This is a genomic window from Acinetobacter sp. ACNIH1 (assembly GCF_002934695.1).
GTDB lineage: Bacteria > Pseudomonadota > Gammaproteobacteria > Pseudomonadales > Moraxellaceae > Acinetobacter > Acinetobacter variabilis.
The window spans coordinates 1,498,754-1,729,439 of sequence record NZ_CP026420.1 but is presented as its reverse complement, the minus strand read 5'-3'; the positions used below and the strand labels follow the sequence as shown (position 1 = coordinate 1,729,439).

205 protein-coding genes, 9 tRNA genes, 1 other RNA gene, 6 pseudogenes and 1 other annotated feature (1 of these 222 only partly in view) are annotated in these 230,686 nt (G+C 42.3%); of the genes and pseudogenes, 130 read left to right on the top strand and 91 right to left on the bottom strand.

Annotated elements, in window-relative coordinates:
• Window positions 1–381: 381 nt before the first annotated feature.
• The 6 genes from C3F22_RS08525 (at window position 382) to C3F22_RS08500 (ending at window position 9,651) form a co-directional block, all read left to right on the top strand.
• Complete coding sequence (locus C3F22_RS08525; RefSeq protein ID WP_104427000.1) at window positions 382–1,332, top strand: AAA family ATPase; 951 nt, start codon at window positions 382–384, stop codon at window positions 1,330–1,332.
• A 12-nt stretch (window positions 1,333–1,344) separates the two neighbouring features.
• The gene (locus C3F22_RS08520) at window positions 1,345–2,250 is read left to right on the top strand and encodes a DUF58 domain-containing protein (protein ID WP_104426299.1); all 906 of its coding nucleotides are present in this window, start codon (window positions 1,345–1,347) and stop codon (window positions 2,248–2,250) included.
• 11 nt (window positions 2,251–2,261) lie between these two features.
• Window positions 2,262–4,259 carry a transglutaminaseTgpA domain-containing protein gene (locus C3F22_RS08515; RefSeq protein ID WP_104426298.1) on the top strand — a complete coding sequence of 666 codons (1,998 nt, stop codon included), beginning with the start codon at window positions 2,262–2,264 and terminating at the stop codon, window positions 4,257–4,259.
• A gap of 47 nt (window positions 4,260–4,306) precedes the next feature.
• A tRNA-Val gene (locus C3F22_RS08510) sits at window positions 4,307–4,383 on the top strand.
• Window positions 4,384–6,123: 1,740 nt separating this feature from the next.
• The gene (locus tag C3F22_RS08505; RefSeq protein ID WP_104426297.1) at window positions 6,124–8,361 is read left to right on the top strand and encodes an NADP-dependent isocitrate dehydrogenase; all 2,238 of its coding nucleotides are present in this window, start codon (window positions 6,124–6,126) and stop codon (window positions 8,359–8,361) included.
• A 246-nt stretch (window positions 8,362–8,607) separates the two neighbouring features.
• Window positions 8,608–9,651 (top strand): metallophosphoesterase, encoded by a 1,044-nt coding sequence (locus C3F22_RS08500; RefSeq protein WP_104426296.1) that lies wholly within the window; start codon window positions 8,608–8,610, stop codon window positions 9,649–9,651.
• A 43-nt stretch (window positions 9,652–9,694) separates the two neighbouring features.
• Here C3F22_RS08500 and C3F22_RS08495 read toward each other — a convergent pair whose 3' ends face one another.
• On the bottom strand, window positions 9,695–10,117 hold the full coding sequence (locus C3F22_RS08495) for an OsmC family protein (protein WP_104426295.1): 423 nt from the start codon (window positions 10,115–10,117) through the stop codon (window positions 9,695–9,697).
• Between the two features lie 147 nt (window positions 10,118–10,264).
• On the opposite strand from C3F22_RS08495, the gene crp reads away from it, so the two are divergent.
• The 4 genes from crp (at window position 10,265) to clpB (ending at window position 15,560) form a co-directional block, all read left to right on the top strand.
• Complete coding sequence (gene crp, locus C3F22_RS08490) at window positions 10,265–10,972, top strand: cAMP-activated global transcriptional regulator CRP (protein WP_104426294.1); 708 nt, start codon at window positions 10,265–10,267, stop codon at window positions 10,970–10,972.
• 193 nt (window positions 10,973–11,165) lie between these two features.
• A complete protein-coding gene (locus C3F22_RS08485; RefSeq protein WP_104426293.1) occupies window positions 11,166–12,215 on the top strand; it encodes an NADP(H)-dependent aldo-keto reductase in 1,050 nt (349 codons plus the stop codon).
• Window positions 12,216–12,360: 145 nt separating this feature from the next.
• Entirely contained in the window at window positions 12,361–12,726 is a 366-nt protein-coding gene (locus C3F22_RS08480; protein WP_005235031.1) for an MbcA/ParS/Xre antitoxin family protein, read from the top strand.
• A gap of 254 nt (window positions 12,727–12,980) precedes the next feature.
• The gene (clpB, locus tag C3F22_RS08475; RefSeq protein WP_104426292.1) at window positions 12,981–15,560 is read left to right on the top strand and encodes an ATP-dependent chaperone ClpB; all 2,580 of its coding nucleotides are present in this window, start codon (window positions 12,981–12,983) and stop codon (window positions 15,558–15,560) included.
• Window positions 15,561–15,626: 66 nt separating this feature from the next.
• Here the strand turns inward: clpB and rlmKL are convergent, their stop codons facing one another.
• A complete protein-coding gene (gene rlmKL, locus C3F22_RS08470; protein WP_005235042.1) occupies window positions 15,627–17,831 on the bottom strand; it encodes a bifunctional 23S rRNA (guanine(2069)-N(7))-methyltransferase RlmK/23S rRNA (guanine(2445)-N(2))-methyltransferase RlmL in 2,205 nt (734 codons plus the stop codon).
• Between the two features lie 655 nt (window positions 17,832–18,486).
• On the opposite strand from rlmKL, the gene C3F22_RS08465 reads away from it, so the two are divergent.
• From C3F22_RS08465 to C3F22_RS08445, 5 genes are all read left to right on the top strand, one after another.
• Window positions 18,487–18,819, top strand: a complete 333-nt coding sequence (locus C3F22_RS08465) for a hypothetical protein (protein ID WP_034170006.1) — start codon at window positions 18,487–18,489, stop codon at window positions 18,817–18,819.
• A 107-nt stretch (window positions 18,820–18,926) separates the two neighbouring features.
• A protein-coding gene (locus tag C3F22_RS08460) for an IS5 family transposase (RefSeq protein WP_104426291.1) occupies window positions 18,927–19,740 on the top strand; the annotation gives its coding sequence in 2 pieces (ribosomal slippage) (window positions 18,927–19,313 and window positions 19,315–19,740; 813 coding nt in all).
• A 176-nt stretch (window positions 19,741–19,916) separates the two neighbouring features.
• Window positions 19,917–20,933, top strand: coding sequence for an aspartate carbamoyltransferase catalytic subunit (locus C3F22_RS08455; RefSeq protein WP_104426290.1), 1,017 nt, complete (start codon window positions 19,917–19,919; stop codon window positions 20,931–20,933).
• Window positions 20,934–20,943: 10 nt separating this feature from the next.
• Window positions 20,944–22,182 carry a dihydroorotase gene (locus C3F22_RS08450; RefSeq protein WP_104426289.1) on the top strand — a complete coding sequence of 413 codons (1,239 nt, stop codon included), beginning with the start codon at window positions 20,944–20,946 and terminating at the stop codon, window positions 22,180–22,182.
• 194 nt (window positions 22,183–22,376) lie between these two features.
• The gene (locus C3F22_RS08445; protein WP_104426288.1) at window positions 22,377–23,870 is read left to right on the top strand and encodes an OmpA family protein; all 1,494 of its coding nucleotides are present in this window, start codon (window positions 22,377–22,379) and stop codon (window positions 23,868–23,870) included.
• A 58-nt stretch (window positions 23,871–23,928) separates the two neighbouring features.
• Here the strand turns inward: C3F22_RS08445 and C3F22_RS08440 are convergent, their stop codons facing one another.
• The 8 genes from C3F22_RS08440 to C3F22_RS08405 all read right to left on the bottom strand — a co-directional run bounded on the left by C3F22_RS08440 (window position 23,929) and on the right by C3F22_RS08405 (window position 33,413).
• A complete protein-coding gene (locus tag C3F22_RS08440) occupies window positions 23,929–25,341 on the bottom strand; it encodes a short-chain fatty acid transporter (RefSeq protein ID WP_104426287.1) in 1,413 nt (470 codons plus the stop codon).
• A 96-nt stretch (window positions 25,342–25,437) separates the two neighbouring features.
• Window positions 25,438–26,076: a CoA transferase subunit B gene (locus tag C3F22_RS08435; RefSeq protein WP_104426286.1), complete on the bottom strand. Its 639-nt coding sequence runs from the start codon at window positions 26,074–26,076 to the stop codon at window positions 25,438–25,440.
• Between the two features lie 2 nt (window positions 26,077–26,078).
• Entirely contained in the window at window positions 26,079–26,783 is a 705-nt protein-coding gene (locus C3F22_RS08430) for a CoA transferase subunit A (RefSeq protein ID WP_104426285.1), read from the bottom strand.
• Between the two features lie 100 nt (window positions 26,784–26,883).
• Window positions 26,884–27,786, bottom strand: coding sequence for a hydroxymethylglutaryl-CoA lyase (locus tag C3F22_RS08425; RefSeq protein WP_104426284.1), 903 nt, complete (start codon window positions 27,784–27,786; stop codon window positions 26,884–26,886).
• On the bottom strand, window positions 27,783–29,777 hold the full coding sequence (locus C3F22_RS08420) for an acetyl/propionyl/methylcrotonyl-CoA carboxylase subunit alpha (RefSeq protein WP_104426283.1): 1,995 nt from the start codon (window positions 29,775–29,777) through the stop codon (window positions 27,783–27,785). The genes C3F22_RS08425 and C3F22_RS08420 overlap by 4 nt, the downstream gene beginning before the upstream one ends.
• A gap of 19 nt (window positions 29,778–29,796) precedes the next feature.
• Window positions 29,797–30,591 carry an enoyl-CoA hydratase/isomerase family protein gene (locus C3F22_RS08415; protein ID WP_104426282.1) on the bottom strand — a complete coding sequence of 265 codons (795 nt, stop codon included), beginning with the start codon at window positions 30,589–30,591 and terminating at the stop codon, window positions 29,797–29,799.
• Between the two features lie 12 nt (window positions 30,592–30,603).
• Window positions 30,604–32,205 (bottom strand): carboxyl transferase domain-containing protein, encoded by a 1,602-nt coding sequence (locus tag C3F22_RS08410; protein ID WP_004782485.1) that lies wholly within the window; start codon window positions 32,203–32,205, stop codon window positions 30,604–30,606.
• Window positions 32,206–32,240: 35 nt separating this feature from the next.
• Entirely contained in the window at window positions 32,241–33,413 is a 1,173-nt protein-coding gene (locus C3F22_RS08405; RefSeq protein WP_004782484.1) for an isovaleryl-CoA dehydrogenase, read from the bottom strand.
• Window positions 33,414–33,558: 145 nt separating this feature from the next.
• Between C3F22_RS08405 and C3F22_RS08400 the strand changes: the two genes are divergently transcribed.
• The 5 genes from C3F22_RS08400 (at window position 33,559) to C3F22_RS08380 (ending at window position 38,614) form a co-directional block, all read left to right on the top strand.
• Window positions 33,559–34,194, top strand: coding sequence for a TetR/AcrR family transcriptional regulator (locus C3F22_RS08400; RefSeq protein WP_104426281.1), 636 nt, complete (start codon window positions 33,559–33,561; stop codon window positions 34,192–34,194).
• A gap of 97 nt (window positions 34,195–34,291) precedes the next feature.
• The gene (locus tag C3F22_RS08395) at window positions 34,292–35,980 is read left to right on the top strand and encodes an AMP-binding protein (RefSeq protein WP_104426280.1); all 1,689 of its coding nucleotides are present in this window, start codon (window positions 34,292–34,294) and stop codon (window positions 35,978–35,980) included.
• A 242-nt stretch (window positions 35,981–36,222) separates the two neighbouring features.
• Window positions 36,223–36,894, top strand: coding sequence for a class I SAM-dependent methyltransferase (locus tag C3F22_RS08390; protein WP_104426279.1), 672 nt, complete (start codon window positions 36,223–36,225; stop codon window positions 36,892–36,894).
• Window positions 36,895–36,956: 62 nt separating this feature from the next.
• Window positions 36,957–37,754: a thioesterase family protein gene (locus C3F22_RS08385; protein WP_104426278.1), complete on the top strand. Its 798-nt coding sequence runs from the start codon at window positions 36,957–36,959 to the stop codon at window positions 37,752–37,754.
• Between the two features lie 83 nt (window positions 37,755–37,837).
• Window positions 37,838–38,614: a Rossmann-like and DUF2520 domain-containing protein gene (locus C3F22_RS08380; protein ID WP_104426277.1), complete on the top strand. Its 777-nt coding sequence runs from the start codon at window positions 37,838–37,840 to the stop codon at window positions 38,612–38,614.
• A gap of 42 nt (window positions 38,615–38,656) precedes the next feature.
• On the opposite strand, the gene trmB is transcribed toward C3F22_RS08380, so the two are convergent.
• Both trmB and C3F22_RS08370 read right to left on the bottom strand, forming a co-directional pair.
• A complete protein-coding gene (gene trmB, locus C3F22_RS08375) occupies window positions 38,657–39,373 on the bottom strand; it encodes a tRNA (guanosine(46)-N7)-methyltransferase TrmB (RefSeq protein ID WP_104426276.1) in 717 nt (238 codons plus the stop codon).
• A 150-nt stretch (window positions 39,374–39,523) separates the two neighbouring features.
• Window positions 39,524–40,969 (bottom strand): SulP family inorganic anion transporter, encoded by a 1,446-nt coding sequence (locus C3F22_RS08370; protein ID WP_104426275.1) that lies wholly within the window; start codon window positions 40,967–40,969, stop codon window positions 39,524–39,526.
• Window positions 40,970–41,185: 216 nt separating this feature from the next.
• Between C3F22_RS08370 and C3F22_RS08365 the strand changes: the two genes are divergently transcribed.
• From C3F22_RS08365 to C3F22_RS08355, 3 genes are all read left to right on the top strand, one after another.
• Window positions 41,186–41,797, top strand: a complete 612-nt coding sequence (locus C3F22_RS08365) for a glutathione binding-like protein (protein WP_104426274.1) — start codon at window positions 41,186–41,188, stop codon at window positions 41,795–41,797.
• Between the two features lie 157 nt (window positions 41,798–41,954).
• The gene (locus C3F22_RS08360; RefSeq protein ID WP_104426273.1) at window positions 41,955–42,536 is read left to right on the top strand and encodes an NAD(P)H-dependent oxidoreductase; all 582 of its coding nucleotides are present in this window, start codon (window positions 41,955–41,957) and stop codon (window positions 42,534–42,536) included.
• A gap of 15 nt (window positions 42,537–42,551) precedes the next feature.
• The gene (locus C3F22_RS08355; RefSeq protein WP_005235067.1) at window positions 42,552–42,863 is read left to right on the top strand and encodes a putative quinol monooxygenase; all 312 of its coding nucleotides are present in this window, start codon (window positions 42,552–42,554) and stop codon (window positions 42,861–42,863) included.
• Between the two features lie 40 nt (window positions 42,864–42,903).
• Here C3F22_RS08355 and C3F22_RS08350 read toward each other — a convergent pair whose 3' ends face one another.
• The 6 genes from C3F22_RS08350 to C3F22_RS08325 form a co-directional block, all read right to left on the bottom strand.
• Window positions 42,904–43,629 (bottom strand): hypothetical protein, encoded by a 726-nt coding sequence (locus C3F22_RS08350; RefSeq protein ID WP_005235069.1) that lies wholly within the window; start codon window positions 43,627–43,629, stop codon window positions 42,904–42,906.
• Window positions 43,630–43,938: 309 nt separating this feature from the next.
• Window positions 43,939–44,721 carry a thiazole synthase gene (locus tag C3F22_RS08345; protein ID WP_104426272.1) on the bottom strand — a complete coding sequence of 261 codons (783 nt, stop codon included), beginning with the start codon at window positions 44,719–44,721 and terminating at the stop codon, window positions 43,939–43,941.
• Window positions 44,722–44,738: 17 nt separating this feature from the next.
• Window positions 44,739–44,936: a sulfur carrier protein ThiS gene (gene thiS, locus C3F22_RS08340; RefSeq protein ID WP_005235073.1), complete on the bottom strand. Its 198-nt coding sequence runs from the start codon at window positions 44,934–44,936 to the stop codon at window positions 44,739–44,741.
• A 39-nt stretch (window positions 44,937–44,975) separates the two neighbouring features.
• Window positions 44,976–45,341, bottom strand: a complete 366-nt coding sequence (locus tag C3F22_RS08335) for a DUF423 domain-containing protein (protein ID WP_005235075.1) — start codon at window positions 45,339–45,341, stop codon at window positions 44,976–44,978.
• 134 nt (window positions 45,342–45,475) lie between these two features.
• Window positions 45,476–46,345: an RNA polymerase sigma factor RpoH gene (gene rpoH / locus C3F22_RS08330; protein WP_104426271.1), complete on the bottom strand. Its 870-nt coding sequence runs from the start codon at window positions 46,343–46,345 to the stop codon at window positions 45,476–45,478.
• Between the two features lie 141 nt (window positions 46,346–46,486).
• Window positions 46,487–46,720 (bottom strand): sulfurtransferase TusA family protein, encoded by a 234-nt coding sequence (locus C3F22_RS08325; RefSeq protein WP_175968201.1) that lies wholly within the window; start codon window positions 46,718–46,720, stop codon window positions 46,487–46,489.
• A 383-nt stretch (window positions 46,721–47,103) separates the two neighbouring features.
• Here C3F22_RS08325 and C3F22_RS08320 point away from each other — a divergent pair, with 383 nt between their 5' ends.
• Together C3F22_RS08320 and rhlB are read left to right on the top strand one after the other, a co-directional pair.
• Complete coding sequence (locus C3F22_RS08320) at window positions 47,104–47,319, top strand: cold-shock protein (protein WP_004782461.1); 216 nt, start codon at window positions 47,104–47,106, stop codon at window positions 47,317–47,319.
• Window positions 47,320–47,415: 96 nt separating this feature from the next.
• Window positions 47,416–48,567, top strand: coding sequence for an ATP-dependent RNA helicase RhlB (gene rhlB, locus C3F22_RS08315; protein WP_104426270.1), 1,152 nt, complete (start codon window positions 47,416–47,418; stop codon window positions 48,565–48,567).
• Window positions 48,568–48,629: 62 nt separating this feature from the next.
• Here the strand turns inward: rhlB and C3F22_RS08310 are convergent, their stop codons facing one another.
• Window positions 48,630–49,007 carry a hypothetical protein gene (locus C3F22_RS08310; protein WP_034170065.1) on the bottom strand — a complete coding sequence of 126 codons (378 nt, stop codon included), beginning with the start codon at window positions 49,005–49,007 and terminating at the stop codon, window positions 48,630–48,632.
• Window positions 49,008–49,272: 265 nt separating this feature from the next.
• Between C3F22_RS08310 and C3F22_RS08305 the strand changes: the two genes are divergently transcribed.
• The 13 genes from C3F22_RS08305 (at window position 49,273) to C3F22_RS08245 (ending at window position 62,207) form a co-directional block, all read left to right on the top strand.
• Window positions 49,273–49,851, top strand: a complete 579-nt coding sequence (locus C3F22_RS08305; RefSeq protein WP_104426269.1) for a nitroreductase family protein — start codon at window positions 49,273–49,275, stop codon at window positions 49,849–49,851.
• A gap of 33 nt (window positions 49,852–49,884) precedes the next feature.
• Window positions 49,885–50,958, top strand: a complete 1,074-nt coding sequence (locus C3F22_RS08300; protein WP_104426268.1) for an NAD(P)H-dependent glycerol-3-phosphate dehydrogenase — start codon at window positions 49,885–49,887, stop codon at window positions 50,956–50,958.
• Window positions 50,959–51,031: 73 nt separating this feature from the next.
• Window positions 51,032–51,487 carry a SixA phosphatase family protein gene (locus C3F22_RS08295; protein ID WP_005235080.1) on the top strand — a complete coding sequence of 152 codons (456 nt, stop codon included), beginning with the start codon at window positions 51,032–51,034 and terminating at the stop codon, window positions 51,485–51,487.
• A gap of 30 nt (window positions 51,488–51,517) precedes the next feature.
• Window positions 51,518–52,660 (top strand): type II secretion system protein GspL, encoded by a 1,143-nt coding sequence (gene gspL / locus C3F22_RS08290; RefSeq protein ID WP_104426267.1) that lies wholly within the window; start codon window positions 51,518–51,520, stop codon window positions 52,658–52,660.
• Window positions 52,660–53,139 carry a type II secretion system protein GspM gene (gene gspM / locus C3F22_RS08285; RefSeq protein WP_005235083.1) on the top strand — a complete coding sequence of 160 codons (480 nt, stop codon included), beginning with the start codon at window positions 52,660–52,662 and terminating at the stop codon, window positions 53,137–53,139. Before gspL ends, gspM begins: the two co-directional genes overlap by 1 nt.
• Before the next feature lie 90 nt (window positions 53,140–53,229).
• Window positions 53,230–54,231 (top strand): quinone-dependent dihydroorotate dehydrogenase, encoded by a 1,002-nt coding sequence (locus C3F22_RS08280; protein ID WP_005235085.1) that lies wholly within the window; start codon window positions 53,230–53,232, stop codon window positions 54,229–54,231.
• Window positions 54,232–54,236: 5 nt separating this feature from the next.
• A complete protein-coding gene (locus C3F22_RS08275; protein WP_005235088.1) occupies window positions 54,237–54,818 on the top strand; it encodes a CvpA family protein in 582 nt (193 codons plus the stop codon).
• Window positions 54,819–54,842: 24 nt separating this feature from the next.
• Window positions 54,843–56,378, top strand: a complete 1,536-nt coding sequence (purF, locus tag C3F22_RS08270) for an amidophosphoribosyltransferase (RefSeq protein WP_104426266.1) — start codon at window positions 54,843–54,845, stop codon at window positions 56,376–56,378.
• A gap of 90 nt (window positions 56,379–56,468) precedes the next feature.
• Window positions 56,469–58,358, top strand: a complete 1,890-nt coding sequence (locus tag C3F22_RS08265) for a M48 family metalloprotease (protein ID WP_171284724.1) — start codon at window positions 56,469–56,471, stop codon at window positions 58,356–58,358.
• A gap of 209 nt (window positions 58,359–58,567) precedes the next feature.
• Complete coding sequence (locus C3F22_RS08260) at window positions 58,568–59,215, top strand: hypothetical protein (protein ID WP_104426264.1); 648 nt, start codon at window positions 58,568–58,570, stop codon at window positions 59,213–59,215.
• Between the two features lie 22 nt (window positions 59,216–59,237).
• Window positions 59,238–60,218, top strand: a complete 981-nt coding sequence (locus tag C3F22_RS08255) for a 2-hydroxyacid dehydrogenase (RefSeq protein WP_104426263.1) — start codon at window positions 59,238–59,240, stop codon at window positions 60,216–60,218.
• Window positions 60,219–60,303: 85 nt separating this feature from the next.
• On the top strand, window positions 60,304–61,746 hold the full coding sequence (locus tag C3F22_RS08250) for a M48 family metalloprotease (protein ID WP_171284723.1): 1,443 nt from the start codon (window positions 60,304–60,306) through the stop codon (window positions 61,744–61,746).
• 101 nt (window positions 61,747–61,847) lie between these two features.
• Window positions 61,848–62,207 carry a hypothetical protein gene (locus tag C3F22_RS08245; RefSeq protein WP_104426261.1) on the top strand — a complete coding sequence of 120 codons (360 nt, stop codon included), beginning with the start codon at window positions 61,848–61,850 and terminating at the stop codon, window positions 62,205–62,207.
• A gap of 80 nt (window positions 62,208–62,287) precedes the next feature.
• Here C3F22_RS08245 and C3F22_RS08240 read toward each other — a convergent pair whose 3' ends face one another.
• Window positions 62,288–62,734 carry a GatB/YqeY domain-containing protein gene (locus tag C3F22_RS08240; RefSeq protein WP_005235099.1) on the bottom strand — a complete coding sequence of 149 codons (447 nt, stop codon included), beginning with the start codon at window positions 62,732–62,734 and terminating at the stop codon, window positions 62,288–62,290.
• Between the two features lie 33 nt (window positions 62,735–62,767).
• Window positions 62,768–62,983 carry a 30S ribosomal protein S21 gene (rpsU, locus tag C3F22_RS08235; protein ID WP_001136722.1) on the bottom strand — a complete coding sequence of 72 codons (216 nt, stop codon included), beginning with the start codon at window positions 62,981–62,983 and terminating at the stop codon, window positions 62,768–62,770.
• 146 nt (window positions 62,984–63,129) lie between these two features.
• Between rpsU and tsaD the strand changes: the two genes are divergently transcribed.
• Window positions 63,130–64,146 (top strand): tRNA (adenosine(37)-N6)-threonylcarbamoyltransferase complex transferase subunit TsaD, encoded by a 1,017-nt coding sequence (gene tsaD / locus C3F22_RS08230; RefSeq protein WP_104426260.1) that lies wholly within the window; start codon window positions 63,130–63,132, stop codon window positions 64,144–64,146.
• A 208-nt stretch (window positions 64,147–64,354) separates the two neighbouring features.
• A pseudogene (locus tag C3F22_RS08225) lies at window positions 64,355–65,292 on the top strand (diguanylate cyclase).
• 125 nt (window positions 65,293–65,417) lie between these two features.
• On the opposite strand, the gene C3F22_RS08220 reads toward C3F22_RS08225, so the two are convergent.
• Complete coding sequence (locus tag C3F22_RS08220) at window positions 65,418–66,164, bottom strand: IS5 family transposase (protein WP_005249763.1); 747 nt, start codon at window positions 66,162–66,164, stop codon at window positions 65,418–65,420.
• 517 nt (window positions 66,165–66,681) lie between these two features.
• Between C3F22_RS08220 and C3F22_RS08215 the strand changes: the two genes are divergently transcribed.
• Window positions 66,682–67,725, top strand: a complete 1,044-nt coding sequence (locus C3F22_RS08215; protein ID WP_104426259.1) for a hypothetical protein — start codon at window positions 66,682–66,684, stop codon at window positions 67,723–67,725.
• A gap of 56 nt (window positions 67,726–67,781) precedes the next feature.
• Here the strand turns inward: C3F22_RS08215 and C3F22_RS08210 are convergent, their stop codons facing one another.
• Window positions 67,782–68,654 carry an ATP-binding protein gene (locus C3F22_RS08210; RefSeq protein WP_004782422.1) on the bottom strand — a complete coding sequence of 291 codons (873 nt, stop codon included), beginning with the start codon at window positions 68,652–68,654 and terminating at the stop codon, window positions 67,782–67,784.
• 194 nt (window positions 68,655–68,848) lie between these two features.
• Between C3F22_RS08210 and C3F22_RS08205 the strand changes: the two genes are divergently transcribed.
• The 9 genes from C3F22_RS08205 (at window position 68,849) to C3F22_RS08165 (ending at window position 72,727) form a co-directional block, all read left to right on the top strand.
• Window positions 68,849–70,357 (top strand): DUF3336 domain-containing protein, encoded by a 1,509-nt coding sequence (locus C3F22_RS08205; protein WP_104426258.1) that lies wholly within the window; start codon window positions 68,849–68,851, stop codon window positions 70,355–70,357.
• Window positions 70,329–71,168, top strand: a complete 840-nt coding sequence (locus tag C3F22_RS08200) for a protein kinase domain-containing protein (RefSeq protein ID WP_416332512.1) — start codon at window positions 70,329–70,331, stop codon at window positions 71,166–71,168. The genes C3F22_RS08205 and C3F22_RS08200 overlap by 29 nt, the downstream gene beginning before the upstream one ends.
• 107 nt (window positions 71,169–71,275) lie before the next feature.
• A tRNA-Leu gene (locus C3F22_RS08195) sits at window positions 71,276–71,360 on the top strand.
• Window positions 71,361–71,393: 33 nt separating this feature from the next.
• Window positions 71,394–71,467, top strand: a tRNA-Trp gene (locus C3F22_RS08190).
• A 38-nt stretch (window positions 71,468–71,505) separates the two neighbouring features.
• Window positions 71,506–71,590 (top strand) — tRNA-Leu (locus tag C3F22_RS08185).
• A gap of 384 nt (window positions 71,591–71,974) precedes the next feature.
• A tRNA-Leu gene (locus tag C3F22_RS08180) sits at window positions 71,975–72,060 on the top strand.
• A 352-nt stretch (window positions 72,061–72,412) separates the two neighbouring features.
• Window positions 72,413–72,497 (top strand) — tRNA-Leu (locus tag C3F22_RS08175).
• A 33-nt stretch (window positions 72,498–72,530) separates the two neighbouring features.
• Window positions 72,531–72,604, top strand: a tRNA-Trp gene (locus C3F22_RS08170).
• Between the two features lie 38 nt (window positions 72,605–72,642).
• Window positions 72,643–72,727: transfer RNA gene (locus tag C3F22_RS08165), tRNA-Leu, on the top strand.
• A gap of 144 nt (window positions 72,728–72,871) precedes the next feature.
• Here the strand turns inward: C3F22_RS08165 and C3F22_RS08160 are convergent.
• Window positions 72,872–73,075, bottom strand: a complete 204-nt coding sequence (locus C3F22_RS08160; RefSeq protein ID WP_004786362.1) for a hypothetical protein — start codon at window positions 73,073–73,075, stop codon at window positions 72,872–72,874.
• A gap of 418 nt (window positions 73,076–73,493) precedes the next feature.
• Here C3F22_RS08160 and C3F22_RS08155 point away from each other — a divergent pair, with 418 nt between their 5' ends.
• Window positions 73,494–73,766 (top strand): hypothetical protein, encoded by a 273-nt coding sequence (locus tag C3F22_RS08155; protein ID WP_104426999.1) that lies wholly within the window; start codon window positions 73,494–73,496, stop codon window positions 73,764–73,766.
• 11 nt (window positions 73,767–73,777) lie between these two features.
• Here C3F22_RS08155 and gloB read toward each other — a convergent pair whose 3' ends face one another.
• Both gloB and C3F22_RS08145 read right to left on the bottom strand, forming a co-directional pair.
• Window positions 73,778–74,512 (bottom strand): hydroxyacylglutathione hydrolase, encoded by a 735-nt coding sequence (gloB, locus tag C3F22_RS08150; protein WP_104426256.1) that lies wholly within the window; start codon window positions 74,510–74,512, stop codon window positions 73,778–73,780.
• 120 nt (window positions 74,513–74,632) lie between these two features.
• Window positions 74,633–75,217 (bottom strand): flavin reductase family protein, encoded by a 585-nt coding sequence (locus C3F22_RS08145; protein WP_104426255.1) that lies wholly within the window; start codon window positions 75,215–75,217, stop codon window positions 74,633–74,635.
• Window positions 75,218–75,333: 116 nt separating this feature from the next.
• Between C3F22_RS08145 and C3F22_RS08140 the strand changes: the two genes are divergently transcribed.
• From C3F22_RS08140 to C3F22_RS08120, 3 genes and pseudogenes are all read left to right on the top strand, one after another.
• Window positions 75,334–76,155, top strand: coding sequence for a PhzF family phenazine biosynthesis protein (locus C3F22_RS08140; RefSeq protein WP_104426254.1), 822 nt, complete (start codon window positions 75,334–75,336; stop codon window positions 76,153–76,155).
• A 618-nt stretch (window positions 76,156–76,773) separates the two neighbouring features.
• Window positions 76,774–76,965 (top strand): annotated as a pseudogene (locus C3F22_RS08130) (site-specific integrase); the annotation flags it as partial.
• Between the two features lie 385 nt (window positions 76,966–77,350).
• A complete protein-coding gene (locus C3F22_RS08120) occupies window positions 77,351–80,092 on the top strand; it encodes a M16 family metallopeptidase (RefSeq protein ID WP_104426251.1) in 2,742 nt (913 codons plus the stop codon).
• Window positions 80,093–80,362: 270 nt separating this feature from the next.
• Here the strand turns inward: C3F22_RS08120 and C3F22_RS08115 are convergent, their stop codons facing one another.
• The gene (locus C3F22_RS08115; RefSeq protein WP_104426250.1) at window positions 80,363–81,427 is read right to left on the bottom strand and encodes an amidohydrolase family protein; all 1,065 of its coding nucleotides are present in this window, start codon (window positions 81,425–81,427) and stop codon (window positions 80,363–80,365) included.
• Between the two features lie 108 nt (window positions 81,428–81,535).
• Window positions 81,536–81,931: a DUF3144 domain-containing protein gene (locus C3F22_RS08110; RefSeq protein ID WP_004786347.1), complete on the bottom strand. Its 396-nt coding sequence runs from the start codon at window positions 81,929–81,931 to the stop codon at window positions 81,536–81,538.
• A 110-nt stretch (window positions 81,932–82,041) separates the two neighbouring features.
• Between C3F22_RS08110 and C3F22_RS08105 the strand changes: the two genes are divergently transcribed.
• Entirely contained in the window at window positions 82,042–82,674 is a 633-nt protein-coding gene (locus tag C3F22_RS08105) for a hypothetical protein (RefSeq protein WP_104426249.1), read from the top strand.
• A 19-nt stretch (window positions 82,675–82,693) separates the two neighbouring features.
• On the opposite strand, the gene C3F22_RS08100 is transcribed toward C3F22_RS08105, so the two are convergent.
• Window positions 82,694–84,148: a CYTH and CHAD domain-containing protein gene (locus C3F22_RS08100; protein WP_104426248.1), complete on the bottom strand. Its 1,455-nt coding sequence runs from the start codon at window positions 84,146–84,148 to the stop codon at window positions 82,694–82,696.
• A 122-nt stretch (window positions 84,149–84,270) separates the two neighbouring features.
• The gene (locus tag C3F22_RS08095; protein ID WP_104426247.1) at window positions 84,271–85,728 is read right to left on the bottom strand and encodes an inorganic triphosphatase; all 1,458 of its coding nucleotides are present in this window, start codon (window positions 85,726–85,728) and stop codon (window positions 84,271–84,273) included.
• Window positions 85,729–86,061: 333 nt separating this feature from the next.
• Between C3F22_RS08095 and C3F22_RS08090 the strand changes: the two genes are divergently transcribed.
• The 4 genes and pseudogenes from C3F22_RS08090 to C3F22_RS08075 all read left to right on the top strand — a co-directional run bounded on the left by C3F22_RS08090 (window position 86,062) and on the right by C3F22_RS08075 (window position 89,783).
• A complete protein-coding gene (locus C3F22_RS08090; RefSeq protein ID WP_104426246.1) occupies window positions 86,062–86,445 on the top strand; it encodes a DUF962 domain-containing protein in 384 nt (127 codons plus the stop codon).
• 835 nt (window positions 86,446–87,280) lie between these two features.
• Window positions 87,281–87,901 carry a thiamine phosphate synthase gene (gene thiE, locus C3F22_RS08085; RefSeq protein WP_004786336.1) on the top strand — a complete coding sequence of 207 codons (621 nt, stop codon included), beginning with the start codon at window positions 87,281–87,283 and terminating at the stop codon, window positions 87,899–87,901.
• A gap of 39 nt (window positions 87,902–87,940) precedes the next feature.
• The gene (gene hemL / locus C3F22_RS08080) at window positions 87,941–89,242 is read left to right on the top strand and encodes a glutamate-1-semialdehyde 2,1-aminomutase (protein ID WP_104426245.1); all 1,302 of its coding nucleotides are present in this window, start codon (window positions 87,941–87,943) and stop codon (window positions 89,240–89,242) included.
• 125 nt (window positions 89,243–89,367) lie between these two features.
• Window positions 89,368–89,783 (top strand): annotated as a pseudogene (locus tag C3F22_RS08075) (GlcG/HbpS family heme-binding protein).
• A gap of 207 nt (window positions 89,784–89,990) precedes the next feature.
• Here C3F22_RS08075 and C3F22_RS08070 read toward each other — a convergent pair.
• Complete coding sequence (locus tag C3F22_RS08070) at window positions 89,991–90,428, bottom strand: hypothetical protein (protein WP_104426243.1); 438 nt, start codon at window positions 90,426–90,428, stop codon at window positions 89,991–89,993.
• Between the two features lie 230 nt (window positions 90,429–90,658).
• On the opposite strand from C3F22_RS08070, the gene C3F22_RS08065 reads away from it, so the two are divergent.
• From C3F22_RS08065 to C3F22_RS08045, 5 genes are all read left to right on the top strand, one after another.
• On the top strand, window positions 90,659–91,369 hold the full coding sequence (locus C3F22_RS08065) for a phosphopantetheine-binding protein (protein ID WP_104426242.1): 711 nt from the start codon (window positions 90,659–90,661) through the stop codon (window positions 91,367–91,369).
• A 178-nt stretch (window positions 91,370–91,547) separates the two neighbouring features.
• Complete coding sequence (locus C3F22_RS08060) at window positions 91,548–92,144, top strand: RluA family pseudouridine synthase (protein WP_171065463.1); 597 nt, start codon at window positions 91,548–91,550, stop codon at window positions 92,142–92,144.
• Window positions 92,145–92,287: 143 nt separating this feature from the next.
• Window positions 92,288–95,125, top strand: coding sequence for an RNA polymerase-associated protein RapA (rapA, locus tag C3F22_RS08055; RefSeq protein ID WP_104426998.1), 2,838 nt, complete (start codon window positions 92,288–92,290; stop codon window positions 95,123–95,125).
• Between the two features lie 146 nt (window positions 95,126–95,271).
• Complete coding sequence (locus C3F22_RS08050; protein WP_005235145.1) at window positions 95,272–95,538, top strand: PAAR domain-containing protein; 267 nt, start codon at window positions 95,272–95,274, stop codon at window positions 95,536–95,538.
• 128 nt (window positions 95,539–95,666) lie between these two features.
• On the top strand, window positions 95,667–96,467 hold the full coding sequence (locus C3F22_RS08045; RefSeq protein WP_104426241.1) for an alpha/beta fold hydrolase: 801 nt from the start codon (window positions 95,667–95,669) through the stop codon (window positions 96,465–96,467).
• A 46-nt stretch (window positions 96,468–96,513) separates the two neighbouring features.
• Here the strand turns inward: C3F22_RS08045 and fabR are convergent, their stop codons facing one another.
• Window positions 96,514–97,191, bottom strand: coding sequence for an HTH-type transcriptional repressor FabR (fabR, locus tag C3F22_RS08040; protein WP_004786319.1), 678 nt, complete (start codon window positions 97,189–97,191; stop codon window positions 96,514–96,516).
• Between the two features lie 153 nt (window positions 97,192–97,344).
• Between fabR and C3F22_RS08035 the strand changes: the two genes are divergently transcribed.
• Both C3F22_RS08035 and C3F22_RS08030 read left to right on the top strand, forming a co-directional pair.
• Window positions 97,345–98,409, top strand: a complete 1,065-nt coding sequence (locus C3F22_RS08035; protein ID WP_104426997.1) for a ferredoxin reductase — start codon at window positions 97,345–97,347, stop codon at window positions 98,407–98,409.
• A 14-nt stretch (window positions 98,410–98,423) separates the two neighbouring features.
• Entirely contained in the window at window positions 98,424–99,518 is a 1,095-nt protein-coding gene (locus C3F22_RS08030) for a fatty acid desaturase family protein (RefSeq protein ID WP_104426240.1), read from the top strand.
• A 53-nt stretch (window positions 99,519–99,571) separates the two neighbouring features.
• On the opposite strand, the gene C3F22_RS08025 is transcribed toward C3F22_RS08030, so the two are convergent.
• Both C3F22_RS08025 and C3F22_RS08020 read right to left on the bottom strand, forming a co-directional pair.
• Entirely contained in the window at window positions 99,572–100,237 is a 666-nt protein-coding gene (locus C3F22_RS08025; protein WP_005235152.1) for an HAD-IB family phosphatase, read from the bottom strand.
• Window positions 100,204–101,409 (bottom strand): DUF1615 domain-containing protein, encoded by a 1,206-nt coding sequence (locus C3F22_RS08020; protein ID WP_104426239.1) that lies wholly within the window; start codon window positions 101,407–101,409, stop codon window positions 100,204–100,206. The genes C3F22_RS08025 and C3F22_RS08020 overlap by 34 nt, the downstream gene beginning before the upstream one ends.
• Before the next feature lie 80 nt (window positions 101,410–101,489).
• Between C3F22_RS08020 and dusB the strand changes: the two genes are divergently transcribed.
• Together dusB and C3F22_RS08010 are read left to right on the top strand one after the other, a co-directional pair.
• The gene (gene dusB, locus C3F22_RS08015; protein WP_104426238.1) at window positions 101,490–102,515 is read left to right on the top strand and encodes a tRNA dihydrouridine synthase DusB; all 1,026 of its coding nucleotides are present in this window, start codon (window positions 101,490–101,492) and stop codon (window positions 102,513–102,515) included.
• A gap of 245 nt (window positions 102,516–102,760) precedes the next feature.
• Window positions 102,761–103,438 carry a hypothetical protein gene (locus C3F22_RS08010; protein ID WP_104426237.1) on the top strand — a complete coding sequence of 226 codons (678 nt, stop codon included), beginning with the start codon at window positions 102,761–102,763 and terminating at the stop codon, window positions 103,436–103,438.
• Window positions 103,439–103,499: 61 nt separating this feature from the next.
• Here C3F22_RS08010 and C3F22_RS08005 read toward each other — a convergent pair whose 3' ends face one another.
• Complete coding sequence (locus C3F22_RS08005) at window positions 103,500–104,543, bottom strand: NAD(P)H-dependent flavin oxidoreductase (protein WP_104426236.1); 1,044 nt, start codon at window positions 104,541–104,543, stop codon at window positions 103,500–103,502.
• Between the two features lie 208 nt (window positions 104,544–104,751).
• On the opposite strand from C3F22_RS08005, the gene C3F22_RS08000 reads away from it, so the two are divergent.
• The 3 genes from C3F22_RS08000 to C3F22_RS07990 all read left to right on the top strand — a co-directional run bounded on the left by C3F22_RS08000 (window position 104,752) and on the right by C3F22_RS07990 (window position 107,362).
• Window positions 104,752–106,011 carry a putative DNA modification/repair radical SAM protein gene (locus C3F22_RS08000; RefSeq protein ID WP_104426235.1) on the top strand — a complete coding sequence of 420 codons (1,260 nt, stop codon included), beginning with the start codon at window positions 104,752–104,754 and terminating at the stop codon, window positions 106,009–106,011.
• Window positions 106,011–106,790 carry a TIGR03915 family putative DNA repair protein gene (locus C3F22_RS07995; RefSeq protein WP_104426234.1) on the top strand — a complete coding sequence of 260 codons (780 nt, stop codon included), beginning with the start codon at window positions 106,011–106,013 and terminating at the stop codon, window positions 106,788–106,790. Before C3F22_RS08000 ends, C3F22_RS07995 begins: the two co-directional genes overlap by 1 nt.
• 62 nt (window positions 106,791–106,852) lie before the next feature.
• Window positions 106,853–107,362, top strand: coding sequence for a hypothetical protein (locus C3F22_RS07990; RefSeq protein ID WP_104426233.1), 510 nt, complete (start codon window positions 106,853–106,855; stop codon window positions 107,360–107,362).
• A gap of 45 nt (window positions 107,363–107,407) precedes the next feature.
• On the opposite strand, the gene C3F22_RS07985 is transcribed toward C3F22_RS07990, so the two are convergent.
• The 3 genes from C3F22_RS07985 to metK form a co-directional block, all read right to left on the bottom strand.
• Window positions 107,408–108,619 (bottom strand): YeeE/YedE family protein, encoded by a 1,212-nt coding sequence (locus tag C3F22_RS07985; protein ID WP_104426232.1) that lies wholly within the window; start codon window positions 108,617–108,619, stop codon window positions 107,408–107,410.
• 250 nt (window positions 108,620–108,869) lie between these two features.
• Window positions 108,870–109,214 carry a hypothetical protein gene (locus C3F22_RS07980; RefSeq protein ID WP_004786283.1) on the bottom strand — a complete coding sequence of 115 codons (345 nt, stop codon included), beginning with the start codon at window positions 109,212–109,214 and terminating at the stop codon, window positions 108,870–108,872.
• Window positions 109,215–109,551: 337 nt separating this feature from the next.
• Window positions 109,552–110,718, bottom strand: a complete 1,167-nt coding sequence (metK, locus tag C3F22_RS07975; RefSeq protein ID WP_004786281.1) for a methionine adenosyltransferase — start codon at window positions 110,716–110,718, stop codon at window positions 109,552–109,554.
• A gap of 471 nt (window positions 110,719–111,189) precedes the next feature.
• Here metK and C3F22_RS07970 point away from each other — a divergent pair, with 471 nt between their 5' ends.
• From C3F22_RS07970 to C3F22_RS07950, 5 genes are all read left to right on the top strand, one after another.
• A complete protein-coding gene (locus C3F22_RS07970; protein WP_005235174.1) occupies window positions 111,190–111,573 on the top strand; it encodes a pilin in 384 nt (127 codons plus the stop codon).
• A 439-nt stretch (window positions 111,574–112,012) separates the two neighbouring features.
• Complete coding sequence (tkt, locus tag C3F22_RS07965) at window positions 112,013–114,001, top strand: transketolase (protein WP_005235176.1); 1,989 nt, start codon at window positions 112,013–112,015, stop codon at window positions 113,999–114,001.
• A 135-nt stretch (window positions 114,002–114,136) separates the two neighbouring features.
• Window positions 114,137–114,352: a hypothetical protein gene (locus C3F22_RS07960; RefSeq protein ID WP_004786275.1), complete on the top strand. Its 216-nt coding sequence runs from the start codon at window positions 114,137–114,139 to the stop codon at window positions 114,350–114,352.
• A 175-nt stretch (window positions 114,353–114,527) separates the two neighbouring features.
• Window positions 114,528–114,920 (top strand): GNAT family N-acetyltransferase, encoded by a 393-nt coding sequence (locus C3F22_RS07955; RefSeq protein ID WP_104426231.1) that lies wholly within the window; start codon window positions 114,528–114,530, stop codon window positions 114,918–114,920.
• Window positions 114,921–115,112: 192 nt separating this feature from the next.
• Window positions 115,113–115,700: a YceI family protein gene (locus C3F22_RS07950; RefSeq protein ID WP_005235180.1), complete on the top strand. Its 588-nt coding sequence runs from the start codon at window positions 115,113–115,115 to the stop codon at window positions 115,698–115,700.
• Between the two features lie 47 nt (window positions 115,701–115,747).
• Here the strand turns inward: C3F22_RS07950 and C3F22_RS07945 are convergent, their stop codons facing one another.
• Window positions 115,748–116,464: a glutamine amidotransferase gene (locus tag C3F22_RS07945; RefSeq protein WP_104426230.1), complete on the bottom strand. Its 717-nt coding sequence runs from the start codon at window positions 116,462–116,464 to the stop codon at window positions 115,748–115,750.
• A 225-nt stretch (window positions 116,465–116,689) separates the two neighbouring features.
• Here C3F22_RS07945 and yfcF point away from each other — a divergent pair, with 225 nt between their 5' ends.
• Both yfcF and C3F22_RS07935 read left to right on the top strand, forming a co-directional pair.
• Window positions 116,690–117,337, top strand: a complete 648-nt coding sequence (gene yfcF, locus C3F22_RS07940) for a glutathione transferase (RefSeq protein ID WP_104426229.1) — start codon at window positions 116,690–116,692, stop codon at window positions 117,335–117,337.
• A 197-nt stretch (window positions 117,338–117,534) separates the two neighbouring features.
• Window positions 117,535–118,485, top strand: a complete 951-nt coding sequence (locus C3F22_RS07935; protein ID WP_104426228.1) for a cation diffusion facilitator family transporter — start codon at window positions 117,535–117,537, stop codon at window positions 118,483–118,485.
• A gap of 55 nt (window positions 118,486–118,540) precedes the next feature.
• Here the strand turns inward: C3F22_RS07935 and C3F22_RS07930 are convergent, their stop codons facing one another.
• The 3 genes from C3F22_RS07930 to C3F22_RS07920 form a co-directional block, all read right to left on the bottom strand.
• Window positions 118,541–119,518 carry a fatty acid desaturase family protein gene (locus C3F22_RS07930; protein WP_104426227.1) on the bottom strand — a complete coding sequence of 326 codons (978 nt, stop codon included), beginning with the start codon at window positions 119,516–119,518 and terminating at the stop codon, window positions 118,541–118,543.
• Window positions 119,519–119,612: 94 nt separating this feature from the next.
• Window positions 119,613–120,401 carry a PaaX family transcriptional regulator C-terminal domain-containing protein gene (locus tag C3F22_RS07925; protein ID WP_005235191.1) on the bottom strand — a complete coding sequence of 263 codons (789 nt, stop codon included), beginning with the start codon at window positions 120,399–120,401 and terminating at the stop codon, window positions 119,613–119,615.
• A gap of 470 nt (window positions 120,402–120,871) precedes the next feature.
• Window positions 120,872–122,106 (bottom strand): IS3 family transposase gene (locus C3F22_RS07920; RefSeq protein WP_392388428.1). Its coding sequence is split into 2 segments (ribosomal slippage): window positions 120,872–121,821 and window positions 121,821–122,106, totalling 1,236 coding nucleotides; the frame shifts between segments, so codons are not numbered across the junction.
• Window positions 121,714–121,831: a sequence feature (AL1L pseudoknot), on the bottom strand. Its footprint overlaps the gene before it by 118 nt.
• Before the next feature lie 174 nt (window positions 122,107–122,280).
• Here C3F22_RS07920 and cysS point away from each other — a divergent pair.
• From cysS to C3F22_RS07880, 8 genes and pseudogenes are all read left to right on the top strand, one after another.
• Window positions 122,281–123,702, top strand: coding sequence for a cysteine--tRNA ligase (cysS, locus tag C3F22_RS07915; protein WP_104426225.1), 1,422 nt, complete (start codon window positions 122,281–122,283; stop codon window positions 123,700–123,702).
• A 65-nt stretch (window positions 123,703–123,767) separates the two neighbouring features.
• Window positions 123,768–123,843, top strand: a tRNA-Gly gene (locus tag C3F22_RS07910).
• Between the two features lie 273 nt (window positions 123,844–124,116).
• Complete coding sequence (locus C3F22_RS07905; RefSeq protein ID WP_005235203.1) at window positions 124,117–125,094, top strand: KpsF/GutQ family sugar-phosphate isomerase; 978 nt, start codon at window positions 124,117–124,119, stop codon at window positions 125,092–125,094.
• Between the two features lie 3 nt (window positions 125,095–125,097).
• Window positions 125,098–125,637, top strand: a complete 540-nt coding sequence (locus tag C3F22_RS07900) for a KdsC family phosphatase (RefSeq protein ID WP_034170294.1) — start codon at window positions 125,098–125,100, stop codon at window positions 125,635–125,637.
• A gap of 33 nt (window positions 125,638–125,670) precedes the next feature.
• Window positions 125,671–126,219: an LPS export ABC transporter periplasmic protein LptC gene (gene lptC / locus C3F22_RS07895; RefSeq protein ID WP_104426224.1), complete on the top strand. Its 549-nt coding sequence runs from the start codon at window positions 125,671–125,673 to the stop codon at window positions 126,217–126,219.
• Window positions 126,203–126,769: a lipopolysaccharide transport periplasmic protein LptA gene (gene lptA, locus C3F22_RS07890; protein WP_004786229.1), complete on the top strand. Its 567-nt coding sequence runs from the start codon at window positions 126,203–126,205 to the stop codon at window positions 126,767–126,769. The genes lptC and lptA overlap by 17 nt, the downstream gene beginning before the upstream one ends.
• A complete protein-coding gene (gene lptB, locus C3F22_RS07885; RefSeq protein ID WP_004786227.1) occupies window positions 126,769–127,512 on the top strand; it encodes an LPS export ABC transporter ATP-binding protein in 744 nt (247 codons plus the stop codon). Before lptA ends, lptB begins: the two co-directional genes overlap by 1 nt.
• Before the next feature lie 207 nt (window positions 127,513–127,719).
• Window positions 127,720–129,081 (top strand): annotated as a pseudogene (locus C3F22_RS07880) (TolC family protein); the annotation flags it as partial.
• Window positions 129,082–129,111: 30 nt separating this feature from the next.
• Here C3F22_RS07880 and C3F22_RS07875 read toward each other — a convergent pair.
• The 3 genes from C3F22_RS07875 to C3F22_RS07865 form a co-directional block, all read right to left on the bottom strand.
• Window positions 129,112–130,695 carry an IS66-like element ISAba25 family transposase gene (locus C3F22_RS07875; RefSeq protein ID WP_005080957.1) on the bottom strand — a complete coding sequence of 528 codons (1,584 nt, stop codon included), beginning with the start codon at window positions 130,693–130,695 and terminating at the stop codon, window positions 129,112–129,114.
• Between the two features lie 74 nt (window positions 130,696–130,769).
• Window positions 130,770–131,105: an IS66 family insertion sequence element accessory protein TnpB gene (tnpB, locus tag C3F22_RS07870; protein ID WP_000618091.1), complete on the bottom strand. Its 336-nt coding sequence runs from the start codon at window positions 131,103–131,105 to the stop codon at window positions 130,770–130,772.
• Window positions 131,102–131,485 carry a transposase gene (locus tag C3F22_RS07865; RefSeq protein WP_005233700.1) on the bottom strand — a complete coding sequence of 128 codons (384 nt, stop codon included), beginning with the start codon at window positions 131,483–131,485 and terminating at the stop codon, window positions 131,102–131,104. Before C3F22_RS07865 ends, tnpB begins: the two co-directional genes overlap by 4 nt.
• Window positions 131,486–131,690: 205 nt before the next feature.
• Between C3F22_RS07865 and C3F22_RS07855 the strand changes: the two are divergent.
• From C3F22_RS07855 to C3F22_RS07835, 5 genes and pseudogenes are all read left to right on the top strand, one after another.
• Window positions 131,691–133,829, top strand: a pseudogene (locus tag C3F22_RS07855) (type I secretion system permease/ATPase).
• Window positions 133,826–135,013 (top strand): annotated as a pseudogene (locus tag C3F22_RS07850) (HlyD family efflux transporter periplasmic adaptor subunit). Before C3F22_RS07855 ends, C3F22_RS07850 begins: the two co-directional pseudogenes overlap by 4 nt.
• Window positions 135,014–135,127: 114 nt before the next feature.
• Complete coding sequence (locus tag C3F22_RS07845) at window positions 135,128–135,727, top strand: IMPACT family protein (RefSeq protein WP_104426996.1); 600 nt, start codon at window positions 135,128–135,130, stop codon at window positions 135,725–135,727.
• A complete protein-coding gene (locus C3F22_RS07840; RefSeq protein ID WP_104426223.1) occupies window positions 135,720–136,337 on the top strand; it encodes an acyltransferase in 618 nt (205 codons plus the stop codon). The genes C3F22_RS07845 and C3F22_RS07840 overlap by 8 nt, the downstream gene beginning before the upstream one ends.
• 187 nt (window positions 136,338–136,524) lie before the next feature.
• Window positions 136,525–137,367, top strand: a complete 843-nt coding sequence (locus tag C3F22_RS07835; RefSeq protein ID WP_034703837.1) for a universal stress protein — start codon at window positions 136,525–136,527, stop codon at window positions 137,365–137,367.
• Window positions 137,368–137,537: 170 nt separating this feature from the next.
• Here the strand turns inward: C3F22_RS07835 and C3F22_RS07830 are convergent, their stop codons facing one another.
• The 13 genes from C3F22_RS07830 to C3F22_RS07770 form a co-directional block, all read right to left on the bottom strand.
• Window positions 137,538–138,203 carry an O-methyltransferase gene (locus tag C3F22_RS07830; protein ID WP_104426222.1) on the bottom strand — a complete coding sequence of 222 codons (666 nt, stop codon included), beginning with the start codon at window positions 138,201–138,203 and terminating at the stop codon, window positions 137,538–137,540.
• Between the two features lie 132 nt (window positions 138,204–138,335).
• Window positions 138,336–139,049, bottom strand: a complete 714-nt coding sequence (locus tag C3F22_RS07825) for a D-Ala-D-Ala carboxypeptidase family metallohydrolase (protein WP_004786214.1) — start codon at window positions 139,047–139,049, stop codon at window positions 138,336–138,338.
• Between the two features lie 141 nt (window positions 139,050–139,190).
• Window positions 139,191–139,514: a ferredoxin FdxA gene (fdxA, locus tag C3F22_RS07820; protein ID WP_004786212.1), complete on the bottom strand. Its 324-nt coding sequence runs from the start codon at window positions 139,512–139,514 to the stop codon at window positions 139,191–139,193.
• A gap of 204 nt (window positions 139,515–139,718) precedes the next feature.
• The gene (mutS, locus tag C3F22_RS07815; protein ID WP_104426221.1) at window positions 139,719–142,343 is read right to left on the bottom strand and encodes a DNA mismatch repair protein MutS; all 2,625 of its coding nucleotides are present in this window, start codon (window positions 142,341–142,343) and stop codon (window positions 139,719–139,721) included.
• Between the two features lie 290 nt (window positions 142,344–142,633).
• Entirely contained in the window at window positions 142,634–144,640 is a 2,007-nt protein-coding gene (locus C3F22_RS07810; RefSeq protein ID WP_171284721.1) for an esterase/lipase family protein, read from the bottom strand.
• Window positions 144,641–144,764: 124 nt separating this feature from the next.
• A complete protein-coding gene (locus tag C3F22_RS07805) occupies window positions 144,765–145,715 on the bottom strand; it encodes an ABUW_2363 family tetratricopeptide repeat lipoprotein (protein ID WP_104426219.1) in 951 nt (316 codons plus the stop codon).
• A 123-nt stretch (window positions 145,716–145,838) separates the two neighbouring features.
• A complete protein-coding gene (cysE, locus tag C3F22_RS07800; protein ID WP_004786206.1) occupies window positions 145,839–146,648 on the bottom strand; it encodes a serine O-acetyltransferase in 810 nt (269 codons plus the stop codon).
• Window positions 146,648–147,496, bottom strand: coding sequence for an RNA methyltransferase (locus tag C3F22_RS07795; RefSeq protein ID WP_104426218.1), 849 nt, complete (start codon window positions 147,494–147,496; stop codon window positions 146,648–146,650). The genes cysE and C3F22_RS07795 overlap by 1 nt, the downstream gene beginning before the upstream one ends.
• 35 nt (window positions 147,497–147,531) lie before the next feature.
• Entirely contained in the window at window positions 147,532–151,104 is a 3,573-nt protein-coding gene (dnaE, locus tag C3F22_RS07790; RefSeq protein ID WP_104426217.1) for a DNA polymerase III subunit alpha, read from the bottom strand.
• A 596-nt stretch (window positions 151,105–151,700) separates the two neighbouring features.
• The gene (locus C3F22_RS07785) at window positions 151,701–152,396 is read right to left on the bottom strand and encodes a methionine ABC transporter permease (protein ID WP_004786199.1); all 696 of its coding nucleotides are present in this window, start codon (window positions 152,394–152,396) and stop codon (window positions 151,701–151,703) included.
• Complete coding sequence (locus C3F22_RS07780) at window positions 152,393–153,418, bottom strand: methionine ABC transporter ATP-binding protein (protein WP_104426216.1); 1,026 nt, start codon at window positions 153,416–153,418, stop codon at window positions 152,393–152,395. The genes C3F22_RS07785 and C3F22_RS07780 overlap by 4 nt, the downstream gene beginning before the upstream one ends.
• Window positions 153,419–153,490: 72 nt before the next feature.
• On the bottom strand, window positions 153,491–154,366 hold the full coding sequence (locus C3F22_RS07775; protein ID WP_004786195.1) for a MetQ/NlpA family ABC transporter substrate-binding protein: 876 nt from the start codon (window positions 154,364–154,366) through the stop codon (window positions 153,491–153,493).
• A gap of 538 nt (window positions 154,367–154,904) precedes the next feature.
• On the bottom strand, window positions 154,905–155,444 hold the full coding sequence (locus tag C3F22_RS07770; RefSeq protein ID WP_104426995.1) for a GNAT family N-acetyltransferase: 540 nt from the start codon (window positions 155,442–155,444) through the stop codon (window positions 154,905–154,907).
• Window positions 155,445–155,516: 72 nt separating this feature from the next.
• Between C3F22_RS07770 and C3F22_RS07765 the strand changes: the two genes are divergently transcribed.
• Window positions 155,517–155,792: a hypothetical protein gene (locus C3F22_RS07765; protein ID WP_104426215.1), complete on the top strand. Its 276-nt coding sequence runs from the start codon at window positions 155,517–155,519 to the stop codon at window positions 155,790–155,792.
• Window positions 155,793–156,061: 269 nt separating this feature from the next.
• Here C3F22_RS07765 and purD read toward each other — a convergent pair whose 3' ends face one another.
• The 8 genes from purD to C3F22_RS07720 all read right to left on the bottom strand — a co-directional run bounded on the left by purD (window position 156,062) and on the right by C3F22_RS07720 (window position 164,150).
• Window positions 156,062–157,345: a phosphoribosylamine--glycine ligase gene (purD, locus tag C3F22_RS07760; RefSeq protein WP_104426214.1), complete on the bottom strand. Its 1,284-nt coding sequence runs from the start codon at window positions 157,343–157,345 to the stop codon at window positions 156,062–156,064.
• Window positions 157,346–157,492: 147 nt separating this feature from the next.
• Entirely contained in the window at window positions 157,493–159,067 is a 1,575-nt protein-coding gene (gene purH / locus C3F22_RS07755; RefSeq protein ID WP_104426213.1) for a bifunctional phosphoribosylaminoimidazolecarboxamide formyltransferase/IMP cyclohydrolase, read from the bottom strand.
• 94 nt (window positions 159,068–159,161) lie between these two features.
• Complete coding sequence (gene fis / locus C3F22_RS07750) at window positions 159,162–159,431, bottom strand: DNA-binding transcriptional regulator Fis (RefSeq protein ID WP_001086304.1); 270 nt, start codon at window positions 159,429–159,431, stop codon at window positions 159,162–159,164.
• A 401-nt stretch (window positions 159,432–159,832) separates the two neighbouring features.
• Entirely contained in the window at window positions 159,833–160,693 is an 861-nt protein-coding gene (locus C3F22_RS07740) for a DUF3426 domain-containing protein (protein WP_104426212.1), read from the bottom strand.
• A gap of 17 nt (window positions 160,694–160,710) precedes the next feature.
• Window positions 160,711–161,616, bottom strand: coding sequence for a 50S ribosomal protein L11 methyltransferase (gene prmA, locus C3F22_RS07735; RefSeq protein WP_104426994.1), 906 nt, complete (start codon window positions 161,614–161,616; stop codon window positions 160,711–160,713).
• 123 nt (window positions 161,617–161,739) lie between these two features.
• Window positions 161,740–162,639, bottom strand: a complete 900-nt coding sequence (locus C3F22_RS07730; RefSeq protein ID WP_104426211.1) for a bile acid:sodium symporter family protein — start codon at window positions 162,637–162,639, stop codon at window positions 161,740–161,742.
• A gap of 87 nt (window positions 162,640–162,726) precedes the next feature.
• Window positions 162,727–163,614 carry a bile acid:sodium symporter family protein gene (locus C3F22_RS07725; RefSeq protein WP_104426210.1) on the bottom strand — a complete coding sequence of 296 codons (888 nt, stop codon included), beginning with the start codon at window positions 163,612–163,614 and terminating at the stop codon, window positions 162,727–162,729.
• Between the two features lie 146 nt (window positions 163,615–163,760).
• The gene (locus tag C3F22_RS07720) at window positions 163,761–164,150 is read right to left on the bottom strand and encodes a hypothetical protein (RefSeq protein ID WP_104426209.1); all 390 of its coding nucleotides are present in this window, start codon (window positions 164,148–164,150) and stop codon (window positions 163,761–163,763) included.
• A gap of 249 nt (window positions 164,151–164,399) precedes the next feature.
• Between C3F22_RS07720 and mnmG the strand changes: the two genes are divergently transcribed.
• Together mnmG and C3F22_RS07710 are read left to right on the top strand one after the other, a co-directional pair.
• Window positions 164,400–166,280, top strand: coding sequence for a tRNA uridine-5-carboxymethylaminomethyl(34) synthesis enzyme MnmG (mnmG, locus tag C3F22_RS07715; protein WP_104426993.1), 1,881 nt, complete (start codon window positions 164,400–164,402; stop codon window positions 166,278–166,280).
• 184 nt (window positions 166,281–166,464) lie between these two features.
• Window positions 166,465–166,791 (top strand): hypothetical protein, encoded by a 327-nt coding sequence (locus tag C3F22_RS07710; protein WP_104426208.1) that lies wholly within the window; start codon window positions 166,465–166,467, stop codon window positions 166,789–166,791.
• A 56-nt stretch (window positions 166,792–166,847) separates the two neighbouring features.
• On the opposite strand, the gene glnG is transcribed toward C3F22_RS07710, so the two are convergent.
• Both glnG and glnL read right to left on the bottom strand, forming a co-directional pair.
• Entirely contained in the window at window positions 166,848–168,329 is a 1,482-nt protein-coding gene (glnG, locus tag C3F22_RS07705) for a nitrogen regulation protein NR(I) (protein ID WP_104426207.1), read from the bottom strand.
• Window positions 168,316–169,425, bottom strand: a complete 1,110-nt coding sequence (glnL, locus tag C3F22_RS07700) for a nitrogen regulation protein NR(II) (protein WP_034170313.1) — start codon at window positions 169,423–169,425, stop codon at window positions 168,316–168,318. The genes glnG and glnL overlap by 14 nt, the downstream gene beginning before the upstream one ends.
• Before the next feature lie 350 nt (window positions 169,426–169,775).
• Here glnL and rimO point away from each other — a divergent pair, with 350 nt between their 5' ends.
• The 12 genes from rimO (at window position 169,776) to lpxA (ending at window position 182,139) form a co-directional block, all read left to right on the top strand.
• A complete protein-coding gene (gene rimO / locus C3F22_RS07695) occupies window positions 169,776–171,119 on the top strand; it encodes a 30S ribosomal protein S12 methylthiotransferase RimO (protein ID WP_104426206.1) in 1,344 nt (447 codons plus the stop codon).
• A 46-nt stretch (window positions 171,120–171,165) separates the two neighbouring features.
• Window positions 171,166–171,894 (top strand): UMP kinase, encoded by a 729-nt coding sequence (gene pyrH, locus C3F22_RS07690; RefSeq protein ID WP_004786170.1) that lies wholly within the window; start codon window positions 171,166–171,168, stop codon window positions 171,892–171,894.
• 79 nt (window positions 171,895–171,973) lie between these two features.
• A complete protein-coding gene (frr, locus tag C3F22_RS07685) occupies window positions 171,974–172,528 on the top strand; it encodes a ribosome recycling factor (protein WP_005235283.1) in 555 nt (184 codons plus the stop codon).
• Window positions 172,529–172,535: 7 nt separating this feature from the next.
• Window positions 172,536–173,288 (top strand): polyprenyl diphosphate synthase, encoded by a 753-nt coding sequence (gene uppS, locus C3F22_RS07680; protein WP_005235285.1) that lies wholly within the window; start codon window positions 172,536–172,538, stop codon window positions 173,286–173,288.
• 5 nt (window positions 173,289–173,293) lie between these two features.
• Window positions 173,294–174,118 (top strand): phosphatidate cytidylyltransferase, encoded by an 825-nt coding sequence (locus C3F22_RS07675; RefSeq protein ID WP_034702638.1) that lies wholly within the window; start codon window positions 173,294–173,296, stop codon window positions 174,116–174,118.
• Window positions 174,119–175,315, top strand: coding sequence for a 1-deoxy-D-xylulose-5-phosphate reductoisomerase (gene ispC, locus C3F22_RS07670; RefSeq protein ID WP_104426205.1), 1,197 nt, complete (start codon window positions 174,119–174,121; stop codon window positions 175,313–175,315). It abuts the gene before it with no gap.
• A gap of 3 nt (window positions 175,316–175,318) precedes the next feature.
• Window positions 175,319–176,674 (top strand): RIP metalloprotease RseP, encoded by a 1,356-nt coding sequence (gene rseP, locus C3F22_RS07665; RefSeq protein ID WP_104426204.1) that lies wholly within the window; start codon window positions 175,319–175,321, stop codon window positions 176,672–176,674.
• Between the two features lie 38 nt (window positions 176,675–176,712).
• The gene (bamA, locus tag C3F22_RS07660; protein ID WP_104426203.1) at window positions 176,713–179,217 is read left to right on the top strand and encodes an outer membrane protein assembly factor BamA; all 2,505 of its coding nucleotides are present in this window, start codon (window positions 176,713–176,715) and stop codon (window positions 179,215–179,217) included.
• Window positions 179,218–179,297: 80 nt separating this feature from the next.
• Complete coding sequence (locus C3F22_RS07655; RefSeq protein ID WP_213064459.1) at window positions 179,298–179,789, top strand: OmpH family outer membrane protein; 492 nt, start codon at window positions 179,298–179,300, stop codon at window positions 179,787–179,789.
• A 3-nt stretch (window positions 179,790–179,792) separates the two neighbouring features.
• A complete protein-coding gene (lpxD, locus tag C3F22_RS07650; protein WP_104426201.1) occupies window positions 179,793–180,863 on the top strand; it encodes a UDP-3-O-(3-hydroxymyristoyl)glucosamine N-acyltransferase in 1,071 nt (356 codons plus the stop codon).
• A gap of 5 nt (window positions 180,864–180,868) precedes the next feature.
• Window positions 180,869–181,354 carry a 3-hydroxyacyl-ACP dehydratase FabZ gene (gene fabZ / locus C3F22_RS07645; RefSeq protein WP_171064833.1) on the top strand — a complete coding sequence of 162 codons (486 nt, stop codon included), beginning with the start codon at window positions 180,869–180,871 and terminating at the stop codon, window positions 181,352–181,354.
• Complete coding sequence (gene lpxA, locus C3F22_RS07640) at window positions 181,351–182,139, top strand: acyl-ACP--UDP-N-acetylglucosamine O-acyltransferase (protein WP_004786156.1); 789 nt, start codon at window positions 181,351–181,353, stop codon at window positions 182,137–182,139. Before fabZ ends, lpxA begins: the two co-directional genes overlap by 4 nt.
• Window positions 182,140–182,203: 64 nt before the next feature.
• Here the strand turns inward: lpxA and C3F22_RS07635 are convergent, their stop codons facing one another.
• Both C3F22_RS07635 and C3F22_RS07630 read right to left on the bottom strand, forming a co-directional pair.
• Complete coding sequence (locus tag C3F22_RS07635) at window positions 182,204–183,355, bottom strand: IS4-like element ISAbe18 family transposase (RefSeq protein WP_058951619.1); 1,152 nt, start codon at window positions 183,353–183,355, stop codon at window positions 182,204–182,206.
• 131 nt (window positions 183,356–183,486) lie between these two features.
• Complete coding sequence (locus tag C3F22_RS07630; protein ID WP_104426200.1) at window positions 183,487–184,290, bottom strand: YbgF trimerization domain-containing protein; 804 nt, start codon at window positions 184,288–184,290, stop codon at window positions 183,487–183,489.
• A gap of 295 nt (window positions 184,291–184,585) precedes the next feature.
• On the opposite strand from C3F22_RS07630, the gene ffs reads away from it, so the two are divergent.
• An RNA gene (ffs, locus tag C3F22_RS07625) (signal recognition particle sRNA small type) lies at window positions 184,586–184,682 on the top strand.
• A 309-nt stretch (window positions 184,683–184,991) separates the two neighbouring features.
• Here the strand turns inward: ffs and C3F22_RS07620 are convergent.
• From C3F22_RS07620 to C3F22_RS07605, 4 genes are all read right to left on the bottom strand, one after another.
• Window positions 184,992–185,606 (bottom strand): regulatory protein RecX, encoded by a 615-nt coding sequence (locus C3F22_RS07620; protein ID WP_104426199.1) that lies wholly within the window; start codon window positions 185,604–185,606, stop codon window positions 184,992–184,994.
• Window positions 185,607–185,681: 75 nt separating this feature from the next.
• The gene (gene recA, locus C3F22_RS07615; protein WP_104426198.1) at window positions 185,682–186,725 is read right to left on the bottom strand and encodes a recombinase RecA; all 1,044 of its coding nucleotides are present in this window, start codon (window positions 186,723–186,725) and stop codon (window positions 185,682–185,684) included.
• A gap of 145 nt (window positions 186,726–186,870) precedes the next feature.
• On the bottom strand, window positions 186,871–187,311 hold the full coding sequence (locus tag C3F22_RS07610) for an RNA-binding S4 domain-containing protein (protein ID WP_004786147.1): 441 nt from the start codon (window positions 187,309–187,311) through the stop codon (window positions 186,871–186,873).
• Entirely contained in the window at window positions 187,304–187,990 is a 687-nt protein-coding gene (locus C3F22_RS07605; RefSeq protein ID WP_104426197.1) for an HAD hydrolase-like protein, read from the bottom strand. The genes C3F22_RS07610 and C3F22_RS07605 overlap by 8 nt, the downstream gene beginning before the upstream one ends.
• Window positions 187,991–188,002: 12 nt before the next feature.
• Here C3F22_RS07605 and C3F22_RS07600 point away from each other — a divergent pair, with 12 nt between their 5' ends.
• The 3 genes from C3F22_RS07600 to C3F22_RS18535 all read left to right on the top strand — a co-directional run bounded on the left by C3F22_RS07600 (window position 188,003) and on the right by C3F22_RS18535 (window position 189,907).
• The gene (locus tag C3F22_RS07600; RefSeq protein WP_104426196.1) at window positions 188,003–188,854 is read left to right on the top strand and encodes a 3'(2'),5'-bisphosphate nucleotidase CysQ family protein; all 852 of its coding nucleotides are present in this window, start codon (window positions 188,003–188,005) and stop codon (window positions 188,852–188,854) included.
• 60 nt (window positions 188,855–188,914) lie between these two features.
• Complete coding sequence (locus tag C3F22_RS07595) at window positions 188,915–189,664, top strand: histidine phosphatase family protein (RefSeq protein ID WP_104426195.1); 750 nt, start codon at window positions 188,915–188,917, stop codon at window positions 189,662–189,664.
• Between the two features lie 120 nt (window positions 189,665–189,784).
• Window positions 189,785–189,907 (top strand): hypothetical protein, encoded by a 123-nt coding sequence (locus C3F22_RS18535; RefSeq protein WP_004786141.1) that lies wholly within the window; start codon window positions 189,785–189,787, stop codon window positions 189,905–189,907.
• Window positions 189,908–190,044: 137 nt separating this feature from the next.
• On the opposite strand, the gene rpsT is transcribed toward C3F22_RS18535, so the two are convergent.
• Window positions 190,045–190,314, bottom strand: a complete 270-nt coding sequence (gene rpsT / locus C3F22_RS07590; protein ID WP_004786139.1) for a 30S ribosomal protein S20 — start codon at window positions 190,312–190,314, stop codon at window positions 190,045–190,047.
• A 213-nt stretch (window positions 190,315–190,527) separates the two neighbouring features.
• Between rpsT and C3F22_RS07585 the strand changes: the two genes are divergently transcribed.
• The 5 genes from C3F22_RS07585 to C3F22_RS07565 all read left to right on the top strand — a co-directional run bounded on the left by C3F22_RS07585 (window position 190,528) and on the right by C3F22_RS07565 (window position 195,442).
• Window positions 190,528–191,193, top strand: coding sequence for an NAD-dependent epimerase/dehydratase family protein (locus tag C3F22_RS07585; protein ID WP_034702612.1), 666 nt, complete (start codon window positions 190,528–190,530; stop codon window positions 191,191–191,193).
• 12 nt (window positions 191,194–191,205) lie between these two features.
• Window positions 191,206–191,715, top strand: a complete 510-nt coding sequence (rraA, locus tag C3F22_RS07580) for a ribonuclease E activity regulator RraA (RefSeq protein ID WP_104426194.1) — start codon at window positions 191,206–191,208, stop codon at window positions 191,713–191,715.
• Window positions 191,716–191,816: 101 nt separating this feature from the next.
• On the top strand, window positions 191,817–192,614 hold the full coding sequence (locus C3F22_RS07575) for a glutathione S-transferase N-terminal domain-containing protein (protein WP_034702605.1): 798 nt from the start codon (window positions 191,817–191,819) through the stop codon (window positions 192,612–192,614).
• A gap of 222 nt (window positions 192,615–192,836) precedes the next feature.
• A complete protein-coding gene (locus C3F22_RS07570) occupies window positions 192,837–193,520 on the top strand; it encodes a LuxR C-terminal-related transcriptional regulator (protein WP_034702603.1) in 684 nt (227 codons plus the stop codon).
• A 59-nt stretch (window positions 193,521–193,579) separates the two neighbouring features.
• Entirely contained in the window at window positions 193,580–195,442 is a 1,863-nt protein-coding gene (locus C3F22_RS07565) for an ATP-binding protein (RefSeq protein ID WP_104426193.1), read from the top strand.
• A gap of 85 nt (window positions 195,443–195,527) precedes the next feature.
• On the opposite strand, the gene C3F22_RS07560 is transcribed toward C3F22_RS07565, so the two are convergent.
• Genes C3F22_RS07560 through C3F22_RS07550 form a run of 3 tightly spaced genes read right to left on the bottom strand, consistent with a single transcriptional unit; the run spans window position 195,528 to window position 197,698 of the window.
• Entirely contained in the window at window positions 195,528–196,697 is a 1,170-nt protein-coding gene (locus C3F22_RS07560) for a cupin domain-containing protein (RefSeq protein ID WP_104426192.1), read from the bottom strand.
• A gap of 24 nt (window positions 196,698–196,721) precedes the next feature.
• Window positions 196,722–197,315, bottom strand: coding sequence for a Maf family protein (locus tag C3F22_RS07555; protein WP_034702599.1), 594 nt, complete (start codon window positions 197,313–197,315; stop codon window positions 196,722–196,724).
• A complete protein-coding gene (locus C3F22_RS07550) occupies window positions 197,315–197,698 on the bottom strand; it encodes a DUF2237 family protein (RefSeq protein WP_034170328.1) in 384 nt (127 codons plus the stop codon). The genes C3F22_RS07555 and C3F22_RS07550 overlap by 1 nt, the downstream gene beginning before the upstream one ends.
• 141 nt (window positions 197,699–197,839) lie before the next feature.
• Between C3F22_RS07550 and C3F22_RS07545 the strand changes: the two genes are divergently transcribed.
• From C3F22_RS07545 to C3F22_RS07530, 4 genes are all read left to right on the top strand, one after another.
• Window positions 197,840–199,027 carry a phosphoglycerate kinase gene (locus tag C3F22_RS07545; RefSeq protein ID WP_104426191.1) on the top strand — a complete coding sequence of 396 codons (1,188 nt, stop codon included), beginning with the start codon at window positions 197,840–197,842 and terminating at the stop codon, window positions 199,025–199,027.
• Between the two features lie 154 nt (window positions 199,028–199,181).
• Window positions 199,182–199,460, top strand: a complete 279-nt coding sequence (locus tag C3F22_RS07540; protein ID WP_104426190.1) for a hypothetical protein — start codon at window positions 199,182–199,184, stop codon at window positions 199,458–199,460.
• A gap of 120 nt (window positions 199,461–199,580) precedes the next feature.
• Window positions 199,581–200,618: a class II fructose-bisphosphate aldolase gene (gene fba / locus C3F22_RS07535; RefSeq protein WP_104426189.1), complete on the top strand. Its 1,038-nt coding sequence runs from the start codon at window positions 199,581–199,583 to the stop codon at window positions 200,616–200,618.
• 85 nt (window positions 200,619–200,703) lie between these two features.
• Complete coding sequence (locus tag C3F22_RS07530) at window positions 200,704–201,558, top strand: DMT family transporter (RefSeq protein WP_104426188.1); 855 nt, start codon at window positions 200,704–200,706, stop codon at window positions 201,556–201,558.
• Here the strand turns inward: C3F22_RS07530 and C3F22_RS07525 are convergent.
• A complete protein-coding gene (locus C3F22_RS07525) occupies window positions 201,521–201,748 on the bottom strand; it encodes a hypothetical protein (protein ID WP_104426187.1) in 228 nt (75 codons plus the stop codon). The two genes, C3F22_RS07530 and C3F22_RS07525, sit on opposite strands and share 38 nt — an antisense overlap.
• 183 nt (window positions 201,749–201,931) lie before the next feature.
• On the opposite strand from C3F22_RS07525, the gene C3F22_RS07520 reads away from it, so the two are divergent.
• Complete coding sequence (locus C3F22_RS07520) at window positions 201,932–203,083, top strand: IS4-like element ISAbe18 family transposase (RefSeq protein WP_004646736.1); 1,152 nt, start codon at window positions 201,932–201,934, stop codon at window positions 203,081–203,083.
• Between the two features lie 51 nt (window positions 203,084–203,134).
• Here C3F22_RS07520 and nfsB read toward each other — a convergent pair whose 3' ends face one another.
• Window positions 203,135–203,788 carry an oxygen-insensitive NAD(P)H nitroreductase gene (gene nfsB, locus C3F22_RS07515; RefSeq protein ID WP_104426186.1) on the bottom strand — a complete coding sequence of 218 codons (654 nt, stop codon included), beginning with the start codon at window positions 203,786–203,788 and terminating at the stop codon, window positions 203,135–203,137.
• A gap of 245 nt (window positions 203,789–204,033) precedes the next feature.
• Here nfsB and hpaI point away from each other — a divergent pair, with 245 nt between their 5' ends.
• Both hpaI and C3F22_RS07505 read left to right on the top strand, forming a co-directional pair.
• Window positions 204,034–204,828 carry a 4-hydroxy-2-oxoheptanedioate aldolase gene (gene hpaI, locus C3F22_RS07510; RefSeq protein ID WP_104426185.1) on the top strand — a complete coding sequence of 265 codons (795 nt, stop codon included), beginning with the start codon at window positions 204,034–204,036 and terminating at the stop codon, window positions 204,826–204,828.
• A 651-nt stretch (window positions 204,829–205,479) separates the two neighbouring features.
• Window positions 205,480–205,680, top strand: a complete 201-nt coding sequence (locus tag C3F22_RS07505; protein WP_104426184.1) for a transposase — start codon at window positions 205,480–205,482, stop codon at window positions 205,678–205,680.
• A 55-nt stretch (window positions 205,681–205,735) separates the two neighbouring features.
• Here C3F22_RS07505 and C3F22_RS07500 read toward each other — a convergent pair whose 3' ends face one another.
• Both C3F22_RS07500 and C3F22_RS07495 read right to left on the bottom strand, forming a co-directional pair.
• Entirely contained in the window at window positions 205,736–206,461 is a 726-nt protein-coding gene (locus tag C3F22_RS07500) for a UDP-2,3-diacylglucosamine diphosphatase (protein ID WP_104426183.1), read from the bottom strand.
• Window positions 206,462–206,615: 154 nt separating this feature from the next.
• Window positions 206,616–207,125 carry a peptidylprolyl isomerase gene (locus C3F22_RS07495; RefSeq protein WP_004786097.1) on the bottom strand — a complete coding sequence of 170 codons (510 nt, stop codon included), beginning with the start codon at window positions 207,123–207,125 and terminating at the stop codon, window positions 206,616–206,618.
• A 430-nt stretch (window positions 207,126–207,555) separates the two neighbouring features.
• Between C3F22_RS07495 and C3F22_RS07490 the strand changes: the two genes are divergently transcribed.
• Together C3F22_RS07490 and C3F22_RS07485 are read left to right on the top strand one after the other, a co-directional pair.
• Entirely contained in the window at window positions 207,556–209,283 is a 1,728-nt protein-coding gene (locus C3F22_RS07490) for a glutamine--tRNA ligase/YqeY domain fusion protein (protein ID WP_104426182.1), read from the top strand.
• Window positions 209,284–209,349: 66 nt separating this feature from the next.
• Window positions 209,350–210,261, top strand: a complete 912-nt coding sequence (locus C3F22_RS07485) for a bestrophin family protein (RefSeq protein WP_104426181.1) — start codon at window positions 209,350–209,352, stop codon at window positions 210,259–210,261.
• 117 nt (window positions 210,262–210,378) lie between these two features.
• Here the strand turns inward: C3F22_RS07485 and C3F22_RS07480 are convergent, their stop codons facing one another.
• The 5 genes from C3F22_RS07480 to C3F22_RS07460 form a co-directional block, all read right to left on the bottom strand.
• Window positions 210,379–210,942, bottom strand: coding sequence for a lecithin retinol acyltransferase family protein (locus C3F22_RS07480; protein ID WP_104426180.1), 564 nt, complete (start codon window positions 210,940–210,942; stop codon window positions 210,379–210,381).
• 390 nt (window positions 210,943–211,332) lie between these two features.
• Window positions 211,333–211,557 (bottom strand): hypothetical protein, encoded by a 225-nt coding sequence (locus tag C3F22_RS07475; protein WP_004786091.1) that lies wholly within the window; start codon window positions 211,555–211,557, stop codon window positions 211,333–211,335.
• A gap of 242 nt (window positions 211,558–211,799) precedes the next feature.
• Window positions 211,800–212,882, bottom strand: a complete 1,083-nt coding sequence (gene trmA / locus C3F22_RS07470) for a tRNA (uridine(54)-C5)-methyltransferase TrmA (RefSeq protein ID WP_104426179.1) — start codon at window positions 212,880–212,882, stop codon at window positions 211,800–211,802.
• 179 nt (window positions 212,883–213,061) lie between these two features.
• Window positions 213,062–216,817 (bottom strand): trifunctional transcriptional regulator/proline dehydrogenase/L-glutamate gamma-semialdehyde dehydrogenase, encoded by a 3,756-nt coding sequence (gene putA, locus C3F22_RS07465; RefSeq protein ID WP_104426178.1) that lies wholly within the window; start codon window positions 216,815–216,817, stop codon window positions 213,062–213,064.
• A 186-nt stretch (window positions 216,818–217,003) separates the two neighbouring features.
• Entirely contained in the window at window positions 217,004–217,705 is a 702-nt protein-coding gene (locus C3F22_RS07460; RefSeq protein ID WP_005005861.1) for an IS1 family transposase, read from the bottom strand.
• A gap of 68 nt (window positions 217,706–217,773) precedes the next feature.
• Here C3F22_RS07460 and C3F22_RS07450 point away from each other — a divergent pair, with 68 nt between their 5' ends.
• Entirely contained in the window at window positions 217,774–218,229 is a 456-nt protein-coding gene (locus tag C3F22_RS07450; RefSeq protein ID WP_265735215.1) for an Lrp/AsnC ligand binding domain-containing protein, read from the top strand.
• 54 nt (window positions 218,230–218,283) lie between these two features.
• Here the strand turns inward: C3F22_RS07450 and putP are convergent, their stop codons facing one another.
• Window positions 218,284–219,798: a sodium/proline symporter PutP gene (putP, locus tag C3F22_RS07445; RefSeq protein ID WP_104426176.1), complete on the bottom strand. Its 1,515-nt coding sequence runs from the start codon at window positions 219,796–219,798 to the stop codon at window positions 218,284–218,286.
• A 413-nt stretch (window positions 219,799–220,211) separates the two neighbouring features.
• On the opposite strand from putP, the gene aspA reads away from it, so the two are divergent.
• From aspA to C3F22_RS07420, 5 genes are all read left to right on the top strand, one after another.
• A complete protein-coding gene (gene aspA, locus C3F22_RS07440; RefSeq protein ID WP_104426175.1) occupies window positions 220,212–221,660 on the top strand; it encodes an aspartate ammonia-lyase in 1,449 nt (482 codons plus the stop codon).
• Between the two features lie 124 nt (window positions 221,661–221,784).
• Window positions 221,785–222,144 carry a hypothetical protein gene (locus C3F22_RS07435; RefSeq protein WP_104426174.1) on the top strand — a complete coding sequence of 120 codons (360 nt, stop codon included), beginning with the start codon at window positions 221,785–221,787 and terminating at the stop codon, window positions 222,142–222,144.
• Between the two features lie 124 nt (window positions 222,145–222,268).
• A complete protein-coding gene (gene mfd, locus C3F22_RS07430) occupies window positions 222,269–225,730 on the top strand; it encodes a transcription-repair coupling factor (protein ID WP_104426173.1) in 3,462 nt (1,153 codons plus the stop codon).
• A gap of 226 nt (window positions 225,731–225,956) precedes the next feature.
• Window positions 225,957–226,391, top strand: a complete 435-nt coding sequence (locus tag C3F22_RS07425) for an HIT domain-containing protein (RefSeq protein ID WP_004786072.1) — start codon at window positions 225,957–225,959, stop codon at window positions 226,389–226,391.
• Window positions 226,392–226,448: 57 nt separating this feature from the next.
• The gene (locus C3F22_RS07420) at window positions 226,449–227,939 is read left to right on the top strand and encodes an adenylate/guanylate cyclase domain-containing protein (RefSeq protein ID WP_104426172.1); all 1,491 of its coding nucleotides are present in this window, start codon (window positions 226,449–226,451) and stop codon (window positions 227,937–227,939) included.
• 73 nt (window positions 227,940–228,012) lie between these two features.
• Here the strand turns inward: C3F22_RS07420 and fdx are convergent, their stop codons facing one another.
• The 3 genes in view from fdx to hscB are tightly spaced (at most 39 nt apart) and all read right to left on the bottom strand, a layout consistent with a single transcriptional unit that may run on beyond the window.
• A complete protein-coding gene (gene fdx / locus C3F22_RS07415) occupies window positions 228,013–228,351 on the bottom strand; it encodes an ISC system 2Fe-2S type ferredoxin (RefSeq protein WP_034702567.1) in 339 nt (112 codons plus the stop codon).
• A gap of 15 nt (window positions 228,352–228,366) precedes the next feature.
• Complete coding sequence (hscA, locus tag C3F22_RS07410; protein ID WP_104426171.1) at window positions 228,367–230,226, bottom strand: Fe-S protein assembly chaperone HscA; 1,860 nt, start codon at window positions 230,224–230,226, stop codon at window positions 228,367–228,369.
• A gap of 39 nt (window positions 230,227–230,265) precedes the next feature.
• Window positions 230,266–230,686, bottom strand: partial view of a Fe-S protein assembly co-chaperone HscB gene (gene hscB / locus C3F22_RS07405; RefSeq protein WP_104426170.1) — the 3' portion only. It continues 95 nt past the right edge of the window; only the last 421 of its 516 coding nucleotides appear in the window; its start codon lies off the right edge, out of view; it ends in the stop codon at window positions 230,266–230,268.

Below are 230,686 nucleotides of genomic sequence, written 5' to 3'. Positions count from 1 at the left end.
TGCATGAATAAAATGAGCGCCTTTCGGGGCGCTTTTTTATGGGAAAATTTTAGGATTCAAACAAGATATAACAAAATCATGATCTATTTTGACATTGGGAATTTAAATTTTTAAAAGTCTTTACCTTTTAGGTATAAGTTCAGATCTCAAAGATTTTTAATAGCTTGTTATTTCTAATAAATATGCCAATCAAAATGCAACTTATCTAAACTTTAATCTTAAAGCTTCAATTAGTTCTTATAGCAAATCTAATCATGTAAAATTCCCAATTTATTCTGTAGAAATAAAGCCGGCAGATGACTGATCTTTGGGGAATTTTAAAAAACAGTGTATGTTAATCCTACAGCATGTTTTATTAGGGAAAATATTGTGATCTGGGGCATGAAACAAAAAGAAAAGCTGGATATTGCGCACGATAATGATGAGCTTGAACAGAAGCTGGCTGATTATGCACCCAAGATTCAAAAATTTTTCGAAGAAATTAATGCGATTGTTCTGGATAAACATGCACAGACCAGATTAGCACTATGCTGCCTGATTGCAGGCGGGCATGTTTTGTTTGAAGATTTACCTGGTTTGGGCAAGACAACATTGGCAAGCAGCCTAGCCCATCTCGCAGGACTGAAATTTCAGCGGATCCAGTTTACCAATGACATGCTGGCTAGTGATGTGATTGGTATCAATATGTTTAACCAGAAAGAACATCAGTTCGAGTTTAAGCAGGGCCCTATTTTTACCCAGATTTTGCTGGCAGATGAAATTAACCGTTCCAGTCCCAAAACTCAGAGTGCCTTGCTGGAAGCGATGGAAGAAGGCTATGCCACTGTTGATGGGATACGTTATGCATTGCCTAAGCCATTTTGGGTAATCGCAACCCAAAACCCGTTATTTCAAAGTGGCACTTACGCCTTGCCAGAATCTCAGCTAGACCGTTTTTTAATGCGCCTATCTTTGGGTTATCCATCACGTCATGCTGAGAAAATGCTATTACAGCAAGAATCCCGGTTTGCTTTGATCGCCAGCTTGGCACATGTATTTACTGAAAATGAAGTGCTGGAATTACAGCAGTTGACCCAGCAGATTTTTATCAGTGAAGCGGTTCAGGAATATATGCTGGATCTAGCAGAAGAAACTCGCAAGAAACGCCAAGGCTTATCAACACGAGGTTTACTGGCGCTTAAACGTGCAGCACAAGCCAATGCCATCATTCAGCAACGTAGCTTTGTAACTCCAGACGATGTGCAAGCCGTTTTTGTGGCAGTCGCCGCCCATCGTCTGGGACTGAGCGATGCAGAAACATTAAATGTGATGCAACAGGTTGCAGTCAGTTAAAGGAGTCCGCTCTTGGATAAAACCTGGCAAAACTGGCTGGCGAAACGCTTTCAATTTTCACAGCAAAAACGACTTTCCCAAAAGGATGTACTGGTCTTTATTTATCAGCAGGGTTATCTATATCTGGTTCTGATTTTTATCACCTTTATTGCTGGCGTGAATTATGCCAATAACCTGATCTTAGGTTTCTGCTTTCTGATCAGTGCAGTGCTATGTGTCAGCTTCTATCTGACCTTTAAACAGTTGCATGATCTGGATATTGAAATGGTTGCTGAAGACGTCGGACAGGTGGGTCATGCACTCAATTTGCATTTTTATTTTCAGCAAGCCACAGCCCGGCCGCGTTATCTGTATATTAAGGCCGGCAATCAGCTAGAGAAAGTTTATCTGACTGAACAAAAGCAGCATTGGGTGCTGCCTTTTTATGCGGAACGTCGCGGTAAATTTGAGTATCCGGTGATTCAGATCTATTCGGTTTATCCTTTTGGCCTGGTTCGAGCCTGGACCTATCTTTATCATCATCAGTTTGCCTGGGTGGCACCCAAAGCCCAAAATAACACTTCGGAAAACAAGATTTATCAAAATAGCTTTGAGCCAGATATGGATGAGTTCCGTGAATTACGAAATTATCAATCTGGAGACTCATTGCAGGCGGTTTCCTGGAAACAGTTTGCACGTGGGCAAGGCTTATATGTCAAAGTCTTTGAACAGTATCAGGATGAACATAGCATTGAGATTCATTATGAACATATGCCTAGCCAGTCGCATGAGGAGAAACTGGGCTTGATGATGGGACTGATTGAGCAATGTGAGCAGCAGCAATGTGCATATGCGTTACATTTACCACAGGTAGAATTGCCGCAGGGAGCAGGTGAAGAACAGTTACGTAAGGCTAAACAATTATTGGCTCAGGCATAACGGGTGAATCTATGATTGATGGAAAAATCCGAATTTCGATCGTCTTGACCCTAGGCTTGATCATCCTTGCACAAGTAGCTTTCATCCCGGTGCTGCTCAGCATTATCTTTGTCATTAGCCTACTGTGTATCTGGATTTTTCTTAAACGGCAAAAGCCATTTCCTAAAATAGGGACTTTTCTACTCACTGGTTTGGCATTAGGCAGTATTTATCTCAGCCACCAAAGTTTTATTGGAGTGGAGGCAGGAGTTGCAGTTCTTTCCACTTTTTTATTTGCCAAATCACTGGAAACGAAAAACCGGCGGGATCTGATTATCCTGTTTAATTTTGCGCTTTTTGTTGCGGCCAGTTCATTTCTATATAGCCAGTCTTTTGGTATGGCTGTTGTGATTATTCTATGCTTATTGAGCTGTCTAATTGGTTTATACCGGATTCAGACCAGTGAGTTTCAGCAGAGTCAGCAATCACCACGTATAGCCTTGCAGCAAGATGCCAAATATGTCGGCAGCTTTGTGCTTTATGCTCTGCCGTTTTTTATTTTGTTATTCATCTTCTTTCCGCGTTTGCCACCGCTTTGGCATATCCCGATTCCAGAAAATAAAGGCGTGACCGGGATCAGTGACAGTATGTCACCGGGAGATATTGCTGAATTATCTCAATCTAATGCTTTGGCTTTCCGGATTATTGGTGATGTTAGTAAACTGCCGCCACGTTCAGAATTGTATTGGCGGGCATTAGTTTTAGATGAGTATGATGGACAGCGCTGGACCAGTAGCTTTATTAATCAGCAGCCTTTAATCCGTCAGCCTGGAGAAGTTGTTCCAGTATCCCCATCAGGGTGGAATTACCAATATCTGGCTGCTGATCCTTCTGTGTTCTGGGTGATGGGGCTGGAAAAATCGATGCCTTTGGAACGCCGTTATTATAATCGTCAGGATTGGAGTATCGTACCAAGGCGTTTGACCCAAAAGGTAGAACCGATTCATCTGCAATGGCTAGGTAGTCAAAATACTGAAAGTATTTTACCGGAGCAATTTGTTCAGCGACTGAATACCCAGACTCAAGTCCATTTGGATACTCAGGCACAACAGTTGGCACAGCGTTTATATCTACAAAGTGGGGAGGATCCGCGACGTTATATCCGAACAGTCTTGAACTGGTACCAGCAAAATCATTTTGTATATACCCTGAAACCAGGTGTACTCGGCAAAAACCGGATTGATGAATTTCTGTTTAAATCCCGGCAGGGTTTTTGTGAACACTATGCTTCTAGTTTTGTCATGCTGATGCGATATGTGGGAATTCCGGCACGTGTGGTCACAGGTTATCAAGGTGGACAATTGGCACCCGATGGGAAAAGTTGGGAGGTTCGTCAGTTGGATGCTCATGCCTGGACAGAAGTCTGGATTGACCAAAGATGGCAGCGTTTTGATCCTACCGCAATGGTAGCCCCGCAACGTATTGATGATGGGATGCAAAATTTAATCTCGCAAGATGAGCGAGTATGGGCAAGTAATTCTGGTTGGACATCACAGCGTAATGTATGGCTGACCAAACTAAGAGTCTGGAGTGATTATGCAAGTTACCAATGGCAAAGTAAGGTCGTGGGCTATAATGCTGAATCTCAACAAGGCTGGTTAGCGAAGTTAGGTCTAAGTTCAGTTTATTCCAGTGTGATCATTCTCATATCCGGTATTGGCATACTCATATTGCTTTATATTCTAAAAATCTACCTTAAAGCTCGACAATTACAGTCACCCTTTGATTACTCCATTCAGCAATTTAATCAGACTTTAAAAAAAGATTTAGAAAGACAACCTGCAGAGACTTTTCACCAATGGATGTTAAGGCTATCTCAGCAAGTTCAGGATAAAGATCAGTCTGTATTTTTTGAAGCAATCAGACTATTTGAAAAATCAATTTATTCTGGTAGGGAATTCTCAGACCAAGATCTGAAACAATTCAAAGATTTGCTTAAAACTTGTACGTATATATTGAAAATTAAATGAAAAGGCTTGTCTTAGGATCGAAAAATTTATAATATGCCAAGCATTGTAGGTGTATAGCTCAGTTGGTTAGAGCGCTACGTTGACATCGTAGAGGTCTCCAGTTCGAGTCTGGATATACCTACCAAGATTCAAAACTATATGTTATAAGGGTTCTAAGTGAAAACAGTAGCTTAAAACCCTTTTTTTATGCCTACAATAAAAAATACCTTTATCCGCATTATCTTTAAAATTACTGCTTTTTACCGATTATAAGGCTTAAATTACGTCATGAAACTATTTAAGTTAAGCTAAGAAAAAGCAAAAGGCAGGGCGTTTTGATATTCATTTTTATGACACGCGACATGAAGCACTCAACCCTTTATGAATAATTAGAAATTATCGATTGATGTGCTGGCCCTGATCACTGGGCGTATATCAAGGTGCTTGTAAATACTTACTACATCCGGGATCGAAGATTTTGCTGACATGTTAGAGGCAGCATACGAAAAGCCTTATTCAGTTAATGGGGTAGGGTAACTATGTGGGTAGTGAGGCTGAGGATTTGTGTGTGATACGAGATTGTTAATCTTGAGTTATTGTAAAGTGATGAATTATTAGGTCAGTATTATTTGTATCATATATTATAGAAACTAATACATCATATATAGCAGTTAGCTCATCTAGGCTATTCAAAGCGCTCTTTCTATTTATACGCTTATACATATCAAAAGTATTTTTTTGAACTTCTTCGGCATGGTTAATTTTTTCTTTAGTGGGTGTAATTAACTTTCGAATATCACCTTCTATTACTTCGCTATTCTGATCGAGTGATTTGATAGACCCTTACGACAATTCTAATATTTTTTGTAAATTATTTATTTTTAATACGTTTTTATCCAAAGCTATGAGTAACATATTAAGGGATTGTATTTTTGATTCAAATTTTCTTTGTTCATCTGCACGATCTTTCTATTTTTTTGCAATTTTTATCTGTTCAATTATTTGTCTATAATCAAAAATTGCAGACTTAGCGCTAATATGCCTATCAGAATCTGAATCTGTCCTGAATTGCTCTTAGCCCCTGTCGAAAAACTAACTAAATAATTCAGCATAAAATAAGTCCTTATTGTAAGTTAATCAGCATTCTACCCAAATTTAATTAGAAGATTCTTATTAATTAAACCAACGTACTGGCATCATCTAAAGCCTATTAAACCAATAAAACCAATTTTTTATTGCAATTACGGTCGATACATTTCCAGTGTTTGTAAAGGTAATTAAAAAAATGCACATAATTTAAACTGAAGAAAGAGTAGAAAGGTGACTATTATTTAGGTTGTCTTAAGCCTTCAGGATCAACTATCAATTTATCAGGTGCAGATCATAAATTTCGATAGGAAAGCACAGATCTGTTTCAATTCGCTTTTTAACCCATACTTATGGAAATTACGGTCATTGATAATTTATTTTCATGATACCCAACATGTAGATAAAAATTGATGGCAAAAAACTGAATTAAGCACACTTTAAGTTTATAGGTGAATTTGTTTGATTTTTAATTTAAGTAATTGAATTATAATGCTTAAATTATAGTTTTTGGTGAAATTAAGCAAAATTCGCAAATTAACCTTCTAATGCAAAAATCACATGGTTTGGCAATGTGCCAATTCGAAAAAAGGTTCATTTTCACGTAGAATACTGCTGTCGGTGAATCACACTGACGATCTATACGAATTTTTCAGGCAAAGTTGAATATGTATTGATATTCCTTTGACTAAGGTGCAACCAGCACCACTACTTTCAAAGTTTATTTAAGTAACCGGTTCGCTGAAATTAGGCCAAAAGCCTGATGATCAGAAACTCAATCCAAAGCAAGGGGCTATATATGGCTGGTGGAAAGTCAACAATCATTTACACACTGACCGACGAGGCGCCATTATTGGCGACTTACTCTCTACTGCCGATCATTGAGACCTTTACTAAGCCGGCGGGCGTTGAGATTATTAAGACAGACATCTCTGTAGCCGCACGCGTACTTGCAGAATTCGCAGACTATCTAAGCGATGAGCAGAAAGTTTCAGATAACCTGGCAGAATTAGGTCGTCTTACCCAAGATCCAGATACTAATATCATTAAACTCCCTAATATTAGTGCATCTGTTGCTCAGTTGACGTCATGTATTAAAGAACTTCAGTCTAAGGGCTATGCACTGCCTGACTATCCAGAAAACCCGACTACTGAAGAAGAAAAAGCAATTAAAGCGCGTTATAGCAAGTGCTTAGGTTCAGCAGTGAACCCGGTACTTCGTGAAGGTAACTCTGACCGTCGTGCGCCGACAGCAGTGAAAAACTACGCGAAAAAACACCCACATTCTATGGGTGAATGGAAACCTTGGTCACAAACTCACGTTTCACACATGCAAGAAGGCGACTTCTACCATGGTGAAAAGTCTATGACTTTAGACCGTGCGCGTAATGTGAAAATGGAACTGATCACTAAGTCTGGTGAAACTATCGTTCTTAAGCCAAAAGTTGCGCTCCAAGACGGTGAAATCATCGACTCAATGTTTATGAGCAAAAAAGCACTTTGCGACTTCTATGAAAAAGAATTAGAAGATTGTAAAGAAGCTGGCATCCTGTTCTCTTTACACGTTAAAGCGACCATGATGAAAGTGTCACACCCGATCGTATTCGGTCACTGTGTGCGTATTTACTACAAAGATGCATTTGAGAAACACGGTAAACTGTTCGACGAGCTAGGCATTAACGTAAATAACGGTATGGCTGGTCTTTACGAAAAAATCGAATCTTTACCAACTTCTTTACGTGAAGAAATCATTGAAGATCTTCATGCATGCCAAGAACACCGTCCAGCACTTGCGATGGTTGATTCTGCAAAAGGTATTACCAACTTCCATTCTCCAAACGACGTGATTGTAGATGCTTCTATGCCTGCAATGATCCGTGCTGGCGGTAAAATGTGGGGTGCTGATGGTAAACCTTACGACTGTAAAGCGGTAATGCCTGAATCTACTTTCGCACGTATTTACCAGGAAATGATCAACTTCTGTAAATGGAATGGTAACTTCGACCCACGTACTATGGGTACAGTTCCTAACGTTGGTCTGATGGCTCAAAAAGCGGAAGAATACGGTTCTCACGACAAGACTTTCGAAATTCCAGAAGCGGGTGTTGCGAACATCACTGACCTTGAAACAGGTGAAGTGTTGATGTCTCAAAACGTGGAAGAAGGCGATATCTGGCGTATGTGCCAGGTGAAAGACGCACCGATCCGCGACTGGGTGAAATTGGCTGTAACTCGTGCACGTAACTCTGGCATGCCTGCTATCTTCTGGCTTGACCCGTACCGTCCACACGAAAACGAACTGATCAAAAAAGTTCAAACATACCTGAAAGACCACGATACAGAAGGTTTAGACATCCAAATCATGTCTCAAGTACGTGCGATGCGTTATACACTTGAACGTGTTGCTCGCGGTCTGGATACGATTTCTGTAACTGGTAACATCCTGCGTGATTACCTGACTGACTTGTTCCCAATCATGGAACTGGGTACTTCTGCGAAAATGCTGTCTATCGTGCCTTTAATGGCAGGTGGCGGTATGTACGAAACTGGTGCTGGTGGTTCTGCGCCTAAACACGTACAACAGTTGGTAGAAGAAAACCACTTACGTTGGGATTCTCTAGGGGAGTTCTTGGCATTGGCTGTTTCTCTGGAAGAAATGGGCATTAAAGAAAACAATGCACGTGCGAAACTGCTTGCGAAAACACTGGATGCTGCGACTGGTAAATTGCTTGACAATGACAAGTCTCCATCACGTCGTACTGGCGAGCTAGACAACCGTGGCAGCCACTTCTACCTAGCTAAATTCTGGGCTGAAGAACTTGTAGCGCAAGACGAAGATGCAGAATTGAAAGCGAAATTTGCACCGATCGCTCAATCTCTTGCTGAAAATGAAGAGAAGATCGTAAGCGAATTGAATGCAGTTCAAGGCCAATCTGTAGATATCGGTGGTTACTATGCAGTTGATCCTGTGAAAGTAAATGCTGTAATGCGTCCAAGTGCTACATTGAACCAAATCATTGAATCACTAAACGCTTAATCAGACTGTACTAGCTTTAAAGCTCGTAAAGTGAATAAAACCGGTGCTTAGGCGCCGGTTTTTTATTGTTTTTAGATATACATTTAGATAAGAAATGAAGAAAAGACATTCCAGTTAAGTTTCTGATCTATTGTCATTTGATTGAATAATCAAAATGATTAAAAAATAATTCTGAACTTGTTATATTGATTTAAAGTATAAATGCTATATTAAAAAAGGTTTTATTGACCTGGGTAGGGTAGAGCCATGAGTAATCAGATATTCATACAGCAGACTTTTGATGGTCCGGTGGATATTGTTGGTGATATTCATGGTGAGATTGATGCGCTACAACAATTGTTAGAAGTATTGGGCTACGATCTGCAAGGTCGTCATCCTGAACAGCGTAAACTGATTTTTGTCGGGGATCTGTGTGATCGTGGACCAGACAGTATCGCTGTCATCAGACAGGTTAAAACCTTAATAGAAAATGGCAATGCGCAATGCATTCTGGGTAATCATGAAATCAACTTGTTAACCGATACGCTACGGGAAGGTAATGGCTGGTTTTTTGGTTCACCGCATCAGGATGATCTCAAAACTTTTGATTCAGTTCAGGCTTCAATTCAGGATCGTGCATGGATTCTAGAATTTCTAAACAGCCTGCCTTTGGCTCTAGATTCACCCCATTTAAGAATTGTGCATGCTTGCTGGGATACGCAGGCAATTCAACAATTGAAATCTGTTCCTTTTAATTCAATCAGACAGGCTTATGATTATTTTGTTCTGAAAAATGAGCTTGAGTTGCAAACTTTAGGCTTTGATGAATATATCCAGAGTGAACAGCAGCAATACCAAGGACAATTCAAGGATCCAGCAGCTAGCATTCCCTTATTAAAATATATCGCTGAGAAAGAGTTACGCGACCAGATGCAAAATCCGATTCGTACCTTAAGCTCAGGCGCAGAGAAAATTGCGCAACGTCCAGTCTATGCAGGGGGACGCTGGCGCATGATTGATCGTTTACCATGGTGGGAGTGTTATACAGATACGATACCTGTCGTGATTGGCCATTATTGGCGAAACTTTAAAACCACTGAAGAAAAATCCGGTCTGTTTAAGCATATTGATGCCCTGCAATGGTTTGGACAGCAGCAGAATGTATTCTGTGTCGACTATTCAGTAGGCAGTCGTTATCGTGACCGACAGCAACAGGCTGAGTATGCTTATCATCTTGGGGCTTTAAGACTGCCTGAAAATCTGGTGATTTTTGAAGATGGCCAGCAGTATTTCACTCAAAAAATGACGTAAAAAAAGCAGCCACGAAGACTGCTTTTTTAATGAAATTAGCGGATCATTCCACTTCTACAATTTCAAAATCGTGGGTGATTTCGACACCACCATCAGACAGCATTTTGCTGGCAGAGCAGTATTTCTCAGCAGAAAGCTCTACCGCTTTAGCGACTTGTTTCTCTTTGATGCCTTTACCGCTGACCACAAAGTGTAGATGGATTTTGGTAAATACTGCAGGAATTTTATCGGCGCGTTCTGCTTTTAATTCACAGCGAACATCAGTAATTTCCTGACGTGCTTTCTTTAAAATTGTCACAATGTCAAAAGAAGCACAACCGCCCAGACCGGTTAAAATCAGTTCCATTGGGCGAGGACCACGGTTTTCACCGCCATATTCAGGTGAACCATCCATGATGATACTGTGACCACTTTGAGTTTTTGCTTCAAAAGCAACATTCTCTAGCCAATGAACACTCGTTTGCATTGCAACTACCTAAAAAAAGCTATAAATTTACGAAGTAACTGTACACTAACATAAATTGGGTTGATAAGGAATTTCAATCCCACTGTGTGACAAGTTCACATTAGGTCTTGTGCGATCTATAAATTATCCATATTCGGAACTGTAAGCATGACTTCAAACTTTTCACAATTAAGCACAGACGCACTTTCGCCGGGGCAACTACCTGTATCAGTGAAAGCGTTATTAAAACGTGCATATATCAATCGCTATCCAAAACGTACCACGATCGTGGATGCAGGGTCAGAATCTAAATCTCTGTATTTAATTCTGAAGGGGTCTGTGTCTATCATTCTTCGTGAAGATGATGAACGTGAGATTGTGGTAGCTTATTTAAATGCGGGAGACTTCTTTGGGGAAATGGGTCTTTTCGAAGCAAATCCACAGCGTACTGCGGAAGTGCGTACTCGTGATGTCTGTGAAATTGCTGAAATTACCTATGAAAACTTTCATGAAATTAGCAAACAATATCCAGACCTTAGCTATGCAGTTTTTGCTCAGCTGGTTCGCCGTCTGAAAAATACCACACGTAAAGTGACTGACCTGGCATTTATTGATGTGTCTGGTCGTATCGCGCGTTGTCTGATTGACCTGTCATCTCAGCCAGAAGCGATGATCTTGCCAAATGGTCGTCAAATCCGTATTACCCGTCAGGAAATCGGCCGTATTGTAGGCTGTTCACGTGAAATGGTCGGTCGTGTTCTAAAAACTCTAGAAGAACAGGGCATGATTGAAACCGATGGTAAGGCGATTCTGATTTTTGATGCATCGCTGGAAGAACCTGAAGTACTGGGTGCTGGCGAGTTCGAAGACGAATAAGCCAAAAGCACGATAAAAAGCAAATCTTCGGGTTTGCTTTTTTTATTCCTGTTTAAAAATTTCAGCCTGATTCAGAATATAACAAATTGGCACAAGCTTGTTAGAAAAGATGATTTAAGTCCGTCTTATAATTCCGATAGGCTATAGCACACTTGCTCTTGATAAATAACAGATAAACTTAAAGGACATTTTTATGCAATTCAGACCATTGGCGGATACGGGAATCTTATTGCCAGAAATCTGTTTGGGCACCATGACTTTTGGTGAGCAAAATACTCAGCAAGAGGCTTTTCAGCAATTAGACTATGCCTTGGATCAAGGTTTATATTTCTGGGATACCGCAGAAATGTATCCAGTGCCACCTAAGGCAGAAACGCAGGGTGCAACTGAACGCATTATTGGTAACTGGATTGCTTCACGCGGTGGTCGTGACAAACTGTTTTTAGCTTCGAAAATTGCGGGTCCGTCACAAGGTGGGAGCCATATCCGTGATGGTCAGACTAAGTTCGTGGCTTCGGAAATTGCATCAGCAATTGATAATTCATTGTCACGTTTGCAAACTGATTATATCGATCTGTACCAATTGCACTGGCCACAGCGTGCGACTAATTTCTTTGGCAAGCTGGGTTATGGCAATGCAGAAGCTGCAGATGATCGTGCCGTAACGAATCTGGAAGAAACCCTGACGGCTTTGCATGACGAAATTAAGAAAGGTCGTATCCGTTATATTGGCCTGTCGAATGAAACCCCTTGGGGCACCATGAAGTTCCTGCATCTGGCAGAGAAACTGGGACTGTCCAAATTTGTTAGCGTGCAAAATCCATATAGCCTACTGAATCGTACTTATGAAATTGGCATGTCGGAAATTGCCAAATATGAAGGTGTGGGTTTGTTGGCTTATTCTCCACTGGCATTCGGTTATCTGACTGGTAAATTCCGCAATGGTGCACGTCCAGCCAATGCACGTGTGACTTTATTCTCTCGTTTTAGCCGATATAGCAATCCGGAAAGCGAGTGGACCGTCGAGCAATATGCACAACTGGCTGAGCAGCATGGCCTGACATTAACCCAGTTGTCACTGGCTTTCATTAAACAGCAGTTCTTCGTGACCAGTACCATTATCGGTGCGACCAATCTGGATCAGCTCAAAGAAAACATTCAGGCGTTTGACGTGAATCTGTCTGAAGAAGTCTTGCAGGGCATTGAAGTGATTCACCGTCAGCAGCCCAATCCGGCACCATAATCGTTTAAGTGTTCTCTTTAAATGCCCTCCAAGTGAGGGTATTTATTGTTTCAATAAAGGATCAAATTTAATGATAAACAATATAACAAGAAAAGGATAAAGGCAGCATAATCAAAACAAGATTCATCAATAGAATTTGACAAAAATGAATAATGAAACGGATATTTCTAAATCCCAAGTATTAGCTATAGCAATATTCAATCTCGCTGAACAGTTGCAATTGCAAGAATTTGAGCTCGCATTAGTTCTGGATCTATCTAAAGCAGAATTATCGTCAATCATAAATCAAAAAGAATTAGAGCCAGATACTACCGCAGGTAAAAGAGCAATAACTTTAATCAATATCTATCAGGCATTATTTAGTCTGACTGGTGGAGACTTGAGCTGGATGCGCCAGTTTATCAATTCGCCTAACAAGCTTTTGGATGAGCAAACGCCAAGATCCTTGATACAAACAGAACATGGTTTGAGTGCAGTATTGCGATTACTAGGACGCTTGCAACCGCACTAGAGGTCTTTCTCTATTTTCTACCTAGCCGAAAAATAGCAGAGTCAATTAAATCAGATATTAATTATTGATCTTCACTTTAAAAATTCTACTTTCGCTCACTTGAAATATTTTCCTGGAATACCAATATTAATACTGATAACTCTGTCCATTATTAAATTAAGTTTTTGAAAAATAAATAAAAAAATTATTTGAAATTTTATTTCCAGCACCCATATATCTATCAAGTAGAAAATTTGTTGTGAGGAATAACAAGAATGCGTTTTGAGAAATTTACCAATCGCTTACAGCAAACCCTTTCCGATGCGCAATCTCTGGCAATGAGCAAGGATCATGCTGCCATTGAAGGGATTCACATCTTGTCCACCTTGATGGAAGAAGCATCGAATGTGAGCTTGCTGCAACAGGCTGGGGCGAACCTGCGTGAACTGCAAAGCAAAGTACAAACTGCGCTAAATAATGTAGCTACGCTCGGCAATCCCTCTGCCGATATCAATATCAGTCAGGAAGCCGCTAAAGCCCTGCATCTTGCGGACAGTTATGCACAGAAAGCAGGAGATGAGTTCCTGTCCACTGACTGGGTATTACTGGCACTTGCAGAAACGGGTGCCACCAAAACCTTATTAAATAGTGTTGGCGTAAAAACTGAAAATTTACGACAGGTTATTAATCAAATTCGAGGCGATGAAAAAGTCATGAGCAATAATCATGAAGATCAACGGGACTCACTGAATAAATATACGATTGATTTAACTGAACGTGCCATGGCAGGCAAACTTGACCCGGTGATTGGTCGTGATGATGAAATCCGTCGTACGATTCAGGTGCTGTCACGCCGTACCAAAAACAACCCGGTACTGATCGGTGAACCGGGTGTCGGTAAAACTGCGATTGTCGAAGGTCTGGCACAACGTATTGTCAATGGTGAAGTTCCAGAAGGCCTGAAAGGCAAACGCGTTCTGTCACTGGACTTGGGTTCATTGTTAGCTGGTGCCAAATATCGTGGTGAGTTCGAGGAACGTCTAAAAGCTGTTCTGAAAGATCTGGCTAAACATGAAGGCGAAATCATCCTGTTCATTGACGAGCTGCATACATTGGTCGGTGCCGGTAAGGGTGATGGTGCTATGGATGCGGGTAACATGCTGAAACCTGCATTAGCGCGCGGTGAATTACGCTGTGTCGGTGCAACGACTCTGGATGAATACCGTCAGTACATTGAAAAAGATGCAGCCTTAGAGCGTCGTTTCCAGAAAGTGCTGGTGGATGAACCAAGCGTGGAAGACACCATTGCGATCCTGCGTGGTCTGAAAGACCGTTATGCGACTCACCATGGTGTGCAGATTCTGGACTCAGCAATTATTGCTGCGGCGAAAATGTCACATCGTTACATCACTGACCGTCAATTGCCGGATAAAGCCATTGACCTGATTGATGAAGCAGCATCCCGTATCAAAATGGAGCTGGATTCTAAACCTGAAGCACTGGATAAACTCGAACGCCGTCTGATTCAGCTGAAGATGCAGCTTGAAGCAGTGAAAAAAGATGCAGATTCTGGTGCGCAGGGCGAAGTGAAACACCTGGAAGAGCAGATTGCCACTGTAGAGAAAGAGTACAGCGAACTGGAAGAAATCTGGCGTGCCGATAAAGCGCTGGTAGCAGGCAACAAAGACATTCAGGTGAAACTGGATCAGGCTCGCATTGCTCTGGAAAAAGCCCAGCGTGAAGGTGATCTGGCTGAAGCAGCACGTTATCAGTATGGTGTAATTCCGGAGCTGCAAAAACAGCTGGAACGTATTGAAGCGGCTGAAGAAAGCGAAGCACCAAAACTGCTACGTGACAAAGTCACTGACAATGAGATCGCTGAAGTAGTCAGTGCTGCGACCGGTATTCCGGTAGCGAAAATGCTGCAAGGTGAACGTGATAAACTGCTGCATATGGAAGAATTCCTACACAATCGTGTTGTTGGTCAGGAAGAAGCCGTAGTGGCTGTATCTAATGCTGTGCGCCGTTCACGTGCCGGCTTGTCTGATCCAAACCGTCCAAGTGGTTCATTCCTGTTCTTAGGCCCAACAGGTGTGGGTAAAACAGAATTGACCAAAGCCTTGGCGAACTTCCTGTTCGACAGTGACGATGCCATGATCCGAATTGACATGTCCGAATTTATGGAAAAACATTCGGTGAGCCGCTTGGTCGGTGCACCTCCGGGCTATGTCGGTTATGAAGAAGGTGGTGTGCTGACTGAAGCGGTGCGCCGTAAACCATATAGCGTAGTGTTATTCGATGAGGTCGAAAAAGCGCATCCGGATGTATTTAACATTCTGCTGCAAGTGCTGGACGATGGTCGTCTGACCGACTCACAAGGCCGTGTGGTGGATTTTAAAAATACCGTGATTGTGATGACTTCGAACTTGGGTTCACAAGATGTCCGTGAGCTGGGTGATCAAGCAACTCGTGAAGAAGTCCGTACAGTGGTGATGAATGCGGTATCGGAACATTTCCGTCCAGAGTTTATCAACCGTATTGACGAGCTGGTGGTGTTCCATGCACTGGAAAAAGACCAGATCCGTGGTATTGCTGATATCCAGTTGAACCGCTTGCGTCAACGTCTGGCAGAACGCGATATGCGTCTGTCTGTGGATGACAGTGCTTTCGATCAGTTAATCGAAGCTGGTTTCGATCCGTTGTATGGTGCGCGTCCATTAAAACGTGCGATCCAGCAACGTATTGAAAATGGCTTGGCACAAAGCATCCTGGCAGGTGAGTTTGGTCCTGGTGATACTATCGTCGTTCGTGGTGAAAGCGGCGAACTGGTCTTTGAAAAATTGAAACTCAGCTAATACCAGTTTTCCTCGCAACAAAAAACCCAGCCTAGGCTGGGTTTTTCTTTATCTTATATTCACACCTTACATTTTTGGATGAGTGATTTTCCAGGCACGGTGAATTTTTTGATTACGCTTGAAGTCTGGACCAATGGTTTCATGCGTGATTTCTTCCACGTCGTATAAACCTTCAATCATTTCATCCATTTCGAAACCACGATAGTTATTCGAGAAATACAAAGTACCGTCAGTGGTTAAACGGTTCATGGCACGCTTCAGCAAAGAGACATGGTCACGCTGAACGTCGAAAGTCCCGTAGAATTTTTTCGAGTTAGAGAATGTCGGTGGATCGATAAAGATCAGGTCATATTGTTCATGACCTTCTTTCAGCCATTCGAAACAGTCAGAGGCGAAGAACTGATGTTGCTGATCGGCATGGTCTACAGTCAGGCCATTTAGCACAAAGTTCTCTTTTGACCAGTTCAAATAAGTATTAGACAAATCCACGCTGGTGGTACTCGCTGCACCACCTAAAGCTGCATGTAAGCTCGCGGTAGAGGTGTAGCTGTAGAGATTCAGGAAGTGCTTACCTTTGGCTTCTTTGGCAATACGCAAACGCATCTGACGGTGATCCAGGAACAACCCGGTATCTAGATAATCCGTTAAGTTCACCAGAATCTTGGCTTGACCTTCCTGCACGATAAAACGTTTAGACGCGGTACTTTGTTTGGTGTACTGGTTTTTACCTTCCTGACGGGCACGGGTCTTGATAAAGATCGCATCACGGCCCAAACCGGTCACGGCACGAATCGCCTGTAGAGCCAAATTGAAACGTTTTTTTGCTTTTTCAGGATCGATTTTTTTTGGTGGGGCATATTCCTGAACATGCAGACGTTCGCCGTATAGATCAACGGCTACGTTAAAGTCCGGCAAGTCCGCATCATACAAACGCAGGCAGTGAATATTTTCTTTTACTGCCCATTTTTTCAGGGTTTGCATATTCTTGGTCAGACGGTTAGCAAATTCCATCGCACCTTCAATCGGCTCGAATTGTTGCGGCTGCCAGCTTTCCAGGAAAGGACGTGTGACTGCTGCTGGTTTTACAGTACCGAAACGGATATAGATTGGCAGTTTACCGTTCATCAAACGCAGAATTTGTGGATCATTGAACGCCAAGACATCGGCTTGTTCCACCTGAGCAGCAATGACTGCCGCTTTTTGATTCGGGAAATTCTTTTGTAGCAGGTTAGACAGACCCAGATACAAGGCACGGTTAGAGGCTTTATCACCTAAACGCTCACCGTACGGTGGATTGGTGACGAAGAACACTTTCTTGCCTTCAGCCTGGAAATCTGGCCAGTCATTCAAAGTACGCTCTTCGATCTTGATCTGGTCAAGGGCTGATTCAAAACCTGCCGCAATAATATTCTGTTTAGTGGCTTTCACCGCTTCCCAGTCTGCATCGAACGCATAGAATTTTGGTAATGGGTTTTCTAGCGCAGCTTTATGGCGTTCAGCCGCTTCAGCTTTAATACCCATCCATAATTCATGGTCATGACCATTCCAACCATTAAATCCGAAACGACGCACCAGACCCGGGGCACGGTCAGTCAGAATCATCAGTGATTCAATAATAAACGTCCCTGAACCACACATTGGATCAACCACAATATCCGGGTTGATGTCTTTCAGGCCGCCTTTTTGCAGGATCGCAGCCGCCAGATTTTCCTTGATTGGTGCTTCAGTCATAAAGCGGCGATAGCCACGTTTATGCAGTGAATCACCAGATAAATCTAAACAATAAGTATGTTCTTTTTTACCGGCCAGAATGTACATAGTAATTTCTGGCTGTTTGGTATCAATACTTGGACGCTTGCCCACAGCTTCCATAAAGGAATCGACGACGCCATCTTTGGCACGTAGAGTTGCAAACTGGGTGTTGACCTTAATATCACGTTCAACATGCAGACGAATTGCGAAGGTGCTTTGTGGTGCAAAAATCAGTGACCAGTCGAAGCTCATCGCACCTTCATAAAGCTCTTCTGCAACATCACGCGCATCGTGGGAGAATTCGATTTCATGCGTATGAATTGGCATCAGGACACGAGAAGCCAGACGAGACCACATACAGATGCGGTAAGCATTTTCAAGCGTGCCTTTGAAGGTCAGACGACCCGGGAAACGTTCAATATCCTGAACACCTAAACCTTTGATTTCTTCTTCTAATAAGGTTTCCAGACCATCGGCACAGGTGACCCAATAATTGCTTAAACGTGAAGAGGTATTCATAAAATAGAGAGACCGGAAAAGAATAAATAAAAAACTGCGCTCAGTTTAGCGTATTTTGCCTGTTAAAGCTTTGGAAATTTTTTAAAATCGAGCACATGCAGCCTAGTGTTATTCATCCTAAAAAGCGCTAAATGTTGACTTAAAAAGCAAACTGAAAATTTACGAGATATGTAAGACTATACAATACCAATAAGGTGGATTTTTAATTAAATCTTTTATTTTACAGAGGTATATGTAGTAGGTATTAAAACTAATTCGCAATCTAGCTCTTCAATTGCGACCATGTTGTATGTGTAATTTAGAAAGATAAATAATCGGATTAATAATGTGATGGATCTGATACAGGGTCGTTTATATACACCTCATGGCAACAGCATTACTCTAAAAGTAAAAGCTAAAATTTGGTCATTCATGTTAAGTGATCGAGACTAAGAATTGACTAGCTAGACGAGGAGTGAATCTAAAACAAAAAAGACACTGATCTAATATTGCTCGGGGTAGATCAATTTTCATTCATCTCAATTTATAACTCACATAACTTATTTAGTAATTTTGGTACGTTTATTGCTCTATCTAATATCAATGAAGCTGTAATGCTGAGGGGAATCATTACAGCTTCATCTTTATTCTTAATTATTATTTCGGAGGGGCTTAGATGTTGGATCTTCAATTACGCAGGAATGAGGCATTTTCAATCGCTACCTTGATCTACGCACGTTTAAGACGAGTAACTGGACGAGTAATTGATGCCATGTATCTTGCAGAAAATATCCACTATGCAAAGCATGTGATTGGGCTGGCAGAGCAGACTGAAGATCCTGAGTTATTGCATCTGGTCAACCGCTTAAAAACCACTCTGGATTTATCGTCATTTTCAGAACTGCAGGCTGAAGAACAGGCGGAAAAGGAACTGATTTCTGTAGAACCAAGTGAAGAAGATATCTATCGCGCACAGGTTTCACATCATTATATTGGCGCATTGCGCTAATTGGGGGGATTGGGTGTGGATGCTCCAGACTGAAGCACTCATGTTTAAATGAAAAAACAAGCATATAAGACCTCTTGCGAAAGTAAAAAAACGTTTATACTCGTCCCATGAAATATGAAAATTTGACTAAATTTAATGATGGGGAATTTAAACGGCTTGTTGGAGTCCCTCGCCCATTATTCTTAAAAATGGTATCAGTGTTACAACACGCTGAGCTTGCCAAGAAAAAATCTGGAAGACCTCATTCGTTGTGTTTAGAGGATCAATTGTTGTTAACTTTAAATTACTTACGCTGTTATAGAACCCAAATTGAGTTATCCGCCGACTATAACCTAGCTGAAAGTAATGTGAATCGTACGATTCAGAAAGTTGAAAATGCTCTGATTCAATCACGGATTTTCGCATTGCCGAAAAGGAATCAAAAGTTTAATGAGAAGGATGATGTAATCGTTGATGTTACTGAGTCACAGATTGAGCGTCCCAAAAAAACAAAGAAAATTCTATAGCGGTAAAAAGAAGAAACATACCTTTAAAACACAGGTGATTTTTAATCCAAAGTTAAATCAGATCGTGAGTATCCAGGTAAGAAGTGGAAGGGTTCATGATCTAAGCATTGCCCGTAAATATGCTAAAGAATTTGCTAATTTTACATGTGTCATGGCAGATTTAGCATATAAAGGCTTTAAAGAAATTAAGAGTAAGCTACTCATACCAATAAAGAAACCTAAAAATATGAAATTATCCAAAGAAGCCAAGCGGATCAATAAGGAGATAAGTCGTCGTAGGATTCCAATTGAGCATATTAATTCAAAACTCAAAGCATTTCGTATTCTAGGGGAGCGTTATAGAAATAGGCGTAAACGATTTGGTTTAAGAATGAATTTAATAGCGGGAATGGTGAATTGGATGCTCATAAATTAACTTTCGCAAGAGATCTATAGATAAACAGGTTAAATTATCTTATTGAAAAAATGCATGGGAATTTAAATTTCCATTCTTATTACTGAGATGGTTTTTGTACAACTGAGCTCTTTATCAACTATAAAGATTCGCTAATCTCTGTATAATACGTTGACTTAACGTATAAGGAATCTCTCATGCACTTGGCGGCATTGCATACACCGAGCCAGATTCAACTCAACAAAGTAGGTAATCTTAAACATTTCCTGACCATCGAAGGTCTTTCTAAAGAAACTCTTACAAAAATACTGGACACTGCGTTGTCCTTTTTTAATGACCAAAATCAGCTGATCACCAATAATTTGCTCGAAGGCAAAACGGTGATGAACTTATTTTTTGAAAATTCTACCCGAACGCGTACTACTTTTGAGGCAGCGGCCAAACGTCTGTCTGCCAACGTGCTAAATATCGATATTGCCCGTTCAAGTACCTCTAAAGGTGAAACTTTACGTGATACCTTGTGGAATCTTGAAGCTATGGCGGCAGATATTTTCGTGGTACGTCATTCATCTTCAGGTGCAGCACACTTTATTGCCAAAGATGTCTGTCCAAATGTCGCCATTATTAATGCAGGCGATGGCCGTCATGCCCATCCAACTCAAGCGATGCTGGATATGCTGACCATTCGCCGCGAGACCAATAAAAAATTCGAAGATATGTCGATTGCGATTATTGGCGATATCAAGCATTCGCGTGTAGCACGTTCAGATGTGGCGGCACTGCAAACCTTAGGTTGTAAAGATATTCGCGTGATTGCACCGAATACGTTGTTGCCATACGGTTTTGATGACTACAGTGAAGATGTACGCCTGTTTAATAAAATGGAAGATGGCATCAAAGACTGTGATGTGATCATTACCTTACGTATTCAAAACGAGCGTATTGATTCGCCAGCGCTGTCTTCTCAGGCTGAATTCTACAAAATGTATGGCCTGAATAAAGAACGTCTCGCCATGGCCAAGCCGGATTGTATCGTGATGCATCCAGGACCAATGAACCGTGGTGTGGAAATTGATTCCAGTATTGCAGACGGTCCGCAATCCGTGATTCTGAAACAGGTTACTAACGGGATTGCAGTACGTATGGCGGTACTGGCTCTTGCGATGCAGGGTCAGTTACAGGAACAGGGTTTGATTGAAGCGATTGCGGTATAAGGAATAAGTCATGTCTATTGTAAAAATTGAAAATGTCCGTGTTCTTGACCCAATCCAAAACACTGATTCAGTCGAAACGGTTTATCTGGAAAATGGTAAACGTGTTGCAGAGACTGCTAACGTATCTGAAACCATTGATGGACAGGGCAAATGGCTGATGCCTACTATGGTGGATCTATGCGCACGTTTACGTGAACCGGGTCAGCAGCAACACGGGACTTTAAAGTCTGAAGGTAAGGCTGCACGTGAAAACGGGATTCTGCATGTATTTACCCCGCCAGATTCCAAACCGATTGTGCAGGATAATGGTGCGCTGATTCATGGTCTGGTTGAGAAAGCCATGCTGGATAGTGGTATTTATCTGCAGGTGATCGGTGCACAGACTCAAGGTCTGCAAGGTCAGCAACCGGCCAATATGGCAGGTTTGAAAAAGGGCGGATGTACTGCGGTTTCTAATGCCAGTGCGCCGTTTGCCAATGATGATGTGGTATTGCGTACACTTGAATACGCAGCGGGCTTAAACCTGACTGTAGTGTTCTATGCAGAAGAGCCGCAAATTGCCAAAGATGGCTGTGTGCATGAAGGCTTTATTGCTTCACGTCAAGGCTTGCCAATGATTCCGGCACTAGCAGAGACTGTGGCCATTGCCAAATACCTGCTCATGATTGAAGCAACTAAAGTACGCGCTCATTTCGGCTTGTTATCTTGTGGTGCATCAGTAGAACTGATCCGTATTGCCAAAGAAAAAGGCCTGCCAGTAACTTGTGATGTCGCAATGCACCAATTGCATCTGACTGACCATCTGATTGATGGCTTTAACTCTCTTGCACACGTGCGTCCACCATTACGTTCTGAATCTGACAAAGAATTACTGCGTCAGGGCGTAAAATCTGGTGTAATTGATGCGATCTGTACCCATCATGAACCACTAAGCAGCTCTGCCAAAATGGCACCGTTCGCAGAGACACAGCCTGGTTTTACCGCTTTTGATACCTACGTACCGTTCGGTATCCAACTGGTGAATGACGGTTTCTTTACGCCGTTAGAATGGGTGGAGAAAGTCACAGTTGCTCCTGCGAAAGTCGCCAGCATGTTTGAGCGCTGGAAAGCGGAAGCTGGCTGGGTGCTGGTTGATCCAGAACAGGAATGGACGTTGAGCAAAGAAACGATCGTTTCTCAAGGTAAAAATACACCACTCCTCAATCAAAAAGTGAAAGGTAAAGTGCTGCAAACTTTTATTGCTGCATAACACTTACATTTCGCGTTTACAAAAAGTCAGCTTCGGCTGACTTTTTTTATATCTTAATTAAAATACTAGAAAAGTTAGCCCTACATAAACAGTGAAACTTTATGATATCAGTACAATTATTAACATTCCAAAGAGGGTGGGTCGCTACACTGATTAAATATTAAACATTATAAATCAGAATAATGGTGATCTTGATGAATACAGATTTAATTGAACGTTTAAAGAGTGATGTGACCGCCATTGTGCTGCAAGGTGAAACAGAACATCTATTTGCCAAGGATCAGGCCTTAGCCCAATTCTATCCTGTATTGTTAAGTATTCTTCGTGCAAGACCGGCCTGGATTGAAAGTCTGGGTCAGCAACTTAATCCCAAGATTGATGAATTATTTAATAATAATCCGACCCTAAAACAACAATTCCTGGCTCAGTTAGATTCAACTGCACCTCAAGATGAAATTGAACAGACCCTGAACCGGGCAATTGTTCCAACCATGAACTTCTTGCAGGCAGAAGCGGGTGCACCCACTGCTGAAGCAGTAGGCCATTTGTTAGATACCCATGCAGACTCGATTCAACGGGCATTACCAGTCTGGGCGGGCCCTATACTGGCATCTCTAGGCGTATCTCCGCTGGCGGGACAAAATCTGAACCGCGCACCGGGTCTGGCTTCCGAACCGGAAGCAGAACCAGTACTGACTGAAGAGAAAAAGGCAGTGGTGTTCTGGCCTTTTATTCTCCTCGTGATTATTGCGGCGATTATCTTATTCTTCTTCCGTGGATGCCTGCGTGATGATGATCCGGATGAATTACGAAATGCTCAGGCAGTAAGCGAAGCTGCTGCAACAAATCCTGCAATTCTAAAAATCAGCACCGGTAGTCAGGGTGAAATTGTCAACTGTCAGGTACAGATGAATGATCCGAAATATATGCAAATTCTGCAAAATGAAATTAAACAGATCTTTAATTACAGTATTGGCTGTGGCGCAGTAGCCAATGAAAATTACCACTCAGAATTTATTGATCAGGATACAATTCCATCCGTATTGAAATTACTGCAAGGCATGTCAAATGTGACTTTGACTTGGGCAGGTAATCAGGTGTCTGTACAGGCAGCGAACAGTGCAGATGCACAGCGTCTGGCGGGTCAGATTCGTGGTCTGGCTAAAAATGTAGAAGTTGTGACCCAAAAACCAGTTGATATGGATGAGGCGATCAATACAGCCAATACCGAGGCTAAAAAAGCTTTAGACGAACTTCAGATGGAAAATATTGAGGCGTTAGATGTTGCAACTGCCTTAAACCTGCAAATTATTCATTTCGCGACAGGTTCCACCGAAATTCCTGAAGTGAATAAAAGCTTGCTGGATCAGACCGCAGCTTTATTACAATATGCCAAAGATGTACGTCTAATCGTGATGGGCCATACTGATACGGAAGGCAGCAGCACTCAAAATCAGGAGCTATCTTTAAAACGTGCTCAAGCCATTGTGAATTATCTGGTGCAGAAAGGAGTGAACCCGGCGCAGTTACAACCAGTAGGTATGGCGGCGAATCAGCCTGCTCAATCGAATGCGACTTCGAACGGTCAGTATCAAAACCGTCGTGTAACTTTTGAAGTTATGAGTACCGAAGATGGTCGTGTCCATACTGTAGATAATGAAGGCGTAGTTGAAAAGAAAGCCAGCTAAATAATTCTTTCATCTTAAAAAAGGACGAATGATTCGTCCTTTTTTTATTTATTATGAATTAAGAGAAGACAGGTGGGGTATAAGTCAAAGTTCTTCCCAGAAACCAGAGTAAGAACAGTACCAACGGAAGATGAAAGACCAGTTGTGTGACTGTAAAGCCAATTACATCTTTAGCCTTTAATTTCAAGATTCCCAGCATGGGGAGCATAAAGAAAGGATTGATCAGATTGGGTAAGGCTTCGGCTGCATTATAGATCTGGACAGACCAGCCCAGATGTACTTTCAGGTCATGTGCGGCCTGCATCACATAAGGCGCTTCAATAATCCATTTTCCTCCACCAGAAGGAATGAAGAAGCCTAGAATCGCAGAATAAATTCCCATAACGATGGCAAAGGTTTCCTGCGACGCAATCGACACGAAGAATTCGGCGATATAATGTGAAAGGGAAAGATCAGCAGAATTCAGGGCATTGGTCATCATAAAGGCAATACTGCCATAAAGCGGAAACTGGATCAGCACCCCTGAAATGGCCGGCACAGCTTTGGATACGGCATTGAGAAAATTACGTGGTGTACCATGCAAGGCTACACCTAAAATCAGAAAGATAAAGTTATAAGTGTTTAAGCTGGAGATTGCCAGAATCGGATTGCTCTTGGAAAACTCGTTAAACATCCAGACCAGACCCAGAACCACAATCAGAATACTTAAGATTGGCGAGTTTTCAAGCCAGTCACCTGGCCGTTTATGGATCACGGTTTCAGTCTTTTCTTCTTCAATCTGGATCGGGAAGTGATCAATGGTTTTAATATGATTGCCTTTGGGCGCAGACCAGTAGGCAATGGCAATTGAGGCGATGATCAAGACTGCTGTCATAATCATGGATTGCGGCAGGAAAATCGTTTCAGTAAATGGAATCACACCGGTCAGATTATAAAGCGGTTCTGGCAGGCTGGATTTGTTGGCCTGTAATTGTGCGGCAGAGGAACTGATGCCGAGTGCCCAGGTTGCGCCCATCCCGATAATCGCTGCTGCGGCAGCCGCACGATAATCCATGTTCAGCTCTTTACGCTGCGCCAGTGCAATCACCAGAAGAGCAGTTAGCACTGTACTCATCGCCCAGTTAATCAGGGAAATCAGTAGGCTAACTGTGGCGACGAGAACGATGGCTCCACGTCCGGAATGAGGAATGCGCGCCATTTTCTGAATCAATAATTGCATCGGTTTGGAAACCGAAACTACATAACCGACCACGATCAGCATACACATCTGTAAGGTAAAGGGAATCAGACTCCAGAATCCGTCACCGAATGAAATCGCGACGTCTTGTGCTGGAGCCCCAATGCCAATCGCAGCAATTGCAACGATAATGACACCAAGTAGGGCAAAAATATAAGAGTCTGGAAACCATTTTTCAGACCAGTCGCTGACGCGCATGGCAAAGCGCTGCAAGATATTTTGTTGAGTTTGCATGATTAAAATCCATTTATTCTGCTTTCGTTATTAAGAAGTGGCTTTCTTCAGCCAAAAAGAAGCCCTTAAAATTTTCATTTTAAGGGCTGGGAAAAATCAGGCTGCTTTACGGAGTAAAGGTACGCCGGTGACTTTCTGAATTTCATCAAAACTGACATCGGGTGCCAGTTCTACAAGTTGAATACCTTCAGGTGTGACATCCAATACACCTAAGTCAGTAATAATCCGGTTCACAACGGCTTGGCCAGTAAGCGGAAGACTACATTGTGAGACAATTTTGGGCGTACCATCTTTAGCGCAGTGTTCCATCAGCACTACAACTTTCTGTACGCCTGCAACCAGATCCATGGCACCACCCATGCCTTTGACCTTCTTGCCCGGAATCATCCAGTTGGCCAGATCACCATTTTCTGAGACTTCCATAGCCCCCAGAATAGCGATATTGACATGACCGCCACGGATCATGGCAAAGGAGTCAGCACTGGAAAAGAAAGATGCACCTTTGCGGGCAGTTACCGTCTGTTTGCCAGCATTGATCAGGTCGGCATCCACAGTATCTGCCGTTGGAAATTCTCCAATACCCAGCAGGCCATTTTCAGACTGTAGCCAGACATTGATATTTGCCGGAATATAGTTGGCCACTAAGGTTGGCAGACCAATACCCAGATTCACATAGAAACCATCTTCAAGTTCTTGTGCGGCGCGCTGCGCCATTTCATTACGTGTCCAAGCCATGATCAAGCCTCCGCCTTTAAAGTCATCTGTTCAATCCGTTTTTCTGGTTGGGTATTGAGTACAATCCGGTTCACATAAATGCCCGGAAGATGAATTTCATCTGGATCAAGGGCACCGATCTCGACAATTTCTTCGACTTCAGCAATGGTCACTTTACCAGTCATGGCACAGACCGGATTGAAGTTCTGGGCAGTTTTACGGAAAATCAGGTTGCCGGCTTTATCGGCCTTATAAGCTTTAACCAAAGCTACATCAGCAGTTAAGGATTCTTCCAGAATATAAGACTTGCCATTAAACTCACGGACATCTTTACCTTCAGCAATAACGGTTCCAACACCGGTCGCGGTATAAAAAGCGGGAATACCTGCACCACCGGCACGTAATTTTTCAGCTAAAGTTCCTTGAGGGGTCAGTTCAACTTCGAGCTCCCCGCTTAAGTATTGGCGTTCAAATTCCTTGTTCTCGCCCACATAGGAAGAGATCATTTTTTTAATCTGTTTGGTTTCCAGCAATAGTCCCAAGCCAAAGCCATCGACACCGGCATTATTGGAAATACAGGTCAGATTTTTGGCACCGGTTTCTTTTAAAGCTGCAATGAGGGCTTCTGGAATACCACAGAGTCCAAAACCGCCAACTGCAAGAGTATGTCCATCCTGGACCACGCCGTCTAAAGCGGCTTTTGCACTGTCATACACTTTATTTGACATTTTTACCTCGATTTATTCTTCTCTTGCAGATCTCTTTTATCTAAAGATCTGCTGATTTCTATCCATGAGGACTTATAGAGTGTCCGGCTATTTCAAGTTTTTAAGCACAGGCTTTTTGCCAATAGGCATTGGCATAATTGGAGGGATTATTGCGTTGTAGAACCTCACTGATATTACGGCTGGTCTGCATCAGAGTATCCAGTTGAATACCGGTTTCAAAGCCCATCTTAGAGAGCAGGTAATACAGGTCTTCAGTTGAAACATTGCCGGAAGCACCTTTGGCATAAGGACAGCCACCGAGGCCGGCAATAGAGGAGTCAAATACCCGAATACCTTGTAATAGTGACTGGTAAATATTAGCGATGGCCATGCCATAGGTATTATGAAAATGGCCAGCCAGCACTTTACTATCAATTTCTGAAAGACAGGCATCCCAGACGTTCTTCACGCGATCTGGAGTTGCCGTACCAATGGTTTCACCTAATGACACTTCATAGCAGCCCATGTCTAGTAGGCGCTGTGTAACTTTCACGACCTGCTTCGGATCAATTGCACCTTCATAAGGGCAGTCCACCATACAAGAGACATAGCCACGAACCTTGACATCATTAGCTTTGGCAGCTGCCATCACATCTGCAAACTTCTCAAAGCTTTCATCAATTGAGCAGTTGATGTTCTTACGAGTAAAGCTTTCAGAAGCTGCAGTAAATACTGCAACTTCTTTACAACCCACAGCTAGCGCTGATTCAAAACCTTTCATGTTTGGCGTCAGCAAACTGAACTGGATATTCGGATCTTTAGGCAAGCTGGCAAATAGCGCATCGCTATCTGCCATCTGTGGGACCCATTTGGCTGAAACACAGGAGCCGACCTCAATCGCTTGCAGACCAGTTTTCATCAAATCCAGAATCAGGTTTTTGCGGTCATCTAGTGTTAAAGGTGTTTTTTCGTTTTGCAGGCCATCGCGTGGCCCGACTTCTACGATTTTAACGAAATCTGTCATGCAACTTCCTCCGCTAGAGGCTGGAACTCTACCAGTTCATCGCCAGCTTTAACCTGGTCACCTTTTTGAAAGTATGAGTTTGCGATAATGCCATCATGCGGAGCGCGAATGGTATATTCAATCTTCATTGCTTCCAAAGTCAGCAGTACATCGTCTTTTTTCACTTTGTCATTTGCCGCAACCAGAACCTGAGTAATCACGCCAGGCATTGGTGCAGTCAGATTGTTTTCAGTGCCTTGTTCATCCTGGCCATTAAAATCAGACTTCAGATAAGTAAACTTGTAACTTTGACCATTCTGGAACAGGGTAATGCCATGTTCAGTCTGGCTAAATGCCAGTTTCTGCTGTTGACCTGCAAGATTTAACTGGAGTAGGTGTTGATCGAGCAGTTCACCTTGGATATTGAGTGTCTGGCCTTCATGGTTTGCCAAGAAGCTATTTTCTAGAGCTTTAAAGCTCACCACACGTAAAACGTCATTACATTGTAATTTGATTGTGTAGCTATTTTGCTGATTCAGACGCCAAAATGCTTTTTGCTGCCAGACAGGATTATTGCTCGTCGGGTTTTGAGCCAGACGAGATAACAGTTCAACCAAGGCGGCACTGACCACTAATTCTGCGCTGATATCAGCAGATGGTTTGAGTAGGAACTCTTCTTCGCGTTGAATCAGGCCAGTATCGAGATGGGCATTTTTAAATGAGTCACATAATACTAAGCGATCAAGAAAAGCGATGTTATTCCCAAGTCCATCGACATGGAACTGACCCAAGGCGTAATGCATCTGGGTTAAAGCCGCTTCACGGTTTTTGCCCCAAACAATCAGTTTGGCAATCATCGGATCATAATAGGTGCTGATTTCATCACCTTCGACAATGCCACTATCCACACGCACGCTGTCATTTTGTTCTGGATAGTGCAAATAGCTGATCTGACCGATGGCAGGAATAAAACCTTTTTCTGGTTCTTCAGCATAGACACGTGCTTCGAGCGCATGACCGTGAATCTGTAATTCATGTTGCTGTTTCGGTAAAGGCTCACCGAACGCGACACGTAGCTGCCATTCCACCAGATCCTGATCGGTGATCATTTCAGTGACCGGATGCTCAACCTGTAGACGGGTATTCATTTCCATGAAGTAGGCAGTACCGTCTTGTTCCACGATGAACTCGACTGTACCGGCACCGACATAATTTACAGCACGTGCAGCATCAATTGCGGCTTGGCGCATTGCTTCAAGTTTGTCTTCTGGCATTTTAGGTGCTGGTGCTTCTTCCAGAACTTTCTGGTGACGACGTTGCACGGAGCAATCGCGTTCGAACAGATGCACATAATTGCCATGTGTATCACCAAAGACCTGAACTTCAATATGACGTGGCTGCACGACATAGCGTTCAATCAGCACATCTTCATTGCCGAAGCTGGAACGTGCTTCGCTTTTACATGAAGCGAGTGAACTGAGGAAATCTTCACTACGCTCGACCAGACGCATGCCTTTACCGCCACCACCAGCACTAGCCTTGATCAGTACCGGATAGCCAATACTGTCTGCCTGCTGTTTCAGGAAATCCGCATCCTGATTGGTACCATGATAGCCTGGAGTTAACGGTACACCGGCTTTTTCCATCAGTGCTTTAGAGGTCGCTTTCAGACCCATTGCTAAGATTGCATCCACTGGCGGACCAATAAAGACAATATTGTTGTCCTGACAGGCCAGGGCAAACTGGTCATTTTCAGACAGGAAACCATAACCTGGATGAATGGCCTGAGCACCGGTAGTTTTAGCTGCCTGAATAATACGTTCAATCTGTAAATAACTTTGTGCAGCAGGCGATTCACCAATATGGATGGCTTCATCTGCCAGTTTGACATGCTGTGCCTGTGCATCGGCATCGGAATATACGGCAACAGTAGCGATACCTAACTTTTTCGCTGTACGAATTACACGACAGGCAATTTCACCACGGTTGGCAATTAAAATCTTTTCAAACATCCTACGATCCTTCTTGTTGTTATGCCGTGGTCTTGATCCAGGCCGGGCTTTGTTTGTTTAAAAATGCATTCAGTCCATTTTTCGCCTCATCTCCCTGGCGAACATGGGCAATATGCTGTGCGGTTTTAAGCAGCAGATCTTCAGTCAGAACCTGCTGATCAACCAGTTGAATCAGCTGTTTTGAAGCGTTTTGCGCTGCTGGTCCACCGAGTAAGAGCGCTTCCACAATCTCATCAATTTTGCTGTCGAGCTGTTCTGGTGCAGTCACTTCATGTGCCAGACCAATGGTTTTCGCCTGTTCAGCTGAAATTCGCTCAGCAGTCAGGAAATAACGTGACGCCTGACGGGCGCCAATCGCGCGAATCACATAAGGGCTAATCGTTGAAGGTGCTAGACCTAAACGGACTTCGGAAGTTGCAAACTTGGCTTCGGTGCTGGCAATACAGATATCACAAGCGGATGCCAGACCCATACCGCCGCCAAAAGCAATACCATGGACACGGGCAATGGTGGGTTGTTTTAATGTCGCCAGACTTTGCAACATTTTTGCTAGTTTTAAAGCATCGGCTTCATTATCTGCCTGTGAGGCCTGACCGGCCTGTTTCATCCAGTTCAAGTCTGCACCCGCAGAGAAGCTTTTGCCTCGGCCTGCCAGAATCACCACGCGTATATCATCACGCTGATTTAAAGACTGGAAGCAGGCATGTAGCTCTTCAATGACTTGGGTGTTAAATGCATTGTGCAATTCAGTACGATTAATCCAGACTGTTGCTACCTGATTCTGCTGCTCGAGCTGTAAAAATTGATAGTCCATTTTTGTCACCTCTTACATGCGGAACACGCCGAATTTGGTTGGCTGGATTGGTGCATTCATCGCTGCAGCCAGACTTAGGGCCAGGACTTCACGCGATTGCGCTGGATCAATGACACCGTCATCCCATAAACGCGCAGAAGCATAATAAGGATGGCCTTGGCGTTCGTATTGATCACGAATTGGCTGTTTAAACTGGTCTTCTTCTTCAGCTGACCAGGTCCCACCTTTTTGCTCAATTTGATCGCGTTTCAAAGTCGACAATACGCTAGAGGCCTGTTCACCGCCCATCACCGAAATACGTGAGTTTGGCCAGGTCCACATAAAGCGTGGCGAATAAGCACGGCCACACATGCCATAGTTACCGGCACCAAAAGAGCCGCCAATCACTAAAGTCAGTTTAGGCACATTGGCTGTCGCGACGGCCATCACCAGCTTGGCACCATTTTTGGCAATACCTTCATTCTCATACTGACGACCCACCATAAAGCCGGTGATGTTTTGCAGGAAGATCAGCGGAATATTGCGCTGGGTACAGAGTTCAATAAAATGCGCGCCTTTTTGCGCAGACTCAGAGAATAAAATCCCATTATTGGCAATAATTCCAACTGGCATTCCATAGAGCTTGGCAAAGCCAGTCACTAGGGTAGTCCCGAAACGTGCCTTGAATTCGTCAAAACGTGAGCCATCGACAATACGCGCAATCACTTCACGGATATCAAATGGTTTACGGGCATCGCTTGGCACAATGCCATACAGCTCTGAACTGTCAAAACGCGGTGCTTCGATTTCATCTGCAGTTTTATTTGGCTTTTTGTTCAGGTTCGCAACAATGTTGCGGGCAATGGCAATTGCGTGTTCATCATTTTCTGCCAGATGATCGGCAACACCTGACAATCGAGTGTGTACATCACCACCGCCTAGATCCTCACTAGAAACCACTTCACCGGTAGCTGCTTTTACCAGAGGAGGGCCACCCAAGAAAATCGTACCCTGATTGCGCACAATAATGGTTTCATCTGACATCGCTGGCACATAAGCACCACCGGCTGTACAGCTACCCATCACTACAGCAATCTGGGCAATACCTAGACTCGACATACGTGCCTGATTGTAAAAAATACGGCCAAAGTGATCACGATCCGGGAATACTTCATCCTGTAAAGGCAGATAAGCACCGCCAGAATCGACCAGATAAATACATGGCAAATGATTTTGCTCAGCAATTTCTTGGGCACGTAAATGCTTTTTCACCGTAAGTGGATAATAAGTACCGCCTTTGACTGTGGCATCATTGGCCACGATCATGCAGGTCACACCATTGACCTGACCCACACCCGCGACTACACCTGCTGCAGGAACATCATCCTGATAAACCTGATAGGCAGCCAGTTGACCAATTTCCAGAAAAGCTGTGCCTGGATCAATTAAATGATTAATCCGTTCACGCGGCAGTAATTTGCCGCGATCCAGATGTTTCTGGCGGGCAGTTTCTCCGCCACCCAAGGCAATTTTTTCTACTTTCTGTTTAAGGTCATCCACCAGTTGCAGCATGGCGGCCTGGTTGGTCTTAAATTCTTCACTACGTATATTGATTTTGCTCTGTAACTGATTCATGACGAACATCCTTGTTTTATTCTAAGTGTTAATGTTTAGGCTGTTTCGTTGAAGAGCTCACGGCCAATGAGCATACGGCGAATTTCGGAAGTTCCGGCGCCAATTTCATAGAGTTTGGCATCACGCCATAAACGGCCTGCAGCAAATTCATTGATATAACCGTTACCACCTAGGGTCTGAATAGTTTCGCCTGCCATCCAGGTGGCTTTTTCAGCGGCATATAAAATGGCACTAGCAGCGTCTTTACGCAGGCTACGGCTATGATCAGCTTTGTCACATTCAGCACCAACGGCATACACCAGTGCCTTACATGCCAGCCAGGTAGAGTACATGTCAGCAATTTTGCCTTGCATCAACTGGAATTCACCGAGTGCCTGACCAAACTGTTTACGGTCATGAATATAAGGAATCACGGTATCCATGCAGGCATCCATAATACCCAATGGACCAGCACTGAGAACCGCACGTTCATAATCCAGTCCGCTCATCAGCACTTTAGTCCCATTGCCGACACCGCCAAGCACGTTTTCTTTCGGAACTTCGACATTGTCAAAAAACAGGGGATAGGTATTGGAACCGCGCATACCCAGTTTATCTAAATGAGTGCCGTGACTAAAACCTGGCATATTTTTCTCAACCAGAAAAGCAGTCATACCTTTGGCGCCAGCTTGTAAATCGGTTTTGGCATAGACGACGAGTACATCGGCATCACCACCGTTAGTGATCCACATCTTGGAACCGTTGAGTAGATAATGATCGCCTTTATCTTCGGCTTTCAGTTTCATACTGACCACATCTGATCCGGCATTCGGCTCAGACATTGCTAATGCACCGACATATTCGCCAGAAATCAGTTTTGGCAGGTAACGCTGTTTTTGTTCTTCATTACCATTTCGCTTAATTTGGTTTACACATAGGTTAGAATGGGCGCCATAGGACAAACCAATGGATGCTGAAGCACGGGAAATTTCTTGCATGGCAATAATATGGGCCAGATACCCCAGATTGGTACCGCCATATTCCTCACTGACCGTTAAACCAAGTAGGCCCATATCACCAAATTTTTTCCAGAGGTGAGCCGGGAATTCATTGTCACGGTCAACTTGCTGAGCAATTGGGGCAATTTCCTTGGCGCAAAATGCGGCCACTGAATCACGAAGCGCAATAAGAGTTTCATCCAAACCGAAATCTAAGCTTTGTAAATTCATTCTTTATCCATCCTGAGATTATATTTGTTGTGTCCAAAAGCATTTTTGTTGTGCTTGTTTTTTAACATACAACGAAAAATTAAAAAAGTGAACCTATATTCACAAAATGATTTACAATTCATTTTATCTGGTTGAGAATAAGATTATGAGTTATAAAAGATCATCACTGATGCAGGAACGAATGGAACAAAATCGTTTGTCGATTTTACAGTCTGCTCGTGAACTGATTACTCAAGGGGGCTTTAAAGAGGCGTCGATTCAGGCGATTGCAGAACGCGCAGGCGTTTCTACAGGGCTGGTATATCGATATTTTGAAAACAAAAGCCAGATTTTGATTGAGGTTTTGTCAGCAGCGATTCAGCACGAAGTGGGAATTCTTGTTTCCATTGCTGGGTCGGATTTGTCGCCAAAACTGAAATTGCAAAAATCTGTTACAACTTTTGTGAAACGTGTCATGAATAGCCCCCAGTTGGCGTATTCACTTATGTTTGAACCGGTTGATCCGGAAATGGAACATGAGCGTTTTCGTAGTAAACAGCTGCTTAAACAAAGCATTAAGGAAATCCTGGCCGAAGGAAAGGTGAATGGAGAGTTCGAGTTTGAAGATTTAAATACGGCAGCTTTGGGTGTGGTCGGTGCCATGACCTTTGTCGTGATTGAACCTTTAAATCCGTCCCGTAATGTAATGTTTGATCAGAACTACAAGGATCACTTTGTCAAACAGATTGCCGATTTTTGTGTTAACGCAGTACATCGACAGGAGGGAAATTCAGCAGCATAGACACACAAAAACAGGCACATAGACAAGGTCGTCGTAGTCATAAAACAATTAGTAAAGTTGAAAATCAGAATTACAAAGAATCAAGGAGATCGATTCAATGACACAAGTACGGTTAAGCTATGCCTATGGAACCAGCAGCCAGCCTTTATTGGGCATGACGATTGGTGAAAAATTTGATCAGGCTTGCGAACAATATGCAGATCGCGATGCAGTCGTCAGCCTGCATCAGAACATACGCCTGAGTTATCGGCAGCTACAGGATCAGGTCAATGCCTTTGCCTGTCAGCTGCTGAAATTGGGTATGCAAAAAGGTGACCGTCTGGCGATCTGGTCGCCGAACTGTGTGGAATGGACTATTACCCAATTCGCAGCTTTCAAGGCAGGCATTATTTTGGTTAACCTGAATCCAGCCTATAAAAGCAATGAGCTGGAATATGTTTTGAATAAAGTGTCCTGTAAGGGACTGGTTATTGCATCGCAGTTTAAAACAACGGACTATCAGGAAATTCTGACCAAAATTGCGCCTGAATTAAAACAGGCTGAAAATAAATTACTGAATGCAGAGCGTCTACCACATTTAAATCATGTCATTAAAATTGATGAGCAGCAGCATACTGGCATTCATCGTTTTCAGGATTTAATGCCTATACCAAGTGCTCAAGAGCTGGAACAGCTGCAACAGATCTCCACTGATTTGCAGTTCGATGAAACCATTAATATCCAGTTTACGTCAGGCACCACAGGTAATCCTAAGGGTACGATGCTGACCCATAACAATATTTTAAATAATGGTTACTTTGTCGGTGAGGCGATTCACTTAAGTCCAGAAGACCGCGTCTGTATTTCTGTTCCGTTATTTCACTGCTTTGGCATGGTAATGGGTAATCTGGCCTGTATTACCCATGGTTCAGCCATGATCTATCCATCTGCCGTATTTAATCCGCTGGAAACCTTAAAAGCTATTCAGCAGGAAAAATGTACGGCAGCTTATGGCGTACCGACCATGTTTATTGCTGTGCTGGAACATGAACAGTTTGACGATTTTGATCTGTCTAGCCTGCGTACCGGCATTATGGCGGGTAGTCCATGTCCACAGGAAATTATGCAGCGTGTAATAGAGCGAATGCATATGTCTGAAATTACCATCTGTTATGGCATGACTGAAACAGCACCGGTAAGTGCCCAAAGTTCAACAGAAGACAGTGTTGAACGTCGTGTGAGTACAGTTGGCCGTGTCCATCCGCATCTGGAAGTTAAAATTGTCGATGAAAATGGCAAGGTGGTGCCGCGCGGTCAATTGGGTGAACTGTGTGTGCGTGGTTATTCCGTGATGTTGGGTTATTGGGAAGATCAGGACAAGACCCAGGAAGTCATTGATGCTGCGCGCTGGATGCATACTGGTGATATTGCGGAAATGGATGATGAAGGCTTTGTCAAAATCAAGGGTCGTATCAAGGATGTGGTCATTCGTGGCGGTGAAAACCTGTTCCCGAAAGAAATTGAAGATTTCCTTTATACCCATCCAGCGGTTTCAGATGTACAGGTGATTGGCGTGCCAGACCATAAATATGGTGAAGAGCTTTGTGCTTGCATTATCCTGCATGAAAATGACCCATGTACCGAAGAAGCCATCCGCCAATATTGTGCTGAGCATATTTCTCACAATAAAGTGCCGCGTTATGTGCGTTTCTTCCATGAATTCCCAATGACGGCTTCAGGTAAGGCACAGAAGTTCAAGTTGCGTGAATTTATGCGTGAAGAATTAAATCTAAAAGAGATTGCTTAAATTAATTAAAGCTAAGTTTAAATAGTATTTGATCAGATGACCTGGCGGCATGGATGCCGCCGTTTCATTGTATGGCAAGGATGCCATATTAATGAAACAGAAGGGTTTGGTTATTTTGCCCAGTCAAAGTAACGAAGCACCTGCACAATGGAAGAAGAATCCATCTTGCAAATTGAGGTCATGTATTTAGCAATTTCTTTAAATAGATAAAAATCTATTTCTATATAAATTAGAGTAAACAGATGGCAAAAAACTTTCACAGTGAAGTGGTGGTCGCCAGTTATGATGATCATATCCGTAAACTGATTCCTGGCTATGAACTGGTACATCAGCAGATTGAAGCCATACTCAGCACTGAACTTCCAGAAAATGCACATATCCTGATTGTGGGTTGCGGTACTGGTTATGAGCTATCTTATTTATTGCAGAAGCATCCCAACTGGACATTTACTGCGATTGATCCTTCCGCTGCGATGCTTGAACAGGCAAGGAAGCATCTGGCTTCTATTGGAGCTGAACAACGAGTTCAGTTTATACAGTGCACCATTCAGGAACTGGATCAGCAAAATACTTACGATGCTGCACTCGCTATTTTAGTCGCCCATTTTATTGCTGAACCTCAGAAATCTGATTTTTTTCAGGATATCTATCACAGCCTTAAAACTGGCGGGATCGTATTGACCTATGATCTGATGCAGCCTGAAGGTGAGAATGAATTAAAGGTAATGCAAAAAATGGCACAGCAAACCGGACTTAGTGTGCAGCAAAGCGAAAATATGGTGGCCAGATTGCAGCAGGACTTTTTCCTGATTTCAGTAGAAGATTCAAATGAACTTTTAACAAAAGTCGGATTTAAACAACACAAAATTTATAGTCAAATCATGAATTATTGTGGTTTTTTACTCAGAAAATAAAGATCATGAAACTTTATATGAATTTTAAAGTTTAAGAGAATAATTAAGGAAGTTTAAGAAGAATGTCAGCATATTATAGTTTGATCCAGCGCGAGCAGCATACAGATGGCAGTACTACTGCCTATTATCGTTCCAATATTCATGCTCAAGGTGCGTGGAATCCTCATGAACAGCACATGGCACCAGCAACCGGCATTCTGTGTGTTGAACTAGAACAGTTTCAACCTAGATCAGAAATGCGCATTGGCCGGGTTGGACTGGATATTTTTGGACTGATTGCATTTGGTGAGTTTTCTATTACTACGCGCATGATCCGTCCTGGCAAAACTATTGAACTGATTGAGGCGGAAATGTGTGCCAATGGAAAAACCTGTATCGTTGCTCGTGCCTGGAGGATGCTGACTTCGGATAGCCGGGCCATTGCAGGTATCGAAGATTTTCCGATTGAAAGCCCTGAGTTTTTATCGGTTTGGGAAGGTATGAGTTGCTGGCCGGGCGGTTATATTCAAAGTATTGAAACCCGTGCACATCCTGATCATCGTGCAGGCAAAGGCATTGTCTGGCTCAGAAATTCATTGGATATGGTAGAAGGACAACCGACTACAGATTTTAGTCGTTTACTCGGTATGGTCGATACCGCGAATGGCATTGTGCCACGTCAGGACCCGAATGCGGGCTGGGGATTCCCGAATCTAGATTTACAGATTCATATGTACCGTCTGCCGCAAGGTGAATGGTTGGGGCTAGAAGTAGTGCAACAATATGGTGAAGATGGGATTGGTCTCACCAGTGGTGTGCTGCATGATATTCACGGGCCCTTCGGTCGTAGTGAACAGATTCTGACCTTACGTAAATTCTAAATCCGGTTCAAAAGCAAAAGGATGAATTGATTCATCCTTTTTTTATTGGCATGCTGTGCGCAATGATTCAGGAATATTGATGAATGCGGATTAGTATCATTGGGGCAGGACGAGTGGCTTATCATCTTGCCCGTGTATTGTCAGCACAACATGAAATTGTACAGATCTACAGCCGGACTCTGGATAAAGCACAGCAACTGGCTGATCAATTTAGAGCGCAAGCTATCGCTCAACCTGAGAATCTGAATCAGAATATAGATTTGATCATCATTGCCGTGAGTGATCAATCAATTGCTAATGTCATCAAACAAGTCCATCCTTACTTGCAAGATGTACTGATTGTCCATACTTCGGGCAGTACTCACTTGAATGTTCTAGCAGATGTACATGCAAAGTCTGGCGTCTTTTATCCATTACAAACCTTTAGTCTGGAACGTAAAATTGACTGGGAAAATACGCCTTTATTTATTGAAGCATCTGACCCAACAGATCAAGAAATCTTAACCCATTTAGCAAATAGCCTAAGCAAAAGAGTTTATCAATATAGTTCGGACCAACGTTTGAGCTTGCATCTGGCTGCAGTGTTTGCCTGCAATTTTAGCAATTACTGTTATGACATGGCTAAGCAGGTGGTAGATGCACAGCAGGTAGATTTTAGCCTGCTTTATCCATTGATTCTGGAAACAGCCAATAAGGCGACGCAAAATGATCCTCGCCAAGGACAGACTGGACCTGCGATGCGTGGTGATCAGAATATTCTGAATATGCATCAGCAGATGCTAGAGCAATCTCAACGACAAGACTTGGCAGGTGTGTATAAATTACTCAGTCAGCAGATTTTAGAACGCCATCATAGCTAAAAAAAAGCGCTGAATAACCAGCGCTTTTTAGACTTATAGATATTAAGAAATTTTCTTAAAGATAAAGTCATTAATCTTGTGGCCAGCTTCGATTCCGCGACGCTCAAACTTGGTTTGTGGACGCCATTCAGGGCGAGGATAGCTGTTGCCTTTACCTGCCAGGTTTTCTAGACGTGGACGTTCTTCCAGAACTTCCAGCATCCACTCAGCATACGGTTCCCAGTCTGTTGCAGCATGGAAAGTACCGCCAAGTTCCAGCTTTTGCTCAACCAATGGCATGCGGTCATGAGATACAAAACGGCGTTTAAAGTGACGTTTTTTCTGCCATGGGTCAGGGAAGTACAACTGAACAGTGTTAATGCTATTGTCTGGCATTTCACGAAGCACCTGAATCGCATCAGCATCCAGTACACGTAAGTTAGTCACGCCCGCCATACCTGCTTCATACACGCACTGCGCAATACCCGGTACATGCACTTCAATTCCGACAAAGTTACACTCTGGATGCGCTTTAGCCATGAGTACCAGAGAGCGGCCCATACCAAAACCGATTTCTACAGTCAGCGGACGTTCAGGATGTTCAAAATACTGACGCAAATCACCTACTGGATATTCCAAAATTAAGTGACCATATTGTTCAAGCGCAGTACGTTGAGAGGTATTTAATGGCGCTGAGCGGCGCATAAACGTCACAATTTCACGGTGCTCGCTTAAATTGTCCAGCTCCACGACTTGCTGGTCTAATTGATCGTTCGACATAATTTTGGCAAATCTAAAAATTCAGAATGCGGTATTTTAAGTCCTGAGCGGTGCAAGTCAAACTTTTCTCGGTATTTCTCCATAAAAATCGAGCCAGAGATCCCAGGCAAAATAAAAGAGCCAGTTGGCTCTTTTACAGATCCAGCTTGATCAGGTACTAAAACGGTCGATTAACGTGCTACTGGCTTCATTTAAACCAATTACAGTCACGTCTATGCCTTGGGCTTTAAGCTTCTGGATGACGTTATTGAGCATATTTACTGAAGTCACATCCCAGATATGTGCATGCGTCAGATCCAGCTCAACATGATCCAGCTTTTCTTTAAAATCAAAAAACTGGTAGAACTTTTCTGTACTACTGAAAAAGATCTGTCCAGAAATTTTATAGCTACGTGAATTAGGCTTATGCAAATAAGTCGAGACATGTACAGTTCTTTCCAGCTTATTAATAAAGAACAGAGCAGAGAGCAATACACCGACAAATACACCGAGCGCCAGATTATGAGTAGCAAGCACGACAATTATCACAGCAATCATCACGGTATTAAACTCTAGCGGATGCTTGCCAAACTGTTTGATTGCACCCCACTGGAAGGTGGTAAATGACACCATAATCATAATGGCAACCAGCGCAGCCATTGGAATATAAGCCAGCCAGTCTTTCAGGAAGACCACCAAACACAGCAAAAACACGCCAGCCACCAAAGTGGATAAACGGGTACGTGCACCTGAAGAGACATTGATAATCGACTGACCAATCATGGCACAACCGGCCATTCCGCCCATAAAACCGCTGACAATATTGGCCATACCCTGACCACGACATTCCCGATGGCGGTCACCTTCAGTTCCAGTCACTTCATCAATGACCGTAGTGGTCATCATACTTTCAAGCAGACCTACAGTGGCTAAAGTAAAGGAATAAGGCAGGATAATCTGCAAGGTTTCCAGATTCAGTGGAATTTCCGGAAGAAGAAAGACGGGTAAGGTATCTGGAAACTGTCCCAGATCGCTCACAGTACGCATATCTGCACCAAGCAATAACGCAAGTGCGCTCAGCACGACGATACAGATCAGAGGCGATGGAATCGCTTTACCGATTTTCGATATATAAGGAAACAGATAGATAATTATCAAACCTACTAAAATGAACAGATAACCCGTACTGTCCATCCGGTTAATTTCCGGGATTTGTGCCACAAAAATCAGGATCGCGAGGGCATTCAAAAAACCATATACCACAGCCTGCGACACAAAACGCATCAGCTTGGCAACTTTAAAAAAGCCCGCAATCACCTGAATAATCCCGGTCAGAATTGTGGCTGCAAGCAGATATTGCAAACCATGATCCTTGACCAACGTAATCATCAGTAGTGCCATTGCACCAGTCGCCGCAGAGATCATGGCAGGACGACCACCGAAAAAGGCAATGGACACCGCAATACAGAAAGAGGCATACAAGCCGACTTGCGGATCAACACCTGCAATCGCAGAAAAAGCAATAGATTCAGGAATCAGGGCCAGTCCAACCACCAGACCTGCCAGCACATCAGTCCGGATATTGGAAAACCATTCTTCTTTTTTCAGGTTAATCACGAAATATCATCTAAATTTTGAGAACCTGCGTATCTTAAACAGATACAGATAAAAATCTACACAAGATTGACTTGCAAAAGCCTGTAAATTCCTCAATATTGGATATGTAACTGTGCTCAATCACAGTTACGCTTTTTTGCAATTTACAGGTTTGATCACTTGAAAGTTTGTCAGAAGCGATTTAAAACATTGAGAAGTGTATAACAAGGATCAGAAATGAAGCTTTACTATTCGCCAGGCGCATGCTCTTTGGCAGCTCATATTATTTTAAATGAAATTAATGTCGATTTTGATTTGGAACGTGTTGACTTAAAAACCCATAAAACAGAAAAAGGTGCAGATTATTACGAAATTAACCCAAAGGGTTATGTACCAGCATTAGAAATTAATCCGGGTTTAATTCTTACAGAAAATGTTGCAATTTTACCGTTTCTTGCTCAACACGATCCAAAACAAGATCTGATTCCACCATCGGGCATGGGACGTGCCAAAGTGCTGGAGTGGTTAGGTTATCTCAACTCAGAGTTGCATGATGCTTATGCTGTATTCTTCACTGGAAAATTATCAGATGAAGCCAAAGAAAAAGCCTATGCAGAAGTTGACCGTTTATTGAGTTATATCGATAAGACCATTGGTGAATCGGACAATGATTATCTGGTCGATGATAATTTCGGTCCGGCAGATGCTTACCTATTTGTTCTGACCAACTGGTCGAACCAGATTGGACATGATCTGAGTCCATATAAAAATATTATTCATATCCGCAATAAGGTTGCAGAACGTCAATCTGTACAGATTGCAATGCGTGATGAAGGTTTAATCCCTTAATCACAAAATTTTGAAAAAGCGCCGTAGGGCGCTTTTTTTATTCCTTCCAAAGTAATTGTTGATATTTAGTCAATAATGATTTGCAAAATCACTGCTTTTTAGCAATAAGCAGAATCTATATAGTGCCCGTATAAATTTTTGGTTTCAGGTTCTTTCCATGAAAAATATTCTATTAATTAACGGCGCAAAAGCTTTCGCCCATTCAAATGGTCAGTTAAATGATACTTTGGCCGAACTGGCTCAAGAAGTATTAACAAAGCTGGGGCATCAGGTTCAAATGACTCGTGCTGATAGTGAATATAATGCAAAAGCAGAAGTGGAAAAATATCTTTGGGCAGATACGGTCATTTACCAAATGCCAGGCTGGTGGATGGGTGCGCCGTGGCCAGTGAAAAAGTATATTGATGATGTTTTTACCGAAGGGCATGGCAGCCTGTATGCAAATGATGGTCGCTCACGTTCAGATGCTTCAAAACAATACGGCTCAGGTGGCCTGATTCACGATAAAAACTATATGTTATCTCTTACCTGGAATGCACCGATGGATGCGTTTACGGATACCGAGCAGTTTTTTCATGGCGTGGGTGTAGATGGCGTTTACCTACCTTTTCATAAAGCCAACCAATTCTTGGGGATGCAGGCTTTACCGACATTTATTGTGAATGATGTAATTAAAGCCCCTGAAGTTGAAGCGTATATTACACAGTATCGTGAACATTTAATTCAAATTTTTGCTTAACCAGGAGATATGACCATGCTAACCGTTATTGCTGAAATCATTTGTCATTCGGAACAAGATATGAAAACAGTGCTGGATTCATTTAACAACATCCGCGCACAGGTATTACAAGAGCCAGGCTGTCATCTTTATGATGTTTATATTGATCATCCAGAGATTGAGAGCCGATTACAGACCAAAGTGCCTTTTTCAATCATGATGTTTGAAAAATGGGAAAGTATTCAGCATCTGGAAACCCATATGCATAGTGTAAATATGCAGCAACATGCTAAAGCCACTCAAGGTGCGGTTGCGAGTGTAAAGATCCGAATTTTAGAAGCACTTTAAGCTGTAATTCTCAGTTTGAAAGAGTTTGTGATATTTAATTTTATTTGAACTCTTGTGGCTGATTAAATTGAACCTGTTCAAATTTTAGTGCGTAGCGGTGTTTTAAAGTGGACCATTGAACTTTGGCAGGTTGCGTCTGTTCTGCAAATTCATTTTCATCTGTTGTAGTTTTTACCTTGCCTGTTAAAAAGTTAATGCTTAGTGCTGTACTCTCACCCGAAGCACGGTGAAAATCATCTACATCATAGCCGATCAGCTTAAAAGCATTATTTTGGTATCGGAATGTATAAGTATGATTGGTGACATACCATGAACCACAGCTTAGCCAGTAATATAAATGAACCCGAAGTACACCTTTTTGAATGCTTAAGGCTTCGGATTCACCAAGTGGATCAGCGAGACAAGGTGATTCAACATCACCTTCGTTTGGCAAAGTAGTATTGCTAGCTGCAAGCTGATAACCACTTTCTTGCTTGAATAAAATCAAAAGTTTTCGTTTGTTGGTATTCAGAACATGATTGCCTACACCTGCATTTGCAACAAGGTTTTCGGGATTAGTATCTTCAATAATCAGCGCGAGATCTGCTTGACCGTCCTGATTTAAATCGCCTTGCGTTTTTTCTAGAACTTTCCAGTTTTTCGGAATAAAAGATTGATAGCTTGATTTGAAAGAACTATCTGTCTGAGGTTTTGCACATGCATTTTGTGTAAATGCTATACACAGCAGGGTGCTAAATAGGAAAGGCAGTTTGATCTGATGAAGCATCGGTTTAAATTCCTTTTATTTATAATTTTTTTGATGGTCAAAGCTGAGTAATAAGTTTAGCCAACAAGGTTAAGTCATTTCTTTGAATATTGGATAGATATTTATGGTGAACTTTAAAGCTTTTTTATAAATTCAACTATGGGGATTTGAAGTTCCTATTCAAATTTGTCTAAACCAAGAAGTGAACTTTTAATATTCAATCTTCAAATTTAACTTGGGTATCTAAATTTAAAAGTTCAGGAGTTTGCTAGAAACTCCTGAACAGATCGATATGATTCAAATAATCTTTTAAGCTTCTAGCCCTGATTATTATTTAAAGAAATAACCGGTTTCAGGTGAGCTGGCATTGGCCATGCGTTTGCATGGCATACGGCCGGCAAGGAATGCTTCACGACCAGCTTCAACCGCTTTACGCATCGCAGAGGCCATTAAGACCGGATTTTGTGCTGCTGCAATCGCCGTATTCATTAGTACGCCGTCACAGCCCAGTTCCATGGCAATCGCTGCATCACTTGCTGTACCGACACCCGCATCAACCAGCACAGGCACTTTGGCATTTTCTTTAATGATCGAAATTGTATGTGGATTCAGAATCCCCAGACCAGAACCGATCAGGCTCCCCAAAGGCATGATTGCTACGCAGCCCATACTTTCCAGTTCTTGTGCTACGATCGGATCATCTGAGGTATAGACCATGATTTCAAAACCGTCATCGATCAGGGTACGCGCTGCTTTCAAGGTTTCAGTAATATTTGGATAAAGCGTCTTTTCATCACCCAGAACTTCCAGTTTTACCAAGTTATGACCATCCAACAGTTCACGTGCCAGCATACAGGTGCGTATTGCGCTATTGGCATCAAAACAGCCTGCTGTATTTGGCAAAATGGTGTATTTTTCTGGTGGAACCACTGAAAGCAGGTTCGGTTGGTCCGGATGCTGACCAATATTCACCCGGCGAATAGCAACCGTTACAATTTCTGCACCGCTGGCCTGAATGGCTTGATCTGTTTCATTTAAATCTTTATATTTGCCTGTGCCTACTAAGAGACGAGACTGAAATTGGCGTGAACCGATCTGTAATAAATCTTGCATAATTGTTCCAAGTGTTATTAGCCGCCACCGACTGCGTGAATAATTTCTATTTTGTCCGCTTCGCAAATGGGCGTTTCACCCAATCTGCTTTTAGAAATAATCATTTCATTTACCTCAACAGCAAAGCGCTTACCCTCAAGCGCCAGACTTTGAACCAGTTCCAGCAGGTTCTTGCATTGAGTTTCTTGTTGTTCGCCATTGATATATACCAGCATCTTGGCAACCCTCCATGATTATTGATTAAAGCATCAGACCTATTTGAGGTATTTTACGGCATTCCAGGCCAGAATTAACCAGCCAGCAATCATTAAGGCACCACCAATTGGCGTAATTGCACCTAAACCGCGCGGCAGACCTAGTGCCATGATATAGAGTGAGCCACAGAACAGGAAAATCCCCGCCTGAATCAGGAGAAAACTCCATTTGATTGGCAATTCAGGAATCACTCGGCTGATCACTGCCAGAATAAGTAAGCCAAGAGCATGGTAGAAGAAATAATCTGTGGCCGTTTGCCACCAGGTCAACTGTGCTTCAGTCGCTCGAGTCTTTAAACCATGGGCACCAAATGCGCCGAGTATGACCGCAAGCGCAAGATTCAGTGCTGAAATAGCAATCCACATTTGAATTGATCTTCTCAATAAAGTTTACGCTTAACCTTAGCATAAAAGCAGAGACCGAAACACGACATTAAAAGACAAAAAAGCCTTCATATATGAAGGCTTTTTTAAGATTAGTAGCTTATTAATTCAACACATCAGTTTGAAGATATTGCCACTTTGATTTTTTCCATTGCATTCTTTTCAAGCTGACGGATACGTTCGGCGGAAACATTATATTCAGCTGCCAGTTCATGCAAGGTTGATTTTTCATCATCCAGCCAGCGACGCTGCAAGATATTACGAGAACGGTCATCAAGCTGTTCCATCGCTTCATGCAGGGCAGAGGTACTTTGTTCCTCATAGTCTTCATTTTCAATCAGACGTGCCGGGTCATAACGGTTGTCTTCCAGATATAGTGCTGGAGCAACGTGAGTTGAATTTTCATCATCATCGTCACCTGATGCTTCAAATGCCGCATCATAAGCCGTCAATCGGCCTTCCATTTCCAGTACCTGTTCTGGTGTTACATTCAGGTCATTGGCAATCGACTGAGCTTCTTCAAGTGTTAACTTTTTAGAAGACTTTTTCAAGCTACGTAAATTGAAGAACAGTTTACGTTGCGCTTTAGTGGTCGCAATTTTGACAATACGCCAGTTACGAATTACATATTCATGAATTTCAGCTTTGATCCAGTGCACCGCAAATGACACCAGACGTACGCCCATACTCGGGTCAAAACGTTTAACGGCTTTCATCAGGCCAAGGTTGCCTTCCTGAATCAGGTCACCTTGAGGCAGGCCATAACCCGCATAACTACGTGCAATATGGACTACGAAACGCAAATGAGACATGACTAGCATTTTTGCTGCGTCCAGGTCTTGGTCGTAGTAATAGCGTTCAGCCAACTCTTTTTCTTGTTCGGCCGTTAAAATAGGAATTTGATTGACAGTGCTAATATAAGCACCAAGATTGACACCTGGCGCCGATAATGACAGGGGCATCAATTGATTGCGGCTGTCACTCATGTGTTCTCCTTGAAGTGCGGGGGATTTAACCCTTAACTAGGTTTTATCTTAATCCAAACTCTCCTCAAATAATGGATATTTGGGTAGAGAAATGTAAACTTTTATACGAGTATGGAGAGCATCCAGTTTAATTGAAAATTTTTAAGATTCAATCAGGTAGTGATACTCAGTTGCAGAAATCTGTTGAGATTCGCATTTTAACTGATGCATTTGGCAATATCGTGTAACATCAGTTTGACTATGTGGATCTGATGACTTTAGCAAGAATGTTTTGCCCTGATCTGCTTTTAATGCACGCTTTAACATCAGGAGCGGCATCGGACAGGGTTTACCCATGGCATCTATAATATGCGCTTGACCGTGGTTATCACTCATTTCCGTTTTATTCATATCGCAAAAAAAAGGCTATAAATATTAGCAAATAGGATGCCAAAACCCAACTATTTGGCTAAAAAGTTACATGAAATAATATATATAATTTTTCTGATATATATTGTGAAAAAAATAACTAAATCAAAAGGAACAAAGCTAAAAAATATCTATTAATTGTCATAAACCCATGTTAAGCTCGTTGCGTATTTAGGATTTTAGATAAACAAATTGATTGTTTTTCGCCCTATACACAATGGATGTAACCGGGATTTTGTTAATAGTTTTACAGAATGATTACAAGCTTAAAAATAATATTTTCAAACTTGTTTGCTCTGCTGTTTGCAACACCGGGTGGTCCTTTTTTTAGTATCAATGAGGATTAACTTATGACAGCTGCTCGTGAACAAGGCGTAGTTAAATGGTTCAACGACACTAAAGGCTTCGGCTTTATTCAACGCAACGGCGGTGATGACGTATTCGTTCATTTCCGTGCTATTCAAGGCGAAGGCCACCGTTCACTTCGTGACGGCCAACGTGTTGAATTCAGTGTAGTTAAAGGCCAAAAAGGCTTCCAAGCTGAAGAAGTTCAACCATTAGACTAATCTTCGGATTAAGCTAATAAACGCCCCAATATAAATTGGGGCGTTTTTTGTTTATACTATTCCATCTTAGTGATTATCAAATTAGAGCAGTGCTTTATGTCATCTGGTTTTGAAACCTTAAATTTACATCCCCAACTGAAAAAGGCAATTGATGCTTTAGGCTTTACTTCCATGACGCCGATTCAGCAGAAGGTTTTAAAATTCACCTTGGCAGGACATGATGCTATTGGTCGTGCACAAACGGGTACGGGTAAAACTGCCGCATTCCTGATTAGCGTGATTAATGATTTGCTGAATAATCCGGTAAAAGAACACCGTTATCGTGGTGAACCGCGTGCTTTGATTCTGGCACCGACTCGTGAGCTGGCATTACAGATTGAAAGCGACGCGCATGAGCTGACTAAATTTACGGATCTAAGTGTCGTAACACTTCTGGGTGGTGTAGATTTTGACAAGCAGAAAGCTCAATTGGATAAAGCGCCAGTCGATATCATGGTGGCAACGCCAGGGCGTCTGATTGACTTTGTCGAGCAAAAAGAAGTTTGGCTAGACCAGATTGAATTCCTAGTGATTGATGAAGCCGACCGTTTACTAGATATGGGCTTTATTCCATCAGTAAAACGTATCGTGCGTTTCTCGCCACGTAAAGAACAGCGCCAGACGCTGATGTTCTCTGCAACCTTTAGCTATGATGTTTTGAATCTGGCACAACAATGGTTATTTGAACCGGTGACTGTTGAAATTGAGCCGGAAAAGAAAACCAATGCCGACGTTGAACAGCGTGTGTATATGGTCGCGAAGGCAGATAAATATAAATTGCTGCAAGACATTCTGCGTGATGAACCGATTGAGAAAGTCATGATTTTTGCTAACCGTCGTGATCAGGTGCGTAAGCTGTATGATCATTTAAAACGTGATGGTTATAAGGTGGTGATGCTGTCAGGTGAAATTGCTCAAGACAGACGTTTGAAAATGTTAGACCAATTCAAAAATGGTAAACATAACATCATGATTGCGACAGACGTTGCCGGTCGTGGTATTCATGTAGACGGCGTATCCCATGTGATTAACTTTACTTTGCCTGAACAGTCAGATGATTATGTACACCGTATTGGTCGTACCGGTCGTGCGGGAACGCGTGGTGTAAGTATCAGTTTCCTGGCGGAAGATGATGCGTTCTATCTGCCAGAGATTGAAAAAGCAATTGGACAGAAATTACCGCTGACCCGTTTGGAAGGTTATTGCTAATCTAAATCGCAAAAAAAACCGCTCTTAAAGAGCGGTTTTTTTATTGTTGCACATGTTGAAGCTTATTTAGCCTCACAACGGAACGTTAAAACAGTCTGATAATCATCATTCTGGTTCAATCCGGTATTGGTGCCGGCAATATTGCCTAATACAGTCGCAGCAGCCTGAATCATTTGTCCGGTCTGTTCATCGACTACACCTTTTAGTGCACCATCATAAGAAGTTTTTTCATCCAGAATAATCGCAGTTGCTTTGGAGCCACAGGTTTTGCTGGCGGCATTCACTGCATTATTTTTAGAGGTTAACTGGTTTTTACCTAATCCTGTTACTTCAAACTGATTATTTTCCTTTTGAACCGCTACTGAAGTCGGGTTAGATGCACAGGCAGTTAAAAGTAGAGCTGAAGCTGCTAGTCCGCTGATCGCAATTGTTTTTTTCATCATAAAATCTCGCTTGAAAACAGAACTGGGGATATTGAAACACAGTAAAAAGCACAGAATTAGGAGCTGTTGTATAAGTTTGGCAATTTTTGATGTCGCTCTATGAGAGAAAAGTGAATGAAAGAGGCATTTTATTGATTCCACGGAAAATATTGTAATCTTCCTTAAATATTTTCAAGGTAAAGGCTATTGCAAGTTTCTAGAGTATTGTTAGTGGAATATGCTAATCTTGACCATAGTTTTTAAGTTATAGATCTATAAAGCAATGACGGAATCTGTGGTCGACATCGTTCATCAAAATATTCACCAACGTCAATCAATAGGACATTTGCTGGCACCTGCACCGAATGCAGAGCAGTTAGAACTGGCATTTAAAGCTGCTTTGACAGCACCAGATCATCACCGATTGAAGCCTACCACTTTTGTGATCATCCCGGATGCGCAACGTGAAGCATTTGGCGAACTATTATCAAAAGCACTGATAGATCTGGGTCAAACTGAATCAGCTCAGATTGAACGGGTCAAAAATCATCCTTTTCGTGCACCTTTGCTGGTACTGGCATTAACCCGTTTGCAGGATCATCCTAAAGTGCCATATTTTGAACAGATTCTGAGTTCAGGTGCTGCTATTCAAAACTTCCTGCTGTCTTTACAGGCTCAAGGTTTTTCAACCATGTGGCGTAGTGGCGCAGTGGTAGAATCAAAATTTTTCAAGCAGTCGCTCGGCATTGGTAAAGATGATCTGGTTTCTGGCATTATCTATATCGGTACGGCGGCAAAAGCGATTGCACCACGTGCTGAAATCCAAACCCAGAATTATGTAAGTTATTGGAATCAAAACTAAGGCATTTCAAGACACAGGATATTAGAAAATAAGATGTCAGAATTAAATTTTACCAATTTTATTGAACCGGTTGCGGTCAACCAGAATACGGCTTTAAGAATTACAGTTTTAGGCGGTGGTAGTTTTGGTACTGCAATGGCCAATACCGCGGTTCGAAATGGCTGCGATACCATGATCTGGATTCGTGACCCGGAAGTAGCTGAAGATATTAATGCAACACATATCAATAAGCGCTATCTTCCGGATTTTAAGCTGGAAGAAAATCTGCTTGCTGTGTCCGATCTGGAGAAGGCTGTTCGTGATCGCGATATTATTCTAGTTGCGATTCCAAGCCATTCTTTCCGTGATGTATTACAGCAGATCAAGCCTTTTATCACATCTCAAGCGGTGATTTCCCTGACAAAAGGGATTGAGGCCAATACCTTCAGCTTTATGAGTGACATCATTCGTGAAGAATTACCGGAAGTGCCTTATGGTGTGCTGTCTGGTCCAAACCTGGCCAAGGAAATTGTCGCAGGACAGCCGGCAGGTACGGTGATTGCCAGTGAATCTGAACTGGTACGTTATGCAGTGCAACAAGCACTCCATAGTGCGTTATTCCGTGTTTTTGCCAGTGATGATGTACATGGCGTAGAACTGGGCGGTGCACTGAAAAATATTTATGCGGTCGCAATGGGAATGGCGGCTGCCTATAATGTCGGTGAAAATACCAAGAGTATGATTCTAACCCGTGCTTTAGCAGAAATGAGCCGATTTGCAGTCAAGTTAGGTGCAAACCCGTTGACTTTCCTGGGGCTTTCAGGTGTAGGTGATCTATTTGCCACCTGTAATAGTCCGCTAAGTCGTAACTATCAGGTTGGTTATGCATTAGGTAAGGGTAAAACCCTAGAGCAGGCGACGACTGAACTGGGGCAGACGGCAGAAGGGATTAACACGATTGTGCAGGTAAAAGCACGCTCAGAAGAGCTGGATGTGTATATGCCGATTACAACTGCTTTGTATGAAGTGATCTTTGAAGGAGCGCCGCCGCTGACGATCGCTTTATCCTTGATGAAAAATGGTCATCGCAGTGATGTCGAATTTGTCTTGCCACATCATCAAGTCTGATCTATAACACAAGAAGCACGATGATTATGATGCTGACTGATGATCGTAACGACCAAATAAATAGGGAAATAAGATGCAACTGACTTTAGTGCGACATGGCGAAGCCGCGCCACCAGTGAATGGGAATGATACCAAGCGTCCCCTAACGGAGCGCGGGCATCAACAGGCGGAACAGACAGCGCAGTATTTAAGGGACATCATTAAACCGGAGGTGTTTGTGGTCAGTCCTTTATTGCGTGCGCAGGAAACTCTGGCGCATTTACAGCACTATTTTAAAGATGTACCCGTGGTGATCTGTAATACCATCAAGCCTGACGATGATGCCAAAGTTGCAGTTGAATGGTTATCGCAGTTGCCGTATGAGTCCATTGCGGTGGTTTGTCATATGAATGTAGTGGCGCATATTGCCTCCATTCTCGTGACTGAGTCTTTCCACCCATTTCATTTGTCAGAAGCACGTATTTATGATCAGGCCGTGATTGCACCAGGCTTATCAACACAAGTTAAAAGCTTTATTCCAACAGTATAAAAAACCAATTAAAACGGTAGAACACAATCGATGTTGTATTTATGGATGCCGGAAGCCAATGGGGTTTGGCAATGGTCAAAGGGGGAATTCTGGAGCACTGCTGCGACACTCGAGCAGCTGATTCAGGATATTCAGGCCTATCATGGTGAAGAGGCGACGGTCTTTTTTCCAAGTCGTCATGTGCAGATTTTGCAGCAGACTTTGCCAAAGAGCCAATATAAAAAAATGGGCAATGATGGCATCAAATATCTGTTAGAAGAATATGTAGTACTGCCTGTCGATACCATGAAAGTGCTGCATCATTTTCAGCAGCCTGATCAGATTAGTATTCTGGGGATTGCAAATTCTACAGTTGAAACTTTGCAGCATGCCCTGAATTTGATTCCTGTTAAAGTCGCTGCGTTATTGCCAGACTTTCTGGTTTTGCCAGTGCCTGAACATGCGCAGCAGCGCGTTATTGCACAAATCAGTGGGCATCTGCTGGTACGTGAAGCTGAATATATCGGACAGTCAGTGGATGATTTGAGCCTTTATCTGGATTTTCAGCCCAAAGATCTGGAATATCAGGTCAGCAATCTCAGCCCTGAACAAATGAGTAGTCTGGAAGCTGTGGCAACACGTGAACAATTAAACTCGTTCGAATATACGTTGCCAATGCTAAAAAAACCGAAACAGCATCCATTTAATATCCTGCCAAAGGGTAAATCGGATCATACTGTTTCTGGTTACTGGAAAGCCTGTGCGGCGGTTTTTCTTGGGATTCTGGTATTGCAGTTCACTTACGATGCGGTGCGCTGGTACCAATATAAAAAAGTCGCCAATACCACTGCGATGCAGGCTATTGACCAGTTTAAATACTGGTTCGGACAAAATTATCCGGTCACTGAGCAGAATATTAAAAGCCAGTTCGAAGCTCAGCTTCGTCAAAGCCAGACCGCAGACACTCAGGCCTTACAGCTCATCAGCCGAGTCGGGCCGGTACTAATGCAAAACCAGATTGTGGCACAGCGCGTCAATTATGACCCGTCAGGATTGAGTCTACAATTACAGTCCAATTCATCTGAAAGTTTAAATACTTTAACCAAGCAACTAGGGCAGCAGGGCTTTAAAGTGGAATTGGGGAATATACAGGCGAATGGAACAGGCGTCGTAGGACTGGTGAAAATACAATAATGAAAGCCATTGAAACCTTACAGAACCGTATGGATCTGCAAATCGAAAAACTGACCGATTATCTGGATCGTTTGTCAGCACGTGAACGCATTCTGGTGATCTTTACAACGATCTTTGTGTTGGTGACCGCTGTTGCAAGTGCACTCTGGGCGATGCATCAGGCAGCAGATACCCAGCAGAAACGTTTAAATGATCTAAAAGATACGCTGGTCTGGATGCAAAGCAATGCGGTTACCATGAAGCCGGCAGGAGACTTGCAATTAGATGCAGCAGAAAAAGTGCAACGCATTGCCCAGCAACAAGGGCTGTCGATTGCATCACAGCAAATGGATGGAAAAATTCAGTTGATGTTGTCTCACGAAAATTATTCTGTGCTGGCCAACTTCCTGACGCAGCTGGCACAAATGGGGCTAAGTATCGAGAAAATGGAACTAAATAATGAAGCAGGGCAGATTAAATTAACAGCGACTGTGCAATAACTGGTAAAAATAAAGATTTGCAAAGCATGGTTTTTTTGTCAGCCTATGCCTATAATATGCCGACTTAAAAAGCAGTAGACTTTTCTAGATATGTTGTATTCTCTAGCCCGCCCTTTGTTGTTTTCTTTAGCACCAGAGCGTGCACATGAGCTGACACTATCACTATTAAAATCATCCCATAAAATGGGCATGATGCGTCAAAATGTTGCTGTGAAACCTGTGACCTGTATGGGAATCGAATTTCCTAATCCGGTCGGTCTTGCAGCAGGGTTAGATAAAAATGGTGCCTATATTGATGCCTTGGCCAGTCAAGGCTTTGGTTTTATTGAAATTGGTACCATTACTCCACGCCCGCAACCTGGTAATCCTCATCCACGTTTATTCCGTCTTCCGAAAGCCAAAGCGATTATTAACCGTATGGGCTTTAATAATGATGGCGTGGATAAGTTGATTGAAAACGTTAAAGCTGCAAAATTTAAAGGTGTACTGGGAATCAATATCGGTAAAAACGCTGATACTCCGGTAGAAAAAGCAGTAGATGATTACCTTATTTGTTTAGAAAAAGTCTATAATTATGCTTCCTATATCACCGTTAATATTTCTTCTCCAAATACCAAGAACCTGCGCAGTTTACAAAGTGGCGATGCACTGACTGAATTGCTGGAAACGCTGAAGAATCGTCAGCTGGAACTGGCTCAGGAACATCAGCATTACGTTCCTCTGGTATTAAAAGTTGCACCGGATCTTGAAGCTGAAGATATTGCCTTTATTGCCAAGCAGTTATTGCAATACAAGATTGATGGTCTGATCGTGACCAATACCACATTGTCACGTGAAGGTGTGGAAGGTCTGGAGCATGCAGAAGAAGCGGGCGGTTTATCAGGCGCGCCAGTCTTTGAGAAAAGCACGGCATGTCTGGCTGCATTTGCAGAGGAATTAAAGGGACAAATTCCATTGATTGGTGTGGGTGGTATTCTTTCAGGTGCGGATGCGCTGGCCAAGAAAAAAGCTGGTGCAAGCCTTGTACAAGTCTATAGTGGCCTCATATATACTGGGCCGGAACTGGTTAAAGACTGTGTAGCCGCGCTTTAAGTCCTATGAATGCCATTGATATCTTTCTACTGATTATCTTGCTCATTGGAGGGCTCAACGGTTTGCGCCAAGGATTTATTAAAGCCTTTGCGAACTTAGTGGGATGGATTTTTGCCTTGATTATTGCGGCGAAATATTCAACACTACTTGCGCCCTCAATGGTTGCTCTCAGTACAGATCCAGTGGTACAGAAGATTGCAGCCTTTGCCTTTATTGTTCTGATGATTGTGGTACTCACCTGGATTGTCACCTTTCTGCTCAACCGCATTTTAAAAACCCTGAAACTTGGTCCGCTGAATCGTCTTGCGGGGGGTGTTTTCGGCAGCCTGAAAGGTTTGCTGATTGTCCTGATTACCATGCAGGGCATTGGTCCGTGGGTCGAAAGTTCACCGCACTGGAAGCAGTCTAAATTTATACAGGTCTTATTGCCATATGCGCCTTGGGCAACAGAGCTCTCCAAAGAAGCCGCAAATGGTGCCCTGCAACATATCAAATCTGAAGGGGCACAGAAACCTTCAGATTCCTCATCTGAGCCGGCATCCAAGGCCAAGAGTTCAGATGCGTCAACGAATAATCCTTTTTATTAATCCTAGCTTGTCTGCGAGGTTGCTATGTGTGGAGTAGTTGGTATAGCTGGTAAATCACCTGTTAACCAAATGTTGTTTGATGCATTAACGATGTTACAACATCGTGGACAAGATGCAGCTGGGATTGTGACTTGTCAGGAAGGCCGCCTGTTCCTGCGTAAAGATGTGGGTATGGTCCGTGATGTATTCCATACCCGTCATATGCGTGCTTTACAGGGTAATTATGGTATTGGTCATGTGCGTTACCCAACGGCGGGTACTTCAAGCAGTGCCGAAGCGCAACCATTCTACGTAAACTCACCTTATGGGATTACGCTAGCGCATAACGGTAACCTGACCAATGCTGAAGAAATTCATGACGACCTGTTTAAAACTGACCTGCGTCACATGAATACTGATTCAGATTCAGAAGTGCTACTAAACGTACTGGCGCACGAATTACAAAAACGTGGCAAGCTGGTACCAACATCTGAAGATATTTTCCAGGCTGTGACGCGTGTACATGAACGTTGTAAAGGTGGTTATGCTGTTGTTGCGATGATTACTGGTCAAGGTCTGGTAGGCTTCCGTGATCCAAACGGTATCCGTCCATTAATTTACGGTTCGCGCGAAACAGAAAATGGTATGGAATATATCATTGCTTCTGAATCTGTAGCGATTACTGCGCTAGGCTTCAAGGTTGAGCGTGATATCGAACCGGGTGAAGCGGTTTTCATTGATTCTGACGGTAACTTCTTTACCCAGCAATGTGCAGCAAATCCAGAATACCGTCCATGTATTTTTGAATATGTGTACTTTGCCCGTCCAGATGCAACCATTGATGGGATCTCTGTGTATAAAGCCCGTCTGAAAATGGGTGAGAAGCTGGCACAAAAAATTCTGCGCGAGTGGGGCGATGAGCACGACATCGACGTGGTGATTCCAATTCCGGATACTTCACGTACTTCTGCACTTGAACTGGCTAATATGCTGGGCGTGAAATTCCGTGAAGGTTTCATGAAAAACCGTTATATCGGCCGTACCTTCATCATGCCAGGTCAGCAACTGCGTAAAAAATCAGTACGTCAAAAACTGAACCCGGTTGAGCTCGAGTTCCAGGGCAAAAACGTTCTACTAGTCGATGACTCGATTGTGCGTGGTACGACTTGTAATGAAATTATTCAGATGGCACGTGATGCGGGTGCGAAAAAAGTATTCTTCGCTTCTGCGGCACCTATGGTGAAATATCCAAACGTATACGGTATTGATATGCCGGCGAAATCTGAACTAATCGCTTCTGAACGTAGTGTAGAAGAAATCCGTGAAATTATTGGTGCTGACCGTCTGATTTTCCAAGATCTGGAAGACCTGAAAGATGCAGTACGTACCAAAAAAGTTCCTCATTTGCGTGAATTTGACTGTTCTGTATTTGATGGTGTGTATGTCGCAGGTGGAATCAATGCTGAATACCTCGATCAATTAGAGCAAAAACGCAATGATGGCGCCAAAAAAGGCGACAATTTTATTGATGTGAATATTGATGCAGCATCAGTTGATCTGACCGGTGTACGCGAAGTCTAAGCAATTAAAATCATGATGAAAAAGCGGGAATTTCCCGCTTTTTTGTTTTATGATGGCCCAAGGAAAGACCAGATCAGTTAGGGTGGTAGATTGAAAAGCGTAGGATATGCTTTGGTCAAAAACAAGAATATGCTATTGCTAGCCAGCTTTTGTCTGATTGCGATACTATTAACAGTTCTGATTATCAATACAGTGGTTGGCCTGTTTGTTTTCTATGCTGATCCTGGCCAGTCGATATGGTGGCATGTCCTTAGTCCTTATCTGGTAGCACTGGTTTTGTTCTTGATGATTATTTCGGTCATCTATGAATTTTATACGTTTCGTGCCGGCGGCTATTCTTTAGCCCAGCAAATGGGCGCGCGTCGACTGAACCAAATGGAAAGTATTCCGGAAGAAAGTGCTGCACTACGGATCAATACTCAACTGGCAGATACGTTCCTGATTGAACCGCCAGCTATGTATGTCCTGCCGAATGAAGTGGGGGTCAATGCATTAACAGCGGGTTTTAGTCCACGTGATACTGCTATTATTCTGACTTGGGGTGCATTACAAACTCTTGATGAAATTGAACTTTATGGCTTGCTCAGTCATGAATTTAACAAGATTCTATCTGGTGAAACAGCTGAAAATACCCGCCTGAAAATTCTATATAGCAGTCTGACCACTTTTAGCCAGTGGGGTAGCAAGATTGCGAAGTTGGGGTTTTATCGAAATGATGTATCTCGCGAAAACAAGTTTGAAACCTTCTATGTCTCAATCGGAGCAGTCATCTGGTTGATTGGCAGCTTGGGTATTTTGATTACACGTTTTATTAAATATATTTCATTGGGCGGACGTACCTATAAAAATGACCAGAAAACCCGACGCCTGATTCAGAATGATGCCAATATTCAGACTTTATTGCGCATTCATGTGCATCATTCAGGATCACAGATCTATAGTGAATATGCCGAATCCATTTCACATATGTGTTTTGCCAATTCCTTAAGTCCACAGAACTGGTTGAATATTCATCCGAATATTAATCAGCGTATTTATGAATTAAATCCTGCCTTGATTCAGGATCTGCAGCTTGAAAATCTGAAGAAATTAAAAAACCAGCCTTTGTTTAGTCTGTTTCGTTCACTCGAAGATGTCGTGCCTGAAAGCACAGCAGTCTGGGAATCCCCACAACCTTTGCCTTTGTTACGCTTGTCTCCAATTAGCTTCGCCATTAAAGATGCCATCAAGCCATTAAATCCGGAGCTGCGTGCCAATATGCCGCGTCCGGAGCTGATTGAACGTGCTTTGCAAACTTCGACCGGTTCACGTGAAGTGATGGTCGCAATTTTGATGATCCGGCAATATCGTGAATTTATTCCGACCGAGGCAGAGGTCAGTCGTGCGATTATTGATTCATTATTAAATCTGGATGGACGGGTACATATCTCGATTTTCCAGCAAGCCTGTAAAAATATTGGTGGAATGCCTACCACAGTTGCACGGCAGTTTTTAATGAAGCTGGCAAGGATTATTCAGGAAGATGGTGAAATCGGTTTGCTGGATGCTTTATTGCTAGAGCGGGTGAAGTATGAACTGAATTTACTGCCGATGCATACGCCAACGTCTTTGGATGAGGTCAAACCACAGATTGTACGTCTGATTGATGCCTTGCTGCATGTGCAGCAGATTAATAGCGATAATCAGCTGGAAGTTAGGGAAAAGATTTTAAATCGTATTCTGACACCACGAGAACTTGAGCTGTATAGTGAAATCTCAGATGAGCCGATTGATTTAGCTGAGATTTTAAATGATATTGCCGGATTGTTATTGCGTGATCGTCTGAGCATGTTGGGAATTGCAGAAGTTTGCCTGTGGAGCGACCGGATCATGACTCAGGATGAATTGGATGTGATGGAGCTTTTATACTGGCGCTTGGGCTTTGAATCCAATGAAATTACCTCGCAAATGCTTAAGAAAAACAGCTTGATGATTATCTAATATTTTTAAATTAAGAAGATGTATTTAAGTCCAGTTTTTCAAGAACTGATCTATAAAAGAACTTGCAGTAGAAAAAAAGTAATCTTATAAATTGATTTCTATTCTGAGTTAAAATGATTCAAGATAGAGAGTGAAAAACTGGAAATAGTTCGGCAAAGAAAAGCGAATCCCGTTAAAATGTTCGACCTGAAATAGGTGATGAAGAAAAGATGATTGGGCATCAGCGTGACATACTGGCAACATTAGGAATAGATATCTGGATTCCCAAGGGCGACGTATGTCAGCAGCATCAGGTTTCGATCTGGCGTGATCAGGCCCCAGCAGAATTGCATAGCGAAATCATCCTGCCACAACCGGCTCAGATTGCTCCGGTAGCAAAAGCTCCTTTAATTGCGCCTGAGCCTGTTACAGTTGAAGCAAAAGCTGAAGCTAAAAGTGAAGCGCCAGTAGTTGTTGCAACAATTCAGGAACAGCGGGAAATTCTACATATTCCGCCATTCAACTTGCAGGCTTTAAGCTTGGAACATTGTACGATTGTCATCGATGCCACAGAAATGACCGAGCAAACCCAGCTTTTATGGATCAACATCCAGCGTGCTCTGCAAAGTGAATTTTATGAACTGAACTGGCCATTTCCTTGGGTGAATCTGCAAGATGGTCGAGGTGTTGAATCTTATATTCAAGGTTTTCTGGACATGATGAGCCTGGAAAAAAATATCATTTCCCTTGGCTCTATTCCGCATGTGACACATAATAAAATGATTCAACTGGCATCTTTACAGGAAATGCTGGATCAGCCAATACATAAAAAACACTTATGGCAGTTTATGCAAAACAGGCCAGCGAACTCAGATTAATATTGATGTGGAATAGGGACATATGAAACAAAAAGTGATTGTATTCAGCCAGATCGATCAGGATGTCCAAAAAAAACTCGAACAAAATTTTAATGTAGTGACCTTACAGCCGAAACTGGGCAATGTGTATGAGCAGTTGCTGGAACATGTGCGCGATGCCGATGGCATGATTGGGGCAGGCCGACTGCTCAATCGCGATAATCTGGCACCAGCAACCCGACTTAAAATCATTTCTAGTGTCAGCGTCGGGTATGACAACTATGAAGTTGATTATCTGAATGAAAAAAATATCTATCTGACCAATACTCCCCATGTCCTGACTGAAACCACGGCAGATCTGGGATTTGCGCTATTAATGGTAGCTGCACGCAAAGTGGCTTATCTGGATCACTGGACCAAGCAGGGACAATGGCACCGTACAACACGTGAAGCACAGTTTGGTGTGGATATTTTCGGAAAAACGCTGGGGATAATCGGCCTAGGGCATATTGGGGCAGCAGTTGCACGCCGTGGGTTTTACGGTTTCAATATGAATATCCTGTACCATAATCGCAATGAAAAACCGGAATTGGCTCAAGGACTCAATGCACAGTATTGCTCTCTGAATGAACTTTTGCAGCGCTCAGATTTTATGGTGGTTACCGTGGATTTAAATTCTGAATCAAAAGCTCTGATTGGAGCAGAACAACTGGCACAAATGCAGCCACATGCGGTGCTGGTGAATATCTCCCGTGGGTCTGTGATTGATGAGCAGGCTTTGATCGAAGCCTTAAAAGCCAACCAAATTTTTGCTGCGGGGCTGGACGTTTATGAGAAAGAGCCTTTAAAAGAATCAGAATTATTTGAGCTGGATAATGTTATTACCTTGCCTCATGTCGGTTCGGCCACAGTGGCAACACGTCGAAAAATGGCTGAGCTGGCTTATCAGAATCTGGTTGATGCACTTGAAGGGCGGGTGCCACGCTATGTGGTGAATCCTCAAGTGATTGGTTCATCTAAGTAATATTAAATAACATTTTCCTGCATCTATGCTCATTTTTCGATGCTATATTCGAGACAGATTGAAACTAAATTTTAGAGATTTTTCATTGAAACGTTTGGTATTGGCGTGCGGGTTAAGTCTGTGTGCAGCAGCAGGACATAGTGAGAACGATTATTTTAATCAGCCTGCTGCACAATTTTCTGTACCGGATATTGGGGCGGGTATTGGTTTAATCGACCAGCAAAAAGAACAAATGATCGGTGAAAAGGTCTATCGTCAAGTCCAGAAACAAATGCCTGTGATTCAGAATCCATGGCTTGAAGATCAGTTGCTTTCCATATTTTCCCAAATTCTCAGTCAGACCAAATTACAGCAACCCATTGGGTTAATGGTAATCAATGATCCGCAAATTAATGCTTTTGCAGTACCCGGTGGGTTATTTGCCCTGAATGCGGGTTTGATTAATTCTGCTCGAAATACGGATGAAGTGGCAGGGGTGATGGCACATGAAATTGCACATGTCACACAACGTCATTACAGTCGTTCGCAAGAAACCTTTAAAGGACAAGGACTGTTGGCCCTAGCAGGGATTCTGGTGGGTGCATTAGTGGCTTCACAGGCAGATGGTGATGCAGGTGCAGCAGTGATGATGGGTTCTCAGGCAGCTCTACTGGATCAGCAATTAACTTATAGCCGTAATCAGGAACGTGAGGCGGACCGGATCGGCATGCAATATATGTATGCTGCCGGATACAGTCCGCACAGTATGGCGGATTTCTTTGAAGTGATGCATCGTTCCACTAGCCGTTTAAGCTTTATGCCTGATTTCTGGCTGACGCATCCTCTAACTACTGAACGTATGAGTGAAGCACGTTTGCGCGCCAATCAGCTGCCTGCGGTTAAGCGTAATTTGAATGATCAGGATTTTGAAATCATTAAATGGTATACGCGGGTACTGTCACGTCAGACCACTGAACAGCAGCTCAACTTAATGGTGCAACGCAATGATTTTCCTGGTCAGCTGGCTTTAACGGCTTATCAGCTTCAGCAGGGAGATTTTCAGGCAGCACAAACCGCATTGGATCAAGCCAAAAAGCACAACAAAATGCATCCTTTGCAGGTGTTATTTCAAACTGATATTTATCTGGGGCAAAATCAGCTGGATAATGCGCTAAAAAGCATTAGTTCAGCTGCACGAATCATGCCGGAAAACCGTGCTTTAAATTATAAATATGCTGAAACCCTGATTCGTGCCAAACAACCTGGTCAGGCTAAAACGATTGTGCAGCGCTTTTTAAATAGCAATACCCGTGATGTTAGTGGCTGGAGATTAATGCAACTAGCAGCGAATGCAGCACCTGATTCATCGATAAAAGCCGCCAATGTCTTGCGTTATCGTGCCGAAGTAGAGTACTGGTCAGGCTATGAAGAAACTGCGATTAAATCCTTAATACATGCTCAACGTATCAGCAAAGGCAATCAGTCTCTGTCAGCAACCATAGGTCAACGTTTAAAACAGATGCAGCAAACGCGACAATTTAAAATTTAAGTCTATTTTTCTAATGATTTTTAGCTTCAGTAGATATAGCCGAAGTTCACTAAATCACGCTACAATCCGGGCAAAGCTAAGTTGTCTATTTTAATTATTTTATGAAAAAAATATTATTGGGTTTATGGATATTGGGGTGTGGCGGAAATGTATTGGCGGCTAGTGCGGCAGAATACGTGCAGTCCGTTGAGCAGATTAATGCTGATTATCAAAAAGAATCACGTCAGTTTTTAAAAGGTTTAAATCCACAGCAGCAGGGTTTTAGCGCATCGCAGAATCAGCAGTTTTGTGCGATTGTGCAGCGTTATGTGGATCGCTTATATAAAGCGGCAGACCAGAACCGAGCTTATCTGGATCGTCAGTATCAAAATGTAGGCAAGCAGGATGTCATACTGCAGGTAAAATCTTCAAAAGAGATGCAGTTGCTGAAACGTTATAATGTGGACTGTAATTTACAGTAAGAATAAATAAGAAAATGCTGAGAACTGTCCGGAATGGAGGCAGTTCAACGCAGATTTAGATTTGAAATAGAATGGGGGAATTAAGCAAGTTTTGCTTTAATTTTTGCTGAAACTTGTGCAGGATCGGCGCGCCCGGCTATGAGCGGACGCAGAGAATTCATCACCTTACCCATATCTTTCATGCTAGTAGCTTGTTGCGCTTCAATTGTTTGCGCAATCAGGGAATCAAGTTCTTCCTCAGTCATAGCTTCTGGTAGAAATTGAGAGAGAACCTCAACTTCGGCTTGTTCCTTACTAGCTAAATCATCTCGACCAGCGCCTTCAAAGGCTTTGATCGATTCTTTACGTTGTTTAATTTGCTTTTCAATGACCGCAAGAACTTGAGCGTCGTCAAGTTCTTTACGCTCATCGACTTCGATTTGCTTAATTGCTGCTTGCAGACTACGAATGACCGTCAACTTTGACATATCTTTGGCACGCATGGTGGCTTTCAATACGTCAGTAATCTGGTTTTTTAAAGTAGTCATTATTTATTCCAAGCAGTCAATCACAAATTAATCTTAGTAAAGGCGAGTAGTACGTACTGATTCACGTGCCAATTTCTTTTGGTAGCGTTTAACAGCAGCAGCTTTTTTACGTTTACGTTCTTGAGTTGGTTTTTCGTAGAATTCACGTTTACGAACGTCAGCAAGAACACCCGCTTTTTCGCATGAACGTTTGAAACGACGGATAGCTACGTCTACTGGTTCGCCTTCTTTCAATTTAACTTGTGGCATGAAGAATCCTCATTAAGTTATGGATAAGATCAGGGCCGAATTGCCCTCGATCACAAGTGAAGGTCAGTATTTTACTCATTTACATCTCATATCACAAGTCTATAATAGTTGCTGCAATATATTTGATACAGGTTATAGGCAGTTTAATGATCGTTTTAGGCTTGGAAACGTCGTGTGATGAAACAGGACTTGCGCTGTATGACAGCGAGTTAGGTTTGCGCGGACAGGTGCTGTACAGCCAGATTAAACTGCATGCTGAATATGGCGGCGTCGTACCAGAACTGGCTTCGCGTGACCATGTGCGTAAACTCATTCCTTTACTGAATGAACTGCTTGAACAAAGTGGCATCAAAAAATCAGAAATTGATGCGGTGGCTTATACCCGTGGTCCGGGCCTGATGGGCGCATTAATGACGGGCGCACTGTTTGGTCGGACTTTGGCCTTTGCCTTAAATAAACCGGCGATTGGTGTGCATCATATGGAAGGTCATATGCTGGCACCATTACTTTCTAAAACGCCACCGGAATTTCCATTTGTGGCATTACTGGTGTCTGGTGGGCATTCACAGCTCATGGCCGCTTATGGCATTGGGCAATATGAATTACTCGGTGAATCGATTGATGATGCGGCGGGTGAAGCATTTGATAAAGTTGCGAAGATGATGGGTTTGCCATATCCAGGTGGCCCGAATATTTCCAGACTGGCTGAGCAGGGCGATCCGAATGCCTTTGCTTTCCCACGTCCAATGCTGCATCAAGGCTTAGAATTTTCATTCAGTGGTTTAAAAACTGCAGTTTCTGTTCAAATGAAGAAACTCGGTGAAGAAAGACGTGATGCTGATATCGCTGCGAGCTTCCAGGAAGCTATTGTCGATACTTTAGTGAAAAAATCAGTGAAGGCATTGAAACAGACTGGCTTAAAACGTCTGGTGATTGCTGGTGGTGTAAGTGCCAACAAGCGTTTACGTGAACGCCTGGAAGCAGGCTTGGCGAAAATCAAAGCCACCGTGTACTATGCAGAACCTGCGCTGTGTACCGATAATGGTGCGATGATTGCCTTTGCGGGTTATCAACGTCTAAAAGCAGGACAACAAGATGGCTTGGTGGTGACCACAACTCCACGTTGGCCAATGACAGAATTGACGAATCCAGCCGAAGCTTGATTTAAAGATTCATCATGAAGAAAAGGGGCTTTAAGCCTCTTTTTTATTGGATTGCTTTTGTAGAGTAGAAATATTCAACAAATAATATTAATAAATTAATTATTTTAACTCTACCACATTAAGTGTTTTCTTATTGATAACGTAAAATAGTTTAATAATATAGAAATCCCACTCTATTATATGCGGAATGATGCAGAGACTATTTCGGATGGATAATATCAGTTTTAAAGGTTTTCAGGATGCGGGACAGGCAGTTTTAAAATATCTGCATCAGCATTTTGGCTTTAATTTATGGATGATCACCCGGGTAGAGACAATGACTGGATTGTGCTGCAAAGCGAAGATCATGGCTATGCTGTTCAGCCAGGTCAGGTATTTGAATGGGCCAATTCTTTCTGCTGTCATATGGTCACAGGCAAAGGACCAAGAATCGCGCCTCGCTCTGAAGAAATTCCTTTATATGCGACCGCGCCAATTAACAAGCATTTCTGCATCAAATCCTATATTGGTCAACCACTCTTTAAAGAAGATGGCAGTCTATTTGGAACATTATGTGCGGTTGATCCTGAAGCCAAGTCAGATGCCATCATTCAGGATCTGGCGATGGTCGAGTTATTTAGCAAGCTTTTGAGCTCAATCCTACAAGCTGAATTGCGTCAGAATGAGCAAATTCGTCAGCAAGAACTGCTACAGCAACAAGCCAGTAAAGATGAATTGACTGGGTTATATAACCGTCGTGCCTGGGAGAAACTGCTACAGGCAGAAGAAGAACGTTGCAAACAATACGGTCATCCTGCTGCGATCTTATTTATAGACTTGAATGACCTGAAAAAAGTGAATGATAGTTTGGGGCACAAAGAAGGTGATAAATTAATTCAGCATACAGCACAAGTCCTTCAGGAAAATGTACGTAGCAATGATATTGTGGCGCGTATCGGTGGTGATGAATTCGTAATTCTGAGCATAGAAAATGATAAAGCGGGAGCTGAGCGTTTGCTCGATCGTTTAATTGAAGCCTTTGCAGAAGCAAAAATTGAAGCCGCATTTGGTATGGCGATGCGTCATCCAACGACTGGCCTGGTTGAAGCACAGTGGCAAGCAGACAAAAATATGTTTGAGTACAAGCGCTGGAAAAAGTCTATTTAAGTATTTTTGATTTTTAATATTTTAAGGAGGTGTCTGAGAATATTCAGCCATGAACTGTCAAATTTTGAGCCAACAATAAATGGAAATAATTAGGATCTGTTGACATTTACTGTTCATAATTAACCCTATAAAGGTAGCCATAAAAATATACAGGCTAAGGCAACAGCACTTTGATAATTTCTTTTGAGCTTGTCATATCGAGTAGCTATTCCTCTAAATTGCTTTAATCTACAAAACATATTTTCAACTAAATGCCTGATTTTATATAAATACCAGTCCATATGATCATTGTTCGATTGGCTATTTATTTTCTTTGGTATATTCGCTTTTGTCCCTGTTTTTCTGATCTGTTCACGCAGTGGTTCTGAATCATAGCCTTTATCTGCGCAGACCACTTTTGTCTCTTTTAAGTCTAATGTTGATATTAGATCAGGTGCAACTTTGACGTCATGTGTGGTTCCATCGGTCATCATGAAATCAACAGGATTGCCATTTGCATCAACAATCAAATGTATTTTTGAGGAGTTTCCTCCTACACTTTTAGAAATGGATTGATTCGCTATACCGGCAGAATGTTGATGAGCACGTACGTGAGAGCCATCAATAAAAATCCACTCCATATCGGGGCATGATGCTAATAATTTGAATAATCTAAGTAACTTACCACTGCTTGACCAACGATTAAAACGTTTGAAAATAGAGTTTGATTGACCGAAATAGGAAGGAATATCTCGCCACGGACAGCCTGTTCTAATTCTATAGAGAATAGCTTCAATAAAATTACGTAAATTTGAGTTGTGATGAATAGATAAATTACGCAAAATAGTTTTCAACTTTTGCCAGTGTTGATCTGTCAGCATGGTACGAGGCATAGCGAATAGTAAAATTGGGTTTGGCGATTTGATTTTACTACTTTGCTATTTTTTAAGCTAAAAGTGTCAACACACCCTAATTTCCTTTTATTCTTATTTTTAGGTTTTATTCAAAGTTTAATTGTCTAGAAGCAACCTAAGTTCTTCTTTAAACCCGGCTATTCAAAAGATAGCTTTTCGACTTTTTAACCTAACGGTTACAAATTTTATAAGTATTGTTGCAAAGAAAATATATGTTATTGGGGTTGGTTTCTAAGATTTAGTTATGAGAACTAATAAGACCTTGCTCTAGAAGTAACATCTTATTTTTTAATGACCATTGTTGTATGAAATATAAATTAAAATTACAGAGTTAATCCTTAGTTTATTAAAAGATAAAGCACGATCAGAGTGTAAGAAATACTGTCCAGAAAAAATATCATCGACAGGTAGTGGGTTTGTATTGTGCAGTTTTAATACGCTCATCTTTCATTCTCATTGAATAAAAATGCAAAGAAATTCTAGGGAATAAAATTTTATGAAAAAGCAGATGTCATTCTTTGGGCTGGTTTTGGTTTCAGGCTTGCTTACCGCATGTGGTGGCAGTGGAGGTAGCTCAGACAATTCTACAGTGACCACCCCGCCAAATGTTCCAGAGGAGAGTATTTCTCCTGAACTTTCAGAAGAATTTATTCCTTTTGAGGATCGTGATATCATCGAGAAAATCCGCGACAAAATTAACAATAGCACCAGTAATGATACGGACTATAACGTTGCGTTAGGTCATATGATTGGTGAAGTTTTTGCGGATTATCCTTATGGACGCACGAGCCGTATTATCAAGATTTATAATTTGGGTGTGAACAGCATCAAATATCCGAATCTGATCTGTTCTGAAGTGAATACCAATGGTGCAGTGAAAACTTTTAAATTAAAAACCGATAAAAATAACTGTATTGTTCTGGATAAGACCTATCGCAAAGATTCAACCATTACCCAGGCGGTCAACGGTGATACTACGACCTTGACCTTTAGCAATGTACGTTATGGTTCCAATGTTGATTTTAATCTAAAAGATGATTATCTGATTTCAGGTACGATTGTTCATACCAAAAGCAAAAACAATTTGGGTGCATTGGAAAGCTATAAAATTGACCGTCTGGAATTTCAGCGTGTAGCGGAAGACAAGAATGTGGGTAAATCTGGCGCTGAGTATGATGAGTTGAGCAAGGAATACTTACTGGTACGTAATTATAACTATAGCCTTGTAGATGACTATGGTAGTGGCAGTAATGGTATTCGTACCTTAACCAGCAGCGGCAGCATTCTTGGTCAGCCAAATCTTGCGGATTACCGTTATAGTTTTGATTTTGATACGACTACATCATTCAAGATGGACGAAACGGTGTTAAATAATTATAAGCATCTGCCGAAAGAGGGCGTGCTTAAAATTACTGACAGTTATGATCAGGTGATTGAGGTTAAACAGAATCAGCCTGAATCCTTGAAAGGGACTGTCTATTTCAATGGCAGTGAGCTGGATGATCTGCTGTGGTCTACGATTATTGACAATAAAAAATAAGAACTAACCTTATAAAAAAAGCTCCATTAAGGAGCTTTTTTTATTTGGGGAAAAATTTACAGAGAATTTAACTGCTGCGAACCAATCCAGTGTTTAGAGAACTGATAGGCTGCACGGCCTGAGCGTTGGCCACGTGCCTGACACCAGCGTAATGCTTCAGCACGGGCTTCAGCTGTAAGTTGCATATCTGCCTTTTTCAAATAATGCTCAACGATTTCCAGATACAGGTTTTGATCCATTGGGTAGAACGACAGCCATAAACCAAAACGATCCGACAAGGAAATTTTCTCTTCAATGGCTTCCTGTGGATGTAACTCTGTATATTGCGGTACATCTACTTTGGTCACCGGGGTATTTTCATGCATGAATTCCGGTAATAGATGACGACGGTTACTGGTCGCATAAATCACAAAATTACTGGAACCGGACTGTAATGAACCATCTAGCACACTTTTCAGACTGCGATAGTTTTCATCTTCCGCATTGAAGGCCAGGTCATCACAATAGACAATAAACTTTTCCGGACGACCGGCGATCAGTTGCTGAATCTGTGGAAGATCTGACAAATCATCACGTTCAATTTCAATCAAACGTAGACCCTGATCTGCATATTCAGTCAACAAGGCACGCACGATCGAAGATTTGCCTGTACCGCGAGAGCCAGTGAGTAAGACATCATTGGCAGGTAATCCTTTTAGAAACTGCAAAGTATTCTGAATGACTTTTTCTTTTTGTCGCTCAATGCCTTTTAAATCTGCCAGTTCAATCTGTTTAAGCTGGTGAATGGGTTTGAGTTCTCCAGCCTGCCATTTATAGGCATAAGCAGAAAAATCAGGACTTTGTTTTAATTCAGGCAGGCTTTGCTGGAGCTGGAGAAGAACAGTAGAAAGAGCATTTAAGATATTGTCAGGTAAATCAATTTTCGCCATGATTTGAGCAGTACATTTACAATTATGGCTAGAATACTATCACTGTAAAATTCACAGTCAAAGTCTGGAAAGTGTGATAATTTGCCTAAAGTGGTGAATTTTCGTTATTGTAGTACAAAGAAAATAGATGCCTGTTTTTTGTTCATGGCTGCAAGATGTCTGAAAATTACAATATAGATAGGGAAGAGGGGCAGATGCTGTTTAAAGATTTTACTCAGGATATCAATCCACATCAGGCCTATCGTATTAAAAAGCTGAAGCAGCAATTGCAGCAGGCTGAAACTTACGAAGAATGGAAATATATTGCCTTAAAGATCGACGAAGAATCTGGGGCACAAGAATGGAAATTGGATAATAGTTCACCGTATTTTGATGCCGAAGTGATTGCGCATCGACTGGGGAAATTAAGACGTTACCGTCAGCAGAAACGCACTCGCGACCTGATGTATATGCTGCGTGAAGGGCTGAGTTACGATATTGCCAATATCGCCCATCCTTTATTGTTTACCGTCACTTATGTCGGCACTAAAAAAATTATTGAGGATTATGTAGAAGAAGTCAGTCTGGGCTTGGCTTATATTGCTTCTGCACAATGTACCTGTCTGACTCTTGAAGAGAAAATTGAATATTTTGAGCACTGCCAACGTGCTTATGGTCAGCCAGCTTTAATGTTCTCGGGCGGTGCAACACTCGGCTTATTTCATACCGGTGTATGTAAGGCGCTAATGGAACAGGATCTGTTACCTCGAGTGATGTCGGGTTCTAGTGCTGGTGCAATTATGACCGCTATGTTGGGCGTCTCCAAACCCGCACAATATGTGGATATTTTAAAAGGTCATAACTTTTTCCATGAAGCATTCCATTTCCGTACCATGAGTGAATTACTGAAGGGTAATGGTGGTCTGGCGGATGTTAAATACCTGAAAAAATTCCTGATCGAAAACTTGGGAGATATGACCTTTGAAGAAGCATTAAAAACTTCGGGTCTACATATTAATATTGCGGTCGCGCCTTATGATGCAGCGCAGGATGCCCGGATCATGAATGCCTATACCTCTCCAGATGTACTGGTCTGGAGTGCGGTGCTGGCATCTTGTGCTGTGCCAATTTTGTTCCCGCCGGTACGTCTCACCAGTAAACGCCATGATGGGCAATATACGCCTCATATGGGCGCAACACGCTGGGTAGATGGCAGTGTTCGTAGCGATTTCCCGCAGGAGAAAATGGCGCGGCTGTACAATATCAATTACACCATTGCCAGTCAGGCCAATCCACACATTGTGCCTTTTATGCAGGATGATATTTCACGCTTCCGTAAGGGGACATTAAGCTGGCCGAAACGCATTGTACGCCGTCAGAGTGTGGTATTTACCAAAGGGATTATGGATTTTGCCCGTGAGCATGCGGGAAGTTTGCCGCCAGTCCGCCGTTTGCTGGATCAGGGTTATGGCGTGGTGGATCAGCGTTACTATGGCGATGTGAATATTGTGGGTAAATATAGCCTGCGTCATTATAGCTATATGCTGCAAAATCCTCGTCCGCATTTATTCAAAGTGTTGCAGCGTGAAGGTGAGCGGGCGACCTGGCCAAAAATCTCTCTGATCGAAACTCAGGAGCGGGTAGGTAAAACTATTCAGCATTGTCTGGAACTGCTAAATTACCAGCATGCTCCAGATGCCAAGCAGGAATACATTGTTACTTAACCTCGCCAATCTGCATCAGCTTAATTTCCAGCTTAAGACCAAAGCCCGAAGTCTGGGTTTTGGTCGCCGTCTTTATTATCTAGAATTTAATCCTGAGACCAGGTCAGCATTGTGGTTGAAAACCCAGAATCTGGATTCAACTGCTATTTCTCAGCATGCCCAGGCTGGCTTAAGTCATGAGCTGGATTTTTATGAAGCTTATGGTAGGAAAGAAGGTAAGGCTTTCATGCTTCCGCATCAAATTATTCGAAAGCCGTTTCAGATTGGAGATAAATCTTTCAATCTGGCTTTGATCCTGCCTGATGCGCCAGCACATTTTGAGGTATGCCCTAAGCTGTTTTCAATTCAAGAAGTCCGTCAGCATATACTACGGGCATTAGAAACGTTGATAAGCTTACAAGAACTCGGGTATCTGCATGCTGATCTCAAACGAGAGCATTTTGTCATTTATCAGAATCGGGTTTGTTTGATTGATTTTGAGCAGGTGCAGCCCCTCAACACTACCAGCCAAGCAATGAACGCAACGCCTCATTATATGGCGCCCGAATTGTTCCAAGGGCAAGCCAAGTCGCTACAGAGCGAAGTTTATGCGCTGGGTATCATTTTTTATGAGTGGCTTACAGGGCAACGTTTAGAAGCGACAGATTATCAAGATTGGGCATTATTGCATTGTCAGCATTTTAAACCTGAGCTCCCTGCACAATATCAAGCTTTGCAAAGCCTGCTACAAAATATGCTTCGAAAGCACTCACAGGATAGATTGTCTGATTTCAAAGCCGTAAAACAGGCCTTACTTACTGAAATTGCATGAGAAAAATATAATAAATTGTATATTGTTTTTTATTTAATCAAACGAGTGGTTTTTTCTTAAAAAGAGCTTGTCAGGTGAAATTGATCCCTATAGTATACACAGCCATCGGGGACGTGGCGAAATTGGTAGACGCACTGGATTTAGGTTCCAGCGCCGCGAGGTGTGAGAGTTCGAGTCTCTCCGTCCCCACCAATTTACTTAAGAGATTGAGTAAAATGGCCGAGTAGAGGATTGGTGTAATGGTAGCATGACGGTCTCCAAAACCGTTCGTCAAGGTTCGAATCCTTGATCCTCTGCCAAAGTTTGAAAAAGTCCAACACTAAGTTGGTACCCTGATGGGGACGTGGCGAAATTGGTAGACGCACTGGATTTAGGTTCCAGCGCCGCGAGGTGTGAGAGTTCGAGTCTCTCCGTCCCCACCATCAAAAGAGACAAGGTTGATGCCTTGTTTTTTTTTGCCTGGAGTTTAAGGCTGAGCCATCTTTTAATCTCATTTTCATTATTCGCTTACTTTCGATGAGTAGATTTTAAATACTCAAACTAAGTATCAGTGAGGGTGAGAAGAGGGAAGTCCTTTAAAATATTCAATCAATTGGCTGATCTAAACACTATTAAAATTAATATTCAGTACTCTTTCAAATAACTTGATTTTTTAAATTGGAGAAATGAAATTAAGCGGTTTTATTAAAAATAAGCCAGTATTTAATCATCAAAGAATTAACTGATTAATTTTTGATATAAAAACATCGAGTTGATCATAGAATCGCTTGTCAAGCAGATGCGATCGCTATAATATACACAGCCACGGGGATATGGCGGAATTGGTAGACGCACTGTGTTCAGGTCGCAGCGCCTTCTGGGCGTGAGAGTTCGAGTCTCTCTATCCCCACCATATATGAAGAAACAAGGTTAATGCCTTGTTTTTTTTTGCCTGAAATTTAGTGCGACATTTTTATTGGCTCGGCTTTTTATTCTTTGTATTGGATTAATTTATTGTTTAAACAACATGCTTGATCAAGATAAGTGAGGTTCTAGAGGTCTGATCTGCTGAGACTGAGCTAGACAAGCTTAGAGATTAAGTTCAAAGCAGTAGCAAAGAAACCTCATAAGGCCGAGTTTTCTTGTTAAATCTTATAAAAAATAAAAAAATTGCATTAACTGTTTAATTTATAGCGGAATAGGCAGTGATTGCTTGTAAAATCACTTGTCAATGACCTGCTATCTCTATAATATACACAGCCATCGGGGACGTGGCGAAATTGGTAGACGCACTGGATTTAGGTTCCAGCGCCGCGAGGTGTGAGAGTTCGAGTCTCTCCGTCCCCACCAATTTACTTAAGAGATTGAGTAAAATGGCCGAGTAGAGGATTGGTGTAATGGTAGCATGACGGTCTCCAAAACCGTTCGTCAAGGTTCGAATCCTTGATCCTCTGCCAAAGTTTGAAAAAGTCCAACACTAAGTTGGTACCCTGATGGGGACGTGGCGAAATTGGTAGACGCACTGGATTTAGGTTCCAGCGCCGCGAGGTGTGAGAGTTCGAGTCTCTCCGTCCCCACCATCAAAAGAGACAAGGTTGATGCCTTGTTTTTTTTTGCCTGAAATTTTATGGACGAAAAAAAGCCCATCGAAATGGGCTAATTATAGGAATAATAGAATTTTACTCAATAAAAGGGTAAATCATGAGTGCATTGATTAATTAAATTTAAGCTTTCAGATGATCTTCAAACTCCTCACCCAGTTGCATGGCCAATGCATTACCCGAAAGATCACAGGTCACTAGACCATATTCTTTTTTAAAACTGAAACTAAAACCACGATTGTCTGCTAGGGTGCGAACCGAATACCCCAATTTTTCTAACCAAAGTCTAAATGCGAGAACGTTTTTTGCTTTAACCACTTTTTTCACGAGATAACTCCTTCATCAGTTAAATCATAGATAAGGGTGAGAATTTTCGTTTTAAAGGGCAAATACCCTTATTTAAATTAATTTAATTGAATTTGCGGATTTAATGAACAAGATAATATAGACGAAATATAAGGTTTTTAATCTAAGTCTATGTTTTTTATTATTTTCAAGATGTTGTAACTAAATATTTTAATTTTAAGCCTAAATAATTTTTTGAATAGTTATTAATATTCAAATATTTAAATCAATAATTGTTTATATATTATTCATTTTAAATTGGGAATTAGCGTGGTTTGAAGTTTTAGAGTTTGAATAAGGTTGAAAAATATACAATCCAGTAAAGTTTCCGAGTATTCAGGTCATGGTGTTAGGCTCAGCCCTTTATACTGTCATGGATATAATTTAAATAAGATTGATGATGACTGAATTAAATATTGAACAGTACATCAAACAGCAAATTGAACTTATGCAGCAACAAGGGCAGGAGCCGGTTGCTGTGATGCTGGGTCATGAAGACTGGCTGGATTTTTCAGTACAGTCCAAGGTGGCGTATACGCCATTCGGTAGTGCGCGTCGTTATCAACCTGCTTTGGGTGGATTATTGCTGGTCAGAATTGATGAAATGAATGCGGTACGAGTGGTCACCCAGCAAGAACTGGATGACTATGCTCAGAAGCATCAGCTGCTCTAAGCAGCTATAGTTTAAAACGAGTCTTTCATCACGCGTAAACGTTGAAACTCTTCGACACTGTCTGCGCGTAAAAAAGGATTGGTTTCCAGTTCTGCTGCAATAGTACTGGGTAAGGTACATTGTCCAAGCATGCGCATACGCTCAACCTGTTCGAAACGTTCCAGAATTGCTGGATTATCCGGTTCTACATGTTTGGCAAACTGTGCATTCGACAAGGTGTATTCATGCGTGCAATAAACTTGGGTACGTGGCGGTAGGGCAGCCAGGCGAGCCAGAGAGTGGTACATCTGCTGATAAGTACCTTCAAATACCCGTCCACAGCCCATAGCAAACAGAGTGTCGCCACAAAACAGCATATCAATGGCATCCAGGAAGTACACGATATGGCCTAGGGTATGACCCGGTACGGCAATAATCTGTACCTCAACACCATGAAAACTGAACTGGTCGTCATGTTCAAGTGGATGGTTAATAAACGGAATTTTTTCCAGCTCAGCTTTTGGGCCATATATCGGTAATGTTTGTTTTCGAATTAAATCCGGAACACCACCGATATGATCTTTATGCCAGTGGGTGAGCCAGATCTGACTTAGCTCAAGCCCGTGTTCGGCGCAGTAATCCTGAACTAGCTCAGCTTCAGTGGGGTCAATGACCGCGACCTGATGCGTCGGTGTATGTTCAAGTAACCAGATATAATTTTGTAATGAGTTTTTAACATCAATACAGTGGATTTTAAACGGCATCATAAGACATCAGACCAAACAGATATTATGGATAAAGTAGCATAAATTCAGGCAGTCTGACTGTGGTCAAGGCCGCCTGTTTGCAAGAATTTTTTATATAATTTGTTTAAAAAGATCAGTTATTTATTCTGCATCTTTTACTGCGACAGCTTCGCCAATGGTATAGAAGTGACCACCGGCGACATGATGAATACTTTTCCATTCTTCGCTGACTTCATGATAGTACCAGTGCCCATCACGGAACACCCGATCATCGGCATAAGCGGCAATGACCTTACCAATAAACAGGTCATGGGTCTGCTGGTTATGTGGTTCGGAAATCAGCTCACATAAAATCCAGGCGGCACAACCTTCTACAACTGGAATCTCTTGATTTGCGAATTTGAATAACTGCACACCGGACTGCTCCAGTTTGTCCGGGTCATTGTACAGACTCAATGTTCCCAGGCTATAGACCATTTCCAGCTGTTTGAGGGTGGGAATCTGCAGTACAAAGTTGCCAGAATTTTCAATTATTTTTCGGGTCTTGGTGCTTTTATCCAGCACTACGGTAACTTTTGCTGGACTGAATTCGAGTGCACATGCCCAGGCAGCGGTCATGACATCAGTGTCTTGCCCATCATTGGCAGACACCAGTACTGTTGGACCGTGCGTAATCAGGCGATAGGCTTTTTCTAAAGGTACAGTTTGAATATGTGAATTGTTCATAAAGAACCTTAATGAGTGAAAAGGGAGAAAAATAAATCATCTGATCCACAGCATATAAAATTCCCCTTCTGGAAAAAAGCTTTTAAACTAAACACCTACATAGAGGAGTAAAGAAAATGAAAATGTACCAGGTGGATGCTTTTACGACGGCTCTATTTAAGGGAAATCCTGCTGCAGTCATCGTGCAGGATGCTTGGCTGGATGATCACCTGATGCAGAATATTGCCCTGGAAAATAATCTGTCTGAGACCGCTTTTGTCAAAGTGCTGGATGCAGAAAATTATGAAATTCGCTGGTTTACACCGACCAAGGAAGTGGATTTTTGCGGACATGCCACATTGGCCAGTAGCTTTGTACTGTTCAAGGATTTTAGCTCTGCAAAAACCATTTATTTTCATGTCAAAGATCTAGGTATTTTTACAGTACGCCAGGATGAAGATGGCAAAATCCGGATGAATTTCCCAATCCGTCAGCCTGAACTCATTACAGAATATCCGGAAGCCTTAAGACAGGCGCTGACGAAGCCTTTTAAAAATATTTATCTGAATACACAAGGTTATATTATTGAATATGAATCAGTGCAGGATGTGCTGGATGAGCAACCCAATATTGAATTGCTGAAGCAGCTGAATGGAAAAAGAACCGCGATTACAGCGGTGGGTCCATTACTGGATGTCGCGATTACCGCTGGCGATACTCAATATGATTGTATATCACGTTATTTTGCACCAAGTAACGGGATTAATGAAGATCCGGTCACCGGTTCAATTCATACCGGGATTGCACCGATCTGGGCGGAGAAATTAAATAAAACTGAACTGGTGGCTTATCAGGCCTCTCAGCGTGGTGGTGTATTATATTGCGCATTAAAAGAACAAGACCGCATTGAAATTTCTGGTTATGCCAAACTGTTTATGCTGGCCGAACTTTATATTTAATTAATATATTCAATAAAATACCGTGAAATTGCGCGGTATTTTATTTGGCCTCTTATAAAATAGACTATTCATAATAAAGACTTTTCTCTAAGATCAGAGTGACTGTAAATAAAAATTCACACTTAAAAATTTGGATGAACAATGCAAATATGCTTTAAACGTTTAAGCTTGGCGACACTCCATAAGTGTCCATATAAAATGAACAATCCACAAGTAAGTCAATATGGACATAAAAATAATAAATTTGATATGAAGAATCACTATTATCTTTTTCTACTTTTTTCAATCTCCGTTTTTACTCATGCTCAAGAACTAGACTTCATTCAATATTCAGATATTTCATCAATTCCTCAAATTGTTAATTATTTATTTTTAAATTTGAGAAAAGGTCAACAATCTCAATTAATTTAGATTAAATGTACACCTAAAGGTATTTTATTAATTTTTGAAATATTAATTCATCTTTGGCAAAAAGTATAAAAGCCCATGCGGGAACATGAGCTTTTATGAATGTCTTGATTGGCGTCCAGACACTTCGATTTTGATGGATAGGGGCATTTTTGTCAATCCTATCTCAAAGTCACTTTTGGCCTGTTTTTAATAAACAGGAGGCTCAAAATGAACACTAAACTTAAAAATGGTCAGTCACGCTACAAATCAAAAGCCAAAGTCGTGACCATTATAAAATTTCAGTTATTGACGTTGGTTAAGACAACTGATCGTTTAAATGATGCAGCCTTTGAAAAACATGGTGATGCTTACCTTGAATTTCCTGTGATTATTCAAGGAGATGGCAACCATTCTGAAATAAAACTCACTGAGTGCAGAGTAGCCTAGAACAACGGCAGCTTGTTCTGCCAATTGCTTTGTTTTAGCATCTATATGTATTTTTATAATCTCATTGTTCGTCATTATTTATCTCCTTTTGAGTATAAAATTTTTTATATTTCGCATGACGCATAACAAACATAAAATTTTAAGGTCGGTATGAATACAAAAAATATATTTTGGTGATTGCTCATTTTAATTAGGCAGACTAAAACACGTTTTTAACACCTTAAGCATTTTTTGAGGATATGGACAAACGTGAAAAATTTGTCGTTATAAAAGCATGTCTATATGGACAAAATATAAAATAGAGTAAATGAATAGAATTCAAGAGTTTGGAGCGTGTCCATACAAAGTGACTTATGGAATGTTAACGCTTTTATTATCTGGCTGGACAGCGGCCAGTTTTGCACAGCCGGTATTGGTCAAAACAGAACAGAATATCGAAGAATATCGACTGGAAAATGGCTTAAGAATTATTCTTGCGCCCAATGATAAAGAAAATAAAGTGTTTATGAATACGGTTTATCTGACCGGTTCACTGAATGATCCGCAAGGCAAAGGTGGTCTGGCACATCTGCTTGAACATTTGGCATTTAAAGGCACTGAAAATGTAAAGGGAGATGAGTTTCAGCGCCGTCTGGATCAATATACCTTAATGACCAATGCCAGTACTGACTATTACTCAACCAAATATACCAATGTGATTCGTCCTGAGCAGACTGCGGTCAATGAAGTAATTTTCCTTGAAGCTGAACGTATGGATAAGCTTGTCCTGCAAGAAAAGTATGTGCCAACTGAAATTGATATCGTGAAGCGTGAGCGTGAAATCCGTCTGGATCAGCCATTTTCCGTGCTGATGGATCAGGTGTTTAAATCAGCTTATGGCAATCAATATCTGGGACGATTACCGATTGGCGATTTGAACGAACTGCAATCGATCAAGATGCAGGAGCTGAACCAGTTTTATCGCCATTGGTATGCACCGAATAATGCCCTCATGATTATTTCGGGCAAATTTAATAAGGCAGAAGTGCTGAAGCAGATTGATACCCATTTCAGCCCGATCCAGTCCCGCAAAGTGCCTGAAGCGGTAAAAGTGCCTGCGCTAAAACCTGAACAGATCAAACAGCGTGAATTTACCGTGCAAAAGGGTAGTGATCTGGCCAAATTTAATATTTATCTGAACCAGTCAGAAGAAAGTATTAAAACCACGCTGGCCATGTCTCCAATCTTATATACATTGCAACCTAGCGGACACCTGTATCAAAGTCTGGTCGAGACGGGTAAGACCACTACAGTGCAGTCTATGACCTGGCTGGATAAAGATTTTAATCTGGTGTTTATGGGTGCCATCTATGCGCCAAATCATCAAGTCAAGCAGGTTGAGCAGGGCCTGATTCAGGGTGTAGAGCAGAGCCAGCCATTTAACGAAACTGAATTAAACCGGGCTAAAAGTCTAACCCGAAACCAGGCGGACAATATTAAAAATAGCGCAACCGCTTTAGGTTCGCGTTTAAGTGAATATGTAGTGGCTTATTCAGGTGACTGGAGCCAGTATTTTAAAGATCTGCAAGCCATAGAAAAGCTGGATGTCAATCAGATCAATCAGGTGTATAAGGCATTCTTTAAGCCAGAATATCGTATTTCTGGCAATATCTTGCCGACACCAGAAGATCAGAAAAAAGCACAGGAGCTGACCCAGACTGAAGTGCCGGCTCAAACTCTGGACCAGCAGGCTGAAGCAGCAGAACCGCTGAAAGATGTCAGTGTCTATCAGGCAGAAGTAAAGCAGTATGTGGTGCAGTCCAAGCAATATTTACAGGCTAAGGACAAGCAGATTCAACGGGGCAAACTGAAGAATGGCATTAAATACGCTTTATTCCCGACCCAGACTCAGGATGATAAAGTTTATGCCACTATTGCACTTAATTTTGGCACGGCACAAAGTTTGTTCAATAAAGGCGAGGTTCTGGATCTGACAGCTTACTTATTGCTGCGTTCTTCTGAAACCCAGAGCTTGCAACAGATTGCCGATAAAATTATTGAGTCTGGTGGTTCAGCCACGGCCAGTTCCTCTGAAAATGGCATGAGCATTCAGATCAGTGCCAAAAAAGAGAAGTTTGAAGAATTTTTCCAGTATGTGCTGGATGTGCTCAATAAACCGGCCTTTGAGCAGAGTCAGTTTGACCTGATTAAAGGACAAAGCCTATCTGCGTTAGACCGTCCTTATACTGAGCCCAATATGGTGGCAGGCCTGACCATGTCTCGCGCGACCGAGATTTATCAGCCGGGTGACCTTCGCTATCATTTTGAACCTGAACTGGCGAAAAAACAGATTCAGGCTGCTACTCGTGAACAGGTCGTAGCTTTATATCAGCAGTTCTTTAATACGCATCATGCCCAGATCGCAGTGACCGGGGAATTTAATCCGAAGTCCGTAAGTAAAGTCCTCAAAAATAACTTTGCGAGCTGGAAAGCGAAACAGCCTTATGAGCGCTTAAGTGGTCAATATACAGTTTATCCAGCGCAGAAAATCCATGCGTTGTCTGAACAACGTGAGTTCGGTCATTATCAGGCTGTCATGACATTCCCTGTCGGTGCAGAACATGTAGATTTGCCAGCCATGCTGGTCTTCCGGCATATTCTGGGTGATTCACAGTTGTCTTCACGTTTAGCACAGGAACTGCGTGAGAAAAATGCGCTGGTTTATGGTTTCAGTGCCAATGCTCAGTATGATGAATGGATTGACTCAGGTGCATTAGGCATTCAGGCGAATTATACGCCTGGCCGATCAGCACAGGTGTCCCAAGCTGTGCATAAGGTATTGAATGAACTTTTGGCCAAAGGAGTAACCGAGCAGGAAGTTGAAGCAGCGAAAGCCACAATTTTGAAACAGCGCGTCACTGCACTGGAAGATGATCGCCGTATTCACAGCATGCTGATTCCACAACTGGAAAAAGATCGCAATCTGATCTATCGGGAAAAACGCGATCAGGCCATTGCCAAGCTGACCAAGGCAGATGTCGATGCCGTTATCAAAAAATATGTTAAACCGGATCAACTGGTCGAAGTCATGGCGGATCAGTATGGGAAAGGAGTGAAATAGATTCCGTAATTTTTTATAAGTCTATGACGGTATCTTTTCATTTTGAATCAGTGTTTAGATGTCTATATGGCTACTTTTGTTTCAGCAAAAGTAGCCAAAACATTTGTCATCCGCAAAACTCGTCCACCACTTTTACGAAATAAATTTATTATAGAAGCCATCTTCTTACGATGTAGTCCTGCCTCAAACAATTGCGGATGACGTTTCTGCGTATCTATGACCATGAAAAATTTTAATCTATTTGTTGATTCAGTTTACCCAATAAAACTTCTATAAGCGATAAAAGCGTTTCGCATTCTCATAAAAAACCGGCTTTACAGCATGTTCGTCATAGTTCTGCACAATATCGCTAAAGGCATCAATGATGGTGACCAGATCTGTGCTGACACGATCCATCGGGAAATTAGAAGCAAACATGATGCGATCTTTACCGAAACATTGTAGGGCATGCTGGATTAGCGGAGTAGCGAGCTGAATCAGTTCATCTTTTTTTGCCAGTTTTCGATCTAAATGAAAACGGTGACCGAGTACAGGCATAAACAGACCAGAGATTTTGCTATACACATTCGGGCATTTTGTCAGTTCAGCCAGGTCTTCTTTCCAGGTCTGAAAAATATAGTCTCGCTGCTGTGCTGTTTGTCCTGTCGCTTTACCGACTTTACCAAAGATGCCGGCAGGTGTGCCCAAGTGATCCAGCACAATTGGTGTTTCAGGAAATGTTTTGGCCAGATGGGCCACATCAGAAATTTGGGTAGAATAAACCCAGGCATCAAAACTTAAATTGGCTTTGGCTAATTCTTCAAATCCTTTCAGAAATTTCTTGTTGCAGTATAAATGCGGTTCATCGGTCCAGGCATGAATGCCTTTATCGGCATGGAACGATGCCATTTTACGAATACCACGTAGTTTAGGCGAAACTTCCTGATGCAATTGCAGCAGCTGTTTAAAGTTTTTTTGACGAGGGTCAGCTGTGGCCACAATGCCGCCTAGCTGAATACTCTGTTCAGCAAAAGGCAGTCCGGTAATAAACCTGGTTTCATTAACCACACCAGTACCTTTATGTTCATGCCAGCTTGCTTCTATATGAATAATCTGCTCCACCTGATAATGACCGATGTCACGTTTATAGTTTTCAGGTAGGTAAGGCGCGGTCAGATGTTCGGTCAGACCAATGGTATCAATCACCGCTTTGGGCTTGATCAGTCGCACCATCTTGTCCAGCAGTTTTGGATGTTTGCCAAATAATTTTACGGCAGAGGCTGCGGCATGCGGTGTGGTATAAGGGTCCCATTGATGAATATGCGGATCTATAATCGGAAAGGGCAGTTGCTGCATGATATTTTTGGTCGTCGTTTAATTTTTATTCATTTTTTATAGGATAAATACATCATTAAAGTCAAATTAAAAATCAAAGATTTAAAAAAAAGCCCCGTAGGGCTTTCATTAATGATCGTGGTCGTGTTGATGCTTGTTGGCATGAAACTCTTCATTACGACGGAAACGTAAATAGTTCTCAAACTGCTCACAGTATTCATCGTAGTTGTCTTCCAGCATCATCTGAAATTGCTGCAAGATATAAGACATGACCTGATCTTTAGCGTCGCGCATCTCGTTGCCATCTTTGAAATTGTTGGCAGCGACCCAGGTATTAAAGCGGGCAGTACCAAACAGCATTGCAGCGCTGACCTGACCACGTTTTTCTGCCGGGTTTTCCTGAGAGCCTTTTTCTACACGGCTAAATTCGTTGGCCTGTTTAATAAATTCATCAGCACGTTCAAAGAATGCAGCATTTAACGCTTCTTCTTCGGTTACATCGGTTGCTTCAATCTTTTGAACCATGAATTTTTCCTGATAATAAAATCTTAATCACTAATTATAGGCAAAGCCTTGCAGAAACTAAACCTTTGCCTTAATCTAAAAATAGCCTAAGCAATAAAAATGTGAATCTCATGCAAGATGCAATTGCGGTACAGAGCCTGAAAAGTGATATTGCCTTATTGCGCCAGAATATCTGGCCACCGGCAAATCTGGCCAATGTTGAAGGATTGCCAATTTATTATGGCACCAAGTCGCAGGTCGAAGAATATTACAAGCAATGGCTGGGGTTGATTGAAAGGGCGCAGGATCTGTTTCAGCCTTTTATGGAAGATGAAGTCCTGGATGCGATTCATTTGCCAAGTCATTTGAATTTACCCTTATTCTATTTTCATGTGGACCGCATCCGGATTAATAAAACCCGTGCTAAAGAATCCAAGACCTTTCGTGGTATTGCCAGCCTGATTGAAAAATGTGGGCAATTTGAACCGGAACAGATTCAGGCCATGCAACGCTGGCTAGACAGTGATGATACAGCGGCTCTTGTGGCACATCGTGAATTTGTAGATCTGCGTACTTATGTGTTCCAGCATGGTCAAAGTGAATACACCCGGACTCGATTTTATGTGAATGGAATCGTCCTGAGTGTTGAACCACATTTTGAGCTAGTTGATGCCCGTGATAAGCCGCGTAAGCAGCGCAGCGATAGTTATAGCGATCCGCTAGCCGATAACAATACCTGGAAAGTGTACGGCAAATATCGCTAGAGCGATTTTGCCTATTTATCTATTGCCAGAATGGTTTGGTATGAGAAAATTTCTGTAACTGCTCAGCAGCCTGTTCCGACAGATGCTGCTGTTCTGCGGTGAGCCAGCCGATGACAAACCATGCCTTGGAGTGTTTTTTGGCATAAGGCCTATACAGGCTTTCTGCGACAAACAGGTCATTATAATGACCTAAAGTTTCCTGTAAGGGTTTTAGCGCTTTCAGATATCTTTTAACTTCCTTTTCAGGAAACAGACTTTGCAGAAATTCCACATTATAACGCAAGCGCTTAACCCGCTTGCGGGTTCGGTGGCGCGATTCAATATTCAGTTCCTGATAGTTTTCTGCATCTGCACAAACTTTCTGATGCAGTTTGCTGAGTCCTTTACATAGGAGTTTATGCGAGGACTTTTGTTGGTTTTTACTCTGATCCTGACTAAAGCGTAGTAACTCCAGTATCAGTTCCATCGTGGCTGGCTCTTTGAATAATTGGCTAATATCTGCCTGATCCTGTTGGGCGGGAGGTAATTGCAATATTGGCGAACCTGCAGCTTCTAGCTGAGGAAGCAGACTTTCAGCCAAAGCGTCGCGATCCCGGGTAGAACCTAATTGCTGGAAGATATTGCGTAACTGATCCTGCCATTCCTCTGGTAAATCCTGATGATAGGGCTGGAAGATTTTTAAGGCACTACGTAAACGCCGGATAGCGACGCGGGCCTGGTGCACATGGTCACTATTGTAATTCTCTAGCGCAATCGCCGTCGCATTAGGAAACAGGTGAGTCAGACAGTTGGTGATGATTTTTTGCAAGATATGATGAATATCGTCTTTAGCTGCGAGCTGTAAAGTTGTTTGATGCTGGACCAGAAGATCAGTTTCATTATTCAGCAGAGCATAACCACGTTCAGATTTGCTGCGTACATCCAGCCATAACTGATAGCGTTGAATCCAGGGTTTAACAAAATCAATTAGGTCACTAAGTCTGCCACTTTTAAGCTCAAATTCAACTTCATAAATGTCCAAGGTTTGGCCCTTAGAACGAATCTCACCTCTATCCAATGCAATTTCAATCTGACTTCCTCGGTAATCTTCAATCCAAAGATCCCGCTCTACATCAGTTTCAAATTGTAGAGTCAGAGGCGTATCTAGGGTGTGAAGGGCCTGTTTTAGAATCTTCCGAGCCTGTTTATGCTTGGCGTAAGCTTTTAAATCACAGTTGTCCGGTGCGGTATCCAGTCTTTCTTCCAGCTCAAAGCGTTCAAATTGATGCTGGCTCGGTGCTTTTAAGGTCTGAAACCATTGCTGATCTTCCAGACGCTGCCGGAGTGCAATTTTGTGCTGCTGTAACTGCTGATCGGCAGTATCAAAGTATTTGGCACATAAATGATGTCGAGTCGACCCGTACTGCTGAAAATCTTGTTCGAATTGGTGACGTATACTTTGCGGAATCTGGAATTTAAGTTCGATTTCTGCCATCGGGCCATTCCTTCTCGATGAAGCTCATAACAATCAATATAGACCAAACAACAAAAGTATTGTGATGTGCTTGTGCAACAAAAAAAGCACGCCTTAGCGTGCTTTGAAAGTCAGTTAAATACTTATTTAAGGAATTTGCGGCTGACCAGAAACTGTTCTGTCGCTTCCAGTAATTTTTGTGCATAGACTTCCTGTTTTGCGGTTAACCAACCCAGTACAAACCAGTCACTGGCTTCCAGCTCAGTCTGTTGAATATAAGCTGCAGAAGAGGCCAGCGTCTGATATTCATTTGCTGCCTGCTGTGCATCATTTAACGCCTTGCTGTATTTTTGCAGGTTTTTGACATCATAAATTGTGGTCAAAATCGGGAAGCTGAATTTTAATTCCTGAATGCGAATTGCTAGCTGATCCAGACTCTCAAAATTGGTAATATCAGTCTGGTTCATCTGTTCTTGCAAGACTTTGTATTGTTGCTGCAAAGTAGTTTGCGCTGCAGATTTTAATCCCAGCGGCTTAGCTTCATCTGTACTTAAGCTAAAGACCAGCAATTCCAGATAGTGATGCACATTCTGGGTGGACTTCACCAGATTGCCCAGCTTCTCTTTGGCATAAAGAATATCTTTAGTCAGGTTATCTGCGGTTGTAGGATTTTGCAGGAAACCAGCCAGAGTGTTTTGCATGTGCTGTAAATGTTGCAGATTTTCAAACTGGTGTTTAAAGGCAGAGAGTTGATGTGCCCATTTGTCTGAAACTTGGGGATGCCAATCTCTAAACAAAAGTAGGGTCAGATAGAGATGATCCAAGGCCTGTTGTGCCTGATCAATATGTTCCTGCTCTGCCAATTGCGCGGAGATTGCCGCGATATTGGGCAATAGATGCTGCATTTGCTGGGCCACCAGATGACACAGGTTTTTACCCGCACTATCTTTTTTGCTGATCTGGAATTCTTTGGCAAAAGTAGCGGGACTCACGCTCTGATTAGTTGCTAATAAATTCCCAATTTCAGCCTTACTACGTACATCCAGCCACAGCTGATATTTTTTGACCCATTCAAAACTAAAGGCCAGCAAATCCTGAATTGAGCCATGCTTTAACTCGAATTCAACTTCATGCACCTCCTGCTCAGCATGAGGAGTGCGAATACAGCCGATATCCAGACTGACTTCGATTGACGTATTTTCATATTCAATCATGCGCAAGGTACGGGCAATATCAGTTTCAAACTGAAGTTGCAGCAGGTCAAACTGATCACCTAAAGCACGATTAAGCAAGGTTTGCGCTTCAGCAGACTGCTTGTAAATACTCAGGTCCAGCTCAGGAGAATATTCTAATTCACCCAGATCATGATTATGCTCGAAACGTTCAATGTGGCTTTTGCCTGCCGCTTTTAACGTCTGAACCCAACGACTGCCTTCTAATCGCTGACGTAGGGCAATTCCATGCTGGGCCAGTTGACGGTCTGCAGTATCATAGTATTTGGCTTGAAGCTGGATCTGTTGAGATTTCTTGGGATCAAGTGCCTTAAGCAGGGCAGTACGGCGTGCCGCGGGAATCTGGAACTTGAGTTCAACTTCAACCATGATAATCATCCTGTCTATTCAATTTATTGAAAAATATTAAAAAATAAATTGAATTTTTATTCGCTTGCATGAAATTCCGATATGAAACGGAAATATTTTTTAGACTTTTGAGCGGCTGATTGTAACGAAAAACCAATCTGATGTAAGACTTGACCGATTGAAAAAAATGGAAATGGAAAAATTAACATGCTGATCTCATTCACCAGTTTTTGCTGAAAGCATGACAATTCAATATCTAAGCCAAATTCAGGTACAGAATTGCATGAAAATAAAGGTACTTTTAATTGCCTAAATTATGCGCTAAGGTGAAGAAAAAAGATCAGGATGATGATAATGAACGCACAGGTGCAGCCGAGCAATGAGATTGCAGTACTGACTTCTCCACAAATGCCGATTCGTGACTATCATGAGTTTTACCGGTTTTATCTAACCGAGCATCGTCATATTATGAGCCGCCGTTTGCATGTCGCCGGCAGCAGTATCGGTTTATATTTTTTTAGCAAAGCCCTTCGTCAGCGTAAAGCCAAATATCTGGCCTATGGACTACTCTCAGGTTATGCATGTGCCTGGATTGGTCATTTCATTTTTGAAAAGAATAAACCGGCCAGCTTTAAACAGCCGCTTTACAGTTTTATTTCAGACTGGCGTATGTTTGCTGATGTATTACGTGGTAACCTGAGCTTGGTCGATCGTAAGCACGACAAAATTCCAAGTTAGGACTTATGACGTTTTATCGGATTTATGCTTAAGTATTGCAATAAAAACGATAAAAACACTTGCAAGTGTAGAGTTATTATTCTATTAATTGTTTTATTGCTTATTCAGTATTTTATCAAAGAGTATAATTCACTGAATAAATCAGTTTTCCAAGCCTGGAGTGACCTTCTCCGGGCTTTTTTTATATTTAAAAAAATAGAAAGATGTGCATTGACGTATTTTTAATTTATCTGAATGATTTAGAAAATATTCACGAGATGAATGAAGCAAGTTTGAAAGGTGAGATGGTCGGTTTTGCTTAGATGGGTCGATCCTTTCTAGCTTTGACACGTCTCCCCATAAACGGTTTACCCAAAGCTAGAAAGGATCTGGTAGATAAAACACAGCTTTTGCTTTTCTATTTATTTGTTGTGTTCAAACTTATTTAAATCCTTTAATGGGTGTAGACCTATCCCTGAAATTGGGTATTTTGAAGTTTTCTTTGAGTTTTTTGACTAATGGTATTCGAGCAATTTTATAAACAGGAATTGTAAAATTCGGACATAAAAAAATCGCTTTCAGAATTTTGCAACTTCTCCACTAAGTTATCTGCAAAATCCTAAAAGCGTTTGTCGGAGGGCGTAAGCATTAACACTTTATCATTATTGTTATAAAACCATTAAAACGTAAATTCTGACAGCCGCCTATCACTGAAAATAGGGATATTGATCAATCACCTGTATAAAAAGTACAAATAATAATCTAATACCTGAATTGGGTATTATTCAGTGTTTAGGATGGGGAAACTCGCCCATTTATGCCTATAATAGCGTATGTATTTTGAATGGCGGCAGTCATGCGCGGTTTGTATTTAATTACCAATGATGATCCTATTGAACTTCTCTTGGCAAAACTTGAAGGTGCAATGGCGACTTATGAAGTTGCGGTACTTCAGTATCGTCGTAAAAAAGTAGCGAAAGAAGATCAGGCTTACGAAATCGAATATATGAAACAAATGTGCGAACAGTACAAAGTTCCATTTGTGATTAATGACGATTTAGAAACTGCAGTAAAATATGGCGTAGGCGTGCATTTAGGTCAGGATGATGGCTCAATTCAGGAAGCTGTTGAACGTTTGCCCAAAAATGTATTGATTGGCCGCAGTTGTAATAATTCACTTGAGCTTGCTGAACAAGCCATTGCTGATGGGGCTAATTATGTGGCCTTTGGCGCGATCTATGCGACTGATACCAAGCCAGAAGCAGGTAATATTGGTCTGGAAACCTTAAAACAGGCCAAAAGTAAATTAAATGTACCGATTTGTGCTATTGGCGGTTTGACGGTGGAAAACGGCAAAGAAGTCATTGAAGCCGGCGCCGACCTTTGTGCAGTCATTAGTGATGTATTGGGTCGCTCAATGTCAACTGTCGGTCAACGTGTGTATGACTGGTCGGAACTGTTTGCTGAACAAGCTTAATTTTTATTTCTTATTGTATTTTTGAGTTGAGTGATTCTCATGAGTTTATATCCAAAGCAAGAACAACTATTTAAACAAGCCAATAAACATATTCCGGGTGGCGTCAACTCACCTGTACGTGCCTTCAATGGCGTGGGTGGTACGCCTATCTTTATCGAGAAAGCCCAAGGTGCTTATCTGTACGATGTCGATGGCAAGCGCTATGTGGATTATGTAGGTTCATGGGGTCCAATGATTCTGGGTCATGCACATCCTGAGATTATTAAAGCGGTGCAAGATGCAGCAGTAGATGGATTAAGCTTTGGTGCACCAACCGTGCATGAAACGACTCTGGCAGATATCATTTGCGACATCATGCCATCCATTGAACTGGTGCGTATGACCAATTCCGGTACTGAAGCAACGATGACTGCGATCCGCTTGGCGCGTGGTTATACCGGACGTGACAAAATCGTAAAATTTGAAGGTTGTTATCACGGTCACTCTGACTCGTTGCTGGTAAAAGCAGGTTCTGGCCTGTTAACTAAAGGTGAAGGTGAAGCGACTTCTGCGGGTGTACCTGCTGATTTTGCCAAACATACATTAACTCTTCCTTATAACGACATTGCCACTTTAAAAGAATGCTTTGCCAAGTTTGGCTCTGAAATTGCGGGTGTGATTGTTGAGCCAGTGGCAGGGAACATGAATCTGGTGAAACCGATTGATGGTTTTCTGCAAGCGATACGTGATGTTTGTGATGAGCATGGTTCAGTATTCATCATCGATGAAGTGATGACCGGTTTCCGTGTAGGTCTTGGCGGTGCTCAGGCACATTATGGCGTGACTCCTGATTTAACGACTTTAGGTAAAATTATTGGTGCAGGGTTGCCAGTCGGTGCTTTTGGTGGTAAACGAGAAGTGATGGAATGCATCGCGCCATTAGGTAACGTGTATCAGGCAGGTACCTTGTCGGGTAACCCGCTAGCAATGCGTGCCGGAATCGAGATGTTTAAACATCTGCGTGAGCCAGGTTTTTATGAAAAACTGACTGCACAGCTTGAAAAACTTCTTGCAGGTTTACAGGCAGCTGCGGATGAAGCAGGTATTCCATTCAAGACCCAGCAAGTGGGCGGTATGTTTGGCCTGTACTTCACGGATCAAGAAGACATCACCAGCTTTGATTCCATGCTGAAATGTGATGTTGAAGCCTTCAAAAAATTCTTCCATGGCATGTTAAGTCGTGGTGTGAACCTGGCTCCATCTGCATTTGAAGCAGGATTTATTTCAGCTGCGCATAGTGATGAGGATATCGAATTCACAATTCAGGCGGCTAAAGAAACTTTTGCTGAAATGAAAGCTTAAGTTTTAAATCCTCCCTAACCCTCCTTTGGAAAAGGAGGGAATTCTTAAGCTTAAAAATTTAAGTTCCCCCTCTTTTAAAAGAGGGGGCTAGGGGGAGATTTATATTAAAAATTAGGAAAATCTTGATGAAAACCAAACATTATTTGACTTTAAGCGATGCTGAGTTTTTATTAAATCAGGCCTATGAATATGCGTTAGAAAATGGCTTTAATGTCAGTATTGCTGTGGTTGATGAAACTGGTAATTTACTGGCAATGAAGCGTATGGATGGTGCATCACCGATGACAGCAAACCTGTGTCTGGAAAAAGCAAGATGTTCTGCCATTAGTCGCCGTCCGTCCAAGCTGTTTGAAGATATTATCAAAGGCGGTCAAATGGGCTTTCTGACGATGGATACTTTTTCTGGGATGTTGGAAGGTGGTGAGCCGATTATGTATCAAGGTCAGCTCGTAGGTGCAATGGGTGTTTCTGGAGTGAAGTCTTTCCAAGATGCAGAGATTGCAAGCAAGCGATTGAGAAGTTTTTGGCTAAGCAAAGCTAATCCAAAATAGAAATTGATCAGCTCAATTTAATAAAATCATCCAACGATGTTCCAAAATGAAGCGTGGAACGTGAAATATCAACTAAAAAGCCCAATCGCTAATGAGAGGGCTTGTCTATATACAATAAAGTTATGATTTAAAAAGGAAATCAAAATAATTTTGTATAACGTGTATTATGTTAATTTTAGAAAATCTTAAACCTAATCCTATTTTCGAAACTTCCCCATCGTGATTTGTTTTAACTTTGATGACTCATCAAATTCAAAATGTAAGTAGTTATCAAATATTTTGTATTTAAGCCAACAATCATTTTCTTTTTCTGGATTCCCAAATAGATCAATTACAGATTGCTTCGTACTTTTATGATTAATACCTATGATTAAATCTTCTAAAAATGGATATGGATAATATTCTGCATTTTCTCTGACATATAAGAAAACGGTATCTAGTATCTGATTTTCATTAAATCTGAACGTAACGCCTCTTTTGAAAAACTCCCAATAAGATAGCTTTTCTCCACAAAAATTAGTCTCTGATGTATCAAATTCACTCGCAATAATAGTAACTGCTTTCAGAATATTAGCATTGGGTATACTAGTTCCAAGACAAGATAAAAAGACTTCTACATCACCCAAAAAATTCACTTATTAGCTACCTAAATCTAGTTTTTCTTTATCCTTGGTTTTTATCATATTTGAGATAAAATTTCTGATTTAAAGTTATGATTATCAAATAAAACCATATCCATTTAACATAATGGCGGTTATACGAAATTAGAACAATAAACGTCTGTAAAATCAAAGTATTTTTCAAATCGATGCTAAACTAAAATAGCATGAATCATCATGCTATTTTGTATTTATAAGAGCTTCCCATGCTGTACCCCATGCCCAAAAAAATCCAACTCGCGCCATCTCAAGCCAAATGGCAGCTTACATCAAATGAATCTGTTTTGGTTTTAGTCGGATTGCAAAACTTGCGTATGCAGCAGGGCATACAAGACAGCGACCTGATAACTCATCTGATCCAGATCAGTAATAAAGCCAAAGCACTCGATATTCCAATCGTTGATTTGTATGGCGATGATTTAATGCAAGGTATGCAGCAACTTGGAGAATATGCTTCAACTCATTCACAACTGATTTTCGCCGGACAGATTACACCGATGCTGAAACAGATCCTGCCACATCTGCAAAGTGTGACAGAGCAAATTTGCATAATTAATGATGCAATTTTGATGCCTAGTCAGGAACAGCATATCCAGTGGATTGAGAATATATCGGCACAAGGTTTGCATTATATGAACAGCTATAGTCTGACCCGATTGTGGAACCTGAGTGCGCCGTCAGAATATGTATTGTCAACCAAAGGCATCATGTTAGCAGTAGCTGAACAGCTGGATATGGATGCGCTGGAAATTGATCCTTATGCTGACTTAAAACAGTATGGACTGGACTCGGTTGCGGTAGTGAGTCTGGTTGGCACATGGCGTGCGTATGGTGCTGATCTACGTTATGAAGATGTGCTGGAACACCCGTCATTACATGATTTAGTGAGCTTTGTAATGCAATCTGCACGTCGATGATCGGTAATTGGGTAATTTTCTTAAAATAATCGGAAATTTCATCGCCATTTACATAAATGCGCATTGTAATTATCACTCAAGCTTTCTATTATGGCCGCCTTGTTTTTCGCGATCAGCGTGGGATTGAACTTTGAGTAATTTTCTAACCGAACATCTGATACATCGTGATGAAGATTTTATGGTCATCCATAAGCCTGCAGGCTTACTCACAGTGCCCGGTAAAACAGAAGATTTACAAGATTGCCTGATCAATCGCCTCATCAAATTAGAACCTAAAACTTTACTGATCCACCGTCTGGATCGAGACACTTCCGGTATCTTAGTATTTGCCTTAAGTCGTGAAGGGCAAAAATCCATCTCCCGCCAGTTCCAGGAACGCCAAACCGATAAGACCTATCAAGCCATCGTGGCTGGAACATTAGAAGGCAAGGGTACAGTTGATGTGCCTGTCATTTATGATCCAAGCCGTCCACCACTGCATATTGCTGAACCGAATCATAATAAGCCGGCTATTACAGAATGGCAGGCCATCGAACATTTTGAAATTCAGGGGCAAGCTGTGACCCGGGTGAAACTGACCCCGATTACCGGTCGTTCACATCAACTCCGTGTACATATGCAATATCTCGGACATCCGATTATTGGCGATACCTTATATGCAACGCCAGAGCAGCAACAGCTTAGTCCGCGTCTATGCTTACATGCTGAGCGTTTAAGTTTTTATCATCCTAAAACAGAAGAGTTAGTTGAATTTAATTGTCCGGCTGAATTCTAGGAAATACTTGTTTAATCGACGTGAATTATGCTCACTTTTTAGTGGGCTTTATGTCAAAATACATTGCTTGAAGGTGTGAAATTTTGCTCAAATGACGTTTCGTGATTGAGCCTGATATTCATAATCTTGTACTTAAGATAAAGGTGGAAAAATTGCAGCAATTTGCTATTGGTCAACGTTGGTTATCAGATACTGAAACAGAACTCGGTTTAGGGGTTCTCATTGATGTTGATGAGCGATCGGTCAGCATTTTATTCCCAAAAAGCGATGAAACTCGCGTCTATGCTCGCAGTAACGCACCCTTATCTCGTATCGTATTTAATGCAAATGACGAGCTGCAAGATCAGGAAGGTACGATCTGGACCGTTGAGTCAGTTGAAGATCGCAATGGCGTAGTGCGTTATCACGTGGTCCGTACTCTTGAAGATGGCACAGAAGAACGTAAAGCTTTAAATGAAACCCGTGTAGGCGCAACGATCCAGTTGTCTAAACCTTTAGACCGTTTACTGGCCAGTCAGATTGACTATAAAGAGTGGTATGACCTGCGTATTGAAGCCTTGCTGATGCAAGCGAATATGCAAACCAGTCCATTGCGTGGCTTGGTCGGTTCGCGTGTAGGTCTGATTCCACACCAGTTGTATATCGCACATGAAGTCGGTCAGCGTTTTGCACCGCGTGTTTTACTGGCGGATGAAGTTGGCTTGGGTAAAACCATTGAAGCTGGTCTGATCATTCATCAGCAACTTAAAACTGGCCGTTCTGAACGTATCCTGATCTTGGTTCCAGATTCACTGCAATATCAGTGGATGATTGAGATGCGTCGTCGTTTCAATCTTGAATTCTCTCTATTTGATCTGGCGCGTACTGCCTCGATTAAAGAGCATGATCCTGATCTAAATCCGTTCCTGACTGAGCAGCGCATTATTGCTTCTGTGGACTTGATGGTGGATCACGAAGATCTGCGCGAACAGGCGATTGAAGCGGGCTTTGATCTGTTGGTTGTCGATGAAGCGCATCACCTGATGTGGTCTGAGGAAGAAGGTGGCAATGACCGTTATGATCTGGTCGAAGAGCTGGCAGAGAAAACACCGGGCGTATTGTTATTGACTGCAACACCAGAACAGCTCGGTGTAGAATCTCACTTTGCACGTCTACGTTTACTTGATCCGCAACGTTTCAGTTCATTGGACCGTTTCCTGGATGAAGAAGAGCAGTATCAGCATACCGCTAAAATCGCTGAAGTGTTGATGTCAGATCTGCCACTTGAAGCAGAGCATTTCACTGCGATTGAAAGCCTGCTTGGTCATGCGATTGAAGATACCCCAGAGCAACGTTTCCGTGCAATTCATGAATTGCTAGACCGTCATGGTACGGGCCGTATCCTGTTCCGGAATACCCGTGAGGCAATTCAGGGCTTCCCGGGCCGTGACTGTCAGCCAGCACCATTGCCGGCGCCAGAAAACTGGTCTAAAGATGGTAAATTGCGTGAGCAAATGTGGCCGGAAGAATCTCAACTCGATGGCTCGTGGATGGAAACTGATCCGCGTGTAATGTGGTTGATGGAAAAGTTGCGTACTGATCTGAAGCATAAAAAAGTATTGCTGATTGCGCGTAGTGGTCCAGTGGTTGAAGCGCTAGAAAATGTATTACGTCTGCATGCAGGTATACGTACTGCCATGTTCCATGAGGGCATGAGTCTGCTGGAACGTGACCAGGCAGCGGCTTATTTTGCTGAAGAATCTTATGGCGCACAGATTTTATTGTGCTCTGAAATCGGTTCAGAAGGCCGTAACTTCCAGTTTGCATCTGACTTGATCCTGTTTGATTTGCCAGCCAACCCGGATGTTCTGGAACAGCGTATTGGTCGTCTGGACCGTATCGGTCAGGAAAACCGTATCCAGATTCATGTGCCTTATCTGGTGGGTACTGCGCAAGAACGTATGTTCCGCTGGTATAACGAAGCGCTGAATATTTTCAGCAACATTTCTCCAACTGCACAAACGCTGCAAGAAAACTTTATTGTTGCCTTGAAAGATTGCCTGCTGGCAGATAAAGGTCAGGAATTTGAAGATCTGCTGGAAGAAGTTAGCGTACAACGTGAAGCACTGGAAGCCGAGTTACAGGAAGGTCGTGACCGTCTGCTTGAGTACAATTCTTGCCGCCCCGTCGTGGCACAGGAAATTGTTAATGCGCTTGAAGACTATGATGACAATACCACCTTGCCAATGTTCATGAAGCGTTTCATGGCATCGACCAATATCGATTTTGATGAACAAAGTAATGGTACGGTGATCATCAAGCCAACGGATCAGATGCAGGTACAAGGTTTAACCCTGGATGAAGAGGGCATGACAGCCACTTTCTATCGTGACCAGGCTCAAATCCGTGAAGATGCACAGTACTTGACCCTAGAACATCCATTCACTGAAAGCGTGATGGAAATGATCAATACTCAGGGCTTTGGTAGTACCAATGTTGCAGTCTTAAAGTCTGCAGCGTTACCACAAGGTTCTGTATTGATGGAAGTGTGGTTCAAGGTTGATGTGGTTGCACCAAAAGCACTAAACTTGCCATCAAGCTTGCCACAACAGCTGATCCGTGTATTGCTGAGTGAAAAAGGTCAGGACTTGTCTCAGAAGATTGCGCCTGAAATCCTAAAACCATATCTACATCATTTAGATGGCAATAGCTGCCGTCAGGTAGTGAAAGCGCGCCGTGAAGTAATTGAAGCGCGTTATCAACAAGCATTGGAATTGGCTCGTTCAGCATTACCAAACTTCAAGCAGCAGGCTAAAGAAGTGTATGGTAATAAATGGCAGTATGAAATTGACCGTCTGACTTACTTAAAACAGTTCAACCCAAGTATCCGTGAAGATGAAATCGCACGTTTACAGAAATTGCAGAAAGAAGGTTTGAGTTTGTTAGAAGGTTTATCTGTAACACCTGAAGCAATTCAGGTAATGGTCGTGGTTAAGCCATAAAGGCCTAATGAATTAAAAAGCAGCTTTCGGGCTGCTTTTTTATGACTGAAATTTAAATCTTCATTAAGTGCTTGGTCGGGCTGTGCTAGCTGATATTTTCTGTATTGTTTAAAATCAGCACACCTAAGAATAAGAAATAAAATACCATGTCCAAAGCATTGATCACTATTGGCGCGAAAACCAGCCATGGCGGTATGGTCTCTGAATGTGAGAGCTCTTTTTTAATTAATGGTATGGCAGTGCATCTGAATGGCATGAAGCATTACTGTCCCAAGTGTCAAACTACGGTTACTGCAATTGCTAGTGATTTATCTACAATAGTCAAAGGTAGGGCTGTAATCATTGCTGGAGATAAAGCCAGTTGTGGAGCCACTTTTTTACCGATGCAAAATCTGGCTATTTCTAAAAAATAATGGACCATATGTCGATCTAGGCTGAAAGTGACTTAAAGGTCATAGATTGGTGATTTAGATCCTGTGGAATTTCATATTTTAATATTAAGCTTCTATCAGGCTTTATAAAGAAATGATCAAAGAAAATAATGAAACAGGTTTTGCATTTTACTCATGCCAATGGCATTCCATCGGCAAGCTATCGTAAGTTTTTAAATTATTTTCAGGATGAATATCAGGTCAAGGCGATTCCGCTGATCGGGATGAATCCAGCCTATCCAATTACCAAAGACTGGCGTTATCTAGTAAATGAAGTGATACAGGATATCCAGCAGCAATCTCCGGATCAAAAGGTGATTGGGCTGGGACATTCATTTGGTGGTTTGGTAACTTTAATGGCAGCCTATCAACGTCCGGATTTATTTTCCAAACTGGTGATCATGGATCCACCTTTCGTAATTGGGAAAAATAGTGCATTGTTTGAAGTCGTGAAAAAGTTCAACTTAAAAAGTATTGACCGCTTCACTCCGGCAGGTATTACCCTAAAACGTAAGGATTACTGGCCATCTAAACAGGACGCCGTTGCAGCGCTGAGATCGAATCGTCTGTTTAAGCATTTTGATGAGCAATGTTTTCAGGATTATATTGAGAGCGGGATTGTACCTGATCAAGAGCGTGGAGGAGTAACTTTAGCTATTCCGAAACAGGTTGAGGCAGAAATTTTCCGGACTGTACCGGCCTGGTGGTGGCGTACACCAAGAAAACCACCACAGGTTCCGATACATTTAATCACAGCAGAGCGCAGCCAGTTTTATCAGCAAGGTTTACCACAAGGCATGTATAAGGTTTATCGGGTAGATTATTCAGTGGTGCAGGGCGGACATATGTTTCCACTAGAATATCCAGAAGTGACAGCAAACCATGTTAAAGCTAAATTGAATGAGTTTTAATCTTGATAATAAAAAAGACTCACTAAGAGTCTTTTTTTCAGCTGGTTTAACGGATCTGAGACTGATCCAGATGACGGGCACCTTCCAGAATCATGCGAATCATGATCATGGTTTGTTCCGCAATTTCCTTACGGTCTTCAGGTGCCATATCGATCACATTGGCTCCCATATTAAATACCAGTTGGGTAATCGCTCTGGCAGCAATCTCGGGATGAAATAATTTTTTATTATTAAGTCGTTCCAGACGGATCAGGTCTTCCTGAAGCTCCTGCTGGAAATAATTCAGTTGGCGTTCGACTGCCTGTTTATAAGATTTTGAACCGGTATAGCCTTCACGTAATAACAAGCTTAAATTGCCTTCATCAGCATCCAGCTGGGCAATAAAGACTTCGACAGAACTACGGATAATACTATTCTGTTTCGATGCTTTTAGGCGGGACTCATTGAGAATCTGACGCAGCACAATCCCGGCACGATCAATCAATTCAATCGCCAGTTCATCGATATCTTTAAAATGACGATAAAAACTGTTCGGAGCAATTCCAGCCTCACGGGCAACTTCACGCAAGCTTAAAGATGAAATACTTTTTTGTGGTCCAATCAGGTTTAAAGCAGCCTGAAACAGTTCTTCCTTGGTAATGGTGGCTTTACGGCCCACACTACGGACAATAATGGGCTCATCAATGCTTTTCGATGGTAAAGACGCGTCACTGCTTATTTTCATTGAAGGCTCATTCATGAGGTGATTAGTAAAAGGCATTAACACATTATAACGAAGGCAGTCCAGCTTGTGAAATGATTAGAAACAATACAAGTGTATATACAAATATATATACAAGTGTATAATAATTAAAAATCCAAGGTGATGTCTGAAACGATGCCTGTACTCGAAAAGCTTAAAACGCCATTAAATACGCTGAAAGAGAGTGTGATTGATCCATATGCGATTAATTTCTGGATGCAGAAATTAAATCCTCTATGGTCGATGAATCAGCCCTTAGGCAAGATCGTGCGCAAAGAAAATGCTGCGCAGGATATGCTGAGTCTGACGATTCGTGTCAATCATTTATTCCAGTTCGGTCAGGCGGGCCAGCATCATCCTGTATTTGTGGTGGTGAACGGCATTCGTTATGAACGTAGCTATAGTCTGACCCGTATTGATCAGCAGCATGTTTTATTGACGGTTAAAAAAGTGAATGCAGGTAAGGTTACCACCTGGTTTGCTGAACAGGCTGAAGTCGGCGATATCATTGAACTCGGTCAACCTTTCGGTGACATGACTTTGCCAGAACAGAGCAGCCCATTGCTTTTGCTTGCTGCGGGTAGTGGTATTACACCAATGCTGAGTATACTGGAAGCTTTAAAAGATAAAGCTGAATTGGTTGCACCAGTAACTTTATGGTATTGGGTCAAGAAAAATCAGGATGCTGCTTTCATTGCGCGTTTTGAAGAGCTGGCACAAAAGTTTTCAAACTTTTCTTATCAGGTATTTGCAACTCAGGAACAACCGGCTGCGCCGCGTCTTGATGAATCTTATCTAGATCAATTGCAGGCATTGGAACACAGCACAGTCTATGCATGTGGACCATCAGGTTTTGTTGCGACTGCAGAACGACTGTTTGCTTCAGCAAAACTGTTCAAAAGTGAAGCTTTCAGCATGAGTCTGAATGATGAAGCTGATACTGGTTTTGTCAATGTAACCCTGACTCAATCGAAAAAAATTGTCACGATTCCTAAAGGCCAGTCGATTCTGGTGGGTCTGGAACAGCAGAATATCCGACCGACCCATGGCTGTCGTATGGGCATCTGTAATAAATGTGCCTGTAATAAAGCAGAAGGTTCAACCAAGAATCTGGTCAATGGCGCACAAAATACCGAGCCAGGTAATCTTTTAAAAATTTGTGTTAACTCAGCGCAGACTGACCTTGTCATCGACTTATAAGCGAGTTTTATACTATGAATATGCCAGTAAAATTACAGTATTTTAAAAACCCTAAAAACCGTGAACTGACCCAATCTGAGCTAGAGGAACTTGCACGTGAGCTTGATGCCATCAAACAGGAAGTGCTGGATGATTTAGGTGAAAAAGATGCCAAATATATCCGTCGCGTATATTCGAGCATCCGTTATTCATCGATTGCAGGTCGTGCCTTATTATTCGCAGGCTGGTTTCCGCCAGCATGGTTGATGGGTACAGGCTTATTAGGCTTTGCCAAAATCATGGAAAATATGGAACTGGGTCATAATGTCATGCACGGTCAATATGACTGGATGAATGATCCGAAGCTCAATGGCCAGACTTACGAGTGGGATATTGTCGGAACTTCAGACAACTGGCGTCAAACCCATAACTTCAAGCATCATACCTATACCAATATTAAAGGTATGGATGATGATATTGGTTATGGCTTGTTGCGTTTGTTCCCTGAGCAACGCTGGAAACCGGGCTATTTATTACAGCCAATTTACAGTATTCCATTTTGCTTGTTATTCCAGTGGGGCGTAGCCATTCAAAACCTTGAATTGGGTAAATACTTCAAAGGCCGTAAAACCAAAGAACAAACTCTTGAAGAATGGGAGCCAATGCAGCGTAAAATTGGTAAGCAATTATTCAAAGATTATGTATTCTTTCCGTTGATTGCAGGTCCTGCAGCATTACCGGTATTGACAGGTAACCTGGTGGCAAATGGTCTTCGTAATATCTGGACTTTTAGTATTATTTTCTGTGGTCACTTTACTAAAGATGTAGAAGTGTTTCCGAAAGCCGTCATGGAAAATGAAAGCCGTGGTCACTGGTATATGCGTCAGATTCGTGGTTCTTCAAACTTAACCGGTTCTGAAGCGTTTCATATTTTGACTGGACATTTAAGCCATCAGATTGAACATCACTTATATCCAGATGTGCCTGCACGCCGTTATCGTCAAATGGCGCCAAAAGTAGAAGCAGTATGTAAAAAATACGGCTTAAACTATAATAATGCCAGTCTGGTAAAACAGTATGGCAGCGTGATTAAACGTATCGTGAAATATGCGTTTCCGTTTAAGAAGTAAGATAGATTTCAATAAAAAACCGCTGTTCATAGCGGTTTTTTATTATTCTCAGTTTAATTAATTATTTTAAGTTCAGACTTGGGTAAATTCATTTCAAGTAATGGAAGTACTTTATCTCTTCCTTCTAAATAAGCATACTGTGCAAGGCTTAACATTGCCTCATCTTCCTCACTATTTCCATAAGCATAAATTTCAGCATAATCTTCTAAATTATATTTTTCCAAGATTCTGCTTTTCTTCTGATCCTTACTACAATCAGGTGTGTTGTATAAACCTGTCATTTCACCTGTCAGAATTTCTACTTCACTACAAATCAGGTCAATGCCTAAATAAGTACAAACCGGTTTTAAATATAAATTTAACGAGGCTGAAACGAGAACGACTTGATGCCCGAGTTGCTGATGTTGTCTGAGTTGCTTTAATAATTTGGGATTCAATCTTAAAACAAGCCGCTGTGCATATTCTTCGGCAAGCTGCTGAATTTCCTGCGCATGACTATTTCTGAACATGGTGTAATACAGTTTTGGTCGCATCGCATGAGCAGGATAGAGCTTAAGATAGTAAGCCTGAATCCAAGGCAGAATACGAAGTCCACGTTTCAGAATTTGCCTTTTCTTTAAAGCATAGAAAATGAACCCTGTGAAACTGTCATAAGGATACAGGGTTCCATCAAAGTCAAATAAGGCTAGAGTTTTATGTTTTTGATGCGGCGCATGCATGTTTGATAACGACCATCGACACGGCTGGCAAACCAGTTAGTATTATACTCACGACTCAATTTTGGGCCTGAGATCACGACTTCTGGCATCATTGCATAAATTGGCTCTTTACCGGTTTTTTCTTGATAAAGTTTACCGATGCCACGATAAGTCATAGTATCTTCAAAATCTTTAACTTTTTCTTTCTTTAAGTCAGCCCGAATCTGACGTTCAGTAATAATAAAATTATTTTTTGCAAAAACGCTGATGAGCTCTCGTTCAGATTGACTCTTTTGTGAGCGAATCGCGCCATCTTTAGTGTATAGCAGTAAATCGCCATCCAGACTCAACTCAGCTTCGGTTAAGCTATTTAACATGCTCTGGAATGCTGCATTACGGCTGGAATACATCCCAGAGTTATAATCAGCAAAGCGATAAATCGGTTTTTCATAATCCGCAGGGTACATCATCAATCGATGAATCCCGTAATAGAGTCCGCCATACTGGCTATACAGGTCACTACGTAAATCAGCAATACTACCACCTTGACGTTTATATTCCTTGGCGTAACTGATATGAACCTGCATGGAACCCAAAGTTGTAATCGGATTCATTTTTTCGCCAATATTTTGCCCAAACAGTTTAGCTGCACCTGTCAATGCACTTACATGATAATGCTTAGCCATGTAATCAAAGATTTCACGATAAAGTTCATCTAATTGACGTTCGGTTTTGACCCGGCGCATCTGGCTTAAATAATTGTCTTCTGGGCTTGGATGGTTTTTTAGTACATCCTGGAAATATCCTGAAACTGTTCCACCGATACTTTCACCAAGTTTATCTTTAAATTTTTCTTCCAGCCGTTCCTGAACTTCTTTAACGGCTTTTTCACCAAGACCAGGAACTACCGGATCTGCATTAAAGTTAGATTCCTGATCGACAACTGCTACGATTGAACAGATATTCTCTTTAGTTTGTGGAATACCGAGCTGGTCAGTAATGTCATAAATATCTTGTGCCCAGGATTCGCGCTGGCTGACACGACCTGGAATGGCTTTGCGAATATGTTCAACTTCAAGAGTTGGTTCATCATTTGACCACCATGAACCATTGCCACACCCTACAAGGCTAATAGATAAAGCAAGTAGGGATAAGGACTTAAGAGAAAAAGCTTGAGCAAAATATTTGTTCATGGTGTTATAAATAAATTGAAAAGATGAGTGAACAAGGCAGATGCAGTATACTATGCCCATCAGAAAAGTGATGAATTTATATGTATATTGGTCCCTATCAACTGTCAAATAATTTGATTGTCGCTCCCATGGCAGGTGTCACCGATCGTCCATTTAGAACCTTATGCAAGTACTTTGGTGCGGGTCATGCAGTCAGTGAAATGATGACTTCTGACAAGACCTTGCGCATGAGTAAAAAAAGCTTATATCGGGCGAATTTTGATGGTGAGCTGGCACCAATCTCAGCACAGATTGCTGGTTCTGATCCGCATGACTTAGCTGAGGCAGCACGCTATCAGGTCGCGAATGGTGCGCAAATTGTTGATATCAATATGGGGTGTCCAGCCAAAAAAGTCTGTAATAAGTTGGCTGGTTCTGCCTTGTTAAAGGATGAAGATCTGGTTGCACGTATTTTAGATGCGGTTGTTGCTGCAGTTGATGTTCCTGTTACTTTAAAAACCCGTTTGGGCTATCTCAACGGTCATGAAAATATTCTGCGAGTTGCAAAACGTGCTGAAGACGCAGGGATTGCAGCGCTGGCATTACATGGCCGTACGCGTGAAGACATGTACCTCAATACGGCACGCTATTCTTTAATCAAGGAGGTGAAAGGGATGTTGAATATTCCCGTGATTGCGAATGGAGATATTGATAGCCCTGAGAAAGCTAAATATGTACTGGACTATACAGGTGCAGATGCCATTATGATCGGCCGTGCAGCACAAGGCCGTCCCTGGATTTTTCGTGAAATTGCACATTATTTAGAAACTGGAGAGCATCTTGCTGCACCAAGTATTGCTGAAGTGAAAGATGTGCTATTAGGACATCTATCCGAGCTTTATGAGTTTTATGGTGAATATTCAGGTTGCCGTATTTCGCGTAAGCATATTGCCTGGTATACCAAAGGTTTACGTTCCAGCAATGAATTCCGTCAAAATATGTATCAGGTAGAAAACACCGCCGATCAATATCAAGTGGTGGAAAACTATTTTAATGGATTACTGGAACATGGACATATCATGAGCGATGTACAAATAGATCAGGTGAATCTGTTAGAAACTAAATAAAAAGATAGATTTCCTACTTATTTCAAAAGGTACTGTAGTAAATACAGTACCTTTTTTATCTTATAGCTAAGATTTTATATGCTTCCGTTACATTAAGGCCTGTAGTAAACATAGCCGCATATTAAGTTCACTGAAATTGGACAGGACATGGACATTGTTTACGTGAAATTGCTCTAAGCTGAATTTCTAGCATGGCAAGATGTTTATTCAATCTTGTTCATTCTCATGATCAAGGGAGATCTATAATGACAAATACCAATCGTCCAGTTACAGACTTTGGCAATAAAACCTCGACTAAATTACCAGAGGAACGTAGTGACGCATTAAATCAAGATGCAACAGATGCCAGTGCTCGACCAGATTTGAATTCACCTCAAAAAGATAATCCTCGTGTGCCAGATATGAATGAAGGCGAGGATAATGTACTTGCTACCAGTGCAGGTACTTTAGGCGGGGCAGCAGTTGGAGCGACTGCTGGTCTGGTAGGTGGTCCTCCAGGTGCAGTAGTAGGCGGTATCATTGGCGGTGTTGTAGGCGGCATTGCAGGAAATGATATTGCTTCACCTGATCATTCGAAACAGACGGATAACTACGAGCATCCAGAAAATCATCCAGAGGCAGATAATTATCAGCATCCGGACACGATTAAGCAGGAAGATGATTACTGGAGAACTGAGCATACCAACCGTCCGTACTATACTGAATCACGTACTACCTACAGCGATCTTGACTATGATCGTGACTATCGTGGTGCCTATCGGGTGGGTTATGAAAACCGTCCGCTATATGACCGTCAGACTGACTTCGAACATGCCGAACCTGAATTACGAACCAAATGGGAACAGGTAAAAGGTGAATCTCGTTTGAATTGGGAAGAAGCAAAATTTGCGATCAAAGATGCTTGGCATCGTATGACGCGTTAAAAGAATCCATATAAAAAACCTCTCTTTGGAGAGGTTTTTTATTTTTAGAATAAATTTTTTTTTATTTCTGTTTCATTTCCAGTACTAATTGATTAATTAAATCAGAGGCTTCCATCTCACGAATTTGCGCCACATTTGAACCTGCCCAAAACGCGCCATAACCCTGATCACCATGTTTGGACGCTGCTGCATGTAACTGCTTGGCCAGATCATAAGTATATGGATAGGCAGGTACATCCAGACGATCAGGAGTGTCGATGTCTATATGCCAGTGATTAATGATGCCACGCGCTGGACGGCCGGAAATGCTGGCACTAACTTGAGTCAGCGGCTTGGACAGTAGCGCTTTACGATAGGCGTCATTGGCATTGGAAGATTTACACTGAACAAATGCCGTGCCTAATTGTACTGCTTCAGCGCCAAAGTCCATCATCTGACGTGCTTGTTCACCATTCATGATTCCGCCTGCAGCAACCACCGGCAATGAAAAATGCTGTTTTATTAACTTGACCAGATTAGAGGTTTTGACTGAGGCATCAAACTTGGTGCTAAAGATACCCCGGTGACCTCCAGCCTCAATGCCTTGAGCAATGATGATATCAATCCCTGCCTCTTGAATGGCTTTGGCCTCAGCAAAATTGGTGGCAGATACCATTGTCAGAATACCGGCATCTTTTAGAGCCTGAACCTGATGCGAAAGAGGAATGCCAAAATGAAAGCTGACCGCACATGGTCTGGTTTCCAGAACCAGATTCAAGAAATCATCATTGTCTTTAAAACTTGGGTAAATACAGTTCAATTGAGTGGGTGGATTAATTCCGTATTCAGCAAATTTATCTTTAAACTGGTCAATCCAGGCTTGAGCTACGTTTTCATCAAGAGGCTGGCTGTCATGACAGAAAAAGTTAACCTGAAATGGGCAGTCTGTAAGTTCCTGAGTTTTTAAAATCTGCTGGCGCGCAGATTCTACGCTGCTGGCTCCCAAGCCGAGCGAACCCAGACCACCTTGATTTGAAACTTCCGCTGCCAGTTCAGGTGTGGAAACGCCTGCCATAGGGGCCAAAAAAATAGGATGTTTTATTCCAAGTTTTTCTAATAAAGACATAGATTTGCTCCCTGTTACTCTATCTACTTTGCCTATAGCTGCAGAATTAAGCAAATCATATTGGTTATTTTATTTTGAAATAATGCTGTATGGATAACGGTTCAATTACATTTCTTACGACATGAGATGTCGTCAAAAAGACAGCAAAGCTATAGTGCAGAACAGGGAAAATTTATAATAGGTTTTTAGCCAACAACTTGCTGAAATCATGTCTGATCGTATCCGAGAAAAACTACAAATTTTAGCTGATGCCGCCAAATATGATGTGTCCTGTTCATCGAGTGGCAGCAACCGCAAAAATAAAGACAAAGGCCTGGGTAATACCGGAAACGGGATCTGTCATAGTTATACTGAAGATGGCCGCTGTGTCTCATTACTGAAAATACTGTTTTCCAATGTCTGCATTTTTGACTGTGCCTATTGTGTCTCTCGTCGTTCCAATGACGTAAAACGTGCTGCATTTACCGTGCAGGAAGTGGTCGATCTGACCATGAATTTTTATCGCCGTAATTATATTGAAGGGCTGTTTCTCAGTTCAGGAATTTTTAAATCAGCAGATTACACCATGGAGCGGATGTTGCAGGTGGTGAAAAAGTTGCGTCTTGAAGAAAATTTTAATGGTTATATTCATCTCAAAACCATTCCTGGAGCATCACAGGAGATTATTACTGAAGCAGGTTTATATGTCGACCGGATGAGTATCAATCTGGAAATGCCGACCGAAGCAGGCTTACAAAAGTTTGCCCCAGAGAAAACCCATACAGAAGTACAAAAAGATCTGGGAATTGTGCGGGACCGTTTAATCCAGTTGAAAGATGAACGTAAGATCATCAAATCCGTTCCTAAATTTGTTCCTGCAGGGCAGACCACACAAATGGTGGTTGGTGCGCATAGTGAGACGGACAAAGATATTATTTTGATGGCTGATCGGCACTACAAGGAGTTTAAGCTGAAACGTGTGTATTTTTCTGGCTATATTCCGATTAATCCCGAAGAAAAAGCCTTACCTGCAATTGGCTCAGCACCACCCTTATTAAGAGAAAATCGTCTATATCAGTCTGACTGGCTGATGCGTTTTTATGGATTTTCAGCAGATGAAATTGTAGATGACCAGCATCCAAATCTGGATCTGGATATTGATCCAAAGCTGAGCTGGGCTTTACGTCATCCTGAGGCCTTCCCGGTTGATATTAACCGAGCCGACTACAAAATGATTTTACGCGTGCCGGGCATTGGAGTACGTTCTGCCAAAAAGATTGTACAGGCACGCCGTTTTGGTCAGATTCATATTGACCAACTGAGAAGGATGGGCGTGGCGTATAACCGGGCACAGCATTTTATCCGCTGTGCAGATACACCAAAATTTAAAAAGGAGCAGCAATCCCAGCAGATTCGCCAGCAGATTTTACAAGCTGGTCAATCCAAATATCAGCAACAATTGTCACCTCAACTGGGATTCGGTTTTTAATGGCACACTACTGTTTTGATGGCACCATGACCGGTTTATTAAGCTGTGTTTTTCGGGCTTTTGAATTTAAAGAATTTGATGTCAAAGTGACTGCCAATCCGCAGGCACAAAATGGCTTATTCGATGATTTTATTCATGTGGCCTCGAATGAAAGTCATGGGCAGCGTGTCTGGCAAGGCTTAAAACAGAAAGTATCATCCAGCAGTTTAAAAGCCTTTTATTATGCTTTTCTTTCTGAAAAAGAACAGGCATTTCAGAACCTGTTCGATTTTGCAGTTTATGTGTTTCAAAACCAGCGGCCGGTTGATAAAGATTATGGTCATCATGCAGTCATCGGAATGTCACAATGGTGCAAACAGGTCGGGCGTGAAAAGCATCGTATGGAAGCTTTTATTCGCTTCAAAAAAGCTAAAGACGGATTGTTCCTTAGTTTGGTCAAACCGGATTTTAATGTACTGCCGATTATTTCCCGGCATTTTAAGGAACGTTACCAAGATCAGCGTTGGTTAATTTATGATGAGCAGCGCCACTACGGCATCTATTACGATTTAAATGATGTGCACCAGATAGAGATGAATGCAGAAATGGTTGATCCACAAATCCGGATTGGACATAGTCAGTCTTTTAGTATTGAACTGGATGATGAAGAAGTACTCTATGATCAGCTTTGGAAAGATTATTTTAAAAGCGTGAATATTCAGGCACGACAAAATATGAAACTGCATATCCAGTATGTACCTAAGCGCTACTGGCGTTATATGAATGAGAAAGTACTTTAAATAAAATCTTTGCCCAAGTTTAAGGCATAATGGCAGCTAATATTTAGATCGAGTGTATAGATATGAAGGTATGGCTGGCATCCTTAGCTATGGTAACTGGATTGGCTGCGTGTTCAGCAGAGCAACAGAAAGTAGCAGTAGATCCGGGTAAATATCAGGTTAAAAGTGCACAGGAATTACAGCAACGTTTTGATGATCTAAACAGTAAGTTGGCACAGGACTTTCAGCAATTTAAAAAAGTAGAAAGCATTGCCTTTTCTCATCAATTGCCTCTGGATGTGAATAACCTGCAAACTTTAAACCAGCATCCTGTCAGCCGGACTGCTCTAAAATCCAGTAAAGTAGCCTACTGTGACATGATGAATGGCTATTTTGCCGAAATGTTTCGCTTGGGGCATTATAATCTGAATCTGGTCGACAAGATCCAGTTACCTAAAGCCGAGAATGAAGACCTGAAATCCAATTTTGCATCTAGCGATCAGTTCTATACTTTTATTCTGGATCGTTATACCACTTATCGCCAAGTGCAACAGACCATGAATTATGGCTGTAACTTAAAAGCTGCGTTGTAAGTATTAAGCTATAAAAAAAGCCCATCACAAAGATGGACTTTTTATTTAGCAACCAGTTAATTTTTCTGGTTGAGGTTTCTCACCGGGGAAGAAAATTGGACGAAGTTTTACACCCAGACCATTTCCAAGGAATGCGAAGACCAGCCATAACCAGCCATGTACGCTGCCCGAAGCAATACCACTAAAATAGGCACCGATATTACAGCCATAAGCCAGACGAGCGCCATAGCCGAGCATCAAGCCGCCAATAACTGCAGCAGCCAATGAACGTTTTGGAATATTGAAGTTCGGTGCAAATTTACCTGCCAGACTGGCGGCCAATAATGCACCAAGCATGATGCCAAAGTTCATCATGGATGTAATATCGAACCAGAGTGATTCAGATAAGGCTTTGGCATTTGCTGGTTGCTGCCAATACGCCCAAGAGGCGACATCAATTCCAACAAAACTTGCAGATTTCGCGGCCCAGACAGCAAGGGCAGAAGTAACCCCCCATGGACGACCAGCCAGCGCCAAAGTAGCAAAGTTAAGCAGGGTTAAAATGATTCCGCCCCAGATTAATGGCCATGGACCACGTAAAAAACGTTTCCAGCCCTGATGCTGGCTTTGAGGTTCAACTTCTAAATTGCCATGACGTTTCTTTTCAAAAAATACAGTTGCAGCAGCAATAACAGCAAAAACGACAAAGCTCAAAACAAGTGCAGGAATGACACCAAAACTTTCTACAATGGAGATAGGTGCGAAATGAGGTAGGTTAAACCACCAGTCAATATGCGAAGTCGCAATCAGTGAGCCGGCACAGAAGAAAAACAGGGTGACCAGCATACGAGCACTACCACCACCCACAGTATAAAGTGTACCTGATGCACAACCGCCACCGAGCTGCATGCCAATCCCGAAAATAAATGCACCGATCACCACAGACAGTGAAACCGGACTGACAAAGCCTTGAACTGGATTACCAAACAGTTCACCTGCGCCTAAAGCAGGAAAAAATAGCAAGACAGCAAGACCTAACATGATCATTTGGGCACGTAAGCCACGACCACGACGTTCTTTAATAAAAACGCGCCAGCTGGAGGTAAAACCAAACGATGCATGATACAAGGTCATACCCAGTGCACCACCCACCAGAAATAATAGAGCTTGGTTCAGACCTACGATGTGATAAGCACCGACAGTTCCTAATACAAGTAAAATAAAAGCCACCCAGACCGAGAGATTCGATCGCTGGGAAGACGCAGCAATAACAGACATGGGAGATCAAGCTTTAAAAATAAAGTCGCGTATATTACGCAATTTCTCACTAAAATGGGCTGATCTAAGGCTACTAAGAGTCAATTAAACATCCTGATAACTGATAATAATTATGACTTTAAGTGATATAAGGTCGTGATTATTTCAGAAGATATCATTTTATTTAGAACAATCACCCGTCTAATAGTGAAACGTATAAAAAGTTTAAAAGCCTGCAAAGCAGGCTTTTAAAGATTGAAAGCTTTAAAAATTAATTTTCAGCTTTCTCACGTACTTTGCCTGCACCTTCTTCAATAGCACCGGCAGTTGCAGCAGTCGCGTTTTTAGCGGCTTCAGCAGTGGCATCGGCTGCTCGAGAAGTCGCAGCGGCGGCTTCATCAGCGGCACGGGAAGCATTTGCAGCCGCATTATCCATGGCTTGATCAGTTTCTTGAGAAGCCTCATGAGTGGCATCTTCCATATCATGGCCGGCTTGAGTAGCAGCATTTTCTAAATGTTCGCCAGTTGTCGCACCTGTTTCAGGATTTTCTTTCTTATTACAACCCACTAAAGCAACGGTTGCAGCTAAACCCAAAGCAACAAGTAATTTATTCATCGTGTCATATCCTTTGTAGTTGTAAGGTCGAAAAACAGTCTAGCGAGTATTTATTTGAATTTATGCTAATAATTAGATCAGAATTTGTTCGCTAAATGTAATTTTTATAAAGACTTATATAATTTCTGCTAAATATAAATCGTCTGATTATTTGAATGTATTTTCTTACAAACCTTGTGTGGATTGCTTCTCACTGCTTATAAAAAGTGAGTTTATCTGCTTTAAGATGTAGTTTTAGATGTAACAAAACACAACTATTTCCGGCTCAATTTTTGTCAAGCTAAAAGTAGAAGCCATAAAAAAGCCCGCATAAAGCGAGCTTTTAAAACCTAAAAACTTATAGACCAGCAGAGGCTTTAAGTGCTTCGACTTTGTCAGTTTTTTCCCAAGTAAATGCAGTATCTGAACCTTCACGGCCAAAGTGACCATAAGCAGCAGTCTGTTTATACATCGGTTGGATCAGGTTCAACATACGGGTAATACCGTATGGACGCAGGTCAAAGTGCTCACGTACCAATTGCACGATCAATTCATCAGACACTTTGCCTGTATTGAAGGTATTGATTGAAATTGAAGTAGGCTCGGCTACACCAATCGCATAAGACACCTGAATTTCACATTTGTCTGCAAGACCCGCAGCGACAATGTTTTTCGCAACATAACGGCCTGCATAAGCAGCAGAACGGTCAACTTTCGATGGATCTTTACCAGAGAATGCACCGCCACCGTGACGTGCCATACCACCGTAAGTGTCTACAATGATTTTACGGCCAGTCAGACCACAGTCACCTACAGGACCACCGATCACAAACATCCCGGTCGGGTTGATGTGGAATTTGGTATCTGCATGGAACATGTCGGCAGGAATGATTTTTTTCACGATTTCTTCAATCACAGCTTCTTTTAAATGAGCCTGTGAAATTTCAGGATCGTGTTGAGTCGAAAGCACAACAGCATCTAGACGAACAGGTACGCCATTTTCATAAGCGAAAGTCACCTGGCTTTTTGCGTCTGGACGTAACCAAGGCAATGTACCGTTACGGCGTAATTCAGCCTGTTTTTCCATTAAGCGGTGCGCATAAGAAATTGGCGCAGGCATAAGTACATCAGTTTCACGGCTGGCATAACCAAACATCAAGCCTTGGTCGCCGGCACCTTGATCTTCCGGTTTCTGACGGTCTACACCCTGAGCAATTTCAGGAGACTGTTTACCGATCATGTTGATGATCGCACAAGTCGAACCATCAAAGCCAAGGTCAGAATGATGATAACCAATACTGTTAACGGTATGGCGGACAACCGCTTCAAAATCGATGTTCGCAGTTGTTGTGATTTCACCGGCAAGTACAACCGCACCTGTTTTTACAAGCGTTTCACAAGCAACCCGTGCATATGGGTCTTCTTTTAAGATTGCATCCAAGATAGCATCACTGATTTGGTCAGCCATTTTATCTGGATGGCCTTCGCTTACAGATTCCGAAGTAAATACAGCGTACTCGCGCATAGTCCTATCACAGTTAAATTTAAAGACCCGATATGTTACATCGACTTGTGCTCTAGGACTAGCGCAACTCGACAAAATTGCACGAAATTGTTTCAAATTATTGTGCTTTTATTTGATTATTGGAATTAAAAAAACTGATATGCCTAATTAAACAGCAGGGTGGATTCATTTAATAAACTTAATAAATAATCTGTGAATTGATAAGAGACGCTTATTAAGCAGTGATATTTCTAAACAAATTTGCATAACTAAGTACTAAGAAAAATATAAAAATTAAATGCCTCAAATATCAAGGAAAGTGATCATTCTATTAATAAATTAAGGTGGGTGTATTGACCACACGACAGACAGCCTTGCTGCAAATAGTACGACTCTGCATAGTAGCTTCAAGTCTTCAGAAACCGCCTGTCAGGAAGTGGCGAAATCTTTTGGTATGGATTTGTTTAAAAGACTGTACGGAGATGGAAAAGCATGTATCAAAAGGCGTTTACCTTGATTGAAGTCATGATTGTACTCACGATTATTGCCATTCTGGCGACAGTAGCAGGCATGAGTTATCACAGTTATGTAGTGCGAAGCCAACTAACAGAGGTTTTTGAGCAGGCAGGTAGCTATCGAACTCAATTTATTGCCTCTGATGGACATTGTGATGCAGGCCGTCAAATTGGCAGCGGAACCCAATATATTGAAAAAGTCGTGATCAATGCCGCTTGTCGGATTGAATTTAAGCTACGGCAGGATAGGGTAGATACGGCAATCCGTGGGAAATCCATCGCTTTTGATGTTTATAGCGGCAGTTGTTCGTCGAGCGATATCAGTCAGCGTTATTTACCTAAAGATTGCCGAGGACAATAATTTTCGTGGTATCGATTAGCCTGATTTAACTTTAACCTTTATCTTTTATGTCTGGGGACCTTGGGCAAACAATAGATATTCACATATGCATTTTTATAGCCTGGAAAGATTATTTATTTAAATCCGGATCTTCTGTTTTGATCCCTATATGCATGTATCCTGAAAAGGAATTCAACATATTGTGAAAGTTTAATTTATAAAAAATAGTTAAGAATAATCCCAGATTTATCATTTTATTAGAATCTAACTTAGACTCTAGTCAATCAATGCATCTTAAAAGTGCAGAATATTTATCCGATAGGTAAATACAACATCAATAAATTGATAAATATTGTAGGCTAGTCTTTACCCCTCGCTGTTTTTTTAAGACAATAGACGGCAGTTTTGAAAGTCTTTTCATCATTTCCTATTTCTTCTGAATTTATTTGGACGCTGATTTATGACAACCCCGCTTAATGAACGTCGTATTGCAAACGCAATTCGTGTATTGGCAATGGATGCTGTGCAAAAAGCAAACTCAGGACATCCAGGTGCTCCAATGGGGATGGCAGATATCGCTGATGTGGTTTGGCGTGAATTCTTAAACCATAACCCAACAAATCCGAATTGGGCTAACCGTGACCGTTTCGTATTGTCGAATGGCCATGGCTCTATGCTTCAATACGCACTTCTTCATTTAACGGGCTATGATCTTTCAATTGAAGATCTTAAAGCATTCCGTCAACTTCATTCTAAAACTCCAGGTCACCCAGAATTGGGCTATGCACCGGGTATTGAAACAACCACTGGCCCATTAGGCCAAGGTATCGCAAATGCTGTTGGTTTTGCACTGGCTGAGAAAACTTTAGCTGCGCAATTCAATAAAGACGATATCAAAGTTGTTGATCACTACACTTACTGCTTTCTGGGCGATGGCTGCTTGATGGAAGGTGTTTCTCACGAAGCATGTTCTTTGGCAGGTACTTTAGGTCTAGGCAAGCTGATTGCTTACTATGACGACAACGGCATTTCAATTGACGGTGAAGTTGAAGGCTGGTTCTCTGACGATACAGAACAACGCTTCAAGTCTTATGGCTGGCAAGTGATCAAAGTTGATGGCCATGATGCAGATGCAATCCGTCAAGCGACTGTAGAAGCGAAAGCTGAAGCGAACAAACCAACCATCATCATGTGTAAAACAGTGATCGGTTTAGGTTCACCGAACAAACAGGGTAAAGAAGACTGTCACGGTGCACCTTTGGGTAATGACGAAATCGTATTGACTCGTGAAGCGCTTGGCTGGTCAGACGAAGCATTTGTCATTCCTGAGGATGTATACGCAGCTTGGGATGCCAAAGAAAAAGGTTCACAAGCTGAAGCAGCATGGAACGAAACTTTTGCCGCTTATGCAGCAAAATATCCAACTGAAGCAGCTGAATTAAAACGTCGTCTTTCTGGTGATCTTCCAGCTGACTTTGTTGCAAAAGCGGATGCTTATATCGCTGAAGTAAATGCAAAAGAAGAAACCATTGCTACACGTAAAGCGAGCCAAAATACGTTGCAAGCACTTGTACCTTCATTACCAGAAGTACTAGGTGGTTCTGCTGACCTTGCAGGTTCTAACCTGACACTTTGGAAAGGTGCACAAGGCGTACAGGACAATCCAGCAGGTAACTATGTTCATTACGGCGTACGTGAATTTGGTATGACTGCGATTGCCAATGGTGTAGCACTGCATGGCGGTTTCATTCCTTATGTAGCAACATTCCTGATGTTCATGGAATATGCACGTAATGCAGTACGTATGTCTGCGCTGATGAAACAACGTGTGATTCATGTCTACACTCACGATTCAATCGGTCTGGGTGAAGATGGTCCTACACACCAGCCAATCGAACAAATCGCATCTTTACGTGGTACTCCAAACCTGAATACATGGCGTCCATGTGACACCGTTGAAGCAGCGATTTCCTGGAAATCTGCTTTGATGCGTTCAGAAGGTCCAACAGCGTTGATCTTCTCTCGTCAAAACCTGCCATTCCAGACTCGTACTCAAGCACAAATTGAGAATGTAGCGAAAGGTGGTTATGTTCTGGCTGAAGAAAAAGGCGAATTGAAAGCGATTATCATTGCGACTGGTTCTGAAGTTTCTCTTGCAATGGAAGCTTATGCACAGCTTGAAGGTGTACGTGTCGTATCTATGCCATGTGCTGAAGAATTCATGAAGCAAGATGCTGCTTACCGTGAATCAGTTCTTCCTGCAGCGATTCGTGCACGTGTAGCGGTTGAAGCTGCACATGTAGATTACTGGTGGAAATTTGTAGGTCTGGATGGTCGTGTGATCGGTATGACCACTTACGGTGAATCTGCACCTGCTAAAGACCTGTTCAAACACTTCGGTATTACAACTGAAGCTGTTGTAGCAGCTGTAAAAGAGATTACTGCTTAATCAACTGATTAAGTCGTTTTTTAAGGGCGCCCCAGTTTTGGGGCGTCTTTTGTTTTTTTGCTTTCTAGCCTTGTTTTCATGTGGCAACCGCTAAAAAGTGTTCTCCCATAATTGAAATGAAAGAGTGAGATAAACATGAGCTTGTATGAACAAATTAGTGACGAAATTACTTTAATGGATGCAGGCGAGCAGAAATGGATCGGGCAGGATCTCCCCCTTGAAGCAATGGTTGCGGTTGAGCTATTACTTCAGGAAATGGCTGAAGAAAAAATCATTAAAGTACGTCGCAAGAACCATGAAAAGCATTCTGGTTTGAAACAGGTGGATCGTATTCTGGTTGAAAAACTTTAAATATAAAGCGTAAAAAGTCCCTAATTGGGGCTTTTTTTATGTCGGATGATTTCCATCTGACAGGTTGCTTATGAGCGCCAGATGAGATAAAGCTAAGTTGAAGTTGCTATAAAAACTCCGCGACCACTATCGAAACGACTTAAATTAAAGAAATAAGCCAAAGAAGCAGTTAAACATGAATATACAGCCCCAGATCCAGATCAAATCTCTAGAGCAAATATCACAGTCAGAATGGCTATCTTTATGGCAAGACTATCAACGCTTTTATCAAACGCAAATTTCGGATGAGGTAAGTAAAAATACCTGGGATAAATTAACCAATTATGAATTAGATTCAATGTACGGTTTTGCGGCCTTGATTGATGAAAAGGTCGTTGGGATTGTGCATGTCATCGAGCATAACAGTAGCTGGACAGTAAGACCATATGCTTATTTGCAGGATCTATTTACCTATCCGGACTATCGCGGACGGGGCGTGGCGCGAAAGTTGATTCAGCATGTCTATCAGGTAGCGCAGCAGCGTAATTGCGACCGGGTTTACTGGCTGACTCAGGAATCAAATCATTAGGCGCAAGCATTGTATAACAAAGTCGCCAAGAAAACTGGATTTATTCAGTACCGTATGGATTAAAGCTCAAAAATTAAAAAAATAACTTACAATTTTATCGTTTCATTGCTGCAACAAAACGTTTTATCTTTAAGGCTGTAAACGGTTCCAGATTCTATACACTTAATAAAATCCAAAACGTGAGATAAAAACATGAATTTAAAAACATTAGCATTAGGCTTGGCAGTCGCATCTGTAGCAACATTTTCTATGGCAAAACCAGTGGCTTATACGATTGACCCGACTCATTCAGCAACGGTTTTCTCTTGGAGCCACTTTGGTTTCTCTACACCATCTGCAAACTTCAGTGATATACAGGGTACGATTAATGTTGATAATGAAAAACCTGCGAATTCTTCGGTCAATGTGAATATCCCGGTTGCAAGCATTAATACGAATGTGAAAGCGCTGGATGACCATATTAAGACAGCAGAATTTTTTGATGCTGCCAAATATCCGAATATCACTTTTAAAAGTACTAAAGTTCAGGCTTTAGGCAAAAACAAATACAAAATCACCGGTAACTTAACCGTGAAAGATGTCACTAAACCTGTGGTACTGGATGCAGTTTTAAATAAACAAGGCGTACATCCAATGACCAAATTACAAACGATTGGTTTTAATGCAACCACTTCATTTAACCGTTCAGCCTTTGGGGTAGGCGGCTATGTTCCAAATGTGGGCGATAAAATTACAGTGAACATTACTACCGAGGCTTCTGTACCTGCTCCGAAAAAGTAAGAATGACAAATTAAAAAAGCACCCAATAGGGTGCTTTTTTATTACGGTTATTTAAGTTGCAGGTTTTCTAAATAAAGCATCAATACCGAACTGGCTGCCTGTTCAAGCGCGGGTGCATAGCTTTGATGATCCGCCCGCAAGGTGGGGATATTGATTTGGGCTTTGCGTAACTCACAGGTATGTCCAATCAGCCATTTCTCTAAACTTTCACTGGCTACTTCAGCATGGAATTGTAGTGCTAGAATATTCTGTCCTACCCGAAAGGCCTGATTTGGATAAAGATCAGAGCTGGCCAGCAATTCAGCCTGTGCAGGAAGGTCAAAGGTATCACCATGCCAATGCAGGACGTCGATATCTTCGAGAGCTTTTAGTGGATTATTTTCAATAGAGGCAAGACAGAGTTTAGACCAGCCAATTTCTTTGCTATGTCCTGCATAGACTTTAGCACCGAGTGCATGAGCAATGAGTTGAGCACCCAGACAAATACCTAAAGTGGGTAAATTCTTCTCTAAACGCACTTTAAGTACGTCTATTTCTTGTTGTAAGAAAGGGTAGTCCACCGTTTCATAGACACCAATTGGACCCCCTAAAATAATTGTCAGACCTTTATATTCATACGCCTTTCGTAGGTCATCAATTCCAGCTTCAAAATAGCGAACACGTAATCCTAGCTGATAAAACACATTTTCCCAGGCACCTAGGTCTTCAAAAGCCAGATGTTGAATGGCATATACGGTATCAGGGAAGTGGTCAAGGTTCAGCATAGCAGTCAGGTCTAAATGGAAAATATTTATTTAACGTTATTCTGCAAAAAATTAGAAGTCTTTTTAATCCGGTGATTTAGCCTTAGGTAGATGATTCATTCGAATCGGCAATTCTCTGTAAGCCTAAGACTCCGCTTTGTATCAATATGCAGCGATATTTTCCTTTTCTATAAAAAAGGCGTTAGAGTAGAAAGCAGTGGATAATCATAAGAGGCAGGATAAAAAATGCACAATATCTGCTTATATGTCGATAAAAAACGTATCAGTCCTTATGCCATGTCGGTTTATGTGGCTTTAAAAGAGAAAGGACTCAACTTTCAGGAAAAAATGATCGATCTGAATCTGCTGGAACAGCAATCTTTGGCTTATCGTAAAATTTGTCCGAGTGGCAAAGTCCCTTGTTTGATCATTGATGATTTTCATTTATTTGAATCTTGGGCGATTACCGAATATCTGGAAGACGCTTTTCCGGCACCGGATTATCCTGCTTTATATCCTGCAGAGATGAAAGCTAGAGCAAAATGCCGCGCCGTTCAGGCCTTAATTAAAACTGATTTTTCCTCTATCCGGCAGGATATGCCTTCAACTTCGATCTTTGTTCCACCTAAAAGGCCTTTAATCGCATCGGCTGAAACCATGCAGGATATTCAGCGCTTACTGGCAATCACAGAAACTTTACTTGAAGAGCTATGGCTCACCGAACAATGGTCAATTGCAGACTTTGATCTAGCCTTTATGCTGCATCGTCTGCTTAGTCACGATGTTGAGCTTCCCGAAAAGATTCAGGCTTATATCCAGCGTAATTTTCAGCGATCTTCAGTGCAGTCCTGGATTTTGGAAAATGAAAAACCGCGTACTCATGCTGAGTTTTGATTCTATATCGGGTAGAGAGGTAAATTTAATAATTCAAGCGCTGAATTTGCTTAATGAATAAACATGGATATTTTAAAAGAGAGCCAAGCTATACAAAAAATTGCTTAAATATCAGCAGCGCAGGCGTATTATAGAAAGTATAGGTAATAAGAAGTAGCTAAAACTTAGAATCAGATTCAAATGAAAAGGAGTATAAGGTGGGTGGATCACATCATCATGATCATAGTCATGTAGAAGTTAGTGCGAAGAATGCTAAAAAACTGTCCATCGCCTTAGCTCTGACGACAGCCTTTTTAATTGTAGAAGTTATTGCCGGTTTTATGACTCAGAGTTTGGCCTTGCTTTCTGATGCGGCACATATGTTTACAGATGCCGCTGCATTGGCGATTGCACTGGCTGCGATTAAGATCGGGCAAAAACCAGCAGATGATAAACGTACCTTTGGCTACCAGCGTTTTGAAATTCTGGCGGCTTTGTTTAATGCGATTATGCTATTTCTGGTAGCGATGTATATCCTGTTTGAAGCTTACCAGCGCCTGAGCCATGCTCCTGAAATTGAAAGTCTGGGCATGTTGATTGTCGCCATACTTGGACTGGTTATTAATCTGATTTCCATGAAAATTCTGGTTTCTAGCAGTCAGGAAAGCTTGAATATTAAAGGAGCTTATCTGGAAGTACTGAGTGATGCACTAGGTTCGGTGGGTGTCATTATTGGCGCAATCATCATCTATTTCAGTGGCTGGATGTGGATCGACACCGTGATTGCGGTCATGATCGGATTCTGGGTCATTCCACGGACATGGATTTTGTTGAAACAGAGTATCAATATTCTGCTAGAAGGGGTTCCTGATGAAATCGATATTGAAAAACTGCGCCATGACCTACTGGCGCTAGACGGTGTTGAAGATATTCATCAGCTAAAAGTCTGGGCGATTACTTCCAAGAAGGTGATGTTGACGGTGCATTTAGTTGCGCCAGACGTTGACTATAAAAAGTTGCATCAGGAGGCGTTGGAGATGTTGCATCATGAACATCACATCACCGAGATGACATTGCAAATTGAAGCAGAAGATTGTCCCCCAGAACAGCATCGGCAATCGGACCATTTACATGAACAGCATGAGCATAAGGAAAGCCATCAACATTAAGTGTGAGAAATTTTGCCATCACACTTGATGTATTTTTAAACTTCGATCTTTTATTTTAGCCTTTTAATAATGACACAATTACATCTTTATAACTCGGTGGTGCTTTCACATAATCGCGCTCTCGCAACATCTGATGCATTTTGGGCAGATTTTGATGTGGAACAGAGGCCATTAAATGATGTTCAATATGATAATTTACATGAATCGGTGCAACGAAAGCACGCGCTAGCCAGCCTGCACGGGTGGTACGGGTATTAGTCAATGCAGAATGGCTAGTTTCTAGACCAGCATGCTCAGCCATTGCCCGGATACGGATAAACAGTGGGAAAGGGGTGATATAAGCTAGGGGCCATAATAAATAAAGTTTCGGATGACCGCTGGCCCAAAGTGCAAAAAATAGGGCAGCATTGGAAATCAGCATGCCCGAGCTATTTTTTAACAGATTCTTGGCCAGTTCCAAGTTACTGCGATTACCACGAGGAATTGGTTTCGGATCATTAGAAACACTCCATTCCAGAAGTTCTAAATCCATTAAGACACGACCAGTCAGAAATTTCAGGCCGGATTGACCATTTAGATCTCTAAAGAATTTTCTGAATAATGATTGTTTAGTAATTGGAAAGTTTTTGACCAGACCTAAATCTGGATCATCAGGTTGAGAGGTGCGGGCATGATGTTTCAAATGATAAGGACGATATTTACCGACCTCATTCCAGATCGGACGGGCACACAACCAGTCAGTAAAGTATGTGTTTAGCCACTTGGTTTTAAACAGACTGTGGTGTGAGGCATCGTGCATTAAAATGGCCATAGCCAGCTGACGACCTGCCAGAATGGCTAATGCCAAGGCACACATCAATATTTTTCCCCAGACTGGTAAATATTTCCAGCTATAAGCGACTGTGCCAAAGGTCAAAACAATCACAGCCCAAGTTGAACCCACTGCCAGAGCACCCTGTAAATCGGATGGGGTAGTCAGCTCTCTAATTTCTTCACGGCTAAATAGCTCTGTGACGCTCACTTTACTGTTCATTATTCTGCCTTGATCTAATTCTTGTATTTCTTATCACTATATTTGAATTAAAATATTACAGTCAATTTATTTTTGTGAGCATGTAGGAAATAAATTATACACCTTGTTGTTGAAAATATTGCTGCCATAACTGCTGGCCTTGCTCCTCCATACGCCGTACAGCCAGTTCAAACTTTTGTCGGGCTGGAGCATCTAGCCATTCTTCAGGCAATAGCGGATCTGCACGCAGACTAAATACAGCAGATTTTGCCAGATAAAAGGCGGTTTTAGCTGATTCAGCCAAGGATAACTGTTGATGGTTTTCAAACCATTGTTCAATTTCCTGGCTGATATTCAAATAAGTTTGATGCAGGCCATGAATATCCCAAAGTGCAGATACATGGGTGTGCTGATCGATCTCGCTGACCTGAAAAAATCGTGCGCCTTGATCCAGACCAAACTTGACGGCTGCTGATTTAAGCTCGTTCAAACCAAGTTGCAAATTGTCCGGGCGGATAAACACGTTCTGTTCCAATTCCTGAAATCCATAATAACGCAGGGCTTTTTCCCGTTTAGATAAGGCCGTACGATCTACTCGCCCCAAAGCACCGGTATAAACCAGAATGTACTTACCATCCCAAGCCGTAGCGGTCTGCATATTGGGATGTTTGTTCAGGCTAATAAAAGAAGTATCAAATTTTTTTTCAATTAACTGATAAATGCCGCGTTCTACTGATTGAATGATCTGATCCTGATTAAGTCGTGCGACTGCAACCCGCAAGCTGTTGTCAGAGATTCCTAATAAATCTGCTGCACATAACATCTGTTTGATGCTAACAGTAGAGTTATGTGAGGCATAGAGCAGGTCTAGCACCAGATGTCGGGCATTCAGTTTATAAGTCATGAAACTAGATCGTGATTAGAAAATGAGAAATTGGAAACTTTTTGTACAATAGCATTTTGAATATGAAGAGCCAAAGAGAAATACGACTAAAGTGTTTGTATATTCAGGCAATTAATTTTAATTAAAGACAACGTATATGGATAAAAATCACTAGATAAGGTGTTGGTTTTCTACTGAGGCACTGTATTTTACAGTTATTAAGCTGGTCTAAGCAGCAAGTCAACGAAAAAGACATGAATCTGTTTTTATTCTTGATTATTTTTAATCCCAGCTCCCTAGGGAACTGGGATTACCTAAAAAATTAAAGTGAAGTGTTAGTTATAACTGCTTCAAAATTGGGTATATGAACAAGAAAAAGATTTCTTATTCATACGGATTACCTTACATATTCGGGTAATTCGGACCACCGCCACCTTCCGGTGTCACCTAGGTAAACCTTACCGGATTTATCGGAGATTTTTTTATTTAAGTTAGACCACCTGACCTAACGGGTTAATCTTATCATAGTACATTGCTTCAAACTCAAAAGGCGATACATAACCCAGTACACTGTGTACATGCTTTTTATTGAACCAATCTACCCAATTTAATGTCGCAAGTTGTACATCTGCTAAACTTTGCCAATCTGCTTTTAAATATTCAATCACCTCTGTTTTGTATAAGCCATTCACCGTTTCAGCCAGAGCATTATCGTATGAATCACCAGTTGTACTGACTGATGCTCGTAAATTTGCAGCTTCTAAACGATTGGTATAGCGATTAGAAAGATATTGAACACCTCTATCGGAATGATGAATCACATTCTTTGGCATGCCTCGATCGTGCAATGCTTGCTCTAATGCATCGAGCACCATATCTGTATTCATCCGTGTCGATACTTTCCATCCAACAATTGCTCGTGAGAACACATCAATAATAAAGGCGGTATAGACCCAGCCTGAATGAGTTTGAATATACGTAAAGTCACTCACCCACAGTTGGTCAGGATGATCAGCATTAAAATTACGTTTCACTAAATCATCTGCTCTTTTTTGATCATCTCGGCTACGGGTGGTTTGTTTATTCTTACCACGCCAAACACCTTGTATACCTAGCTTCTGCATCAATCGAGCAACTGTACAACGTGCGATAACATAACCTTCACGTTTCAATTGTTGCCAGACTTTACGCACACCATATCGACCTGAACTTTCTTTCCAAATTCGTTTAATTTGTTCAGCATGATGCTCATCATGTAGATCTCGTTTCGCTCGATGTTCCCTTGCAAAGCGATGCTTTTCATCAACGAGATCTAGGGTTCGATAATAGGTAGAGGCTACGATCGGTAAAATCTTACAAATAGCCTCAACGCCAGATAGGTCTTTATTGTTATGGATGAAATCCACCATTATTTGTGTGGGCGGTCGAGCTCCGCCTGGGCGAAAAAAGCGGCTGCTTTACGTAGAATTTCATTGGCACGCTTTAATTCTTTAATTTCAAGTTCCATTTGCTTCATTTTTTCTTGATCAGATATCTGTTGTACTTTAATAGGATTTTGCTGATCTAAATGCTTTTGATGCCAGGCACGAAGTGTTTCAGGAGTACAACCAATCTTAGGCGCAATAGCTGTGATTGCAGCCCAAGTAGAAGGATGATCTTTTTCAGATTCAATCCATAATTGAACCGCTCTTTCTCTGATTTCAGGGGTATATTTTAATTTTGTCATCGAACCTTGCGAAGCAGTGCTTCTCACTCAGAATATTGACTCTCCGACAAACCCGGTACGGTTCAATATAGAAATAACCGCAGAAAAAGTCTTGAAAACTTTTCTTAAAACTTTATGAAAAATAATGCTTAGGTTAAGATGAGCCATCATTTGTAAAAGCATTCTAGAAGACCTATGCAACCATTTGTTCTATATAACTCAGAGCAACGTAAAAAAGTAGAATTTGTGCCTCGTAAAGAAGGTCAGATTGATCTGTATGTCTGTGGGATGACGGTCTATGACTACTGTCATATTGGACATGCACGCACGGTGGTTGCATTTGACTATATTATCCGTTTCCTGCGCAGTCAGGGCTGGAAAGTAAAATACGTACGCAATATCACTGACATTGACGACAAGATTATTAAACGTGCCAATGAAAATGGGGAAAGCATTTCATCACTGACCAGCCGTTTTATTGATGCCATGAATGAAGACTTTGCCAAATTAGGCTGTCTTGCACCGGATGAAGCACCAAAAGCCACTGATTACATCAATCAGATGCAAAACATGATTGGTACGCTGGTGGAAAAAGGGACTGCATATCCGGCAAATAATGGCGATGTTTACTTCGAGGTTGAAAAATTCGCCAAATACGGGCGTCTCTCAGGCCGTAAACTGGAAGATATGCAGGCAGGCGCTTCTGAACGTGTAGACGTCGAAGTTGAGAAAAAACACCCGTTTGACTTTGTACTTTGGAAACATGCCAAAGAAAATGAACCTTCTTGGGCATCACCATGGGGCAATGGCCGTCCAGGCTGGCATATTGAATGTTCAGCCATGTCTACCTGCTGCCTCGGCAATCATTTTGATATTCATGGCGGTGGTGCTGACTTAAGCTTCCCGCATCATGAAAACGAGATTGCACAGTCTGAAGCAGCGACAGGTGAACAGTATGTGAACTACTGGATGCATGCCGGCTTCATCAATGTTGATGGCGAAAAAATGTCGAAGTCTTTGGGTAACTTCTTCACCATCCGTGATGTGATTGAAAAATTCCATCCGGAAGTGGTGCGTTACTTTATCGTATCTTCGCACTACCGCAGCCCGGTGAACTATTCAGATGTAGCTTTAAAAGAAGCAAAAAATACGCTAATGCGTTTCTATCATTCTTTCAAAGCTTATCAGGCAGTATATGGCGAACAGCTGGTTGATACGTTAGATCAAGACTTTGTTGAGCGTTTTAATACGGCAATGCGAGATGACTTCAATACGCCAGAAGCCATTGCTGTATTATTTGAACTGAATAAAGAGCTGAACCGTGCGGTAAAAGACCAGAATCAGGAGCAGTCTACTGTTTATTATTCCACTTTGCGCCATCTCACCAATATTCTGGGTCTGGTACAGCACAATGTCGACGAATTCTTAAAGTCTGATATTGGTCAGGAAGCTTTAGGCTTGTCTGAAGAGCAGATTGAAGATCTGATCCAGCAACGTAAAGATGCCAAAAAAGAGAAAAACTTTGCTCGTGCCGATGAAATCCGCCAGTCTTTATTAGACCAAGGGGTGGTGCTGGAAGATACCCGTCAAGGAACTGTATGGCGTCGTGCCGATTAATTCGACAGTTGAATCAATAGAGAGTTGACAGTTAGCAGAAACTCTCTATAATTCACTCCCATATTGCGGGAATAGCTCAGTTGGTAGAGCACAACCTTGCCAAGGTTGGGGTCGCGAGTTCGAGTCTCGTTTCCCGCTCCAAAATTAAAAAAACCCTGATCGGAAGATTGGGGTTTTTTATTGCCTACGCAAAATAAAAAGGATAATCAAAACTGATTTACATAATGAAATTCTGAATATGGAAGAGCTTTCAGTCAGGGAAATTTCTAAACATTCTGTTTAAGTTTTATGAAAAGCTCTACATTTTGAAACCTGACATTTGCATAGATATGATAAAATTGCGAAAATTATTTTTTGCTAGACTGAGTCAACTCTGTATAGAGTTAAGGTAAACCTACTTTGAACCCACCAAATATGCCAAATCAAATAGACTTCCAGAAAGTTGCACTTGAAACCTTGCGTATCGAAGAACAAGCATTACAGATTTTAGCCACGCAGATCGATGAGCGTTTTAGTCAGGCATGTGAAATTATCTTGCAGTGCAAAGGTCGTCTGGTGATTACCGGGATGGGGAAATCCGGGCATATTGGCCGTAAGATGGCGGCAACTTTTGCTTCTACGGGTACGCCTTCATTCTTCATGCATCCGGGTGAGGCAGGGCATGGTGATCTTGGGATGCTGGTACCGGGTGACGTACTGATTGCCATTTCAAACTCAGGCAAAAGTGATGAAATCATGATGCTGATGCCTCTGATTAAGCGTCTGGAAATTCCTTTAATTACCATTAGTGGTGATGCCAAAGGCCCAATGCCACAAAATGCTGATGTGGCTTTAACTTTGGGTCATCTTCAAGAGGCCTGTCCGCTTGGTCTGGCACCGACTTCGAGTACAACGGCAACTTTAGCACTGGGTGATGCACTGGCTGTCGCTCTTCTGGATGCACGTGGTTTTACTGCTGATGATTTTGCACTATCACATCCAGCGGGTGCCTTGGGTAAACGTTTATTGCTGCATGTAAAACATCTCATGCATACAGGTTCGGAATTGCCAAAAGTGTCACCAGATACACCGATGAATCAAGTTTTATACGAGATTTCAAATAAACGCCTAGGTTTAACCACAATTGTGGATCAAAATGACGTTCTGCTGGGTATTTTTACTGATGGTGACTTGCGCCGCCTGATCGACAAACAGCAAGGTTTTGATGTCAATTTACCGATTCAGGAAGTGATGACCAAAAATCCGCTGACGATTTCTCAGGAAGCGCGTGCTGTCGTTGCACTGGAAAAAATGAACGAACGTAAAATTAATCAATTTGTTGTGGTTAATGATGCCAATAAAGTCATTGGTGTAATTAGTATGCATGACCTGATTCAGGCTGGGGTAAATTAATAAATGGCATCTTATGTATTATTAGAGCAGGCACGTCATATTGAGGCACTGGTACTTGATGTAGATGGTATTTTAAGCGACGGTTTTGTCACATTGACCAATACGGGCGATGAAATCAAATCTTTTGATATCCGTGATGGTTTGGGCATGAAACTGGTACAACAAGCCGGAATCAAAGTAATCATTATCACTGGACGTCAAAGCAATATCGTACAGAAACGTATGTCGGATTTAGGTGTAGATCTGGTTTATCAGGGCCGCGAAGATAAAGGGACTGCTTTACGTGAAGCTTGTACTCAGCTCAATATCGATCCTGAAGACTGTTTATACATGGGTGATGACTGGCCTGATCTGTCTGCCTTCGCGATTGCAGGCATGAAAGTGACTGTCCCAAACGGGCATGTTGAAGTACGTCGTCGTGCTGATCTGGTAACGCAGGCCTATGGTGGTCGTGGTGCGGTACGCGAGATTTGTGACATGTTACTGATGTCCAAAGGTAAGTACCAAGAGTTACTTGAAAAATATACTCGTGCGCCTTATTAATAAGTCATACATCCTGGATTAAGTACACCGCTTATGGACACTAGAGTTTTATATCTTACGGCTATTATCATTGCCGCAATAAGTGGTGGTTATTACTATTACAGCGGTAAGGGCAACAAGTTGCAAACTGATTATGCCCGTAGTATGACCTATTCTGCAAATAATATTAACTTAACCCAAACTGATGAAAAGGGCATGTTGTCTGTACGTGCCCAGGTCGACCAGCTTGAACAAAACCTGCAGCTAGAGACTTCGAGTCTCAAAAATCTGCAGGCAACGACCTATAAAGACGGTCAGGTTGATGCAACATTTTTTGCCAAACAGGGCAACGGTTATGATGACAATACAAAAGTTGTACTTTCTCAAGAAGTGCTGGCGACCAAGATCATGCAAAATGGAAAAATGCAGTTCCACACCGAGGAGCTGACGGCTTTTCCGAAAACACGTGAAATTGAAACCGATAAAACTGTCATTGTTGAATCTCCACAGGCTGAATTTATCAGTCAGGGCCTAAAAGCCAATCTTAATGATGGTCAATACGAATTCTTTAATATTCGAGGAAAGTATGAACCAAATTCCTAGAGCTAAAATGATGAACACTTTCCTTAAGCGCGCCGCGTTGTTAAGTCTGGTTGCATTGGGTTCAGCCACTGCGTTTGCATTGCCATCTGACCGTAACCAACCAATTACCTTATTAGCTGACCGTGCGACTTTTAATGAGCGTACCGGAGTCACGACATATTCGGGTAATGTCATCATTGAACAGGGCACTATGAAATTGCAGGCCAATTCGATTGTGGCGAATCTGAATAATAAAAAACAGATCAGCCTGATTACGGCAACAGGTAGCCCGGCTCAATTTCAGCAGAAAGTTGATCCTGCCAAAGGTTTGGCCAAAGGTCAGGCACAGAAAATTGTCTATAATGCGGAAACCGGTATTATTACCCTGTCTGGAAATGCCTACTTGCAGCAAGATGGCGCTAGTATCCGTGGTAATACGCTGAAATACAGCATGAATAAAGGCGATATTGAAGCAACAGGTACACCAAATAAAACCGGTTCAGCAGCAGGTCGTGTACAAATCGTGATTCCGCCTTCATCTTCGAAATCCTTTCCGGGAGCACGTGATTAATGGCACAGACGCATCAGGTTCAAACTTTAACCATCAAGCATCTGGCGAAAAATTATAGTAAACGCTGGGTAGTCAAGGACGTTTCCTTCAGTATGGAAAGTGGGCAAATTGTTGGGCTTTTAGGGCCTAATGGTGCAGGTAAAACCACCAGTTTCTATATGGTGGTGGGTCTGGTGCGTATGGACAAGGGTGAAATCCATCTGGATGATCTGGATTTGTCGGACTTGGCAATGCATGAACGTGCGCGTAAAGGGATTGGCTATTTACCTCAGGAAGCTTCTATTTTTAGAAAACTAACCATTTCTGAAAATATTATGGCGATTTTGGAAACCCGTAAGGATTTAAGCAAAGCTCAGCGTCAACAACGTTTAGCCGAATTACTGGCAGACTTTAAAATTACCCATATTAAAGATTCATTGGGTATGAGCGTGTCGGGTGGTGAACGTCGTCGTGCTGAAATTGCCCGTGCTTTGGCGGCCGACCCAAAATTCATGTTATTGGATGAACCTTTTGCCGGGGTTGACCCGATTTCCGTGGGTGATATTAAAGATATTATTACCACGCTGAAAGATCGTGGAATTGGTGTATTGATTACCGATCACAACGTTCGTGAAACTTTGGCCATCTGTGAACATGCCTATATTGTCAGCGAAGGTTCAGTCATTGCTGAAGGCACGGCACAAGAAATTTTGGCCAATGAAACGGTACGTAAAGTTTATCTGGGTGATGACTTTACTGTATAGAAAATTTTCATTATCAGAAAAAACCCGCATTAAGACTTTAGTCGTCAAATGTGGGTTTTTTTTACTTAAATTAAGACGAAAAAGCTATCTTTTTGTATGATTTGATATATTTTTAGGCTAAAACACGAAACATTCATTATTATGCAATTTAGGGTACAGCACTTAAAAAATGTTCAGGGGATAATAAATAAAAATAAGGGAATATAGATCATTCTTCTTTTACCTTTATCTGTGCCATTCATACATGCAGAAAATTCACAAATTTATTTTAATAATATTAAAAGTGGATTAGGAAAACTGATTGCACCAGAGCCAACGCGATCTGCGCAAACGATTGATATTAGCTCACTCAGTCACACTGGATACCTCATCAAAGGTGGCTGAACTGCCGCAGATTACTCGACCGCAGCAGGGACAATCTTCAATTCGGTCTATAAATGCTGATATTCCTGCAAAAATGAGTCTAATTGAGGCGGTTCATACAGCAGTTCAGCGTCGTCCGAAAATTGCCCGGAGTATTTCGTCTTGATCTGCACAGGCAGCCAATATTGATGTGGCCAAAGCAGCCTATTATCCGCAGTTATCTGGCGGTGTAGGTACTGGAGATTTGACCTCAGGTGAACGTGGACGTCAGGTAGTCTCTCTGAATGCTACCCAGATGCTATATGACTTTGGCAAGATTAAAACCAATGTCAGTGTTGAAGAGACGAGACTGGCAGAAAACCAGGCAAGAGTATTAGTGAGTCTAGATCAGGTTGCACTGGAAGTAGCGGATGCTATTGTCCATGTCAAACGCTATCAGGAAATTACCAAGATTGCCGAACAGCAGATTCAGGGCATTGCACGAATTGCAGAAATTGCCAATTTACGTTCCCGCGCCGGAATTAGCACACAGGCCTATCCGGTTCAGGCGCAGTCCAATCTGGAAGCAGTACAATCCAACCTGATCGTGCAACAGACCCAGTTAAGACAATATCAGCAACGTCTCAGAACTTTATTGGGATTTGATGTCTCTGCAATTCAATGGGAAATTCCAGATCGTATCGTAAACCAGGCTGATCTTTATCAGGATCCTGAATTTACCCAGATTCCAAGCATGATCTTGGCACATTCAGGAGTAGATGTAGCCCGATTGCAAAAAGATCAGGCACGTTTAAGCCGTTATCCGACTATTAATCTGAAAGGTAGCTTAAGTCAGGCGGTTAATGGTCGAAATCCGAATAATAATAAAGATGATGGCTTTTATAATTCAATCATGATTGAAGCCAGCAGTAATTTTTATCAGGGGGGGAGCTGTTCGGTCTCAGGCACGTGCTACCAGTTATGCCGAAGAAGCTGCACGCGCACAGGTCAATACTGTCTATCTGGATGTACTGGATCAGGTTCGCTTAATCCGGGAATAGATTGAAAATAAACAAAGACAAATGGATGTCCTGGCTCAGCGCCGTGAAACCACGGTACGAACCAAAGAGCTATATCAAGAACAATATAAATTGGGCACACGGACTGTAGTGGATTTATTAAACGCAGAACAGGCTTATTCACAGCGCAGCACAGGAATTTGAATCGTAAGCGTCCGCTGAATCCCATACCTATTTTTTAATTCGATTTAGGTTTCCAGCAGTGCGGCAGCAATTCTTCAATTTGGGTCACTTTGTGTGTCGGTAACCTTTTCAGCACATCACTTAAATAGGCATACGGATCCAAGCCATTCAGCTTTGCTGACTGGATTAAAGTCATGATGTTTGCCGCTCGCTGACCACTGCGCAGCGAACCTGCAAACAGCCAGTTCTTGCGTCCCAACGCCCAGGGACGCATCTGATTCTCTACCCAATTGTTGCATATCGGTAGATTGCCATCATCCAGATAGCGGCTTAAGGCTGGCCAACGCTTCAGAGTGTAATTGATAGCCTTGGCGGTGGGAGAACTCGATGGCACTGTCAGATGATGTTGGTTGAGCCATTCATATAGTTGTTGCATCACTGGTTGACTATGCTGTTGTCGGTATTCGCGGCGGTCTTCCGCTGTACCATCGGTCTTTTTCCTGAGTTCTGCTTCTATCGCATACAGTTTCTGAATCAGCACTAAGGCCTGTTCAGCAACCTGACTTTTCCCAGTTACATGCAGTTCATGGAATTTACGACGTGCATGGGCCATGCACCCCACCTCAATCACCTGGCCTGATTTAAAACGTGCTTTATAACCACTGTAATCATCACAGACTAGATAGCCCTGCCAGCCTTTCAAGAACTCTTCAGCATGCTGGCCTGAACGACTATCCTGAAAGTCATAGATCACCGCCTGAACTGGATTATACTGTGTGGTGGCATAGGCCCAGACATAACCTTTCTTCGGTTTTTTATTATTCTCACCCATCCGCATGATGGTGACCGGTGTTTCATCTGCATGCAGCACCCGCTGTTGCAGCACCACCTCTTTTAAGGCATTGGCCAGAGGTTCCAGTTCTACACCGCAGCGACCTATCCAATCAGATAAAGTGGATCTGGACAGATCAATGCCAGCCCGCTGATAGATCAGGCGCTGACGGTACAGCGGCAAATGATCGGCATACTTCGATACCAGCACATGGCTGAGCAATTCAGGTGAAGCAATGCCTTTATCAATCACATAGGCGGGCATCGCTTGCTGAGTTAGAGTGTCACACTGATCACAGACCCATTTACCACGCACATGCTGTTCCTTATAGAACTGTGCCGGTCTGAAATGCAGTTTTTCACTGACATCTTCGCCGATACGACGGAGTTGGCAGCCACAAGCACATTGGGTTGATGCAGGTTCATGCTCAATACGGATGGTGTGTAGATGATCTGGCAGTGGTCGACGTTTAGGTTTATTGGTTTTGGCTTTCTGTGTCGCTGCATTGGTTTTATCTGCATTTAGCCGTTCCAGTTCTAGATCAACCGCGGCAATATCTTCTTCAACCGCTTCATCCCAGAGATGGATTTGTTTTGCCGTTAAGTGTTCATTCTTTTGGGCGAATTTGTGCTTTTTAAACAGCGCCAGTTCATGCTCGTATTTTTGATTGAGAATAGAAAGATGTTGAACTTTGGCATCCAATTGTTGGTTTGATTGTGCTAGAGACTGATGCTGCAGCGCCAACTGCCTGGTGAATTCCAGCAGTTGTTCATGGGTCAGTTGGCTTAAGTCAGGCAGCGTATTCATGACCGCAGTATGCCTGAGGTCATGAGAAGAATGAAATAGAACGTTTGGAGAATAGCAGAATGGTCGAGCCTGGTTTAAAGCATCGTCACCACCTGCTGTCGTCCAATGCGCTGCCAGGGCAAACCTTGGATCAGTGCCTGTAACTGTTCCGGGCTGAGGGCCACGGTTTCACCTTGGTGAACTTGAGCCCAGTGAAATTTGCCCTGTTCCAGCCGCCGGGCACACAGCCAGATGCCCAATCCATCATGTACCAGCACTTTCATGCGATGGCCACGTTTATTACAGAACAGGTAAGCACAATGCGGTTTGATGTAGCCAAAGGCTCTCACCACCTGAGCCATGGTCGTATCCATACCTGCACGCATGTCCATGGGCTGAGTAGACAACCAGATTTCATCAATGCGGATCATGTTGCAAGTGCCTTGAGTAATTCTGCCAAGGCAGGTATTTCTGATGTCTGCCATTTTAGCTGAATATCATTATTCGTATGAGGCACGGTGATACACAACGTGATCCTCTCATCAATAGGTTGGCTGATTGCAGCAGTGTAAGGCAAAGCAATAAATGCTGGATTCACATGAGTAGGATCCTGCACGGCACCCTCATGATGGCTGAAGATCCTGATCCAACGACTGACAAGGTTGGCATTAATACTATGTTGCAGTGTGACCGAAGCGATCGAGGTATTAGGATTTTTGCAGGCATTGACAATACTGAGTTTGAATTCTTTGCTGTATTTTCGGCGTTTTTTAGCAACAGGAGGTGTTGCTGAATATATATCCATGTTCATGGATTAAGTCCCCACTTGTTTTTAGGTGGGAACTAAATTAAGGCTTATAGGATCGCTTGGTAAGGCTGTGTTAGCCGGATGCTTACTTTGAATCAGCGCGCTATGACATCTATTCGACGATTGTGCAATACATTCAGGTGACAGGTCGCACACGGGATATTTACGCGCTTAACCGTATTTCTATTCAGGGGTTTGAAGTTCAGCCATGAGTACAACAATAAATTATCAGCCGTGGCTTCAGGCAGTTTTGAACATTGCCAAGCATTATCGGATCGAACCATCTGAGGAGCGGATTCGTCTGCAACTGGACTGGAACCAGCATCATGACATTGATGAAATGTTCAAAATTGTCAGCCGTCAGATGGGATTAAATGTCCGTAAAAATAAATTCGATAGCAGTTTGCTGAATCCCTGGCGTTTGCCCTTAATGGTTGAATTTGATAGCGGAGATGTTGGTGTTATTGAACGTATCGACACACAAGGCAATGTCAGTGTACAACTGAGTGGAGATGCTGGTTTGTCGCAAAGTTTTACGATTGAGCAGTTAGAAACAGGTGCGAAGCATGTTTATATCCTGCGACCAGAGTCTTCTGTGCCGGATGCGCGTGTCGACGAATACATCAAGCCCTTTGAGAAAAACTGGTTCTGGTCAATTGTTTTGAAAGACTGGAAACGCTATATCGATGTGATGTTTGCCTCTTTAATCGCCAATATTCTGGCTTTGGCAACGATTGTCTTCTCGATGAACGTTTATGACCGTGTCATTTCTTCACAATCGATTCCCACTTTATGGGTGTTGGCCGGTGGTGTACTGATTGCAGCTATTTTCGAATTTATATTACGGGTATCCCGTATTTATCTTTCAGACATTATTGGTAAACGGGCTGACCTGAAAATATCTGACCGGGTATTTGGGCATTCCTTAAGAATTAAAAACAGTGAGCGTTCCAAATCGACCGGAACGTTTATTTCACAGATTCGTGAACTTGAAGGTGTGCGTGAACTGGTCACTTCAACTACCGTGATGGCAATTGCAGATCTGCCATTCTTCTTTCTGTTCCTGGGGATATTCTGGATTATTGGCGGCAACCTGTTCTGGGTCATGCTACTGGTAGTACCACTCATGATTCTTCTTGGGATTCTGGCACAGAAAAAACTGGCCAAGTTGGCACAGTTGGGAATGCGTGAATCTGCAATCCGTAATGCCTTATTAGTTGAAGCCGTACAAGGGATTGAAGATATCAAGCTGTTAAGAGCTGAAACCCGCTTCCAGAACCAATGGAATCACATGAATGAAGTCTCTGCTGATATCAGCATGCAACAACGTAAAATTGTTGGATTAATGACCGCATGGACTCAAAAAATTCAGGGTTTAACGTTTGCCATTGTGGTCTTGGTGGGTGCATTTGCAGTGATGGATGGTGAGATGACCACAGGTGCTTTAGTTGCCTGTTCAATTTTGTCATCACGGATGCTGGCACCTATTTCACAAATCACCGGTGTCTTAGGGCGTTTACAACAAGCCAAAGTTGCTAAAGGCGGTCTGGATGAATTGATGAAAAAACCGGTGGATCAGCCGGATTATTCACACCTGATTCACCGTCCTGTATTAGATGGTCATTATGACCTGAGTGGTGTGGTGTTCAAATATGGCGATGATGATCCGAAACCGAGTTTGATGATTCCCAAACTGGAAATCAAACCTGGTGAAAAAATTGCAATTCTGGGTCGTAACGGTGCTGGTAAATCGACTCTATTGCAACTGTTGTCGGGTATGCAAACCCCAGCACAAGGTAAGGTCAAACTGGATGGCATTGATCTGACCCTGATTGATCCGTCAGATGTGCGGCGTGATATGAGTTTGCTAAATCAGAACTCGCAGTTATTTTATGGTTCAATTCGTGAAAACCTGACTTTGGGTGCACCTTTGGCCACCGATCAGCAAATTCTGGAAGCCTTATAAATTACCGGTGCACTGGGATTTGTACAGGAGAAAAAAGAAGGCCTGGATCATATCATTTTGGAGGGGGGTGTCGGCTTTTCTGGTGGACAGCGCCAAGCCTTGTTATTAGCGCGGTTGTTGATTCGTCAACCAAAGATTTTGCTACTGGATGAACCGACCGCTTCCATTGATGAGGTGTCAGAAAAACAGTTGATTGATCATCTTAAAGGGTATTTAACCCATCGTACGCTGATAGTAGCAACGCATCGTCGCGCCGTACTGGAGTTAGTTGACCGTATTCTTGTGGTCAATGATGGCAAAATTGTCATGGATGGTCCACGAGACCAGATATTAAATCAGTCACAGGTAGGAACTAAACGGGTCGTGGGAGCAAGCGCATGAGTGAACCACAAATATTAACGCGTTCAAACAAAGTGAGCTTCCAGGAACCGCCATTACCTAAATCCAGTCTGATTATCTGGATTGTGGGCATTGGTTTGTTAATACTGCTGACGTGGGCCTAGTTATTTAAACTGGAAGAGGTTTCGACCGGTACGGGTAAAGTCATTCCATCTTCCAAAGAACAAGTGATTCAGTCTCTGGAGGGGTCATTCTAACCAAGTTAAATGTCAAAGAAGGTGAGATTGTCGAGCGTGGGCAAGTAATGGCCCAGCTTGATCCGACCCGCTTTGAATCCAACGTCGGTGAATCAGAATCCTTGCTGATCGCTTCACGTGCGACTTCCGCTCGTTTACGTGCAGAAGTGAGTGGTACGCCGTTGTCTTTCCCGGAAGAAGTGCTGAAATATCCGAAACTGGTTAAAGAAGAAACCGCACTCTAATCAGTCACGTCGTGCCAATCTGGGAGAATCTCTTGCCGGATTGCAACTGGCATTGGTACTGGTACAACAGGAACTGGAAATGACCGCGCCATTGGTGGCTAAAGGGGCAGCCAGTGAAGTTGAAGTTCTACGGTTGAAGCGTGAGGCCAATGACCTGCGTAACCAGATGAAGGATATTCGCAACCAATATTATGTGAAAGCACGGGAAGAACTGTCCAAAGCCAATACTGATGTGGAAACTCAGCAACAGGTGGTACGTGGCAAGTCAGATACCTTGAACCGGACCATTTTTAAATCTCCAGTCCGTGGCGTGGTCAAAGAAATTGATGTCATGACTTTGGGTGGCGTAGTACCGCAAAATGGCAAACTGATGACTATCGTACCTCTGGATGAAAAATTACTGGTTGAAGCCCGAATTTCACCACGTGATATTGCTTTTATCCGTCCTGATCAGGAAGCGCTGGTTAAGATTACTGCCTATGATTACTCGATTTATGGTGGCCTAAAAGGTAAAGTGACCGTGATTTCACCAGATACCTTGCGGGATGAAGTCAAACAGGATCAGTTCTACTATCGTGTGTATATCCGTACCGATAGTGACAAATTGAGAAATGCCGCCGGGTAGGAGTTTAATATCACACCAGGGATGGTGGCCTCTGTAGACATTCGTACCGGCGCAAAAACGGTAATGGACTATCTGATCAAGCCATTCAACAAGGCTAAAGAAGCATTGCGTGAACGTTAAATTTAAAAGTAATTAATAAAATTAAATTGAATCAAGCCTCTCGTATAGAGAGGCTTTTTCTTTGCCCCATCAAAACAAGTATACTGCACAGGTGAAATTTGAATGCCTGAAGTTATGCCATTTACCATTGCTAGCCTTGTCAGTTTTGAGGAAGACATCAAAAAAAGCCGATTTCAGGCCTTTGCCACACCTGTAGAAAATGAGCAGGATGTGAAGGATTTTCTGGAAACCTATCGTGATCCGACTACGACTCATCAATGCTGGGCCTGGAAAATCGGTCATCATGTACGCTTTAATGATGATGGTGAGCCATCGGGTACAGCAGGTCGGCCGATCCTTGCGACTATTGAGGGCAATGAGCTAACCAATGTACTGGTACTGGTGAATCGCTGGTATGGCGGTATTAAACTAGGGACTGGCGGACTGGTACGTGCCTATGGGGGCTGTGCTGGACAATGTTTGTTATTAGCTGAAAAAATTGAACTGATTGAAAAGAAAAAAGTCGAATTTGCCTGCCAATTTAATGAATGGGCCATTTTTCAGTATGAGCTGAATCAGCAGCAGATTGATTATCAGGAAGAATATACGGCTGAAGGCGTACAGGTTCAGGCACAATTCCAGAAACATCAGATTGAACCTTTTGCTTTAAAAATTCAGGATGTCACTCGCGGTCGTGAACAATTAAAAATCATAGAAGAAGCCACAGATGACTGAACAAGATCCATTACTGAAATATCGCGAGCAGCATAAACATCGTCTGAACTATATGCCTTGGCTATATTGGTCCTTAAAACCGAAGAATCGTGGTTGGGCTGAAGCTTGGCAGAAAGAATATCAGACCTATCTAATGGAGATGGAAACAGTCGAGATTGGTGAAAACTGTTTTATTTCGCCGTTGGCACATATCTTCGCTGAACCGGGGCGTAAAATTATTATCGGGGATAATACCTTTATTGCGGCAGATTGTACGTTACATGGTCCTTTGGAGATTGGTAACGAAGTCGCCATCAATCATCACTGTATTCTGGATGGCGGTCGGGTAGGGATTAAACTGTATGATCAGGTACGTATCGCAGCTTATTGTCATCTTTACGCCTTTGATCATGGGATGGAACTTGAACAGCCAATTTATCAGCAGGCCGTTAGATCTAAAGGGATTGAGATTGGTCGGGATGTCTGGCTAGGTGCCCATGTCGGCATTAAAGATGGGGTGAAAATTGCTGATCAGGCGATTATAGGGATGAATAGCATGGTCACGAAGGATATTGAAGCGCGTGCAATTGTCGCCGGAAATCCGGCAAAATTGATTCGATATCGGGATTAAAACAGTGAAAGAATCGCTTGGAAAAAGGATTGATATCAAGCGCTTAATATTCGTTAAAGGCCTTAGAACATCACATAAAAGTTAACATATTTCAATTCAAGCCTTACAGATTTCAGTGCACATTTACTAATGCTTGTGCTAAGTTAAAAATAACTAAGAAATTTTTATTATAAAAGAGAGGCTGAACATGAAACGTGTCATTGCCTGCATAGACTCCTCACCATGCACGAACGCGCTTGCAGATGCGGCTGCATGGATTGCCAAACAGACCGGCCGTGAACTGGTTTTATTACAGGTTCTGGATTATTACCCGGCCAGTTATCATCTTGGGGAAATTAGCGGTGTGATTGGCTTTGAAAGCAATGCCATGTTACTTAAAGAGCTGGCTGAGCTGGAACAGAAGCAAAGTGAAATCGCGCTCAGCTATAGCAATAATCTGCTCCAACACATTTCGGATCGTATCTTTAAAGATTATGGCATCCGCACCACACATATTCAGGAAAAGGGTGATTTTCTGGAACAAAGTTTTCAGATTCTAAAACCTGATGATATTGCAGTAATCGGATTACTCGGTGAGCGTTCTGCCGAAAAAAACAAGCCAATCGGCACCAATGTAGAAAACTTTATCCGTGGTGCTAACTGTACAGTGATGACTGTAGGGGAACACTTCAGACCACCAACACGTTTTATCTTTGCTTATGAGTATTCACCGACCTGTGTGAAGATGATGAAACGTATTGCAGAAAGTGATTTATTAAGACAATTACAATGTCATCTGCTTTATATCGGTGATCATGTGGAAATCCTGAATGAGCCTCTGCAATATTTGACTGAAGCAGGACTAGAGGTCGTTCCAGAATACCGCTATGGAGAAGTGGCTGAAAATATCCTGTCTTATCAGCAGGAACATGGGATTCAGTTAATTGTCTTGGGAGCATTCAGTCACAGCAAAATCCACCAGTTCTTCTTGGGCAGTATTGCGACAACGATTTTCCGAAATTCTAAAGTGCCATTATTGGTGGCGAAGTAAAAAGAGGATGACAAAAGCTGCAGAGATGTATTTTTTGATAAATTGTTACAGCTTGAATTAAAAATAACCAGAGTTATCCTCATATATTGTGGATAACTCTGTGGTTACATTCTGTAAGATGATGTTATTTATCAAGAATACTTTATTGGCTGATTTTTGTTCTAGTTGTTTTATTTGACAATTGCGAGTGCAAAACCATCATGGCCTTTGCTACCGACGGTCTGTAAAGCAGTACAAGACAAGATACGTGGATGATTTTCCAGCGCTTTAAACATGTCACGAATGCCTTCAATACTTGGTTTTTTATTGTCCGGATTGATGATATCACCGGCACGAATTACATTGTCCAAGAAGATAATGGTGCCGGAGTGAGAAAGGTTTAAACTCAGCTCAAGATATTCAGGATAGCTTTGCTTATCAGCATCAATAAAAATAAAGTCAAAGGCTTCAGTATCTTCAGGCAGGGCACGTAGCACATCTGCAGCACGGCCACATTTCAGCTCAACTTTCTGTTTTAACTGTGCACGATCAATATTTTCCTGTCCCATAGCAGCATGTGTATCACGGCCTTCGATTGTCAGGATATAACCGTCTTCAGGCAGGGCACGAGCCAGCCACATGGTACTATATGCAGCAAAGGTTCCCAGTTCCAGTACACGTTTGCATTTGTTCATCTGAATTAGCATTTGCAGCAGCATTCCCTGATTTGGCGCAACAGCCAAATGATCTGGAAAACCATGTGCAGCAGTATTTTCAAGAGTCTGATTCAGGATAGGATCTTCAGGAATTAAATGTGAATCAATGTAGCGGTCAATATCTGTCCACATTTGTTGCATAGTAATCGCACCTTTGTTGTGATGCGTGCATTTTAAACTTTTCCGGGAATAGCGCAATTTATTGTTCTATATTCGCTGGTTTTTTAGGCTATACAAAGCCAAAAGCTGGCTTTGTATAGCAATTGGAATGACTTAGTAATTACACATTGATGAGCGACGGCTTAAATCCGGACCCCAAGTGCGATAACCTTGAGTATCAATATGGATTTGGCCAGAGGCATATAAACCGAGCCCCATATTCAGGCTTTGTCCATGTTGTAACCAGAATTGGCACAGTTTGAACTTGGTATTTTCAATTGCTGCATAATCCTGAGCCTGTGGGTACTCAGGTCCGATCCGGAAATCAATTGCCGAGTTAAACAGGTGACGTGAAGAATTGGCTCCACCGGCACACTGATTTAAAGGCAGGTCACGATAAACCGAAGTGACTTCAAAATCAGTCAGCACATTGGCTGCAACCAGATATTTAAAGACACGTAAGGTCGGCACCTGATTTGACCAGAGCTCACGGCTTGGAATCATGTATTGCGATCGACCACATTTAGCCCAATCCCGTGCAGTACGCATCAGCTCAAAGCTTGGAATAATATTCCCGACTCCTTGCTGGGCCAAAAAGTTTTCATATTCACGTACAAGAGACAGGTTATTCAGTGCCGATACCCAGTGAGTATAGACATAAGGAACCGGTTTAGGCTGTGGTTTATGATTGTACTGGACTCGTTCTTCTGGGATGTAAATCCTTTTATCTGGAGTTACCTTACCAGACTGTTTTGTGGTGGTAGCACATCCTACAAAGACAAGCGGGATTATACAAACACTCAATAACCCCTTTATTAAATGCTTCATTAATAGCAATTCGGATATTTATAAAATAGCGCTATTTTAGTCCACTTTTACGGAGAAAATCAGGATAAATTGCAATGAAATGTGTGGATGGGGTATAAAAAAAGACCAGTCTATGCTGGTCTTTTTTTAAGATTTGAAAAATTATTTTTCAAGATATTGTAATTTATCAGTTTTACCATTCCACTCTTCACGGTCAGCAGGTTGCTCACCAATTTGAGTGATGTTCGGCCATTTTTGAGACAGTTCAGCATTTAGCTCGATAAAAACTTCTTGGCCTTCCGGTAACTCATCTTCAGAGAAAATTGCATTCGCAGGACATTCAGGCTCACATAACGCGCAGTCGATACACTCGTCCGGGTTAATCACAAGGAAGTTAGGACCTTCATAGAAACAGTCTACAGGGCAAACTTCAACACAGTCTTGATATTTACATTTAATACAATTTTCAGTGACAACGAAGGTCATGGCGACAGCTACCTAAAAAATATGGTTCTAATGACGAATACCGTATTTTAGGCAAAAATAGAGGGAACAAACAATTCCTTTTATTGATATTTGTTATATATAGGGCTGTTAAATTTCAAAAAACTGCGATGATTTGAGGAAAGGCTCAGGGAATGAGAATCATCATCAGCTAAGCCCTATGCAGGATAGGGCTTAGGAGTGATTTTAACTTGGCTGTTTCATGAGATCTTTAAGAGCATAAAGTTGCTGTAATGCTTCACGTGGACTCAAATTGTCGACATCAAGGTCTTCTAATAATTCAAGCGCTGCTGAAGGCTTTTCAATCTCGATGACTTTTTCAATGATTTCAGGCATCGCGAACAGATCATGCTGTGGACTTTGCGGTTTGGCCTGATGCTGCTTTTCCAGAATCTTCAAACGATGTTGAGCTTCTTTAATTACAGCCGCAGGAATACCTGCCAGTTTAGCCACCTGTAAACCATGACTCTGACTAGCTGGACCATGTTGGACTTTATGCAGCAGAATCAGGTTGCCATTTAGTTCTTTGGCTGTGACATGGTAGTTATCAATGCCTGATTCTTTATCCAGTTCGGTCAGCTCAAAATAATGTGTTGCGAACAGACATAGACATTGAATCCGTTTAGTCAGATCCAGCACACAAGCCCAAGCCAGGGACAGCCCATCATAGGTACTGGTCCCACGACCCACTTCATCCATCAGGACTAGCGACTGGCTGGTGGCATGATGCAGGATTTGTGAAGTCTCCGTCATTTCCACCATAAAGGTTGATTTACCGGTAGACAAATCATCTGCAGAGCCAATCCGGGTAAAGATTCGGTCAATTGGACCCAGTGTTGTCGATTGCGCTGGCACATAACTACCGCAATAAGCCAGCAGGGCAATTAGGGCAGTCTGGCGCATAAAGGTGGATTTACCACCCATATTTGGACCGGTAATAATGGCCATACGGTGCTGATAATCCAGCTGGGTATCATTGGGAGTAAATGCAGCCTTGCTCAAAGCTTCCACCACTGGATGACGGCCGGCAACGATTTTCACACCAATTTCAGGGCTGAATTTTGGTCGTGCCCAATTGCGTAAACGTGCTTGATACGCAAAGTTTGCCAACAGATCGATCTGGGCAATCGCACTGCTCATCATCTGTAGATTACCAATATCCTGACGCAGTTCATCCAGCAACATTTCGAACAGCATTTTTTCACGAGCAAGCGCACGGGATTCGCTAGACAGCACTTTATCTTCAAAAGCTTTTAGTTCAGGCGTGATATAACGCTCGGCATTTTTCAGTGTCTGACGACGGATATAATGTTCAGGTGCCTGTTCAGCTTGTGCACGTGTAAGTTCGATATAATAACCACTGATACGGTTATAGCCGATTTTCAGGGTAGGAATGCCGCTTTGCTCCCGTTCCTTAATTTCCAGATCAATCAGGAACTGTCCAGCATGATCACGGATTTTACGCAGCTCATCCAGCTCGGTATCGAAACCTTCTGCAATGACATTGCCATCACGTAGCAGTACCGGTGGATTTTCAACGATAGCGGACATCAGGCGCTGATGCAGACCATGAAAATCGCCCAGTTCTTGATTCAGCTGCTGTAATAATTTCGAATTCTGCTGACTTAACAGTGGTTGTAATGCATGGCGTAAAAATGGAATCTGTGCACAGGCCTGACGTAATTGAACCAGATCGCGTGGACGCGCACTGCCTAAAGCGATACGGCTGAGTACACGTTCAATATCACTGATTTCTTTTAAGACCAGACGGACTGGCGATTCATGGAAACCTTCAAGCAATACCTGTGTGGCATCCAGTCGCTCATCCAGAATCGCAGTATCACGAAGCGGTTGCATCAGGGTGCGGCTAAGCAGACGGCCACCCATAGCGGTCTGACAGTCATTGATCAGCTGGAACAATGAAGTGCCATGCTCAAATAAAGGCTCAATTAGCTCAAGATTACGACGGGTGACTGGATCCAGTGCAATAAAGTCTGAACTTTGTTCCAGTTGAATGGTTCGGATATGCGGTAAAGCTGTTTTTTGAGTTTCTTTGGCATAGTGAATCAATGCAGCCGCAGCAGCTTTGGCCAAGGGCAGATGATCAATTCCGAAACCTGAAAGCGTACTTACTGCAAACTGGTCACATAAGGTTTTCTGAGCATTGTTCTGGTTGAAGTCAACATTCGGACGTTTACTGATCGGAACATCTAGCTGTTGTTTTAAGTGTTCTATCAGTGCCTGATCTTGCAGATTTTCATCAATCACAATTTCGCTAGGCATCAGGCGTGCCAACTCAATGGCTAACTGACTTAAGTCATAATCGATTTGCTGGACTTTAAATAAACCGGCACTCAGGTCAAGAAGTGCAATTCCGATTTGTTGCTGGTGAACACATAGAGCAACCAGGTTGGAGGTTTGATGAGCACCTAATAAGGCATCATCGGTTAAGGTTCCAGGGGTAATGATTCGGACGACACCACGTTCAACTGGACCTTTACCAGTCACTTCACCGATCTGCTCGCAGATCACCACCGTTTCGCCTTTTTTCACCAGACGAGCCAGATAGCCTTCAGCAGCATGGAAAGGTACACCGGCCATCGGAATTGGCTGGCCATTGGCTTTACCGCGATGGGTCAGGGTAATGCCTAAAATTTTAGCGGCCTTATGGGCATCTTCAAAGAACAGTTCATAGAAATCACCCATGCGATAAAACATCAATGAGTGTGGATGCTGCATTTTGACCGACATGTATTGCTGCATCATGGGCGTTAAGCTAGAGAGATCAGCCACAAGTTCTGAACTGGTCATTAAGAAAAAATCCTTTAAATATATAAAGCAAAACCTGAATCTTTTTCCGAAACACTATCCTCAGAAAACCTGGAAAATAGCCTAAGCTAAAATCCTGTAAAGACCGGTTTGAATGTCAAAAATAATTGCCTCAAGTCTAACAAATTTAATTTTTAGAAAGAAATATAAATCCGCAGGAATCTGTATTTAGACGGACTTAGTCGATATAAAGCATAAAAGGGTATTGATACATGGGTTGCTCATAAAAAAAGCCACCGATAGGCAGCTTTTTTTATATCTTTCATCAAAATTTAATCAGGCTCATACAATCCTAAGTCGACCAGATGTAATCTGAGAAGGCGGCGGAGTTCCAGTACAGCCTCAGGCGTTTCCTGAACGGAATGTCCACCTTTGATAATTTTATTGGAAGCCGCACCTTCAAGATATGCACTCTGATAAGCAACGACATCATCAGTCATGATATTTTCATCATCACTATCTGTATTATTGCCAATAATCGAGTGAAATTTGAATCCCGGTGCAGGATTGATATCTTTGGTCAATGCCGTGAATTTTGATTTTTTACTAAGGTCACTCGGCCCATTTTGAATCAGGTCACGACCGACTTCATGTAGAAAATCACTTAAGCCAATTTCACCTTGGACTGTGTCGGCAAATGCGCCCAAAAAGGCACTCGGAACACGAATAATTTTACGTGCCAGTTTGGTATGCCAGCGATCTGCATAATCGGTCCCTTTATGCGGTGCTGCCAGGAAAATAGCGCGACTAAAATTCGGAACTGGCTGCATTTTCAAGCGTGCTTTAAAGAGCGGATTGTCCCGGAACTTGGTCAGCTTTGAATTTTTTACAATATTAAAAGCGGGCTCGGTAATATCTGCATCACTCACCAATAGACGGGCAATGACACCGCCCATACTGTGTCCAACCAGTACAGCTTCTTTTTTGGCTGGTGCATTATTACTAATACGCGCGAAACCTTGTTGAAGCAGCGCATTAATCTGGAAACGGCTTTCCAGAATAGGCATGTTGGTTGAGTAGAAGACCTGCCACACCTGGAAATTTTCTCTTAAGACCGGATCACCCATAATATCATTCGTTAAACGAATCCAGGCTTCCGGGCTGCTGGCCAAACCATGAATCAGCACTAAAACCTTTTTATTTGGATTATAAGGTTCCAGCATAAATAGATGAGGCATGACCAGATTATCGTCACGATTGATCAGTGTCAGATAGGCTGCACGTCCCAGGTTATTTTCTGCCAGCCATAAGCCATAAGGCGCTGAAAAATTTGCAGCTAAAGTATATTCCTTATTGGCAACTTTAATCTTGTCATATTTATACGGGTCATAAAGTTTTAAATGGAAGTTGCTGTTATTTAGGATCTGTTTTACAGAGTTCGCTGATTCTGGAATGGCAGTAATTGTGGTTGCCAGATAACGTGCTGAATGAATAAAAGGATTTACGCCATTTTGATATTGGTAATTTAGTGGATCAACCAGATATTTTTTATCTTTTTTGGAAATTTTTTCTTCCGGCAAAACCACCAGAAACTCAGAGCCGAAACCGTCACGACGGGTAATCGAGCGCAGACCAGAGAAGTTCATTTTATAGGTCGACATTAACTGTTCAATCGACTGATTCTTGAGCTGGGGGAAATTGTCCAGATTAATGTTATAGACACTGTTGCCAACCTGCAGGCGTTGTCCGGCTTCTTTAGTTTTATAACGTTCCGCGTAGATCTGGATTAAATGAGCAATCGCCAGGTTATAAAAGTCACGAATCTGAACTTGTCGGTTGTCGAAAATCCGGTCTTGTGGCGCACGTTCAGTCTGGAACAGATAGGCATAACTGTAGCGGATACTTTTATCCAGCATTTGTAACTGCTGTTCCTGACATTTTTGCAGGTTCTGGGTTTGCAGTTGCTGTTTTTCTTCAGATCGGGTTTTAGCTAGAGCACTGGTTTTACATTCAGCCGATTTACCCAGCTGTAGTGATTTAGCTAGATATAATTCACTCGATGTGGAAAGTAATTGCTCATCCAGAATCTGTGGAATTTCTTGTAGCTCTTTCACACATTCTTCTGGATTATTTTCACAGACTTGTGCTTCACGTCCGGTCATGGACAGGACATTCAGACTGGCTTCACTCAACTTATCGCGTGTAAGAATGCTATCGCGTTCATTATTGATGGTGACATTAATAGCCTGCTCTTTAACACTCACCACCTGACAGCCACTGAGTAAGGCTGTCATGAGTACAGTGCAAAGTAATGCTATCTTATTTATTTTCTCGTGCATAAAGACTTTGAACACTCATTTAAAATTATAAAGCTTGATAATGCTTTGTATTTTACTAATTTTTTCCCATAAAAATAGACCGCCGGAGCGGTCTATTTGTAATATTATGAATCTGAAATATAGCTTATTGTGCTGGTGTAGGCGCCGGGGTTGTTGGTGCAGGAGCGGCTGTTTGCATGACTTGCCATACGTTCCAGCGACCCTGTTTTTCAATTTCCTGAATCAGACGATCAGCGACTTCAGCTTCTTGCGGATATTTAATTTTGTAATTATTCAGAACCTGAACAGCATTCTTTTTATTCTCCATGGCAATGTAGTTATTTGCCGCAGATAAATAAGCTTCCTGAACACCCGCCTGCATTGCCTTGTCCAAATACTGAATCGCTTCACGATGACCGCCACCTTCAGACAGGCCAAAGCCAAACCAGAAGTTTGCTTCAGCATCATCCTGGTTGATACGAAGAATGCGCTGTGCATAGGTCATTGACTTGGTGGTATAGATAGAACCTAAATCAAGATTACGTGCCATCACGCTGGCCTTAAATGCACGCATTAATACATCAAATGAAGCATTTGGACGTGAAGCTAGAGTATCTAGCTGTTGAGAAACTTCGCGAAGCTTTGCTTCAAAACCACGGCGTTCCTGACGGTCGCTAAAACGAGGTGGATAATGACGCGCTTTACCTTCTACCATCTGCAAGAAATCATCGATTTCGGTAATGTCGATTTCATTTTCATTGGCAAGTGCTGCATAACGCATACTGCGTGTATTGCTATCCACCATCGGGATAATCAGCTTGTTTACATCTAGGGTTAACTGTTTAGACGGATCTTTAGGATCAGTCACCACCATTTTTGTCACTGGCTGCGCAGCGGCTTTTTGCAAATGAACTTCAAATGGAGGTGGTTCGTTATAGTTAAACGGGTTTAAAGCATAAAATGGCGGAGTAATTTCAGGTTCAACAAAAACTACCTGATCAGCTTGTTTCTGTTCTTGTTTGCTTGATGTCGGTGCCATAGAGCACGCCGTCATGGTAAAAGCTAAGCAAGAAATTGCTAAGGGCTTCAAGGTCATAATATCCGTCCATTTATGTTATTTTTTAAAACATCTATTCAAAAAAATGCATGATCGTCAGTCTATGAAAAGTGCTGCGATCATGCAAGCAAATGCGTGTTACAAAAGAATTACGATTTACAGTCAGGCCTTGGACTGACTGGTTTGTGCTTCGCACTCACGGCGCGCATCTTCCAGAATTTTAAGTTCTTCTTTGCTAAATGGCTGTTCATTTAACTGGTTTTTCTTGAAAGTCGGGTCAAGCAAAGACAGGCGGTTGCACAGCGTATTCATGCGTTTTTCATTTTGTTGAATACGGTCAAGTAAAACACGCATGCCTTCCAGAATCGGGTCTGTCTGATCCTGTGTAGTTGCATAAGGCTGGAAGCCAATACTTTCGGCATAATCACGACGACGTGCTTCAGCATCATCTTTTGGCTGATCTTTGGTGATAAAGCGCGCTGGGTTGCCAACCGCTGTGGTATTCGGCGGAACTGCTTTGGTAACCACAGCATTGGAACCGACCTTGGCATTTTTACCTACCGTGAATGGACCTAGGATTTTGGCACCTGCACCAACAACAACGCCATCTTCCAGAGTCGGGTGACGTTTGCCTTTATTCCAGGTTGTACCACCCAAAGTCACACCATGATACAGGGTGACATCATCGCCAATTTCCGCAGTTTCACCAATCACAACGCCCATGCCGTGATCAATGAAAAAACGTTTACCAATCTTGGCGCCCGGATGAATTTCGATACCTGTTGCAAAACGGCTAAAAGAGGACAAAACACGCGCTGTACCTTTACAGTCTTTTTTCCATAGCTCATGTGCCATACGATGCATAATCAGTGCATGAATGCCAGGGTAGGTGGTTAAGACTTCTAAGGTATTGCGTGCTGCAGGATCGCGCGCAAAGACAGCTTGGATATCTTCTTTGAGCTGTTTTAGCATTAGTTTTGATCCTCATCCTGTTGTGATGTATGGGAAGATTTTTTCCAGGTGCCGTTATTCAGTGCCTGAACACGAGTGAAAATACCACGAAGTAAGTGATATTCCATACGATCTAATTGTATACGTCCGAAAAGGCGACGCAAGCGTAAAGGAAGTAATCGTGGGTTTTTTGGATCCATAAATTCAATTTCTGCCAGCATTTTTTCCAGATGAGGGTAGAACTGTTCCATCTGTTCATGGGTCACCAGCGGTTCATCCCATTCCATTTCAATGCCATCAATAACTTGCATGGTGGCTTTTGGATCACGTGGGTGTTCAACCTGATCCAGTGCCGCCATACGCAGTTCATAGCAGATCACCTGAATGGCTTGAGCAACATTCAAAACACCATAGTCCGTATTCACAGGAATGGTTAAGTGATAATTCGCAATCGCCAGTTCTTCATTGGTCAGACCACGGTCTTCACGGCCAAACAGAATCGCAATTTCCTGTTTTTCTTGCACCACAGCAGAAAGTGCTTTTTCTGCCGCTGGACGGACATCTAGTAAAGGCCATGGAATAGTGCGACTACGCGCACTGGTACCAAAGACGATCTGGCAATCTTTAATGGCTTCTTCTAGCGTTTCTACGATCTCAATCTGTTCGATCAGATCGGTTGCACCTGCAGCCAGCGCATCAATATCTGGATGCGGGTAGGTTTTTGGTGCGACCAAGACCAGTTTGCACAGGCCCATGGTTTTCATGGCACGTAATGCGCTACCGATATTGGCAGGCAGGGTGGTATTAACCATGACAATACGCACATGGGAGAGATGTGCTGAAACAGCAGCATTGTCAATTTGACTCATGATGATTCCAGTTTGGATATATTAAAATGGGAGATTTATGAATACTGCAGCTGAGATTCAGCTTCATATTGTGCCAAGGCATCGTCCATGCTCATGTCAGCAGGCGGAGGCGGAACCTCAACTGGCTTAGCTTCTTTATAAGATACGGCACGTGCAGCTTTAGACTTCACCTGATACTCGATATAGAGCGCAGTCTTGCCAAAATAGTCACGCAGCTTGGCGAGAAGATCATCCAGTGGTGCAACTTTCCAGCTTAAGCCCAGATGCAGTTCAGCCGTGGCATAGCCATAATCCAGATACAGAATCACTGGAATATGCGTGCTCATATCCACATTGGTATATGGCATCAGAATTTGCTGCAAGTCACGGCTGAGGGTTTTGCTGTAATGTTCAGCTTGCAAGGTAATCTTGATGCTGTTAGCGCGTTTCTGACGGATTTCATTCAGGCTAAAGGCTTTGGTCAAACGACCGAGTGGGCGATCAAAACCTTCACGCTCGTAAATTTCACCTTCAATCACCACGACTTTATCAACCTGAACGATGTCTTTAAAGCGCTGGAAGCGTTCATGGTTGGTGGAGATTTCGATACGTGCCGTACCATCATCTAATGTCACCACCATCCGGTTCGGGAAGTTAGCGACATCGACTACCAGACCAGCAAACACAGTCGTTACACCACGACGGGTCGGGGTTAATTCATTGATCTGACAAGGTACGAATGCTTTTAGCTCATTACGATATACATCAATTGGGTGACCCGTTAGATATAGGCCGAGTGTATCTTTTTCACCTTTGAGACGGACTTCATCAGACCAAGGTTTCACCGGTTTGGCCGGTTTACGCTGAACTTCTTCAACTTCACCAAATAGATCCATGATCCCGGTTTCACGGTTCTGACGGGCCTGATCTGCAGCCTGTACTGCTTCAGGAAGCTGTGCCATTAAATCAGCGCGTTCAATGCCCAAGCAATCCAGTGCACCAGCACGGATCAAGGCTTCGAGCGTACGTTTATTGATTTTTTTCAGGTCGATACGGTGACAGAAGTCAAACAGGTCTTTATAAGGACCTTCTTTCTGACGTGATTCAATCACTGACTGCATTGCCGCTTCACCCACGCCTTTAATCGCACCTAAACCATACACAATAGTTTTTGGATCACTGGCATGGAACTGGTAAATCGACATATTCACCGATGGTGGTAATACTTCCAGTCCGTTATGACGGCAATCATCAATCAGGAACACCACGTTATCAGTGTTCTGCATTTCCGAGGTCATCACCGCTGACATGAATTCAGCAGGATAATGCGCTTTCAACCAAGCTGTTTGATAGGCGACAAGTGCATAGGCTGCAGCATGCGATTTGTTAAAGCCATAGCCTGCGAATTTTTCCATATAGTCGAAGATATGGTTCGCCGTTGCTTCATCGATATCTTTTTTCGCAGCACCTTCAATGAAGATCTTACGCTGCTTGATCATTTCTTCAGGTTTTTTCTTACCCATCGCACGACGAAGTAAGTCCGCACCACCCAAGCTATAGCCGGCACAGAACTGTGCCGACTGCATTACCTGTTCTTGGTAGACCATGATCCCGTAAGTCGGCTCTAATACCTTTTCCAGTAATGGATGCAGGTATTCAAACTCGCCACCATGCATACGATGGATAAAGTCAGGAATCAGATCCATTGGACCCGGACGATATAACGATACGAAGGCGATAATTTCTTCGAACTTGCTTGGACGCGCTTCCTTGAGCATCTTCTTCATGCCGACGGATTCAAACTGGAATACCGCGGTGGTATTCGCCGTCGCGAAGATGTTATAGGCTGGCTTGTCATCCAGCGGAATATAGGAAATATTCACCGGTTCGGTCACGTCTGGGCGTGCATTGATGTGCTTGATGGCATCTTCAATAACGGTCAGGTTACGTAGACCTAAGAAGTCGAATTTCACTAGACCGGCAGCTTCGACATCGTCCTTATCGAACTGGGCAACGCGTGCAGTACCATCAGCATCACACATCACGGCCGAATAGTCGGTCAGCTTGGTAGGGGCAATGACTACACCACCGGCATGTTTACCGGTATTACGAGTAATGCCTTCCAGTTTCAATGCCATTTCCCAGATTTCCGAAGCATCGTCATAATCTGGATTCGATGGATTGGTGACGATATCTTTCAGTTGAGGTTCAGCTTCCAATGATTCTTCAAGGCTTAAACCCAAAGGCTTGGTGGGAATCAGTTTGGAAATACGATCAGCCAGACCATAAGATTTACCGAGGACACGGGCTACATCTCGAATCGCACCTTTCGCTGCCATGGTACCGAAAGTCGCAATTTGCGATACCGCATCACGACCATAAGTCTGTGCCACATAGTCAATTACGCGGTCACGACCAGCGATACAGAAATCGACGTCAAAGTCGGGCATCGAAACACGTTCCGGGTTCAAGAAACGTTCGAACAGCAGGTCATAGCGCAGAGGATCAAGATCGGTAATTTTCAAACTATAGGCTACGAGGGAACCCGCACCTGAACCACGGCCCGGACCTACCGGTACGCCATTTCCTTTGGACCATTGAATGAAGTCCATGACGATCAAGAAGTACCCTGGGAAGCCCATATCCAGAATAATCTTGATCTCAAAGGCCAGACGTTCATCATAAGGCTGACGGATGATAGGCCAGTCTTCTTCACGTTTTTCTGGTGGATACAGGAAGTTCAGGCGTTCTTCTAAACCTTCTTCACATAAATGTGCGAAGTAGGTGTCAATAGTATGGCCTTCAGGAATTGGATAATCTGGTAGATCGTTGAAACCTAAACGTAGGGTGACATTACAACGTTTTGCGATATGGAGGGTGTTTTCAATCGCGGTTGGAATATCGCTAAACAGTTCCGCCATTTCTGTTGAGCTTTTAAAATATTGCTCAGGGCTATAGGTTTTAGGACGGCGATTATCACCAAGCACATAACCATCTGCGATACAGACACGCGCTTCATGTGCTTCAAAGTCTTCGCGTGCAATAAAATGCACATCATTATGTGCAACTACACCAATATTATATTTCTTTGCGAGCTTTACCGCTTCTTCAATGAAAGTATCTTCATTAGCACGGCCAGTGCGGGTGAGGGCGAGATAAACACGATTTCCAAATTTCTCTACCCATTCTTGCAGTAGCGGTTCAGCTTTATCGGGATTTGAAGTAATCAGCATTTTGCCGACATCGGACTGCATACCGAGCAATACGATCATGTCATCGTGCTGATTCAAGATCCAATCTTTTTGTACGCAAGGAATATCCAGTTGCTGACCGCTGATATAACCTTCAGACACCAGTTCGGTCAGGTTGCGCCAGCCTTTGTTGGTCATGGAAAGCAGGGTAACCCGATGCTCAGCATCATTCAGACGAATTTCAGAGCCAAGAATCGGTTTGATGCCTTTATCCAAACATTTTTTATAGAATTTAACAGCAGCATGTAGATTGGATAAGTCAGTCAGCGCGAGTGCTGGCATCTCGTCATTCGCAGCAGCTTTGACCAAGTCAGGTATACGTACGATGGATTCAGTAATCGAAAATTCTGTATGAATACCAAGATGAACAAAGTGCATAAATGAGTCCCTGCAAAAACCACTCGATAGTTTAGCACGGGATTTATTGTTTCAGTTTGAAATTGAGGGGAAATGCTGAACTTTTAGATTGTGAATTAGAATTGACTTAAAGTCATGTTTATCATTTTATCGGAATAGAACTACGTATCCAAATTGAATTTGTATTAGGCGACATGGATGTCGCCGTTGGCTTGTGATATTGGGACGTATCATCAAGTTAACAGAAGATTTTTGTTACCTTGCATAGCAGTGCTATTCATCTTTCAAAAGTAAAAGAAGAATTTCAAGTGTCAGTAAGTTTATTCATAAAGTTATTTGAAAATTAGAATTTCATTATTTTTACTTTAATTTAAATTTTGAGTAGTTATGCCTTACTTTTGACGGGCCAAAAGTAACAAAACCCCTCGTTGATCTGATGGCACTTCCTGAGCAAGCTTTAAGCATTGCTTTAAAGCTTGTGTAAGACAGATCAACGGCAGCATCCATGCTACTAAGCCATGTATCAAATGTTCGCTTCGATGTTTAAGATGCAGATATTTTTATGGGTAGAAAATAAAACCCTCAAAAAGAGGGCTTTATTTACTTAGGAATTTAGCTTAACGAAGTCGCGATAACCAGTCGCCAACACTTTGTACAATCTGCACCAGAATCAATAAGACAATCACGGTCATGATCACCACAGATGTATCAAAACGCTGATAACCATAAGAGATCGCTAAGTCACCAATACCACCAGCACCAACGGCACCCGCCATTGCGGTTGCACCAATCAGGCTAATGGTTGCTGTGGTCAGGTTCAGAATCAGTGAGCTACGTGCTTCTGGCAGAATAAACTTAAAGATAATCTGCATTGGCGTTGCTCCCATCGCTTGTGCAGATTCGATAATGCCTTCATTCACTTCCAGTAGAGAAGTTTCTACCAGACGGCCGATATAAGGACCGACATAAATAGTTAGAGGTACAATCGCTGCCCAAGTACCGATAGAAGTACCGACCAAGAATTTTGTTAAGGGAATAACTGCAATCAGCAGAATAATAAAGGGTAGGGAACGCAGTGCATTCACAATCGGGTTTAGAGCATGATAAATCACACGGTTTGGCAGAATCCCGTTTGGGCGAGTGACAAGTAAAATGATCGCCTGAATAAAGCCCCAGATACAGCCAAACAGCATTGCGAAGAACACCATGTGAAAGGTTTCTTGCAGTGCAGTAACAAACTGATCCATCGATAGTGAACTTTTCCAGAATGGCGCAGTAATGGTGGTCAACCACTGTACAATTAAGTCTCTCATTCTTGTACTCCTGCCTGATCGACTTGTACGCCGTTATCTCTCAGATATTGCATTGCCGCTGTGATTTGCGCTGGATCGCCTAAAAGTTGGATAAACATCTGACCAATCACTGAACCATTAATTTCTGTCATATTGGCAAACAGGATATTTAAACTGACATCAAACTGTTTGATCACACCTTGAATCACGGTTTCCTGCGCTGAGCTGCCCAGGAATTTTAAACAATAAATACTGTGATGATTCTGATTTTCCAGATTCGCCAAAATATTCACTGGCAAGTTTTGCTGGAGTACAGTCTGAATAAAGTTCTTTGTCGTTGGATGTTGCGGCTGACTAAAGATCTGCAGGGTAGAACCGGTTTCAATCACATCACCTTTTTCCATGACAGCCACATAATCACATACGGTTTCGATCACATCCATTTCATGGGTGACCATGACAATGGTAATGCCTTGTTCCTGATTAATACGTTTCAGAAGTTGCAGTACAGATTTAGTCGTTTGCGGATCTAGAGCAGAAGTTGCTTCATCACACAGCAGAATTTTGGGATGATTCGCGAGGGCACGCGCAATACCGACACGCTGCTTTTGACCGCCTGATAACTCGTCCGGAAAAGCATGACGCTTATGTTTCAGGTCAATAAAATCCAGCAGTTCTTCGAGACGTTTTTCCCGTTCAGCTTTACTCCAGCCAAGCAACTTCATTGGCATTTCAATATTGGCAGCCACTGTTTTAGTCTGCATCAAGTTAAAATGCTGAAAAATCATGCCGATCTGGGTACGTTCCTGACGCAATGATTTGGCATCCAAAGCAGTAAAGTTCGTGCCATTGATAATCACCTGACCAGACGTTGGGCGTTCAAGCAGATTAATCAGGCGGATCAGGGTACTTTTACCGGCACCACTATAGCCAATAATGCCAAAGATACTGCCGGTCGGAATCTGTAAATTAATCCGATTCAAGGCACGTAAGGTTTGACCCTTGAGCTCATACTGTTTGGAGATGTCTTTAAATTCAATCATAGTGTCAAATACTGCATCACGAATAAAAAAACAGGCAAGAAATCTTGCCTGTTCTGAATATTGATTATTGTATTACTTTTCTTCGGTTAAATAAGTCACTGGTTTATTTACAGCAACTTTAGTACCACCGAAGTGTTCATCAACATAGGCTTTCACAGCAGGAGTATGATACAACTGGCCAACTTTTTGAAGTACAGGATCATTTTGACGGTCAGCAGCGACAGCTAAAACGTTAACATTCATTTTAGTACTTTGATCAATCGCTTCGTAATAGATCGCATCTTTCAATACGTTCAGACCACCTTCCATTGCCAAAGTATTACCTAGAACAATCGCATCAACTTCATCTTTCACACGAACTGCAGTCGCCATTTGAATTGGCTTGATAACAATCTGTTTCGCATTTTCAGTAATGTCAGCAGGCGTGCCTTTTACCAGGTCAAAGTTTGGTTTAAGTTTTACCAGACCAGCAGATTGTAATAATAACAATGCGCGTGATTCATTCGCGCCGTCGTTTGGAATTGCAATCGTCGCACCTGTTTTAAATTCTTCTACTTTTTTTACTTTGCTTGAGTAGATCCCCATTGGCTCAAGATAAGTCGTAGAAAGCGGAGCGATCTTTTGAGTATTGGCGTCGTTATAAGCAACCATATAGGCATAAGACTGGAATGCGTTGACATCAATTTCTTTGTTGGCAACAGCAGTATTCATCGCCACATAGTCAGTGAAGTTTTTCACATCAAGTTTGATGCCGGCTTGTTTAGTTTCAGGCAAAGTTGAAATGTAGCGCCATACGTCAGCATCTGAACCAGTAGATGCCATAGTAACAGTTTGCAGTTCACCTGAGTCTTTGTTTTGTGCTGCATCCGTTGCAGGCGCTTCTTGTTTTCCGCATGCAGTTAAAGTCAGTACAGATGCACTGAGTAAAACGCCAAGTAGCTTTTTCATAAAGATGTCCTAATTTTCGTGTTGCCTAAAGTATATGCATTTTAAGGTCATGTTAAAGTGGAGTTTTATTACACTTTCAGCTGACCTTAGATCGAGTCGCATGTGGCTCCGGCAGGGAAAATGCAAATGTACTGCAACAGTTCACGTTAATTCGATCGGGTCAGAGTTCACCAAACCACTATAGAGATTCCCTATTTGGAGAGAGTAAATAGAGGTTTTATAAAAGATATAGTCAAATTTGGTGCTCTGAATGGGCGCAATCATAGCAATTATTATTTATTCAATATAGTGGATAAAAACTATTTACTTATCTTTTTAATAGAATATAAATTGAATGAAAATGATCAAAATATCAATGAATACAATATATTATTTTTATTGAAGATAAGGCGGAATTTCATATCGTTTAAAGATTGATCTTTATAAGATTTTATCCAATAGAAATCATAAAAATGAATAAACATGATAAATACATCAGCTCATTAAGCTACTGAAAGATCTTTTTTAATAAATGTTTAGGGAGGATTTGAGCCGTGTCTTATTTACCTGAGTAATTACTTTGATTGATTTCATACAATACATGCCAACATAAAGGGTGATCTTCCGGCAGCTTTGGATGCTGAAATTCTTGAGTCTTTACCATACCTATCTTTTTCATCACAGCCTCAGATGGGGTATTTGATTTGGCAGTAAACGACACAACTTTATCTAGGTTTAAAGTATTAAAGGCATAATCTAGGACTGCACGTGCACCTTCAGTAGCATAACCTCGATGCCAATACTTTTTCGCCAGACGCCAGCCAATTTCAACACAGGGCGAAAACTCAAACAGATCAGGTTGTGGTTGCAGACCAATGAAGCCAATAAATTCTTTAGTCTCTTTTAGCTCAACTGCCCATAAACCCCAACCATGCTGATCAATCTGTCGAGTCACCTTTTGAATAAATTGTAGGCTTTGTTCAGGTGTCAGTGGGGCGGGAAAATAACGCATGACCTCATTATCTGCACACATTTGGATAAATGGGGCAGTATCGGAATTTTGCCATTGGCGGAGGATGAGGCGAGGGGTTTTTATAATTGCAATCATGTTTATCTTGAAATTTGTAAATTTGAAGTAATAATTGTATGAGATCAAATTAAGAGTAGAAAAATGGATCTATTAGAAAAAAAATTAGAAAATATAAAGGATTTAGCACAAGAAAAAAATTTATATGCTTATATTTTTGGCAAGAAAAGTAAAATATTTTTAGAAAATTCTAGTCATCGTTATTGTATCGATGATGGAAGACTTCTGAAATTATCACGTATGAATGATAAAAAGTGTGTGCTGTTGGAGATTGAATTAAATAATGGCTTAAAATTATATAAGCATAGAACTGAAGTTTTAACTAGAAAATATAAAGGACGTTCTGTTAGTCTGGAATAGATTAAGGGATTTATAAATGCAAACAAAGATACATCAATTTTATTAGATACAAAAAATCCTAACCAATTAGAAGAAAAAGATTTAAGAGATATTTACAAACAAACATTTAATACTGTAGATACAATTTTTTGTAAACAATGTGGTGGTGATGGGGGGCTGAATGGTAGATGTCCAAGATGCTCTGGCAATGGATTAGAGCCTATTGTTTAAAATGAGAGCATTTAAAAACCCCGAACATATCGGGGTTTTTTACTTAATCGAAATTAAGATTAAACATTTTCACGAGCAATTGCACGGTAACCAATATCTTTACGGTATTGAACCCCATCAAACGTTACTTTTTGGCAAAGTTCTAAAGCTTTGGCTTGCGCTTCACCAATGGTATTACCCAGTGCAGTGACACAAAGAACACGACCACCCGCAGTGACAATTTCACCTTTTTCATTGGCTTTTGTACCTGCATGGAAGACTTTCGCATCAGTCATTTCCGTATCTAAACCTGAAATCACATCGCCATTACTAGAAGTTTCAGGATAGCCTTTAGATGCCAGTACGATCCCGACAGTTTTACGCTCATCCCATTCAGCTTCTGCAGGTAAATTACCTTCAAGACCTGCTTGGACTAAATCAACCAAAGATGATTTTAAACGCATCATGATTGGTTGAGTTTCTGGATCGCCAAAACGACAGTTGAACTCAATCACTTTTGGTTGGCCTTTGTCGTCAATCATCAAGCCTGCGTATAAGAAACCTGTATATACGTGACCATCTTTTTTCATGCCTTCAACAGTCGGACGCATCACTTCATTCATGGCTTTTTCGAATACGTCAGCAGTCACAACAGGAGCAGGAGAGTATGCTCCCATACCGCCAGTGTTCGGACCTTGGTCGCCTTCAAAAATACGTTTATGATCTTGAGAAGTCGCCATTGGCAGGATGTTGTCACCATCGATCATGCAAATGAAAGATGCTTCTTCACCAGCAAGGAATTCTTCAATCACCACACGAGAGCCGGCATCACCAAATTTGTTGCCTGCCAGCATGTCATCAATCGCATCAAATGCTTCCTGATTAGTCATGGCAACAATTACGCCTTTACCGGCAGCAAGACCGTCAGCCTTGATCACGATTGGTGCGCCATTTTTCTCAACAAATGCTTTTGCTGCGTCTACTTCAGTAAATACATCGTAGAAAGCAGTTGGAATGTTATGGCGTTTTAAGAAGTGCTTCGCGAATGCTTTAGAGCCTTCAAGCTGCGCAGCAAATTGAGTTGGACCCCAAACTTTCACGCCTGCTTCGCGGCAAGCATCAACCACACCATTCACAAGCGGTGCTTCAGGACCTACAATAATCATTTCAACTGCATTGTTTTTTGCAAAATTAATGATGGCAGGATTGTCGAGAATGTCCAAAGCGACATTTTCACATTTATTTTCAGTTGCGGTGCCTGCATTGCCCGGTGCAACAAATACTTTTGCTACTTGATCGTCTTGTGCGATTTTCCATGCAAGTGCATGTTCACGGCCGCCACCACCTAAAACTAAAATGTTCATCTTTAGAAAATTCCCTCGAAAATGAAATTCCACAAACCCAATGAGGTTTAAAAATCTTTTAACATCTTATAGCAAGATATTAAACAATCTACTGATGTAGCAAACCCTCCTTACGAAAAGGAGGGTCTGGAATTTAATACTTAAAAATTAGTGGCGGAAATGACGCATGCCAGTGAATACCATTGCAATACCAGCTTCATCAGCTGCTGCAATTGTTTCTTCGTCACGCATTGAACCACCTGGCTGGATGATGCATTTGATGCCGGCTTTAGCCGCATTGTCGATGCCATCACGGAATGGGAAGAATGCATCAGATGCCATAACTGCACCTTCAACCACGAGTCCTGCATGTTCAGCTTTGATCGCGGCGATACGAGCAGAGTTTACGCGGCTCATTTGGCCAGCGCCTACACCGATAGTTTGACGGTTTTTCGCATAAACAATCGCGTTAGATTTAACGTATTTCGCAACTTTCCAAGCGAAGATCATGTCATCGATTTCCTGCTCAGTTGGTGCGCGTTTAGTCACAACTTTCAGGTCATCTTTAGTGATCATGCCCAAGTCTTGATCTTGAACCAGTAAACCACCATTTACACGTTTGTAGTCAAGTTGTGGAGCACGTTCGTTAATCGCTGGAAGTTCGCCACATACGAGTACACGTACGTTTTTCTTCGCGCCAGTCACTTCAAGTACGCCGTCAGCGATGCTAGGTGCAATGATCACTTCAACGAATTGACGATCCACAATTGCTTGCGCAGTTGCAACGTCTAATTCACGGTTAAATGCAATGATGCCACCGAATGCAGATTCAGGGTCAGTTGCATAAGCAAGATCATAAGCAGCTTTGATACCGTCTAAAGAAACTGCAACACCACATGGGTTCGCATGTTTTACGATCACACAAGCAGGTTTCGCGAATGATTTCACACATTCAAGTGCAGCATCAGTATCCGCGATGTTGTTATAAGAGAGTTCCTTACCTTGTAACTGTTTTGCAGTCGCAACAGAGGCTTCTTTCGCAGCTGGATCAATATAGAATGCAGCAGACTGATGCGGGTTTTCACCGTAACGTAAGTCTTGAGCTTTGTTTAATTGAGTATTGAAAGTACGCGCAAATTTGTCTGCCTGACCTTCTTCCTTACCTACGCGAGCGCCTAAGTAAGATGCGATCATACCGTCGTATTGAGCAGTATGTTCGAATGCTTTCACTGCCAGGTCAAAACGGGTTGTATAAGATAAAGCACCATCAGTTTTAAGCTCAGCAATCACAGTTGCATAGTCAGCAGCATTAACCACGATACCTACAGACGCGTGGTTTTTCGCAGCAGCACGAACCATTGTTGGACCACCGATGTCGATATTTTCAATCGCATCAGCCAGTGAACAGTTTGGTTTCGCTACAGTTGCAGCAAATGGATACAGGTTAACAACGACAAGATCGATCGCATCGATGTTGTGTTCAGCCATCACAGCTTCGTCTAGACCACGACGAGCCAGAATGCCACCATGAATTTTCGGATGTAGCGTTTTTACACGGCCGTCCATCATCTCTGGGAAACCAGTGTGCTCCGAAACTTCTACTACAGCGACATTATTGTCTTTCAACAATTTGTATGTACCACCTGTAGATAAAATTTCTACCCCAAGAGCAGCAAGGTCTTGTGCAAATTCCACAATACCGGTTTTATCGGAAACAGAGATTAAAGCGCGTTTAATAGTCATGATCTTCGTCACAGTTACCAAGGAACAGATTAAATCTAAATAGCTAATTAACAGTCAAAAAAAATGCCTGCGGTAGCCGCAAGCATTTTATCATTTATTCACTCATTAAACCGTGAGCTTTTAACTTTTTACGTAAAGTACCGCGGTTTAGTCCGAGAATCTCGGCAGCGCGTGTCTGATTACCACGCGTATATTCTAGAACGACAGATAATAAAGGCTTCTCCATTTCTGCCAGCACCATGTCGTACACCTGAGAAGGTTGCTCGCCTTGCAGTTGTGCAAAGTAGTGGCGAACTGCGCGATCTACGTGAATACGAAGAGCGACATCAGATTGTGCAGTAAAAATAGGAGATTTGCTATTCATGCGAATTAATCCGAAAAATCAAATATCACTTGGGTAAAGCGATATATAAAAGTGGTCTAGAAATTGAAATGAACTCCATTTTAGATCCTAAAACTGGAGTTCTAAAACTTGGTCATTACATTGAGCTTGTAGCTTGCCACATCTCGACGATTTGGTCGAAAAATAAGCGTAACAATAGTTAAAGTTTTGTTACTGACCAAAATCAAAACAAAAAAATCTGCTCGATACGCAATAAGTTTTATAGCGCATTAGGCAAGACTGTATTTGTTGTGAAAAAGTAGCGAGGAGTTTGCAGCACATAGCTTTCGTGGCGCGTATAATACCATTGTCTCGGGAAAAGTGAGCAAGAAAACTGCATTTTTTTTAACTTTTTTTTCGTTTTTTAATAGTTTTTATCAATATTAAGGTCGAATTATTTCCAAACTGTAATTATCGAAGTCTTTACGGTCGACAGGAAGCACAAATTCAAATTTAAATGGGCTGTTTTGGGGAATACGTTGAATCTTGACCAGGCTTTCGATCAGGTATTCCTGAGGTTTTAAATTATAAGTTGCCAAGACTACACCCTGATCTTTAAGGTGAACTCTCAAGTTTGGCATTTCCAGACTGCGCTTGTGGAAATTGATCAGCTCACCACTAAACTGGGTTTTATCAGTAGCAATCGCTTTGGCTTTGACCTTATTGGTATTGATCAGATTGTAATGTTCTTCCAGATTGGAACAGTTGAACACTTCACAGATGTTATTAAAAGCCACACTCATCACATGACTATTCTTAATATAGTGTGGATTGAACCAGAAGAATTGAAATAACAGTAAGCCAAATAAGAACAGGTTTAGGCTGGTCCAGCCTAAATAATAAAGCGGGCCTTTATTGTGCTGCTTGTCTGCCTGATCATCCCAGTTCATGCTAGGCAGTACAGCAATCGGTTCAGTACTGAAATAATTCAGGTTGTTCAGATAGGTTTTCAGATCAATATTGGAGTTTTCAACTTTTTCATCAAAGATGTTCAGTAAATAGTGCTGATCTGAAGAATTAGCTGAAGAAGTAGATTCGGTGAGGTTTCTATTAATATAAGAAACATGACTTGGCGTATGGGTAAGGGCGACCGAATTCTGTGCTTCGGTCACCAGATGCGATAAAGCATTAAAGGTCGTACTACATTTTGGGCAGCAAACCATGCCTTGGGCAATGGTTAATTGCGCAACCGTAACTTTATAGGTTGTAGAGCAGGTCGGGCAGTGGGTTCGCTTGTCACTCATAAATGTTTATAGACTCTTTAATTCTTATGGCGTTTCCCCGAGATACGGCACCAGTGTTCATCGCGTTTTTCTACTTCTAATATATCAAAATGTTTTGAGTAAATACTAGTAACATCAGTAACTTGCTCTTCGATAACACCTGCGAGTGCGAACTCTGCCTCAGGTTTGACCAATTCTGCGAACTCAGGCTCAAGCATCATAAGTGGGCCAGCCAGAATATTAGCAACAAATACATCTGCTTTCTGCTCGCCAAGCTCTGCATTGAACTCTTCCGGTAAACCAACATAAAGTCGATCCAATACGCCATTCAGTTCAGCATTCTGTTTGGTGGCTAAAACAGCTTGTGGGTCAATATCAGTTGCATAGGCATATTTGGCACCGAGTAACAGGGCCGCGACAGCCAGAATACCTGAACCACAGCCATAATCGATCACGATCTTGTCTTTTACATCGGTTTTGCCCAGCCATTGCAGGCAAAGGAAAGTAGATGCATGGTTACCTGTACCAAAAGCCAAACCTGGATCAAGCTTGATATTCACTGCATCTGCTTCAGGCGCTTGCATCCATTCTGGAACAATCCAGAATTTTTCAGAAATCTGGATTGGCTCGTAGGCATCCATCCAGGTGCGTTCCCAAGCTTGATCTTCCAGGAATTCATGCCGGATCGGTGCTTCAGGTAGTTGTGCGCGAATAAAGGTTTCCAATGCAGCTACATCGATTTCTTCTTCGTCATCTTCCTGAGCATAGATGCCAGTCACGATCACTTTATTCCAGAGTGGTGTTTCACCTGGAAGTGGTTCCAGCAAATCCTGGTTTTCAGCATCATCCAGAGTGACACTTACGGCGCCCAGTGAGCTAAGTAATGTTTCAGTAAAATCTACCTGAGCTTGATCAACTGTAATATGAATTTGTAACCACTTCACAGAAATAACCTTTATACATTTTTTCAAAAAGCTATTGTAACGGAAGTTCGGCTTGAAGGTATGATCTTCTTGAGACGGAGTTAAATAAAAAGGATGCTTTCGCATTCTTTTTATGAAAACCGGTTAAAACGCATTTTCCTGAGTGGGAGAAATGCTAGGACCTGCAGTTACTGGAGCAAAGCGATTCAGTAATAATCCAAAAATAGCCGCGAAGATATACATGAAGATGGAATAGACCGCAGCAGGCATGGTAACCACAGTGCTGGACATGACAGTAAGTGCAATGGTCATGGCGAGCGTACTGTTATGGATACCGATCTCGAAGGCACTGGCACGTGCCTGAGCATAATTGATGTTCATTAGTCGTGGAACAAAATAGCCAATCATTAAGCTGAAGAGACAGAACAGGGCGGTTGCTAAACCCACCTGAGTCAGATATTCGGCAATATTGGCGCGTTCACTATAAATTGCTCCGGCAATAATCAGCACCAGAAAGAGGACTGCAAAAATGCGAAGAGGCTTGTTTAACTTTACTGTAAGTGCAGGCGCATAATGACGAATCAACATGCCAATCGCGACTGGTATAATAATGATACCAAACACTTGCAGAATCTTTCCGAACTGCAAGCTGATCTGCTGACTGTCCTGCATAAAATGCATGATCGAGAAATTCATGATTAAAGGTAAGGTAAATGCAGCAACCACCGAATTGATCGCAGTCAAGGTAATATTAAGCGCCAAATCACCTTTAAATAGATAGCTGAACAGATTTGCGGTACTGCCACCTGGCGATGCGGCCAGCAACATCAGACCAACAGCGAGTAAAGGTGGTAAAGCCAGAACTTTACATAGAATGAAAGCAATGCTTACCAGCAGAATTAATTGACAAAACAAGGCAACCAGCACTGCTTTAGGGTGCTGGCTTACCCGGGCAAAATCTTTGAGCGTGAGTTCGAGTCCTAATCCCACCATGATGATGGCGAGTGCGAGGGGGAGGAATATTGTTATGATGCCAGAGTCCATCTGCATGCTCCTTATAGAAATTTATTTTAATAGTTTTAAATTTTCTATAAAAAGCATACAGCTTAAGCAGGCATTTGACTTAGGAAGTTACAAATCTGATAAACGACTCTTGCCACTATAGCTAAGCTTTTGCTGACTAATCATAAAACCAAAAATACCGGCAAAAACGTACATGACAATTGAATAAATACCCGCAGGGATGGCAATGGTGACATTATTGAGGACAGAAATCGCAATCGTCATTGATACAGTTGTGTTGTGAATGCCGACTTCAAAGGTACAGGCGCGTGCCATCTTGTCTGGGATATCCATTAATAAAGGTAGGCAATAACCGAGAAACAGGCTGGAAAAACATAATATGGAAGTAGCAATCCCGATACTGGCAAAATATTCGATGATGTTAAAGCGCTCTTGGAAAATGGCATAAATCAAGAGCATGCTTAAAAAAGCGATAGATAGAAACCGCATTGGCATATGTACAATATCTGAAAGGTTTGGAAATTTTGCCCGAATTAGCATGCCGATCACAACCGGAATCAGCGTAATCAGAAAAACCTGAGCCATTTTTTCAAGCGGTAAGCCGATGCCGGTATCCTGTCCTATAAAATAGTACAGGGACAGGTTCATAATAAAAGGTAAGGTGAAAATAGAAATAATCGTATTGATGGCGGTTAACGTGATATTAAGCGCCACATCACCTTTATAAAGATAGCTCAGCAGATTGGCAGTGGCACCTCCTGGAGAGGCAGCTAGCAGCATCATGCCTACAGCAAGCAATGGTGGCAGATCCAGTACCAGACAGATTAAAAAGGTTAAACCGTTTAAAATGACCAGTTGTGAGAATAAGACAATAAAAATCACCTTGGGATAACGACTAACATGCAGAAAATCCTTGACTGTTAACTGTAGTCCTAACCCCATCATCGTAATTGCCAAAGTAATCGGCAAAAACAAACTAAAAAACCCCGAATCCATGAAGTTTCCTTTTTATTATTCATTTTTTAGGTATGTTTTGAGTTTAGCGTAGATGAATAAATAAGCAATATAAAAACGGGTAAAATTTATGCATTTTACCCGTTAAGTTTCTGATTAAAAATATATTTAATCAGCTATATAGTGATTTACATCCCTGATTGAGATGGGGTTTGAGGCTGAGTTTGCATTTGTGACTGTGGACGTGGAGGGGTAAAGCCTAATGCACATTTACCATTGACCTGAGTGCCATTAATGGTTGCTGAAGTTTTGCCGCCTGAACTACAAGATGTATAAAGTTCAGGTTCATCGCCTTTGATATTGGTTGGTGATGAAGGGAAGAACTGTTGCTGGCAGGTACCATTCCAGATAATGCCGCGGTAAGCAAAACTTACAGGAGCGCCCTCTGATTTACCTTTACAAACTTGCTGGTATTTTTGGGCATTATAAACCTTCTCGACTTTATCATTTGCTGAGGCTGCAAATGGAGCGAAACATAGACCGCAGAGCGCTGTTGCTAGGAAAATATTCTTATTCATCATGTATACCTTTGTTTGTAATGTGACCACTTTATAGATTAAAAACTAATCAATATTAAACAATATGAGTCGGGTAACTTTTTGAGTTTAGATGTTTAATTTATATAGTAAGTATGCAAAGTTTAATTACATTGCTTTATTGGCTGGCAGAGTAAATTCCGAAGGATAAATTCAAGTGATTTTGTCAACTTTGGAAGGAAGTTTGCTATAATGTTCAGCTATCCTTTTTCTATCTCTCTATTTACCACTATGCACTATCCTAAAGTATACGATGTCATTGTTATCGGTGGCGGTCACGCAGGTACGGAAGCAGCACTGGCTGCAGCACGTATGGGTCGACAGACATTACTCTTAACTCATAACATTGAGACTTTAGGGCAGATGAGCTGTAACCCGGCCATTGGCGGGATCGGTAAATCACATTTAGTGCGTGAAATTGATGCCTTGGGCGGTGCAATGGCACTGGCTGCCGATAAAGGCGGTATTCAATTCCGTATTCTGAATTCACGTAAAGGCGCAGCAGTTCGTGCAACTCGTGCGCAGGCTGACCGTGTTCGTTATAAAGCGGCGATTCGTGAGACTTTAGAAAATCAAGCGAATCTGGATATCTTTCAGCAAGCAGCAGATGACCTGATTGTTGAAGGCGATACTGTTAAAGGTGTCGTGACCCAAATGGGTATTCGCTTTGATGCGAAAACTGTGGTGCTAACTGCAGGTACATTCTTGGGTGGTGTGATTCATATCGGTCTTAACAATGCTTCAGGTGGTCGTGCTGGCGATCCTCCTTCAATTTCATTGGCACATCGTTTACGTGAGTTAAACTTACCTGTAGGTCGTTTAAAAACGGGTACACCGCCACGTATTGATGCACGTTCAGTCGACTTCTCTGTCATGACACCGCAGCCGGGTGATTTCCCGTCTCCAACCATGTCATTTATGGGTGATGTGTCTATGCACCCTGAACAGGTGAATTGCTACATCACGCATACCAATGAACGTACCCATGAGATCATTCGTGGCGGTTTAGACCGTTCACCGATGTACACTGGTGTGATTGAAGGTGTAGGTCCACGTTACTGTCCATCAATTGAAGATAAAATTCATAAATTTGCTGATAAAGACTCCCATCAGGTCTTCCTTGAACCAGAAGGCCTGGATACACATGAGCTTTATCCAAATGGTATTTCGACTTCATTGCCATTTGACGTACAGTTTGAACTGGTACGCTCAATCCGTGGTATGGAAAATGCGCACATTCTTCGTCCGGGTTATGCAATTGAATACGATTATTTCAACCCTCAAGCGTTGAAGTTCACTTTGGAAACCAAAGCGATCAATAACCTGTACTTTGCTGGTCAAATCAACGGTACAACAGGTTATGAAGAAGCGGGTGCTCAAGGCTTGCTTGCAGGCTTGAACGCAGCACGTCGCGCTTGGGATCAGGAACAATGGACACCGAAACGTGATGAGGCGTACATGGGTGTACTGGTTGATGACTTGATCACACTAGGTACTAAAGAACCGTACCGTATGTTCACTTCACGTGCGGAATACCGTTTGATGCTACGTGAAGACAATGCGGATCAACGTTTAACACCGATCGGTCGTGAAATGGGTCTGGTAGATGACGAACGTTGGGCAGCTTACTGTGAAAAAATGGAAGCTGTAGAGAAAGAAACAGGTCGTCTGCAACACCTTTGGGCTGCGCCAAACAATCCAATGGGTAAAAAATTCGTTGAGATGACTGGTGCGGATCTTTCTAAAGAGTGTTCTGCGATTGATCTGCTCAAGCGTCCAAACATCACATTCTCTCAAATTGCAGAGCTCACAGGTTCTGAAGTTTCACCACAAGTCGGTGATCAAATTGAAATTGCGGTGAAATACGAAGGTTATATCAACCGTCAGCATCAAGACGTTGCGCAAATGAAACGTCTGGAAGAAACTCGTATTCCTGCTGATTTTGATTATGATGTTGTTTCTGGCCTTTCTCGTGAAATTACCTTGAAGCTGAAAGATATTCGTCCTGAAACACTGGCTCAGGCAAGCCGTATTCCAGGTGTAACACCAGCAGCAGTTCAATTGTTGATGATCACTATTCGTAAGAATGCTCAAGCGAAAAAATCTGCTTAAGATCATGAAGTAATAGAAAACCCGCTAAGTGCGGGTTTTCTATTGTGGAATAGAACTGTTGTTTTAAAATTTACCTCTCCCTGATCCTTTCCTAAAAGGAGAGGGAAAGATCTGTTTATAATAATTAGATTTCATATTCAATCGTTTGTTAAAATAATGAAAGTCCTGATTTTAGATATTAAAGATGCCATATCAACTTGTAGAACTCGACATCCAAGCCACTGACAATATCGCTTGCCCATATTGCCATCAAGAAATTATTAACTGGCAAGAAGAACAGTATGTTCAACCCTGTGAACATACCTTATTTATTGCCATGGATATCGGTTTTGAATACATCACCGATGAATTTGAGCAAACTATGCGAAAAACAGTGGATGAACTGCATGCTAATGATGATGTTGTAAACATGTTCGAGGAAATCACCACAAGTACTTATCCGAATTATCTGATTTTAAAGTCAGATTTAGGTGCAGCAGGTTATTCGCGTTATATCGGTTTAACAGTGTAGGAATCTCATTACTATACATAAGCAATAAAAAAGCACCCAAGGGTGCTTTTTTAATTTCAGGCTTGGCCTTCGACTTCTTCGACTTCATCATCGTCCGCACTGTCCATGCCGAGTTCTTTCAACTTACGGGTGAGGGTATTACGTCCCCAACCTAATAGTTCGGCTGCATGACGCTTACGACCACGGGTTTGTTGTAGTGCAGCATTGATGAGTGTGCGTTCAAACATTGGTGTAGCCACATCTAACAGCTTCATTTCGCCGTTTTTCAGTTTCTGGATTGCCCATTGACCCAGTAATTCATCCCAGTGATGCGGCGCAATTTGATTCAGGTTTGGAATTGGAGCACCCGGATCTTGCTGCTGAATTGGAATCTGTTTTAATTCAGGTGGCAGATCTTCTGGATAAACTTCACGGCCTGTGATCATCACGGTTAGCCAGCGACAGGTATTTTCAAGCTGACGCACATTACCTTGCCAAGGCAGCTTCTGCATATATTCCTGAGTTTCAGGACGTAAGATTTTAGGATTTACACCCAGTTCTTTACCTGCACGCGCCAGGAAGTGCTGTGCCAGCATTGGAATATCTTCAGAGCGATGTGCCAGTTTAGGAATATGAATACGAATCACATTTAAACGGTGGTACAAGTCTTCACGGAAGCGGCCGTCATGTACCAGCTTTTCCAAGTCCTGATGCGTTGCAGCGACAATACGTACATCAACTTTAACCGGAATGTGACCACCAACGCGATAGAATTCACCATCAGCTAGGACACGTAACAAACGCGTTTGTGTTTCAAAAGGCATGTCACCAATTTCATCCAGGAACAGCGTACCGCCGTTGGCCTGTTCAAAACGGCCTTGACGCTGTGTATTTGCACCGGTAAAAGCACCTTTTTCATGGCCAAACAATTCAGTCTCAATCAGGTCTTTTGGAATTGCAGCCATGTTCAGTGCAATAAACGGTTTATTGCTACGTGGTGAATGGCGATGCAGGGCATGCGCAACCAGTTCTTTACCTGTACCGGATTCACCATTAATCAGCACGGTAATATGTGATTGCGATAAACGGCCAATGGCACGGAATACTTCCTGCATCGCAGGCGATTCACCAATGATCTCAGTCGATTGAATGGTTGGTGCAGATTTGGCAGATTCTTGCTGCTGTAATTTGGTGATATGTAAAATCGCACGATTGACCAGTGCCAATGCTTCATCAATATCAAATGGTTTTGGCAGGTATTCAAAAGCACCTGTTTGATAACTGGATACAGCAGATTCCAGATCCGAATGCGCCGTCATAATAATAACCGGCAAATCAGGATTGGTATTTTTCACCTTGCCTAAAAAGGTCAGACCATCAATACCTGGCATACGGATATCGGTTAGGATCACATCAGGTGCATCTATGCCCAGCTGATCAAGTGCTGACTGGGCTTCTTCAAAACTGGTAACGTCGAAACCTTCTTCTTTAAATGTTTTTTCTAGTACCCAACGCATGGCACGATCGTCATCAATCACCCATATTTTATTTCGCGACATGATCTGACTCCCAAGGTAAAAATAAGCTAAATACGGTTTTTCCTGGAACTGACTGGCATTCAATCATTCCGTTATGTTGATGCATAATATTTTGAGCAATGCTGAGACCTAGTCCGGTACCTTTGGCACGGCTGGTCACAAGCGGGTAGAACACGGCTTCGATAATATCGTCTGGAACACCAGGGCCATTATCTTCAATGTCGATTCGAACCACAGATCGGTGAATCACCCCACTAATGGTATAAAGGCGTTGAATCCGGGTTCTTAAAATGAGTTCCGGTTGATGCTCGATAAAGAAATCCTTGTTTTCTGTCATCGCCTGAACGGCATTTACGCAGATATTTAGCATGACCTGAATCAGCTGATCGCGATCTGCCAGAACTTCCGGCAGGGACAGGTCATAGTCCCGGGTAATTTTAATTTTCTTTTTAGTCTGATTCACGATCAGTGAGCGGACGCGTTCTAAAGGCTCATGCACATTGACCATTTCATAGCTTGGTAACTGGCGAGAACCGAGCATGCTATCTGCTAGATTTCTCAGGCGATCCACTTCACTAATAATAATGTCAGTGAACTCTTTATATTTTGGATCTTCAAGGCTACGTGCCAGAAGCTGGGTTGCACCACGAATGCCACCAAGTGGATTTTTAATTTCATGTGCCACGCCACGAATCAACTGACGCGCGACCTGATGCTGCTGAATATAGTTTTCTTCACGAGAGATTTTCAGCATACGGTCACGCTGATTCAGCTCGATCAGCAATAAAGGATGATTTGGCTTGCCCGCATTGAGCAGGGAAACCGTATAGTCCACATGAATGTCTTTAAAGTTAACGATGATCGTCGCCTCACGGCGAGTATAAGGTTGGCCGGTATGTAGCGTGTTATATAGAGATTCTTCAGTATTGAATTCATCTGTCGGCGCTTGCAGGATATTTAATACCGGCGTACCTGATGCGCGTAACAGGCTGACATCAAACATGGCCTCGCAGGCTGTATTTAAGTAATAAATATTTAGGTGACTATCAACCAGCATAATGGCAGTGGTCAGGTTGTCCACCAAAAGGCGATAGTCGATGGAAAGAGGCTGATCCATTAGCGGTGGTTTTCCTGTATTAAAATGGCGCAATGGCATCTTCATAAAGCAAAATAACAATTTCAAAGTTCAGATTTGAGGCAAATTAAGCAAGATGCACGCCAACTTTAAAACTCTTGTTAAAATTTTGCTGAAAAATGCACGAAATCTGACGGGGATGCCCAATCAAACTCAGGTATAACGGATTAAATTGAGGCTGTAAACCTAAAATGATTCATTTTGGTGCATAAGCTTTTATATTGAATATTTTATGGCGTTATTTTAGTGCGTGATGCAAAGAGTAGCCATTTCAACTATTTTTATGATGCGAAAAGACATACAATACGCGCATTCTAGTGGAGCGCAGATTCATGAAGTCCCCCAAAGTCGGTTTTGTATCTTTAGGTTGTCCTAAGGCATTGGTAGATTCTGAACGAATTTTAACTCAGTTAAAGACTGAAGGTTATGATGTCGCATCGGATTATGACGGTGCTGATTTAGTAGTAGTAAATACCTGTGGTTTTATTGAATCTGCAGTACAAGAGTCTTTAGATGCCATCGGTGAAGCGATGAGCGCGAATGGTCGTGTCATCGTAACAGGTTGTCTAGGAAAAGACGAAGATAAAATTCGCCAAATGCACCCGAACGTCCTGAAAGTGACAGGTGCAGCGGCCTATGAAGAAGTGATGGATGCGGTACATGAATATGTCCCTGAACCGCCAAAACACAATCCATTTATTGATCTGGTGCCTGAGCAGGGTATCCGTTTAACCCCTAAACATTATGCATACCTGAAAATTTCGGAAGGCTGTAACCATCGTTGTACCTTCTGCATCATTCCAAGTATGCGTGGTGATCTGGTATCTCGTCCAGTCGGTTCTGTGCTTGAAGAAGCTGCAGCACTGAAACGTTCAGGTGTCAAAGAAGTACTCGTGATCTCCCAAGATACTTCTGCTTATGGTGTTGATACCAAATACAAACTGGACTTCTGGAACGGTCAGCCAGTTAAAACCAAATTCTATGATATGTGTGAAGCATTGGGTCAATTGGGCATCTGGGTGCGTTTGCACTATGTTTATCCATATCCACACGTAGATGCCGTGATCGATTTGATGGCTCAAGGCAAAATCCTGCCTTATCTGGATATTCCATTCCAGCATGCCAGCCCAAGAATCCTGAAGCTGATGAAACGTCCGGCGCACAGTGAAAATACACTGGAGCGTTTAAAAGTTTGGCGTGAGAAATGTCCTGACCTAGTCATCCGTTCTACATTTGTGGTGGGTTTCCCGGGCGAAACGGAAGAAGATTTCCAGATGCTTCTGGACTGGCTGAAAGAAGCACAACTGGATCGCGTGGGCTGTTTTACTTATTCACCAGTTGAAGGTGCGACAGCGAACGATCTTCCAGATCATGTGCCGGAAGAGATCAAACAGGAACGTTATGAACGTTTCATGCAGGTTCAGCAGGAAATTTCAGCAGCGAAGCTACAAAAACGTATTGGCCAGAAAATGACGGTGCTAGTCGATGACCTGGAAGAAGAATTCCCGGTTGCTGTAGCACGCTCATATGCGGATGCGCCTGAAATTGATGGTAATGTTTTTGTTGAAGATATCGACAAAAGTTTGATTAAGGCAGGAGATTTGCTTGAAGTCGAAATCACTGATGCAGATGAATATGATTTATTTGCTAAGCTGATCTCAATCAAGTCTGCTTAAGATTTTGAATTAAAAGAATTTATATTAAATAATTTGGAGTTTTATGATGTTGGATTCTAAAAAGCCACGATTTGGTCGCATCCTGCTAAAGCTATCTGGTGAAGCACTGGCAGGGAACAAAGACATGGGTATCGATGCACAAGTGCTCGATCAGATGTCACTTTCTATTGCGCATCTCGTGGGTTTGGGTGTACAAGTCGGTATCGTCGTGGGCGGTGGTAACCTGTACCGTGGTAGCCAGTTGCAAAAAGATGGTCTGGTAGGTCGTGTAACCGGTGACCAGATGGGTATGCTGGCAACTGTCATGAACGGTCTGGCATTACGTGATGCTTTGGTACGCCGTAATATCAAAACCCGTTTGATGTCTGCATTACCGATTGGTGCAGTGGTTGAATCTTATTCTAGCCGCGATGCCATCCGTCATCTGACTCAAGGTGAAGTGTGCGTATTTGTTGCGGGTACAGGTAATCCGTTCTTTACTACGGATACAGCAGCATGCTTGCGTGGTATCGAGATTGAATCTGACCTGATCCTGAAAGCTACTAAGGTTGATGGTGTTTATAACAAAGATCCAAGCAAATACGAAGATGCCGTGAAATACGATACTTTGACATTTGATCAGGTGCTGGACGAGAAGTTGGGCGTCATGGATTTAACTGCGATCTGCTTATGTCGTGACCACAATGTGCCACTTCAAGTATTTGACATGAACAAATCTGGCGCATTGCTTTCAGTGGTGATGGGTGAAAAAGAAGGAACTCACGTCACCAATTAATGACGTGAGCTACAAAGCCCTTTATACTACCTCCTAATTTAGTAAATACATCTTTTAAGAATTAAGTAAGGAAGATCATATGATTAACGATCTTAAAAAAGACGCAGAAGAGCGTATGAACAAGTCTCTTGACTCGTTAGAACATGGTTTCGCTAAAGTTCGTACCGGACGTGCGCATCCATCAATTTTGAACGGCGTCATGGTTCCTTACTACGGCTCTGATGTGCCATTGAATCAGGTTGCCAACGTAGGCGTGGAAGATTCACGTACATTGCTGGTTCAACCATTTGAACGTTCAATGGTTGCTGCGATTGATAAGGCGATCCGTGAGTCTGATCTTGGCTTGAACCCGATTACTGCTGATGCGATCCGTGTACCGATGGCCGCATTGACTGAAGAAACTCGTCGTGACATGCAGAAAGTTGCACGTAACGAAGCTGAAAATGCCAAAGTTGCGATCCGTAACATCCGTCGTGATGTTTTAGGTGACATCAAAGCATTGTTGAAAGAAAAAGAAATTTCTGAAGATGATGAACGTCGTGCATCTGACGAAATTCAGAAAATCACAGACAAATTTGTTGCTGAAGTAGACAAACGCTTGGCTGCGAAAGAAGCTGAATTGATGAAGGTCTAATTCATCAATGACCGCTTCTGAAGAAAATTCCCGTCTTCCAAAACATGTTGCCATCATCATGGATGGTAACAATCGTTTTGCCAAAAAAAATCAGATGCAGAAAGGCGATGGACACCGTGAAGGAAAAACGGTTCTAGACCCGATTGTTGAACATTGTAGAAAAAGAAATATCCAGGCTTTAACGGTCTTTGCATTCTCTAGCGAAAACTGGAACCGTCCCCAATATGAGGTCGACTTGCTCATGAAGTTGTTGGAAGACACGATTCATGAACAGTTGCCACGTATGCAAAAATTTAATATTGCTTTACGTTTTATTGGTGATCGGTCGCGTTTATCTCCTGAATTGCAAGCATTGATGTTGCAAGCAGAACAAAGGACTGCTAATTTCGATAGTATGACGCTTACCATTGCAATCAGCTATGGTGGAATGTGGGACATGGCACAAGCTGCGAAGCAGATTGCTGCGGATGTTTTAATAAATAAATTAGATCTTGAAGCAATTGATACTGATGTGTTCGGTCAATATGTCAGTTTGAGTGACTTGCCGCCTGTTGATCTGCTGATTCGTACCGGTGGAGATTTCCGCCTGTCCAATTTCCTGCTCTGGCAGGCAGCATATGCAGAGCTGTATTTTACTGAGACCTTATGGCCAGAATTTACCGTAGAGGAATTCGATGACGCACTTGCTGTATTTGGCGGGCGCGAACGTCGTTTCGGTAAAACATCAGAGCAGATTCTTCAAGAAAGACTTGAGAATTAATACACATGTTTGAGCGGATTATAACCGCATTGGTGCTGGTTGCAGTCGTACTGAGCTGTATGTTTGCGACCAAATCACAATATCCAATGTTCGCATTGATGGTTGTGGCTGCCGGGGTGGCAGGCTATGAGTGGTTTAAACTCATGCCGCGAAAATGTAAAAATGTTATCAAGCCAGTGGCGTGGGGCTATGGTCTACTGACTGCAGCCTTATCTGCACTGGCTTTATACTATTGGGATGTGGCCTTATTATTGTGGTCAGCATCTATCCTGACCTGGTTGCTGAGTATTTACTGGGTTAAAACCTATCCTGATTATGATGGCTGGTACAATGTCAGCTTGCATGGCATCGGGATTGTGCTGGTTTCTGCTGCTGTTACAGCAATCTTCTCGGTTTGGCTAAACTCTCCATGGTGGTTAATGTACCTGTTCCTGCTGGTTTGGGGTGCAGACAGTGGCGCTTACTTTGTTGGACGCAAATTCGGCAAGAAAAAACTCGCACCAAATGTCAGCCCAAACAAGTCGGTAGAAGGTCTATACGGCGGTATTCTTACCTCCATGCTCATCGTGGTTGTCGTCGCTTCACTTTATCTGGATATGACCTGGCCAGAGCTATGTCTGTTCCTTATCCTTTCTGTTATTACCGTGTTTAGTTCAGTGCTAGGTGACTTGTTTGAATCCATGATTAAGCGTCGTGCTGGAATCAAGGATTCGGGCCGTATTTTGCCGGGTCATGGTGGTGTACTAGATCGTATTGATTCTTTGCTTGCTGCAGCTCCTATCTTTGCAACAGGCATATATGTTTTAAAACTTATTGGCGTAGATTTATAAATGTCACAAGCTGTTTGTATACTGGGTGCTACAGGTTCAATTGGTCAAAGTACTTTAAAAATTTTGCAGCAACATCCTGAAGCTTACTCGGTTTTCGCTGTGACAGCGCAAAGTCGTATTACTGAGCTGGCAGAAATCTGTCAGCAGTACCGTCCTAAAGTGGCTGTAGTGCCTGCAAATAAGGTCGATGAGCTTTCTCAGTTGCTACAAGTGCAGGGCTTATCAGATATCGAAATTCTTCAGGATGAAGCGGGCTTAATTTCAGTCGCAGAGCATGCTGATGTTGATATTGTGATGGCAGCAATAGTCGGGGCGGCAGGCCTGCTTCCTACATTGGCTGCAGTCAAAGCGGGTAAGCGTGTCCTGTTGGCCAATAAAGAAGCCTTGGTCATGTCCGGCGACATCATGATGCAAGCCGCGCGAGATTATGGTGCATTATTATTGCCTGTCGACTCTGAACATAATGCAATTTTCCAGTGCCTGCCTCAAAACTACTTTGATGCCGAACGTAATGGTCAACCTAAGCTCGGTGTTCATCAGATTTTACTGACTGCTTCTGGCGGTCCATTCCTGAACCATTCGCTTGAACAATTGCATGATGTGACACCTGCTCAAGCCTGCAAACATCCTAACTGGTCAATGGGGCAAAAGATTTCCGTAGATTCCGCTACTTTAATGAATAAGGGACTGGAACTTATCGAAGCGTGTCATTTGTTTGCAGTTCAAGAACAATTTGTTACAGTTGTTGTGCATCCACAGAGTATTATTCATTCCATGGTGCAATATGTGGATGGGTCGACATTGGCACAAATGGGCAACCCGGATATGGGCACACCAATTGCACATGCTTTGGCATGGCCGCAACGGATCAGTACCCATATCCCGGCTCTGGATATGTTTAAGCATTCACAGCTGAATTTCCAGGAACCGGATGTGGTTCGTTTTCCAGCACTGAAATTGGCGCGTCAAGCCATGAAGAGTGGTGGAATTGCGCCTACAATTTTGAATGCGGCCAATGAAATTGCAGTTGCTGCATTTTTAAATCAGCAAATCAGATTTACCCAAATTCCTCAGGTGGTTGAAACTGTCCTGAACCAGATGGACAATCAACCAGCACACGATCTGGATACTATCCTGCATGCAGATCACACAGCACGAGGTTTATCACAGCAATATGTTGTGAATAAAGGAAGTTAAGACATGAACGCCTTGTTTATTATTGCAGCCGCAATCCTATTACTCGGTCCCTTAATTGCGATTCACGAGTTTGGTCACTACATTGTGGCACGTAAACTGGGCGTTAAAGTGCTGGTCTATTCCATTGGTTTTGGGCCAACCCTTCTAAAATGGACTTCCAAAAAATCCGGTATCCAATATCAGCTTTCAGCTTTGCCTTTGGGTGGTTATGTCAAAATGCTGGACGAGCGTGAAGGCAGTGTGGCAGAAGAAGACTTGCCTAAAGCCTTTAACCGTCAGCATCCCTGGAAACGTATTGCCATCGTTGCTGCGGGTCCTCTCATTAACCTGCTTTTAGCCGTTGTTCTGTTCTGGGTACTTTTTTTACCTGCACAAGAACAGCTGAATACTCGTGTAGGCAAGGTCTTACCAAACACACCGGCAGCCGCTGTACAGATGCAGCCGGGTGACAAGATTGTCGCTGTAGATGGTGCGCAAGTCGAAACTTGGGAAAAACTGAGTTATGCCTTGGTGGATCGTGTGGGTGAAACTGGTGTGGTCTCGATTCAGGCAGACCGTGCGGGTGAAAACAAGATATTCCAGTTACCAATTCAAGACTTTCTTAAAGATCAAAGTCAGTCACCCCTTGATACACTAGGTTTCTTGCCATATCGTCCGGAAATTCCGGCTGTGGTGAGCAAACTGAGTGAAGATGGTGCAGCCATTCGTCAGGGTCTTAAAGAAGGTGACAAGATTCTGGCCATTGATGGTGTACAGATGAAAGACTGGTTCGATGTGGTACAGGTTGTACAGGCATCACCAGAAAAATTACTTAAGATAGATGTATTACGTGGTAATCAGGTCGTGCATCTTCAAGTCATGCCGCAAGGAAAACGTGACAATATGGGGAATGTAACCGGTATGCTCGGAGTTCAAAGTGATCCGGGTAAGGTGACAATTCCTGCTGAATATAAACAGACAATTCACTATACGCCTGTTGAGGCGATGGTGATGGCCTTTGACAAGACAGCACATCTGTCTTCAATGATCTTGAACTCGATCGTCAAAATGGTACGTGGTCTGATTGGTCTGGATAATCTTTCTGGCCCGATTACCATTGCCAAAGTGGCGGGACAAAGCGCGGAAATGGGTTGGGAAACTTTTATTTCCTTTATGGCGCTAATGAGTGTAAGTTTAGGGATATTAAATTTATTGCCAATCCCAATGCTTGATGGCGGACACCTGGTTTATTATTTTATCGAATTAATTCGTGGTAAACCTGTTTCTGAACAAATACAATTGGTTGGATTAAAAATTGGTATGGTACTGCTCGGCAGTATGATGCTTTTGGCATTATTTAATGACTTTATGCGTTTATAATAACGTAAATGGAATAATTAACAGCGGAAAAGACTGGCATGCAGCACACACATTTATTTATGCCTTTGGCACTCGTTAGTGCAATGGCAGTAGCACAACAAGTATATGCGGCAGAAGACTTCATTGTACAAGATATAAAATTTGATGGATTGGTACGTTTAACTCCAGAAAATGTGTACGGCTTGGTGCCAATCAACAGTGGTGACCGGGTGAATGATCCGATCATTGCCAATGCGATTCGTAGCTTGTATGCATCTGGACTATTTGATGACATTAAAGCCGTTCAGCAGGGCAATACCTTGGTATTCCAGGTTGTAGAACGTCCGGTAATTTCAAAAATCGAGCTGAAAGGCAATAAGCTGATTCCAAAGGAAGCGCTGGAAGAAGGCCTGAAAAAAATGGGTCTGGCTGAAGGTGAGGTACTGAAGAAATCTGCACTGCAAACAGTCGAAACCGAGCTGGAACAGCAATATATGCAGCAAGGTCGTTATGATGCCGATATTACGGTAACAACGACACCGCGACCAAATAACCGCGTTGAAGTGTTGATTGATTTTGTTGAAGGTAAAGCCGCTAAAGTTTTTGATATCAATATTATCGGCAATACTGTCTTTAAAGAATCAGATATCAAGCAGGCTTTCGCTGTTAAAGAAAGTGGCTGGAGCTCGGTCATTTCACGTAATGACCGTTATGCACGTGAAAAAATGGCTGCGAGCCTGGAAGCTTTGCGTGCGATGTATCTGAACCGTGGTTACATCAACTTCAATATTACCAATTCAAGTCTGAACCTGAGCGAAGATAAAAAGAATGTCTTTATTGAAGTTTCAGTCAATGAAGGCGAACAGTTTAAGTTTGGACAAACCAAATTCCTAGGCGATGCGCTTTATAAACCTGAAGAGCTGCAAGCTTTGCAGTTGTATAAAGAAGGCGATACATACTCTCAGGAACGAGTGAATGCGGTCAAGCAGCTATTGCTACGTAAATATGGTAATGCTGGTTATTACTATGCTGAAGTAAATGTTGTACCTCAGATTAATAATGAAACTAAACAGGTTGACCTGAACTATTATATTAACCCAGGTCAGCAAGTGACTGTACGTCGGATCAACTTCACCGGTAACTCTAAAACTGCCGATGAAGTATTACGTCGTGAAATGCGCCAGATGGAAAGTGCGCTGGCAAGCAATGAGAAGATTGACCTGTCTAAAGTACGTTTAGAACGTACTGGTTTCTTTAAAACAGTTGATATTAAGCCTGTTCGTATTCCTGGATCACCAGATCAAATTGATTTGAATGTGGCAGTTGAAGAACAGCATTCAGGTACAAGTACTCTAGCTGTTGGTTTCTCTCAAAGTGGTGGTGTAACGTTCCAGGCTGGATTAAGTCAGACTAACTTCCTGGGTACAGGGAACAGCGTTTCGATTGACCTGTCACGTTCTGAAACTCAAGATTATTATAACTTGAGTGTAATGGACCCGTACTTCACGATTGATGGTGTACGGCGCGGTTATAATCTTTACTACCGTAAAACAAAGTTGGATGATGACTATAACGTAAACAACTATGTTACAGACAGCTTGGGTGGTGGTATTAACTTTGGTTATCCAATTGATGAGAACCAGAGTGTAAGCCTGGGTCTGAATATAGACCAGACTGAAGTGACCACAGGGCCATATGTATCTACATATGTGGCTGACTATTTGGAACGTAATGGTGGTAAAGAAACCAAGCGTGGTGACTTCTGTCCAGGTCAGGTTGAATCTGCAACAGGCAACTGTGTAGATGCAGATGGTGATCCACTTGATACTATTTCATATGGTCAAGAGTTTAAGGGTGATTTCTTGACCTATAACCTGAATCTGGGTTGGTCTTATAACACCTTGAACCGTCCAATGTTCCCGACTACAGGTATGTCACATCGTGTCAATGCAGAAATTGCCTTGCCGGGTAGTGATGTGGAATATCAAAAGCTCACCTATGACGCTCAAGCTTTCTTCCCATTAGGCAAAGACTTTGTTCTGCGTGGTTATGGTCGTTTAGGTTATGGTAATGACCTGCCTTTCTATAAGAACTTCTATGCCGGTGGTTATGGTTCGGTACGTGGTTATGAAAACAGTACCTTAGGTCCTAAATATCCAGGCGTATATTTCTCTGACATCGGCCGAACTGATCCATCCCCAGAAGAAGTGGGCGGTAATGCTTTAGTTCAGTTTGGTACTGAGTTAGTTCTGCCTGTTCCATTTAAGGGAGATTGGGCGCGTCAGGTTCGTCCGGTACTCTTTGCTGAAGGTGCTCAAGTATTTGATACTCAGTGTGATGTATCTAATGATAATATTTTCGTGAATGGCAGCTCGATTAGTGGTAAACAGTACTGTAAAGATAACTTTGGTTTCGATGCAGGCAATATGCGTTATAGCGTAGGTGCTGGTTTCACCTGGATTACCATGATTGGTCCATTATCACTGAGCTATGCATACCCGTTGAATGATAAAGACGGTGATGAAACTCAAAATGTTCAGTTTGAAATTGGACGTACTTTCTAAGAAAACTTTGATCTTAAATATAAATTTTGCTCATGAAGCCATCAGGTTTTGTGAGCAAAATTTTTTGAATGGGTAAAAACATGAAAAAAATGATGATGGCAATGGGTATTGCTTTAGCGGGATTAACTTCATTGTCACATGCGGATGATTACGGAATTGTTGATCTGGAAAAAGTAGTACAAAACAGTACCTATTTAAAGCAGCAAAATGCCACTCTGGAAAATGAAATCAAGCCGCAAACCGCACAGATTGCACAGTTTCAAAAAGACCTTGCTGCAATCAAGCAAAAAGGCCAGGCTGCAAAAACACCAGCAGAACGTGAAAAAATAGCCAAAGAATTTGAAGGTAAAGCGACTCAACTGGCAGGTGTGCAGCAACAAGTACAGGCAACTGTGCAAACGCGCATGCAAAGTGTAAATAAGGCTTTTGAAGGAAATCTGAAGCGTGCTGCTGAACAATTGCGCCAAGAAAACAAGCTAGATGTGGTTTTAAATAAAAATTCCGTACTTGCTTATGACGCGAAGTATGATTTAACTGATAAAATGATTCAAAAGGTTAATGCAATTAAATAATCGATGAATCATCAAAAACTTCAGTTAGCTGACCTCGCTCGTCTTGTCCAAGGTGAGTATGTAGGTCAGGCAGATTTATGTTTGAGAGGTTTGGCAAGTCTTGAAAATGCAACCTCTCATGACCTTGCATTTGTCAATGCAGATAAATATCTGGAACAGGCAGCTCAGAGTAAGGCAGGCGCTCTAATTGTGACTGCTGAATTAAAAGAGCAGTTAGCTTCCCAGCAAAACTTCATTGTCGTGGCCAACCCTTATCTGGCTTTTGCAATTCTGACTCACGTTTTTGAGAAAAAACATATGACTCAGGGAATTGAAAGTACCGCACAAATTCATCCATCTGCCATCATTGCTGACAGTGCCTATATTGGTCACTATGCGATCATTGGTGAGAATTGTGTGGTGGGTGAAAATACGATTATCCAGTCCCACGTTCAGGTCGACGACCAGGTTGAAATTGGCCGGGACTGTTTTATTGATGCACATGTGACTTTAACAGGTGCTGCAAAAATCGGTAATCGTGTTCGGATCCATGCCAATACCGTAATTGGTAGTGAAGGTTTTGGTTTTGCACCTTATCAAGGGAAATGGCATCGAATTGCCCAGTTGGGTTCAGTCCGTATTGCAGATGATGTCCGGATTGGCTCAAACTGTAGTATTGACCGGGGTGCACTGGATGACACAATTCTGGAACAAGGTGTCATTATTGATAATCTTGTGCAAATCGCCCATAACGTCAAGATTGGTGAAAATACTGCGATTGCAGCCAAATGCGGGATTGCCGGCAGTACCACGATTGGCAAAAACTGTATTCTTGCGGGGGCCTGTGGGGTAGCAGGACACCTACATATCACCAATAATGTGACCTTGACAGGAATGTCAATGGTGACAAATAACATTACTGAAGAAGGCACTTATTCTTCAGGCATGGGATTGTTGCCAAATCAGCAATGGAAACGCACAGTGGTTCGCTTAAGACAATTAGCAGATGTGCCATTGACCCAGTTGGTGAAACGATTGGATCATATGCAATCTCAAATTGAGTCCATTGAATCAACATTTAAGTTGCGTAAATAATTATGATGACAGAGTCGAATTTGCCTACATTCACGAAGCCTGAATTGCCAATGAATATTCAAAAGATTCGTGAATATTTACCCCATCGCTATCCATTTCTGCTGGTAGATCGCGTTGTTGATATTACCGAAAATGGCATTGTTGGTTATAAAAACGTCTCAATTAATGAAGAGTTTCTGCAAGGCCATTTTCCGAACTATCCAATCATGCCAGGCGTATTGATTGTAGAGGCATTAGCACAGATCTCAGGTATTCTTGGTTTTGTCATGAATAATGAAACTCCAAAAGAAGGTTCATTATTCCTTTTTGCTGGCGCTGAAAAGGTTCGATTTAAAAAACAAGTGGTTGCTGGTGACCAATTAGTACTTAAATCTGAATTAGTGATGCAAAAACGCGGCATTTATAAATATAATTGCATTGCCACAGTAGATGGCATTGTCGCAACAACCGCGGAAATTATGGTTTCCCATCTGAAAGTCGAGCAGGCATGAGCAATAATCCCCTAATTCATCCAACTGCCATCATTGACGCATCTGCAGTAATTGCTGCAGATGTACAGATTGGCCCTTACTGTATTATTGGGCCAAATGTCACGATTGGTGCTGGTACCAAACTGCATTCACATGTCGTGGTAGGTGGTTTCACACGTATTGGTGAACATAATGAAATTTTTCAGTTTGCCAGTGTCGGTGAAGTCTGCCAGGATCTGAAATATGCAGGTGAGGAAACCTGGCTGGAAATTGGTGATTATAACAAGATCCGTGAACACTGCAGTCTGCACCGTGGTACGGTGCAAGACAAAGGTATTACCAAGATTGGCAGTCATAACCTGTTAATGGTAAATACCCATATTGCACATGACTGTATGGTTGGTGATCATAATATTTTCGCAAATAATGTCGGTGTAGCGGGTCACGTACACGTAGGCGATTATGTCGTGATTGGTGGTAACTCAGGTATTCACCAGTTCTGTAAAATTGACTCTTACAGCATGATTGGTGGTGCTTCACTGATTCTGAAAGATGTTCCTGCCTATGTGATGGTATCGGGTAACCCGGCCCATGCATTTGCCATGAATGTTGAAGGCATGCGTCGTAAAGGCTGGTCGAAAGACGTGATTAATGGTTTACGTGAATCCTTTAAGCTGATTTACAAATCTGGCTTAACGACTCAGGAAGCCATCGAGAAAATCCGTAACGAGATTCTTCCAGAAGTTTCTGAAGCACAACGTCTGATTGATTCACTCGAACAATCAAAGCGTGGCATTGTGCGCTAAGCTAAAGAAATGAAAGTAGAATTAAAAAAAGACACCTTCGTGGTCATTGCTGTCCCACAATTTTTCACAAGAGGAAGCTCAAATGAGCTTCCTCTTGTTTTATGGGTATTTTATCGGGTGAAAATAAAGCTTTTAAAGTTCTTCTTTCAAACAAATTCACTTGAATTATTCTGAGTAAACGTTGAACTGTCCAACCTGTTTTTCCTAAATGTTGAGCGAAACTCACCAATAAATAGGCGATCATCGCAATCCAGATTTGTGTCTGAATTGCGTTCCTGCTGCGGCCTAGAAACGCTTTTAATTTGAGATTCTGCTTAATCGCCTTAAAGAACAGCTCAACTTTCCAACGATCTTTATAAATCGCCGCAATGGTGGAGGCGGCTAAATGAAAGTTATTGCTGAGAAAGCTAAAGTGCTTGCCACTTTGCTGATCTCTATATTCAATTCTTCTTAACACTGGGGCTTTTCTTTTTAGGGCATGTGCGCTATTCAGCTGAATGGTTTCATCTTTTAGAATACCTTTGGATTCAAGCACTGGATGTTGCTGGATCACCTGATACACAGATTTAGGCCTAAAACGTGTGACAAATCCAATGTTTTGAGCAGTCAGATTTGCATACCATTGGTAATCGACATAGCCTTTATCAAAAACTACAATGCTGCCAGCAGGAAACTGGAATTTGCGGCCTTGTACCATGTCATTTTCTTTGCCATTTTCAACTGCAACAAACTCAGGAATATCATTGCTGTGATTCAATCCTATACTGAGTTTCATGCTGGCTTTTGAGTCGTGAACTTTGGCCCATTCACATAAGGAAAGCGACAGGTCAATATGACTGGCATCCAAGGAATACAAGGGATTCTTAAAGCGAAATTTATGAGCTACTTTTGAGTGTTCATAGTATTTAAGCAACTTGTAAAATAGCTGTTGATACAAGGCAGCAGGCTGTTGCTCATTGATGCGTGCCAGCGTGCTTCGGGGAATAGACTTTGCTCCGAGATGACTTAGCTTTTCCTGTTGGCACTCCAAATTGGATTGAATATCTCTCAGACTTTGCCTACAAGAGAATTGAGACATCAATATGGCAATAAACTGATCCCACCGGGAAGCCGCTCTAAATTTCTGTCCAACATGGTGTACTTTAGCAAGTTGTTCAAAATCCTGTCGCACAACAGGTTTAATTAGCTCATGAAATACGGTATTCTGATGTGACAAAACCTGAATCCTGGTCGTTAAAGTGTTTGTTTGCACTCATATTTTAACTGTTAGGACTCAGGTTTTTTTATTTAAAGCAAACTATGGGACAGCAGTGCCTTCGTGGTGTCTTTTTTTATGGGACTTTTTATTTACTTCAAAAATTTAACTTCTTCAGCTTTCGGATAGTTCTTGAGTAGTTTCGCTTTATATTGCGAAGCAAGAGTAGTGTTCTTTTCTACATCCTTACTAATATTATAAAGCTGATAAAGGGCAGTAGAGGCTTTTGCAGAATTTGGATAGCGGTCAACCACAATCAGATAATTCTTCTTTGCTTCATTAAAATTCGGTGGGTCAATGGACAGGTTAAATTCGGCTAACCAGAAGTGAGCATTGCTGATATAGACACTATTCGGATTATTCTTGATAAAATTCTGCATTGGTGCAATAGCTTTAGCTGCACCACCATTTTTATAGGCATCCAGTGCAATGGTATAAGCCGCTTTTTCCTGCTCACTCGGCTGTTGCGTTGTGGATGCCTGATGAGTGGCTACTGGAGCATTAGAGCTTAAACTGGGAGAAATATCCTGTTGGTTATCCTCCGCGGGAGTATCTTCAGCAGGTTCAATTTTTTGCTGCAACAGTTCAAGACGTTGATCCAGATCTGCATAGCGGTTGGTTAATTCGCTCTTTAATCTTTCGATCTCATTTTCTTGTTCTTCGATTTTTCCTCGTAAACTGCGTAGATCATTTTCAAGCTGCTGGTTTTTTTGCATAAGCTGCCAGCTGGTATTGGTCTGAGGTGCATCTGCGCCTGTAGCAATGGCAGATTGAGTGCTGATATTATTTGATTGAGCACCTTGGCTGAGTCCACGTGATTCGATAGGAATCGCAGCAAAAAGAGAGGTTGTACAGAGTGCAGTGAGGGCACACAATACCTGTTTCTTAAACATCATATAAGTTCCATGATTCTTGGCGAGATTATGTATCCGCAGCTCATTTATTCTAAAAGAGATAACCCGTTTATAGCTTCACATTTAAAACGGCATTTTTAGAAATTGCAACAAGGTTTTACAAAGATCATGTGAATTTCGATATTCATGAATTAATTGTGAAGAATATTAAAAAATCAGCATCTTGGGGCATATTGTTTTTAAAATAATCAAACGGATAGCTTATGCCGAAAATTTGAAATACAGCCCTTGCAACTTCAATAAAAATCTCTATACTCTGTTCCTGTAATGGTAGCCCTGCCGGTTACTTCGCAATTGTACTCTATGAACCCCGCCAGGACCGGAAGGTAGCAACGGTAGTAGATCTATGATGTGCCGGAGCTTTGCTGGTAGGGTTGCCACCAGATTTATAATTATAAAATTTCTCTATATTATTTTTTTATTTTTCAATCTTAATTTCTATTGTTTTCTATTCCTTTTAATCTTTACTTTCAATCTTCTATTCACAGCTGCTTTCGTGGATGCCATATTGTTTGGAATATTGAAATTCAATCTTTTGAATAGACTATCTTAATTTGAGTTTTTGAAAGCTTTTTGTTGTTCGGGATTAATTGTAAATTAAGGGAAACTATTTAAGTTAAGCAGGATGGCAAAGAGGAAAATAAAAAAATAGCCTAAGCATATTTTTCACAAATACAAAAGAATTAATCTTCGGCTTTGCGGCTAATCGCTTTCATGATCGCATCCATTTCAAAACCACGATACATTAGAAAACGGATCTGTTTGGCTTTAAGTTTTGGGTCTTTCGTCACTTCTGGACCATATTTTCTAAGCTTCAGTTCATAAGCCTGTTGTACCCAGTCCGTTTCTTTGAGTTCTTCACTGACCAGGGCAGTATCAATTTTTTTGCTTTTCAGCTTCATTTTAATCTGATTGGGACCTTTGCCTTTACGCTTTTGGCTCGACAACATGATTTCAGCGACACGTTGATCACTTTGATAGTTTTCTCTAGATAGCTCTTCAACCAAAGTGACCACTTCATTTCGATCTTCTGCATAAAGCGCCAGTTTCTCAATGAGTTCAGCTTTGGAGTATTCTTTGCGAGTTAGTACAGCAAAGGCATAAGAACGCAAACGGGTGCCGGTTAGACCGGGTTTCTTCTGCTCTTTATCGGAGTTACCAAATAAGCTGTCTTCCGGATCAAATTCTGGCAAAGTCTGTGACTCAACAGGTGCAGGAGTGACTGAATCTTCAGCATCACCAAACTGCTGTTTAATCGCGTCATAGTCCAAAAGTTTGCTGAATTTTGCGTCTGACATATTGATCTCGATAAAAATATCTATTCCATAATAACAAAAACGCCCCGTAGGGCGCTCTGTTATGACGTTCAAGGATTATGCATCCAGAAAGTCTGCTGGTTCTTCTTCGTCTTTATCTTCGACTACTTTGCTTGTAGTAAGCAGTTGCTCACGGATCAGTTTTTCAATAGTATCCGCCAGCTCTTTGTGTTCTTCCAGATAACGGATGGTATTGTTCTTACCTTGGCCAATCTTGTCGCCTTGATATGAATACCATGCACCCGCTTTCTGAACAATTTCTTGCTGTACTGCAAGGTCAATCAGTTCACCAAGATGGTTAACACCTTTACCATACAGAATCTGGAACAGAGCTTCTCTGAATGGAGGTGCCATTTTATTTTTCACAACTTTGACTTTGGTTTCAGAACCTACAATCTCATCGCCTTCTTTTACCTGACCGATACGGCGAATATCCAGACGTACCGAAGCGTAGAATTTAAGTGCATTACCACCAGTAGTTGTTTCCGGGCTACCGAACATTACACCAATCTTCATACGGATCTGGTTAATGAAGATCACCATACAGTTTGAACGCTTGGCATTACCGGTAATTTTACGCAGTGCCTGGCTCATCAAACGTGCTTGCAGACCCATATGTGAGTCACCCATTTCACCTTCAATCTCGGCACGAGGCGTCAATGCAGCAACAGAGTCGACTACGATCAGGTCAATCGCACCGGAACGCACCAGCATGTCAGCGATTTCAAGTGCCTGTTCACCGTTGTCTGGTTGAGAAACCAGCAGGTTATCAATATCTACACCGAGTTTACGGGCATATTGAGGATCAAGCGCGTGCTCGGCATCGATGAATGCACATGTACCGCCAGCTTTTTGACATTCAGCAATCGCTTGCAATGTCATTGTGGTTTTACCTGAAGATTCAGGACCATAAATCTCGATAATACGGCCTTTCGGTAAACCACCAATACCCAGTGCGATATCAAGCGTTAAAGAACCTGTAGATACAGCTTCAACTGCTTGCACGGTATTGTCACCAAGACGCATCACTGTGTTTTTACCAAACTGTTTTTCAATCTGGCTTAAGGCAGCGTTGAGCGCCTTGTTTTTATTCTCATCCATCTTACAACCTCAATACGATGTCACAAACTTAGTACTCAAGTGGATGTCTTACATTAGAGCTTCGTTCCACAGGAATATAGTGACAGAAATTTCCCTTGTGTTCTATAAAATCCAGCAGTGTTACGACACATGCTGACGCTTGAATTTAATCATCATTATATGACCAATGTTGATCAAAGTTCTGACTATTTTCATTCTTGAATCGACTGATGTCTCGACGATCTTTTTTGCTTGGCCGATGATCGGGACGCGCTAGATTATGCAACTTTCTTTGTGATGCAATCAATTCCCGGCGAGCGATACTGACTTCAGTTTCTTCATACAGTTTCTGTGCCACAGGTGCAGGACCACGAACATCAGAAAGTTCTTTTACAACTACGGTTTTTTTGTCGATACCTTGCTGAATCGTCAACTCCATACCCACACGGACTTCGCGAGATACTTTTACACGCTCACCATTATGATGGACTTTACCGCCCTCAATAGCATTCTTGGCAATGGAACGGGTTTTAAAAAAACGTGCCGCCCACAGCCATTTATCTATACGCATGCCTACCGCATCTTCGGGTAAAGACGATTTACGCATATTGCTTGTTTACCTCAGACTGATTTAAATGAGTGATTAAATCTGTTAATTGGTGCAGCATCGGGTAATTGCAAGTCTGGCGTGCAACTTTACTGGAAGAAGGTCGCTGGATGCAGAACAAGTTCTGGATGCCATAAGCCTTGGCGCCATTCAGGACTTTTTCGGTATCATCAATAAAATAGACCTGCTCAGGATCAAAGGGGTGCAAAGCATTCAGACCTTGCCAGAATTCTACAAATTCCTTGGCATGTCCAATGCTTTCCGAGCTGACAATGACATTGAAATAATCTTTGAGATTCAGATGATCCAGTTTGAAGGCGAGTCCTGCACAGTCGGCATTGGTGGCAAGCCAGATCGGATAGCCATTATTTTTAAGATAATCGAGTAATTCCAAGCAATAAGGGCGTAAGCTAACTTTATCTTTATGCTCAATTTGCATGGCCAGAACATCGACTTCGACTTTAGCCGTCCAGAAGCGAGAAGAGTACCAGTTTAGGGTATGATTATGTTGCTGATAGAATGCATAAAGCGTTTCGCGGCTCTGTTCCAGACTACAGCCATGTGTTTCAGCATAGCGGACCGGTAATAACTCGTTCCAGATGAAATCATCGTAGGCAAGATCAAGTAAAGTTCCGTCCATATCAAAAATGACAGGCGGTTTTTCTGAGCAATTCGACATATAAGGTTTTCTATGTTTAAAGCGACAATAGCACCACAAGATCCGATGATTTTGCAGTTTGTGCCCATTTTGACACAGGCCTGTGAAATTTTGCGAGAAGAATATCAGCGTTATTGTTCAGGTGCTGCGTTTGATATTGTCAAGAAAAGTGATGATTCTCCTGTGACCCAGGCAGACTATCGGGTGAATAGTTATTTAACCCAAGCTTTAGCGGAAATCTCAGAATTGCCTTTATTGTCAGAAGAGGGGCAGCAGGATCAGCGTCATGCCTGGACAGATTTCTGGTTACTAGATCCTCTGGATGGCACCAAAGAGTTTTTGCATCAGCGCCCCGAATTCACGATTAATCTCAGTCTGGTCAGAGGCAGTCTGACTACTTTTGCCATTTTGGCGGTTCCTGCACAGCAGCTAATTTATTTCTGTCCTGAAGAAGGCTTGCCGATTAAATACGATATTCAGAATCAGGCATGGTTTGGCTATGAGTCAGCTACCGATCATCAGGATGTCTTTGTCGGTCTGAGTCAGAGCAGTCAGCAGAAGCCAAAATATATCGAGTATCTGCAAAGTCTGGCTAAACTTAGCGCGTACACCGAGTTCAAGGCAGGAAGTGCCTATAAATTCTGCATGATCCTTGAAGACCGGGTAGATATTTATCCTCGTTTCCATCCAACCTCTGAGTGGGATACCAGTGCCGGTCAATGCATGCTCGAGCGGATTGGCGGAGGGTTGGTTGATCTGGAAGGTCGGCCATTCATCTACAACCAGCGCAAGACCTTACTGAATGGCGGGTTTATCGCCTATAAGAATGAAGCTATGAAAGTACTAGCCTTACAGGCACTGGCGGACATGCAAGACAATGATTGAGCTCATAGCCGTTCATGGTATAGTGAGGAAGATTCCGTTGATAGATCAGTTGGCAAGATTGTGGCATTAAAACTGCTTCCACCAAGTATGCTCAGTGCAATAGATTTATTGCCTGATACCAAGACACCTGTGACTCTGTTTACGCGGCATTCTCTGCGTGAAGATGTCGCTGGTCAGGGACTGGCAGGTTACGATTTGCAGTTGACGCCGCAAGGACGTGATCTGGCGCAGGAATGGGGTGCTTATCTGGTTAATCAGACAGATCGGCATATCCAGCATTGTATATCGAGTCCGATTCAGCGCTGTGTAGATACCGCAGCATTGATGATCGAGGGGGCAGATGCAACGGATAAAGCACCGCATACCCATAAGATTGAAATCGTTGAACAGGGTTTGCTGGTTGAGCCAGGCAGCTTTGTACTGGATATTCAAAAAGCAGGGCCATATTTCAAAAAACAGGGGGCATTGGGCTTTATCAATAGCTTCGTCAATAATGCCTTGCCCGGAATGAAACATCCCATTAATGGCGTAGTGGATGTACTGGAATTAATTTACAACACTCATCCGAAAACGCTGTATGGACTCAGTCTGGCGGTCAGTCATGACACCATTCTGGCAGCGATGATTGCAGTGATGTCTGGGCATCAGGAAGTCAGTCGTGAAGACTGGCCGAAAATGATGGAAGGTCTGTTTGTCTGGTTTGAGGGCGATGTATTTGAGGAATCTAAACTAAAATGGATCTGGCGTGGCAAAGTGCATGAGCTGGATATTTCCCAATTTCAGAATACCGAATTAAAGGTCAATAAATAATTCAAAGGCTCAATCATTTAGGTTGAGCTTTTTACATTTATCGTATGAAAGTGAAATAGAGTAATGATGAAATATCACTATGCTGATATTTAAACCAATTTTGGAAGCATAGGAGTTATCATGAAAATAATCACAATTTTAAGTCTGGTCGTTATGCTGGGATTAACTGCTTGTCAGCGTGATACAGACAATGCACAGCAAGACCAGACCACAACACCTCATTCTATGGATAAGGATGAATAATGTATTCTATTTTTATTTGAATAGAAGATTTCTATAACTAGGATTAGATAACTTTCTGGTATTCATAATTCTTTGTTGAATTAGTATTAAATTTCAGGCACAAAAAAAGCCCTAAAAGGGCTTCTTTTGATTTGCGATTAGTTAGAAGCTAATGCTTTAACTTGCGCGTTCAAACGGCTCTTATGACGAGCTGCTTTATTTTTATGGATGATACCTTTGTCAGCCATACGGTCGATTACTGGAACAGCTTTTTTGTAAGCTTCAGTAGCAACAGCATAGTCGCCAGCAGCAATAGCAGCTACTGTACGTTTAAGATATGTACGAACCATAGAACGCAAGCTTGCGTTGTGTTTGCGTGCTTTAACGTTTTGACGAGCACGTTTTTTTGCTTGAGCAGAGTTTGCCACTCGTGCACTCCTTGAAATAGATTGGTCTGGGCGGGCTGAAACTCAACTGAAAACCACATCAGAAGAACTATCACCAGCCCGTAAACAAGTGCCATATTTTGAGGAAACTATGGGCTTAAGTCAAGTCTTGACATGCTTTGACAACATTTTAGTTGCAGAAAAATTCTAAAGAAAACGTTAGATTAGTATCTAAGCAGGGAGATCGTACAAAAAATGACTAAAACCATTACATATCCTATCGTGATTGGCGCTACAGGCTTGGTCGGAAAGACTTTGGTACAACAGCTGGTAAATGAACCTAGTTGTAAGCGTATTAGCGTCATCGTGCGTAAACATCAACCAGAATTTGAACAGTGGCACAAGGTCAAGCAGGTGGTCGTTGAGGATTTCTTAATGCTCAATGATCAGGATGTCAGTGGCCATACTCATGCCTTTAGCTGTCTGGGTACCACGCTAAAGAAAGCCGGCTCCAAAGAAGCTTTTTATAATACCGATTACACCATCAACGCCCATTTTGCCGAACTGGTGCAGCAAACGGATGCTCATTATCTGTTGATTAGTGCGATGGGTGCCAATTCAAAATCCAGACTGTTCTATAACCGGGTAAAGGGTGAATTAGAGGATTATATCCAGACCTTGTCTCTGGAGCGTATCAGCTTGTTCCGACCCTCTTTGTTGATTGGTGAGCGAGATCATCAGCGTTTACTGGAAGACGCGGCACAGAACCTGTTTGACAAGTTTTCGCATTTCATCCCCGATTCTTTTAAATACAAGCCAGTGACAGCAGAGCAGGTGGCTCATACTATGGTATATGCAGCGCTGAATCAGACTGTGAAATTTGAAATTTATGATAATTTAGCCATACAAAAAATGAAATGAGGGTAAAAAATCGTGTCCAGCGTACCATTTGTAACTTGTGACCTGCTTGATGACAATCCGGATAAAAACTTGCAGGTGGTCACCCCATGCCTGGATGGCAAATTCTTTAGAAGCTATGGTGCACGTAAAAGTTTTGGCGGCCAGATTGTGACCGTAAAATGTTTTGAAGATAACTCTCGAGTAAAAGAGTTATTGGCGACAGATGGTACCGGCAAGGTTCTGGTTGTAGATGGTGGTGCTTCGATGCGTTGTGCATTGATGGGTGACCTGATTGCTGAGTCTGCGGTGAAAAACCACTGGAATGGTGTAATTATCTACGGCTGTGTCCGTGATGTCGATGCGATTGCTGAGCTTGATCTTGGTGTACATGCTTTAGCTTCTATTCCTCAAAAGAGCAACCGTAAGGGGATTGGTGAGGTAGATGTGCCGCTTTATTTTGGTGGCGTGACCTTTAAATCAGGTGAATACGTTTATGCCGATAACAACGGCATTATCTTGTCCAAAGAACAACTGGTGGACTAATTCCGGTTATTGAAAATATACAAAAACAAGCTATACCGTGGAAGTCAGGCAGTTTAGATTGCTGCTTTCACGGTTTGAAAATAATAAAGAGGACAGACGATATGTTAGGCCATCAGATTAAAGTAGCACAGGCATTGGCATCCGCATTTCTGGAAGGTGGACGTGGTACCACTGGAACACCATTTCCGAATCAGCCTGAAAAGCCTCTCAAGCTTTATGAATATGAAGGATCGCCATTCTGTCGTCGTGTCCGTGAGGTCATGACTTTACTGAATCTCGATTATGAAGTGTATCCGTGCCCACGAGGCGGTAAACGCTTTCGTCCCGAAGTGAAACAGCAAGGTGGCAAACTTCAGTTTCCATTTTTAGTAGATGAAAATACCGGAGATAAGCTATACGAATCTCAGGATATTATTCATCACCTGTTTAAGCATTATGGCAAGACAGGTAAGACTCCAGCCAAATATTCAAATTATCCAAAAGTGCCGGTTGCTGCCATTGCAGGTACGATGGTGAATGGTCTACGTGGTGGCATGGCTAAACCGTTGTCGAAGAATAGCCCTGCGCCTGAACAGCTTCTTGAGCTGTGGGGCTTTGAAGCCAGTCCATATACCCGTATTGTCCGTGGCGTATTGTCTGAACTGGAAATCCCTTACATCTATCATAATGTGGCAAAAGAACGTTGGCAGGATCAAGGTCTGGCAAAACTGCGTTTAAAACCGGGGAAATATGAACCTTTACCGGGTGGTAAGCGTGAACAGGTCTTAAAAGTAATGGGAGATAATATTCAGGTTCCTTATCTCGTTGACCCAAATACCAATACAAAAATGTTTGAGTCCAAAGATATTGTGGAGTATTTGAAGCAGCAATATGGTCCTGAGAAGAAAAGCAAAAAATAAACTGCTCCTAATATTTGGAAGATAAAAAATTGCCATCTGAAAATAGATGGCATTTTTATGGTTTATAAATTTAAATTTTCCAAGAACAAGAACTCTGCTTTCAAAATTATTCATACTTAGAGCTACTCACAATAAAGTTAAAAAAACTCATGATTTTTCTTCTTTTTTTGTTTATATTTTAATTTCAATGGGGTGATAAGAATAACGATAAGGGGTGTGCTTATGACAGCACAAGACGCCGTGCTACCGGTACCTGTATTAATTGTTGAAGACGAATATGTCATTCAGTGCCGTTTAAAGAACATATTGAAGGATCTGGGGTATAGTGATGAGGTATTGCTATTCGCCAATAATGTCAGGGAAGCCGAATATCTTCTGCAGCAAGAACCGTTCTGTTTAGCACTGATTGATCTTGGATTGCCAGATGGAAATGGCATTTCAATTATAGAAAAAATACATGAGCTCGGTTCACAAACTTTGATACTCGTCGTATCCGCTTGGAGTACTCAGGACAGTCTGCTAAAAGCAATTAAAGCAGGAGCAACTGGTTATGTACTCAAGGAACGTGATGATACAGAAGTAAGTCTGGCAATTCGTAGTATTTTGCGTGGCGGCGCACCCATTGATCCTTTTATTGCACGGGAAATTCTCAAGCAGATTTCCAGTTCAGAGCCATCTTCCTCTTTGGAGCAGATCGTACTTGATCCTGAACAGGAAAGCTTGACTCAACGGGAAAAAGAAATTCTTTCATTGGTGGCACAGGGGCTCAGCAATCGTGAAATTGCTGATGAACTCTGCGTGTCACGTTATACCGTTGAAAGTCATATCAAGCATATTTACCGCAAACTCTCTGTTAGCAAGCGGACTAAAGCAGTGAGCACCGCCCGGCATTTAGGTATTCTTTAGTGCGAATGCTATCCGTTAGCAAGATGTTTAGACAAGGACTAAGGCTCCTCGCTCTATTAATGATAGGGAGCTGGCTGAGCCTGTTCTCTTGCATCAGTCTGGCACAGAATAATTTTCAGATTAACGAGCTTTGTCAGGTGAACATTGAGCAGCAACAAAAAGTTCAAGTCCCAAGTCATCTCGAAATTCCGGATGCGGGCTGGCAACCTGTAACATTGCCGGATAACTGGAAAAATAACTGGCCAAAATATAATGGGGGTGCCTGGTATAAAATTCGCTGGGACTGGTCTTGTCAGGACAATATACGTCTCGCTGAACCCATTGTTTTTGGTATTGATTATCTGAACTCTGCTGGAGCTGTTTTCCTGAATGATGATCTGCTGTGGTCGGATCAAAACCTGCAAGAGCCTTTGTCTAAAAGCTGGAATGTACCACGTTACTGGATTTTGCCCATTGCGGGCTTGAAGCAGACAGACAATGAACTGCTGATTTATGTACGAGGCTATAGTTTCCAGGGTGCAGGGCTTGGCAGAATTGAATTTCACAACATCATGGCCAATGACCAGCATTACTCAAAAAAGATCTGGGATCGCCGTACGCTCTTTCAGATCAATATGATTCTATCCGGTACGATTGGAGTCATTAGCCTGATTATCTGGCTATTCCGACGTTCAGAAACCACTTTTGGCTGGCTGGCGTTGAGTTCATTATTGTGGATTCTGTTTATCTCCAATGTATTAACCACAGAGAATTTTCCTTTTCCCTCCAGTATATGGGCCAGTAAAGCCAATCTGATTTTTTTTATCGTCTATATGCACTGTTTTTGTCTGTATCTAATTCGGTTCCTGAAGCAGAAATTTCAGCGTTTGGAGCGGGGATTTATCGGGGTGACTGCTTTATTCAGTGTATTCATCATAGCCAGTTCTTTAGATCATTTAGAAGCAGTGCTCAGTGTTGCTTTTGTCTGCTATGTGCTGCTTTATATTAGTTGTGTCATCTATGTTAGCTACTGGGCAATTAAAACTCGAAATGGCGAATATCTGTTTCTGATGCTTTGTCTGTGGGGAATTTTGCTGTGTGTCATTATAGATCTGATCATTCTGGGTCAAACGGCGGTTAGTGAATTCTCACCTTTATCACCTTATACATCACCGATTATTATCCTGTTTGTCGTGCTAATTATGGGGACACGACTGAATCGTAATATTAAAAAAATCGAAAAATTTAATACGCAGCTGGAATCCAAAGTACGGCAAGTCAGTGCAGATCTAAATAAAAGCCTGAGTGATCAGCATAAGCTGGAACTGGATAATGTGCGTTTGCAGGAACGGATTAATCTGTCACATGAACTGCATGATGGACTAGGTGGCTCGATTGTGCGTTCCATGATTCTGGTGGATCAAAGTACCGAAAACATTTCCAATCGACAGTTTTTATCTATGCTGAAGCTGCTTAGGGATGACCTGCGTCAAATCATCGATAGCGGTTCTTCTATTGACAATAAAGTGCCTGAAACGCCAGTGATCTGGATTGCGCCAGTACGTTACCGATTTACTCAATTGCTGGAAGAAATGGATATCGCCGTAGAATGGTCATTTCCTAAAGTCTGGCAGCGTGAACCTACGGCTTTACAATGTCTGACCCTGATCCGTGTGGTAGAAGAAAGCTTGACCAATATTATCAAGCATAGTCAGGCCACAAAAGTGAGTGTGAGTATGGAATATACACAACCACATCAACTGACTTTAAAAATTCAGGACGATGGTATCGGTTTTAATCCGGAGATGGTGCAGAAAAATGGCATGAGCATTGGTATGCGCAGTATGAAAATGCGTATTGAACGCATGGGTGGAATGCTGGATATTCAGTCTGCGAAAGGCGATACTTGCGTACACGTGGTGATGGAACTCTATCAGCCTTAATCATCTCAAAATTATACATACATAAAAAAGAAGGATCATATGATCCTCTTTTTTTATAGACTTAAAATGACCGAGATATAAAAACTTACTCTTCTTCAGCCGGTGGCACTAGCATCAGTACAGAATCATTCAATAGCTCAGCAACATCCTCCAGTATATCTTCGTCAGCGAAATCTTCATCCAATAAGACACGCGCACCATCAGCAATCTGCTTCAGTTTTGAAGTAAATGATTCAGAAATACAGATTCCCTCACCATTGGCCCAGAATAAGGTTTCACCATCTTCTTCTGTATAGAGTAAGCGTGAAGCGGGTTCAAGCATCAGGCTATAGCCCTGATCAAGTGCTTCTTCCAGATCACCTGTACCAATTTCTTCAGCTTCCGGAATATTCTCTTCATATTTTGGTTCTGACATCAGGCTCATGATGGCATCTTCAAGCACATTGGAGTTATGCAACTGCTCCATGATTTTGCCTTTCAGATATTCAAGTTCATTGCCTGTGACTTCACCCGCAGCACTGATATGATCGCGAATGATGTCAGTCAATGGATTGCGTAAGACTTCATTTTCCGAAAATTTATCGCCTACACGGTCCATCATGTCACTGACATTTGGCATACGGAAACCAAAAGAGAAAGTCAGACAGTCATCTTCTGCTACGCCGTAATGAGACAGACCGGGTGGAATATACAGCAAATCACCGGGTGCAAGAACTTCATCAAAATGCACATCCATTTCTGGCAATAATTTTAATGGCTGCCCCGGTACAAGTTCGGTCTCGGCATCACACATTTGCCCCAGTTGCCAGCGGCGATGACCATAGCCTTGAACCAGAAAAACATCATAAAAGTCGAAATGTTGACCGACTGAACCGCCTTGAGGTGCATAAGACACCATGATGTCATCACGACGCCATTGAGGGATAAAGGCAAACTTTTTCCAGAGTTCAGACAGGTCGAAAGAATAGTGATCCACAGCCTGAACCAGTAAAGTCCAAAGCTTAGGCATCTTCTGGAAGTCAGCTTTTAATAAAGGAGATGTCTTGACCGACCACTGATTTGGATCACGATCTTTCTGCTTGATCAGACGTGCAGTGACATTTTCTTCAAGTGCTAGCTCCATCACATCATCAGGCTCTAGCAGGCCTGCGATTTCAGGCATGGCATTACGTACCAGCAGCGGTTTTTTTTGCCAGTATTCGGCAAGGAATTGTTCAGCGGTAATACCGCCTAAAACGTCTAGAGGTAGGGACATAAATAAAGCCTAAAATAAAGGAGATTAAGGAACTAAAATCTTTAGCTCACGCAGAATATTGCATAGCTGAATCATCGGCATACCCATCAGGGTAGTTTGATCCTGACCGATCATGGTTTCAAACAGACTGATCCCAAGGCTTTCACATTTAAAACTACCGGCACAATGCAGCGGCTGTTCGATCTCTACATAACGCTCAATTTCCGCTTGAGACAGTTTGCGGAATTTGACTTTATAATGTTCTACCAGCGTACGTTCAAAACCGGTAGATTTCTGCTGAACGCTAAGAGCCGTACTGAAATACACAATCTTGTCCGAATTGGCCTGCAGCTGGCGAATGGCCTTTTCTATTGTTAAAGGCTTACCCATAAAGATATCTGGTGCGCCTTCACGCCAGGCTACCTGATCAGAACCAATTACAATCGCATCAGGATGTAGCTCAGCGATATGACGAGCTTTTTCAAAAGCCAGGCGTTTGGCTAATTCATCCGCATGATTTTCACCTTGGGGTGATTCATCTATGTCCGGGACGACCGATACGTAATCAAGACGTAGACGGTTCATCAGTTCTTTACGGGTCTGGCTTGAAGAAGCCAAGATGATTTTTGCGGTATTCATTAGACAGCGTATTCTTCTAAAATATGGAGAGGAACGTAAGCAAGGACAGCTTTGTGACAGGCTTGCAGCTTGATCGGTGGCGCTTGTCCAGCTTCATAAGCTTCTACCCAGCGTGTAACGCAGATACACCAGAAATCACCAGGTTGCAGTCCAGGAAATCCCAGTTCTGGTAATGGTGTAATCAGGTCATTGCCCACTTTCTGGGAAAAATTCAGAAATTCAGAGGTCATCTGTGCACAGACAGTGTGCTGTCCCAGATCGGTAGGTGCGGTATGGCAAAAGCCATTACGGAAATACCCAGTAATGGGATCAAAACAACAGCTTGCCAAAGGCTCGCCCAGAACATTGAGACGGTTAAGATTAGGATCAGGATGTATCGACATAGGTACTGAATCTGGAAGAAGCTTTTTTCTATCATAACAAAACTTTGGCATTCATAATGTTTTCTGCAAAAGATGCTAACCTTTTTCTGCATAATCATTTAAAATCGCCTCGTTTTTAATATCTATAAAGAGAGCTCTACAATGAACTTTCAGCGTATGACTGACCTTGACCTGACGGGTAAACGTGTTCTGATCCGTGAAGATTTAAATGTACCGGTTAAAAATGGTGTAATCACTAGCGATGCGCGTCTACGTGCTGCATTACCAACAATTAAAGCTGCAGTAGAAAAGGGCGCGGCTGTCATGGTGTATTCTCACCTTGGTCGTCCAGTTGAAGGTGAGCCGAAGGCTGAACAGTCTCTTGCACCTGTAGCAGCTTATCTGACTGAAGCATTGGGTCAGGAAGTAAAACTTTTCACAGACTATCTAAATGGTGTTGAAGTTCAGCCGGGTCAAGTAGTTTTACTGGAAAATTGCCGTTTCAACATAGGTGAAAAGAAAAATAATCCTGAACTTGCAGCAAAATATGCAGCCCTTTGTGACGTATTCGTGATGGATGCGTTCGGTACTGCACACCGTGCAGAAGCATCAACTGAAGGTGTCGCTCGTTTAGCTAAATTAGCAGCAGCAGGTCCTTTATTGGCGGCTGAACTGGATGCATTAGGTCGTGCATTGAAAACACCTGAAAAACCAATGGTTGCGATCGTTGCTGGTTCCAAGGTTTCAACTAAATTAGACGTATTGACTTCACTTTCTGATATCTGTGATCAATTGATCGTAGGTGGTGGTATCGCGAATACTTTCCTTGCAGCTGCTGGCTACAATGTAGGTAAATCACTGTGTGAAAGTGATTTGATCGACACAGCGAAAGCAATTGCAGCAAAAGTTTCTGTTCCGCTTCCAACGGACGTTGTGGTTGCTGATGCATCTGAAATCAACTTTGATGACTTCCTAGGTTCATTGGCTGCTGCTAAAGCGGTTGTGAAAAAAGTTGAAGATGTTGCTGACAACGATATGATCCTTGATGTAGGTCCAGAAACTGCAAAAGCATTTGCTGAAATTTTGAAAACGTCTAAAACGATTCTTTGGAATGGTCCAGTGGGCGTATTTGAAGTCGATCAATTCGGTGAAGGCACGAAAACTCTATCGTTAGCGATTGCTGAATCGGAAGGTTTCTCGATTGCAGGTGGTGGTGACACGCTTGCTGCGATTGATAAATACGACGTTGCTGACAAAATTGGCTATATCTCTACAGGTGGCGGTGCATTCCTTGAATTTGTCGAAGGCAAAACCCTTCCTGCAGTTGCGGTACTCCTAGAACGCGCTTAATTGCATGTTTTAGCCTAAAAAAGCTGGCCAAGTGCCAGCTTTTTTATGTCATTTTTTTGACAGCAGAAACTTACCATTCATGGCTCCGTCATTAAAATGCAATAAATCTGTCATAAGATGCAGACATTAAATCACCAAATGACGAGATTACGTGATGAAAAAACAGTTAACTTTAGCGGCATTATTGGCAGCATCATTGGCACTGACTGCATGTGCGAAACAGGAAAATGCCCCAGCAGCTGAAGCAGAAGCTTCGGCAGCCGTTGCAGATGAGACTGTAACGCCAGAACAGCAAGCAGCGATTGATGCAATTGATCAGCCGGTTCTGGATGAAAAAAATACAGATGTTCCGGCTGAAATTGCCAATGCACCTGCAGATGCCGCAACTGTAGATCAATCTGTATCAGGCGCTTCCGAGCCTATGACACCATAACTCAGACTATGCAAGTAAAAATCCCTGCTTTTGCAGGGATTTTTTATAAAATATTGTATTTTTTGGCTGTATTGCAATAGTTGAACATGTAGAATATGGCCCATTACCTGGGAGGATATTATGGCTCTTATTTCAATGCGCCAGCTCTTGGATCACGCCGGCGAACATGCTTACGGCGTACCAGCGTTTAACGTAAACAACTTAGAACAAATGCGCGCAATCATGCTCGCAGCAGATGCAACGAATTCACCTGTAATCGTGCAGGCATCTGCAGGTGCTCGCAAATATGCAGGTGCACCATTCTTACGTCACCTTATCTTGGCTGCAGTTGAAGAATGGCCACATATTCCAGTGGTAATGCACCAGGATCATGGTACTAGCCCTGACGTATGTCAACGTTCAATCCAGTTAGGCTTTACTTCAGTCATGATGGACGGCTCACTGGGTGAAGATGGTAAAACACCGACTTCATACGAATACAACGTTGATGTGACTCGCCGTACTGTACAAATGGCACACGCATGTGGCGTTTCAGTAGAAGGTGAAATCGGCTGTCTGGGTAGCCTTGAAACAGGTATGGCAGGCGAAGAAGATGGCGTAGGTGCTGAAGGCGTACTTGACCATTCTCAACTGCTAACTTCAGTTGAAGAAGCTCGTCAATTCGTTGCGGATACCAATGTTGACGCATTAGCTATTGCAGTAGGTACTTCACACGGTGCGTACAAGTTTACTCGTCCACCTACAGGCGATATTCTTGCAATTGACCGCATTAAAGAAATTCATGAAGCACTGCCAAATACTCACCTTGTAATGCACGGTTCAAGCTCTGTGCCACAAGAATGGCTGGCTGTGATTAATCAGTATGGCGGCGACATCAAAGAAACTTATGGTGTTCCTGTTGAGCAACTGGTTGAAGCGATCAAACACGGTGTTCGTAAAATCAACATCGATACTGACTTGCGTCTGGCATCAACTGGTGCAATGCGCCGTATGATGGCTGAAAAACCAAGTGAATTCGATCCACGTAAATTCTTCAGCGCAACTGTAGATGCAATGAAGCAAATCTGTATCGACCGTTATGAAGCATTTGGTACTGCAGGTAATGCAGACAAGATTCGCCCAATCTCTTTAGAGAAAATGGTTGAGCGTTATAAATAATTCCTTGTGAATAATTTATAAGAAGAGCCCACAGCGAATGTGGGCTTTTTTATATTTAAATAAAGATGAAGAATAAGAGCAGCATATGGAACTGATTTTTATTGCAGCATTATGTAGTGTTGCAGTCTCAATACTCTTAAAAATTGCTAAAAATAGAGGCTTGAGCCCCATCCACATGATTAGCTGGAATTATGTTACAGCCAGCGTATTGTGTTTTTTCTGGTTCAAGCCAGACATCCAGCATATTTCCATGAGTCAGACTCCATGGCTACTGATTCTGGCGCTTGGCGTTTTATTGCCGAGCGTATTTCTATTTCTGGCCAAGTCATTACAGACAGCAGGAATCTTAAAAACTGAAATTGCCCAGCGATTATCGGTTGTACTATCACTGGCCGCTGCTTATTTCATTTTTCAGGAACAATTTAACCAGCTCAAGATGCTGGGTATTGTCTTAGGCATAAGTTCCGTACTGTGCATTCTATTCTCACACCGTCAGGCATCAGAAAGCTCCAGGCAGGGAATGTTTTTTCTGGGTCTGGTGTGGTTTGGTTATGCACTGATTGATGTCTTGTTGAAATATACCACCAGCCTTGGTCTACAATTTGCTGTGGCACTGAACTTGATGTTTATCTGCGCCATGATTCTGTCGATGATCTATCTGCTGCTGCAATATCGTCATCTGGGTTCTGGCAAGGATATTGGTTTTGGTCTGTTATTGGGTGCGTTGAACTTTGCCAATATTGCTTTTTACGTCAAAGCACACATGATACTCAAAGATACGCCAGCGATTGTATTTGCGGGCATGAATATTCTGGTGGTGATTTTTGGTGTGATTGCAGGATTGCTCATCTTTAAAGAACGACTCAAACCTGCAAGTGTGATCGGGTTGATTCTAGGTGTGATTAGTGTTGTTTGCCTAGCATATGCAATGTCTGTTTAACATAGGAAGATGCAAATTCAAGCGGATAACGTAACAGGTCTTCTTTTTCAGCCCGTCCAAGCAATAAGTCTGCCTGTTTGCAGTCTGGACAATGCGGATAACGATGCTGGGCATTAGCATAGTGATGTAAATAGATCTTATCGCAGTGTTTGCATTCGAATTTTAAAGAGCTGGATGGTAAAACAGACATGGGTACCTCTAATTGTTATTCTAGTTGGATGTTTGGAGAATAAAGCAAAAATTAGGCCCAAATTGACAAGAAAAGGGGCACTAGACCACTGCTGTCCCATAGTTTGCTTTAAATAAAAAAACCTGAGTCCTAACAGTTAAAATATGAGTGCATACAAACACTTTAACGACCAGGACTCAGGTTTTGTCACATCAGAATACCGTATTTCATGAGCTAATTAAACCTGTTGTGCGACAGGATTTTGAACAACTTGCTAAAGTACACCATGTTGGACAGAAATTTAGAGCGGCTTCCCGGTGGGATCAGTTTATTGCCATATTGATGTCTCAATTCTCTTGTAGGCAAAGTCTGAGAGATATTCAATCCAATTTGGAGTGCCAACAGGAAAAGCTAAGTCATCTCGGAGCAAAGTCTATTCCCCGAAGCACGCTGGCACGAATCAATGAGCAGCAGCCTGCTGCCTTGTATCAACAGCTATTTTACAAGTTGCTTAAATACTATGAACACTCAAAAGTAGCTCATAAATTTCGCTTTAAGAATCCCTTGTATTCCTTGGATGCCAGTCATATTGACCTGTCGCTTTCCTTATGTGAATGGGCCAAAGTTCACGACTCAAAAGCCAGCATGAAACTCAGTATAGGATTGAATCACAGCAATGATATTCCTGAGTTTGTTGCAGTTGAAAATGGCAAAGAAAATGACATGGTACAAGGCCGCAAATTCCAGTTTCCTGCTGGCAGCATTGTAGTTTTTGATAAAGGCTATGTCGATTACCAATGGTATGCAAATCTGACTGCTCAAAACATTGGATTTGTCACACGTTTTAGGCCTAAATCTGTGTATCAGGTGATCCAGCAACATCCAGTGCTTGAATCCAAAGGTATTCTAAAAGATGAAACCATTCAGCTGAATAGCGCACATGCCCTAAAAAGAAAAGCCCCAGTGTTAAGAAGAATTGAATATAGAGATCAGCAAAGTGGCAAGCACTTTAGCTTTCTCAGCAATAACTTTCATTTAGCCGCCTCTACCATTGCGGCGATTTATAAAGATCGTTGGAAAGTTGAGCTGTTCTTTAAGGCGATTAAGCAGAATCTCAAATTAAAAGCGTTTCTAGGCCGCAGCAGGAACGCAATTCAGACACAAATCTGGATTGCGATGATCGCCTATTTATTGGTGAGTTTCGCTCAACATTTAGGAAAAACAGGTTGGACAGTTCAACGTTTACTCAGAATAATTCAAGTGAATTTGTTTGAAAGAAGAACTTTAAAAGCTTTATTTTCACCCGATAAAATACCCATAAAACAAGAGGAAGCTCAAATGAGCTTCCTCTTGTGAAAAATTGTGGGACAGCAATGGGCACTAGACCCCTTTTATAACATAAAATGCTTACAGTTTGGTGAAAATATCTTCGGCTTGCAGACGAGATTTAGGCAATTTGGCATTGAAATCGTTTTCACTGCGATAACCTAAAGTAAGCAGTACTGATGGAATTAGGCCTTGTTCAGCTAACTGTAATTCCTCACTCAGAATGTCTTCATCAAAACCACCGATCGGTGTGGCATCAATACCTTCACTTCCTGCAGCCAGTAAGATCTGTCCCAATGCAATAAAGGTCTGGTTTTCTGCCCAGCGCTGAATATCGCCTTTTTCATTACGATAATAATGTACATAGCCGGTACGGGTATTCTTTTGACCTTCTTTGGCGCTCTCATCTTTAAAACGACCACTGAGATCATCACGATTTAACAGGTTGTTTAGATGTAACTCGTCAATATCGGCTTTGGTACAAAATAAAATGGTATGTGAAGAATCCAGCACTTTGGGTGCATTGTAGGCATAAGTTCCAACTAGTGCTTTGGCAATACGCTGTTTAGCGGCATCATTGTCGGCAATAAAAAAATGCCAGGGCTGGATATTAATCGAAGATGGCGTCAGGCGTAAGATTTCTAATAAACGTTCAAATTGTTCTGCTGGAACCTTCTTGTTAGGGTCATAAGCTTTAGTGGTATAACGGGTTTGAGCGATCTTGAGTAAATCCATTGATGGACTCCAATCTTTTGATAAGGCGTTTAGAAATATGCTTTAGGCATCTAGATTTTTCTGATCAAAAGATTATTACAATAAAAATATCATCGGCAAAGTCTATATTTATATAATCTTGAGTGAAATTTTATGAAAAACTAAGAGTTAAATCAGATAAAAAGCAAGCTTTTGTATATTGGCAGTTTCTGGTAACAGGAGTTTAATAAGAACTTCAGGCAATAGCATGCAAGATAGGTGGGCCGATGCAATATACCAATTACTTTAAACGTAAATTAAAGACGCAGCAGCAAATTGGCTTGTGGGTCGGACTGGCTGACGCGTATGGAACAGAAATTGCGGCAAATGCGGGCTATGACTGGCTCTTGATTGATGGCGAGCATGCCCCAAGCGACTTGAGAACAACGCTCTCTCAATTACAGAGTATCGCTGCTTATCCATCTCAAGCTGTAGTACGCCCACCAATCGGCAGTGTACAACTGATCAAGCAGTTACTCGATATTGGCGCACAGACCTTATTGATTCCTATGGTAGAAACTGTGGAGCAGGCCGAATTAATGGTCAAAGCAGTCCGTTATCCACCGGAAGGAATTCGTGGTGTGGGTGCTGCGCTGGCACGTGCGACACGCTGGAATAGTATCCCGAATTATTATCAGACTGCTCATGAAAATATCTGTTTGTTAATTCAGATTGAATCGGTGACAGGTCTGGAAAATCTGGATGAAATCCTCAAGATTGAGGGGACTGATGGTGTATTTATTGGGGCGGTAGATCTTTCAGCGACTATGGGTTATCAGGGGAATCCGAACCATCCTGAAGTACAAAAAGCAGTAGTAGACGCTATTCAGCGGATTCGTGCATCTGGTAAGGCTGCTGGGATTTTATCGACGCAGCATGAAGCTACCCAGAAATATCTGGCGCTTGGAACTGAGTTCGTTGCAGTAGGGGTTGATACCAGTGTTCTGATGAACTCGCTTCGTGAACTTTTGGCGAAATATAAACCTGATGCTGAAGTCATCAAGTCAGAAGGCGGTTATTGATTATAAAAATATCAGAGAGTCGTAAATTGTGGTTTCTCAATATTGATTACTTACATAGAAGATATTTTATAAAAGCTCTGATTTGTCAGAGCTTTTTTATTTACTTTAGCTATAGTAGTTTAAAAAATAAGATGGGTGGGATGATAAAATGAAACCAGAAGAAATTGAAATATTTTTGAGCAGCAAAAACAGATCCATGAGCAAAAAAAGTAACAACGTTATCGTTTAGGGCAACGTATCTTATTCGTTTTCATGGTGATTTATACTTTGTCTACTGGATATCTGACAGTTGTAAACTTTCTTGATTCAGGTGATTTGATCTCTGGCTTTAGTATCATGATGTTGATCGGTTTGTTTTATATGTTGAAATACTTCTTTACTGGACATTCAGATAGGCGAAAAAGCATCTGAAAAATACTACTCTTGACATATGTCATTACAATGTAATTTTGCTATTTGGTCAAAAAAGAGTTATAAGATAATTACTTTAAAGCGAATACTGTTTTCGCTGGTTTATTTTTAGCTGATTGTGATACACGAAAGACAGGTTTTCCTGTTAAAAAAACTCTAGCAAACCCAGAAATAAGATTTATTTTTAGTCTATAGCTCTCCTTGTTTAATCACAAAAAGCTCATATTATGAGTGAATATTTTGAAAAATTTAAATACGTGGTCTATCGCGACCGCCATTAATGGTTGTGAAATTCAAGTCAAAGTTGTACCAATGCAACGTCAGCAAAATACCATCAATGGTATGATTATGGTCAATGTGGGCAAGATGATTGAACTTGAAAATGGTGAACAATATCCATTTAATCTGGATGGTAAAAGTTTCTATACTGGTTTTAACTAGTTATACCGTTTAAGTTAAATAAAATATAAAAAGCAACTGCTCGCAGTTGCTTTTTTTATGGGTAATACCAGATTTTTAGCTGAATGTTATGAATATCAATATCCGAGCTGCCCAGCTCTAAAATCTCAGCATAATCAGCTTTCCAATCTCCTAAAACAATTCTTTTTTTACCATTTACATCATGGATTGCAGCGCGGTGAGTATGTCCATGAATCAGCACATCTGCTTCTTTGAGTGCTGCTTCTACCGCAGATGGGTTTACATCCATAACCTCATAGCTTTTCAATTGCTGTGCTTCATGGCTTTTCTTGCGGAAACCGTTGGCGAGTCTGGCTCGAAAGCTAAGAGGCATTTTTCTTAAAAAACCTAACATCCAGGGATGACGGATGATTTTTCTGAAACGCTGATAGGACACATCATCGGTACAGAGTGCATCGCCATGTTCGATCCGGTATCGGATCGAACCGATATTTAAACTGGTCATTTCAGGTAAAAGCTGTCCGGAAAATTGATCCAGAAAATCTTGGCCTAAGGCAAAGTCACGGTTACCGATGAGAAAATAGATCTGATTGCCGGCCTGGTTAAACTGTTTTAAAGCACTGACGATTTCATCCAGCCAGGGAGCAGTGTAGTCGTCTCCAATCCAGGCATTGAACCAGTCGCCCAAAATATACAGTTGGGTATTTTTATGCTGATAAGCTGCCAATAAATCTAAAAACCCCCGAACGAGTCGAGGGTGATCAGGTGACAAATGTAAATCTGAGATAAACAGATAGGTCACGAATCTTTTCCTTATTTTTTAATCCCTCCCGACCTCCCTTTCTTGCGTTTCGTTTTAAAAGCAGTGCTTTAAAACTTACTCAGGAAGGAGAAAAACCATCTTTAAAAATGGTGGTTCCCTCCTTTATTAAAGGAGGATTAGGGAGGATTTAAAATTACTCAGAAATGATTTTTGCAGATTCGATCACAACGTTCTCTAGAGGAACGTCAGCGTGGTAGCCACGGTTGCCAGTGCGAACACCTTTGATTGCATCAACAACATCCATGCCTTCAACTACTTTACCAAATACGGCATAACCCCAACCTTGTGCAGTTTTGCCAGTATGGTTAAGGAAAGAGTTGTTTTTCACGTTAATGAAGAACTGAGCAGAAGCAGAGTGAGGTGCTTGAGTACGTGCCATTGCAATGGTGCCTACATCGTTGCTTAAACCGTTGTCAGCTTCGTTTTCAATCGCATCACGTGTTGCTTTTTCTTTGAAGTTTTCATCCATGCCGCCGCCCTGGATCATGAAACCATCAATAACGCGGTGGAAAATTACGCCGTCATAAAAACCGTCACGTACATATTGCAAGAAGTTAGCTACTGTTTTAGGTGCTTTTTCAGCGTTTAATTCAAGAACAATACGACCTTTATTGGTGTTTAATTCGACTTGAGGAAAACTCATTGTGTAATCTCCTAATCATGGACTAATGCCATGGTTTTTTCTGAATGAAGGAAGCATAAGCAAACTACAATCGACAAGGCAAGCAAAAACATAATTTTCTTTGTTAAAAACATAAAAATCGTATCTTATTTATGCATTGATTTACAAAGTCATTTCTTCTAGATCATGCGTCTTCATAAAGCTTGTCTGACCCTAAGAGCATGCACTGATCTGCTGGCTCAGTCAAAAGCGGATATTTTACGATTTGGTAAGCTATTGTATTTTCCAATTTGAAAATGAACGAATTGAAATCAAATACCTAAGTTAACGGTTGAGAGATCATTCACCTATAGTTAAACTAAAGAACCTTTATTTAGTGAATACAGTTAGACCGCGTGAGCTACTGCATATTCATTAATCCCTTTTTAACTTTAGAAGTGAATGATTAATCATGAAGCCAAATGATGTTGTGACGTCTCTGCCCGACAACCCGACCCAAAATAAGAATGCAGTCGATTCAGCGCAGCAGCAGGAACAACAACCAGGCTTAGACTTTGTACGTCAGGTGATTACTGATGATCTAGCAGCTGGCCGTACCCAGCAAGTGGTCACCCGTTTCCCGCCTGAACCAAATGGTTATTTGCATATTGGTCATGTTAAAGCGATCTGCCTGAATTTCGGTATTGCTGAAGAATTTGGTGGCCTGTGCAACCTGCGTTTTGATGATACCAACCCCGATGCAGAAGAGCAGGAATATGTGGATGGTATTGCCAATGATGTGAAATGGCTGGGCTTCCAGTGGAATGGTGAACCACGCTATGCATCAAGCTATTTTGACCAGTTATATGCATGGGCAATTCAACTGATTGAACAGGGCGATGCCTATGTGGATCTACAAACTCCGGAAGAGATCAAGTTAAACCGCGGTAACTTTGTAGAGCCAGGTAAAAACTCGCCACAACGCGATGCGACGATGGAAGAAAACCTTGAGCGTTTCGAAAAAATGCGTACGGGTGAATATGCTGAAGGCGAAGCGGTATTGCGTGCCAAGATAGATATGAACTCGCCAAATGTGCATATGCGTGATCCGATTCTGTATCGTATTCTGCATTCTGCACATCACCAGACTGGCGATAAATGGAAAATTTATCCAATGTACGACTATGCGCATCCATTATCAGATGCGATTGAAGGCATTACACACTCACTTTGTACACTGGAATTCCAAGATCATCGTCCATTCTATGACTGGGTGGTGGAAAAAGTTAAATCGCCATCTGTGCCACGTCAGTACGAATCTAGCCGCCTGAATGTTGATTACACCATCACTTCTAAACGTAAGCTGCGTAAGCTGGTTGAAGGCGGTTATGTCAATGGGTGGGATGATCCACGTATGCCGACTGTTGTAGGTATGCGCCGTCGCGGTTTCACGCCTGAAGGTCTGCGTGATTTCTGTAAGCGTGTAGGTGTATCTAAAGTCGATGGCAGTATCGTTGATGTAGCAATGCTTGAATATTGCATCCGTCAATCTTTAGAAAATACTGCAGCTCGCGGTATGGCAGTATTGAATCCACTGAAAGTGACTTTAACCAATCTGCCAGCTGATATGGATCTGACTCATTCACGCCATCCAAACGTGGATATGGGCGAACGTATTATTCCGCTCACTTCAGAAATCTATATCGACCGTAAAGACTTTGAGGAAGAGCCACCTAAAGGCTTCAAACGTCTGATTCCGGGCGGTGAAGTGCGTCTTCGTCATGCTTATGTCATCAAATGTGATGAAGTGATTAAAGATGCGAACGGTGAAGTAGTTGAACTGAAGTGCTCAATCGATCCTGAAACTTTAGGTAAAAATCCTGAGGGCCGTAAGGTAAAAGGTGTGGTTCACTGGGTATCTGCATGTAAAGGTGTTCCTGCTGAAGTTCGCATTTACGATCGTCTGTTCACTGAATCTGATCCAGAAACTGGTGATGACTTCCTGGCGAATCTGAATCCTGAATCATTGAAAGTGGTTCAAGCAGTTATTGAGCCTGCACTGGCTCAGGCAAAACCGGAAGATCGTTTCCAATTTGAACGTGAAGGCTATTTTGTAGCGGATCAATATGATCATACAAGCGACAAACCAGTATTCAACCGTATTCTGGATCTGAAAGACAGCTTTAAACCTGGCAAATAATTTAAGCTAAATCTCTAAAAAGCCCAACTCCGGTTGGGCTTTTTCAATCGTGGCAGGGAAGAATGAATGATTGTTCGTGATAAAAGTAATAGCTTTAGTCTACTGTTTGCATGGCATGGCACAATTTTGCCTAAAGTTTTGCCTGCCTTGGGGCTGGTAATTTTTCTTTCAGGCTTGCTAGTTTATCTGCGTCAGGCGCATTTTTTTAGCTTTCCTGCAGTGCCAGCCATTGGCTTTACCATCTTCGGGGTGATTCTGTCGATCTTTCTCAGCTTTCGTAATACCGCCTGTTATGACCGCTGGTGGGAAGGACGCAAGCTGTGGGGAGCGCTGATTGCTACGACACGTCATTTATGTCGTGATAGTTACGTCCTTGATGATCAGTCACGTGAAATCCTGTTGTATCGAATGATGCTGTTCACTCATTTATTACGTGACCGTTTGAGACAGCAACAGCAAAGTATTCAGCATTACCAGACCCACACTGGTTTTGAAGCTGCTACATATGAACAATTGCCCACGCATATCAATGCATCACAATGGGTACTGGAACAGATCCAGAAAGATTTGGTTCTGCTCTATAAACAGGGCAAAATCACAGATATTATTTATAACAACCTGAATCAGCATACAGTGGCTTTAGGCGATATACAGGCGGGTTGTGACCGGATCCTGTCGACGCCGTTACCATTTTCCTATTCGGTGCTGTTGCATCGTGCTGTTTATTCTTTCTGTTTTATCCTGCCATTTAGTCTGGAAGCCAGTCTTGGTTTATGGACTCCGATTCTAGTCGGCCTGATTGCTTATATGCTGTTAGGGTTAGATGAGCTGAGTGCGGAACTGGAAGAGCCTTTTGGGCTTCAGGATAATGATCTGCCTTTAGACTCTATTGTGAGATTGATCGAACGTGAAACCCTGAGTTCTTTAGGACAAGAACTACCTGAAGCGATTAAAGTCCAAAAAGCTTATTTAACTTAGGTTTAAACTGATTTTATTGAAAGGCTAATCATTAAATAAATCAAATGAAAGTCATCTTATTTTTAAATTATTTTTGAATAGCTATCTTAAAAACTTTAATAGCAAGAAACTAAAACCTTAACGATGTTTTAAATGATTACCAAGATCTGGGCTATTGTTTTTGACCTGCTCATGTAGCTCACGATATTGCTCTAAACGTTGTTTGGCCTTGTCACGAAGCTTTTTCTTGATATAGAGGGCTAGAGCGAAACAGGTAGTCGTCAAGGTCAGGAAAAGGCTATTCATAAAGCTCATCATGGAGCTGATATAACCGATCGTCGTTAGGCGATTCATCATCTGAATGACTTGAGGGCTGCTTTCTACGCCAGTGATTGCCCAAGTACAGAGGTGTTCACAATTATTAATAATCAGGTGATAGTTATTTTCATGCATTCTGGAACGCATACGACGCACGACTTTACGGCCTTTATATTTTGCTGAGGCATAATACTGGATCTGAATCAGTTTGCCGTTGCTGAATTTCTCAATTGAGGTGATTTCAATTGGATGCTTCTTAAATAAATGTGCAAAACCGGAATAGTGGATGACACGACCACGCCCGGCATAAATCCCGTGATGAGTATAACCGAAATGTTTAACCATAAGATGCGCACCTATGGGAAACCGTTTAGTTCGCTGCATGTAAAGATTAAGCCATTTAATAACAAGTGTATTTTAAACAGCAAGTGTACTGTTTTTTTGTGAATTAATCGATGTTTTAGGGCTTAATTCTATCCAGAATTCGTTGTCTAGACAGTCATCTTTAAATTTCTCGAACCTTATAAATGTTGTATGTGAACTGATTAAGGCAAATCTAAAATTATAATGTCTAAATAGCCTAAGCAAATATGAAAAGTCATTTATCTGCATATTTGAAAAGAAGTAAAGATATAGACACATAGACACTTAGGTTTAGATATAAGGAGTAGGTTCCATTTGATTGAAAGCAAAGAGGGGTAGGCAAAAATCCAAATGATAGATATAAAAAAAGCATTTGCGTATGCAAATGCTTTTTATCAAGACCTAAGCTGCTTATTGCAGCGGCAGGTGCTGAAGTTCATTGAGTTCTTTACGGCTGTAACCGCGAGAAGCTAGAACTTTTTTGATTCCGATAATGATATCTTCATCAGTTGCTTTAGACAGTGCTTCAAGGAGCTGTTCATTTGTCTTGCAAGAGCAATCATTTTCAACACAAGCAATCTGGTTCTTGTGTTCATTTTGTTGTTCATCTGAAAACAACTTCTGCCAGAAACTCATAGAGCCTTCATACACAACCTAACATAGAGTGAAATATATCCAATTTAATAAATAAAGCAATAGGCCCTATGTGATAAAAGCAGCAGTCAGTATTTTAAATTTTCGATTGTAGAAGAGATTTTGAACGATATTATTTGATTGAAACAAGATAATTCATGGATAAGTTACTAATTTTATGTATAAAAAATGGAGCTAACAAAAGCTCCATTTATGTAACAAAAAAATAAATTGAAACAATATTTTTAGCGTTTTTCCAGCAGTACTCCGGACTCTACATGATGGGTATAAGGGAACTGATCGAATAGGGCAAACTTGGTAATTTTATGGGTTTGGGATAGTTGTTTCAGATTGTCATGTAATGTGTCCGGATTGCAAGAAATGTAGATGATTCGTTCAAAGCGCTGTAGCAGTTTCAGTGTTTCATCATTGATCCCTGCACGTGGGGGATCGACGAATACCGTATCGAAGTCATAAGTTGACAGGTCAATATTGGCTTCTTGTAGACGGCGGAAAGTACGATCACCATTAAACGCTTGTGTAAATTCTTCCGCAGATAGACGTGCTACCTGAATATTGTCGATACCGTTCTGCTCGATATTCCATTCAGCCGCATACACAGATGACTTGGCCAACTCAGTTGCCAATGCACGACGGAAACGGGTAGACAATGGCAGGGTAAAGTTACCATTGCCACAGTAAAGCTCTAACAGGTCTTTATCAGACTGCTGCGCGGCATTACATGCCCATTCCAGCATTTTCTGGCAGACTTGTGCATTCGGCTGGGTGAAGCTACTTTCGATCTGTTTGTACTGATATTTGCGGTCAAATACACTGAGTTCCTCTACGACAAACTCATCGCTCAAGACAAATTTCTGGCCACGGCTACGACCAATCAGCTTGATCTTTAATTTTTCAGCTAGTGCTTTAGCTGCAGGTTCCCAGCTTTCATCCAGCTTGCGGTGATAGATCAGGGAAACCAGTACTTCACCTTTGAGTGTTGCCAGGAAATGCACTTCAAATAGGCGGTGACCCAGAGTTGCATCGGCTTTGAAGGCTTCTAGTAATTGCGGCATTAAGTCATTAATACTGCGGTCAGCCACAGGGAATTCATTAATACGGATCACTTTCTTATTATTGTTCTCATCACGCTCAAACATGGCATAGAACAGGTCATCTTCAGTATGCCAGATCCGGAATTCAGCACGCATGCGATAGTACTGTTCAGGCGACTCAAATACTTCAAGGGCAGGTGGTTGATATTCGGCAAATTGCGCGCTAATGCGTTCAACTTTGGCATCCAGTTGTTGCTGATAAGATGAGGTCATATGCAGTAAAAAATCGCAAATATTTTGAAAGCCAAGATGGTAGCAAAAATTTGCTGTTCTGCCTAAGACTATTCAGGGAAACAGGCTGGAAAAGCAGTTAAAAAAAGGCCAAATCTTCAAAGGGGAGAGATTTGGCCATAAGAGGAAAGGGATTAAAATAATCTCAGTACTAAAGCTTTTTACAGACCTGACATGGTCATGAGACTGGCATTACCACCTGCAGCTGCGGTATTGATACTGATTGCACGTTCAATCACGAAACGCTCCACTGGAATCTCATAATTTCCTGAGCTTAAATGCGTGATACCTACAATAGCTCCTTGTCGTCTTGCAATACGTTGCTGCAAATCCATCAATGCAGAGGTCTCGCCATGATGCAGTACAGCTTCAAAATCACCTGATTCAATATCCTTGATAACTTTAATAGCTTTCACCACACTCGCGGGCATGCTTTGCAGATACTTGAGTATAAAAGTATTGTCTGCGAGTACGGCCGGGCGGCTACCAACCGATAAGATCGCCAAGATTTGCTGAATCTGATCCATATCATTTTCTGCTAGAGAGAGCACACTCTCACGCGGCAGGATCATGTACTGGTTTTCCTCACCCGTTGGACCTTGCAGGCTAAAGCTATGTCCCGTTGCAATCTGAGCAGGAGATTGCAAAGAAACCCGTGGAAAAGTCTTGCTTACCCAATCCTTAAAATCTTGCGACACCGAATTTTTAAGTAGTGCCTGAGCAGACTGCATCGCATAAGGCTGAGCCAGTTTCTTCTCAGACACCTGATGCATTAAACGGTAGATATAAAGTGGACCACCGGCTTTCGGACCAGTCCCAGACAGACCTTCACCACCAAAGGGCTGTACACCCACCACAGCACCGACAATATTGCGGTTGATATACAAGTTCCCGACATGTGCTTTTGAAATTACAGTCTGCATGGTTTCATCGATCCGGGTATGTAGGCCCATAGTCAGGCCATATCCTTTGCTGTTGATCTGATCTAGTAGTTGTGGCAGCTCGCCGGCTTTATAGCTAATCAGATGTAGTACTGGACCAAAGATTTCACGCTCAAGATCATTTAAATTCGGCAGTTCAATCAAGGTCGGTGGAATAAAAGTCCCTTGAGCCAGATCAGAAGCATCTTGATTAAACATCAGCTGATGAACTTGATGACCTTTACTACGCATTTGATCAATATGTTTTTGGATGTTCAGCCGTGCTTCGGCATCAATCACTGGACCAATATCAGTTTTGAGTAGAACCGGATTGCCGACTCGCAATTGCTGCATTGCACCTTTTAGCATCTTACGTACAGTATCCAGATTGTCTTCCTGTACACAGAGCACACGCAGGGCAGAACAGCGCTGACCGGCACTATCAAAGGCTGAGTTAACTACATCCAGTACAACCTGTTCGGTAAGTGCTGATGAATCTACAATCATGGCATTCTGACCGCCAGTTTCGGCAATCAGCGTTACGCTTTCGCCAAACTGATTCAGTCGTTCTGCTACGGTCTTCTGTAGAATTTTCGCTACTTCAGTGGAACCGGTAAACATGATGCCTTGGATACGGGAATCTTGGCTGAGCTGAGCACCAATGGTTTCACCACGACCCGGCAATAGCTGAAGGACATCCTGCGGAATACCTGCTTCCCAGAGAATTTGCACGGCTTGCGCGGCAATTAACGGGGTTTGTTCAGCTGGTTTGGCGATGACTGTATTACCAGCAACCAATGCCGCCGAAATCTGTCCGGTAAAGATCGCTAACGGGAAGTTCCAAGGACTAATGCAGAGTACAGTTCCTAAAGGCTGAATATGTACATCATTAGACAGGTCCAGCATCTGGCCAGCATAGTAGCGTAGGAAGTCAATCGCTTCACGGACTTCCGCAATCGCATTTGCATAAGTTTTACCGGCTTCACGAGACAGTAGAACCATCAGTGGTAACAGACGTTCCTGCATCAGGTCAGCGGCTTTATTGAGACAGGCAGCACGTTCATTCTTTGGCAAGTTGCTCCATAAACTTTGTGCATTTACGGCCTGAGTCAGGGCTATTTCAGCCTGTTCAGTGGTGGCTTCATATACGGTGCCGACCACATCTTGATGTTGGGCAGGATTGATAACCTGTATAGCGTTGCTAGTATTTAGTTCTGAAAATGCAGTACCCATCGCCGCAGCCTGGAATTGGCTATTCGCCAAGTCAGTTGCAACTTCATTTAAGGCTTGCAGGTCTGCGTCATTGGCCAGATCCAAACCAGACGAATTTGATCGTAAAGTACCATATAAATCTTTTGGGTAAGGGATTTGCGGATGTTTAGCACCTAAGGCATTTTCCTGTTGAGCTGCTTTTAAAATGGTTTGACGCGGATTCTCAATCAGGTCTTCGACTTTTAAATTCTTGTCAGCAATGCGATTGACGAAAGAGGTATTCGCGCCATTTTCCAGTAGTCGACGCACTAGATAAGCTAACAGGGTTTCATGGTTCCCGACCGGTGCATAGATCCGGCATGGAATACCAAGTTTACCAGCCGCTTTATCACCTACCACATTTTCATATAGCGGTTCACCCATGCCATGCAGACACTGGAATTCATATTGACCAGCATAATAGCGGTCTGGATTAGCGAGCTGATAAATCGTGGCAACAGTCTGCGCATTATGTGTCGCAAATTGTGGGTAAATATAGTCCGGCTCTGCCAGTAGTTTACGTGCGCAGGCAATATAGGATAGGTCAGTATGCACTTTACGGGTAAATACCGGATAATCAGACATACCTTCGATCTGGGCTTTCTTGATCTCGCTATCCCAATACGCACCTTTCACCAGACGAATCATCAGGCGTTTCTGGCTGCGTTTAGCCAGATCAATGATGTAATCCACGACATAGAAGCAGCGTTTCTGGTAGGCCTGAATCACAAAACCAATGCCTTTCCAGTTATTGAGTTCAGGTTCAAAACAAAGACGTTCTAAAAGCTCTAAGGAAATTTCCAGACGCTCAGTTTCTTCGGCATCAATATTCAGGCCGATATTATAGTTTTTCGCCAGAACTGCCAGATTCAGAACTTTGCTATACAGTTCATCATTGACGCGGTCCATTTGCGAGCGCTGATAACGTGGATGCAGTGCAGACAGTTTGATGGAAATACCGGGACCGTTATAAACATCCTTATCTGTTGATGCCTTGCCGATAGCATGAATGGCGTCTTGATAGTCCTGATAATAACGCTCCGCATCTGGATCGGTCAGCGCTGCTTCACCAAGCATGTCATAAGAATATTGGAAACCTTTATCTTCTAGTCGTTCTGCATTTTTCAGGGCTTCATCAATGGTTTCGCCAGTGACAAACTGCTCACCCATCATGCGCATTGCGACGTCCACCGCTTTACGGATGATGCTACGGCCACTACGTGCTAAAAGACCGGTTAATAAACTCGACAAGCTTTTCTGCTGTGGTGTTTCCATCAGTTTGCCGGTCAGCATCAAACCCCAGGCTGCAGCATTCACGAACATCAGTTGGCTTTGGCCGAGATGTTCTTTCCAGTTGCCCTGATTGATCTTGTCGCGGATCAGCAGGTCACGGGTTGCTGTATCTGGAATACGCAGTAAGGCTTCTGCCAGACACATCAAGGCAATCCCTTCCTGAGAAGAGAGCGAAAATTCCTGAAGCAATCCTTGTACGATACCGGCTTTACCACCAGAGCCTTTACGCTCGCGTAGGGAATGTGCCAGATCAAACGCCAGGCACTGAATTTTATCTGTCAGTTCTGAAGAAATTTCACTATGTTCCAGCAGCGTTTCCATGCACTCGGACTCGGCACGTCGCCATGCGGTATTGATGCGCTGTTCATATTGGTTTTTATCCTTAAATTCAGCAATGTAATTCGATTGCTTCACTGCATTCGAGTGCGAATTCGGGCGTATTGTGGTGGACATAGTGACTTCCTGTACTGCGTCAATCGGTTCTTTGAGTTGAATGAGTTTTAATCTATAATCCCAAAATAATTGACAAATATCTCACTATAGTTTGTATCATTTTTAGAGAATAATTCTAATGAATAGCCCATATTTAAGCCTTGACCGAATAGATATTCGGGTGGTGTTTTAAAAAGTATGCTGACATTAAATGAAGCCATTATTGATGTAAAAGAAAGTTAAGTCGAAGGCTTTAAAATGGTTTTCAAGCTTTTTGGAGAAATTACAACTTCTTCTAAAACCACGCCTTATTCGATGCCTTATTTTGCAATTATTACCTTCAATTCCTACAGTAAATAACTTACCAATACTTTGCTTGCAGTTTTTAAAAGCAGTGATGAAACTGTCCCAATGATCACTTGCAATTCGGGTGTAGTGAATACCTAATTGTTTAAGCTTTGTCTTCAACCTTTGGACTGTAGCTAAATCTCTCTTACCCCAAACATAAGCAACAATCTCACCTGTTTCTCGATGGTAGGCGTAAATAAGCCATTGTTTATTATTTTTATTTCCAACAAAAGTCCAGAATTCATCTACTTCGAGAGATTCATAATGACTTTGTTTAGGCTGAATTTGATAGGCCGATTCAGTTAAAGTCCGTAAGACTTTACCGATACTAATGCGCTCAACTTCAGCGATATCTCGTATACCGCTGCCTCTGACCATTAACTGTAATATTTTACGAGTAATGCCAGAATTACATCCTAGATAGCTCAGAGCATGGTCACCAATAAACTGACGTTTGCAGTCTTTGCATTGGTAGTTTTGTTTCCCATCTACTTTGATGCCATTTTTCTTTATACTGTCACTGAGGCAGGTTGGACATTTGATTTCTAGAGTTATTTGCATTTCTCTATTTTATCAAAATTCAACCTGCTTTTTTTTAGCATACTTTTTGATACACCACCGATATTCGCATCCTTGATTTGCTGCAGTCTGAATCGAAAATTTCCAATATTAAACTGGCAGAGATGGTGAATCTTTCACCAACTGCGGTACTGGCGCGTGTGCAAAAACTGACTAAGGAGGGATTTATTCTCGGTTATGAAGCGCGACTTAATCCAATTATGCTGAATAACGGTTTTGTGGTCTTTGTCGAAATTCTGCTGGATAAAACCACACCGAATGTGTTGGAAGAATTTTCCGAGGCGGTACAGCATATTCCCGATATCGTGGAATGTCATATGATTAGTGGCGGTTTTGATTTTGTGGTGAAAATCCGCTGTGCCAATATGGATGAATTCCGAAAAATCTCCGGTGATATTTTGTGGCAATTACCGGGGGTAAAAGAAACCCGTAGTTATCCAGTAATGGAAGTGATCAAGGAAACCCAGCAGATCAAGCTGAAAATGCCGGCTAAAGCTAAGGTATAAATTCAGACAAAACAAAAGGGACACGAAGTCCCTTTTTAATTTGAAATAGAAAGATTATTTATTCATTTCAGCCATTTCTTTCTGATATTCGGCTTTTGCCAGTTCAAAACGATTAACGACATCGTGACTTGGCGCTTTATCCAATAGGCTCACAATCACGATACTTAGCGCTGCCAGAATAAAGCCCGGGATGATCTCGTACAGACTAGTATCACCCATATAATTTTTCCAGGCAATTACAGTCACGGCGCCCATCACCATTCCGACAATCGCGCCGTTGAGGGTCATACGTTTCCAGAACAGTGAGAAAATGATCAAAGGACCAAAGGCAGCGCCAAAGCCAGCCCAGGCATAAGCCACCAGACCCAGAACTTTACTGTTTGGATTGATGGCCAATGAAATTGCAATCAAGGCAATCACAATCACCATGCCACGACCGACCCAGATCAGTTCTTTTTGTGAAGCATTTTTACGCAGGAAGCCTTTGTATAAATCTTCAGTCAGGGTGGTCGAGCAAACCAGTAACTGACAGCTCAATGTACTCATAATCGCAGCCAGAATTGCCGCTAATATGATGCCTGCAATCCAAGGGTTAAACAGGATTTTGGTCAATTCCATAAACACGGTTTCAGGATTCTGGTTGACGATTGCAGCAGCAGGAAGGTCAGGATTTGCTGCAAAATAAGCAATCCCGATATAGCCCGCCGACATTGCACCCACCAGACACAGAATCATCCAGGTCATGCCGATCCGGCGTGCAGTAGGAATAGTTTTGACCGAATCTGCCGCCATAAAGCGCACCAGAATATGTGGCTGACCAAAATAGCCTAAGCCCCAAGCCAAGCTAGAAATAATCGCGACAAAACTTAGGCCTTCCAGCATATTGGATGCATGTGGACGGGCAGTTTCCAGTAGGGTGCCCACCTGTTGAGCGTTATCACCCAATGCCAGATAGGTAATGATGGGTGTAATAAGCAACGCAAAGATCATTAAGCCAGCCTGAAAGGTATCGGTCCAACTGATTGCCAGGAAGCCGCCAATACACACATACAGAATCGTGGCCACTGCACCGAGCCAAAGTGCTGTCGTGTAATCCCAGCCAAACAGGCTTTCGAACAGACGCGCACCTGCGACCATGCCGGAAGCACAGTAAATTGCAAAGAACACCAGAATCACAATGGCTGATAGTAAGCGTAAGATTCGTTTCTTATCCGCAAAACGGCTGGTGAAATAATCAGGCAGGGTCAGAGCATTGTTCTGAAATTCAGTATGGGCACGCAGACGGCCAGCTACCAGTAACCAGTTCAGCCAGGCGCCAATAATCAGGCCAATCGCAATCCAGACTTCTGACAGACCGGAAAAATAGATGGCTCCGGGTAAGCCCATCAGCAGCCAGCCACTCATGTCGGATGCACCTGCGGAAAGCGCAGTCACTACACTGCCCAGACTTCGCCCACCCAGAATATATTCATCAAAATTGGACGTCGCACGATAGGCATATAAACCGATCCCAATCATGGCGACGATATAAAACATAAAAGTAATCAGTGTTGGGTTAAGCGAGCTCATAGGCAGAGTATCCTTAAATTTTGAACATCATCATCCGGGATGATTTTTGAACTGCATTCACAGGGCAGTGATTCAAACATGGTTTAAAAATTACACTCTGTAACAGTTGAGCAGCTTTTGTGTATATTTTATGTAAATTAAGAATTTTCTCGTATAAATGAAGAATTAGTAGAGGGTTATAAAATACAAAGTTACACATGGTTTTGAAGAAAAATAAATAATTTTAATAAACAGTTAAATTCATTGAACTTTTGTATTTTAATTACACAATTTTACAAAACTAACAACAATCTCGAATTAGACATATTTTGTTTCAAATCCTGCTTAAATCACTTCTATTTGTTTTTAGGGCCTCTCTTCATAGTGAAGGAACACCATTCTGAATGGTGCATCATTGCTTAGAGTAATATGACATGGACAATATGTTGCAAATAGAATCAAGTCGAATTGAACAGGATTTATTGGGGAAAAAACAAATTCCCCAGCACAGCTATTATGGTATTCATACCTTGCGTGCGATTGAGAATTTTCAGATCTCAGGTCTGGCAGTAGGTCAGCAAGCACACTTTATTCGTGCATTGGCGCAAGTTAAAAAAGCAGCAGCACAAACGAATTTACATTTTCAGAAAATATCAGAACAACAAAGTATTGCTATTCAACAAGCATGTGATAAATTGATTCATCAACCTCAGGACTGGCAGGAGGCATTTCCGCTTGATCCTTATCAGGGTGGAGCTGGTACTTCTATCAATATGAATGCGAATGAGGTTATTGCAAATCGGGCGCTAGAATTGCTCGGGCATCGTAAAGGCGATTACCATATCCTGCATCCAAATGATCATGTGAATACTTCACAATCAACCAATGATGTCTATCCCACGGCACTACGTCTAGCGACTTATACACGTCTGGATGAACTGCTTCATGTACAAAAATCGTTGATTGATACTTTATATAGCAAGGCATCAGAGTTTCAGTATGTGATCAAGATGGCGCGTACCCAGTTACAGGATGCGGTTCCAATGACCCTGGAACAGGAATTCCGTGCTTTCGCAACCTTATTAAAAGAAGACCTGAAGCTGATTGAGCAAATGCGTCAGTTATTGCTGGAAGTGAATCTGGGTGCAACCGCCATTGGAACCGGCGTGAATACTCCAGATGGTTATGCCAAACATGCAGTACAAACTTTAACGAAAATTACTGGCCTACCTTTAAAAGGCGCGGAAGATTATGTCGAAGCGACCAGCGATTGTGGCGTGTTTATTATTCTGTCCAGTAGTCTGAAACGTCTGGCTGTTAAGTTGTCCAAAATCTGTAATGACTTGCGTCTTTTAAGTTCTGGCCCGCGTACCGGTCTGGCGGAAATCCGTTTGCCAGAATTACAGGCGGGTTCTTCTATCATGCCAGCTAAGGTCAATCCGGTTATTCCAGAAGTAGTCAATCAGATTGCGTTTCGTGTGATTGGTAATGACCTGACTGTGACAATGGCAGCAGAAGCAGGGCAATTACAGCTTAATGTTATGGAGCCGGTCATTGCAGTATCCTTAAATGAATCCATCCAATTATTAACTCAAGGTATGCAGACCCTACAACAAAAATGTATTGCCGGGATTCAGGCCAATGAACAGAACTGTTTAAATGCAGTGATGCGCAGTATCGGGATTATCACCTTACTGGAACCACTTTTAGGTCATGCCACTTGTGATGAAATTGGCAAGCAATGTATTCGTGAAAATAAAACTGTACCCGAAGTGGTGCTGGAACTGGGTTTGTTAAGTGAAATTCAGCTGGATGAAATTTTTGCCTTTGAAAATCTGGTTTCAGAAGTCCCAATGATGAATCAATGGGAACAGGTATCCTGAAAGTTTAAGGATGAGTCCAATATAGACCTGTACTGATTTTAACCATTTGCCTCAAATCCCGTCTGTGGGTTTCGGGCATTTTCATCTAGACTATATCGATGACACAATGAATTGAGTGCATAGCATGTTTGATAAAATCAGTAACTTATTTAAATCAAATAAACCTGATCCGGCTCAGATTTTTCTGGAAGAGAATCATATCCAATATGTAGAAGGGATCGGCTATATTGTGGATGGGATTAATTTAAATCAGGAGCTGGGTGAGCGACTGGAATATTTGTCTAACCGACGGATGAAAACTTTTGATGATTTAAAAGCGCTATATTCAACTGCAATGATCATTAATGAAAAAATTGATCTGGAAATTGCCAATCAGCGTTTTAATGCAAAATTAGGAAATACTGAAGAAAACCTGCTGCAATTTAAAATGATTGTGAAAAAGTTAAATGACAATTATCGTAACTTTTTACGCGACAAAAAATAACGGAATCATAGGCTGATTTTATCCTGTGCAGTCAATCTGTAACGACTGCATAAAAATAACGAAATAGCACCAGATCATCGTGATAGTATAAGCTTCATGTTGTTTAGACTTTAAAGCTATATACATGTTCCAACAAGAAATTTCCCAACTTAATTTACCCAAGCTCAAGGCAGGCGAGAAACGCTGGTTAGGCAATCTGCAAGGCTCGTCTACTGCATTATTGCTGAAAGAAATTATCAAGCAGCAACAATCGCGTCTATTTGTTATTGTTGCGCGTAATAACCAGCATTTGGGTCAACTGGAAAGTGAACTGGAATTTTATGGGATTAAACCGACCATATTTCCAGATTGGGAAATTTTGCCTTATGACCGTCTGTCACCGCATCAGGATATCGTCTCCGAACGTCTGGCAATTTTATCTAATATGCCCCAAAGCGGCGTATTGTTGCTGGCAGCTTCTACATTGGCACAGCGTGTTGCACCTACTTCATGGGTGCTGGGTGAACACTTCGATATTCGAGTCGGGCAAAAGCTGGATCTGGAACAGCAAAAGAAAAAACTGATTCAGGCTGGTTATCATCTGGTCGACACCGTTTATGATCATGGTGAATTTGCAGTTCGCGGTAGCATTATCGATATATATGCTTCAGGTCAGGATGCACCAATCCGGATTGACCTGTTCGATGATGAAATTGAAACCCTGAAATTTTTTGATCCGGAAACGCAACGTACTACGCAAACTCTAGAACAATTTACCGTATTACCTGCACAAGAATTTCCACTGAAGGAGGGTCGTGCTACTTTCCGTGACCGTTATGCAGAATTTTTCCCCACAGCTAATCCAAAGAAAAATCCAATTTATCAGGATGTAATGGATGGCATTGCTTCACCGGGAATTGAGTTCTACCTGCCTTTATTCTTTAGTCATGAAGCGATGCAAGGGCAAAGTACCTTAATTTCATACTTACCAAAGAATGGCATTGTCATTACAGATAAGGCGTTGGAGCAGAGTTTAGAACAGTTCTGGCAGGACGTAACTCGCCGTTATGAAGATCGCCGTCATAATATTGATCAGCCGATTCTGCCGCCTGAAACACTGTTCTGTCCGACCAATCAGCTTTTAGAACAGCTAAATCAGTTTAGTCGCATCATTGCGGCACAAGAAGCTTTTGATGAGAAAGCCGGCGTGATTAATCTGGATACCCAGTTACCACCACGCTTGCCTGTTGATCCAAAACGTGAAAAGCCCTTTACCGAAGTCAAAAAATATATTGATGCGGCCGATCATCCGGTTTTACTGGTTGCTGAAAGTGCCGGTCGTCGTGAAACCTTAAAAGATGCGCTGCGCCCAAGTCTGGGCGATATTCCGACCGTAGAAAACTTTGATGCTTTTGTCGATTCTCTGCATGCGATTGCGATTACCAGTGCACCATTGGAACGTGGTCTTGTTCTGACAAATCGGATCAGTGTGATCTCGGAAAATCAGCTTTACGAACATCGTGTGGTCCAACGTCGTCGCAAGCGTCAGCAGGAAGTATCAGAAGAATTCCTGATCCGCAGTCTGACCGAGCTAAGCATTGGTGCACCAGTGGTACACATTGATTATGGTGTGGGACGTTATGCAGGCCTAATTACTTTAAGTATCGATGATCAGGATCATGAATTTCTGCAACTGGACTATGCTGAAGGCGCTAAAGTCTATGTCCCGGTGACTAACCTGCATCTGATCAGCCGCTATAGTGGTGGCGATCCAGATCTAGCACCTTTACATAAACTGGGTACAGATGCTTGGAATAAAGCCAAGCGTAAAGCTTTGGAACAGATTCATGATGTCGCAGCCGAGTTATTACATATTCAGGCACGTCGTTCATCTAAGCCGGGGATCAGTTTTGAGGTTGATCAAAGTCTGTATATGCAGTTTGCTAGCGGCTTTGCTTATGAAGAAACACCGGATCAGGCCAATGCGATTGAAGCCACACTATATGATATGCAACTTGCAAAACCAATGGACCGTCTGGTCTGTGGTGATGTCGGTTTTGGTAAAACTGAAGTCGCCATGCGGGCAGCCTTTGTCGCGGTACAAAATAATCGCCAGGTTGCGGTATTAGTACCCACTACTTTGCTGGCACAGCAGCATTATGAATCTTTCAAAGACCGTTTTGCGGATTGGCCAGTACGCATTGAAGTGCTTTCCCGTTTCGGTTCTTCTAAAGCTCATACCAAAACCATTGAAGACCTAGCAGATGGCAAAGTCGATATTGTCATCGGCACCCATAAGCTTTTACAGGAAAATGTCCAGTTCCATAATCTGGGGCTGATGATTGTTGATGAAGAACATCGTTTCGGGGTGCGTGATAAAGAACGTATTAAGGCCTTGCGTGCCGATGTGGATATGCTGACTCTTACCGCAACACCAATTCCACGTACCTTGAATATGGCCTTTAGCGGAATGCGTGATCTGTCGATTATCGCGACGCCACCAGCACGCCGTCTGGCTGTAAAAACTTTTGTGCAGGAACATACCAGCGACACCATTCGGGAGGCGATTCTGCGTGAATTACTGCGTGGTGGTCAGGTCTATTTCCTGCATAATGAAGTCGATACCATTGACCGTGCTGCAGAAAATATCCGGAATCTGGTGCCGGAAGCACGTGTCATTGTGGCCCATGGGCAAATGCGTGAGCGTGAACTGGAGCAGGTGATGCAGCAGTTCTATCACAAGGAATACAATGTTCTGGTGTGCTCGACCATTATTGAGACCGGGATTGATGTACCTAATGCCAATACTATTATTATTGAGCGGGCAGACAAGCTCGGTCTTGCACAGTTACACCAGTTGCGTGGCCGGGTTGGGCGTTCGCATCACCAGGCTTATGCCTATCTGTTAGTGCCATCCCTAAAAGCCTTGAAAGGTGATGCAGAAAAACGTCTGGAAGCGATTCAACGTGCCTCGACTTTGGGTGCAGGCTTTATGCTGGCCACCGAAGATCTGGAAATTCGCGGTGCAGGTGAACTTCTAGGTGAGCAGCAAAGTGGTTCGATGCAGGCGATCGGCTATAGCCTGTATATGGAAATGCTGGAAAAGGCGACTAAAGCGATTCAAAAAGGTAAAACGCCGAATTTTGATGCGCCACTGTCTTTAACTGCGGAAATCAACCTGCATATGCCAGCCCTGATTCCGGACGATTATCTGGGTGATGTACATCAGCGCTTGCTGTTCTATAAACGCATCAGTAATACTGATACTCAGGAAAAACTCGATAATATCCGTATGGAACTGATTGACCGTTTTGGCATTCCGCCGCAACCGGTGAAACAATTATTTGCTGTGCATCAGCTACGTCTTAAAGCCGAGCAATTGAGCATTACCAAAATTGACATTGGTGGGCAGGGTGGCCATATCGAATTTTCACCAGATACACCAGTTCAAGCCATGAGTATTATCCAGATGATGCAGAAACATCCGACATATTTCAGGATGGAAGGCGGCCAGCGATTGAAAGTGATGGTGATGCTGGAAGATTATCAAAAACGAATCCAGTTCATCAGCGATTTACTGGATAGCCTATTAAAAGAGCTAAATTAATATTTTTAGATTTCATGGAATATGAATATTCACACTATATTTCATTTTTATATATATAGTGTGAATATCAGCTTGTTTTCATATGAAATTATTTAAGCTAATAGTTTGCCGTTTTGTCCTTCACAATTCATACAAAATTGCCCTAAAGCGCCCGCTTACAATACTCAGCCGCAATTGTATATGGTAGTATTAGCCATCATTCTAATTTTGCATCATTTATAAAGATATGTTTAGTTTGCATCCACAACTTGCTCAAGATACGTTTTTTGTAGGCGACTTTCCTTTATCAACATGTCGTTTGATGAATGATATGCAATTTCCGTGGTTGATTCTGGTTCCGCGTGTACCAGGCATTACCGAATTATATGAATTGAGCCAAGCTGACCAAGAGCAGTTTTTACGTGAATCAAGCTGGTTATCTAGCCAGTTAGCGCGTGTATTCCGTGCCGACAAAATGAATGTCGCAGCTTTGGGCAATATGGTGCCACAACTGCATTTTCATCATGTGGTTCGTTATCAAAACGATGTGGCATGGCCTAAGCCGGTATGGGGCACTCCAGCAGTTCCTTATAGCAGTGAAGTATTGGCACATATGCGTCAAACCTTGATGCTGGCTTTACGCGGTCAAGGGGATATGCCATTTGACTGGCGTATGGACTAAGCGTTGACATACATTTTATGGTCCATTCAGGATTTTGGACTTTAAGAGAGTAATTGAGTGCAATTAGACGACTGGATTCATCAGGAACCAAAACAGTTTGAATATTTCCATCGGATGATGGGATATATCATGCTGTCTCTGGTTCTGATCGTCTATCACTACACGGAACCGGACACCAATTACCAGATTTTTGTTCCGTTATTTCTGGCACTGGTTTTGGTGATCACACCGAAATTATCCCGGTGGATGATTTATAAATATGACTATAATTTAAAACGTAATTTCTTCTTTGTTCTAGATGTGATTATCGTATCGGTTGTACTTGCAGCTGTGCATCTGGATCTGGTGTTGTCTCTACTGGCAGTAGTTACATTGCTGTATACCGCCATTAATAACAAGATTTCATTCATGATGGTGTCACTGGCTGGCCTGATTGGCACCATGATCTTTTATCTGTCTACCATTGGCATTTTTGGATTTACCAGCTATTTCAGTCCAACCAGTACCGAACTCACCGTACTAGGTTTCATCTGTCTGATTACTTATTTTGGTGTTGGAAATTTCTATCAAAGCGGTCGTATGCAATATATGACCCAGAAGAAAAACCATTATTTCGACCAGATGAACCGTTATATGGAATTCGCCAATCAGCTCAGCCGTTATGCGCCAGTGCAGTTATGGCAATCCATCATGAAAGGCGAATCTGAAGCTAAGATCGAATACAAACGTAAAAAACTCACGATTTTCTTTTCGGATATTCAGGGATTTACAGAGCTTTCTGAAACTCTGATTCCGGATGATTTGGCTTTCCTGTTGAATGACTATTTAAGCCATATGACTGAAATCGCCAAGAAATATGAAGCAACAGTCGATAAGTTCATGGGTGATGCCATCCTGATCTTCTTTGGCGATCCGCATTCAGATGGTGTAGAGCAGGATGCTAAAAACTGTCTGGAAATGGCAATTTCAATGCGTCAGCAAATGAAATTGTTACGCGAACGCTGGATTAAAATGGGTTATCCGCCATTACATATCCGTATGGGGATTTCAACCGGTTATTGCCACGTGGGGAACTATGGTGCCAATCACCGTATGGCCTATACTATTGTTGGTCGTGATGCCAATCTGGCTGCACGCTTACAAAGTGCTGCGGAAGTTGATGAAATCCTGATTTCTGAAGATACCCATAACCTGATCAAAAATGACTATCTATGTGCACCTAAAGAGCCAATTTTCCTGAAAGGGATTAAGGCGCCGGTTCGCACTTGGCAAGTGATGGAAAAATATGCCTTCCAGAAAGTTGAATATCAGCGCTGGTTTGATTATCAATATAAAGGTTTTCATTTACTGTTAAATCTGGATGAAGTGCAAAACTATGATTATCCAGAGTTATTGCATGTACTGGAGAAAATGATTAAACGCATTCAAACCCAGCAGCAACTGACCAACTCTCAAGGAATTGTGAAATTAAAACTTGAAGATGAAGTGATTGAACCTTTATCTGCTGAAGAAGCATTTCGAGCAGCTGAACAATCAAAAGTCATCTAATTTTTATGATTTAAATAAATGATAAAGACCATAAAAAAACCACGCCTAAGCGTGGTTTTTTGATTTCAGAATCTTAGTGATTTTCTGAAGCATGATTAATGGTATATTTTGGAATTTCAACTTCCAGATCTTCATCCACAATCTTCACTTGGCAAGACAGACGGGAATCAGGCTCTAAACCCCAAGCACGATCGAGCAGATCAGCTTCGACATCATTCATTTCTTCAAGGCTGTCGAAACCGCGACGAACAATTACGTGGCAAGTGGTACATGCACATGACATATCACACGCATGTTCAATCTTGATTCCGTTTTTCAGCATGCTTTCACATAGATTGGCATCTTGTTCAACTTCAAACTCAGCGCCTTCAGGGCAAATTTGCGCATGTGGAAGAACTTTAATACGTGGCATAGTCTTTACCTTAAATTAGTTTGAGTTTGACCAATCGTCGAGTTTAGTGCCTTTAAGGGCAGCATCAATATGTTGATTCATGCGCAGAGCAGCAAACGCATCACTATGTATTTTAAGCTGTTCTACTGCAGATTCAATGGCTTTGATATCTGTACCTTGTAGCTCGGACTCAAGTCGTGCTTGCGCAGCAGTCAGTTCTGCCAATTGCTGTTCATTCATCAATTGAGCATCTACTTTCAGTGCCTGAACCAGTGCTTCAAGTTCACGTTGTGCTTCCACCTTGGTTTCCTGCAGATGACGAAGGTTTTTGTCTTCTTCAGCAAACTGATAACCTTCTAACAGCAGACGTTCAGTATCTTCACTCGACAAGCCATAAGATGGTTTGATATCGATTTGTGCCGTCACACCTGAAGTCATTTCTTTGGCAGAAACGGTCAACAAGCCATCTGCATCCACTTGGAAAGTCACTTCAATGCGTGCCTGACCTGCGGTCATTGGCGGAATGCCATGCAGTACAAAACGGCCCAAGCTACGACAATGTTCTACTAGATCACGTTCACCTTGAACTACGTGAATCAGCATAGCGGTTTGGCCATCCTGATAGGTCGTAAATTCCTGGCGGCGTGCGACTGGAATCGCGGTATTGCGTGAAATCAGACGCTCAACCAGACCGCCCATGGTTTCCAGACCAAGAGAAAGTGGAGTCACATCTAATAATAATGATCCATCTTTGCTGTTGCCAATGAGCTGATTCGCTGTAATTGAAGCACCAATCGCAACCACTTCATCCGGGTTAATGGTGCATAGAGGCTCTTGGTTAAACACATCACGTACTGCTTTTTGCACGGCGTACGAGCGGGTAGAACCACCTACAAGCACCACATTCTGAATATCATCAAGTTCCAGCTTGGCATCACGCATGACACGCTTACAAACGCTGATGGTTTTATCCAAAGCAACCTTGATGATTTCTTCAAAAGTCGGGCGATCTAAAGTCAGGCTTTGATCAAGCAGCTTTAATTCAACTGAGTCTGTATCAGATAATGCTTCTTTAGCTTTACGCGCAGCAGTAATGAAATGCGCATATTCAGCATCATCTAGGGTTTCGATATTAAGCTGTTTTTTAGCCCATTTTAAAATCAGACGATCCAGATCGTCACCACCTAGAGCAGTATGGCCCCCAGTCGCCAATACTTCGAACACACCTTGAGAGAAACGCAGAATGGATACGTCAAAGGTACCGCCGCCCAAGTCATAGATCACATAGTTGCGATCTGTGCTCAAGTTAGTTTCCTGATCCAGTCCATAAGCTACCGCAGCAGCCGTTGGTTCATTCAATAAACGCAGAACGTTTAAACCGGCCAGTTGCGCAGCATCACGTGTTGCCTGGCGTTGTGCTTCATCGAAATACGCAGGAACCGTAATCACGGCACCATTAATCTCATTTTTTAAGCTGGCTTCAGCACGTTCTTTAAGCTGCTTTAAAATTTCCGCAGAAATCTCAACTGGCGTTTTACGTCCTTGCGCAGTTTCAAATGCCGGCATTTCATTCGCTTCGCCCACCAAGGCATAAGGATGCTGGAATTTAATATCTGCTTGGGAGCGACCCATAAAACGTTTTACGGATACAATCGTATTTTTAGGATCGGTGGTAATAAAAGGTTTGGCATCATTGCCATATTCAGTGCTTTGTGCTGCATAATGAACGATAGAAGGAAGTAACACACGACCTTGTTCATCTTTGAGTACTTTGGCTTGACCTGAAAGAACCGTGGCAACCAAAGAGTGGGTGGTGCCTAAATCGATACCAATCGCAATGCGGTGTTCATGTGGTGCACTTGATTGACCTGGTTCTGCAATCTGCAAGAGAGCCATAGTGTTACATCCTTTGCACGTTAAAATTAAATAGAAAAATTAAAATTCATCATCAAGATCAAAGCTGTCATCATCTAGGAAACGGTCTTCCGCTTTGTCGATGTCTGCCATGACTTTAACAAAGAAACGCAGTTTACGCACGGTATCGCGAGCTTCACTCCAGTCTTCATCTTCATAGTCGATTTTGAACTCACGAACCAGACCATCAATCCATTGCTGAACTTCAACTTTCAGAGAAGAAAGATCTTCAGCCGATGAAGCTTCATCTAATTGTTCGCGAATTTCCAGCGCATCCTGAAGAAATTCAAAATCGCTAATAGACTGATCCAGATGATAGTCCTGTTTTTTTAAAGACAGTAAATAAGCTGCACGGCTATCAACCGCTGACAAAGCCTTGAATGCCTGATTGATCTCGCTTGATTTAATCAAAGCCTGATCTTTATCTTCAGCTTTATCGGGG

Excerpts from the sequence above, each read along its gene's own strand:
- fba (WP_104426189.1), top strand. The coding sequence starts at position 199,581 with ATGGCTCTTATTTCAATGCGCCAGCTCTTGGATCACGCCGGCGAACAT.
- aspA (WP_104426175.1), top strand. The coding sequence starts at position 220,212 with ATGGACAATATGTTGCAAATAGAATCAAGTCGAATTGAACAGGATTTA.
- C3F22_RS07740 (WP_104426212.1), bottom strand. The coding sequence starts at position 160,693 with ATGAGTGACAAGCGAACCCACTGCCCGACCTGCTCTACAACCTATAAA.
- C3F22_RS07795 (WP_104426218.1), bottom strand. The coding sequence starts at position 147,496 with ATGAGTCAAATTGACAATGCTGCTGTTTCAGCACATCTCTCCCATGTG.
- C3F22_RS07945 (WP_104426230.1), bottom strand. The coding sequence starts at position 116,464 with ATGCTGAACCTTGACCACTTCCCTGATACCGTATATGCCATTCAACAT.
- C3F22_RS08030 (WP_104426240.1), top strand. The coding sequence starts at position 98,424 with ATGAATATGCCAGTAAAATTACAGTATTTTAAAAACCCTAAAAACCGT.
- C3F22_RS07480 (WP_104426180.1), bottom strand. The coding sequence starts at position 210,942 with ATGCAGCGAACTAAACGGTTTCCCATAGGTGCGCATCTTATGGTTAAA.
- purH (WP_104426213.1), bottom strand. The coding sequence starts at position 159,067 with ATGACTATTAAACGCGCTTTAATCTCTGTTTCCGATAAAACCGGTATT.
- C3F22_RS08275 (WP_005235088.1), top strand. The coding sequence starts at position 54,237 with ATGAATGCCATTGATATCTTTCTACTGATTATCTTGCTCATTGGAGGG.
- C3F22_RS07875 (WP_005080957.1), bottom strand. The coding sequence starts at position 130,695 with ATGAATACGCTGCCTGACTTAAGCCAACTGACCCATGAACAACTGCTG.
- rlmKL (WP_005235042.1), bottom strand. The coding sequence starts at position 17,831 with ATGAATACCTCTTCACGTTTAAGCAATTATTGGGTCACCTGTGCCGAT.
- fdx (WP_034702567.1), bottom strand. The coding sequence starts at position 228,351 with ATGCCACGTATTAAAGTTCTTCCACATGCGCAAATTTGCCCTGAAGGC.
- dusB (WP_104426238.1), top strand. The coding sequence starts at position 101,490 with ATGTATATTGGTCCCTATCAACTGTCAAATAATTTGATTGTCGCTCCC.
- dnaE (WP_104426217.1), bottom strand. The coding sequence starts at position 151,104 with ATGCACTTTGTTCATCTTGGTATTCATACAGAATTTTCGATTACTGAA.
- C3F22_RS07460 (WP_005005861.1), bottom strand. The coding sequence starts at position 217,705 with ATGCAAATAACTCTAGAAATCAAATGTCCAACCTGCCTCAGTGACAGT.
- C3F22_RS08065 (WP_104426242.1), top strand. The coding sequence starts at position 90,659 with ATGCTGTACCCCATGCCCAAAAAAATCCAACTCGCGCCATCTCAAGCC.
- C3F22_RS07710 (WP_104426208.1), top strand. The coding sequence starts at position 166,465 with ATGCCATATCAACTTGTAGAACTCGACATCCAAGCCACTGACAATATC.
- C3F22_RS08260 (WP_104426264.1), top strand. The coding sequence starts at position 58,568 with ATGATTGGGCATCAGCGTGACATACTGGCAACATTAGGAATAGATATC.
- C3F22_RS08390 (WP_104426279.1), top strand. The coding sequence starts at position 36,223 with ATGGCAAAAAACTTTCACAGTGAAGTGGTGGTCGCCAGTTATGATGAT.
- C3F22_RS07630 (WP_104426200.1), bottom strand. The coding sequence starts at position 184,290 with ATGATGTTTAAGAAACAGGTATTGTGTGCCCTCACTGCACTCTGTACA.
- C3F22_RS08500 (WP_104426296.1), top strand. The coding sequence starts at position 8,608 with ATGAGTAATCAGATATTCATACAGCAGACTTTTGATGGTCCGGTGGAT.
- C3F22_RS07900 (WP_034170294.1), top strand. The coding sequence starts at position 125,098 with ATGGCATCTTATGTATTATTAGAGCAGGCACGTCATATTGAGGCACTG.
- C3F22_RS07830 (WP_104426222.1), bottom strand. The coding sequence starts at position 138,203 with ATGCAACAAATGTGGACAGATATTGACCGCTACATTGATTCACATTTA.
- C3F22_RS07540 (WP_104426190.1), top strand. The coding sequence starts at position 199,182 with ATGAAAAAACAGTTAACTTTAGCGGCATTATTGGCAGCATCATTGGCA.
- C3F22_RS08505 (WP_104426297.1), top strand. The coding sequence starts at position 6,124 with ATGGCTGGTGGAAAGTCAACAATCATTTACACACTGACCGACGAGGCG.
- lptB (WP_004786227.1), top strand. The coding sequence starts at position 126,769 with ATGGCACAGACGCATCAGGTTCAAACTTTAACCATCAAGCATCTGGCG.
- C3F22_RS07840 (WP_104426223.1), top strand. The coding sequence starts at position 135,720 with ATGACTGAACAAGATCCATTACTGAAATATCGCGAGCAGCATAAACAT.
- C3F22_RS08395 (WP_104426280.1), top strand. The coding sequence starts at position 34,292 with ATGACACAAGTACGGTTAAGCTATGCCTATGGAACCAGCAGCCAGCCT.
- C3F22_RS07865 (WP_005233700.1), bottom strand. The coding sequence starts at position 131,485 with ATGAACATGGATATATATTCAGCAACACCTCCTGTTGCTAAAAAACGC.
- C3F22_RS07530 (WP_104426188.1), top strand. The coding sequence starts at position 200,704 with ATGGAACTGATTTTTATTGCAGCATTATGTAGTGTTGCAGTCTCAATA.
- C3F22_RS07570 (WP_034702603.1), top strand. The coding sequence starts at position 192,837 with ATGACAGCACAAGACGCCGTGCTACCGGTACCTGTATTAATTGTTGAA.
- C3F22_RS07495 (WP_004786097.1), bottom strand. The coding sequence starts at position 207,125 with ATGAGTTTTCCTCAAGTCGAATTAAACACCAATAAAGGTCGTATTGTT.
- C3F22_RS08320 (WP_004782461.1), top strand. The coding sequence starts at position 47,104 with ATGACAGCTGCTCGTGAACAAGGCGTAGTTAAATGGTTCAACGACACT.
- gspL (WP_104426267.1), top strand. The coding sequence starts at position 51,518 with ATGTTGTATTTATGGATGCCGGAAGCCAATGGGGTTTGGCAATGGTCA.
- C3F22_RS07785 (WP_004786199.1), bottom strand. The coding sequence starts at position 152,396 with ATGAGAGACTTAATTGTACAGTGGTTGACCACCATTACTGCGCCATTC.
- rpoH (WP_104426271.1), bottom strand. The coding sequence starts at position 46,345 with ATGAGTGACAGCCGCAATCAATTGATGCCCCTGTCATTATCGGCGCCA.
- C3F22_RS08050 (WP_005235145.1), top strand. The coding sequence starts at position 95,272 with ATGTCCAAAGCATTGATCACTATTGGCGCGAAAACCAGCCATGGCGGT.
- mutS (WP_104426221.1), bottom strand. The coding sequence starts at position 142,343 with ATGACCAGTTCAGAACTTGTGGCTGATCTCTCTAGCTTAACGCCCATG.
- lptA (WP_004786229.1), top strand. The coding sequence starts at position 126,203 with ATGAACCAAATTCCTAGAGCTAAAATGATGAACACTTTCCTTAAGCGC.
- C3F22_RS07525 (WP_104426187.1), bottom strand. The coding sequence starts at position 201,748 with ATGTCTGTTTTACCATCCAGCTCTTTAAAATTCGAATGCAAACACTGC.
- C3F22_RS08405 (WP_004782484.1), bottom strand. The coding sequence starts at position 33,413 with ATGAATTTACAAAGCTTAGATTTCGGTTTGGATGAAACTCTTATTGCG.
- C3F22_RS08105 (WP_104426249.1), top strand. The coding sequence starts at position 82,042 with ATGCAAGATGCAATTGCGGTACAGAGCCTGAAAAGTGATATTGCCTTA.
- C3F22_RS08220 (WP_005249763.1), bottom strand. The coding sequence starts at position 66,164 with ATGCCTCGTACCATGCTGACAGATCAACACTGGCAAAAGTTGAAAACT.
- hemL (WP_104426245.1), top strand. The coding sequence starts at position 87,941 with ATGAGTTTATATCCAAAGCAAGAACAACTATTTAAACAAGCCAATAAA.
- C3F22_RS08450 (WP_104426289.1), top strand. The coding sequence starts at position 20,944 with ATGTCTATTGTAAAAATTGAAAATGTCCGTGTTCTTGACCCAATCCAA.
- purF (WP_104426266.1), top strand. The coding sequence starts at position 54,843 with ATGTGTGGAGTAGTTGGTATAGCTGGTAAATCACCTGTTAACCAAATG.
- C3F22_RS07605 (WP_104426197.1), bottom strand. The coding sequence starts at position 187,990 with ATGTCGAATTGCTCAGAAAAACCGCCTGTCATTTTTGATATGGACGGA.
- C3F22_RS08045 (WP_104426241.1), top strand. The coding sequence starts at position 95,667 with ATGAAACAGGTTTTGCATTTTACTCATGCCAATGGCATTCCATCGGCA.
- C3F22_RS08365 (WP_104426274.1), top strand. The coding sequence starts at position 41,186 with ATGAAGCTTTACTATTCGCCAGGCGCATGCTCTTTGGCAGCTCATATT.
- C3F22_RS08090 (WP_104426246.1), top strand. The coding sequence starts at position 86,062 with ATGAACGCACAGGTGCAGCCGAGCAATGAGATTGCAGTACTGACTTCT.
- C3F22_RS08000 (WP_104426235.1), top strand. The coding sequence starts at position 104,752 with ATGTCTGATCGTATCCGAGAAAAACTACAAATTTTAGCTGATGCCGCC.
- tkt (WP_005235176.1), top strand. The coding sequence starts at position 112,013 with ATGACAACCCCGCTTAATGAACGTCGTATTGCAAACGCAATTCGTGTA.
- C3F22_RS07960 (WP_004786275.1), top strand. The coding sequence starts at position 114,137 with ATGAGCTTGTATGAACAAATTAGTGACGAAATTACTTTAATGGATGCA.
- rhlB (WP_104426270.1), top strand. The coding sequence starts at position 47,416 with ATGTCATCTGGTTTTGAAACCTTAAATTTACATCCCCAACTGAAAAAG.
- C3F22_RS07725 (WP_104426210.1), bottom strand. The coding sequence starts at position 163,614 with ATGGATTCGGGGTTTTTTAGTTTGTTTTTGCCGATTACTTTGGCAATT.
- C3F22_RS07565 (WP_104426193.1), top strand. The coding sequence starts at position 193,580 with ATGATAGGGAGCTGGCTGAGCCTGTTCTCTTGCATCAGTCTGGCACAG.
- frr (WP_005235283.1), top strand. The coding sequence starts at position 171,974 with ATGATTAACGATCTTAAAAAAGACGCAGAAGAGCGTATGAACAAGTCT.
- C3F22_RS08155 (WP_104426999.1), top strand. The coding sequence starts at position 73,494 with ATGACTGAATTAAATATTGAACAGTACATCAAACAGCAAATTGAACTT.
- C3F22_RS08515 (WP_104426298.1), top strand. The coding sequence starts at position 2,262 with ATGATTGATGGAAAAATCCGAATTTCGATCGTCTTGACCCTAGGCTTG.
- trmB (WP_104426276.1), bottom strand. The coding sequence starts at position 39,373 with ATGTCGAACGATCAATTAGACCAGCAAGTCGTGGAGCTGGACAATTTA.
- thiE (WP_004786336.1), top strand. The coding sequence starts at position 87,281 with ATGCGCGGTTTGTATTTAATTACCAATGATGATCCTATTGAACTTCTC.
- recA (WP_104426198.1), bottom strand. The coding sequence starts at position 186,725 with ATGGATGAGAATAAAAACAAGGCGCTCAACGCTGCCTTAAGCCAGATT.
- C3F22_RS08345 (WP_104426272.1), bottom strand. The coding sequence starts at position 44,721 with ATGCAAGATTTATTACAGATCGGTTCACGCCAATTTCAGTCTCGTCTC.
- cysE (WP_004786206.1), bottom strand. The coding sequence starts at position 146,648 with ATGCTAAAACAGCTCAAAGAAGATATCCAAGCTGTCTTTGCGCGCGAT.
- C3F22_RS08465 (WP_034170006.1), top strand. The coding sequence starts at position 18,487 with ATGTTGGATCTTCAATTACGCAGGAATGAGGCATTTTCAATCGCTACC.
- lpxA (WP_004786156.1), top strand. The coding sequence starts at position 181,351 with ATGAGCAATAATCCCCTAATTCATCCAACTGCCATCATTGACGCATCT.
- C3F22_RS07610 (WP_004786147.1), bottom strand. The coding sequence starts at position 187,311 with ATGCGTAAATCGTCTTTACCCGAAGATGCGGTAGGCATGCGTATAGAT.
- C3F22_RS08145 (WP_104426255.1), bottom strand. The coding sequence starts at position 75,217 with ATGAACAATTCACATATTCAAACTGTACCTTTAGAAAAAGCCTATCGC.
- clpB (WP_104426292.1), top strand. The coding sequence starts at position 12,981 with ATGCGTTTTGAGAAATTTACCAATCGCTTACAGCAAACCCTTTCCGAT.
- C3F22_RS08140 (WP_104426254.1), top strand. The coding sequence starts at position 75,334 with ATGAAAATGTACCAGGTGGATGCTTTTACGACGGCTCTATTTAAGGGA.
- C3F22_RS07985 (WP_104426232.1), bottom strand. The coding sequence starts at position 108,619 with ATGTCTGTTATTGCTGCGTCTTCCCAGCGATCGAATCTCTCGGTCTGG.
- C3F22_RS08095 (WP_104426247.1), bottom strand. The coding sequence starts at position 85,728 with ATGGTTGAAGTTGAACTCAAGTTCCAGATTCCCGCGGCACGCCGTACT.
- C3F22_RS08035 (WP_104426997.1), top strand. The coding sequence starts at position 97,345 with ATGCCTGTACTCGAAAAGCTTAAAACGCCATTAAATACGCTGAAAGAG.
- C3F22_RS08350 (WP_005235069.1), bottom strand. The coding sequence starts at position 43,629 with ATGCTTCATCAGATCAAACTGCCTTTCCTATTTAGCACCCTGCTGTGT.
- lpxD (WP_104426201.1), top strand. The coding sequence starts at position 179,793 with ATGAATCATCAAAAACTTCAGTTAGCTGACCTCGCTCGTCTTGTCCAA.
- C3F22_RS08525 (WP_104427000.1), top strand. The coding sequence starts at position 382 with ATGAAACAAAAAGAAAAGCTGGATATTGCGCACGATAATGATGAGCTT.
- tnpB (WP_000618091.1), bottom strand. The coding sequence starts at position 131,105 with ATGATCCGCATTGATGAAATCTGGTTGTCTACTCAGCCCATGGACATG.
- putA (WP_104426178.1), bottom strand. The coding sequence starts at position 216,817 with ATGTCCACCACAATACGCCCGAATTCGCACTCGAATGCAGTGAAGCAA.
- C3F22_RS07490 (WP_104426182.1), top strand. The coding sequence starts at position 207,556 with ATGAAGCCAAATGATGTTGTGACGTCTCTGCCCGACAACCCGACCCAA.
- C3F22_RS08495 (WP_104426295.1), bottom strand. The coding sequence starts at position 10,117 with ATGCAAACGAGTGTTCATTGGCTAGAGAATGTTGCTTTTGAAGCAAAA.
- C3F22_RS07655 (WP_213064459.1), top strand. The coding sequence starts at position 179,298 with ATGAAAAAAATGATGATGGCAATGGGTATTGCTTTAGCGGGATTAACT.
- C3F22_RS08420 (WP_104426283.1), bottom strand. The coding sequence starts at position 29,777 with ATGTTTGAAAAGATTTTAATTGCCAACCGTGGTGAAATTGCCTGTCGT.
- thiS (WP_005235073.1), bottom strand. The coding sequence starts at position 44,936 with ATGCTGGTATATATCAATGGCGAACAACAAGAAACTCAATGCAAGAAC.
- C3F22_RS07825 (WP_004786214.1), bottom strand. The coding sequence starts at position 139,049 with ATGAAGCATTTAATAAAGGGGTTATTGAGTGTTTGTATAATCCCGCTT.
- metK (WP_004786281.1), bottom strand. The coding sequence starts at position 110,718 with ATGCGCGAGTACGCTGTATTTACTTCGGAATCTGTAAGCGAAGGCCAT.
- C3F22_RS08240 (WP_005235099.1), bottom strand. The coding sequence starts at position 62,734 with ATGACTACTTTAAAAAACCAGATTACTGACGTATTGAAAGCCACCATG.
- C3F22_RS08410 (WP_004782485.1), bottom strand. The coding sequence starts at position 32,205 with ATGAATCAGTTACAGAGCAAAATCAATATACGTAGTGAAGAATTTAAG.
- trmA (WP_104426179.1), bottom strand. The coding sequence starts at position 212,882 with ATGACCTCATCTTATCAGCAACAACTGGATGCCAAAGTTGAACGCATT.
- C3F22_RS08060 (WP_171065463.1), top strand. The coding sequence starts at position 91,548 with ATGGTCATCCATAAGCCTGCAGGCTTACTCACAGTGCCCGGTAAAACA.
- putP (WP_104426176.1), bottom strand. The coding sequence starts at position 219,798 with ATGAGCTCGCTTAACCCAACACTGATTACTTTTATGTTTTATATCGTC.
- C3F22_RS07435 (WP_104426174.1), top strand. The coding sequence starts at position 221,785 with ATGTTTGATAAAATCAGTAACTTATTTAAATCAAATAAACCTGATCCG.
- C3F22_RS08455 (WP_104426290.1), top strand. The coding sequence starts at position 19,917 with ATGCACTTGGCGGCATTGCATACACCGAGCCAGATTCAACTCAACAAA.
- C3F22_RS08245 (WP_104426261.1), top strand. The coding sequence starts at position 61,848 with ATGAAAAAAATATTATTGGGTTTATGGATATTGGGGTGTGGCGGAAAT.
- gloB (WP_104426256.1), bottom strand. The coding sequence starts at position 74,512 with ATGATGCCGTTTAAAATCCACTGTATTGATGTTAAAAACTCATTACAA.
- C3F22_RS07545 (WP_104426191.1), top strand. The coding sequence starts at position 197,840 with ATGAACTTTCAGCGTATGACTGACCTTGACCTGACGGGTAAACGTGTT.
- C3F22_RS08280 (WP_005235085.1), top strand. The coding sequence starts at position 53,230 with ATGTTGTATTCTCTAGCCCGCCCTTTGTTGTTTTCTTTAGCACCAGAG.
- C3F22_RS08325 (WP_175968201.1), bottom strand. The coding sequence starts at position 46,720 with ATGAGTGATAACCACGGTCAAGCGCATATTATAGATGCCATGGGTAAA.
- C3F22_RS08295 (WP_005235080.1), top strand. The coding sequence starts at position 51,032 with ATGCAACTGACTTTAGTGCGACATGGCGAAGCCGCGCCACCAGTGAAT.
- mfd (WP_104426173.1), top strand. The coding sequence starts at position 222,269 with ATGTTCCAACAAGAAATTTCCCAACTTAATTTACCCAAGCTCAAGGCA.
- C3F22_RS08430 (WP_104426285.1), bottom strand. The coding sequence starts at position 26,783 with ATGTCAAATAAAGTGTATGACAGTGCAAAAGCCGCTTTAGACGGCGTG.
- tsaD (WP_104426260.1), top strand. The coding sequence starts at position 63,130 with ATGATCGTTTTAGGCTTGGAAACGTCGTGTGATGAAACAGGACTTGCG.
- C3F22_RS07930 (WP_104426227.1), bottom strand. The coding sequence starts at position 119,518 with ATGAACAGTAAAGTGAGCGTCACAGAGCTATTTAGCCGTGAAGAAATT.
- C3F22_RS07555 (WP_034702599.1), bottom strand. The coding sequence starts at position 197,315 with ATGAATACCGCAAAAATCATCTTGGCTTCTTCAAGCCAGACCCGTAAA.
- C3F22_RS07620 (WP_104426199.1), bottom strand. The coding sequence starts at position 185,606 with ATGTCAGACGCAAAATTCAGCAAACTTTTGGACTATGACGCGATTAAA.
- yfcF (WP_104426229.1), top strand. The coding sequence starts at position 116,690 with ATGCACAATATCTGCTTATATGTCGATAAAAAACGTATCAGTCCTTAT.
- C3F22_RS08120 (WP_104426251.1), top strand. The coding sequence starts at position 77,351 with ATGTTAACGCTTTTATTATCTGGCTGGACAGCGGCCAGTTTTGCACAG.
- C3F22_RS07550 (WP_034170328.1), bottom strand. The coding sequence starts at position 197,698 with ATGTCGATACATCCTGATCCTAATCTTAACCGTCTCAATGTTCTGGGC.
- C3F22_RS07780 (WP_104426216.1), bottom strand. The coding sequence starts at position 153,418 with ATGATTGAATTTAAAGACATCTCCAAACAGTATGAGCTCAAGGGTCAA.
- C3F22_RS08115 (WP_104426250.1), bottom strand. The coding sequence starts at position 81,427 with ATGCAGCAACTGCCCTTTCCGATTATAGATCCGCATATTCATCAATGG.
- C3F22_RS08360 (WP_104426273.1), top strand. The coding sequence starts at position 41,955 with ATGAAAAATATTCTATTAATTAACGGCGCAAAAGCTTTCGCCCATTCA.
- rpsU (WP_001136722.1), bottom strand. The coding sequence starts at position 62,983 with ATGCCACAAGTTAAATTGAAAGAAGGCGAACCAGTAGACGTAGCTATC.
- C3F22_RS07425 (WP_004786072.1), top strand. The coding sequence starts at position 225,957 with ATGTTTAGTTTGCATCCACAACTTGCTCAAGATACGTTTTTTGTAGGC.
- C3F22_RS07720 (WP_104426209.1), bottom strand. The coding sequence starts at position 164,150 with ATGAATAAGAATATTTTCCTAGCAACAGCGCTCTGCGGTCTATGTTTC.
- C3F22_RS07575 (WP_034702605.1), top strand. The coding sequence starts at position 191,817 with ATGTTAGGCCATCAGATTAAAGTAGCACAGGCATTGGCATCCGCATTT.
- fabZ (WP_171064833.1), top strand. The coding sequence starts at position 180,869 with ATGACAGAGTCGAATTTGCCTACATTCACGAAGCCTGAATTGCCAATG.
- C3F22_RS18535 (WP_004786141.1), top strand. The coding sequence starts at position 189,785 with ATGAAAATAATCACAATTTTAAGTCTGGTCGTTATGCTGGGATTAACT.
- C3F22_RS07970 (WP_005235174.1), top strand. The coding sequence starts at position 111,190 with ATGTATCAAAAGGCGTTTACCTTGATTGAAGTCATGATTGTACTCACG.
- bamA (WP_104426203.1), top strand. The coding sequence starts at position 176,713 with ATGCAGCACACACATTTATTTATGCCTTTGGCACTCGTTAGTGCAATG.
- C3F22_RS07995 (WP_104426234.1), top strand. The coding sequence starts at position 106,011 with ATGGCACACTACTGTTTTGATGGCACCATGACCGGTTTATTAAGCTGT.
- C3F22_RS07730 (WP_104426211.1), bottom strand. The coding sequence starts at position 162,639 with ATGGACTCTGGCATCATAACAATATTCCTCCCCCTCGCACTCGCCATC.
- C3F22_RS07990 (WP_104426233.1), top strand. The coding sequence starts at position 106,853 with ATGAAGGTATGGCTGGCATCCTTAGCTATGGTAACTGGATTGGCTGCG.
- C3F22_RS07925 (WP_005235191.1), bottom strand. The coding sequence starts at position 120,401 with ATGACTTATAAACTGAATGCCCGACATCTGGTGCTAGACCTGCTCTAT.
- glnL (WP_034170313.1), bottom strand. The coding sequence starts at position 169,425 with ATGGATCAGCCTCTTTCCATCGACTATCGCCTTTTGGTGGACAACCTG.
- C3F22_RS07775 (WP_004786195.1), bottom strand. The coding sequence starts at position 154,366 with ATGAAAAAGCTACTTGGCGTTTTACTCAGTGCATCTGTACTGACTTTA.
- C3F22_RS07765 (WP_104426215.1), top strand. The coding sequence starts at position 155,517 with ATGGATCTATTAGAAAAAAAATTAGAAAATATAAAGGATTTAGCACAA.
- C3F22_RS08335 (WP_005235075.1), bottom strand. The coding sequence starts at position 45,341 with ATGTGGATTGCTATTTCAGCACTGAATCTTGCGCTTGCGGTCATACTC.
- gspM (WP_005235083.1), top strand. The coding sequence starts at position 52,660 with ATGAAAGCCATTGAAACCTTACAGAACCGTATGGATCTGCAAATCGAA.
- C3F22_RS08305 (WP_104426269.1), top strand. The coding sequence starts at position 49,273 with ATGACGGAATCTGTGGTCGACATCGTTCATCAAAATATTCACCAACGT.
- nfsB (WP_104426186.1), bottom strand. The coding sequence starts at position 203,788 with ATGGATTTACTCAAGATCGCTCAAACCCGTTATACCACTAAAGCTTAT.
- rseP (WP_104426204.1), top strand. The coding sequence starts at position 175,319 with ATGAACGCCTTGTTTATTATTGCAGCCGCAATCCTATTACTCGGTCCC.
- fis (WP_001086304.1), bottom strand. The coding sequence starts at position 159,431 with ATGAATAGCAAATCTCCTATTTTTACTGCACAATCTGATGTCGCTCTT.
- pyrH (WP_004786170.1), top strand. The coding sequence starts at position 171,166 with ATGTTGGATTCTAAAAAGCCACGATTTGGTCGCATCCTGCTAAAGCTA.
- C3F22_RS08480 (WP_005235031.1), top strand. The coding sequence starts at position 12,361 with ATGAATAATGAAACGGATATTTCTAAATCCCAAGTATTAGCTATAGCA.
- C3F22_RS08485 (WP_104426293.1), top strand. The coding sequence starts at position 11,166 with ATGCAATTCAGACCATTGGCGGATACGGGAATCTTATTGCCAGAAATC.
- C3F22_RS08400 (WP_104426281.1), top strand. The coding sequence starts at position 33,559 with ATGAGTTATAAAAGATCATCACTGATGCAGGAACGAATGGAACAAAAT.
- C3F22_RS07475 (WP_004786091.1), bottom strand. The coding sequence starts at position 211,557 with ATGAGTTTCTGGCAGAAGTTGTTTTCAGATGAACAACAAAATGAACAC.
- C3F22_RS08425 (WP_104426284.1), bottom strand. The coding sequence starts at position 27,786 with ATGACAGATTTCGTTAAAATCGTAGAAGTCGGGCCACGCGATGGCCTG.
- mnmG (WP_104426993.1), top strand. The coding sequence starts at position 164,400 with ATGCACTATCCTAAAGTATACGATGTCATTGTTATCGGTGGCGGTCAC.
- C3F22_RS07980 (WP_004786283.1), bottom strand. The coding sequence starts at position 109,214 with ATGAATAAATTACTTGTTGCTTTGGGTTTAGCTGCAACCGTTGCTTTA.
- C3F22_RS08415 (WP_104426282.1), bottom strand. The coding sequence starts at position 30,591 with ATGGACTATCAATTTTTACAGCTCGAGCAGCAGAATCAGGTAGCAACA.
- C3F22_RS08005 (WP_104426236.1), bottom strand. The coding sequence starts at position 104,543 with ATGTCTTTATTAGAAAAACTTGGAATAAAACATCCTATTTTTTTGGCC.
- C3F22_RS08445 (WP_104426288.1), top strand. The coding sequence starts at position 22,377 with ATGAATACAGATTTAATTGAACGTTTAAAGAGTGATGTGACCGCCATT.
- C3F22_RS08110 (WP_004786347.1), bottom strand. The coding sequence starts at position 81,931 with ATGGTTCAAAAGATTGAAGCAACCGATGTAACCGAAGAAGAAGCGTTA.
- uppS (WP_005235285.1), top strand. The coding sequence starts at position 172,536 with ATGACCGCTTCTGAAGAAAATTCCCGTCTTCCAAAACATGTTGCCATC.
- C3F22_RS07560 (WP_104426192.1), bottom strand. The coding sequence starts at position 196,697 with ATGTCCCTACCTCTAGACGTTTTAGGCGGTATTACCGCTGAACAATTC.
- ispC (WP_104426205.1), top strand. The coding sequence starts at position 174,119 with ATGTCACAAGCTGTTTGTATACTGGGTGCTACAGGTTCAATTGGTCAA.
- C3F22_RS07675 (WP_034702638.1), top strand. The coding sequence starts at position 173,294 with ATGTTTGAGCGGATTATAACCGCATTGGTGCTGGTTGCAGTCGTACTG.
- C3F22_RS08215 (WP_104426259.1), top strand. The coding sequence starts at position 66,682 with ATGAAAAAGCAGATGTCATTCTTTGGGCTGGTTTTGGTTTCAGGCTTG.
- C3F22_RS08210 (WP_004782422.1), bottom strand. The coding sequence starts at position 68,654 with ATGGCGAAAATTGATTTACCTGACAATATCTTAAATGCTCTTTCTACT.
- C3F22_RS07805 (WP_104426219.1), bottom strand. The coding sequence starts at position 145,715 with ATGACCTTGAAGCCCTTAGCAATTTCTTGCTTAGCTTTTACCATGACG.
- cysS (WP_104426225.1), top strand. The coding sequence starts at position 122,281 with ATGCAACCATTTGTTCTATATAACTCAGAGCAACGTAAAAAAGTAGAA.
- rimO (WP_104426206.1), top strand. The coding sequence starts at position 169,776 with ATGAAGTCCCCCAAAGTCGGTTTTGTATCTTTAGGTTGTCCTAAGGCA.
- C3F22_RS07950 (WP_005235180.1), top strand. The coding sequence starts at position 115,113 with ATGAATTTAAAAACATTAGCATTAGGCTTGGCAGTCGCATCTGTAGCA.
- C3F22_RS08380 (WP_104426277.1), top strand. The coding sequence starts at position 37,838 with ATGCGGATTAGTATCATTGGGGCAGGACGAGTGGCTTATCATCTTGCC.
- hscA (WP_104426171.1), bottom strand. The coding sequence starts at position 230,226 with ATGGCTCTCTTGCAGATTGCAGAACCAGGTCAATCAAGTGCACCACAT.
- C3F22_RS07835 (WP_034703837.1), top strand. The coding sequence starts at position 136,525 with ATGAAACGTGTCATTGCCTGCATAGACTCCTCACCATGCACGAACGCG.
- C3F22_RS08205 (WP_104426258.1), top strand. The coding sequence starts at position 68,849 with ATGCTGTTTAAAGATTTTACTCAGGATATCAATCCACATCAGGCCTAT.
- C3F22_RS07955 (WP_104426231.1), top strand. The coding sequence starts at position 114,528 with ATGAATATACAGCCCCAGATCCAGATCAAATCTCTAGAGCAAATATCA.
- C3F22_RS08020 (WP_104426239.1), bottom strand. The coding sequence starts at position 101,409 with ATGAACAAATATTTTGCTCAAGCTTTTTCTCTTAAGTCCTTATCCCTA.
- C3F22_RS08200 (WP_416332512.1), top strand. The coding sequence starts at position 70,329 with ATGCCAAGCAGGAATACATTGTTACTTAACCTCGCCAATCTGCATCAG.
- C3F22_RS08440 (WP_104426287.1), bottom strand. The coding sequence starts at position 25,341 with ATGCAAACTCAACAAAATATCTTGCAGCGCTTTGCCATGCGCGTCAGC.
- C3F22_RS07585 (WP_034702612.1), top strand. The coding sequence starts at position 190,528 with ATGACTAAAACCATTACATATCCTATCGTGATTGGCGCTACAGGCTTG.
- purD (WP_104426214.1), bottom strand. The coding sequence starts at position 157,345 with ATGAACATTTTAGTTTTAGGTGGTGGCGGCCGTGAACATGCACTTGCA.
- C3F22_RS07845 (WP_104426996.1), top strand. The coding sequence starts at position 135,128 with ATGCCATTTACCATTGCTAGCCTTGTCAGTTTTGAGGAAGACATCAAA.
- fdxA (WP_004786212.1), bottom strand. The coding sequence starts at position 139,514 with ATGACCTTCGTTGTCACTGAAAATTGTATTAAATGTAAATATCAAGAC.
- C3F22_RS07600 (WP_104426196.1), top strand. The coding sequence starts at position 188,003 with ATGTTTAAAGCGACAATAGCACCACAAGATCCGATGATTTTGCAGTTT.
- C3F22_RS08100 (WP_104426248.1), bottom strand. The coding sequence starts at position 84,148 with ATGGCAGAAATCGAACTTAAATTCCAGATTCCGCAAAGTATACGTCAC.
- C3F22_RS07485 (WP_104426181.1), top strand. The coding sequence starts at position 209,350 with ATGATTGTTCGTGATAAAAGTAATAGCTTTAGTCTACTGTTTGCATGG.
- C3F22_RS08025 (WP_005235152.1), bottom strand. The coding sequence starts at position 100,237 with ATGCATGCGCCGCATCAAAAACATAAAACTCTAGCCTTATTTGACTTT.
- glnG (WP_104426207.1), bottom strand. The coding sequence starts at position 168,329 with ATGTCGCGAAATAAAATATGGGTGATTGATGACGATCGTGCCATGCGT.
- C3F22_RS08010 (WP_104426237.1), top strand. The coding sequence starts at position 102,761 with ATGACAAATACCAATCGTCCAGTTACAGACTTTGGCAATAAAACCTCG.
- crp (WP_104426294.1), top strand. The coding sequence starts at position 10,265 with ATGACTTCAAACTTTTCACAATTAAGCACAGACGCACTTTCGCCGGGG.
- fabR (WP_004786319.1), bottom strand. The coding sequence starts at position 97,191 with ATGAAAATAAGCAGTGACGCGTCTTTACCATCGAAAAGCATTGATGAG.
- hpaI (WP_104426185.1), top strand. The coding sequence starts at position 204,034 with ATGCAATATACCAATTACTTTAAACGTAAATTAAAGACGCAGCAGCAA.
- C3F22_RS07810 (WP_171284721.1), bottom strand. The coding sequence starts at position 144,640 with ATGCACGAGAAAATAAATAAGATAGCATTACTTTGCACTGTACTCATG.
- C3F22_RS08355 (WP_005235067.1), top strand. The coding sequence starts at position 42,552 with ATGCTAACCGTTATTGCTGAAATCATTTGTCATTCGGAACAAGATATG.
- C3F22_RS08310 (WP_034170065.1), bottom strand. The coding sequence starts at position 49,007 with ATGAAAAAAACAATTGCGATCAGCGGACTAGCAGCTTCAGCTCTACTT.
- C3F22_RS08385 (WP_104426278.1), top strand. The coding sequence starts at position 36,957 with ATGTCAGCATATTATAGTTTGATCCAGCGCGAGCAGCATACAGATGGC.
- C3F22_RS08435 (WP_104426286.1), bottom strand. The coding sequence starts at position 26,076 with ATGGCTTGGACACGTAATGAAATGGCGCAGCGCGCCGCACAAGAACTT.
- C3F22_RS08255 (WP_104426263.1), top strand. The coding sequence starts at position 59,238 with ATGAAACAAAAAGTGATTGTATTCAGCCAGATCGATCAGGATGTCCAA.
- C3F22_RS07905 (WP_005235203.1), top strand. The coding sequence starts at position 124,117 with ATGCCAAATCAAATAGACTTCCAGAAAGTTGCACTTGAAACCTTGCGT.
- lptC (WP_104426224.1), top strand. The coding sequence starts at position 125,671 with ATGGACACTAGAGTTTTATATCTTACGGCTATTATCATTGCCGCAATA.
- C3F22_RS08300 (WP_104426268.1), top strand. The coding sequence starts at position 49,885 with ATGTCAGAATTAAATTTTACCAATTTTATTGAACCGGTTGCGGTCAAC.